Source organism: Escherichia sp. S10b, from assembly GCF_028421345.1.
Lineage (GTDB): Bacteria > Pseudomonadota > Gammaproteobacteria > Enterobacterales > Enterobacteriaceae > ECMA0423.
Genome location: NZ_JAHZSO010000167.1, coordinates 1 through 190,965, shown reverse-complemented (window position 1 = coordinate 190,965; position 190,965 = coordinate 1). Strand labels below are relative to the sequence as shown.

Here is a 190,965-nt window from a genome sequence, read left to right as displayed (position 1 = left end):
GCCGTAGCGCCGATGGTAGTGTGGGGTCTCCCCATGCGAGAGTAGGGAACTGCCAGGCATCAAATAAAACGAAAGGCTCAGTCGGAAGACTGGGCCTTTTGTTTTATCTGTTGTTTGTCGGTGAACACTCTCCCAACCAGGACAAATCCGCCGGGAGCGGATTTGAACGTTGCGAAGCAACGGCCCGGAGGGTGGCGGGCAGGACGCCCGCCATAAACTGCCAGGCATCAAATTAAGCGAAAGGCCATCAGTCACGATGGCCTTTTTGCGTTGGTGAAAAAAATGCCGGGTGCGACGCTGGCGCGTCTTCTCCAGCCTGGGCAGGCACGGCAGGGGCGGCTTATTCCCCCACATACGCCAGATTCAGCAACGGATACGGTTTCCCCAAATCGTCCACCTCAGAGCGTCCCGTAACCTTAAAACCCACCTTCTTATAGAACCCAACCGCCTGCTCATTTTGCTCATTAACGTTGGTTGTCAGTTCCGGTGCCATCGAGAGCGCATGCTCCACCAGCATCCGACCCACGCCGCAGCCGCACACATCAGGATCGATAAACAGCGCATCCATATGCTGCCCACTTAACAACATAAACCCAACCGGCTGATCCCGTTCATTAACCGCGACCCACAACGGTGCTTCCGGCAGAAAGGAACGAACCAGCTCTTCCAGCTCGGCCCGATACTCTGCTGATAAAAAATCGTGGGTGGCATCGACAGATCGACACCAAATCGCAACGAGTTCCTCCCCTTCCTCATGCCGTGAGCGGCGAATACTAATAACCATTTTCTCTCCTTTTAGTCATTCTTATATTCTAACGTAGTCTTTTCCTTGAAACTTTCTCACCTTCAACATGCAGGCTCGACATTGGCAAATTTTCTGGTTATCTTCAGCTATCTGGATGTCTAAACGTATAAGCGTATGTAGTGAGGTAATCAGGTTATGCCGATTCGTGTGCCGGACGAGCTACCCGCCGTCAATTTCTTGCGTGAAGAAAACGTCTTTGTGATGACAACTTCTCGTGCGTCTGGTCAGGAAATTCGTCCACTTAAGGTTCTGATCCTTAACCTGATGCCGAAGAAGATTGAAACTGAAAATCAGTTTCTGCGCCTGCTTTCAAACTCACCTTTGCAGGTCGATATTCAGCTGTTGCGCATCGATTCCCGTGAATCGCGCAACACGCCCGCAGAGCATCTGAACAACTTCTACTGTAACTTTGAAGATATTCAGGAACAGAACTTTGACGGTCTGATTGTAACCGGTGCGCCGCTGGGCCTGGTGGAGTTTAATGATGTCGCTTACTGGCCGCAGATCAAACAGGTGCTGGAGTGGTCGAAAGATCACGTCACCTCGACGCTGTTTGTCTGCTGGGCGGTACAGGCCGCGCTCAATATCCTCTACGGCATTCCTAAGCAAACTCGCACCGACAAACTCTCTGGCGTTTACGAGCATCATATTCTCCATCCTCATGCGCTTCTGACGCGTGGCTTTGATGATTCATTCCTGGCACCACATTCGCGCTATGCTGACTTTCCGGCAGCGTTGATTCGTGATTACACCGATCTGGAAATTCTGGCAGAGACGGAAGAAGGGGATGCATATCTGTTTGCCAGCAAAGATAAGCGCATTGCCTTTGTGACGGGCCATCCCGAATATGATGCGCAAACGCTGGCGCAGGAATATTTCCGCGATGTGGAAGCCGGACTAGGCCCGGAAGTACCGTATAACTATTTCCCGCACAATGATCCGCAAAATACACCGCGAGCGAGCTGGCGTAGTCACGGTAATTTGCTGTTTACCAACTGGCTCAACTATTACGTCTATCAGATCACGCCATACGATCTACGGCACATGAATCCAACGCTGGATTAATCTTCTGTGATAGTCGATCGTTAAGCGATTCAGCACCTTACCTCAGGCACCTTCGGGTGCCTTTTTTATTTCCGAAACGCACCTCAGGAGGTGAATAAATTTTATTCATATTGTTATCAATAAGTTATCAAGTATTTTTAATTAAAATGGAAATTGTTTTTGATTTTGCATTTTAAATGAGTAGTCTTAGTTGTGCTGAACGAAAAGCGCACAACGATCCTTCGTTCACAGTGGGGAAGTTTTCGGATCCATGACGAGGAGCTGCACGATGACTGAACAGGCAACAACAACCGATGAACTGGCTTTCATAAGGCCGTATGGCGAGCAGGAGAAGCAAATTCTTACTGCCGAAGCGGTAGAATTTCTGACTGAGCTGGTGACGCATTTTACGCCACAACGCAATAAACTTCTGGCAGCGCGCATTCAGCAGCAGCAAGATATTGATAACGGAACGTTGCCTGATTTTATTTCGGAAACAGCTTCCATTCGCGATACGGACTGGAAAATTCGTGGTATTCCCGCGGACTTACAAGATCGTCGAGTCGAGATAACTGGCCCGGTTGAGCGCAAGATGGTGATCAACGCACTGAACGCCAATGTGAAAGTCTTTATGGCCGATTTCGAAGATTCACTGGCACCAGACTGGAACAAAGTGATCGACGGGCAAATTAACCTGCGCGATGCGGTTAACGGCACCATCAGCTATACCAATGAAGCAGGCAAAATTTATCAGCTCAAGCCCAATCCAGCGGTTTTGATTTGTCGGGTACGCGGTCTGCACTTGCCGGAAAAACATGTCACCTGGCGTGGTGAGGCAATCCCCGGTAGCCTGTTTGATTTTGCGCTCTATTTCTTCCACAACTATCAGGCACTGTTGGCAAAGGGCAGCGGTCCCTATTTCTATCTGCCGAAAACCCAGTCCTGGCAGGAAGCGGCCTGGTGGAGCGAAGTCTTCAGCTATGCAGAAGATCGCTTTAATCTGCCGCGCGGCACCATCAAGGCGACGTTGCTGATTGAAACGCTGCCCGCCGTGTTCCAGATGGATGAAATCCTTCACGCGCTGCGTGACCATATTGTTGGTCTGAACTGCGGTCGTTGGGATTACATCTTCAGCTATATCAAAACGTTGAAAAACTATCCCGATCGCGTCCTGCCAGACAGACAGGCAGTGACGATGGATAAACCATTCCTGAATGCTTACTCACGCCTGTTGATTAAAACCTGCCATAAACGCGGTGCTTTTGCGATGGGCGGCATGGCAGCGTTTATTCCGAGCAAAGATGAAGAGCGCAATAACCAGGTGCTCAACAAAGTAAAAGCGGATAAAGCGCTGGAAGCCAATAACGGTCACGATGGCACATGGATTGCTCACCCAGGCCTTGCGGATACGGCAATGGCGGTATTCAACGACATTCTCGGCTCCCGTAAAAATCAGCTTGAAGTGATGCGCGAACAAGACGCGCCGATTACTGCCGATCAGCTGCTGGCACCTTGTGATGGTGAACGCACCGAAGAAGGTATGCGCGCCAACATTCGCGTGGCAGTGCAGTACATCGAAGCATGGATCTCCGGCAACGGCTGCGTGCCGATTTATGGCCTGATGGAAGATGCGGCGACGGCTGAAATTTCCCGTACCTCAATCTGGCAGTGGATCCATCATCAAAAAACGTTGAGCAATGGCAAACCGGTGACCAAAGCCTTGTTCCGCCAGATGCTGGGTGAAGAGATGAAAGTCATTGCCAGCGAACTGGGCGAAGAACGTTTCTCCCAGGGGCGTTTTGACGATGCCGCACGCTTGATGGAACAGATCACCACTTCCGATGAGTTAATTGATTTCCTGACCCTGCCAGGCTACCGCCTGTTAGCGTAAACCACCACATAACTATGGAGCATCTGCACATGAAAACCCGTACACAACAAATTGAAGAATTACAGAAAGAGTGGACTCAACCGCGTTGGGAAGGCATTACTCGCCCATACAGCGCGGAAGATGTGGTGAAATTACGCGGTTCAGTCAATCCTGAATGCACCCTGGCGCAACTGGGCGCGGCGAAAATGTGGCGTCTGCTGCATGGCGAGTCGAAAAAAGGCTACATCAACAGCCTCGGTGCACTGACTGGCGGTCAGGCGCTGCAACAGGCGAAAGCGGGTATTGAAGCAGTCTATCTGTCGGGATGGCAGGTAGCGGCGGACGCTAACCTGGCGGCCAGCATGTATCCGGATCAGTCGCTCTATCCGGCAAACTCGGTGCCAGCTGTGGTGGAGCGGATCAACAACACCTTCCGTCGTGCCGATCAGATCCAATGGTCCGCAGGCATTGAGCCGGGCGATCCGCGCTATGTCGATTACTTCCTGCCGATCGTTGCCGATGCGGAAGCCGGTTTTGGCGGTGTCCTGAATGCCTTTGAACTGATGAAAGCGATGATTGAAGCCGGTGCAGCGGCAGTTCACTTCGAAGATCAGCTGGCGTCAGTGAAGAAATGCGGTCACATGGGCGGCAAAGTTTTGGTGCCAACTCAGGAAGCTATTCAGAAACTGGTCGCGGCGCGTCTTGCAGCTGACGTGACGGGCGTTCCAACCCTGCTGGTTGCTCGTACCGATGCCGATGCGGCGGATCTGATTACCTCCGATTGCGACCCGTATGACAGTGAATTTATTACTGGCGAGCGTACCAGTGAAGGCTTCTTCCGTACTCATGCGGGCATTGAGCAAGCGATCAGCCGTGGCCTGGCGTATGCGCCATATGCTGACCTGGTCTGGTGTGAAACCTCCACGCCGGATCTGGAACTGGCGCGTCGCTTTGCACAAGCTATCCACGCGAAATATCCGGGCAAACTGCTGGCTTATAACTGCTCGCCGTCGTTCAACTGGCAGAAAAACCTCGACGACAAAACTATTGCCAGCTTCCAGCAGCAGCTGTCGGATATGGGCTACAAGTTCCAGTTCATCACCCTGGCAGGTATCCACAGCATGTGGTTCAACATGTTTGACCTGGCAAACGCCTATGCCCAGGGCGAGGGTATGAAGCACTACGTTGAGAAAGTGCAGCAGCCGGAATTTGCCGCCGCGAAAGATGGCTATACCTTCGTATCTCACCAGCAGGAAGTGGGTACAGGTTACTTCGATAAAGTGACGACTATTATTCAGGGCGGCACGTCTTCAGTCACCGCGCTGACCGGCTCCACTGAAGAATCGCAGTTCTAAGCAACAACAACCGTTGCTGACTGTAGGCCGGATAAGGCGTTCACGCCGCATCCGGCAATCGGTGCACGATGCCTGATGCGACGCTTGCGCGTCTTATCATGCCTACAGCCGTTGCCGAACGTAGGCCGGATAAGGCATTTACGCCGCATCCGGCAATCGGTGCACGATGCCTGATGCGACGCTTGCGCGTCTTATCATGCCTACAACCGTTGCCGAACGTAGGCTGGATAAGGCGTTTACGCCGCATCCGGCAATTCTCTGCTCCTGATGAGGGCGCTAAATGCCGCGTGGCCTGGAATTACTGATTGCTCAAACCATTTTGCAAGGCTTCGACGCTCAGTATGGTCGATTCCTCGAAGTGACTTCCGGGGCGCAGCAGCGTTTCGAACAGGCCGACTGGCATGCTGTCCAGCAGGCGATGAAAAACCGTATCCATCTTTACGATCATCACGTTGGTCTGGTCGTGGAGCAACTGCGCTGCATTACTAACGGCCAAAGTACGGACGCGGCATTTTTACTGCGCGTTAAAGAGCATTACACGCGGCTGTTGCCGGATTACCCGCGCTTCGAGATTGCGGAGAGCTTTTTTAACTCCGTGTACTGTCGGTTATTTGACCACCGCTCGCTTACTCCCGAGCGGCTTTTTATCTTTAGCTCTCAGCCAGAGCGCCGCTTTCGTACCATTCCCCGCCCGCTGGCGAAAGACTTTCACCCCGATCACGGCTGGGAATCTCTACTGATGCGCGTTATCAGCGACCTGCCGCTGCGCCTGCGCTGGCAGAATAAAAGCCGTGACATTCATTACATCATTCGCCATCTGACGGAAACGCTGGGGACAGACAACCTCGCGGAAAGTCATTTACAGGTGGCGAACGAACTGTTTTACCGCAATAAAGCCGCCTGGCTGGTGGGCAAACTGATCACGCCTTCCGGCACGTTGCCCTTCTTACTGCCGATCCACCAGACGGACGACGGCGAGTTATTTATTGATACCTGCCTGACGACGACCGCCGAAGCGAGCATTGTTTTTGGCTTTGCGCGTTCTTATTTTATGGTTTATGCACCGCTGCCCGCAGCGCTGGTCGAGTGGCTACGGGAAATTCTGCCAGGTAAAACCACTGCTGAATTGTATATGGCTATCGGCTGCCAGAAGCACGCCAAAACCGAAAGCTATCGCGAATATCTCGTTTATCTACAGGGCTGTAATGAGCAGTTCATTGAAGCGCCGGGTATTCGTGGAATGGTGATGTTGGTGTTTACGCTGCCGGGCTTTGATCGGGTATTCAAAGTCATCAAAGACAAGTTCGCGCCGCAGAAAGAGATGTCTGCCGCTCACGTTCGTGCCTGCTATCAACTGGTGAAAGAGCACGATCGCGTGGGCCGAATGGCGGACACCCAGGAGTTTGAAAACTTTGTGCTGGAGAAGCGGCATATTTCCCCGGCATTAATGGAATTACTGCTCCAGGAAGCAGCGGAAAAAATCACCGATCTTGGTGAGCAGATTGTAATTCGCCATCTCTATATCGAGCGGCGGATGGTGCCGCTCAATATCTGGCTGGAACAAGTGGAAGGTCAGCAGTTGCGCGACGCCATTGAAGAATACGGTAACGCTATTCGCCAGCTTGCCGCTGCTAACATTTTTCCTGGCGACATGCTGTTTAAAAACTTCGGTGTCACCCGTCACGGGCGTGTGGTTTTTTATGATTACGATGAAATTTGCTACATGACGGAAGTGAATTTCCGCGACATCCCGCCGCCGCGCTATCCGGAAGACGAACTTGCCAGCGAACCGTGGTACAGCGTCTCGCCGGGCGATGTTTTCCCGGAAGAGTTTCGCCACTGGCTATGCGCCGACCCGCGTATTGGTCCGCTGTTTGAAGAGATGCACGCCGACCTGTTCCGCGCTGATTACTGGCGCGCACTACAAAACCGCATACGTGAAGGGCATGTGGAAGATGTTTATGCGTATCGGCGCAGGCAAAGATTTAGCGTACGGTATGGGGAGATGCTTTTTTGAGTAAAGCTTCCATATAATTTTTCTCCGCAATGTATCGAGGGTTATCCGTAAAGCCAAAGCTTTCAGCCATCTTATTTAATGTATTAAGGATTAATTCAGCAATAACCCGGTGACCAAATTCAAAAGCCAACTCAAAGGCAGAGTATTTTTGTGGCGCTTTGTGTTGCCAAAAATCCATAATATCTTCAGCGGTAAATCCAAACAGGCGTGCATGGTCAGATAAAGCAAGATAAACCGTCTCTACAACATTTTGTTGTTTATGCTGTATCGCTGAAAACAAACCGGGATATTCATTAGAATTATTTGCCAGGAGGAGGGGCTTCATATTTTTTTTATCGAATTTAAACGTATTAAACAGAGTGGGTAATGCGTTAAAAATAGTATTAATAACGTTCATATGTCCACTATTATAGGCAGTCAACATTTCTGTTCTATGTAGTTCTGGCATTTTCTGGAGCTGAATCATCAGTTGCGTAAGTTGGTGATTCTGACCAATTGCCATTAGCAAATTCATCGTTGCTGGTGATAATGGAGGGGTTATTTCATCCACAGATCCTTTTAACATCAATAGCTGTTCTTTCGGAAGTGCTGGAATTATTGCAACAGATTGGTTAATAACATGATCATTTGACCATTTCAGGAGGCTATAATCTACATTCATAAAATCCATCAGAGAATAGTGTTTAATATCCTCTTTGCTTTCGCTCATAATTCTTATTTTATCGTTAGTTACATTAGGATCATAAACCGAAACCACGTAATGGGTACATCCTTCAGTTGTGTTCTTTATTCTTAGTCGGGCCGTCAAAGCATGGTTATCTACCAATAATATGGCAGCCATAACACTGATGCCATTTGATTCCATCTTGTCAAAATATGCCTTCATAACTAGCCCGAAATCACCGCAGGCAGCAACACAACGCCCCTCAGGACGGCTGGAAATCAACGCCAAAGTCTGGTTTTTGCATTTTTTGTTGAAGTGCGTGAGAAATTTTTCAGCTGAAGAGTAATCATCTTGATGGGGTTTGTAATTAACATTCTGATAAATATCATTAATATATTGTGCAGCAATGTGTCGGCATACTATACGGTTTTGGGGGCGCCCCGGAAAATAACATTGACCATTAAGTTTAACTCTTGGGAAGTCTTTTTCTTTTCTATCTGAGTTTAGATTTAATTTTTGTTTATCAAGAGCGTCTGAGCGTTGAGGTAAAATTTCCATTAGGTATTCTTCAAATATTGGAGCAATGGTTTGAGTGAGTGTCGTGTTTTCATTTTTATTAATTATCGTAATTTCTTTTTTATCAGTCTGTAAGACAGACGTGGAAAATTTAATGACAAAATCCTTGTTGCTAAAGATATGACGACCGTTTTGTCTACAGTTCTCTGAGAAGCTTTTTAATAGAGGCGTCGCCAGCTCCTTGCCAGAAAATTTATCCTCGAGTTCTTTATAAAACAATTCACTCAGGTTTTGGTGTTCATTTGTCTGGGCTGTATTATTAATATTTGCAGAGAAAGAACTACGAGGAATACGAGTAATCATTTAAATATCTCATTGTTTATTGATGTCTTGAATTTTAACTATCAGAACAGTGAAAAAATTTAATATGATTACAAGTAAAGAAATATCATAAATCGCTCAATCTCATAATGAAACCGTAAAAGTTTCGGCGTAATGAGATCTTGCGATTTTGTTAATAATTAAGTGGTTTGATGTTTAAAAATAATGCTGAGTTAATAAAAGTGTGCGAAGTGTATGACAATAAGTTATTTTGGCGTCAATGCGATTAACAGACACCCTTATTCTATTGCCACTCAGATATGACGGGCAGAATATTGCCTCTGCCCGCCAGAAAAAAGTCAGCGCATTCCACCGTACGCCAGCGTCACTTCCTTCGCCGCTTTAATCACCATTGCGCCAAACTCGGTCACGCGGTCATCGGTAATACGTGAAATCGGTCCGGAAATTGAAATTGCGGCAAACGGTTCGCGGTGCTCATCGAAAATACACGCTGCAAGGCAACGTAGCCCCAGCGCATGTTCCTCATCGTCAAATGAATAACCCCGTTTGCGCGTTTGGGCGAGATCTTCTTTTAAATGCACAGGAGACACCAGCGTTGCGTGGGTATAGGCATGTAACCCTTTGCGGTGCAGCAGCTTCGTCACCTGTTCTTCGCTCAGTTGGGCTAAAAAGGCTTTACCCGCACCGGAAGCGTGCATCGGCAATTTACCGCCGATAGGCGCGGACATTCGCATCAGGTGGGTACACTGTACCTGGTCGATAATAATCGCTTCGTGATCGCTTTGATCAAGCACCGCCATATTGACCGTTTCGCCAGACTCTTCCATTAGATTGCGCAGGATAGGGTGAACAATTGCTAACAAATTACGGCTCTGGAGAAAGCTGCTGCCGACCATAAAGGCATGTGCGCCGATTGCCCAGTGTCCCAGTTCGCCAACCTGACGCACGAAACCCTGCTGTTGCATCGTGGTTAGCAGGCGGTGGGTCGTGGAATTGGGTAACCCGGCTTGTTGCGCCAGTTCCGTGAGTGCCACACTGCCATTGGATTCGGCAATCCACTCCAGTAATTTCAGGCCACGCGTTAAAGACTGAACCTGTCCAGTCGCTGGTGCGGTGGCAACGGCGGGTTTTCTGCCGCGTTTCGCGGGAATGGGTGCGACCATGACAGTCTCCTTTTTCTGTATCGTGGAAATCATTTTCATTTTTATTGTTAGCTAATGCAATAGTTGCTGAACTGATCCGATGAGTTAATGTTGAACAAATCTCATGTTGCGTGGTGGTCGCTTTTACCACAGATGCGTTTATGCCAGTATGGTTTGTTGAATTTTTATTAAATCTGGGTTGAGCGTGTCGGGAGCAAGTGTGAGCAGCAAAGTGGAACAACTGCGTGCGCAGTTAAATGAACGTATTCTGGTGCTGGACGGCGGTATGGGCACCATGATCCAGAGCTATCGACTGAACGAAGCCGATTTTCGTGGTGAACGCTTTGCCGACTGGCCATGCGACCTCAAAGGCAACAACGACCTGCTGGTACTCAGTAAACCGGAAGTGATCGCCGCTATCCACAACGCCTACTTTGAAGCGGGCGCGGATATCATCGAAACCAACACCTTCAACTCCACGACCATTGCGATGGCGGATTACCAGATGGAATCCCTGTCGGCGGAAATCAACTTTGCGGCGGCGAAACTGGCGCGCGCCTGTGCTGATGAGTGGACCGCGCGCACCCCGGAGAAACCGCGCTACGTTGCCGGTGTTCTCGGCCCAACCAACCGCACGGCGTCTATTTCTCCGGACGTCAACGATCCGGCATTTCGTAATATCACTTTTGACGGGCTGGTGGCGGCTTATCGAGAGTCCACCAAAGCGCTGGTGGAAGGTGGTGCGGATCTGATCCTGATTGAAACCGTTTTCGACACCCTTAACGCCAAAGCGGCGGTCTTTGCGGTGAAAACGGAGTTTGAAGCGCTGGGCGTTGAGCTGCCGATTATGATCTCCGGCACCATCACCGACGCCTCCGGGCGCACGCTCTCCGGGCAGACCACCGAAGCATTTTACAACTCATTGCGCCACGCCGAAGCTCTGACCTTTGGCCTGAACTGTGCGCTGGGGCCAGATGAACTGCGCCAGTACGTGCAGGAGCTGTCACGGATTGCGGAATGCTACGTCACCGCGCACCCGAACGCCGGGCTACCCAACGCCTTTGGTGAGTACGATCTCGACGCCGACACGATGGCAAAACAGATACGTGAATGGGCGCAAGCGGGTTTTCTCAATATCGTCGGCGGCTGCTGTGGCACCACGCCACAACATATTGCAGCGATGAGTCGTGCAGTAGAAGGATTAGCGCCGCGCAAACTGCCGGAAATCCCCGTAGCCTGCCGTTTGTCCGGCCTGGAGCCGCTGAACATTGGCGAAGATAGCCTGTTTGTGAACGTGGGTGAACGCACCAACGTCACCGGTTCCGCTAAGTTCAAGCGCCTGATCAAAGAAGAGAAATACAGCGAGGCACTGGATGTGGCCCGCCAGCAGGTGGAAAACGGTGCGCAGATTATCGATATCAACATGGATGAAGGGATGCTCGACGCCGAAGCGGCGATGGTGCGTTTTCTCAATCTGATTGCCGGTGAACCGGATATCGCTCGCGTGCCGATTATGATCGACTCCTCAAAATGGGATGTCATTGAAAAAGGTCTGAAGTGTATCCAGGGCAAAGGCATTGTTAACTCTATCTCGATGAAAGAGGGCGTCGACGCCTTTATCCATCACGCGAAGCTCTTGCGTCGTTACGGTGCGGCAGTGGTGGTAATGGCCTTTGACGAACAGGGACAGGCCGATACCCGCGCACGGAAAATCGAGATTTGCCGTCGGGCGTACAAAATCCTCACCGAAGAGGTTGGCTTCCCGCCAGAAGATATCATCTTCGACCCGAACATCTTCGCGGTCGCAACCGGCATTGAAGAGCACAACAACTACGCGCAGGACTTTATCGGCGCGTGTGAAGATATCAAACGCGAACTGCCGCACGCGCTGATTTCCGGCGGTGTATCTAACGTTTCTTTCTCATTCCGTGGCAACGATCCGGTGCGCGAAGCCATTCACGCGGTGTTCCTCTACTACGCTATTCGCAATGGCATGGATATGGGGATCGTCAACGCCGGGCAACTGGCGATTTACGACGACCTACCCGCTGAACTGCGCGACGCGGTGGAAGATGTGATTCTTAACCGTCGCGACGATGGCACTGAGCGTTTACTGGAGCTTGCCGAGAAATATCGCGGCAGCAAAACCGACGACACCGCTAACGCCCAGCAGGCGGAGTGGCGCTCGTGGGAAGTGAATAAACGTCTGGAATACTCGCTGGTTAAAGGCATTACCGAGTTTATCGAGCAGGATACCGAAGAAGCCCGCCAGCAGGCTACGCGCCCGATTGAAGTGATTGAAGGCCCGCTGATGGACGGTATGAACGTGGTCGGCGATCTGTTTGGCGAAGGGAAAATGTTCCTGCCACAGGTGGTCAAATCGGCGCGCGTCATGAAACAGGCAGTGGCGTATCTCGAACCGTTTATTGAAGCCAGCAAAGAGCAGGGTAAAACCAACGGCAAGATGGTGATCGCCACCGTGAAGGGCGACGTCCACGACATCGGTAAAAATATCGTTGGTGTGGTGCTGCAATGTAACAACTACGAAATTGTCGATCTCGGCGTTATGGTGCCTGCGGAAAAAATTCTCCGTACCGCTAAAGAAGTGAATGCTGATCTGATTGGACTTTCGGGGCTTATCACGCCGTCGCTGGACGAGATGGTTAACGTGGCGAAAGAGATGGAGCGTCAGGGCTTCACTATTCCGCTATTGATTGGCGGCGCGACCACCTCAAAAGCGCACACGGCGGTGAAAATCGAGCAGAACTACAGCGGCCCGACGGTGTATGTGCAGAATGCCTCGCGTACCGTTGGTGTGGTGGCGGCGCTGCTTTCCGATACCCAGCGTGATGATTTTGTCGCTCGTACCCGCAAGGAGTACGAAACCGTACGTATTCAGCACGGGCGCAAGAAGCCGCGCACACCACCGGTCACGCTGGAAGCGGCGCGCGATAACGATTTCGCTTTTGACTGGCAGGCTTACACGCCGCCGGTGGCGCACCGTCTCGGCGTGCAGGAAGTCGAAGCCAGCATCGAAACGCTGCGCAATTACATCGACTGGACACCGTTCTTTATGACCTGGTCGCTGGCCGGGAAGTATCCGCGCATTCTGGAAGATGAAGTGGTAGGCGTTGAGGCGCAGCGGCTGTTTAAAGACGCCAACGACATGCTGGATAAATTAAGCGCCGAGAAAACGCTGAATCCGCGTGGCGTGGTGGGCCTGTTCCCGGCAAACCGTGTGGGCGATGACATTGAAATCTACCGTGACGAAACGCGCACTCATGTGATCAACGTCAGCCACCATCTGCGTCAACAGACCGAAAAAACGGGATTCGCTAACTACTGTCTCGCTGACTTCGTTGCGCCGAAGCTTTCTGGTAAAGCAGATTACATCGGCGCATTTGCCGTGACTGGCGGGCTGGAAGAGGACGCACTGGCTGATGCCTTTGAAGCGCAGCACGATGATTACAACAAAATCATGGTGAAAGCGCTTGCCGACCGTTTAGCCGAAGCCTTTGCGGAGTATCTCCATGAGCGTGTGCGTAAAGTCTACTGGGGCTATGCGCCGAACGAGAACCTCAGCAACGAAGAACTGATCCGCGAAAACTACCAGGGCATCCGTCCGGCACCGGGCTATCCGGCCTGCCCGGAACATACGGAAAAAGCCACCATCTGGGAGCTGCTGGAAGTGGAAAAACACACTGGCATGAAACTCACAGAATCTTTCGCCATGTGGCCTGGTGCATCGGTTTCGGGTTGGTACTTCAGCCACCCGGACAGCAAGTATTACGCGGTAGCGCAAATTCAGCGCGATCAGGTTGAAGACTATGCCCGCCGTAAAGGTATGAGCGTTACCGAAGTTGAGCGCTGGCTGGCACCGAATCTGGGGTATGACGCGGACTGATTCACAAATCTGTCACTTTTCCTTACAACAAACAGGGCGCTCAATGAGTGCCCTGTCTCTTTATTAATATGAAACACTTATACTGGAAACAGGCTGGAATAATCTTAGCCGGAAAAACGAATGTCAAAAGGCACAGTAAAGATGCCAGTCAACGTGTTTCCGGTCCTTTGGTCATTCAATTGCTTCAGGAACATATAACGATAAGGAGAACCTGAACTCGTGTTAACGCTGCTTCACCTGCTTTCTGCCGTCGCCCTGCTGGTCTGGGGGACTCATATTGTTCGAACCGGCGTAATGCGCGTCTTCGGCGCGCGTTTGCGTACTGTCCTTAGCCGGAGCGTCGAAAAAAAGCCGCTCGCCTTTTGCGCGGGGATCGGCGTTACCGCACTGGTACAGAGCAGTAATGCCACCACCATGCTGGTGACCTCGTTTGTCGCTCAGGATCTGGTAGCCCTCGCACCGGCTCTGGTCATTGTGCTGGGTGCAGATGTCGGGACGGCGCTAATGGCGCGTATTCTCACCTTCGACTTATCCTGGCTGTCACCGTTACTTATTTTTATCGGCGTGATTTTTTTCCTCGGACGCAAACAGTCACGCGCCGGGCAACTGGGCCGCGTCGGTATTGGTCTTGGGCTGATTTTGCTAGCGCTGGAGTTGATTGTGCAGGCCGTAACGCCGATCACCCAGGCAAACGGCGTTCAGGTGATCTTTGCCTCGCTGACCGGCGATATTCTGCTGGATGCGCTGATTGGCGCGATGTTCGCCATTATCAGCTACTCCAGCCTTGCTGCTGTACTGCTGACCGCGACTCTGACCGCCGCAGGCATTATCTCCTTCCCCGTGGCGCTCTGTCTGGTGATTGGTGCTAACCTCGGTTCCGGTCTGCTGGCGATGCTCAACAACAGTGCCGCCAATGCCGCAGCCCGCCGTGTCGCGCTGGGTAGTCTGCTGTTTAAGCTGGTGGGTAGCCTGATTATCCTGCCGTTTGTCCATTTGCTGGCAGAGACAATGGGGAAGCTGTCATTGCCAAAAGCGGAACTGGTGATCTATTTCCACGTCTTCTACAACCTTGTACGTTGCCTGGTCATGCTGCCATTTGTTGACCCGATGGCACGGTTTTGCAAAACGATTATTCGCGATGAACCGGAACTGGATACCCAGCTACGGCCTAAACATCTGGATGTCAGCGCGCTGGATACGCCCACGCTTGCTCTGGCGAACGCCGCGCGCGAAACCCTGCGCATTGGCGACGCCATGGAACAGATGATGGAAGGGTTGAATAAAGTGATGCACGGTGAGCCACGGCAGGAGAAAGAGCTGCGTAAGCTGGCAGATGATATCAACGTTCTCTACACCGCCATTAAGCTGTATCTGGCGCGGATGCCAAAAGAAGAGCTGGCGGAGGAAGAGTCGCGCCGCTGGGCAGAGATCATCGAAATGTCGCTCAACCTTGAACAGGCCTCCGATATCGTCGAGCGCATGGGGAGTGAAATTGCCGACAAATCACTGGCAGCACGGCGGGCATTTTCGCTTGATGGGTTGAAGGAACTGGATGCGCTCTATGAGCAATTGCTCAGTAATTTAAAGCTGGCAATGTCGGTGTTCTTCTCTGGCGATGTCACCAGCGCTCGTCGTTTGCGCCGTAGTAAGCATCGCTTTCGCATTCTTAATCGCCGCTATTCCCACGCCCACGTCGATCGCCTGCATCAGCAAAACGTGCAGAGCATTGAAACCAGTTCGCTACATTTAGGCTTACTGGGAGATATGCAGCGCCTGAACTCGCTGTTTTGTTCGGTGGCTTACAGTGTGCTGGAACAGCCGGATGAAGATGAAGGACGGGACGAGTATTAATATTGTGAATCCTGTAGGCCTGATAAGACGCGTCAAGCGTCGCATCAGGCACTATGAACAAGATGCCGGATCATGCATCCGGCAATTCACTTAAAAACGGTGACCAGCTTCTAGCGGCACCGCTTCTTCACCAGCCTTAAACACATAAGTGGTGTTCGGGCCACCCAGCGTAGCGTGACCTTTACTCACTGTGATCCAGTTACCTTCCGGTAGACCAATAATCGTCAGTTCTGGCGCGACGACCAGCAGTTCGCGAATACGCTGCTCACGGGTTTCACCTTTATGGCCTTCCGGCAGCGCGTTGGTGAAGTGCGGGTTGATTTGCAACGGGAACAGATTTAGCGCATCGAAACCTTGCGGATCGACAATCGGCATATCGTTGGTGGTACGAATGGTTGGGCAAGCAAGGTTAGCGCCTGCGCTCCAGCCAATATACAGAGCGCCACGTTTAACCACGTCAGTAATTGGTGCCAGCAGCCCGCGCTCGCGGCACTGTTTCAGCAACTGGAAAGTATTCCCGCCGCCGACAATCACGATCTCAGCATTTTCAATCGCGGCAACGGGATCGACAACGCTATGAATACCGGTGACAGAAACACCCAGCGGAGCGAGAACCGCAGCCGTTTTCGCTGTGTAATCATCCCAGGTCTGCGTTACGCCAGCGAAAGGGATAAACACCGCTGAGCGGCGACCCTGCAACTGTTCAGCAATTAGCGGCAGTGCATGTTCCAGCCAGGCTTTACCCGGCAGCGTCGAGTTACTCAATAAAAGCAGTTCCATTACTTCTCCGGTTAGTAAGAAATCACGGGAGGCATGCTACCACTGCGAATTTAACCACTTACTGACATGGCTCACGATGTCGCACATTGCTTCTGGAAAGTGATTTGAGCAGGTAACGAATTCAAGCCAATGGAAATAACAAATAGTTCGCTCATGACTATTTTTTATCAACCCAAAGGTACGGTATATTCCGTTTTTTACAGGAGAATTTATGCTGCCCGACTCATCAGTCCGTTTAAATAAATACATCAGCGAAAGCGGAATTTGCTCACGCCGCGAAGCGGATCGCTATATCGAGCAAGGCAATGTGTTCCTTAATGGCAAGCGAGCCACCATTGGCGATCAGGTGAAACCCGGCGACGTTGTGAAAGTAAACGGTCAGTTGATTGAGCCTCGGGAAGCCGAAGATTTGGTACTTATCGCCCTGAACAAGCCCGTCGGTATTGTCAGCACCACCGAAGATGGCGAGCGCGATAACATTGTCGATTTCGTTAACCACAGCAAACGCGTGTTCCCGATTGGCCGCCTGGATAAAGACTCCCAGGGGCTGATTTTCCTCACCAATCACGGCGATCTGGTGAATAAGATCCTCCGTGCGGGTAACGATCATGAGAAAGAGTATCTGGTTACGGTCGATAAACCGATTACCGATGAATTTATTCGTGGTATGGGGGCGGGGGTGCCAATCCTCGGGACAGTGACTAAAAAGTGTAAAGTCAAAAAAGAAGCGCCGTTTGTCTTCCGCATTACCCTGGTGCAGGGGCTGAACCGTCAGATCCGGCGCATGTGCGAGCATTTCGGCTATGAAGTGAAAAAGCTGGAACGTACGCGCATTATGAACGTCAGTTTAAGCGGCATTCCGCTGGGTGAGTGGCGCGATTTAACTGATGATGAGTTAATCGACCTCTTTAAGCTCATCGAAAATTCCTCTTCCGAGGCAAAACCTAAAGTGAAGGCCAAACCGAAAACAGCGGGCATCAAACGTCCAGTCGTTAAGATGGAAAAAACGGCGGAAAAAGGCGGTCGCCCGGCGTCCAACGGTAAGCGTTTTACCTCTCCGGGGCGTAAAAAGAAGGGGCGCTAATCAGCGCCTGCCGCGCGTCGACGTATTTGCTGACCAGCTAAATGACGCTTCAGGATCCGGTTTATAAGCCTGCTTTTTCTTCAACTGGCGGGCTTTTTTCGCTTCAGCCTCACGCTCGACCATTAATTTATCGATGTACTCTTTCTTAATGCTGTTGGTTTCGGAGTTGGTCAGTACGCGACCATGCGCAATCCGCGCCCGATCCAGCAGTGTTTTAAGTTCACGCTGCTCGCGTTCAGTCATCTCTTTTTGGGTAATACGGGGGAGTGCCATGATGGTGCCCTCAGTGAGCCAGAGAGTTCAGTGTACGGGAATTCGTTTGCGAGCTGAACTGATAATATTCCTTTGTTCTCTTCTTAAATATTTATCTTTCTTGATAATTGACGATAAATACAGATACAAATTTAGCGAAAAGTTTTCCCTCTACAAACAAAAATAATTTATTAAATCTTTATTTTTCATTTGGTTAATAATTTTTTCTCAATTCTGGCACGCTTCTCGCAATATCTCGTACGCGTTGAAACTGAATTACAAAGGGGGTCAAACCCCGTCGGCACACCAAGAACGGCCAGGCTGTTTTCCGGGCGTGTTCCGTCAGCCTTTGACGCCAATTATGGGTTCGATTCCCACATTCATTCCTGAAATGAATACTGGTTTTAACTTATTAAATAAAAAGTGAGGGATTGCGCAGTCAGCGATCCCCGATAACGTCGCCGATAAAGATGCCGGGTAACAGGCAAAAGGGAATTCCCCTGTCGCTTCGTGTCTGCTTCCGCGACGGCTGTTAAGCAAGGAATAGATAATGATTAAAAAAATAAGCGTAAGAAAAGATCAGCTGGCATTACTCTCCAGAAACGGCGATTACTACAAAGTGCTACATGCAGGCGAGCATCTTTTACCCTGGTTAAATACGCCAGAAGTCTTGCTGATTACGCTCGATGGCAGCGAAGTTCCCGACGTGCTGGCGGATTATTTGCGCCGCTTTCAGCCTGATTGGGTGGAGAAATATTGCCTGGTGGCAGACTTGTCGGAGATTGAAGCCGGGGCGTTGTATATGGACGGTATTTTGCAGGAGATCCTGCCGCCATCAACGCGCCGTTTGTACTGGCGTGTAGAGGATGATTTGACACTGGTGCGGATGAATACGCAGCAAGTCCAGGTACAAACGGAGGTGATGAATGCGGTATTGCAACCACGGCGCAAAGGGGCAGTTAAAGGCCGCGATGCGATACTCACGGTGCAGGTTCCGGCCTGGCATGTAGGCGTGCTGAAAATCGATGGTGAAACGCAGGCGCTGTTACCGCCGGGGCTGACCGCATACTGGAAAATTAACCATCTGGTTGACGCTGAAGTGGTTGACACCCGCTTGCAGGTACTGGAAGTCAGCGGGCAAGAAATCTTAACGAAAGATAAGGTCAATCTGCGGATTAACCTCGCCGCTAACTGGCGCTACAGCGACGTGTTGCTGGCATTTAGTCAGTTAACGAAGCCGATTGATCATTTGTATCGGGAATTGCAATTTGCCCTGCGTGAAGCGGTAGGTACGCGTACGTTGGATGAATTGCTGGAAGATAAACAGGTCATTGATGACGTTGTCAGCGAACAGGTGAAATCGCGCATGTTGCCATTTGGTATGGAGATTGCCTCGTTAGGGGTGAAAGATATCGTCCTGCCTGGCGATATGAAAAATATCCTTGCGCAGCTGGTTGAGGCGGAGAAATCCGCGCAGGCCAATGTGATTCGCCGACGTGAAGAAACGGCAGCGACGCGTTCGTTACTCAATACCGCTAAAGTCATGGAAAACAACCCGGTAGCGTTACGCTTAAAAGAACTGGAAACGCTGGAGAGAGTGGCTGAACGGATCGATAACATCTCTGTATTTGGCGGTCTGGATCAGGTTCTGCATGGGTTGGTTAATATCAAAGGGTGAGTAACATGCCATTAAATGGAGTCAGTGCTGCGATGCGAGAAAGGGTATCGCAGCAGTTAAGAGAAATTGAACGGCGGTATGATGTGAAAGTACTGTACGCCTGTGAATCAGGGAGCCGCGGCTGGGGATTTGCCTCGCCCGACAGCGACTACGATGTACGGTTTTTGTATGTTCACCCGCTGGAATGGTATCTGCGAGTAGAGGCGCCGCGCGATGTTATTGAGTTGCCTATTGACGACGAGTTAGATGTTTCAGGCTGGGAGTGGCGCAAGGCGCTGGGATTATTGAAAGGTGCGAATCCGACGCTGATAGAATGGCTGGATTCTCCTGTGGTCTATCAACAAGATGAAGAAACGATAACGGCGCTTAAGGCAATGGTGCCGAAGTGGTTTTCTCCGCTGCGTGCGCGTTGGCATTATTATTCGATGGCGCGGAAAAACTTTCGCGGTTATTTACAAGGCGACGAAGTGCGGCTGAAAAAATACTTTTACGTGCTGCGTCCGCTGCTGGCCGTGCGTTGGGTTGAAGCGGGAAAAGGCGTACCGCCAATGCGCTTTGCTGAGCTACTGGCGGGAAGCGAACTTGATGCGCCGTTACGTGCAGAAATAGACGAATTACTGGAACGTAAACAGCGCGCAGGAGAAGCGGAATATGGTCCGCGCCGTCCATTGTTACATGCGTTTATTCGTGCGGAACTGGCGCGTGGGGAAATTCCACCGCTGTTACCGGATAGCAGAGAAGGGGACGTTAAGGAACTGGATAGCTTAATGTACCAGACGGTAATGCGCCGGGCGTGATGCCCGGCGTTATTTCACGCCATCAGCTCTTATTATTATTGTGTATTCCCGCTGATTTCATTCTGTATAAGTGTTGCAATATCGTCATTCGTTGCCGCTTGTGAACTAAATATCATCTTCTCACGCGAATACACCGCAAACTTATCTGACAGGTTCGAAGCAAACACCTTGCGGGCATTTTCTGCCAGCAAACCGGTGACGATATCATGGTGGTTTTTATCCACTTTTCGGGCAATATTTCCCGCCTCTTTGTCCTTACTATACCGTTCATTGGTGCTTTCCCAGCTTAATGCCGCTGAGGTTGTTTTTATCATGACTTCTGTTTGGTAGCCTGCATCTTTGAGTTTTTTTAATGTTTGTAACGGCGTCGCGGCATTACGAAATGTTCCTTCGACAACAATGTTGAGTTTACTGACTATCGCTCTCTCAATTGCACGTTCGACCGTTTCGCCGGAAAATTTCGCTGTATGGGTAACAAAATCATCCCCATAATTTTGGTAGATATAATTAAAATCAGGGTGTAGAAATCGAAAATCATCACCGTTAATAATCATTATATTATCTTTTGTCTCTCTTTTGGCTAATTCAATCAGAGATGATTTACCTGCTCCGGGTTGCCCACCTAAAACAAAACCAATGGGATGCTGTTGCGGTGTGACTTCATGATTTGTCAGACGCTGCCAAATAGAATCAAAAGATGCTTTATTTTCTGAATGCGTAGTATTGTTGAATTCATGCTGATATTGAGTTCTTACCTGCTGAAGGAGAATCTTACCTTGTGTAAAATCAACAAGTTCAGCGGGGGTAGAATAAAGATAATCGCGATAGCTGACTAATCGCTTGAGAGCATCGCCTGAATCCTGATGCGACGAAACTGAGCAATTATCAATGATATTTGATAAAAACGCGATGCACTGACTGGCTCCGTTTAAAAGTGCATCTTTTTCCATTAAAGTAGCCATTAACACTCCTGTTAAATGATATTTTTCGGTGATTATAATACTGTTCTACAGGAGTGATTTTGCTTTTCAGATATTATTTAATCTATGTTTTCAGTGAGGATGGCGTATAACAATCGGTGAGCGTTATACGCCAGTAGGGAAATATTACTCAAACAAATTAAAATGCAGCTTCTGCACCACCTGCTCGGCATCTTCGCCGGGCACCAGGAAGCACAGGTTATGGCTGGATGCGCCGTAACAAATCATGCGAATGTTGAACGGTTCCAGTACGCCGAATACCTCTTTGCCAACGCCGCAGGCTTTTGACAGGTCATTGCCAATCAACGCGACCAGCGCCAGACCTTCTTCTACTTCCACCCGGCACAGTGCGGAAAGCTCCATCAGCAGAGATTGCGTCAGCAACGTATCGCCAGTGGAGGTTGAACCGGTGGTATCAAGGGTTAATGCCACGCTCACTTCTGACGTGGTGATTAAGTCTACCGAAATATTATGCCGCGCGAGGATGCCGAAAACTTCCGCGAGGAAGCCGCGAGAATGCAGCATATTCAGGCTGTGCAAAGTGAGCAGAGTCTGATTGCGACGAAGCGCCAGCGCGCGGAACAGCGGCGGATTTTCAGTTTTATTGCACACCAGCGTACCACCTGCGCGTGGGTCTTTGCTGGAGCCGACAAAGACCGGGATATCGCTGCGTACTGCGGGTAGCAACGTTGCCGGATGCAGTACTTTTGCACCAAAAGTTGCCATCTCTGCCGCTTCGGCAAACGCGATTTCATCAATGCGTTTTGCTGCGGAAACTACGCGTGGATCGGTGGTGTAGATGCCCGGGACGTCGGTCCAGATATCAACACGAGATGCGTGTAAAGCCTCCGCCAGCAAGGCTGCCGTATAATCGCTGCCTCCACGGCCAAGCGTCGTTGTACGACCTTTATTTTCGCTACCGATAAATCCCTGGGTGATCACTAAGCCGTCATTGAGGCGTGGGAGCAGCTGCAGCGCGGCCAGTTCCGCCAGCGCGGCTACATCTGGCTCTGCACGACCAAATCGGTCGTTGGTACGCATCACTTTACGTACATCAAACCACTGTGCCTGAACATCGCGTTCGCGCAGGATTTCGACAAACAGCAGGGTCGACATCAGCTCGCCGTGGCTGACCAGCTCATCTGTCAGCGCCGGAGACGTTGCCAGCGCCGCCGCTTCTGCCAGAACAGTAATGTTCTCCAGCAGACGTTCAATCTCTTCACGGATAACGTTCGGGTAACGCAGACGTTCCAGAATGGCAAACTGGATGTTGCGAATAGCGTCGAGTTTTTCGAATCGCTCGCCAGGTTCCAGCCCTTCCGCTAAAGCGACCAGCAGATTAGTGATACCAGCAGAAGCCGAGAGGACTACTAAACGCACGTTGGCATCAGAAAGCACAATATCAGCGCTGCGGTTCATGGCGTCAAAATCAGCTACGCTGGTACCGCCAAATTTGGAGACAACAATTTCAGACATAACTACCTCGTGTCAGGGGATCCATTTTCAGCCTTGGCACAAGGGAAGAGCGGAAGACGGGTGGGCGCAGAGCGATACTTCGCTACTATTTTCACCCAGAAGTGCTCCACCACTTGCGAAACGCCCGACTGCGAACGCTTCTGGTGACAACCCAGGGGATTCAGCCCCTGTAGCCGATGATGAACGTGGCCAGCCGTTCAATCACCTCGGCGATGCACCCCCTCAGGTGTTATCACAGGACTGGCTCCTCCAACACCGTTACTTGGGCAACGCGCCTCTTCTGGCCTGCGCTAGCGCAGGTAGTACATTTATAAATAAAGGGTGAGCGGGGCGGTTGTCAACGACGGGGTCATGCGGATTTTTCATCCACTCCTGGCGGTCAGTAGTTCAGCTAATAAATGCTTCACTGCGCTAAGGGTTTACACTCAACATTACGCTAACGGCACTAAAACCATCACATTTTTCTGTGACTGGCGCTACAATCTTCCAAAGTCACAATTCTCAAAATCAGAAGAGTATTGCTAATGAAAAACATCAATCCAACGCAGACCGCTGCCTGGCAGGCACTACAGAAACACTTCGATGAAATGAAAGACGTTACGATCGCCGATCTTTTTGCTAAAGACGGCGATCGTTTTTCTAAGTTCTCCGCAACCTTCGGCGATCAGATGCTGGTGGATTACTCCAAAAACCGCATCACTGAAGAGACGCTGGCGAAATTACAAGATCTGGCGAAAGAGTGCGATCTGGCGGGCGCGATTAAGTCGATGTTCTCTGGCGAGAAGATCAACCGCACTGAAAACCGCGCTGTGCTGCACGTAGCGCTGCGTAACCGTAGCAATACCCCGATTTTGGTTGATGGCAAAGACGTAATGCCGGAAGTCAACGCGGTGCTGGAGAAGATGAAAACCTTCTCGGAAGCGATTATCTCCGGTGAGTGGAAGGGTTATACCGGCAAAGCAATCACTGACGTAGTGAACATCGGGATCGGCGGTTCTGACCTCGGCCCGTACATGGTGACCGAAGCACTGCGTCCGTACAAAAATCACCTGAACATGCACTTTGTTTCTAACGTCGATGGGACTCACATCGCGGAAGTGCTGAAAAAAGTAAACCCGGAAACCACGCTGTTCCTGGTAGCATCTAAAACCTTCACCACTCAGGAAACCATGACCAACGCCCATAGCGCGCGTGACTGGTTCCTGAAAGCGGCAGGTGATGAAAAACACGTTGCGAAACACTTTGCGGCGCTCTCAACCAATGCCAAAGCCGTTGGCGAGTTTGGTATTGATACTGCCAACATGTTCGAGTTCTGGGACTGGGTCGGCGGCCGTTACTCTTTGTGGTCAGCGATTGGCCTGTCGATTGTTCTCTCCATCGGCTTTGATAACTTCGTTGAACTGCTTTCTGGCGCACACGCGATGGACAAGCATTTCTCCACCACGCCTGCCGAGAAAAACCTGCCTGTACTGCTGGCGCTGATTGGCATCTGGTACAACAATTTCTTTGGTGCGGAAACTGAGGCGATTCTGCCGTATGACCAGTATATGCACCGTTTCGCGGCGTACTTCCAGCAGGGCAATATGGAGTCCAACGGTAAGTATGTTGACCGTAACGGTAACGTTGTGGATTACCAGACTGGCCCGATTATCTGGGGTGAACCAGGCACTAACGGTCAGCACGCGTTCTACCAGCTGATCCACCAGGGAACCAAAATGGTACCGTGCGATTTCATCGCTCCGGCTATCACCCATAACCCGCTCTCTGATCATCACCAGAAACTGCTGTCTAACTTCTTCGCCCAGACCGAAGCGCTGGCGTTTGGTAAATCCCGCGAAGTGGTTGAGCAGGAATATCGCGATCAGGGTAAAGATCCGGCAACGCTTGACTACGTGGTGCCGTTCAAAGTGTTCGAAGGTAACCGCCCGACCAACTCCATCCTGCTGCGTGAAATCACTCCGTTCAGCCTGGGTGCGTTGATTGCGCTGTATGAGCACAAAATCTTTACTCAGGGCGTGATCCTGAACATCTTCACCTTCGACCAGTGGGGCGTGGAGCTGGGTAAACAACTGGCAAACCGTATTCTGCCAGAGCTGAAAGATGATAAAGAAATCAGCAGCCACGATAGCTCGACCAATGGTCTGATTAACCGCTATAAAGCGTGGCGCGGTTAATTTAAAAACCTTAATAACAATGCCGACGTTATGTCGGCATTGTTTTATCAGATAAATCCCCTTGTCTGTGATTTAACGGAAATCATACCGTGAGGTTAATCCTAAAATAGATTTTTAATCGTGATTGATTTCGGAAAATACTCAGATTAATTACTTTTACTTTTATTTTAACATTATGATTTTTAATGTTATTTATATATAAGTTGTAGCTTATATTTGATATTCATTCCAATTATCCTAAAACCCCATCTCTAATTCCCCGCGCCGTAATTCGCATGCTTTAGTTGTGTATACTCGATCCCGCCCGAAATGTTTTTGGGTAAATCTCCATTCATTCAATGAAGGGAAATTGTTATGAAAAAAGTTCTGTATGGCATTTTTGCCATATCTGCGCTTGCGGCGACTTCTGCGTGGGCTGCACCTGTACAGGTGGGCGAAGCGGCAGGGTCGGCAGCAACGTCGGTTTCGGCGGGGAGTTCCTCCGCGACCAGCGTCAGCACCGTAAGCTCGGCGGTGGGTGTCGCGCTCGCGGCAACCGGTGGCGGTGATGGTTCTAATACCGGGACCACCACAACCACGACCACCAGTACCCAGTAATAAAGTATGTATCCCCAAAATAATTTGAGTCATTGCATCTGTGGCTTGAAGTATGAAGGGATTTACCATAACCACACTCCGGTGTGGTTATTCTGCCCCTCTGGAGAAGAGTCGTGAAGCGACCTGCACTCATTCTTATCTGCCTGCTATTACAGGCCTGTTCAGCCACGACTAAAGAGCTGGGCAATTCACTGTGGGACAGTCTGTTCGGCACGCCAGGCGTACAGCTGACGGACGATGATATTCAAAATATGCCCTACGCCAGCCAGTACATGCAGCTTAATGGCGGGCCGCAATTGTTTGTGGTGCTGGCCTTCGCTGAAGACGGACAACAAAAATGGGTCACTCAGGATCAAGCCACTCTTGTCATACAACATGGTCGTCTGGTGAAGACTTTGCTTGGCGGCGACAACCTGATTGAAGTGAATAACCTTGCCGCCGACCCGCTGATTAAACCCGCACAAATTGTTGATGGTGCAACATGGACGCGCACGATGGGCTGGACCGAGTACCAGCAGGTACGCTACGCCACCGCACGCTCAGTCTTCAAATGGGATGGCTCCGATACCGTCAAGGTCGGCAGCGATGAAACCCCGGTTCGCGTGCTGGACGAAGAAGTCTCCACCGACCAGGCGCGCTGGCATAACCGCTACTGGATCGACAGCGAAGGGCAAATTCGCCAGTCGGAACAGTATCTCGGCGCGGATTATTTCCCGGTGAAAACCACTCTCATCAAGGCGGCAAAACAATGATTAAACAAACTATTGTCGCATTGATTTTGAGTGTGGGGGCGTCATCGGTCTTCGCGGCGGGAACCGTCAAGGTATTCAGCAATGGCAGCAGTGAGGCCAAAACGCTGACGGGCGCAGAGTATTTAATCGATCTGGTAGGCCAGCCGCGGCTGGCAAACAGTTGGTGGCCTGGTGCGGTGATTAGCGAAGAGCTGGCAACGGCGGCAGCATTGCGGCAGCAGCAGGCGTTGCTGACACGGCTGGCAGAACTGGCTGCAGATTCCAGCGCCGACGATGCCGCCGCGATTAACGCCTTACGCCAGCAAATTCAGGCGTTGAAAGTGACGGGCAGGCAAAAAATCAATCTTGATCCCGATATCGTCCGCGTTGCCGAACGCGGTAACCCACCGTTGCAGGGCAACTACACGCTGTGGGTCGGGCCACCACCGTCCACGGTCACGCTGTTCGGGCTTATCAGCCGTCCTGGCAAGCAGCCATTCACTCCAGGTCGCGACGTGGCGAGCTATCTCTCCGGGCAGAACCTGCTTAGCGGTGCGGATCGCAGCTACGCGTGGGTGGTTTACCCGGACGGACGCACGCAAAAAGCGCCGGTGGCTTACTGGAACAAGCGTCACGTAGAGCCGATGCCCGGCAGCATTATTTATGTTGGCCTCGCGGACTCCGTCTGGAGTGAGACGCCTGATGCCCTTAACGCCGACATTCTTCAGACTCTGACGCAGCGGATACCCCAATAATGAAAAAAAGACATCTGCTTAGCTTACTGGCGCTGGGCATTAGCACAGCTTGCTACGGCGAAACATATCCTGCGCCCATTGGTCCGTCGCAGTCGGATTTCGGTGGCGTAGGATTATTACAAACTCCCACCGCGCGTATGGCACGGGAAGGGGAGTTGAGTCTGAACTATCGCGATAACGATCAGTACCGTTATTACTCAGCTTCAGTGCAACTCTTCCCGTGGCTGGAAACAACGCTGCGCTACACCGACGTGCGCACCCGGCAGTACAGCAACGTCGAAGCGTTCTCTGGCGATCAAACGTATAAAGATAAAGCCTTCGATCTCAAACTGCGTTTGTGGGAAGAGAGTTACTGGCTGCCGCAAGTGGCGGTTGGTGCGCGGGATATCGGCGGTACGGGGCTGTTTGATGCGGAATATCTTGTTGCCAGCAAAGCCTGGGGGCCGTTCGATTTTACGCTCGGCCTGGGCTGGGGATATCTGGGCACCAGCGGTAATGTAAAAAATCCGCTCTGTTCAGCCAGTGATAAATATTGCTATCGCGATAACAGCTACAAACAGGCGGGATCTATCGACGGTAGCCAGATGTTCCACGGTCCTGCCTCACTGTTTGGCGGCGTGGAATACCAGACGCCCTGGCAACCGCTGCGCCTGAAACTGGAGTATGAAGGCAATAATTATCAGCAGGATTTTGCCGGGAAGCTGGAGCAAAAAAGTAAGTTTAACGTCGGTGCGATTTATCGCGTTACCGATTGGGCCGACGTTAACCTTAGCTATGAACGTGGCAACACCTTTATGTTTGGCGTCACGCTGCGCACCAACTTTAACGATCTGCGCCCGTCTTACAACGATAACGCCCGCCCGCAATATCAACCGCAGCCGCAGGATGCCATTTTGCAGCATTCGGTGGTGGCGAATCAGTTAACGCTGTTGAAATACAATGCCGGACTTGCCGATCCGCAGATCCAGGCGAAAGGCGATACGCTGTATGTTACCGGCGAGCAGGTGAAATATCGTGATTCGCGCGAAGGGATCATCCGTGCTAATCGGATCGTGATGAATGATCTGCCGGATGGGATCAAAACGATCCGCGTTACGGAAAATCGCCTTAACATGCCGCAGGTGACGACGGAAACCGATGTCGCCAGCCTGAAAAATCATCTCGCCGGAGAGCCGTTGGGCCACGAAACGACGCTGGCGCAAAAACGCGTCGAGCCAGTGGTTCCGCAGTCCACCGAGCAGGGATGGTATATCGACAAATCACGCTTTGATTTCCATATCGATCCGGTGCTGAACCAGTCGGTCGGTGGCCCGGAAAACTTTTACATGTATCAGCTGGGCGTGATGGGAACGGCAGATTTGTGGCTGACGGACCATCTGCTGACGACCGGCAGCCTGTTTGCAAATCTTGCCAACAACTACGACAAGTTTAACTACACTAATCCTCCGCAGGACTCGCACTTACCGCGCGTGCGTACCCATGTGCGCGAGTATGTGCAGAACGATGTCTATGTGAATAACCTGCAAGCCAACTACTTCCAGCATCTGGGCAACGGCTTCTACGGTCAGGTCTACGGTGGTTATCTCGAAACCATGTTTGGCGGTGCGGGGGCCGAAGTGTTGTATCGCCCGCTGGACAGCAACTGGGCGTTTGGTCTGGATGCCAACTACGTTAAACAGCGCGACTGGCGTAGTGCAAAAGATATGATGAAATTCACCGACTACAGCGTGAAAACCGGACATCTGACCGCCTACTGGACGCCATCTTTCGCTCAGGATGTGTTAGTTAAAGCCAGCGTCGGGCAGTATCTGGCAGGGGATAAAGGCGGCACGCTGGAGATCGCCAAACGCTTTGATAGCGGCGTGGTGGTGGGTGGCTATGCCACGATCACGAATGTTTCAAAAGAGGAGTACGGCGAAGGGGACTTCACCAAAGGCGTGTATGTCTCGGTACCGTTGGATCTCTTCTCGTCTGGCCCGACACGCAGCCGTGCGGCGATTGGCTGGACGCCGCTGACGCGTGACGGTGGTCAGCAACTTGGGCGTAAGTTCCAGTTGTATGACATGACCAGCGACCGTAGCGTCAATTTCCGCTAAGTCATGGGAAAGGTGCCAGTTTTCGCACTCACTGGCACCCTCATTCTTAATGACCTGTTGAGCCATCAGGAACGCAGTTCACCCCCGGTTTACGATCTGGTGTGTAAAGGCGAAAACATTCTGTCTTCCTGTCCGTCGATATCGGTTGCAGGTCTGGTTGCCTGAGCGACTGGGCCATCATTGGGCTGGAGACATTGCTTTGCGGTAGGTCGGCTTTATCAGCAGTACCGAGCGGACCAGCATAAGCAGGAAGAACAGAGACTGATAACATCAAAGCAGCAAAATAAGGCTTCATTTTTACCACCTTTATCAGGTTACGTTTCATTTGTTCCAGAGGAACATTGTCGATTTTTCGCGCATTGCTGGTGGCTGGGAATCACCTGAATGGGTGATTTTTTGGGGCTGTGTGTTTTGCCAGATGCGACGTTGATGGGAGATGCCCACTTAATCAAGCTGAACAAAACATACACAAAAAATATAGATCTCCGTCACATTTTTGCGTTATACAGGAAGCTCGCCACTGTGAAGGAGGTACTGCTATGACGTCACTCTCTCGTCCGCGCGTGGAGTTTATCTCCACCATTTTGCAGACCGTACTCAATCTTGGCCTGTTGTGCCTCGGCCTGATTTTGGTTGTCTTCCTCGGCAAAGAAACGGTGCATCTGGCAGATGTGCTGTTCGCGCCAGAACAAACCAGCAAATATGAGCTGGTAGAAGGACTGGTGGTTTACTTTCTCTATTTCGAATTTATCGCGCTGATTGTGAAATACTTTCAGTCCGGTTTTCACTTCCCGCTACGTTACTTTGTCTATATTGGGATCACCGCCATTGTGCGCTTGATCATCGTCGATCATAAATCGCCACTGGATGTGTTGATCTACTCGGCTGCGATCCTGTTACTGGTGATCACTCTGTGGTTGTGTAATTCGAAACGGCTGAAGCGGGAGTAAAAAGACAGCACGCCGAACTGGCGCGGCGTGCTGGACAGGAAGATTACAGCGTAGCAGTTTGTTGTGTTTTCTTCGTTTCCGGTTCCCAGAGGGCTTCCAGCTCCTCAAGGGTTTTACCTTTGGTTTCCGGGACAAATTTCCACATAAATAGTGCTGCCAGAACGCCCATACACCCGTAAATCCAGTAGGAGAAACCGTTGTGGAAATGGGCCACCAGCCAGGAGTTTTTGTCCATCATCGGGAAGGTCCAGGAGACGAAGTAGTTCGCCAGCCACTGGGCCGCCACCGCGATTGCCAGCGCTTTACCACGAATGGCATTCGGGAAGATTTCCGACAGCAGAACCCAGCATACCGGACCCCAGGACATGGCAAAGGCGGCAACATAGAACAGCATCGACAGTAGCGCCACAATACCCGGTGCCTGAGTGTAAAACGCGGTACCGAGGCTAAACATACCGATTGCCATTCCGAGCGCGCCGATAATTTGCAGTGGCTTACGACCAAATTTATCCACCGTCATAATTGCCAGAACGGTGAAGGTGAGGTTGATAACTCCGACAATAATGGTCTGCAACAGCGCGATATCCGTGCTGGCCCCCAGCGTTTTGAACACTTCCGGCGCGTAGTACAACACCACATTGATGCCGACAAATTGCTGGAAGATGGAGAGCATAACGCCGATGACAATCACGCCCACGCCAAACATCAGCAGACGACCACCGGTTTTGCGGCCATGATCCAGGGAGTGTTTAATTTCCTGTACTGCCTGAGTTGCAAGCGTGTTGCCCATAATTTTGCGCAGGATACTTTCCGCCTGTTCTTGCTTGCCGCGTGACATCAGCCAGCGAGGACTTTCTGGCACGGTATACAGCAGCATTAAGAACAGCAGTGCAGGGATACATTCCGAGGCAAACATATAACGCCAGCCGTCAGTATTCAGCCAGCTGGCATCACCGGAACGGGCAATAAAATAGTTTACGCAGTAAACTAAAAGTTGCCCGAAAATAATCGCAAACTGGTTAAATGAAACCAGTTTTCCGCGAATATGAGCTGGAGCCAGTTCCGCAATATACATTGGTGAAAGCATTGAGGCTAAACCAACGCCAATACCGCCAATAATACGATAAATAACAAATTCCGGGACATAACCTGCCAGATAAATAGGGACTGTGTTGTCCGGGTTTATAGAGGTGAAACCAAGTTCTGGCCAGGCAGAACCTACACCAGAAATAAAAAACAGGACAGCAGCAATCTTAAGTGAATCACGACGGCCGAAGCGGTTACTGCAATAACCACCGAGGGCACCGCCGATGATGCAACCAATCAGAGCGCTGGCTACGCAAAATCCTAACAGGGAGTTGGCAGCGGATTCACTTAAGTTTTGTGGAGCAACAAAGACGGTATTGAGTGACTCAACAGTACCGGAAATAACGGCGGTGTCGTAGCCAAATAATAAACCACCTAATGTAGCGACTAAGGTAATCGAAAATATATAACTGGAATTATACTGGGTATTCATTCAGACCTGCCTTAGACCATTCTTATCTTTTATCAGTGCATTGATGTTGGAATTGTCAGGCAGTTAAGGCAATTATCATTTTTTACAATGCGTTTACGTAATGTCTTTTCTGTGATCTTAATTGTGATAATTATCAAAAATTGATGAAAACAATACTATTGCCGTGACTCAGAGCACGAAAGAGAATTATCGTAAGTGGGAAAACAAATAACGTAAAAATAATAAGCTCTATGATGGGAATATTAACCGGCGAACGATTCAGATTGCAGACGAAAGAAAAAAAGGCGCTCCGTGGAGCGCCGAATAACAGTCACAAGTTGGGATAACGTAAGTTGAGGGTGCAGCGGCATAACATTGGCAGAACAACATCTTTAACCTTTCACACCACCTGCCGTCAGGCCGTTGACCAGCCAGCGTTGAGCCAGCAAGAAGACGATGGTGATCGGTAATGCAGACATAACGGCAGCGGCGGCAAAGTCACCCCACAGGTAGTTTTGCGGGTTGAGGTATTGCTGCATCCCCACGGCCAGGGTGTAGCTGTTTACGTCACGCAGTAACAGCGACGCGACCGGAACTTCAGTAATGGCAGCGATAAACGACAGGATGAATACCACCGCCAGAATCGGTACTGACAGCGGCAACAGGACAAGGCGGAAGGCCTGCCACGGTGTCGCACCATCCAGCGCAGCCGCTTCTTCCAGCGAACTGTCGATGGTTTCGAAATAGCCTTTGATGGTCCAGACATGCAGCGCAATCCCACCCAGATACGCGAAAATTACGCCGCCGTGAGTATTCAGGCCAATGAATGGAATGTACTCACCCAGACGATCAAACAACGCATACAACGCGACCAGTGAAAGTACTGCCGGGAACATCTGGAAAATCAGCATTCCTTTCAGCAGCGTCGCTTTGCCTGGAAAGCGCATACGGGCGAAAGCGTAGGCGCAGGTGGTGGAGAGCGCCACAATGCCAATCGCGGAAATCCCAGCGACCTTTACCGAGTTCCACAGCCACAGCAGTACCGGGAATGGCGGTGGCGTAATGCGACCATCAGCCTGTTCAACGCTAAAACCTAACGCCAGTTTCCAGTGATCCCAGGAGATTTGCTCCGGGATCAGGCTACCGGTCGCGAAGTTTCCCTGACGCAGCGAGATAGCGACGACCATCAGCAGCGGGAACATAATCGCCGCGATAAAAAGTAGCAGTAGCAGGTGAGTAATAAACAAACGTGCTTTTTGCGATTTCGGTTGGACCATTGCCATTTTTGTTATCTCCCTTAATCAAACTTCATTCGCGTGGCTTTCAGGTTCACTATCGCCAGCGCACCCACCAGCAGGAAGATCAGCGTGGCAATTGCTGCCGCCAGACCGAAGTCCTGACCCCCGCCGCCTTCAAAAGCGATGCGGTAAGTGTAGTTAACAAGCAGGTCGGTATAACCGGCTGGCGTGGTCGTGCCAAGACGATCCGGGCCGCCGTTGGTTAACAGCTGAATCAGCACGAAGTTGTTAAAGTTAAAGGCGAAGCTGGCGATCATCAGCGGCGTCAGCGGTTTAATCAGCAGCGGCAGCGTAATCTTAAAGAAGTTCTGGAACGGACCTGCGCCATCCATTGCTGAGGCTTCATACAAATCGTCCGGAATCGCTTTCAGCAAGCCCATGCAGAGGATCATCATGTACGGATAACCCAGCCAGGTATTGACGATAATCAGCATCGTGCGGGCGGTGGTCGGATCGCTGAACCAGGCGGGCTTCACGCCAAACAGCGCGCTCAACATCATGTTGATTTCACCGAAGCTCTGGTTAAACAATCCTTTGAAAATCAAGATTGAAATGAACGATGGCACCGCGTAGGGCAGAATCAGCAGGACGCGATAGACCGCTTTGCCGCGCAACGCTTCCCACTGCACCAGACATGCCAGAACCATGCCGACCGCCACCGTTAAAAAGACAGTGATCAGCGAGAACACCACGGTCCAGACGAAAATGGCGAGGAACGGTTTCTGAATGCCTTCGTCGGTAAAGACGCGGGTAAAGTTTTTCCAGCCGGTGGTCACGGTGTAACCGGGGCTTAGCTTTTCATCACCCCAGTTGCCGTCGGCGGTAATGGACTGGTAAAAGCCAATTTGGTTATTCGGACGATATTTCACGCCGCTCTGATTATTCGTCAACGTGCCGTCACCGTCGAGTGTGTAGAGCGGCTGCGTGCCAGAAAACTGGCGCAGGGAGCTCATCATCACTTTGTTGCCATCCGGCAGAATGGCGGTAATGTCACTCAGCGCCTGACGATTCTGGGTTATCACGCGTAGATTCGCGCGTTCGCCTTCGGGCTGGGCGGTCGTTTCTTTCAGTTGCAGTTTTTGTTCGCCGCCAAATTTAAACGCGTCGGAGAGGTAATTTTTGCCGGTTTCGCCGTCACTGAGCGCCAGTTGCCACTCATCGCCCGCCGGGTAAAGACCAAAGTTATAGGTTTTGCCTGCTTGCCAGGAGCGATCTAACAACACTTCCTGCGCACGTTCAAAAGTCAGCTGGTTAGTGCTGCTGTAGTTGGTGAAGGCAATGGCGATGGTGCAAACCAGAGGGAAGAGGACGAATAATCCCATTCCAGCCATTCCCGGGTAAACATAGCGCCAGGCGTAGGCTTTACGATTGGCGAAAATATACAGCCCCGCTGAACTCAATATCAGCGTGGTAATGGCGAACAGGTATTCCCCTTGTGCGTACATTAAAACAACAAGGTAACCCACCAGCAGGCCGAGCAGACCTAGCACTGACCATTTCAGCGCGTCGCTTTGCCACCAATGTTTCTTTTTAATGACATCCATGGGGTTCTTCCTCATTCCAGGACGGATAAGGCTTTCACGCCTTATCCGACAACAACTGCCTGATGCGACACTGATGCGTCTTATCAGGCCTACATGCGTTTCAGTTTTGTAGGCCGGACAAGGCGTTCACGCCGCATCCGGCATTTCACAGCATTACTTGGTGATACGAGTCTGCGCGTCTTTCAGGGCTTCATCGACAGTCTGACGACCGCTGGCGGCGTTGATCACCGCAGTACGCACGGCATACCAGAAAGCGGACATCTGCGGGATGTTCGGCATGATTTCACCTTTCTGGGCGTTTTCCATGGTGGCGGCAATACGTGGATCTTTCGCCAACTCTTCCTCGTAAGACTTCAGCGCCACTGCACCCAGCGGTTTGTCTTTATTGACCGCTTCCAGACCTTCGTCAGTCAGCAGATAGTTTTCGAGGAACTCTTTCGCCAGCTCTTTGTTCGGACTGGCGGCGTTAATACCGGCGCTCAGCACGCCAACGAACGGTTTAGATGGTTGACCCTTGAAGGTCGGCAGTACCGTTACACCATAATTCACTTTGCTGGTGTCGATGTTGGACCATGCCCACGGGCCGTTGATGGTCATCGCTGTTTCGCCTTTATTAAAGGCAGCTTCTGCGATGGAGTAATCGGTGTCTGCATTCATGTGTTTGTTTTTAATAAGGTCAACCAGGAAGGTCAGACCCGCTTTCGCGCCAGCGTTATCCACGCCCACGTCTTTAATATCGTACTTGCCGTTTTCATACTTGAACGCATAACCCCCGTCAGCAGCAATCAGCGGCCAGGTGAAGTACGGTTCTTGCAGGTTGAACATCAGCGCGCTCTTACCTTTCGCTTTCAGTTCTTTATCCAGCGCCGGGATCTCTTCCCAGGTTTTTGGTGGGTTCGGCAGCAGATCTTTGTTATAAATCAGCGATAACGCTTCAACAGCGATCGGGTAAGCAATCAGCTTGCCGTTGTAACGTACGGCATCCCAGGTAAACGGATACAGCTTGTCCTGGAACGCTTTGTCCGGGGTGATTTCAGCCAACAGGCCAGATTGAGCGTAGCCACCAAAACGGTCGTGCGCCCAGAAGATAATGTCAGGGCCATCGCCAGTTGCCGCAACCTGAGGGAATTTCTCTTCCAGTTTATCCGGATGCTCAACGGTGACTTTAATTCCGGTATCTTTCTCGAATTTCTTACCGACTTCAGCGAGACCGTTATAGCCTTTATCGCCGTTAATCCAGATTACCAGTTTACCTTCTTCGATTTTGGCGAGAGCCGAGGCGGAAAACATCATCGTCGTTAATGCGGATAATGCGAGGATGCGTGCACCTGTTTTTATTTTCATAATCTATGGTCCTTGTTGGTGAAGTGCTCGTGAAAACACCTAAACGGACTCTAGTTTCTTTATACGGCAACCTCTTTCCATCCTCCTTGCCCCTACGCCCCACCGTTGCTTTGTGTGATCTCTGTTACAGAATTGGCGGTAATGTGGAGATGCGCACATAAAATCGCCACGATTTTTGCAAGCAACATCACGAAATTCCTTACATGACCTCGGTTTAGTTCACAGAAGCCGTGTTCTCATCCTCCCGCCTCCTCCCCCATAAAAAAGCCAGGGGGTGGAGGATTTAAGCCATCTCCTGATGACGCATAGTCAGCCCATCATGAATGTTGCTGTCGATGACAGGTTGTTACAAAGGGAGAAGGGCATGGCGAGCGTACAGCTGCAAAATGTAACGAAAGCCTGGGGCGAGGTCGTGGTATCGAAAGATATCAATCTCGATATCCATGAAGGTGAATTCGTGGTGTTTGTCGGACCGTCTGGCTGCGGTAAATCGACTTTACTGCGCATGATTGCCGGGCTTGAGACGATCACCAGCGGCGACCTGTTCATCGGTGAGAAACGGATGAATGACACTCCGCCAGCAGAACGCGGCGTTGGTATGGTGTTTCAGTCTTACGCGCTCTATCCCCACCTGTCAGTAGCAGAAAACATGTCATTTGGCCTGAAACTGGCTGGCGCAAAAAAAGAGGTGATTAACCAACGCGTTAACCAGGTGGCGGAAGTGCTGCAACTGGCGCATTTGCTGGATCGCAAACCGAAAGCGCTCTCTGGCGGTCAGCGTCAGCGTGTGGCGATTGGCCGTACGCTGGTGGCCGAGCCAAGCGTATTTTTGCTCGATGAACCGCTCTCCAACCTCGATGCTGCACTGCGTGTGCAAATGCGTATCGAAATCTCCCGTCTGCATAAACGCCTGGGCCGCACAATGATTTACGTCACCCACGATCAGGTCGAAGCGATGACGCTGGCCGACAAAATCGTGGTGCTGGACGCCGGTCGCGTGGCGCAGGTTGGGAAACCGCTGGAGCTGTACCACTATCCGGCAGACCGTTTTGTCGCCGGATTTATCGGTTCGCCAAAGATGAACTTCCTGCCGGTAAAAGTGACCGCCACCGCAATCGATCAAGTGCAGGTGGAGCTGCCGATGCCAAATCGTCAGCAAGTCTGGCTGCCAGTTGAAAGCCGTGATGTCCAGGTTGGAGCCAATATGTCGCTGGGTATTCGCCCGGAACATCTACTGCCGAGTGATATCGCTGACGTCATCCTTGAGGGTGAAGTTCAGGTCGTCGAGCAACTCGGCAACGAAACCCAAATCCATATCCAGATCCCTTCCATTCGTCAAAACCTGGTGTACCGCCAGAACGACGTGGTGTTGGTAGAAGAAGGTGCCACATTCGCTATCGGCCTGCCGCCAGAGCGTTGCCATCTGTTCCGTGAGGATGGCACTGCATGTCGTCGACTGCATAAGGAGCCGGGCGTTTAAGCACCCCACAAAACACACAAAGCCTGTCACAGGTGATGTGAAAAAAGAAAAGCAATGACTCAGGAGATAGAATGATGATTACTCTGCGCAAACTTCCTCTGGCGGTTGCCGTCGCAGCGGGCGTAATGTCTGCTCAGGCAATGGCTGTTGATTTCCACGGCTATGCACGTTCCGGTATTGGCTGGACAGGTAGCGGCGGTGAACAACAGTGTTTCCAGACTACCGGTGCTCAAAGTAAATACCGTCTTGGCAACGAATGTGAAACTTATGCTGAATTAAAATTGGGTCAGGAAGTGTGGAAAGAGGGCGATAAGAGCTTCTATTTCGACACTAACGTGGCCTATTCCGTCGCGCAACAGAATGACTGGGAAGCTACCGATCCGGCCTTCCGTGAAGCAAACGTGCAGGGTAAAAACCTGATCGAATGGCTGCCAGGTTCCACCATCTGGGCAGGTAAGCGCTTCTACCAACGTCATGACGTTCATATGATCGACTTCTACTACTGGGATATTTCTGGTCCTGGTGCCGGTCTGGAAAACATCGATGTTGGCTTCGGTAAACTCTCTCTGGCAGCAACCCGCTCCTCTGAAGCTGGTGGTTCTTCCTCTTTTGCCAGCAACAATATTTATGACTATACCAACGAAACCGCGAACGACGTTTTCGATGTGCGTTTAGCGCAGATGGAAATCAACCCAGGCGGCACATTAGAACTGGGTGTCGACTACGGTCGTGCCAACCTGCGTGATAACTATCGTCTGGTTGATGGCGCATCGAAAGACGGCTGGTTATTCACTGCTGAACATACTCAGAGTGTCCTGAAGGGCTTTAACAAGTTTGTTGTTCAGTACGCTACTGACTCGATGACCTCGCAGGGTAAAGGTCTGTCGCAGGGTTCTGGCGTCGCGTTTGATAACGAAAAATTTGCCTACAATATCAACAACAACGGTCACATGCTGCGTATCCTCGACCACGGTGCGATCTCCATGGGCGACAACTGGGACATGATGTACGTGGGTATGTACCAGGATATCAACTGGGATAACGACAACGGCACCAAGTGGTGGACCGTTGGTATTCGCCCGATGTACAAGTGGACGCCAATCATGAGCACCGTGATGGAAATCGGCTACGACAACGTCGAATCCCAGCGCACCGGCGACAAGAACAATCAGTACAAAATTACCCTCGCACAACAATGGCAGGCTGGCGACAGCATCTGGTCACGCCCGGCTATTCGTGTCTTCGCAACCTACGCCAAGTGGGATGAGAAATGGGGTTATGACTACAACGGCGATAGCAAGGTTAACCCGAACTACGGCAAAGCCGTTCCTGCTGATTTCAACGGCGGCAGCTTCGGTCGTGGCGACAGCGACGAGTGGACCTTCGGTGCCCAGATGGAAATCTGGTGGTAATAGCAAAACCTGGGCCGGATAAGGCGTTTACGCCGCATCCGGCATAAAAACAGGTTGTCATTATCTGAAAGGGGCGAAAGCCCCTCTGATTATCGGGTTTAGCGCGCTATTGCCTGGCTACCGCTGAGCTCCAGATTTTGAGGTGAAAACAATGAAAATGAATAAAAGTCTCATCGCCCTCTGTTTATCAGCAGGGTTACTGGCAAGCGCGCCTGGAATCAGCCTTGCCGATGTTAACTACGTACCGCAAAACACCAGCGACGCGCCAGCCATTCCATCTGCCGCGCTGCAACAACTCACCTGGACACCGGTCGATCAATCTAAAACCCAGACCACCCAACTGGCGACCGGCGGCCAACAACTGAACGTTCCCGGCATCAGTGGTCCGGTTGCTGCGTACAGCGTCCCGGCAAACATTGGCGAACTGACCCTGACGCTGACCAGCGAAGTGAACAAACAAACCAGCGTTTTTGCGCCGAACGTGCTGATTCTTGATCAGAACATGACCCCATCAGCCTTCTTCCCCAGCAGTTATTTCACCTACCAGGAACCAGGCGTGATGAGTGCAGATCGGCTGGAAGGCGTTATGCGCCTGACACCGGCGTTGGGGCAGCAAAAACTTTATGTTCTGGTCTTTACCACGGAAAAAGATCTCCAGCAGACGACCCAACTGCTCGACCCGGCTAAAGCCTATGCCAAGGGCGTCGGTAACTCGATCCCGGATATCCCCGATCCGGTTGCTCGTCATACCACCGATGGCTTACTGAAACTGAAAGTGAAAACGAACTCCAGCTCCAGCGTGTTGGTAGGACCTTTATTTGGTTCTTCCGCTCCAGCTCCGGTTACGGTAGGTAACACGGCGGCACCAGCTGTGGCTGCACCCGCTCCGGCACCGGTGAAGAAAAGCGAGCCGATGCTCAACGACACGGAAAGTTATTTTAATACCGCGATCAAAAACGCTGTCGCGAAAGGTGATGTTGATAAGGCGTTAAAACTGCTTGATGAAGCTGAACGCCTGGGATCGACATCTGCCCGTTCCACCTTTATCAGCAGTGTAAAAGGCAAGGGGTAATTACGCCCCACAGTGCTGATTTTGCAACAACTGGTGCGTCTCCTGGCGCACCTTTTTTTATGCTTCCTTCCTGGGATATGAGCGATTTTTTATAGTAACTCACTTCTTCTTCACTAAGAATATCCATTATCTCAATGCCTTATCAGAGATTCTTTTCCTTTCGCCGGTAGTGTCTGGACATTCAGGCTACTTTTCCAGGTTATTTTATTTCTGTTATGCAGAGGTTTTATGATAAGTCATATCCTAAATTCTGGCGGCAATAACTCTTTGATGAAACATGATGTGGTGCAAGGAAATAATATAGTAGATCTTGATTTACTACGTAATTTCAATGGGGTGCCAGGTTTAAACAGAGATAACTTTATTTATATCAGCAATATTTTTTCAAATATAAAACAACGGAACGAAAAAATCATGCAATAAATATGTTTCGTGAAGTCTCAATCAGTAATGATACTATAAGTGTAAAATTCTACAGAAATGAAAAAAATTGAATGCGCTTGCAATTTTCTGATGGATAAAGATGCGCAGGGGTATATCGACCTGTCTGATTTGGATTTAACAAGTTGTCATTTTAAAGGTGACGTTATATCGAAGGTGTCTTTTTTATCATCAAATCTACAACATGTAACATTCGAATGTAAAGAAATTGGGGATTACAATTTTACTACTGCAATAGTTGATAATGTCATATTTAGATGTCGACGTTTACACAATGTGATTTTTATCAAAGCGAGTGGTGAATGTGTCGATTTCAGCAAAAATATTCTTGATACAGTTGACTTCTCGCAGAGTCAACTTACTCAGAGTAATTTTCGCGAATATCAGATTAGAAATTCAAACTTCGATAATTGTTATCTTTACGCTTCGCACTTCACCAGAGCAGAGTTTCTGTCTGCCAAAGAAATATCATTTATTAAATCGAATATGACAGCTGTTATGTTTGATCATGTGCGAATATCGACAGGGAATTTTAAAGATTGCATTACAGAACAATTGGAATTAACTATTGATTATTCAGATATATTTGGGAATGAAGATCTCGATGGTTATATCAATAACATTATAAAAATGATTGATACATTGCCAGATAATGCAATGATATTGAAATCCGTTCTGGCAGTAAAACTGGTTATGCAATTAAAAATTCTTAATATTGTTAATAAAAACTTTATTGAGAATATGAAGAAAACATTTAGCCATTGTCCTTATATAAAAGATCCAATTATACGCAGTTATATCCATTCTGGTGAAGATAACAAGTTCGATGATTTTATGCGTCAACATCGATTCAGCAAGGTGGATTTCGATACCCAACAGATGATCCATTTTATTAACAGGTTTAATATGAATAAAGGGCTGATTGATAAAAATAACAATTTTTTTATCCAACTTATCGATCAGGCCTTACGATCAACGGATGATATGATCAAAGCAAATGCCTGGTATCTTTATAAAGAGTGGATTCGTAGTGATGATGTTTCACCTATATTTATAGAAACTGAAGAAAAGTTAAGAACCTTTAACACTAATAAATTAACACGAAACGATAATATATTTATCCTGTTCTCCTCTGTCGATGATGGGCCTGTTATGGTGGTAAGCTCCCAGCGCTTACATGATATGTTGAATCCTACAAAAGATACCAATTGGAATTCCACGTATATCTACAAATCCAGACATGAGATGTTGCCTGTTAATCTTACTCAGGAAACACTTTTCAGCTCCAAATCTCATGGTAAATATGCGCTTTTCCCCATTTTTACTGCGAGTTGGCGAGCTCATCGTATAATGAATAAGGGTGTTTAAGTAAAGGAAAACATCACCGTTCCTGGCATCCTGGGCGGTGATGCCCCTATGGTTGCCCTCTCCAGCGCGGGCATCGGCAAAGCGTAAGGTTCAACAGCGTTTTACCACTTCATGCGATTGTTGCGTTTTTGTTGCGTATTAGATCACTTAATTTGCTTTACATCTCCCGTAAACACTTTTCTGCGATACAATGCCTTTACGTTATGTAACGGAGAGTTCGGCATGTCACACCCCGCGTTAACGCAACTGCGTGCGCTGCGCTATTTTAAAGAGATCCCTGCCCTGGAACCGCAACTGCTCGACTGGCTGTTGCTGGAGGATTCCATGACAAAACGTTTTGAACAGCAGGGAAAAACGGTAAGCGTGACGATGATCCGCGAAGGGTTTGTCGAGCAGAATGAAATCCCCGAAGAACTGCCGCTGCTGCCGAAAGAGTCTCGTTACTGGTTACGTGAAATTTTGTTATGTGCCGATGGTGAACCGTGGCTTGCCGGTCGTACCGTCGTTCCTGTGTCAACGTTAAGCGGGCCGGAGCTGGCGTTACAAAAATTGGGTAAAACGCCGTTAGGACGCTATCTGTTCACATCATCGACATTAACCCGGGACTTTATTGAGATAGGCCGTGATGCCGGACTGTGGGGGCGACGTTCCCGCCTGCGATTAAGCGGTAAACCGCTGTTGCTAACAGAACTGTTTTTACCGGCGTCACCGTTGTACTAAGAGGAAAAAAATATGGAGTGGAGTCTGACGCAGAATAAGCTGCTGGCGTTTCATCGCTTAATGCGTACGGATAAGCCAATTGGCGCGTTACTGCTGCTCTGGCCAACATTATGGGCGTTGTGGGTGGCGACACCGGGCGTTCCTCAGCTCTGGATCCTGGCGGTATTTGTCGCGGGTGTCTGGCTGATGCGCGCTGCTGGATGTGTGGTGAATGATTATGCTGACCGAAAGTTTGATGGTCATGTTAAGCGCACGGCGAACCGACCACTTCCCAGCGGCGCGGTAACAGAGAAAGAGGCGCGCGCGCTGTTTGTAGTGCTGGTACTGATTTCGTTTTTACTGGTACTGACGCTGAATACGATGACCATTCTGTTGTCGATTGCCGCTCTGGCGTTGGCGTGGGTGTACCCGTTTATGAAGCGGTATACCCATCTCCCGCAAGTGGTGCTGGGCGCGGCGTTTGGCTGGTCGATTCCAATGGCTTTTGCCGCTGTGAGTGAGTCGGTGCCATTGAGTTGCTGGTTAATGTTCCTCGCCAATATTCTCTGGGCGGTGGCTTACGACACGCAGTATGCGATGGTTGACCGCGATGATGATGTGAAGATTGGCATTAAATCCACGGCAATCCTGTTCGGCCAATACGATAAATTGATTATTGGTATTTTGCAGATTGGCGTACTGGCACTGATGGCGATCATCGGTGAGTTAAATGGCTTAGGCTGGGGATATTACTGGTCAATTGTGGTGGCTGGCGCGCTGTTTGTTTATCAACAAAAACTGATTGCCAACCGCGAGCGTGAAGCCTGCTTTAAAGCATTTATGAATAATAACTATGTTGGTCTGGTACTGTTTTTAGGACTGGCAATGAGTTACTGGCATTTCTGATGATGTAAAAAAGCCGGATGATCATCCGGCTTTCTTCTGGGTTGCCTTATGCGCGGCGCTTCTCAGGCCTACACAACACATCGCAATTTATTGAATTTGCAGATTATGGAAGGCCGGATAAGGCGTTTTCGCCGCATCCGGCAATTCTCTCTGATTACCCTTCGCCCTGCGTCGCACTCTCAATCGTCAAACGCACGTCTGATGTAATCAACTCCGCCAGCAACTGATAAACCTTCATCGTTTCTGCCGGTTCGGCGTCGCCGCTATCGCTGATATACCCTTCATCACGCAGCGTCAGCACCAGAGAACTGAACACCGCCTTGTCGAAGAACTCCGGCGCGTTGATGCCGTGCAGCACGGAGAGACGTTGCGCGACGGTGCGGCTCTCTTTCTCCAGCGTACCGCGGTTGATCGACGGGTTGGCACTCAACAACCAGAAGGTGATGGCATAACGTTGCAGCGTTTCGCGCGCGCCTGCGGCCAGCAGCTGTAGGGTGCGAGAATGCGCCGGGTTGATATGCAACTCATCATCTTGCAGGGTAATCAGCCCCTGACGTTGCATCTCATTTGCCAGCGCATCAATAACGTCCGGCAACTCGTCGCGATCCCAGCGCAGGAACAGCTCCGCTTTCAGCATTGGGTAAAGCACATTGACGTGCTCCATCAATACGTCGCGGGAGATGTGGCGATGCTGGGTGACAATTGCCGCCATCAGCGAAGGCAGCACCAACATATGCGCAATGTTGTTGCGATAGTAGGTCATCAGCACCGCTTGCTCGCGTGGCAGAATGATGATGTCGCCGATAGTGTCTTTCTCGACTTCAAACTTGTTCATTTGCAGCGCGTGATCGATAAGCTCGCTGGCGCTGGCTGAAGGAACGGTAGAGTCCGTGGAGTAAGGTACGTTGCGCATCAGATCCAGGTAGCAGTTGAGTTGCTCGGTTAACTGCTCGCGGGTGAGTGAGCGCTGACGTGATGCCAGAAGCGCAGTACAACACAGGTTCATGGCGTTTGCCGCGCCTGCGTTGTTAATGCGTACCATCAGATCGGCAGCAATATTATTGACCGTCGGCGTTAACCAGGCCGGACGCACCGCTTCGATGGGATCGATAGATTCACGCCAGTCTGGTACGTGCTGGTTAAGGTAGGTCATCAACGGCATTGGTTCACCGAAGTTGACGTAACCCTGACCGAGATTACGCAGCTTGCTTAAACCGCGCAGCATCTGCGGCAGGCTCTCTTTCTCTTTCGTCGCGCCGCGCAGTTCTTTGGCGTAAGTACCCACTTCCATGACGTGCTCATAACCGATATAGATCGGAATCAGCGTAATCGGACGCGTGCCGCCACGCAGCATCGCCTGAATGGTCATCGACAGCGTACCGGTTTTCGGATCCAGCAAACGCCCCGTGCGGGAACGACCGCCTTCCACGAAGTACTCGACGGAATAACCACGGCTGAACAGTTCGCCGAGATACTCACGGAAAACGGTGGAATAAAGTTTATTGCCTTTAAAAGTACGGCGAATAAAGAACGCCCCCAGACGGCGGAAAATCGGCCCGGCCGGCCAGAAGTTCAGGTTGATCCCGGCGGCGATATGCGGCGGCACCAGCCCCTGGTGGTACAGCACGTAAGAAAGTAGCAGGTAGTCCATGTGACTGCGGTGGCAAGGCACATACACCAGCTCATGACCGTCGTGGGCCAGCTGGCGAACGCGCTCGGCGTTATGGACGTTGATGCCCTGATAAAGTCGGTTCCAGGTGAAGCCCAGAATGCGGTCAGTCAGGCGGATCATCTCGTAAGAGAAATTCGCCGCAATCTCTTCCATCAGCGCAATCGCGTTCTGCTGCGCTTTTTCATGGGAGATTTTTTTGCTGCGCGCTTCATCTTCTACCGCTTTGGCAATGGCGCGGGAGGCGAGCAGCTTATTAAACAGATCCTGACGAGCAGGCAGACGTGGGCCCACAGCAGCCAGACGTTGACGGGCAAAGTGCATACGCGCCACGCGCGCCAGTTTCTGTGCGATAGTTTTATCCGTGCCGTGTTCATCCGCCATACGGCGCAGCGAAACTGACGGCGAGAAACGCACAAAACTGTCGCGACCGAGCCACAGTACGGCGAAAAATTTCTGTACGCCGTTAAGCATACGCAGCGGCGGGTTTACTTCGCCTTTTTCACGCCCCGGCGCGCGACCAAACATCACCGATACTGGCACCATCTGCACATCCAGATTTGGGTTGCTGCGGTGCAAATCAAGATAGTCGTGGAACAGCTTAATAGACTCTTCTTTCGGCGTGTAATAGGTGAACACACGCGGCCCGCCGTGAATGAACACATAGCGCGGCAGTAGCGTGCCGTCGATTTCCAGCGGCTCTAACGGGTCAGGCAAGTCATGAGCCAGACACTGGGCGCGCAACGTCAGCAAATCTGCTTTCGAGTTGTACGGTAAAACGTACATAATTGGACGAGAGGTATCCAGCCCCAGTTCCGGGGCAGGATCTGCCGGAATAGACTTGCTTTTTACCAGGATGCTTAATGGTAAATTCAGTAATTTGTAGTAAATTCGTGGCCAGCCGGACATAAACGATGTAAAGCCTCTGGTTAATAATGCAAATGCGCGGCAAGGATAGCAGAAAGTCATGGGAAATTCTGTGGTATCCGCTCATGTTTCGCGCGGCGTTACGCAAACCCGAATCATCGGATTTAACGGTACACTGATATTGACGCTCATAATGTAAAAAGGTTCTTTCAATGGCCAATAATACCACTGGATTCACCCGAATTATCAAAGCTGCTGGCTATTCCTGGAAAGGTTTACGCGCTGCATGGATCAACGAAGCGGCATTCCGTCAGGAAGGCGTAGCGGTATTGTTGGCGGTGGTCATCGCCTGCTGGCTGGATGTGGACGCAATTACCCGCGTGCTGCTTATCAGCTCCGTGATGCTGGTGATGATTGTGGAAATCCTCAATAGCGCCATCGAAGCAGTGGTTGACCGAATTGGCTCTGAATACCATGAGCTTTCCGGACGCGCAAAAGATATGGGATCCGCCGCGGTGCTGATTGCCATTATCGTCGCCGTGATTACCTGGTGCATCCTGTTATGGTCGCATTTTGGATAACCCTTCCAGATTTCGATAAATCTCTGGTTTATTGTGCAGTTTATGGTTCCAAAATCGCCTTTTGCTGTATATACTCACAGCATAACTGTATATACACCCAGGGGGCGGAATGAAAGCGTTAACGGCCAGGCAACAAGAGGTGTTTGATCTCATCCGTGATCACATCAGCCAGACAGGTATGCCGCCGACGCGTGCGGAAATCGCGCAGCGTTTGGGGTTCCGTTCCCCAAACGCGGCTGAAGAACATCTGAAGGCGCTGGCACGCAAAGGCGTTATTGAAATTGTTTCCGGCGCATCACGCGGGATTCGTCTGTTGCAGGAAGAGGAAGAAGGGTTGCCGCTGGTAGGTCGTGTGGCTGCCGGTGAACCGCTTCTGGCGCAACAGCATATTGAAGGTCATTATCAGGTCGATCCTTCCTTGTTCAAGCCGAATGCTGATTTCCTGCTGCGCGTCAGCGGGATGTCGATGAAAGATATCGGCATTATGGATGGTGACTTGCTGGCAGTGCATAAAACTCAGGATGTACGTAACGGTCAGGTCGTTGTCGCACGTATTGATGACGAAGTTACCGTTAAGCGCCTGAAAAAACAGGGCAATAAAGTCGAACTGTTGCCAGAAAATAGCGAGTTTAAACCAATTGTCGTTGACCTTCGTCAGCAGAGCTTCACCATTGAAGGGCTGGCGGTTGGGGTTATTCGCAACGGCGACTGGCTGTAACATATCTCTGAGACCGCGATGCCGCCAGGCGTCGCGGTTTGTTTTTCATCTCTCTTCATCAGGCTTGTCTGCATGGCATTCCTCACTTCATCTGATAAAGCACTCTGGCATCTCGCCTTACCCATGATTTTCTCCAATATCACCGTTCCGTTGCTGGGACTGGTCGATACGGCGGTAATTGGTCATCTTGATAGCCCGGTTTATTTGGGCGGCGTGGCGGTTGGTGCAACGGCGACCAGCTTTCTCTTTATGCTGTTGCTGTTTTTACGCATGAGCACCACCGGGCTGACTGCGCAGGCTTATGGTGCCAAAAATCCTCAGGCATTAGCCCGTGCGCTGGTGCAACCGTTGCTGTTGGCGTTGGGGGCTGGGGCGTTAATTGCGCTGCTGCGTACACCGATTATCGATCTGGCGCTGCATATTGTTGGCGGTAGTGAAGCGGTCCTGGAACAGGCGCGGCGCTTTCTTGAAATCCGCTGGTTAAGCGCTCCGGCGTCGCTGGCGAATCTGGTATTACTCGGTTGGTTACTCGGCGTGCAATATGCCCGTGCGCCAGTAATTTTGTTAGTGGTCGGCAATATCCTCAACATTGTGCTGGATGTCTGGCTGGTGATGGGGCTGCATATGAACGTGCAGGGCGCGGCGCTGGCGACGGTTATTGCGGAATATGCAACATTGCTGATTGGTCTGCTAATGGTGCGTAAAATCCTCAAACTACGCGGAATTTCCGGCGAAATGCTGAAAACTGCCTGGCGAGGAAACTTCCGTCGCTTGCTGGCGCTTAACCGCGATATCATGCTGCGTTCGCTGTTGTTGCAACTCTGTTTCGGCGCGATCACCGTACTTGGTGCGCGACTGGGGAGTGACATTATCGCTGTTAACGCGGTTCTGATGACGCTACTCACCTTTACCGCCTATGCGCTGGATGGTTTTGCCTACGCGGTTGAAGCACATTCCGGTCAGGCATACGGTGCGCGCGACGGTAGCCAGTTGCTGGATGTCTGGCGGGCAGCGTGCCGCCAGTCGGGGATCGTAGCGCTACTGTTTTCGGTGGTTTATTTGCTGGCAGGGGAACACATCATTGCGTTACTGACGTCGTTAACCCAGATTCAGGAGCTGGCCGACCGCTATCTTATCTGGCAGGTGATTTTGCCGTTGGTTGGCGTCTGGTGTTATCTGCTGGACGGCATGTTTATAGGCGCAACGCGTGCCGCCGAAATGCGTAACAGTATGGCGGTGGCCGCCGCAGGTTTTGCGCTGACGCTCCTTACGCTGCCGTGGCTGGGTAATCATGGTTTGTGGCTGGCATTAACCGTCTTTCTGGCGTTGCGCGGGCTTTCTCTGGCGGCTATCTGGCGGCGTCACTGGCGCAACGGTACCTGGTTTGCCGCAACGTGACGGTTAAAAATTCTGAATAAATTATCCTAAGCCAAATTGCTGACTACACTTAATCTCACGTTCAGAAGAAAAGTGAACGTACTCTCATTCACAACCTAACGATGAGGTCTTGATTATGAATAAAGATGAAGCCGGCGGTAACTGGAAACAGTTTAAAGGTAAAGTGAAAGAGCAATGGGGCAAACTGACCGATGATGATATGACGATCATTGAAGGTAAACGTGATCAACTGGTCGGTAAAATCCAGGAACGTTATGGTTATCAGAAAGATCAGGCAGAAAAAGAGGTCGTGGATTGGGAAACCCGCAATGAATATCGCTGGTAATTAATCCCTCCTGCCCGACGTGTACAAGGATGTACGCCCTCTTAACGCGGTTTCTTTTTCACCTGCACAGAGTGATCATGCTGGCACTGTTCAGGATGACGACACGCTTCCACTTCCACACATGCCGCACAGAGCCCATGTGCTTCAATCACATTATGCCGCAGGGCAAACCCCATTTTTGCCGCCAGCGTATGCATAATGTCTTCCACGCCTTCTGCACACTCTTCTTTCACCGCGCCGCAGCGATCGCAAATAAACATGGCTGAAGTATGAGTGGGCTGGTCGAACAGATGACAGAGCACATAACTGTTGGTGGATTCCACCTTATGCACAAAACCTTGCTCAAGCAGAAAATCCAGCGCGCGATAAACCGTTGGCGGCTTGGCTTGCGGTTCAGCTTCGCGCAGTAAATCAAGCAGATCATAAGCGCTGATAGCGCCATCCTGCAGACTCATCAGGCGCAACACTTCCAGGCGCTGTGGGGTCAGGCGCACATTACGCTGCGCGCAGATTTTTTCAGCCTGCGCTAATAACTCCTGCGTTGTGGTCTTTTCCATCGGGCACCTCAAAGTGGGGGTTAAGAATGTCCTTACTTTACCATGTTCCAGGAAAAACACCGAGAACCCTTAATGTTGCCGTAATGTTGATTTTTTGATTTGTAGGTAAGGTGTTGTGTTGCCTTGTCGTACCATTATCTACACGATAATAATTAATAATTCATTTTTAAATAAATTGCTTCAAGTTAACTCGCTATTTATTTAACTGGGTTTAAACGCATACCTGTAGTTCAGAAATTATGAGCGATTTTTGATAGTGACCAGATGGCAAAAGAATTATAAGGAGGACACGGTACGACAAAAAAGGTAGATGAATCATGTTGAAGATAATACCCGGTGCAACTGGATACTTTAATAAAACACTCAATTCAAATCAATTCGAAAATAAAGATGCAACCAAAGATAAATTGGATGATGTAGATGCAACCGAAGATAAATTAGATAAGAGAGGTTCAATCAAAGGTAAATTAAATAATATATATGGTAAATCTATTGATTATGCAGCGCTGCGTCATCGGGATATAATTATTGCAAAAATAGATTTGTTTATTCAACGAATCACGCATAATTTATGGCATGCACGTAAAAAAAATGTGTTTTTAATTGAGCAAATAAATGATCTCAAAATGTGGGTCAATAAGTATATTGACGATTGCACTGATGAGGATTTAAACGATCGTGACTTTATTGCATCAGTTGTTGACCGGGCTATTTTTCATTTCGCGATTAATAGTATATGTAATCCTGGGGCTAATAAAGATGCGACTCCCATTGAACGATGTACTTTTGATGTAGAAACTAAGAATGACCTTCCCTCCACGGTTCAGCTATTTTATGAGGAATCTAAGGATAATGAACCTTTAGCGAATATACATTTTCAAGTAATAGGTTCTGGTTTTTTAACGTTTGTTAATGCCTGCCAGGAACATGATGACAACAGCTTAAAATTATTTGCTTCGCTGTTAATTTCACTTTCATATTCTAGTGCCTACACAGATTTAGCCGGAGCAGAAAAAGTGAATATTAATGAATATAATGAGAACTATCTGACAGCTCAGTTTGAAGAATTATCTCAACGTGATATGAAGAAGTACCTGGGAGAGATGAAGCATCTGGCGGACCGGGGGGGGATGAAATTTGATGACTATCTGGATAAAATGTCACTTCTGGTGAATGAAGGAAAGCTCGAACCTGATATTTTAAGCAAAATGCGAGATGCTGCACCGAAATTAATTGACTTTGCTAAGTCGTTTGACCCAAACTCAAAGGAAAAGATTAAAATACTTACAGATACTTCTAATTTAATTTATGATTTATTCGGGGTTAAATCGGCGAAATAATATGTGAAGTTCTTCGATGGTATGGAAGGCATTACATAAAAGAACCTAATACTTATTGGGTTCTTTTTTCTTCTATCAGTGCCATTAGCAGGAAGAGATATCACCGGAGTTTAATGTGTGATTTTTTATTTATCGTCGAACCTGGATTGTTTATCATTGTCCTTAACAAGGCTAACGGCTAATAAGATTATTTCCATCACTTCGTGAGAGCTTCATGCCTTGATTTGATCTCAATTTTCTTTTGCAATGAGACAGGCGCTTCCTGTTGTTATGGTATAGTACCCCGCTATTGAGCCTCCTGAACAGTGATGCTGAATAACATAACCCAATGATATATCGATAAAATAATCTCTACATTTGAAAATGCACGGTAATTCTGAAATGCAAAAAATCAACCAAACCAGCGCAATGCCTGAAAAAACTGACGTTCACTGGAGTGGTCGGTTTAGCGTTGCACCAATGCTCGACTGGACGGACAGACATTGCCGCTATTTCTTGCGTCTGCTTTCCCGCAATACGTTGCTGTATACCGAAATGGTGACCACAGGGGCGATTATTCACGGTAAAGGTGATTACCTGGCGTACAGTGAAGAAGAACATCCGGTAGCGTTGCAACTCGGCGGTAGCGATCCGGCGGCGCTGGCACAGTGTGCGAAGCTGGCAGAAGCGCGTGGATATGATGAGATCAACCTGAATGTCGGCTGCCCGTCTGACCGGGTGCAGAACGGCATGTTTGGTGCGTGTCTGATGGGTAATGCGCAGCTGGTTGCCGACTGCGTGAAAGCGATGCGCGATGTGGTGTCGATTCCAGTGACGGTGAAAACGCGTATTGGCATCGATGACCAGGACAGCTATGAATTTCTCTGCGATTTCATCAACACCGTTTCCGGCAAAGGCGAGTGTGAGATGTTTATCATCCACGCACGTAAAGCCTGGCTTTCGGGGTTAAGCCCGAAAGAAAACCGTGAAATCCCGCCGCTCGATTATCCGCGTGTGTATCAACTGAAGCGTGACTTTCCGCATCTGACAATGTCGATTAACGGTGGTATCAAGTCGCTGGAAGAGGCCAAAGCACACCTGCAACATATGGATGGCGTGATGGTCGGGCGCGAGGCGTATCAGAATCCGGGTATTCTGGCGGCGGTAGACCGGGAGATCTTTGGTTCCTCGGATACCGATGCCGATCCGGTGGCGGTAGTGCGCGCCATGTATCCGTACATTGAGCGTGAACTCAGCCAGGGGACGTATCTCGGCCATATTACCCGGCATATGTTGGGCTTGTTCCAGGGTATTCCTGGCGCGCGGCAGTGGCGGCGTTATTTAAGTGAAAATGCCCATAAAGCGGGTGCAGACATTAATGTGCTGGAACACGCGCTCAAACTGGTGGCGGATAAACGTTAACTTTTCACCAAAAAGTAGTCAAATTCACCACGCCCTGCGCACCGTCGCGGGGCGTTTTGCTGTTAAATCAATAGATTATTTTTGGCATGATTCTTGTAATGCCAGCAAGAGATTTCATATTTGGGAGTGCATCATGCTGGAACTACTTTTTGTGATTGGCTTTTTTGTCATGCTGATGGTCACCGGCGTTTCGTTGCTGGGCATTATCGCCGCGCTGGTTGTGGCGACGGCCATTATGTTCCTCGGCGGTATGCTGGCATTGATGATTAAGTTGCTGCCGTGGTTACTACTGGCGATTGCGGTGGTGTGGGTTATTAAGGCGATTAAAGCACCAAAAATGCCGAAATATCAGCGTTATGACCGCTGGCGTTACTAAGGGATTGTGCGGATGATCACAACCTAAGGTTTTATCCTTAGAACAAAATAGGAATTGATAATCAAATCTGTCACTATTGCGCCTCTAACAGATTCATCGTGCTGTACCCTACATACAGCCGAACTATAAAAAGAAAGGGCTTCCCAGGTGGAAGCCCTATTTCTTTTATGGAATCAACAGGCTGGAACCTTGCGTCGCCCGGCTTTCCAGAATCTCATGCGCACGCTGCGCATCCTTCAGCGGATATTTCTGCTGCTCGGCGACATCGACCTTAATCACACCGCTGGCAATCAAAGAGAACAGTTCATTACTGGCCTCGGTTAATTCCTCCCGCGTGGTGATATAGCCTTGCAGGGAAGGGCGTGTCACATACAACGAGCCTTTTTGATTGAGAATGCCTAAGTTCACACCGGTAACCGCACCTGATGAGTTGCCAAAACTGACCATTAAGCCGCGGCGTTGCAGGCAATCCAGCGACCGTTCCCAGGTGTCTCTGCCCACGGAATCGTACACCACGCGCACTTTCTTACCGCCGGTGATCTCTTTTAACCGCTCGACCAGATCCTCTTCACGATAGTTAATAACCTGCCACGCGCCCGCTTTTAGCGCGCTCTGCGCTTTTTGCGCGGTTCCTACGGTGCCGATAAGTTTCGCGCCCAGGGCTTTTGCCCACTGGCAGGCAATCAAGCCAACGCCGCCAGCCGCTGCGTGGAACAGGAACTGTTCATCGGGTTTAATTTCATAGGTTTTGCGCAGCAGATAATAAACCGTTAAGCCTTTCAGGAAGGATGCCGCAGCTTGCTCAAAAGAAATTGCCGCAGGCAGAATCGCCGCTTTATCCGCATTAATGTTATGCACAGAGCTGTAAGCGCCTAACGCCGACTGCGCATAGACTACACGATCGCCTGCCTTAATATGCTTTACACCACTGCCGACTTTACTCACGATGCCTGCCGCTTCGGTACCTAATCCGCTGGGTAGTGATGGCGGCGGGTAAAGGCCGCTGCGGATATATGTGTCGATAAAATTGATGCCGATGGCTTTATTTTCGACCTGGATTTCATTCTCTGCCGGATCGGCAGGAGTGAACTCTACGGCTTGAAGTACTTCCGGGCCACCGTGCTTGTGAAATTCAATTCGTGTTGCCATGTGTCCTCCAGAACGTATCGTCAGGGTCTGCTTCATATGGTAAAGTTTCGACCCATTCTTTATCTCGGTAACTCCATTCACTATGGCAGGAAATAAACCCTTCAACAAACAGCAGGCTGAACCCCGCGAACGCGATCCACAAGTTGCCGGGCTGAAAGTGCCTCCGCACTCGATCGAAGCGGAGCAGTCGGTGTTGGGCGGTTTAATGCTGGATAACGAACGCTGGGACGATGTAGCCGAGCGTGTGGTGGCAGACGATTTTTACACCCGCCCACACCGCCATATCTTTACTGAAATGGCGCGTTTGCAGGAAAGCGGTAGTCCTATCGATCTGATTACCCTTGCGGAATCGCTGGAACGCCAGGGGCAACTCGATAGCGTCGGTGGTTTTGCTTATCTGGCAGAGCTGTCAAAAAATACGCCAAGTGCGGCGAACATCAGTGCCTATGCGGACATCGTGCGTGAACGTGCCGTTGTCCGTGAGATGATTTCGGTTGCGAATGAGATTGCTGAAGCCGGTTTTGATCCGCAGGGGCGCACCAGCGAAGATCTGCTGGACCTTGCTGAATCCCGCGTCTTTAAAATTGCTGAAAGTCGTGCAAACAAAGACGAAGGGCCGAAGAACATCGCCGATGTGCTCGACGCAACCGTGGCGCGTATTGAGCAGTTGTTTCAGCAGCCACACGATGGCGTTACCGGAGTAAACACCGGTTATGACGATCTCAACAAAAAAACCGCTGGCTTGCAGCCGTCGGATTTGATCATCGTCGCCGCGCGTCCGTCGATGGGTAAAACAACATTTGCGATGAACCTCGTCGAAAACGCGGCGATGTTGCAGGATAAACCAGTACTTATCTTCTCGCTGGAGATGCCTTCAGAACAGATTATGATGCGTTCTCTGGCGTCGCTGTCGCGCGTTGACCAGACTAAAATCCGTACCGGGCAGCTCGATGATGAAGACTGGGCGCGCATTTCCGGCACCATGGGTATTTTGCTCGAAAAACGCAATATCTATATCGATGACTCCTCCGGCCTGACGCCAACGGAAGTGCGTTCCCGCGCACGCCGTATTGCCCGTGAACACGGCGGCATCGGGCTTATCATGATCGACTACCTGCAACTGATGCGCGTACCGGCGCTTTCCGATAACCGTACGCTGGAAATTGCAGAAATCTCTCGCTCGCTGAAAGCACTGGCGAAAGAACTGAACGTGCCGGTGGTGGCGCTGTCCCAGTTGAACCGTTCTCTGGAACAACGTGCCGACAAACGCCCGGTCAACTCCGACCTGCGTGAATCTGGCTCTATCGAGCAGGATGCGGACTTGATCATGTTTATCTATCGTGATGAGGTGTATCACGAAAACAGTGATTTAAAAGGCATCGCGGAAATTATTATCGGTAAACAACGTAACGGCCCAATCGGGACGGTACGCCTGACCTTTAACGGTCAATGGTCGCGCTTCGACAACTATGCGGGGCCGCAGTACGACGACGAATAATAATTATTTTATGAATTAGGTAATTAAAGCAAACACTTATCAAGGAACACAAATGCAAGCGGCAACTGTTGTGATTAACCGCCGCGCTCTGCGACACAACCTGCAACGTCTTCGTGAACTGGCCCCTGCCAGTAAAATGGTTGCGGTGGTGAAAGCGAACGCTTATGGTCACGGTCTTCTTGAGACCGCGCGAACGCTCCCCGATGCTGACGCCTTTGGCGTAGCCCGTCTCGAAGAAGCTCTGCGACTGCGTGCGGGGGGAATCACCAAACCTGTACTGTTACTCGAAGGCTTTTTTGATGCCAGAGATCTGCCGACGATTTCTGCGCAACATTTTCATACCGCCGTGCATAACGAAGAACAGCTGGCTGCGCTGGAAGAGGCTAGCCTGGACGAGCCGGTTACCGTCTGGATGAAACTCGATACCGGTATGCACCGTCTGGGCGTAAGGCCGGAACAGGCTGAGGCGTTTTATCATCGCCTGACCCAGTGCAAAAACGTTCGTCAGCCGGTGAATATCGTCAGCCATTTTGCGCGCGCGGATGAACCAAAATGTGGCGCAACCGAGAAACAACTCGCTATCTTTAATACCTTTTGCGAAGGCAAACCTGGTCAACGTTCCATTGCCGCATCGGGTGGCATTCTGCTGTGGCCACAGTCGCATTTTGACTGGGTGCGCCCGGGCATCATTCTTTATGGCGTCTCGCCGCTGGAAGATCGCTCCACCGGTGCCGATTTTGGCTGTCAGCCAGTGATGTCACTAACCTCCAGCCTGATTGCCGTGCGTGAGCATAAAGCCGGAGAACCTGTTGGTTATGGTGGAACCTGGGTAAGCGAACGTGATACCCGTCTTGGCGTAGTCGCGATGGGCTATGGCGATGGTTATCCGCGCGCCGCGCCGTCCGGTACGCCAGTGCTGGTGAACGGTCGCGAAGTACCGATTGTCGGGCGCGTGGCGATGGATATGATCTGCGTAGACTTAGGTCCACAGGCGCAGGACAAAGCCGGGGATCCGGTCATTTTATGGGGCGAAGGTTTGCCCGTAGAACGTATCGCTGAAATGACGAAAGTAAGCGCTTACGAACTTATTACGCGCCTGACTTCAAGGGTCGCGATGAAATACGTGGATTAATCGTTCTGTAATATTTGATTGTCTGTGCCGGATGCGGCGTGAATGCCTTATCCGGCCAATAAAATCCTAAAAATTCAATAAGTTGATGTTCTTTCATGCTCTTATAAAGGTCGTGCCTCTGGCGGATGTACGTTTGTCATGAGTCTCACTCTGTTGCTAATTGCCGTTCGCTCCTGAACATCCACTCGATCTTCGCCTTCTTCCGGTTTATTGTGTTTTAACCACCTGCCCGTAAACCTGGAGAACCATCGCGTGTTTCAAAAAGTTGACGCCTACGCTGGCGACCCGATTCTTACGCTTATGGAGCGTTTTAAAGAAGACCCTCGCAGCGACAAAGTGAATTTAAGTATCGGTCTGTACTACAACGAAGACGGAATTATTCCACAACTGAAAGCCGTGGCGGAGGCGGAAGCGCGCCTGAATGCGCAGCCTCATGGCGCTTCGCTTTATTTACCGATGGAAGGGCTTAACAGCTATCGCCATGCCATTGCGCCGCTGCTGTTTGGTGCGGACCATCCGGTACTGAAACAACAGCGCGTAGCAACCATTCAAACCCTTGGCGGCTCCGGGGCATTGAAAGTGGGCGCGGATTTCCTGAAACGCTACTTCCCGGAATCAGGCGTCTGGGTCAGCGATCCTACCTGGGAAAACCACGTAGCAATATTCGCCGGGGCTGGATTCGAAGTGAGTACTTACCCCTGGTATGACGAAGCGACTAACGGCGTGCGCTTTAATGACCTGTTGGCGACGCTGAAAACATTACCTGCCCGCAGTATTGTGTTGCTGCATCCATGTTGCCACAACCCAACGGGTGCCGATCTCACTAATGACCAGTGGGATGCGGTGATTGAAATTCTCAAAGCCCGCGAGCTTATTCCATTCCTCGATATTGCCTATCAAGGATTTGGTGCCGGTATGGAAGAGGATGCCTACGCTATTCGCGCCATTGCCAGCGCTGGATTACCCGCTCTGGTGAGCAATTCGTTCTCGAAAATTTTCTCCCTTTACGGCGAGCGCGTCGGCGGACTTTCTGTTCTGTGTGAAGATGCCGAAGCCGCTGGCCGCGTACTGGGGCAATTGAAAGCAACAGTTCGCCGCAACTACTCCAGCCCGCCGAATTTTGGTGCGCAGGTGGTGGCTGCAGTGCTGAATGACGAGGCATTGAAAGCCAGCTGGCTGGCGGAAGTAGAAGAGATGCGTACTCGCATTCTGGCAACGCGTCAGGAACTGGTGAAGGTATTAAGCACAGAGATGCCAGAACGCAATTTCGATTATCTGCTTAATCAGCGCGGCATGTTCAGTTATACCGGTTTAAGTACCGCTCAGGTTGACCGACTACGTGAAGAATTTGGTGTCTATCTCATCGCCAGCGGTCGCATGTGTGTCGCCGGGTTAAATACGGCAAATGTACAACGTGTGGCAAAGGCGTTTGCTGCGGTGATGTAATGCAGGAAAGCAGGCTGGAGCTACCCAGCCTGCAGTGAAATTAAACTGTCGTCGCTTTCACTCTTTCTTTATAGATGATTTTTTTGATGCCATCGTTCTACGTGAGAGATAATAAACGTTATTAGTTCTTTTATTGTTAAGCTTATCCTAATTATCTGGAATTCCTTATCCTGTTTTTTTGGGTGGAGTAATAATTTCTGCACATCTAACTATTATTAAATTTAATAATAAGTATCGGGTTTGTTACGATAGAATTTTTCTATATCCTCAAGAATATGCTTTGCCTTATTGCCTGTGACTTTCTGAGATTCAATTATAGTATCGTTAAATTCTAAAGTTAAAGAGAGCTCTTTTTTTCCGCTTTGTGTAAGTTTAACCTTATATTGATTACCAATATCAAATAAAAAGGTCCTGTAATGAGAATAATCACCTTTAACCTCCTCGGCAAAACAGCAAAGCGTGCAAATATACATAAAGTCTTTCTTACTCCTGATTTTGTTAACTAAATCAATAAATGCGTGAAAAACTTTACTTGCAATAGAACTTGATACTTCTTCTCCAGGTCTACAAAAATCTTTTGCAATTTTTAACTGTGTTTCTATGTATAAAAAGAAATCTTTAGCATAAGAAAAATCTTTGGCATAAGAGATATCTTTATTATTTAGTGCATCTAGCTCAACAGGTAAAGATGTCGTTTTGCTGCTATTCACATATGATATATTCATATCATCATCTCCATCGGGAGTAATAAAATTAGTCACCATTGTAGGATAGGGTTCTGGTCAATCAGGAATCATCTTTATAAACTTCGATTGTTTTTGTAATGCTGTATCATTAAGTTCATTAAATCGTACAGCAGATAAATGTTCTATCAAATTTCGCTCATTTGCAGAGGATTCATCATAATAAACGTAAAATTAATGTATCCTTACATCGAGTAATAAACATTTTTTATACAAAAAAAGACAGGAACGTATTTACTGGGTTAAACATAATCATCCTGCTTTTCATCACAAAAACCGCAGATAATCCTTCCTTTCCCCGGCAGCTGGCGTTATGGTCAGATGGTTTTTGCAACAAATCTCACAATAAAAAGTTTCAACATACTGACTATTTAGGGAAAAATATGCGCAAGATCACACAGGCAATCAGTGCCGTTTGCTTATTGTTCGCTCTAAACAGTTCCGCTGTTGCCCTGGCCTCATCTCCTTCACCGCTTAACCCTGGGACTAACGTTGCCAGGCTTGCTGAACAGGCACCAATTCATTGGGTTTCGGTCGCACAAATTGAAAATAGCCTCGCAGGGCGTCCGCCAATGGCGGTGGGGTTTGATATCGATGACACGGTACTTTTTTCCAGCCCGGGCTTCTGGCGCGGCAAAAAAACCTTCTCACCAGAAAGCGAAGATTATCTGAAAAATCCTGTGTTCTGGGAAAAAATGAACAATGGCTGGGATGAATTCAGCATTCCAAAAGAGGTCGCTCGCCAGCTGATTGATATGCATGTACGCCGCGGTGACGCGATCTTCTTTGTGACTGGTCGTAGCCCGACGAAAACAGAAACGGTTTCAAAAACGCTGGCGGATAATTTTCATATTCCTGTCACCAACATGAATCCGGTGATCTTTGCGGGCGATAAACCAGGGCAAAATACAAAATCGCAATGGCTGCAGGATAAAAATATCCGAATTTTTTATGGCGATTCCGATAACGATATTACCGCCGCACGCGATGTCGGCGCTCGTGGTATCCGCATTCTGCGCGCCTCCAACTCTACCTACAAACCCTTGCCACAAGCGGGTGCGTTTGGTGAAGAGGTGATCGTCAATTCAGAATACTGACAGAGCGGGAGAGCGTGACACTCTCCCGAATGCTGTTTTTTTAATCACACCTTTATCCTTTCGCTGTCTTGCTGCAAACTGATTAAGAGAGTTTTATCAAGGAGCAGCACATGTGGTATCAAAAGACGCTCACGCTTAGCGCCAAATCTCGTGGGTTTCATCTGGTAACGGATGAAATTCTGAATCAGCTGGCTGATATGCCGCGCGTTAACATCGGCTTACTGCATCTGTTGCTGCAACATACCTCCGCCTCTCTGACACTTAATGAGAACTGCGATCCCACCGTACGCCACGACATGGAGCGTTTTTTCCTCCGCACCGTTCCCGACAACGGAAATTATGAGCATGACTATGAGGGAGCAGACGATATGCCTTCTCATATCAAATCCTCAATGCTGGGAACATCGCTTGTATTGCCGTTACATAAAGGGCGTATTCAGACCGGCACCTGGCAAGGCATCTGGCTGGGGGAACATCGCATCCACGGCGGATCGCGTCGCATCATCGCGACATTACAAGGGGAGTAAAAAATGACCATTTCGGAGTTGCTACAATATTGCATGGCAAAACCAGGCGCAGAACAGAGCGTGCATAACGACTGGAAAGCGACGCAGATCAAAGTGGAAGATGTACTGTTTGCGATGGTGAAAGAAGTAGAAAATCGCCCAGCTGTTTCGCTGAAAACCAGCCCGGAGCTGGCGGAGCTGCTACGTCAGCAGCACAGCGATGTGCGTCCTAGCCGCCATCTGAATAAAGCGCACTGGAGCACCGTGTATCTCGACGGTTCGCTGCCGGATTCGCAAATCTATTATCTGGTGGATGCGTCTTATCAGCAGGCAGTGAATTTACTACCGGAAGAAAAGCGTAAATTGCTGGTACAACTCTGAAAGGAAAAGGCCGCTCAGAAAGCGGCCTTAACGATTACAGCATCGGCTTGAGGAAGCGTGCCGTATGCGAAGCTTCGCACTCCGCGACGGTTTCTGGCGTACCGGAGACGAGGATTTCGCCGCCGCCACTGCCGCCTTCTGGTCCCAGGTCGACAATCCAGTCAGCGGTTTTGATCACGTCGAGATTGTGCTCAATCACCACAATGGTATTGCCCTGATCGCGCAGTTTATGCAGCACGTCGAGGAGTTGCTGAATATCGGCGAAGTGCAGACCGGTGGTCGGCTCGTCGAGAATATACAGCGTCTGCCCGGTGCCGCGTTTTGACAGCTCACGCGCCAGCTTCACGCGCTGGGCTTCACCACCAGAAAGTGTGGTTGCGGACTGCCCCAGGCGAATGTACGTCAGACCAACGTCCATCAACGTTTGCAGCTTACGCGCCAGAGCTGGCACCGCATCAAAGAACTCACGCGCCTCTTCGATGGTCATATCCAGCACTTCGTGGATGGTTTTGCCTTTGTACTTAATTTCCAGCGTTTCACGGTTATAGCGTTTACCTTTGCACTGATCGCACGGCACGTAGATATCCGGCAGGAAGTGCATCTCCACTTTGATCACACCGTCGCCCTGACAGGCTTCGCAGCGCCCGCCACGGACGTTAAAGCTGAAACGTCCTGGCGTATAACCACGCGCACGGGATTCCGGTACGCCCGCAAACAGTTCGCGCACAGGTGTAAACACGCCGGTATAGGTCGCCGGGTTAGAACGTGGAGTACGACCAATTGGGCTTTGGTCGATATCGATCACTTTATCGAAATGCTCCAGCCCCTGAATATCGCGATACGGTGCCGGTTCGGCGATGGTCGCACCATTCAACTGGCGTTGGGCAATCGGGAACAGTGTGTCGTTAATCAGCGTCGATTTACCGGAACCTGAAACCCCTGTGATGCAGGTAAACAGACCGACTGGCAGCGTGAGCGTCACGTCCTTCAGGTTGTTGCCGCGTGCACCTGTCAGCTTCAGCACTTTTTCTGGATTCGCCGGAACGCGTTTCTTCGGCACTTCAATCTTGCGTTTACCGCTCATGTACTGCCCGGTCAACGATTCAGGCACTGCCATAATCGCTTCCAGCGGACCTTCTGCGACCACTTCACCGCCGTGAACACCCGCACCAGGACCGATATCGATCACATGGTCAGCGGCGCGAATTGCGTCTTCGTCATGCTCCACCACAATCACGGTATTACCGAGATCGCGCAGATGGATAAGCGTACCCAACAGGCGCTCGTTATCGCGCTGGTGCAGGCCGATAGACGGCTCGTCCAGTACATACATAACGCCAACCAGGCCCGCACCAATCTGGCTCGCCAGACGGATACGCTGGGCTTCACCGCCGGAAAGTGTTTCTGCCGAGCGGGAAAGTGTCAGGTAATTCAGGCCGACGTTAACGAGGAATTTCAGACGATCGCCGATCTCTTTAAGGATTTTTTCTGCAATCTTCGCCCGCTGACCAGCTAGTTTGAGATTGTTGAAGAATTCCATCGCATGACCGATGCTCATGTCGGAGATAGCAGGCAGCGGCGTATTCTCGACATAAACGTGGCGCGCTTCCCGACGCAGACGCGTCCCTTCGCAGCTGGCGCATGGGCGATTGCTGATAAACTTGGCTAATTCTTCACGTACCGCACTGGATTCTGTCTCTTTATAACGGCGCTCCATATTGTGCAGCACGCCTTCGAACGGATGACGACGGATGGAGGTATCGCCACGATCGTTCATGTATTTGAATTCAATGTTTTCTTTGCCAGAACCGTACAACACCACTTTATGCACGTTCGCGCTCAGGCTGCCCCACGGCGCTTCGACGTCGAACTTATAGTGATCTGCCAGCGATTTCAGCATCTGGAAATAATAGAAGTTGCGGCGATCCCAGCCACGGATCGCACCGCCAGCCAGTGACAGCTCGGGGTTTTGGATCACGCGGTCAGGATCGAAATATTGCTGTACGCCAAGGCCGTCACAGGTCGGGCAGGCACCTGCCGGGTTGTTAAACGAAAACAGTCGCGGCTCCAGTTCACGCATACTGTAGCCGCAAATTGGGCAGGCGAAGTTGGCGGAGAACAGCAGCTCTTCCGCTTTCGGGTCGTCCATATCCGCCACTACCGCTGTACCACCGGAAAGCTCCAGCGCGGTTTCAAACGACTCCGCAAGACGTTGGGTAAGATCGTCACGCACCTTGAAGCGATCAACCACCACTTCAATAGTGTGTTTCTTTTGCAGTTCCAGTTTCGGCGGATCGGAAAGATCGCAGACTTCGCCATCAATACGAGCACGGATGTAACCCTGGCTTGCCAGGTTCTCCAGCGTTTTGGTGTGTTCGCCTTTGCGCTCTTTAATGATTGGCGCGAGCAGCATCAGACGCTTGCCTTCCGGCTGCGACAGCACGTTATCCACCATCTGGCTGACGGTTTGCGCCGCCAGCGGGACGTCGTGGTCCGGACAGCGCGGTTCGCCGACGCGGGCGAACAACAAACGCAAATAGTCGTGGATTTCGGTGATTGTCCCCACCGTAGAACGCGGGTTATGAGACGTCGATTTCTGCTCAATTGAGATGGCAGGAGAAAGCCCCTCAATATGATCGACGTCCGGCTTTTCCATCAGTGACAGAAACTGCCGCGCGTAGGCGGAAAGGGATTCAACGTAACGGCGCTGCCCTTCGGCATATAAGGTGTCGAAAGCGAGCGAGGATTTGCCAGAACCCGAAAGCCCGGTCACGACAATGAGCTTGTCGCGGGGGATAACGAGGTTGATGTTTTTGAGATTATGGGTGCGGGCGCCCCGAACTTCGATCTTATCCATTCACCTTTCCCGGATTAAACGCTTTTTTGCCCGGTGGCATGGTGCTACCGGCGATCACAAACGGTTAATTATGACACAAATTGACCTGAATGAATATACAGTATTGGAATGCATTACCCGGAGTGTTGTGTAACAATGTCTGGCCAGGTTTGTTTCCCGGAACCGAGGTCACAACATAGTAAAAGCGCTATTGGTAATGGTACAATCGCGCGTTTACACTTATTCAGAACGATTTTTTTCAGGAGACACGAACATGGCCAGCAGAGGCGTAAACAAGGTTATTCTCGTTGGTAATCTGGGTCAGGACCCGGAAGTACGCTACATGCCAAATGGTGGCGCAGTTGCCAACATTACGCTGGCTACTTCCGAATCCTGGCGTGATAAAGCGACCGGCGAGATGAAAGAACAGACTGAATGGCACCGCGTTGTGCTGTTCGGCAAACTGGCAGAAGTGGCGAGCGAATATCTGCGTAAAGGTTCTCAGGTTTATATCGAAGGTCAGCTGCGTACCCGTAAATGGACCGATCAATCCGGTCAGGATCGCTACACCACAGAAGTCGTGGTGAACGTTGGCGGCACCATGCAGATGCTGGGTGGTCGTCAGGGTGGTGGCGCTCCGGCAGGTGGCAATATCGGTGGTGGTCAGCCGCAGGGCGGTTGGGGTCAGCCTCAGCAGCCGCAGGGTGGCAATCAGTTCAGCGGCGGCGCGCAGTCTCGCCCGCAGCAGTCCGCTCCGGCAGCGCCGTCTAACGAGCCGCCGATGGACTTTGATGATGACATTCCGTTCTGATTTGTCATTAAAACAATAGGTTATATTGTTTTAAGGTGGATGATTAAAGCATCTGCCAGCCATAAAAAAGAAGCCTCCGTTATGGAGGCTTCTACGTATCAGGTCAAAATCATTGGCCATTGTGGCGGTGTCTGATTCATCTCTTCTATCATCACCGACTCGATGTTGTGCCAGATAGCGGTGATGTCCGCCATTGTGATGCCAAGCAACCCCATTGCGAACCAACAGGCGGAAACAACGCCCAGACCGCTGCTGATCACCGCAAGCCCGACATAATCAGACCGACGAAAACGGATGTTGAGTGTGCTGGCCAGAAACATCATTACGGCACTAAGAAGTTGCCAGCGAAGAAGAACCACGCCAGTGGTGAGGGTAGCCATCAAACAATTCCTCTGAAAAGAGCCGATGCCCTGGACAGCGCGGCGTTGTTCACGGGAGGCGTGGTACACTCTGGCTATCGCGGGGCTTGCAGAACACAAAAATGAAACACTCTGTTTGTTTCATTAATTTTGTGAACTATATCACAATTGATTGTTTGTTAGCCATATTAGGCCGTGACTTTTATTGCTGTACAGATTATGTGGTTTTTCAGTGGCATTAAGGGCATATCTTCCCGCCGCCTCTGCATTCCTGTAGGAAATTAATTTTGAATATCAATGAATTATTTTCATCCAGGTGACGATTAGAAAGGTATCAATTTCAAATCAGGCAAAAGTGCTATTTATACCGTAAGATTTATCTAAAGACGTCGGTACCCAGGGTTTTCACCTTGCAATGGCCGGGTATAAACAGGCAGGAAATTGATAGCAATGAGTCATCGTGCACGACACCAATTACTGGCGTTGCCGGGCATTATCTTTTTAGTTCTCTTTCCCATCATTCTTTCGCTATGGATTGCCTTCCTTTGGGCAAAATCAGAAGTGAATAATCAGCTCCGAACCTTTGCTCAACTGGCACTGGATAAATCCGAGCTGGTCATTCGCCAGGCAGATTTAGTGAGCGATGCAGCTGAACGCTATCAGGGGCAAGTTTGCACTCCAGCCCATCAAAAGCGAATGTTGAATATTATTCGTGGCTATCTTTATATTAATGAATTGATCTATGCCCGTGATAACCATTTTTTATGCTCATCGCTGATAGCGCCTGTAAACGGCTATACGATTGCACCGGCCGATTATAAGCGTGAACCTAACGTTTCTATCTATTATTACCGCGATACGCCTTTTTTCTCTGGCTATAAAATGACCTATATGCAGCGGGGAAATTATGTGGCGGTTATCAACCCTCTCTTCTGGAGTGAAGTGATGTCTGATGATCCGACATTGCAATGGGGTGTGTATGATACGGTGACGAAAACCTTTTTCTCGTTAAGCAAAGAGGCCTCGGCAGCAACGTTTTCTCCGCTGATTCATTTGAAGGATTTAACCGTACAAAGAAATGGCTATTTATATGCGACAGTTTATTCGACAAAACGCCCAATTGCAGCCATTGTTGCGACTTCATATCAACGTCTTATAACCCATTTTTATAATCATCTTATTTTTGCGTTGCCCGCCGGTATTTTGGGGAGTCTTGTTCTGCTATTACTCTGGCTACGTATTCGACAAAACTATTTATCTCCCAAACGTAAATTGCAACGCGCCCTCGAAAAACATCAACTTTGTCTTTATTACCAGCCAATAATCGATATCAAAACAGAAAAATGTATCGGCGCTGAAGCGTTGTTACGTTGGCTTGGTGAGCAGGGGCAAATAATGAATCCGGCAGAGTTTATTCCGCTGGCAGAAAAGGAGGGGATGATAGAACAGGTAACTGATTATGTTATTGATAATGTCTTCCGCGATCTGGGCGATTACCTGGCAACACATGCAGATCGCTATGTTTCTATTAACCTGTCGGCCTCCGATTTTCATACGTCACGGTTGATAGCGCGAATCAATCAGAAAACAGAGCAATACGCGGTGCGTCCGCAGCAAATTAAATTTGAAGTGACTGAACATGCATTTCTTGATGTTGACAAAATGACGCCGATTATTCTGGCTTTCCGCCAGGCAGGTTACGAAGTGGCAATTGATGATTTTGGTATTGGCTACTCTAACTTGCATAACCTTAAATCATTGAATGTCGATATTTTGAAAATCGACAAATCGTTTGTTGAAACGCTGACCACCCACAAAACCAGTCATTTGATTGCGGAACACATCATCGAGCTGGCGCACAGCCTGGGGTTAAAAACGATCGCTGAAGGCGTCGAAACTGAGGAGCAGGTTAACTGGCTGCGCAAACGCGGCGTGCGCTATTGCCAGGGATGGTTCTTTGCGAAGGCGATGCCGCCGCAGGTGTTTATGCAATGGATGGAGCAATTACCCGCGCGGGAGTTAACGCGCGGGCAATAAAATTACAGGCGGTGGCGATAATCGCTGGGAGTGCGATCAAACTGCCGACGGAAAACGCGGGAGAAGGTCTGCTGCGAGACATAACCCAGGTCCATTGCGATATCAAAAATCGGACGCTCGGTGGTGCGCAACTCAACGGCGGCCAGTAACAGGCGGCGTTGGCGAATGTAATCGCCAAGCGTCTGATGCGTCACCGTGCGGAACATTCGTTGCAAGTACCACTTTGAATAGCCTGATTTTTTTGCGACTACATCAATGTTAAGCGGCTGGTCAATATGCTCGTCAATCCATGCGATAAGATCCTGAATAATTTTCTGATGGGACATAAATCTGCCTCTTTTCAGTGTTCAGTTCGTTAATTCATCTGTTGGGGAGTATAATTCCTCAAGTTAACTTGAGGTAAAGCGATTTATGGAAAAGAAATTACCCCGCATTAAAGCGCTGCTAACCCCCGGCGAAGTGGCGAAACGCAGCGGTGTGGCGGTATCGGCGCTGCATTTCTATGAAAGTAAAGGGTTGATTACCAGTATCCGTAACAGCGGCAATCAGCGGCGATATAAACGTGATGTGTTGCGATATGTTGCAATTATCAAAATTGCTCAGCGTATTGGCATTCCGCTGGCGACCATTGGTGAAGCGTTTGGCGTGTTGCCCGAAGGGCATACGTTAAGTGCGAAAGAGTGGAAACAGCTTTCGTCCCAATGGCGAGAAGAGTTGGATCGGCGCATTCATACCTTAGTAGCGCTGCGTGACGAACTGGACGGATGTATTGGTTGTGGCTGCCTTTCGCGCAGTGATTGCCCGTTGCGTAACCCGGGCGACCGCTTAGGAGAAGAAGGTACCGGCGCACGCTTGCTGGAAGATGAACAAAACTAAAGCGCCACAAGGGCGCTTTAGTTTGTTTTCCGGTCTTTGTCTTTCTCTCTATCCCGCTGGTACACAGGAGGGTTTCCCCCGACGTCAACACACCCCATTCGAGCACGTGGTGGAGGTTCCGGTTGGTGTTGATGCTTTAATTGTATGTCACCGGCATTTCTTCGCCAGTGTAAAAGTATACTTTTTATCCGCAATATTTTTGTCATCTCAGACGATTTTTTATCGCAATCCTGAACGGTATACGGCTCGATAACGCTGCAATCTTGCGCACCGACGATAACGTTTGCGCATCAATTGCCTGGTTTTTCATCGTCAAGACAATAAAAGAGAAAAAAGCAGCAAACTTCGGTTGAAAAAGCCGCTATGATCGCCGGATAATCGTTTGCTTTTTTTACCACCCGTTTTGTATGCGCGGAGCTAAACGTTTGCTTTTTTGCGACGCAGTAAATTGTCGCAAACCTGGAGCAGGAAGATAACGTTTCGCTGGCAGGGGATTGTCCGCCACGCATCTTGACGAAAATTAAACTCTCAGGGGATGTTTTCTTATGTCTACGCCATCAGCGCGTACCGGCGGTTCACTCGACGCCTGGTTTAAAATTTCACAACGTGGAAGCACTGTCCGTCAGGAAGTGGTTGCCGGGTTAACAACGTTTCTGGCGATGGTCTACTCGGTCATCGTCGTTCCAGGTATGTTGGGTAAAGCAGGCTTCCCGCCTGCGGCAGTTTTCGTTGCAACCTGTCTGGTTGCCGGACTCGGTTCTATCGTGATGGGTCTGTGGGCTAATCTGCCGTTGGCGATTGGTTGCGCCATCTCCCTGACGGCGTTTACCGCATTCAGCCTGGTGCTGGGGCAACATATTAGCGTACCTGTCGCGCTGGGTGCCGTGTTCCTGATGGGGGTGCTGTTTACGGTAATTTCTGCCACGGGTATCCGTAGCTGGATTTTGCGCAACTTGCCGCACGGTGTGGCGCACGGCACGGGGATCGGTATCGGTCTGTTCCTGCTGCTCATTGCCGCTAATGGTGTCGGTCTGGTGATTAAAAACCCGCTTGATGGTCTGCCCGTTGCGCTGGGTGATTTCGCGACCTTCCCGGTGATTATGTCACTGGTAGGTCTGGCGGTGATCATCGGCCTGGAAAAACTGAAAGTCCCTGGTGGCATTCTGCTGACCATTATCGGTATCTCAATTGTCGGTTTGATCTTCGATCCTAACGTCCATTTCTCCGGCGTTTTCGCCATGCCTTCATTGAGCGATGAAAACGGCAATTCACTGATTGGCAGCCTGGACATTATGGGCGCGCTGAATCCTGTAGTCCTGCCAAGCGTTCTGGCGCTGGTGATGACGGCAGTATTTGATGCCACCGGAACTATCCGTGCCGTCGCCGGCCAGGCGAACCTGCTGGATAAAGATGGGCAGATCATCGACGGTGGGAAAGCACTGACCACTGACTCCATGAGCAGCGTTTTCTCTGGCCTGGTGGGTGCTGCTCCGGCAGCGGTATACATCGAGTCTGCGGCGGGTACGGCGGCGGGCGGTAAAACCGGTTTGACGGCTATCACCGTTGGCGTGCTGTTCCTGCTGATTCTGTTCCTCTCTCCGCTCTCTTACCTCGTTCCGGGGTATGCAACGGCTCCGGCGCTGATGTACGTTGGCCTGCTGATGCTGAGCAACGTGGCGAAAATCGACTTTGCTGATTTTGTTGATGCGATGGCGGGTCTGGTTACGGCGGTATTCATCGTGCTGACCTGTAACATCGTAACAGGCATCATGATCGGCTTCGCGACTCTGGTGATTGGTCGTCTGGTTTCCGGCGAATGGCGCAAGTTGAACATCGGTACGGTCGTTATCGCCGTGGCGCTGGTGACCTTCTATGCGGGTGGCTGGGCTATCTAATCTTTCATCGGATTCTGAAAACGGGTGGCAATGGCTGCCCGTTTTTATTTTCTCCGCACATTGTGTGAGCTTTTGCGATATTCTGAAAAAATGAGAATTCAGGCATAACGTCTTTCTCAGATCATAAAAAAACATCGCAAACAGGGAACGCATGGAAATCTTCTTCACCATACTGATAATGACCCTCGTGGTCTCGCTGTCCGGGGTGGTCACTCGTGTCATGCCCTTTCAGATCCCGCTTCCGCTTATGCAAATCGCCATCGGTGCGCTACTGGCGTGGCCGACGTTTGGTTTGCATGTGGAGTTTGATCCTGAACTCTTTTTAGTCTTGTTTATCCCGCCGTTGCTGTTCGCTGATGGCTGGAAAACGCCGACCCGTGAATTTCTCGAACATGGTCGAGAGATTTTCGGCCTCGCGCTGGCGCTGGTGGTGGTCACCGTGGTCGGCATTGGCTTCCTTATTTACTGGGTGGTGCCGGGCATTCCGCTGATCCCCGCCTTTGCGCTGGCGGCGGTACTTTCTCCGACCGATGCTGTGGCGCTCTCCGGGATTGTTGGCGAAGGGCGCATCCCGAAAAAAATCATGGGCATTTTGCAGGGCGAAGCGTTGATGAATGACGCCTCCGGCCTGGTGTCGTTGAAGTTTGCCGTGGCAGTGGCGATGGGGACGATGATCTTCACCGTCGGCGGTGCGACGGTCGAATTTATGAAAGTAGCCATTGGTGGTATTCTTGCCGGTTTTGTGGTGAGCTGGCTGTATGGTCGCTCGCTGCGATTCCTCAGCCGCTGGGGCGGTGATGAACCCGCGACGCAGATCGTTCTGCTGTTCTTGCTGCCATTCGCTTCTTATCTGATTGCCGAACATATTGGCGTTTCCGGCATCCTCGCTGCGGTTGCCGCCGGGATGACCATCACCCGCTCCGGTGTGATGCGCCGTGCGCCGCTGGCAATGCGCCTGCGCGCAAACAGCACCTGGGCGATGCTGGAATTTGTCTTTAACGGCATGGTGTTCCTGCTGTTAGGTCTGCAGCTGCCGGGTATTCTGGAGACGTCGCTGATGGCGGCAGAAATCGACCCTAACGTCGAAATCTGGATGCTGTTTACCGATATTATTCTGATATATGCGGCGCTGATGCTGGTCCGTTTCGGCTGGCTGTGGACGATGAAAAAGTTCAGCAACCGCTTCCTGAAGAAGAAGCCGATGGAGTTTGGTTCGTGGACCACACGAGAAATCCTGATCGCGTCTTTCGCCGGGGTGCGTGGGGCGATCACTCTGGCCGGTGTGCTCTCTATCCCGCTGCTCTTGCCGGATGGTAACGTCTTCCCGGCGCGCTATGAGCTGGTGTTCCTGGCGGCTGGCGTCATTCTCTTCTCGCTGTTTGTCGGCGTGGTGATGTTGCCTATTCTGCTACAACACATTGAAGTCGCGGACCATTCGCAACAATTGAAAGAAGAACGTATTGCGCGAGCGGCAACGGCAGAAGTGGCGATTGTGGCGATCCAGAAAATGGAGGAGCGTCTGGCGGCGGATACCGAAGAGAATATCGATAACCAGCTGCTTACGGAGGTCAGTTCTCGCGTCATTGGTAACCTGCGTCGTCGCGCCGATGGACGTAACGACGTTGAAAGTTCCGTGCAGGAAGAGAACCTTGAGCGTCGCTTCCGTCTGGCGGCATTGCGTTCTGAACGTGCTGAACTGTACCACCTGCGCGCCACGCGGGAGATCAGCAACGAAACGCTGCAAAAATTACTGCACGATCTCGATTTGCTTGAAGCGTTGCTAATTGAGGAAAATCAGTAAGCCGAAAGCGACGTAACCAGGCCCGAGGTAATCTGAAAAAGGTGCAATCTTTTGCACCTTTAACAGGTTAGCTCGGGCTAACATTCATGATTCTAAAACAAATAAGTTATCTCTCTTGTAAAGTCAATTCATTGGCTGTTCTTCGACTTAACCTCAATCTGCGTGTTGCATAATATCTGCAGTAATCTTCATAGCGACTGCATTAATATTATCCTCAGTTTGTGACATGCCAGTATGAGAGGTACAATCTTCTTCAAAGAATTTCTGTAGTGTTACCAGGGTATCACTATCAATGGGGATATTTTCCTCCCCACGGAGAATAGAAATGCCCATTCCCTGGACGCTAGCCTCATCAAAATTAACCCGATAGAGACGGGTATTAAACATACAGGCTTTTGTTAAAATAGAACAGTTGAAATGGCAGTTGCTTAAATTGGCATTATTAAAATTAACATTAGCCATATTAGAGCCGGTACATATAACCATTTCGAGGAATGTATTTGTTAGCCACGTACAAAAGAGTTTGCTATCAATTAAGTTTATACTCTGGAGGATTGCTTTGTTCAGATTGACGCGAGACAGATCAGCATGTTCAAAGTTAATTAAATCGAGTTTAGAGAAACTAAGGTCGGCTTTAAATAAATTAACATATGGCGCTATTACTTTATAAAGATTTACCTCAGCCATGTACGCCATATAAAAATTTGAATAGTCAAGAAAGGTATTTTTAATATTGGCTCTATTCATTGCTGCATTGTAGAATTGAACATGCATAGCGGAGCATGCATTTAGAGTTCCGTCGGCCATTTTTATCTGAGCGAAATTTGAGTCATCGAGAATACAATTATCAAAAAGTATTTTTTCCATTATGGCGTAATAAAAATTCGTTTTATACATATTACAGTCCTGGAAAATAGCGTTTTGTAGTCTGCAACCTGCAAAATTCGAATTGGATAAATCTTCATCTTTAATCACGATACCTTTCAGGCTAAGGTGTGAAAAATCGTAACCACCATTTACTGTCTGTGGAATTTCGATAGTATTATTATGGACGGCGACATTATTTATAAAATATACCACCTTAATGGATACTTCCTTTTCTTTACTAAGGTAAACTCTTCTCGTAATTCTATCGTCACATTTATTATTTGCATATAAAGCTATATCTATAAAATGTTTATGTATTTTCCTGTCCGTTTCCTTCGTGATTTTTCCTGATGGTAAACTATCATAAATTCTTTTCATTTTCTGAATCAAACCTATCACTTTTTCATGATCATCCATCTTGAAAAGAGAGAGGGCTTTATTGTCAATTAACGTGTTTTTATGATGTTTGCTGTAATTATATGATTTTGTTTTCTTTGTATGTGATGAACTTGTGAAAGAGTGGTTATCGTTAATCTGGCAAAGAGAGAAAAACATATTATTTAAACCATTATAGCGCATAAAATATCCTTATAATTAACAAGAAAGAAAAGGCATATTCTCTGCATTATCATTTTCTACGACTGTCAAAAATCGCTCATTTTTTAATGAGTTTATTTGTTTAATATTATGGGAAAAGGTGATGCATGCTGGAGAGGAAGAGTATTCCCCGGTCAGGCGACCGGGGAAGGGGAGAGATTAATGTGCGCGGCCTTGCTCAACGCCAAAGCCGGTCTGGGAGCGGATAAACTGTGCACGGAACAGTTCACGCTCGCGCGCACCTTCCGCTGAGTTATCGGTTGCCGAGAAGAACCAGATGCCGAGGAATGCCACGGTGATAGAGAACAGCGCCGGGTATTCATACGGGAAGATGGCTTTTTCGTGACCAAGGATCTGTACCCAAATCGTCGGGCCGAGGATCATCAGTACCACTGCGGTAATCAGCCCCAGCCAGCCACCCATCATCGCGCCACGAGTGGTCAGTTTCGACCAGTACATAGAAAGCAGAATGATCGGGAAGTTACAGCTCGCTGCGATGGCAAACGCCAGGCCTACCATGAAGGCGATGTTCTGATTCTCAAACAGCACGCCGAGGATAATGGCAATCACACCTAAAATCAGCACGGTGATTTTCGATACCCGCAGTTCTTCACGTTCGGTCGCGCCTTTTTTGAAGACGTTAGCGTACAGGTCATGCGAAACCGCTGATGCGCCCGCCAGCGTCAGACCAGCAACCACCGCAAGAATGGTGGCAAAAGCAACCGCTGAAATAAAACCGAGGAACAGGTTGCCGCCCACTGCATTCGCCAGGTGAACGGCCGCCATGTTGTTACCACCAATCAGATGGCCCGCCGCGTCTTTATATTCCGGATTCGCACCAACCAGCATGATCGCGCCGAAGCCGATAATAAAGGTCAGAATATAGAAGTAGCCCATAAATCCGGTGGCGTAGAACACGCTCTTACGTGCTTCGCGGGCATCGCTGACTGTAAAGAAGCGCATCAGAATGTGCGGCAAGCCCGCCGTACCAAACATCAGTCCCAGACCCAGAGAGAGCGCGGAGATCGGATCTTTCACCAGCCCGCCCGGCTTCATGATGTCGACACCTTTCGGGTGTACCGCCATCGCTTCACTGAACAGATTGTTGAAGCTAAAGCCGACGTGTTTCATCACCATAAAGGCCATAAAGCTGGCACCGAACAGCAACAGCACGGCTTTGATAATCTGTACCCAAGTGGTCGCCAGCATGCCGCCGAACAGGACGTACATCATCATCAGCACGCCGACCAGCACCACCGCAATGTGATAGTTAAGGCCAAACAGCAGCTCGATCAGTTTACCTGCGCCCACCATCTGGGCGATAAGGTAAAGCGCCACCACCACCAGAGAACCACAGGCCGAAAGAATACGAATCGGCCCTTGTTTCAGACGGTAAGAGGCCACATCGGCAAAGGTGTAGCGCCCCAGGTTACGCAGACGTTCGGCAATCAGGAACAAAATGATCGGCCAGCCCACCAGGAAGCCCAGCGAGTAAATTAAGCCGTCATAGCCGGAGGTAAACACCAGCGCGGAGATCCCCAAGAATGAGGCGGCGGACATATAGTCCCCGGCAATCGCCAGCCCGTTCTGGAAGCCAGTGATATTGCCGCCTGCGGTGTAGTAGTCGCTACGAGAACGTACGCGTTTTGATGCCCAGTAGGTAATGCCGAGCGTAAACACGACGAAAATCAGGAACATAATAATCGCCTGCCAGTTCGTTGGCTGGCGCTCTACGGCCCCGCTAATAGCATCCGCGGCGTTAGCTGCGAAAGGGAGTGTGGCGGCAAGCGCCGTCAGAACTCTTTTCATGATGCTTGTACCTCATGCAGGACTTCATTATTAAGACGGTCGAATTCGCCGTTCGCCCGCCAGATGTAGATACCGGTGAGAACAAAGGAGATCACAATCACTCCAACACCAATTGGAATACCGCGTGTGACGCTGGTGTTCGGATTCAGCGGCGTGCCCAGCCAGCCGGGCGCGAAGGCGATCAGTAAAATAAAGCCGATATAAACTGCCAGCATAATAATCGACAGGATGGTGGCAAACCGTTGCCGTTTTTCGACTAACTCCCTGAAATGCGCATTGTCTTCTATCCGCTGATAAATAGTGCCATTCATCACAGATTCTCCAGAGGTAATGTAGGGATTGTTTTAATTCCCGCTCCCTTATGGGAGAAGGTTAACGCTCGGGTAACCCTTGCCGAATGTAGGCCGGATAAGGCGTTTACGCCGCATCCGGCAATCAATGCCTGATGCGACGCTGTCGCGTCTTATCAGGCCTACAAACCGTTACCGACTCGCATCCGGCAATTGTGGGTTACGATGGCATCGCGATAGCCTGCTTCTCTTCAAGCAGCTTCTCGACTACGCCAGGATCGGCAAGCGTCGAGGTATCGCCCAGGTTGCTGGTATCGCCCGCCGCAATTTTGCGCAGAATACGGCGCATAATTTTGCCGGAGCGGGTTTTAGGCAGGGAGTCGGTCCAGTGCAGCACGTCTGGCGTCGCCAGCGGGCCAATCTCTTTACGCACCCAGTTGCGGACTTCTGCGTACAGTTCTGGTGACGGTTCCTCCCCGTGATTAAGCGTGACGTAGGCGTAGATCGCCTGACCTTTAATATTGTGCGGAATACCTACTACGGCGGCTTCGGCAATCTTCGGATGCGCCACCAGCGCCGACTCAATCTCTGCCGTCCCCAGACGGTGACCGGAGACGTTCAGCACGTCGTCCACACGCCCGGTGATCCAGTAATAGCCATCTTCATCGCGACGCGCGCCGTCGCCGCTGAAATACATATTTTTGAAGGTGGAGAAGTAGGTCTGTTCAAAACGTTCGTGATCGCCAAACAGCGTACGCGCCTGACCCGGCCAGGAGTCGGTGATCACCAGGCTGCCTTCGGTAGCGCCTTCCAGCGGGTTACCTTCGTTATCGACCAGCGCCGGTTGCACGCCGAAGAACGGACGTGTTGCCGAACCGGCTTTCAGCTCGGTAGCGCCAGGCAGCGGCGTGATCATGAAACCGCCAGTTTCGGTCTGCCACCAGGTATCGACCACCGGACATTTCTCGTTGCCGATTTTTTTCCAGTACCACTCCCACGCTTCCGGGTTAATTGGCTCGCCCACGGAACCGAGAATGCGCAGCGACGAACGGTCGGTGCCTTCGATCGCTTTATCGCCTTCCGCCATCAGCGCGCGGATCGCCGTGGGTGCGGTATAGAGAATATTGACCTGATGCTTGTCCACCACCTGCGCCATACGGGCAGGCGTCGGCCAGTTGGGTACGCCTTCAAACATCAGCGTGGTCGCACCGCAGGCCAGCGGGCCGTACAGCAAGTAACTGTGTCCGGTCACCCAGCCCACATCGGCGGTGCACCAGTAGATATCACCCGGATGATAATCAAAGACATATTTAAAGGTCAGCGCCGCGTACACCAGATAACCGCCGGTAGTATGCAGCACACCTTTTGGCTTACCGGTAGAACCGGAGGTGTAGAGAATAAACAGCGGATCTTCGGCGTTCATCTCTTCCGCCTGGTGCTGATCGCTCGCTTGCTCAACCAGGTCGTGCCACCACAGGTCGCGCCCTTCCTGCCAGTCAATTTTCCCGCCAGTACGCTTCAGTACCACCACATGCTCTACGCTGGTGACGTTCGGGTTTTTCAGCGCGTCATCAACGTTTTTCTTCAGCGGAATACTGCGCCCGGCACGCACACCTTCGTCGGAAGTGATCACCAGTCGTGAGTTGGAATCAATAATGCGCCCGGCAACGGCTTCCGGCGAGAAGCCGCCGAAAATCACCGAATGCACCGCGCCAATGCGGGCGCAGGCCAGCATCGCAACCGCGGCTTCCGGCACCATCGGCATATAAATCGCCACCACATCACCTTTTTTAATGCCCAGCTCGAGCAGGGTATTGGCGAAGCGGCAGACGTCGCGGTGCAGCTCTTTATAGCTGATATGTTTGCTCTGGCTGGCGTCGTCGCCTTCCCAGATGATGGCGGTGCGATCGCCGTTTTCTTGCAGATGGCGGTCAAGGCAGTTTGCCGCCAGATTCAGCGTGCCGTCCTCGTACCATTTAATGGACACATTACCGGGGGCAAAGGAGGTGTTTTTCACCTTCTGGTAAGGTTTGATCCAGTCAAGAATTTTTCCCTGTTCGCCCCAGAAGGTATCAGGTACGTTAATAGATTGTTGATACATCGCCTCGTACTGCTGAGGGTTTATCAGGCAACGGTCTGCGATGTTGGCAGGAATGGTGTGTTTGTGAATTTGGCTCATGCTTTTGTTCTCCTTGTAGGATGTTAATAATATGTGGCATAAGCGTTAAATGTAGGGGTATTGGCAGTTTTGTTTAGTATTTGGGCGACAGATCACGCAAAAGTAGAATTGTGCAAATAAACGGCAGGGTAATTTTTGAAGGTCAGCAACAAAAGTTGATTAATTCTTTGAGGAACATGCAGTTATGCATGCTGTTGAAAAAGAGGAAGATACTGACTAACTCTAAAGTGGTATTTTACATGCACTTACAATTGATTAAAGACAACATTCACAGTGTGGTTATTTGTTACACATAGGGGCGAGCAATGTCATGACAGTGTAGGTGCGGTTACTGTCGTGAAAACAATAAAAACCGCCATTGCAACAATGGCGCAATTCGGATGAAGCCCCTATGACAAGGATAAAAATAAACGCACGCCGTATCTTCAGCTTATTGATTCCTTTTTTCTTTTTCACTTCTGTTCACGCTGAACAAACGGCAGCTCCCGCAAAACCTGTAACTGTGGAAGCGAAGAATGAAACCTTTGCCCCGCAGCATCCCGATCAATATCTCTCCTGGAAAGCCACCTCGGAACAGTCAGAGCGTGTTGACGCCCTGGCGGAAGATCCACGGCTGGTGATCCTGTGGGCGGGGTATCCCTTCTCGCGCGATTACAACAAGCCGCGTGGACATGCCTTTGCTGTGACCGATGTGCGTGAAACCCTGCGTACCGGTGCGCCGAAAAACGCTGAAGATGGTCCGCTACCGATGGCGTGCTGGAGTTGTAAAAGCCCGGATGTGGCGCGTCTGATCCAGAAAGACGGCGAAGATGGCTACTTCCACGGTAAGTGGGCGCGCGGCGGCCCGGAAATCGTCAACAACTTAGGTTGTGCCGACTGCCATAACACCGCCTCACCAGAGTTCGCCAAAGGCAAACCGGAGTTAACCCTTTCCCGTCCGTATGCGGCTCGCGCGATGGAAGCCATTGGTAAACCTTTTGAGAAAGCCGGACGTTTCGACCAGCAATCGATGGTTTGCGGTCAGTGCCATGTGGAGTATTACTTCGACGGCAAAAACAAAGCGGTTAAATTCCCGTGGGATGACGGCATGAAAGTCGAAAATATGGAGCAGTATTACGACAAAATTGCCTTCTCTGACTGGACTAACTCCCTGTCGAAAACGCCAATGCTGAAAGCGCAGCACCCGGAATATGAAACCTGGACAGCGGGCATTCACGGTAAAAACAACGTGACCTGTATCGACTGCCATATGCCAAAAGTGCAGAACGCCGAAGGCAAACTCTACACCGACCATAAAATTGGTAATCCGTTTGATAACTTCGCCCAGACTTGTGCGAACTGCCATACCCAGGACAAAGCTGCCTTGCAAAAAGTGGTCGCGGAACGTAAGCAGTCGATTAACGACCTGAAAATCAAGGTTGAAGATCAACTGGTTCACGCTCACTTCGAAGCGAAAGCAGCGCTGGATGCAGGCGCGACGGAAGCTGAAATGAAGCCAATTCAGGACGATATCCGTCATGCCCAGTGGCGCTGGGATCTGGCGATCGCTTCCCACGGCATTCATATGCACGCACCGGAAGAAGGTTTACGGATGCTCGGTACGGCGATGGATAAAGCGGCGGATGCACGCACCAAACTGGCGCGCCTGCTGGCGACCAAAGGCATCACCCATGAAATCCAGATCCCGGATATCTCAACCAAAGAGAAAGCCCAGCAGGCCATTGGCCTGAACATGGAACAAATCAATGCCGAGAAGCAGGACTTCATCAAAACGGTGATCCCGCAGTGGGAAGAACAGGCACGTAAAAACGGTCTGTTAAGCCAATAACCCCGTTCCGCCTCGCAAGGGGCGGAAAACACAATGGAGTGAATATGAGCGTATTACGTTCGTTATTAACTGCCGGGGTGCTGGCGTCGGGCCTGTTGTGGAGCCTGAACGGAATTACCGCTACCCCTGCGGCGCAGGCATCTGATGATCGCTACGAAGTTACCCAGCAGCGTAACCCGGATGCCGCCTGTCTGGACTGTCATAAGCCAGATACCGAAGGTATGCATGGAAAACATGCTTCCGTTATCAACCCGAATAACAAACTGCCGGTCACCTGCACCAACTGTCACGGCCAGCCATCACCGCAACACCGCGAAGGGGTGAAAGATGTGATGCGCTTTAACGAGCCGATGTACAAGGTTGGAGAGCAGAACAGCGTCTGTATGTCCTGTCATCTGCCGGAACAGTTGCAAAAAGCGTTCTGGCCGCACGATGTCCACGTAACCAAAGTGGCGTGCGCCAGCTGCCATTCCCTGCATCCACAGCAAGATACGATGCAGACGTTAAGTGACAAAGGACGGATTAAGATTTGCGTCGATTGCCACAGCGATCAGCGCACCAATCCGAACTTTAACCCGGCGTCTGTTCCGTTGCTTAAGGAGCAGCCATGACCTGGTCTCGTCGCCAGTTTCTCACCGGCGTCGGCGTGCTGGCAGCCGTCAGCGGCACCGCAGGGCGCGTGGTGGCGAAAACGTTGAATATCAATGGGGTGCGTTACGGCATGGTGCATGACGAGTCGTTATGCATCGGCTGTACCGCCTGTATGGATGCTTGTCGGGAAGTGAACAAGGTGCCGGAAGGCGTCTCGCGCCTGACGATTATTCGTAGCGAGCCGCAGGGCGAATTTCCTGATGTGAAATATCGCTTCTTCCGTAAGTCTTGCCAGCACTGCGATCATGCGCCGTGCGTTGACGTCTGCCCGACCGGTGCGTCTTTTCGTGATGCCGCTAGCGGGATTGTCGATGTTAATCCTGATCTCTGCGTCGGTTGTCAGTACTGCATCGCCGCCTGTCCGTACCGCGTGCGCTTTATCCATCCGGTCACGAAGACGGCGGACAAATGCGATTTCTGCCGTAAAACCAATTTGCAGGCCGGTAAGCTGCCCGCGTGCGTTGAGGCTTGCCCGACGAAGGCGCTGACGTTTGGCAATCTGGACGATCCTAACAGTGAGATTTCGCAACTGCTGCGCCAGAAGCCTACTTACCGCTACAAGCTGGCGCTGGGAACCAAACCGAAGCTGTACCGCGTACCGTTTAAATACGGGGAGGTGAGCCAATGACGCAGACTTCCGCATTTCATTTTGAATCGCTGGTGTGGGACTGGCCGATTGCCATCTACCTGTTTTTGATTGGTATTTCTGCCGGTCTGGTGACGCTGGCCGTGCTGTTACGTCGCTTCTACCCGCAGGCGGGCGGTGCAGACAGTACGTTGCTGCGCACCACGCTGATTGTCGGGCCGGGCGCGGTGATCCTCGGTCTGTTGATCCTCGTCTTCCACCTGACAAGACCGTGGACCTTCTGGAAGCTGATGTTCCACTACAGTTTTACCTCGGTGATGTCGATGGGGGTGATGCTGTTTCAGCTCTACATGGTGGTGCTGGTGCTGTGGCTGGCGAAAATCTTTGAACATGATTTGCTTGCCCTGCAACAACGCTGGTTGCCGAAGCTGGGGATCGTGCAAAAGGTTCTGAGCCTGCTGACGCCCGTTCATCGCGGACTGGAAACATTGATGCTGGTGTTGGCGGTGTTGTTGGGGGCTTATACCGGCTTTCTGCTGTCGGCGCTGAAATCGTATCCGTTCCTCAATAACCCGATCCTGCCGGTGCTGTTCCTCTTCTCCGGCATCTCGTCCGGTGCGGCGGTGGCGCTGATCGCCATGGCGATACGCCAACGCAGTAACCCGCATTCCACGGAAGCGCAGTTTGTACACCGTATGGAAATCCCCGTGGTATGGGGTGAAATCTTCCTGCTGGTGGCGTTTTTTGTCGGTCTGGCGCTGGGCGATGACGGTAAAGTGCGTGCGCTGGTGGCGGCATTAGGTGGCGGTTTCTGGACGTGGTGGTTCTGGCTTGGTGTCGCCGGGCTGGGGCTGATTGTGCCAATGTTGCTCAAACCGTGGGTCAATCGCAGTTCCGGCATTCCTGCCGTGCTGGCGGCGTGTGGGGCCAGTCTGGTCGGCGTGTTGATGCTGCGCTTTTTCATTCTCTACGCCGGACAGTTGACGGTGGCGTAAGCCAGAAAAGAGGTGGTTTCTGGACGTATTCCTTCCTGAAGTCGGTTTTCTGGCGTTGTTGTTAAGTCTCGGGGTCAACGTGTTGACCCCGTTGACGGCCTTTGCGGGAGTGCGGTTGCGCTGGCCTGCCATGATGCGACTCACTTGCATCGGCATTCTGGCGCAGTTCGCGCTCCTGCTGCTCGCCTTTGGCGTACTGACGTATTGTTTTCTCATCAGCGATTTCTCGGTCATTTATGTCGCGCAACATAGCTATAGCCTGCTGTCGTGGGAACTCAAGCTGGCAGCGGTGTGGGGCGGCCATGAAGGTTCGCTGCTGCTTTGGGTGCTGCTGCTTTCCGCCTGGAGCGCGCTGTTTGCCTGGCATTATCGGCAGCAAACCGATCCGCTATTTCCGCTGACGTTAGCCGTTTTATCTCTCATGCTCGCCGCACTGCTACTGTTTGTGGTGCTGTGGTCCGATCCCTTCGTGCGGATATTTCCACCAGCAATCGAAGGCCGCGATCTCAATCCGATGCTGCAACATCCCGGTCTTATCTTTCATCCACCGCTGCTTTACCTTGGCTATGGCGGTTTGATGGTGGCGGCGAGCGTGGCGCTGGCGAGTTTACTGCGCGGCGAGTTTGATGGTGCCTGCGCCAGAATTTGTTGGCGCTGGGCACTACCTGGCTGGAGCGCATTAACGGCGGGGATCATCCTCGGTTCCTGGTGGGCCTATTGCGAACTGGGCTGGGGCGGCTGGTGGTTCTGGGATCCGGTGGAAAACGCCTCTTTATTACCCTGGCTTTCTGCCACTGCGCTGCTGCACAGTTTGTCCCTGACACGCCAGCGGGAGATTTTCCGCCACTGGTCGCTGTTGCTGGCGATAGTAACTCTGATGCTGTCGCTACTGGGTACCTTAATTGTCCGTTCTGGCATTCTGGTTTCGGTTCATGCGTTCGCACTGGATAACGTCCGCGCCGTGCCGTTGTTCAGCCTGTTTGCACTGATTAGCCTTGCGTCTCTGGCTCTGTATGGCTGGCGAGCGCGGGACGGTGGCCCGGTGGTGCGTTTTTCGGGGTTATCGCGGGAAATGTTAATCCTCGCTACGCTGTTGCTGTTTTGCGCAGTGCTACTGATCGTGCTGGTGGGAACGCTTTATCCGATGATTTACGGTCTGCTGGGCTGGGGACGCCTCTCCGTTGGCGCGCCGTATTTTAACCGCGCGACGTTACCGTTTGGCCTGTTGATGCTGGTGGTGATTGTGCTGGCGACGTTTGTCTCTGGCAAACGCGTGCAGCTTCCGGCGCTGGTAGCTCATGCGGGCGTGCTGTTATTTGCCGCTGGGATCGTGGTTTCCAGCGTCAGCCGTCAGGAGATCAGCCTGAATTTACAGCCGGGTCAGCAGGTGACGCTGGCAGGATACACCTTCCGTTTTGAGCGCCTCGATCTGCAAGCCAAAGGCAATTACACCAGCGAAAAAGCGATAGTGGCACTGTTTGACCATCAGCAACGCATTGGTGAACTGATGCCGGAGCGGCGTTTTTACGAAGCACGTCGTCAGCAAATGATGGAACCGTCAATTCGCTGGAACGGCATCCATGACTGGTATGCGGTCATGGGTGAAAAAACCGGAGCGGATCGTTACGCTTTTCGCTTGTATGTACAAAGCGGTGTGCGCTGGATCTGGGGGGGAGGATTGTTGATGATTGCGGGCGCATTGTTAAGCGGATGGCGGGGGAGGAAGCGCGATGAATAAAGGACTTCTCACGCTACTGCTGTTATTTACCTGTTTTGCGCGCGCTCAGGTCGTAGACACCTGGCAATTCGCCAATCCGCAACAACAGCAACAGGCGTTAAATATTGCCAGCCAGTTACGTTGTCCGCAGTGCCAGAATCAAAACTTACTGGAATCCAACGCGCCGGTGGCAGTCAGTATGCGCCATCAGGTTTACAGCATGGTGGCGGAGGGGAAGAACGAAGTCGAAATCATTGGCTGGATGACCGAACGCTACGGAGATTTTGTTCGCTATAACCCACCGTTAACGGGTCAGACGCTGGTGTTGTGGGCGCTGCCAGTGGTGTTGTTACTGCTGATGGCACTGATCCTCTGGCGAGTGAGGGCGAAGCGATGAAAGAGCCCAAAATACCGGTGAAAATGCTGACAACACTCACGATTTTGATGGTATTTCTCTGTGTCGGCAGTTATCTGTTAAGTCCAAAATGGCAGGCGGTACATGCGGAATATCAGCGTCAGCGCGATCCGCTACATCAGTTTGCCAGCCAGCAAACCCCGGAAGCGCAGCTTCAGGCATTGCAGGATAAAATCCGCGCTAATCCACAAAACAGCGAACAATGGGCGTTACTGGGCGAGTACTATCTGTGGCAAAACGATTACAGCAATTCGCTGCTGGCGTACCGTCAGGCGTTGCAACTACGTGGTGAGAACGCTGAACTGTATGCGGCGCTGGCGACGGTGCTTTATTACCAGGCCAGCCAGCATATGACCGCCCAGACTCGCGCAATGATCGACAAAGCCCTCGCGCTGGACTCTAACGAAATCACCGCTCTGATGCTGCTGGCTTCCGATGCGTTTATGCAGGCGAATTACGCGCAAGCCATCGAACTATGGCAAAAAGTGATGGATCTCAACTCACCCCGGATCAACCGGACACAGCTGGTCGAGTCGATTAATATGGCGAAATTGTTGCAGCGGAGATCAGATTAATCATCTGGTGATGAAGATTATGTTATTGAGTTGTATAAAAAATAATCGAATGAACATATGCCAAAAATAATCACTAATCAGTATTATTGCAGATTAAACAAATAAAAATCTTTCCATAACAAATGGTTATTCATTAATCCTGCCATAAACTCGCGTTATTATGCATTAATGCAGCGAAAAGCTCTGTTGTTAAAGGGTTGCGCAACATACCGCGCAAATGATACTGATCATAAGCGTTAAAAAAATCTACAAACCAACACAACACAATTCATGCCCTGGCAGTATGTCACGTTCTCGCGTTTCTGAACGGGGAACGGCGCTCCATTGAGGAAGTTATTCTGATGAAAAATATAAAATTCAGCCTGGCCTGGCAGATTCTGTTTGCTATGGTGCTGGGCATTCTCCTGGGAAGCTACCTGCACTACCATAGCGACAGCCGCGACTGGCTGGTCGTCAATTTACTCTCTCCGGCGGGTGATATCTTCATCCATCTGATTAAAATGATTGTTGTGCCGATTGTGATCTCCACGCTGGTGGTGGGTATCGCGGGTGTTGGTGATGCCAAACAGCTCGGGCGTATTGGCGCGAAAACCATTATTTACTTCGAGGTGATCACCACCGTCGCCATCATTTTGGGGATCACTCTGGCGAACGTCTTCCAGCCCGGTGCCGGGGTGGATATGTCGCAGCTGGCGACCGTCGATATCTCGAAATATCAGAGCACTACGGAAGCGGTACAAAGCAGTTCCCACGGCATTATGGGCACGATTTTGTCGCTGGTGCCGACGAACATTGTGGCGTCGATGGCGAAAGGCGAAATGCTGCCGATCATCTTCTTCTCGGTGCTGTTTGGTCTGGGGCTTTCCTCCCTGCCCGCGACGCATCGTGAACCGCTGGTGACCGTGTTCCGCTCCATCTCTGAAACCATGTTTAAAGTGACTCACATGGTGATGCGTTATGCACCGGTGGGTGTGTTTGCGCTGATTGCGGTGACGGTGGCTAACTTTGGTTTCTCTTCTCTGTGGCCACTGGCGAAACTGGTGCTGCTGGTGCATTTCGCCATTCTGTTCTTCGCGCTGGTAGTGCTGGGAATTGTGGCGCGCCTGTGCGGGTTAAGCGTCTGGATCCTGATTCGTATTCTGAAAGATGAGCTGATTCTGGCGTACTCCACTGCCAGCTCTGAAAGCGTACTGCCGCGAATTATTGAGAAGATGGAAGCCTACGGAGCACCGGCGTCGATCACCAGCTTCGTGGTGCCGACCGGTTACTCTTTTAACCTTGATGGTTCGACGCTGTATCAAAGTATTGCCGCTATTTTCATCGCTCAGCTGTATGGCATTGACCTGTCCATCTGGCAGGAAATCATTCTGGTGCTGACGCTGATGGTGACCTCGAAAGGGATTGCTGGCGTGCCGGGCGTGTCGTTTGTGGTGCTGCTGGCAACGCTGGGTAGCGTAGGTATTCCGCTGGAAGGTCTGGCGTTTATTGCTGGTGTTGACCGTATCCTCGACATGGCGCGTACTGCGCTGAACGTGGTGGGTAATGCGCTGGCGGTGCTGGTGATTGCCAAGTGGGAACACAAATTTGACCGCAAAAAGGCGCTGGCTTATGAGCGTGAAGTGCTGGGCAAATTTGATAAAACTGCGGATCAATAATTGAAGATTGCCGGGGTTATCCACCCGGCAATGTGTGGATGCCTGATGCGACGCTGGTGCGTCTTATCAGGCCTACCTTAACCGTTGGTTAATTTTTCAAACTCTTCACACCCGGTATCAAACCCTTCCATACAGCTCAGGTTCAACCAGTGCAGCGCCTTTTGTTTGTTCTTCTCGATAAAACCTTCCTCACCGTTTAAGAACATCATTCCCGCCCAGTACTCGGAATAACCGGTTCGGGAAATTGCAGAGCTGCGTTTGAAATACCAGGTTGCCTTGTCATCGTCGGCCTTAATGCCCACGCCGTTGGCGTAAATCAAACCAAGCAGCATTTGGGCATCGACGGCGGAGTCATTCTCCAGATCTTCCGAGGCGTTTTCTAACAGCGAAATCGCCTTTGGATAATCCGGTTTACCCGCTTGAGTATTTACCAGAATATGCGCCAGCGTTACTTCACCTTCTTTACTGCCCGCTTGCGCCGCTTTCTCTGCAAGAACTTTTGCTTGTGGATAGTCCAGACTGACCGGATTGGTGATTTTGATCTGCGCCAGCAGCGCGCAGGCATCAGCATCACCGCTGTCGGCGGCTTTCTGTGCCCAATATTCGGCTTTGCTCAAATCGCCGGAGCTAAACCAGCTGTCGGCAAGAAAATATTGTGCGCGTCGGTCCCCGGCCTCTGCTGCCTTTAAATACTGGCTGCCAGGCTCGGAGTCGTTCGCGTGGGCAAAGAATGTCAAAAACAACATCAATGCGATAATTTTTTTCATTTTGATAATACGATTGGGTAGGGAGTAACCAGTATAAAGAGTTCGAATGGATAAAAAAACAGCCTCCGAAAGGAGGCTGTAGAAAGGACTGTATTACGCCAGTGCCGCTTCGCGCAGGCGAGTTTTCAACTTGTTGTACTCGTCAATCACGTACTGCTCGGCGGCGCGCTGATCGGCGATCGGCTCGACGCGCACGGCGCAGTATTTGTATTCCGGCGTTTTCGTAATCGGGCTTAAGTTTTCGGTAACCAGCTCGTTACAGGCACCAATCCACCACTGGTAGGTCATGTAAATCGCCCCTTTGTTCGGACGATCGCTGACCTGCGCACGGGTGATAATTTTGCCTTTACGCGAGTGCACCCAAACCAATGCCTCATCTTCAATACCCAGACGTTTGGCGTCTTCGGTATTGATTTGTGCGTAGCCAGGTTCATCAGCCAGCGCCGCCAGTGCCGCACAGTTACCGGTCATCGAACGGCAAGAGTAGTGACCAACTTCACGCACCGTTGACAGTACCATCGGGTACTCGTCGGTGAGTTTGTCGATTGGCGCTACCCAGTCGCAGGTGAAGAACTGCGCCAGACCGTTCGGGGTATCAAACTTCTCTTTAAACAGATAAGAAGTCCCCTGATCGGCATCTGAAGTATCGCGGCAAGGCCACTGAATGAAGCCCAGTTCGCCCATTTTCTCGTAAGTCGCACCGTAGAAATCCGGGCACAGATGACGCAACTCATCCCAGATCTCCTGGGTGTTGTTGTAGTGCATCGGATAACCCATACGGGTGGCGATTTCACTGATGATTTGCCAGTCCGTTTTCAGATCCCATTTCGGTTCAACTGCTTTGAAGAAACGCTGGAAGCCACGGTCAGCCGCAGTAAACACGCCTTCATGCTCGCCCCACGACGTTGACGGCAAAATGACATCCGCCGCCGACGCGGTTTTGGTCATAAAGATGTCCTGAACGATAACCAGTTCCAGATCTTCAAAGGCTTTACGTACTGCCGACAGCTCCGCGTCAGTTTGCAGCGGATCTTCGCCCATAATGTACGCGGCACGCACTTCGCCATGCGCTGCGCGGTGCGGCAGCTCGCTGATGCGATAACCGGTATGAGCAGGCAGGCTTTCCACGCCCCAGGCTTTGGCGAATTTCTCGCGGTTAGCCGGATCTTTCACGTACTGGTATCCCGGATACGTATCCGGCAGCGCGCCCATATCGCAGGCACCCTGCACGTTGTTCTGACCACGAACCGGGTTTACACCCGCATGCGGCTTACCGAGGTTACCGGTCAGCATCGCGAGGCTGGTCAGAGAACGCACGGTTTCCACGCCCTGGTAGAACTGGGTTACACCCATGCCCCACAGGATGGCGGCGCTTTTCGCCTGGGCATACATCCGTGCCGCCTGACGAATCTCACTGGCGCTGACGCCGGTGATATCTTCAACCGACTCCGGCGTGTAGCCTTCAACGATTTTACGATACTCTTCAAAGCCTTCTGTACGGGAAGCGACGAACGCTTTGTCGTACAGATTTTCTTCAATAATGACATGGCCCATCGCATTCAACAGCGCGATGTTCGAGCCGTTTTTCAGTGCAATGTGCATGTCAGCAATGCGCGCGGTTTCAATTTTGCGCGGATCGCAGACGATAATTTTCGCCCCGTTACGTTTAGCGTTAATTACGTGATTCGCCACGATTGGGTGGGAATCCGCCGGGTTGTACCCGAAAACGAACACTAAATCGGTATTATCAATTTCGTTAATAGCATTGCTCATTGCGCCATTACCGACCGATTGGTGCAGACCTGCAACCGATGGGCCGTGTCAGACACGAGCGCAGCAGTCAACGTTATTGGTACCAATAACGGCGCGCGCAAATTTTTGCATTACATAGTTGGTTTCGTTACCCGTACCACGCGAGGAGCCGGTCGTCTGGATGGCATCCGGACCGTACTTCTCTTTGATGGCGCTCAGGCGCTCGGCAACGTAATTCAGTGCCTCATCCCAGGAAACAGGTTCGAGTTTGCCGCCACGCTGGCGACGGATCATGGGGGTTTTCAGGCGCGGGGTCAGGATCTGGGTATCGTTAATGAAATCCCAGCCATAATAACCCTTCAGACACAGGGTACCCTGGTTGGTTTTCCCCTGCGCTGCCTCCGCCCGGACGATTTTGCCGTTATCGACGACCAGGTTGATTTTGCAACCTGATGCGCAATAGGGGCAAACCGTGACGACTTTTTTCATCGGTCTCGCTCCAGTTAATCAAATCACGCATACGCGCTCTCGACTACAGTATGCATCTTTTATGCCACATTTTATTTGGGGTCATTCCCTGATATTACGGGCACTATTTATTCAAAACTCTGACGAAAAACAGGCTGTCGTCAGTTTTGACGTGACGAAACGAAATACCGCGTGACAGCCATCACGCGGCAGACATTTTATTTTTTCTCGACGACGGGAGCCGCCTGATACCCGCCGCCCAGCGATTTCATCAACTGAATGCTTTGGATCACCCGGCGGCTGTCCAGCATCAGTAATGACATCTCTTCGGCAAGTACTGGCAACCGGGCTTCAGTGGCCTGTAAGCGGCTGGTTAAGCCGCGCTGATAGGCGGCCTCGGCAGCGCGCTGGGTGAAGCGCGTTGCTTCCACGCGTTCAGCCTGCATTTCTCGCTCGTCGTTGAGCGTTTGCAGACGCGTGCCGTTGACGGCAACGTCACGCACCGCGTTCAGTACTGACTGGTTGTAACGTTCAATCATCATGTTGCTGGCGGCGCGCGTGCCTTCGAGATTGGCATTCAACCGTCCACCGTCAAACAGCGGCAATTTCAGACCCGGGATGAAGTTGAACTGGCGACTGGTTTTTTTGAATAAGGTATCCAGGTGGATGGCATCAAGGCCGAAAAACGCTTTGATATCAAAGCTCGGGTAGAACAGCGCCCGCGCGGAATCCACCTGATCTAATGACGCCTGAACATACCAGCGCATGGCTTGCAGATCCGGGCGTCTGGCGAGCAACTCATAAGAGAGTGTCGCCGGAATGCCGGTCTGGACTCGTGGTAATGCCACCGGTTTGATCTCCGGCATATCGCTGGCCCCCGCGCCAATCAATGCACGCAGAGATTCTCGCGTTTCGGTGATTTGCCCTTTGACGGCAGCAATTTGTTTATCGACCGCCAGAATCTGTGCCCGCGCGCCGTGGAAAGGCACTTGTGCTTCCAGACCGTGCGCCACTTTACTCTGGTGCGCTTTCACCGCGTAATCAATCACATCGCGAGTTTGTTCTAACAGATCGAGCATCTGATAGCTGGCCTGCATACTGTAATAAAGCTGCGCTACGCCCGTGGTCAGCGATAGCTCTACTGCTGCGGTTTCTGCCAGCGCGGCATTATGCGCGCCAATGGCGGCGGCAACCGCTGAGCGATGCACACCCCACAAATCAAGATCCAGTCCGGCAAACAAACCTACTGTGGCTTCCGTATAGTACGGCCCGTCCATACCTAGTGCGGGCGCATCCATCGCATAAGGGCTTAAAAAGCCGTTCGCCGAGACGCGTTGGCGGTTGAGCATCCCTAACGCTGCGACCTGTAATTGTGAACCGGCATCTAACAAATCGGCCTGGGACTGCGCTTTTTCTTCCCGCAGTTTCGCTTCGGCGAGGGTGTGTGAACCACTTAGCGTCCGTTGGATCAGCGCATCCAGCTGCGGGTCATTGAGTTGTTTCCACCACTGCGCCTGCGGCCAGCCGGAGCTGGCAAGATGAATATCGTCGGCCAGTTTGATTTGTTCCGGTTTGAGCTGTTGATGAGGTGCAGAATCCTTACGTACCAGGGCACAGCCGGAAATCAGCGTCGTGCTGCCGAGAATGCTGCACAACAGCAGACGTGAAAGTTGACGATTGATCATTGCGTGGCTCCTTGTGCCTGTTCCGTGGCGGGCGTTAATGCCGGGGCTGTCCAGTCTGGCAAGCGGGCGAAAAGCTGGCAGACGTGTTGCTCCTGTTTTAATAAGGTGGGCAGGATGGCCTGCGAGGCGGGTGTCTCTTCAAGCGTTATTTGAGGAGAACGGCTGAGTGCGGTTGCCAGACCGGCAGCGTATTTCTCCAGGGCGTCGGCAAACTGAGCTGCTCTGTCCGGCTGTAGTGCGTTATCCAGCGCCTGCGCCGAGTTCCAGGTGGCATCCCAGGCGTGAAGAATATCGCGGCCCTGACGAATAACCGTTTGCGAACGTTCAATCAGTAAGGCGCGTTCTTCGCTGTCCAGTTGACGCTCCAGCGCCACGCGTTGGCACATCTCTTCACAGGCATTAAACGCCGCATGCAGACCGATACGAATTTGCAGATAAGTGCGCAGAGCCGTGACTTCCTGCTGGCGTGGGATCCGCATTACTTTACTTAACATACCCAGCGTGCCAGCCAGTTTTTGCGGCAGTGTGCGCGCTTCACTTTCAGGCCAGACAAAGGTGTAAATCACCGCGGACACCACGGTACCAATGATGATACCCATGGCGCGATCGCGAATTTCCACCAGGTCGTACACCGGGCCAAAAACGTTTTCGAGCGTGGCGAGCGCGAAGGTGACCACCATCTGTGTGCCGATATAAGAAGAGCGTTCAGAGCTGGTGGCAATCCATGCGCCCAACAGGAAAATCGGTGCCAGCACAAACAGCAATTCGACAATATTGTCCAGCCAGGGCATGACCAGTAGCGTGAATAACAGCGCCAGAATCGCGCCGCAAAAGGCCCCGCCAAAACGCAGCACCATCTTCTGGTACGACGAACCGACATTTGGGTTAGCGACGATCACGCATGTCAGCATACAGGTGTGAATGCCTTCCCAGTCCACGCCGCTGTAGAAGGTGTAACAGATCAAACAGGCGAGCAGTGTTTTTACCGCGTAGCGCATATAGTCTGGATTGGTAAAAGCATCGGCGACCATTGATGGCGGTTTGGCGGCGGGCGTTGGCGGCGTATTCGGGTCCATCTGGCCCAGTTGTAACAACGTCTGGCAGATATTCTCCAGGTTACATTCCCGTGCCGCCATCGCTTCACTTTCAGTGATCCGCCAGTCGCTTTGCCAGCACTGACCTTCAGCAACGGCATGCTGCAGCTTATTGATTTCTGAGGCTAATTTTTGCCGAAATTCAATAATTGCCTGAGAATCAGCAAAAGAGGTGGGATCGTAGCGATTCAGCGTCGAGTAAATGTAGGTTACCGTTGCCACGCAGCTTTGCCACCATGCGCTTTGAGTTCGCCAGTTGGCATCGTCCGCGAGACAAAAGACATTCAGTTTTTGCAGCGCCAGCGCCTCTCTTTCAATCCGCGTTTCGGGTAGCGGTGCGAGGCTGTCCGTCAGGTGACTAATGGCATCATCAAGCCGATCATTAAGCGCTTGATGCATTTGCGTAATGGCACGACTGGGAAACCACAGCACGCCGATTAACGTCATCAGCAAGGTTGGATAGAGGCCAACAACGATACACCACAGCGTTAAGCGCACGACCACTTCCGGATAGTCGAGCATGGCGGGGAAGGTTTGCCCGTAAATGGCGACAATGGCGACAGCGAAAAAGACCAGTCCCAGCCGATGGGTGCGCATCAAAAACATACAGCCCATCAGGATCGGCCCGGCGATGATCAATCGGATCAACGGTTCGCCGTATGACCATTTGTAGATCAAAAACAGGCTGCCGATCTCCAGCACCGTGGCAACCACAAACAAGATCGCGACAAATTTGGTGTAAAACGCGTTCGACTGAATACCGTAAAACAGCACTGCCAGCGATAACGCCACAAAAGGGATCTCAAAAGTCATCGAGATCAGAATCACCAGCAGGCAGCCTACCCAGAGTTGCACGATCTGCGGCACGCGGCCGGGTCGCCGCTCGCTTAACTCTTCATGAAAGAACGCCAGCAGCCTGACCACCGGTAATGGCAGGGAGTTGAGCGCGCTCATTATTGCGGCTCAAGATTAGCGACTGCCGAAGCGCCGATGCGGAACATTTCCGGGTCAGGTTTATCGACCATGATTTTGACCGGAAAACGCTGGGCAACGCGGACCCAGTTAATAGAGCGAGAAACTTTCGGCAGGCCGCCCAGCACCAGGCCGCCGTCATCCGGTAGCACGCCGTAGCCAATCGAATCCACTTTACCCTCGAAGGTTTTGCCGCTGTCACTCATCAGGTGAATCGTTGCGGGTGTACCTGAGCGAATATTTTTCAGATCGGTTTCGCGGAAGTTGGCGATCACGTACCAGTGACGAGTGTCGATTAGGGTAAAAATAGGGCGCATGGCAGAAGCAAATTGCCCGACGGAGGTTTTGAGGGAAATGACCCGGCCATCAAACGGCGCGCGAACGGTCGCCATTTCCAGATGAAGTTTGGTCAGGGCAATATCCGCTTCGACCGCCGCACGTTGCGCCACCAGCGCATCGACGCCGCTGACGGCGCTGGCGGCTGACTGCGCCTGTAACAATACGGCATTAAGATCGGCTTCTGCGGCGCGCTGCGCAGTTCTTGCACGGTCAACGTCTTCCGCTGAGACAAAACCCTCTTTCAGTAATGGCTCGGTGCGGCGTAATGTATCTGTGGCCTGTTTCGCGGCGGCACGGGCTTTTTCTACCGTGGCGTTAACCGAGTCGGCACCAAACTGTTGCGCGTCAACGCTACGCTGGGTGAGCATAATTTGCTTATCCAGCGCCGCGAGGGAGGCTTCAGCTTTCGCCAGATTGGCTTCGTACGGGCGCGGGTCAATGCGGAACAGCAAATCGCCCTGTTTGACTGCCTGGTTGTCGGTGACCGCCAGTTCTACAATGCGACCGCTGACTTCCGGCACCACATCAATGGTATCTGCTGACGCGTAAGCGTCATTAGTTGATGGCGCACTGTCTACGCGCCAGATAACGAAAACAAGGGCAACCAGCGCCAACGCAACCACTAACAGAGCAGGGAATTTACTGCGAGGAGCTTTTTTCGGCGTACTTTCCATGAGCGCGTCTCAAATAGATTAGAAAAATGCCAGCCAGAACAGCATGGCGTAGAGAGCAAAAAGGGCGGTATAAATAATTCCGACAAATGCCAGATTGATATTTGCCCGCTGAATAACTCGCCTCGTGATGAGCGTCAAAATAAGGCTGGCAATGGCGCAGAAAAACCAGCTGGGATAATAAGCGCCGATCACCGGGATTGCCGGAGATAATGAGCATCCCGAAACCATGAAGACGGGAATTATCCAGGCTGTTTTTTTGAGTTGCATCGCCATGCGAGAGAGAACTGTTGGCATATTAAATACATCCTGTCTGCTGCGAACAATATCTGTAGTGAATATCAACATCCATTGAAGGCGTCAGTATGGCTATTTTCTTGATGAATAAAAATAGCTTTATTCAGCCACCGCATTCATAACTTATATATTTTATTTATTAATTGGCTGTATATATTTTTAAAATAAATGCTTTTGGGGGCTTCAGCGCCCCCAAAAGCGAGTGACATTAATTTGGGGTTACGATATTCACCCACAAATCGAAATTATCCAGACAGGCGATAATTTCTTCCAGTTTCGCGCCATTGCCAATAATTTTGGCTTTCTTCGCTTTTACCAGATCCGCCATTTTGGCTTGCCCGGTCAGCACGGCGTGCAGATCTTCATGGCTGATGTAGAAAGAGGCGTTGGCTTGCGGTTGCAGCGTTTTCCGGTAGTTAAGCACACTATCGTTCAGCGTCAGGTTGAGGTTATCGCCGTTGCCCATATTGAAGTTCAGGCTGATATTTTTACCCGCGGCTTTCGCGCTATCGAGGCGAACGGACATAAAGTCGAACAGCATTTCGACCGACATCCCGCGAATGGTGTCCGGGGAACCGGTGGTGCCGTGGCTGAACTTATGCACCCCTTCGCGCAGCTCTTTCGCGCCGGTCAGGTAGAAACCGCGCCATGTGGCGGACTCGGCCTGATAGCCCAGCTGTTCAAAGTTATTCGCTTGCAGATTCTTCGCGACCTGGTCACCCGGGTTGGCGGCAATCACCTGTTTCAGCAGTTCTGCCGACCAGCGGTAATCACCTTGCTTGTTCGCTTCTTGCGCCAGGTTGATGACACGGGCAGAACCGCCCAGCGCCTGCACGTAACGTTTACCCATCTCCACCTGACCATACGGATGCAGGTTAGCCGGGTTACCGTCGTAATAGCCAAGATAGAAGTTATACACCGCGCGGGCGTTGTGGCTGACAGAACCGTAATAGCCACGGCTGGCCCAGTTATTGGCAAGTGCAGGCGGCAGCTTAATCATGTCGCCGATTTCATTCATGGTGTAGCCCTGGTTCGCCAGGTGCAGGGTCTGGTCGTGAATGTACTTGATAGTATCGCGATATTTACCAATATAATCATTGATATGCTTATTGCCCCAGACCGGCCAGGTGTGCGGCATAAACAGGACTTCCGCGTCGTTACCCCACATATCCAGCGTTTCGTTCAGGTACTCGGTCCACTTGCTGGTATCGCGGGTTTTCGCGCCGCGCAGAGTGTAGAAGTTGTGTAGGGTATGCGTGGCGTTCTCGGCGGTACACAGGGCTTTCAGGGCCGGAATATAGAAGTGCATTTCGGCTGGCGCTTCGCTACCTGGGGTCATCAGGAAGTCAAACTCCAGGCCGTCAATAATCATCTTCTCGCCAGTTCTGACGATAATTTTAGTCGGTGCAATAATGCTCGGGTCGCCCGTTGCCAGCGTCACGCCAAGGCCATTACCCACGTTGCCTTGCGCGTTGTGCGGCAGTAACAGACCGTAAGAGTAGAGCGCACGGCGGCTCATGATGTTACCCGCCAGCACGTTTTCGCTGATGGCTTCGTCCATAAAGCCTGCAGGGGCAATCACCTGAACTTTGCCGGATTTAACATCTGCTTCAGAGATAATACCTTTCACGCCACCATAGTGGTCAGTGTGGCTGTGAGTGTAGATAACGGCAACAATCGGTTTATGCGGACGATGCTGGAAGTAAAGGTCAAGTGCGGCTTTTGCGGCAGGTGGCGTCACCAGTGGGTCAATAACAATAATGCCTTTCTCGCCCTCAACGAACGTAATGTTAGAGATATCCTGGCCGCGCACCTGATACATTTTATCGGTGACTTTGAACAGGCCAGAAATACCGTTGATTTGCGACTGACGCCACAGGCTGGGGTTTACGGTTTCCGGCGCTGCGGCATTAATATCAAATTTGTAATCGTCCGCGCGGTAGTAAACTTTACCGTTCGCATCACGCAGAATACCTTCATCCAGCAGCGGGGCGATAAATCCACGCTGGGCATCGTCAAAATCCTGACGATCGCTAAACGGTAATGATTTGGCGTAATTCTGATTAACCTGTTGGGTATATTGAGTGGCGGCTTTCGCTTCCTCTTTCGCGTTAGCGGTATTTACCATCATGCCGCTGGCGGCAGTTAACGCAATAACAATCCTGCTCAAACGGAATAACCGAGAGTTATTCATATAAATCTCCATTTATCATTTATGTCGTAAATATGTAATCCATGCAAAATACGTCATTTAAAGCTGGGGTTATCATAATTGGGAATTTGCGACTTTAATAAGTGGAAGTGTGAGCGGAACGATCCATTTTATTAGGCATTTGTGCTGAAGAGGAAAAATTACAGTAAAACTATCATTGCAGAAAATAATATGAGCCGTTTTATGTGTTTATTATATATATTGTACCTGTCGTTGGCACAGCGGGACATTGCGCTACTGTGCCAACGCTTTACTCATGGGGCTTTAGCACAGGACTGTGGCAAAAAATGTTGATGCGCCAATATTGCTGCACCCTGAGCGCCATTAAAGTCAGAAGATGAGGCGGCAATAAAGCGCACGACCTGATGCGGCAGTGGACGGCGCAGGTACTTTTGGGTCATGGCAATGAGAGTCTCGCGTGGGAAGGCGGGCATATCCATCACGCCACCGCCCAGAATCACCGCATCGGGATCGAACAGATTAATGCTGGTGGCAATGGCCCGTGCCGCGTTTTCAAGCAGACTCTGGACGAAAGGGGCGTTTTCCGCATGGACGAAAAGGTCGCTCAATGGGTAATTTCGGGGCTGTTGTTCGTACCAGCGTCTTAGCGCCATTCCAGAGCAATTGGTTTCCAGGCACCCAGGATTGCCACACGCGCAGTGTTGGGTCATATCTCCCAGGGGGATATGACCCAGTTCGCCTGCCACACCGTGTGCACCCGTCCACGGCGCACCGTTCATCCACACTGCGAACCCCATCCCCGTACCGAGATAGGCCGCCAGAACCAGTTGTTGCGTAAGGCGGTTTTCTACTACGTCCCAGGAGAGTTGCAGGTTAACGTCGCGGGAAAACTCAACCGGACAATTCAGCGTATTTTCGAGCTTATCGGCGAGATCATATAAATCCGCCGCTGTTAACGGCAGGTTAGGCGTAGAAATTATGGTGCGTTTATCTTTACTGACCAGCGCCGGAAATCCCATCACCAGACCATGACAGCGAGCGTTAAAGCGCCTGAGTTGCTCGTCAATCATTTCGCCGATACCCGACACCAGGCCGGGAGCAATGACTTCTGCGGTCCGCTTTTTTTCGCAGTGTAGCGTTTCACCTTCTGCTGTCTGCAGACAAAAGCGGATATGCGTTGCCCCCATATCCACGCCCGCTACGACGTTATGCTGTTTTTGCATGAGGCTGTACCTCGCTTTTTGCAGCCAGAATCTGCGTGGTCATAATTCTCCATGCTTCGTCGATATTTTCCGCATGATTAAACAGGCCGGAAGTGCCGACGATAAAGACATCCGCCCCTGCCGCCATAAGTTTTTCGTAAGTTGCCTGGTTGCAGGAACCGTCCACCTCAATTTCGTACTCCAGACCTTCTCGTTCACGCCATGCCTTCAGTTCGGCAAGTTTATCCAGCATTTCAGGAATGAACGGTTGTCCGGCAAAGCCGGGATCGACAGTCATGACCGTAATTTTATCGGCCTTATGGATATAGTATTTCATGGCCTCAACTGGTGTCTCCGGGTTAAGGATCAGCCCCACTTTCATGTCATGACAGCGGATTTCATCAATCAGGCGGAACGCCTGACCGTTGATAGTTTCCGGATGCAAAGTGATGAAATCAGCTCCCGCACGCGCCAGTTGAGCAATGTAATCCTGCGGCCGCGTCACCATCAGATGACAGTCGAGCGGTTTAGTTGCCAGTTTTTTAACCTGACTTACGAAGAACGGTGAGAGTGTCAGATTGGGGACAAAGTGACCATCCATGATATCGATGTGAAAGTAATCGGCATGGCTGTCGATAAATTCGATCTGTTCTTTAAATTTCAGCAGATCCATACACATTAACGAGGGGGAGATTTTCATGTTCAATTCCTTACTTACTGATAAGACGGTCAAGGGCGACAGCCGCGATAATTAATCCGCCCATCACCACCAGTTGGTAATAGGTTTGTACCTGCAAAATATTCAGACCGTTGTTGATGGTGCCGATGATCAACCCGCCCATCACCACAGAGAAAATGCGCCCCTTGCCGCCGAAGAAACTGGTGCCGCCAATGATGGCGCTGGCAATGGCATAGGTTTCAAAACCCATACCGGCAAGCGGTTCTGCGGCACCGAGTCGTGCAGTTGAGACGACGCCTGCCAGACCTGCACAAACACCGGAGATGATAAACACCACCAGGATGTGGAATTTCACGTCAATCCCGGAATAGAACGCCGAATTTTTGTTGCCGCCCAGTGCGTAGATGTTGCGCCCGAGCCGCATACGCGTTGTCAGAAACCAAAGGATGAGCGCGACAATTAGCGAGAAGATAACGGGGACAGGTATCCCAATTACGCTGGCGGCAAAGAAGTTCACGAAGTCAAATGAGAAGCCGTATACCGAGTTGGCATCGGAGATCACCAGCGTGATCCCACGGAAAATCGCGTTGGTGCCAAGGGTGATGATGAACGGGTGTAGCCCCGTCCAGTTGACCAGGCAGCCGTTGATCGCCCCCAGTGCTCCGCCAACCAGTACACCGCCAATCATCGCTGCGAGAAATGGGTCAACACCTGCCAACATCAGTTTGGCGGTCACCATACCGGAAAGCGCCAGAATTGCGCCAACCGAGAGGTCGATACCAGCGACCAGGATAGCGAAAAACTCGCCCATGCCGATCAATACCGTCACGGAGCTTTGAACAAAAATCTGGGTAATATTATTGGTGGTCAGAAAATATTCTGGTGACAGCGAACCAAAGATGGCGACGATGATCGCCAGGATAAAAAAGGTGCCGTATTTATCCCAGAACAACGCAAAGTTGAACGGTTTCTTCTCGCTCGCTTCGCTTTTTACTCTTGTGGTAAAGCCCATGCCATAATCTCCTCTTCGCTCATGTCATCGCGATTCGTCAGGATTTGCGTCAGTCGTCCTTCGCAGAACACGGCGATGCGGTCGCAGACGGTGATAATTTCAGGTAGTTCAGATGACACCATCAGGATGACTTTTCCGTCGTCCGCCAGTTGGCGCATCACTTTGTAAATTTCGGCTTTCGCGCCAACGTCGATGCCGCGGGTAGGTTCATCGAAAATAATCACTTCCGGGCAACAGCACAGCCATTTGGAGATCAGGACTTTCTGCTGATTTCCCCCGGAGAGTTCGGTGATATTCTGGTTTATCGAATGACATTTCAGCGCCAGCAGTTCGCGTTGATTTTCAGCGGTACGTTGCTCGTCAACTTCATGAAACAAGCCCATCGCGCCTTTATAGCCGCCGTCTTTCAGACTGCGGCTGATCGCCATGTTCTGAGCGATGGAAAAGTTGGGGAAAAAACCGTTATCCCGGCGGCTTTCTGTGATGTAAGCCATCCCTTTTTTCACGGCATCCAGGGGGGAACGTGGAGAGATATCTTTGCCATTAAGACGGATTTCTCCGCCAGCGCGTTTATCAACGCCAAACAGGCAATTCATCAGTTCAGTACGTCCGGAACCGACCAGCCCGGCAAAGCCTAATATTTCTCCCCGGCAGACGCTAAATGAGATATCCCGGACCTTTTTTCTGTCACGGCTGGTGACGTTGCGCACCTCAAAAACCGTTTCGTGCGCAAGGTTGCTGACATTCTCCTTCATCGCGTTAAAACGGTTTTGCAATTCGCGGCCTACCATCAGACGGACGATATCGTCATTTGACACATCGCTCACCATGCCGCTGCAAACGCTGCTGCCGTCTTTCATCACCGTATAGCGGTCGCAAATACGGCGAATTTCCGCCAACTTATGCGAGATATAGACGATGGCCGTACCCTCTTTACGCAACTGATTCATGATCAGAAACAGATAGTCCACCTCTTTATTGGTGAGTGAGGAGGTGGGTTCATCCATGATGATGACTTTGGCATCGAGCATCAGCGTTTTGGCAATTTCCAGCATCTGCTTGTGGCTGATAGATAAATTCGCCACTTTCTCATCTAAATCAACTTTCAAGCCCACGCGTAATAACATCATGGCGGCGCGGACACGCATTTCTCGCCAGTCGATAATATTGACGCCACAGATTTTTTTCGTCAGATGACGACCAATATATAAATTTTCCAGTACGGTTAATTCATCAATAACGCTGAGTTCCTGATAAATAATCCCGATACCGAGTTGTGCCGCTAATTTATGATCCAGCTTGTTATAGTTAATGTTATTAATAGTAATGGTGCCTTTGGTCGGCTCATGTATTCCGGATAAAACCTTCATTAGCGTGGATTTACCCGCGCCATTTTCTCCTAGTAATGCATGTATTTCACCAGGATAAAACGTTAAATTAACCGACTTTAATGCGTGAACCGGACCAAAGGACTTGCCGATCCCCGCCATCGATATATATGGCGTGGCCATAAATAACCTCTCTGCACGAAATATCGTATTATTGCCTGATGGCTACGTTTATCAGGTCTACGTTCAGGTTATTTTGTTGGCCGGATAAGACACTTCATTAGCATCATCATCCGGCATCATTCAGTTTTATTGAGTGACCAGGATTGAATCGACCAGTTTAAATTCCGGTGCTTTATCCAGCGGAATAACCTTGCCGGATTTCTCAGCGTCAACCATCAGCTTCAGACCCGTTGCGCCAATATCTGCCGGGTTCTGGGCAACCGTCGCGGTCATTTGTCCGGCTTCCACCATTTTGCGGGCTTCCGGAATTCCATCTGTACCGACGACCAATATTTTGCCCGTTTTTCCGGCGTTTGCGACTGCCTGAGCAACACCCATTGCCATCGTGTCATTCGCGCAATAGATCGCTTTAATATTCGGATTACGTTGCAACACGTTAGTGGCGACATCCAGTGCTTTAATGCGGTCCCAGTCGGCAGGCTGGCTGGCGACAAGCTTGATCTGGCTTGCTTTTTTGAAGGCTTCGGTGGCACCATTACGACGCGCTTCACCGGAGGCGTTACCGGCTTTACCCTCAATGATTGCGACTTCACCACCTTCAGCACCCAATTTGTCAATAATGAACGACGCGCCTTTCGCCCCGACAGCAACGTTATCGGTGGTGACAAAACCTTCCACATTGCCGCCAGCTTTTTTCAGATTATCCATGTCGATTTTTTCATCGAGATTAACCAGATAAATGCCTTTTTTCCATGCGCGGGCGACAGGCATGACCAGATTCACTGAGGATAATGGAGCGAAGGCGATACCTTTGTAATTTTTATTACTGAGATCTTCAAATAACTGCAATTGAGATTGAAAATCGCCTTCTGAAGGAGAGGCAAAAATATCAACGCTGACGCCCAGTGTTTTTGCTTCATCTTCAATGCCTTTTTTCATATCTACCCAAAATGGGTTGGAGAGGGTTTTCAATACGACAGCATATTCGGCGGCAGCAAAAGCGCTGGTTGACAACATTAAGCCCACGAGTGTGCTGCTGAAATATTTCAGATATTTATTCATAATATTGTTCTCACGGTAAGGGGACAGGTAACTCCGCGATGGCGGAATTACCTTTTTCTTATTTCAGCGCGCCTGGTGAGAAGAAATCAACAATTGCGCCGGTTTTTTGCATATTAATATTAGCTTGTTCAATGTTGAGCTGGGCGACAGAGACAAAAAAAGCGTCCAGCAAAGTTAGTTGTAATATTCTTGCCGAGGCATTACGACCTAATAACGGCGTTTCCGGGGCTGGTGAGCAAATAATATAATCGGCCAGTTTCGCTATTGGTGAATGGTAGCTATGCGTTATACAAATAATCTTTGCCCCGTTCTTTTTTGCCAGTTCTACGGCCGCTTTTACATCACTGGTTCGCCCGGAATGGGTCACTACCAGCACAACATCTCCTTCCTGTAACAACGAAGCGGACATCATCATGATGTGAGCGTCCGGATAGGCCTGACAGCGTACGCCAATGCGCAAGAACTTGTGCTGTACATCAGCACAGATAGCATTTGATCCTCCGGCACCGTATAAATCCCGCTGTCTGGCCTGATAGAAAAAGCGGGCGGCACGGTGGATCTCATCAACGTTGACGATCGACTGACCTTCCATAATGGTGCGTAAAGTGATGTTAAATACCTTATTCACCACATCCTGCGGCGCTTCATCAAAAGCCAACTCGGAAGGCAATACTTGTTCTGACTGAGAAAAATAATCTTCCAGCGCACTGCGTAAGTTACGAAAGCCGCTAAACCCCAGCAGCTTTGATACCTTAACTATCATCGCTTCAGATACCGCCAGAGCTTCTGCGACATCTTTAATTGCGGGTGCACAACTCAGGTTACCGGGTTTGAGTAACCACTCCACGATGCGGCTTTCATTTTCTGTCATTCCTTCCTGTTTCATTCGCAGGTAAGGCGCTAACCCTATACCGTTCGGAAGCGCTGAATCAAACTCTGACTGGCTCATCACGTTCTCTTGTCCTTGAATTGAAGACGCCACTATATCACCACAGCAAGAACAGAAAAGATGCTGGCTACTTCACAAAAAAATAAAATTTATAAAGTTTGTTTTGTTGTGAAAAATGGATAGTGGCTTAAAATTTTATTTCATTCAATCACTTTAAAAACATGATGTTATTTGTTTTTCTGGTTTTTTAGATGATAGATGTTGCTGGATAGTAAGTGTCTTTAACGCTATTGCGCTGTCAGATGTAACTCTGTAAAACAGATCAGGAAGGCGGATTTCATCGATTTTGGGTGTTTTTAATTCATTTACATCACAAATGTTTTTTGATTGTGAAGTTTTTGCACGAACGGGGAAGATGAATGAAAAAGATTGCATTTGGCTGTGATCATGTCGGTTTCATTTTAAAACATGAAATAGTGGCACATTTAGTTGAGCGTGGCGTTGAAGTGATTGATAAAGGAACCTGGTCGTCAGAGCGTACTGATTATCCGCATTACGCCAGTCAAGTCGCACTGGCTGTTGCTGGCGGAGAGGTTGATGGCGGGATTTTGATTTGTGGTACTGGCGTCGGTATTTCGATAGCGGCGAACAAGTTTGCCGGAATTCGCGCGGTCGTCTGTAGCGAACCTTATTCCGCGCAACTTTCGCGGCAGCATAACGACACCAACGTGCTGGCTTTTGGTTCACGAGTGGTTGGCCTCGAACTGGCAAAAATGATTGTGGATGCGTGGCTGGGCGCACAGTACGAAGGCGGTCGTCATCAACAACGCGTGGAGGCGATTACGGCAATAGAGCAGCGGAGAAATTGAGATTCATCCACTACTTGCATGGATGAGTAATGACTAATGTGGATAGAGTTTCTTTTTGAGGTTGGCTAATGAAACGCTTTCCGCTATTTCTTTTATTCACCCTGCTCACGCTGTCCACCGTTCCGGCCCAGGCTGATATTATCGACGATACTATTGGTAATATTCAGCAGGCGATTAATGACGCTTATAACCCTGACCGTGGGCGAGACTATGAAGATTCGCGCGACGACGGCTGGCAGCGTGAAGTGAGCGACGATCGGCGCAGACAATATGACGACCGCCGCCGCCAGTTTGAAGATCGCCGCAGGCAGCTGGACGATCGCCAGCGCCAGCTTGATCAGGAGCGTCGGCAACTGGAGGATGAAGAGCGGAGAATGGAAGATGAGTATGGGCGATGAGGTTGGGTATGGAGCAGGCATCGCCCCTTACCCCAATGGGGAGAGGGAGAAAACGAGCGCAATATTCAATATTGAGCACAATCGGTCCCCTCGCCCCTCTGGGGAGAGGGTTAGGGTGAGGGGGCCAGCGCGCACATTCCCTCTCATCACGCCACCCCAATCTCCATCCCATCAAACCCCACCTCAAACCCTGACGGTAGTGCGTTTTCCATCAGCCACGCATCAAACTGGTGGCTGATATGGGTCAGAATCACCTGTGGCGAGCGGATAACCTGATTCAGCGCAAGCACGGTATTTAAATCACAGTGATTACGCGGTGCATCCGCGCGCGGCGGGTGACTGCAATCAATCACCATCACCTGCGGATGATTATTGAGTAAAAATTTCAGCGTTTTTTCCGGCAGGCCAGCGGTGTCAGACAGCCACGCCACCCGGCTATGTGCCGTTTCCAGCAGATAACCGAAGGTCAGTTTTGAGTGGTTAAGCGGCAGCGGCGTGACCTGCAACCCCTGCAAATCAAACACCACAAACGGTTCCACTGTGTGGCTGAAATCAAGCAGGCCCGGATGTTTAAACAGATCGTCGCAGCCCTGTTCATCCGGCGGGCCGTAGACCGGGATCACATCGCCCACGCCCCAGCGTAGCGGAAATAGCCCCTGGACGTGATCCATATGGTAGTGCGTCAGCAAAAACTGCTGGAACGATCCAGGCGACCAGCGATCGGTGAGATCGTGCCGCCCGGCGTCGATCAGGGTGATCGCGTCGTTAAACTTCACTACGCCGCTGCATGGCTGGCGGCGATACTGCGGCGAGCGCCGCGCTCTGGCGCAGGCCGCGCACTCGCAGCCCCATGCCGGAACGCCCTGTGCGCCGCCAGTGCCGGTGAGCGTGAGGGTCAGGCTCATGTTACAGCGCCTTGGTGAAGCGGAAGTGGCTCTGCTCGTAGCCTTCACGCAGGTAAAAACGGTGTGCGTCGTGGCGCTTCACGTTGGTGGAAAGCTCGGTCATTTCGGCCCCGGCCTGGCGGGCTTCTTCTTCTGCCCATGCCAGTAATTTACTGCCGACGTTCAGACCGCGCGCCTGCGGCATCACCACCAGTTCCTGAATTTCGCCGATCCAGTTGACATGATGCAGATGAAACTGCAAATGCAGGCCGATCATGCCGACAACTTCGCCATCCAGCAGCGCCAGATGGTAGCGCATGTTTGGGTCGCGCAGGTTGGCGTTAAAGCCCACGCGAAACGCATGGTGGTCAAACTCCGCCTGTTTTAGCTCACAAATCAGCGCGTAAACCGCGTCGGTATCGTACTGCGTGGCCGGGCGAAGCTCACAAGCAGGCATGGTGTTTCTCCTTCTGATGGATCAGCGTCAGCAGCGTGTCGACCGACTGGCGCAGGCTGCCGTCATTGTTGAGCGTATGGCAATCCTGTGGAGTATAGCGGGCGGCGCGCGCCAGGCGGGCGTTAATTTCACTGGCGTTTTCACGGCCACGGTTTTCCAGGCGCTGGCGCAGGATCTCCGGCGAAACCTGTAAACAGACGGGCAGCAGCGCCGATTGATAGCGCGCCCGTGCCTGCGGCAAATGCGCGCGTGAACCGTTGACGACTACGTCGAATCCAGCGTGCAGCCAGAGGTCAATCTCGATGCCGACGCCATAATACAGACCGTTAGCGTGCCAGCTTAAGGCCAGCAGGTTTTGCCCCGCGCGGGTAAAAAACTCCCGCTCACTCAGGGCGATATGGTTTTCACTTCCGGCGCTGGCGTCGCGCGTGATGTAGCGATGCGCCACCAGTAACTGCGTTTGTTCCCGCAGGCGGAGTTCCGCCAGCAGGCTGTCTTTCCCGGAGCCGGACGGCCCCATTAACCAAATCAGTTTTCCCATCATCAGAACACCCTTTTACCCTGACGCCAGACGTGGTCGATATGAATGTGATTGCCCTGGCGATGCGCCAGCACCAGGTCAGCGCGTTTACCCTCGCCAATCACCCCGCGATCCTGAAGATTCAGCGCCTGCGCCGGATTTTTGGTCACCAGCCTCACCGCCTGCGGTAGCGTAAAGCGGTTGCTCTCGTCATCGGCGACGCGGAACGCCGCATCCAGCAGGCTGGCGGGGTAGTAGTCGGAAGAGAGGATATCCAGCAGACCAAGCTGCGCCAGTTCACTGGCCGCCACATTGCCGGAGTGCGAGCCGCCACGCACGATATTTGGCGCACCCATCAGCACGTTCATGCCATGCTTACGCGAGGCTTCCGCCGCTTCGAACGTGGTGGGAAATTCGGCGATCACGCTGCCAAGTTGGTGGGATTCGGCAACGTGGGCGTGCGTGGCGTCATCGTGGCTGGCGAGCGCAATTTGTCGCGCGTGGCACAGGGCGGCGATGGATTCGCGATTCGGCTGCGACCAGCGTGCGGCGAGCGCCAATTGCTCTTCTTCGTACTGCTGCATCTGCGCATCGGTGAGGGAGTATTTGCCCTGATAATATTCGCGATACTTCTCGCGGTTAGCGAACTGGCGCTGGCCCGGTGAGTGGTCCATCAGCGACACCAGCGTCACCGGTTCGCGCTGAACCAGTTTTTCAAACAGCGGCAGTGTGGTGTGATGCGGCAGTTCGCAGCGCAGGTGCAGGCGGTGCTCGGCGCGGTTGACGCCGCGTTTCTGCGTCTCTTCGATGGTGTTGATCATCTTCTCCAGATTCTCCAGCCGATCGCCGCCGTCGCGCACGTCGCCAATCGCCACCGCGTCCAGCACGGTGGTGATGCCGCTTGCCACCATCAGCGCGTCGTGGCTGCTCATCGCCGAATGGGCGGGCCAGTCGACTTTCGGGCGCGGGGTGAAGAATTTATCGAGGTTGTCGGTATGCAGCTCAATCAGGCCGGGTAGTAGCCAGCCACCTTCGCCGTCCATCGCTTCTGGCAGGCGGCTCTGGCTTTCGGCAAAGGCGCGGATTTCGCCATCCTGCACCTCCAGCGAACCGTGCACCACCTCGTTTTCCAGCACCAGCTTAACGTTATTGATAATCATGAAGAGGCTCCCATTGGGTGCAGGCGGTCGGCGACGTCATTACGTACAGCTTCGTCATGGAAGATGCCGACGATGGCTGCGCCACGGGCTTTGGCTTCGTGAATCAGTTCCACCACCGCGGCGCTGTTTTTGGCGTCCAGCGAGGCGGTAGGTTCGTCGAGCAGCAGAATGGGGTAGTCGACGATAAAGCCGCGGGCGATGTTGACGCGCTGCTGTTCGCCGCCGGAGAAGGTCGATGGTGCCTGGTGCCACAGGCGTTCCGGCACGTTCAGGCGGGTGAGAAGACGCGCGGCTTTAGCGGCGCAGGCTTCACGCGGAACGCCTGTATCGAGCAGCGGCTGCATCACCACTTCCAGTGCTGAGATACGCGGGATGACGCGCAGAAACTGGCTCACCCAGCCGATGGTAGTTTTGCGGATCTCCACCACTTTGCGCGCTGGCGCGGTGACCAGGTCTACCCATTCGTCACCGTGTTTGATCTGGATTTGCCCTTCGTCGGGCAGATAGTTGGCGTACAGCGAGCGTAGCAGAGTTGATTTGCCGCTGCCGGAATGGCCGTGGAGCACCACGCATTCACCTGCGTTGACGGTGAGCGAGGCGCGTTGTAAGACGGGCAGGCGCACGCCGTTTTGCTGGTGCAGGATGAAGGTTTTACTGACGTTTTGTACGTTAATCATTTTTCGCCTCGTGGTTCGGGTGTCGGATGCGACGCTGACGCGTCTTATCCGACCTACGGGGAGCGCATTTGTAGGCCGGATAAGGCGTTTACGCCGCATCCGGCACCGGCTCAATTCTGCAAAACCGATGACACCAGCAGCTGTGTATACGGATGATGCGGGTCGTCGAGCACGCGGTCGGTTAACCCACTCTCCACCACTTGCCCCTGCTTCATCACCAGCAAACGGTCCGCCAGCAGGCGGGCGACGCCTAAATCATGGGTGACAATCACCACCGCGAGGTTCAGCTCCACCACCAGGCCGCGCAGCAGGTCGAGCAGGCGGGCCTGCACCGACACATCCAGCCCGCCGGTCGGTTCATCCATAAACACCAGCTTCGGATGCGTCACCAGGTTGCGGGCAATCTGCAAACGCTGCTGCATACCGCCGGAAAAGGTGGTCGGCAGGTCGTCGATCCGGTTGGCGGGAATCTCCACCTCTTCCAGCCACTTCTGCGCGGTGGCGCGAATGTCGCCGTAATGACGCGCCCCGGTCGCCATCAACCGCTCGCCGATATTGCCGCCTGCCGAGACCTGACGGCGCAGGCCGTCGAGTGGATGCTGATGCACTACGCCCCATTCGGTGCGCAGCAGGCGACGGCGGTCGGCCTCGCTCATTGCATACAGCGAACGGTTCTCGTAGTGAATCTCCCCCTGCTGCGGCGTCAGACGCGCGGAGATCGACTTCAGCAGCGTGGTCTTCCCGGAGCCGGATTCTCCGACAATGCCCAGCACTTCTCCCGGCCATAAATCAAAAGAGACATCGCTAAAGCCTTTGCCCGGCGCGTAAAGGTGGGTCAGGTTATTGACCGAAAGTAACGGTTTATTCATTGGCTTTTCGCCTCGCTCTGTTGGCGGCAATAATCGGTATCGGAGCAGACAAACATGCGGTTTCCGGCGTCATCCAGCGCCACTTCATCAAGATAGCTGTGGGTCGATCCGCAGATGGCGCATGGCTCATCCCACTGCTGAACGGTGAACGGGTGATCGTCGAAATCGAGACTTTCCACGCGGGTAAACGGCGGCACCGCATAGATGCGCTTCTCGCGCCCTGCGCCGAACAGCTGCAGGGCGGGCATCATGTCCATTTTCGGGTTATCGAATTTCGGGATCGGCGACGGGTCCATTACGTAGCGCCCGTTCACCTTCACCGGATAGGCGTAGGTAGTGGCGATATGACCGAAGCGGGCGATATCTTCATACAGTTTCACCTGCATCACGCCGTACTCTTCCAGCGCGTGCATGGTGCGGGTTTCCGTTTCGCGCGGCTCGATAAAGCGCAGCGGTTCCGGGATTGGCACCTGGAAGATAATGATCTGATCTTCGGTCAGCGGCGTTTCGGGGATGCGGTGACGCGTCTGGATAAGCGTCGCATCGTCCGTACGTTCAGTGGTGTTTACCCCGGTCACGCGCTTAAAGAAGTTGCGAATCGACACGGCGTTGGTGGTGTCATCCGCACCCTGGTCAATCACCTTCAGCACGTCGCTTTCGCCAATCACGCTGGCGGTGAGCTGTATGCCGCCGGTTCCCCAGCCGTATGGCATCGGCATCTCGCGCCCGCCAAACGGCACCTGATAACCGGGGATCGCCACCGCTTTTAAGATAGCGCGGCGGATCATGCGTTTGGTCTGCTCGTCGAGGTAGGCAAAGTTGTAGCCGCTCAGATTAGCCATGGTTCTTCTCCTGTTGCAGACGTTTGAGTAGCTCCAGTTCGGCCTGGAAATCGACGTAGTGGGGGAGTTTGAGGTGCGAGACAAAGCCTGCGGCTTCGACGTTGTCGGCATGTGCCAGCACAAACTCTTCATCCTGCGCCGGGCCTGTCGCGTGCTCGCCGTATTCCGGAGCCTGCAACGCACGATCGACCAGCGCCATTGCCATCGCTTTGCGCTCGCTCATGCCGAATACCAGCCCGTAGCCGCGCGTGAAGTGCGGCGGCTCATCCGGCGGGTCGATAAAACCGTTGACCATTTCACACTCGGTCATCAGTAGTTCGCCGACGTTTACCGCAAATCCCAGCTCTTCCGGCACAATCGACACGTCGATGTAACCACTGCGGATCTCGCCCGCGAACGGGTGATTGCGCCCGTAACCACGCTGGGTGGAGTAGGCCAGCGCCAGCAAATAGCCTTCGTCCCCGCGCATTAATTGTTGCAGGCGGGAGGAGCGTGAGCAGGGGTAAACCGGCGGCGTGCGGGTGATGTCATCCGGCTGTGCGCCGCTATCTTTTTCAAACTTCACCAGCCCCTGACGCGCCAGCAGGCTGAAAACGTGCGGCGACGGCTGTTGTTCGCTGTCGGCGGTGGTCAGCGTCGGCGCTTCACCGTTTGCCAGCAGGGTGAAATCGAGCAGGCGATGGGTGTAGTCGTAGGTTGGGCCAAGCAGCTGGCCGCCGGGAATGTCTTTATAAACCGCCGAAATACGCCGTTCGAGACGCATCTCTGTGGTGTCGAGCGGCTCGCTTACCGCGAGCTTCGCCAGCGTGGTGCGGTAGGCGCGCAGCAGGAAAATTGCTTCGACGTTATCGCCGCTGGCCTGTTTCAGCGCCAGCGCCGCCAGTTCGCGGTCGGCAATGCCGCCTTCGGTCATCACGCGATCCACCGCAAGATTAAGCTGCTGTTCAATCTGGGCGACGCTCAGTTCAGGCAAATCGGTATCGCCCCGGCGTCGGCTCTCTTGCAGGGCGTGAGCGGCGTCGATCGCCTTCTCGCCCCCTTTCACGGCAACGTACATCAGCACACCTCCACATGAGTGGTTCGCGGAATAGCCAGCAGGCGCTCGCCGCAGGTCAGGATCAGGTCGATGCCGAGCGGGAACGGGTGCGGGCGCTCGGTGAGTTCGTGCAGAATGCACTCCGGCAGCTGCGGAGCGATCATTCGTTCTTCGGCAATGCCCGCGCCGGTGAGACGTAACATGCGCCCGCCGCTCAGGCTGGCGACCTGTAAAATCAGCGTTGCACCCGCTTCCGGCGCAACGGCGGTGCCGGTGGAAAGGGCGTTAAGCTGTTCGCTGGAAATCGCCTCATCCGTCACCGCGAAGGTCGCCTGTTCCGGCTGGCTGACCAGCGGCGCGTTGGTATGAAAACGCAGGCTCTGGCTGACGATATCGTTACTCAATGGCGCGGCAAGCCACACCGGCGTGTCGTTATCGGCCAGCGTCAGCAGCACGCTGGTGGTGGCGATATTCAGCGGCTGCCAGCCGCGCTTGAGCTGATGCAGGGCGACAATCACGCCCGGCTCGCTCATGGCCTTTAACAGGCGACGAAAACTGTGCTGGGCATCCTGCACGGGAAGCATAAAAGCGGTTTCCAGGGTCATGCGTTGTCTCCGCGAACCATCGTAAAGAAGTCGACCCGGCTGGCGTTCACTTCGGCCTGGCGTGCGGCAATGCGTGCCATACGGTCAGCGTCCAGCGGGGCAATAAGGGTTTCTGATAAGTTTTGAAAATAGCGAGATTGCTGCATCAGCGCGTCAATCAGCGCGCAGCGTTCGGCGTGCTGTTTGTCGCGCCCCAGCACCCAGCTGTAGCCGAGCGTGCCGTCAGTCAGGCGTACGGCGGCGCGGGTGAGCGTGGCGTCGCCGGCAAAAAAGCGTTCGCCGGTGCCGCCCATCCGCGCCTGAATCTGCACCAGGCCGGTTTCGGCGGCGCGGATAACCTCATAGTCGGCGGTGATGTTCAGTGCTTTCAGGCGGGCTGCCAGTTCAGCCGGTTGGCTGTGCGCCAGTACGGACATCCAGTGCTGGCGGGTCGCGGTATCTGCGTGCATTCAGTGCTCCATAGTGAATTCAATCATGTCGGCGCGCGTCAGGCTGACGGAGTACTCCGCCGGGCTGCTTTCACCGTCACGGTGGTTAAGGGTGCGCACGCACAGCAGCGGCGACATATTCGGAATTTCAAGACGCTGGCACTCTTTGGCCTGGGCGCGACGGGCGCTGATCCGCGTCTGGCTGCGGCGCAGCGCAATTCCGGTTTGCTCGCGCAGAAAATCGTGCAGCGAACCGCTGTCGAAGCGTTGCAGCGTCGGCCAAAGGGTGAGGTCCGCAAAGTAGTGGTCGATTAAACAGAGCGCGACGCCGTTGACGCGACGCAGGGTGCGCAAATGGATAACGTTCTCGCCCTCGGTAATCCCCAGCGCGTCAGCGACGTGACCGGACGCGGGGCGCAATACCGACAGCAGTTTTTCGCTGGTGGGATGGCTACCCTGGTCCAGCAGGTTCTGGCTAAAACGCGCCTGGGCGTTGAGCGGGTAATCGAACGGGCGCATCAGCACCAGCACGCCGACGCCCTGACGGCGCTGTACCCAGCCTTTTTCCACCAGTTGGTCGATGGCGCGGCGCAGGGTGTGGCGGTTCACCTCAAAGCGCGCCGCCAGTTGCTGCTCGGCGGGAAGATAGTCGCCGCAGCGGTAGTGTTGACGAAGCTCCTGCTCAAGTTTTGCGGCTATCTCCTGATAGCGTGTTGGGTAGCTGGTCGGATGTGTAGACAAGTGCATAGATATCAATGCCTCGCTTATCAGATAAAGTGCTTACGCAACCGTTGAGAGAGGAAATCCAGCAGGCTGACCGTGACGATGATAAGCACCATCAGGGCGCAGGTTTGCTGGAACTGGAAACCGCGAATCGCTTCCCACAGGGTGACGCCGATCCCGCCTGCACCGACCATGCCGACGACGGTCGCCGAGCGGACGTTGGATTCGAAGCGATAGAGGGAGTAGGAGATCAGCAGCGGCATTACCTGTGGCAGCACGCCGTAAAGGATCTCTTCCAGCTTGTTGGCGCCGGTGGCGCGAATGCCTTCCACCGGGCCGGGTTCAATCGCTTCCACCGCTTCGGAAAGCAGTTTCGAGAGCACGCCGGTGGTGTGAATAAATAGCGCCAGCACGCCAGCGAACGGTCCGAGACCGACGGCGACCACGAACAGCATGGCGAAGACCATTTCGTTAATGGCGCGGCAGGCGTCCATCAGGCGGCGAACGGGCTGGTAAACCCACCACGGCACCAGGTTTTCGGCGCTCATCAGGCCGAAGGGGATGGAGAGAACCACTGCCAGCGCGGTGCCCCAGACGGCGATTTGCAGCGTGACGGCCATTTCGGTGAGGTAATCCTGCCACTGGCTGAAATCGGGCGGGAAGAAGTCGGCAGCGAAGGTTGCCATGTTGCCGCCGTCTTTAATCAGCGTAAGCGGGGCCATTTCCGCGCCCTGCCACGAGACGACCAGCACGGCGAGAACAACGGCCCAGCTCAGAAGCGAGAACCAGCTACGCTTGGATGGGGCGATGGTGATGGTTTGCATGTTTGGCTCCGTTTAATGTTTTCTCCCTCTCCCTCAAGGGAGAGGGGACCGATCGAGCACATTACTGCACCGCTTTACTCACCGAACTCATCGCGCTTAACGCGTTGTTCAGGCGGTCCAGGTCATCCAGCTGCGCCTGAATCTCGGTGGTTTTCGCCAGCTTGTCCTGCTCATTCAGTCCTTTATTGCTTTTTACGCCCTGCATCTCTTTAAACAGTGCGAGCTGGCGAATCGGCACCAGTTGCAGGTCGCTGGAGGCGCGGAACGGGGCCCAGCCCAGGCGTTCCAGCACCGCTTTCTCTTCCGGCGTTTTTCCGTAGTTCATAAAGAAGTCGTAGATCTTGTCTTTGGTGGTTTCGGAGAGATTCTTGCGCCAGACGATCGGATCGCCTGGGATCAGCGGCGACTTCCAGATCACCTTCAGTTCTTTCAGCTTCTCTGGCGCGGAGGTTTTCAGCTTGTCGAGGTTTTCGGTGTTGTTGGTGGCAACATCCACCTGTTTGTTGGCGACGGCCAGCGCGTTGGTTTCATGCCCAGCGTTGACGGTGCGCTTAAAGTCGCTGGCGGAGATATTGTTTTTGGCAAAGACGTAGTAACCGGGGACGAGGAAGCCAGAGGTGGAGTTAGGATCGCCATTGCCGAAGGTGAGATCTTTCCGCTTCGCCAGCAGATCGTTCAGGTTGTTGATCGGACTATCTTTGTTGACGATCAACACGCTCCAGTAACCTGGCGATCCATCCGCCGCGACCGTCTGGGCGAAGACTTGGCCGTTGGCGCGATCCACCGCTTCCATTGCCGACAGGTTGCCGTACCAGGCGATATCCACTTTATTGAAGCGCATTCCCTGGATAATGCCTGCGTAGTCTGGGGCAAAGAAGGCGTTCACCTTCACGCCCAGCTTCTTCTCCATATCCTGTAAGAATGGCGTCCATTGCGGTTTAAGGTTTTGCTGTGATTCCGTTGAAATAATGCCGAAATTCAGCGCCTTTTCCTGCTCTTCGGCGTGTGCCGGGCTTAACAGGGTGCTGAGGCTGAACATGCTGGTGAAGGCCAGCGAGGCAATTATCTTAGCGTTCATTCGTTTTCCTCAATGATGGGGATGTCAGGCAGCTTTCGCGTTCTCTTCGATGCGATTAATGCTGCGGTAGAGATGGTCAAAACGTTCGTTATCAAACTGTTGGCTGCTGCCGTCGTAGAAAACGTGCCCCTGGCGCAGGGCGACGATGCGTTCGCAGTAGCGCAGGGCGTAATCCACCTGATGCAGCGTGACGACCACGGTGATGCCGTCGTTCTGATTGATGTCGCGCAGGGTGTCCATCACGATGCGGGCGGATTCCGGGTCCAGCGAGGCGATGGGTTCATCGGCCAGAATCACCTTCGCCTGCTGCATCAGCGCGCGGGCAATCGCCACACGCTGCTGCTGTCCGCCGGAGAGGGTGGAAACGCGCTGATGGGCAAAATGCACCATGCCAACGCGGGTCAGCGCCTGTAACGCGCGCTGTTTCTGCTCGCCGGTGAACCAGCTAAAACAGGTGCGCCAGAACGGCGTGCTGCCGAGCGCGCCAATCAGCACGTTCTCCAGTACGCTCAGGCGGTTCACCAGGTTGAATTGTTGGAAGATGTAGCCGGTGTTGGCGCGGCTTTTGCGGATATCGCGCGCCAGACGGCCTTCGCGCTGGACTGTGCGGCCCAGCAGCTCGATATGGCTGCCGGCGGATTTATCGCCGGTAATCAAACCGCTTAAGTGACGTAAAAGGGTGGATTTGCCGGAACCCGACGGCCCAAGCAGAGCCACCATTTCACCGTGATGAATGTTCAGATCAACCGCATGCAGCGCCTGATGCTGATTGAAGGTTTTGGCGAGCTTCTCGACACGGATAATCGTTTGCATGATGCAGCCTCCCTAAAAAAGTGGCTCCATCGTGGCGGATTATTGTGACGATTTGGTTAATTAAAAGTGACTAACAGATGAAGAGTTAACGGGAATTCGATGACAGTGCGGGAGGGCGGGCCTCCCGGCGGATTATTGCGTTGGTTGTTGTTTGACGACATTAATCATCCACGGTACGCCAAATTTATCGGTGACTTTGCCAAAGCCATGCGCCCAGAAAGTTTCCTGCCAGGCCATTTCGATTTTTCCGTTAGCGGCAAGATTGTCAAACCAGCGTTTTCCTTCTTCGACCTGTTGCGAATCGAGCACCAGCGTAAAGCCGGAGTAGCTGGCTTTTCCTGACGGCATGGCATCGCTCATCATGATGTCGCTTCCGGCAATGCGCACGTTGGCATGAGCGATGGCGGTATCGGGAAATTGCATTCCGGAAGGGCAGTTCTCGGCGCTGTCCTGCGCTGATTTTGGCATTTCGCCGAAGCTGATTTTATAGAGCAGTTCAGCGCCCAACGTACGTTGATAATAAGCAATTGCGTCGGCACAGTTACCGGCAAAAGAGAGGTAGGGACTTAACGGCATGATGGTGACCTCAGTTAAGAGAAGCCAGTTAAGTGTAGTTCGAAATTTATACAGATGAGAGGGAAGCCTGATAAGACGCGGTCAGCGTCGCATCAGGCAGTCGGCATCGTTGCCGGATGCGGCGCGAGCGCCTTATCCGGCTTACCGATCACAATACAATCAGTTCTTTTTCACAAACTCAGATTTCAGTTTCATCGGACCAAAACCGTCGATTTTGCAATCGATGTTATGGTCGCCTTCAACCAGGCGGATGTTTTTCACTTTGGTGCCAATTTTCAGCATCGAAGAGCTACCTTTCACCTTCAGATCTTTAATGATGGTAACGCTGTCGCCGTCAGCCAGCAGATTGCCGTTAGCATCTTTAACGATCAGCTCGTCGCTTTCCTGTGCAGGTTCTGCGTCGTTCCATTCGTAGGCACATTCCGGGCAGATGTACATGCCGTTATCTTCGTAAGTGTATTCGGAGTTGCATTTTGGGCAGTGTGGTAATGACATGTGGATTTCCTCAAAAGTCAGCAGGGCAAAAGCGCCAAAAAACGGCAGATTGCCGAAAAAGGCCGCAATTATACACAAAATCCCTGAGTTTGTCGGGGGTACTGCTGATTTTAGACGACGATCGTTTTCATTTGAAAGGAAACGCAAAAAGAAAATAATCTTTTTGCCTCTATTTATTATTTAAGATAATGTTAATGCTCTACTTGTTCTTTTTTTTATTCACATGATATTTTTATCTTTCTGACGTTTTAAACGTATCAGAAGACGTTATTTATTCTGATAAAAAACAACACACTAAATATAAAATTATTTCTTGCAGTAATTATAAAAGCCGAAAACAGAACTCAAAAACAATCTGGCTAAATAAAAGTAACAAAATTTGCTTTAAGGAAGAATTTTCTATGTACACACAGACCCTGTATGAGTTAAGTCAGGAGGCTGAACGCCTGTTACAGCTTTCTCGCCAACAGTTGCAGTTACTGGAAAAAATGTCTCTCTCTGTACCCGGAGACGACGCGCCACAACTGGCTTTACCCTGGAGTCAGCCTAATATCGCCGAACGTCACGCGATGCTGAATAATGAGTTGCGTAAAATTTCCCGACTGGAAATGGTGCTGGCAATTGTCGGTACCATGAAAGCAGGGAAATCAACCACCATTAATGCCATTGTTGGTACGGAGGTTCTGCCTAATCGTAATCGCCCAATGACTGCGCTGCCGACGCTTATTCGCCATACGCCCGGGCAAAAGGAACCGGTACTGCATTTTTCACATGTCGCGCCAATCGATTGTTTAATTCAACAATTACAACAGCGCCTGCGTGATTGCGATATTAAGCATCTGACCGATGTGCTGGAAATAGATAAAGATATGCGTGCGCTTATGCAGCGGATCGAAAATGGCGTCGCTTTCGAAAAATATTATCTGGGTGCCCAGCCTATTTTTCATTGTCTGAAAAGTTTGAATGATTTAGTGCGACTGGCGAAGGCGCTGGACGTCGATTTTCCTTTTTCTGCTTACGCCGCCATTGAGCATATTCCCGTGATTGAAGTGGAGTTTGTCCATCTGGCGGGGCTGGAGAGTTATCCCGGTCAGTTGACGTTACTGGATACCCCCGGGCCAAATGAAGCCGGGCAACCGCATCTGCAAAAAATGCTTAACCAGCAGCTGGCACGCGCCTCGGCGGTACTGGCGGTGCTGGATTATACGCAACTGAAATCGATCTCCGATGAAGAGGTCCGTGAGGCGATTTTGGCGGTGGGGCAATCGGTGCCGCTGTATGTGCTGGTCAATAAGTTCGATCAACAGGATCGTAACAGTGACGACGCCGACCAGGTGCGGGCACTGATTTCCGGGACGCTGATGAAAGGCTGTATTACGCCACAGCAGATATTTCCGGTGTCGTCGATGTGGGGCTACCTGGCGAATCGAGCGCGCCATGAGTTAGCCAACAACGGTAAGTTACCAGCGCCAGAGCAACAACGCTGGGTGGAAGATTTTGCCCATGCTGCGCTCGGCAGGCGCTGGCGTCATGACGATCTGGCGGACCTCGAACATATTCGTCATGCTGCCGATCAGTTGTGGGAAGATTCGCTGTTCGCCCAGCCAATTCAGGCGTTGCTTCATGCCGCTTACGCTAACGCCTCGTTGTATGCTCTGCGATCTGCTGCGCATAAACTGTTGAATTACGCGCAGCAGGCGCGGGGATACCTGGATTTTCGTGCGCACGGGTTAAACGTCGCTTGTGAACAATTGCGGCAAAATATCCATCAGGTCGAAGAAAGTTTGCAGCTATTGCAACTCAATCAGGCGCAGGTGAGCGGCGAGGTTAAACATGAAATCGAGCTGGCCCTGACCTCCGCCAACCACTTTCTGCGTCAACAGCAAGATGCGCTGAATGCGCAGTTAGCCGCCTTGTTTCAGGATGATTCGGAGCCGTTAAGCGAGATTCGTACCTGCTGTGAGACACTGTTACAGACGGCGCAGAACACCATCAGTCGCGACTTTACGCTGCGTTTTGCCGAGCTTGAATCCACCCTTTGCCGGGTGTTAACCGATGTTATTCGGCCCATTGAGCAACAAGTCAAAATGGAATTGAGCGAGTCAGGGTTTCGTCCTGGGTTTCATTTTCCTGTTTTTCACGGCGTAGTTCCCCACTTCAACACTCGCCAGCTGTTCAGTGAAGTCATTTCGCGCCAGGATGCAACGGACGAGCAGAGCACGCGTTTAGGCGTTGTGCGTGAGACTTTTTCGCGCTGGTTGAATCAGCCCGACTGGGGACGGGGAAATGAGAAATCCCCGACAGAAACGGTTGATTACAGTGTGTTGCAACGAGCTTTAAGCGCAGAAGTCGATCTTTATTGCCAACAAATGGCTAAAGTTCTGGCAGAGCAGGTCGATGAATCTGTTACGGCAGGCATGAATACTTTTTTCGCTGAGTTCGCTTCATGTTTGACGGAATTACAGACGCGTTTACGCGAAAGTCTGGCTCTGCGTCAACAAAATGAATCGGTGGTCAGGCTGATGCAGCAGCAATTGCAGCAGACTGTGATGACTCACGGCTGGATTTACACCGACGCCCAGCTGTTACGCGATGATATTCAAACACTTTTCACGGCAGAACGATATTGACCAAGACGTTACTTGACGGCCCCGGTCGCGTGCTGGAGTCGGTTTATCCCCGCTTTTTAGTGGATCTGGCGCAGGGCGATGATGCCCGCCTTCCACAAGCCCATCAGCAGCAGTTTCGTGAACGACTGATGCAGGAACTTCTTGCGCGCGTGCAGCTTCAGACATGGACGAACGGCGGCATGTTAAATGCGCCGCTTAGCCTGCGACTGACAATGGTGGAAAAACTGGCGTCGATGCTGGATCCCGGTCATCTGGCGCTGACGCAGATCGCGCAGCATCTGGCGCTGCTGCAAAAAATGGATCACCGCCAGCACTCTGCTTTCCCGGAGCTCCCCCAGCAAATTGCCGCCTTGTATGAGTGGTTTTCAGCCCGTTGCCGCTGGAAGGAAAAGGCGTTAACGCAACGAGGCCTACTGGTGCAGGCAGGTGATCAGAGCGAGCAAATTTTTACCCGCTGGCGTGCTGGGGCGTATAACGCCTGGTCGTTGCCTGGGCGCTGTTTTATCGTTCTCGAAGAGTTGCGTTGGGGGGCATTTGGCGATGCCTGTCGTCTGGGAAGCCCGCAAGCGGTGGCGTTGTTGCTGGGTGATTTGCGCGTGAAAGCGACACAACATCTGGCAGAGAGTATCAATGCGGCCCCGACCACGCGTCACTATTACCATCAGTGGTTTGCCTCTTCGACCATTCCGACGGGCGGGGATCATGCTGATTTTTTAAGTTGGCTGGGAAAGTGGACCACGGCAGATAAACAACCCGTTTGCTGGTCAGTGACCCAACGCTGGCAAACTGTCGCGCTGGGGATGCCACGACTCTGTTCAGCGCAGCGTCTGGCGGGGGCAATGGTCGAGGAAATCTTCTCTGTAAATTTGGCGTAAATAATCAGTTACATCAATGAGTCCTAAACGAAATCCATGTGTGAAGTTGATCACAAATTTAAACACTGGTAGGGTAAAAAGGTCATTAACTGCCCAATTCAGGCGTCAACTGGTTTGATTGTACATTCCTTAACCGGAGGGTGTAAGCAAACCCGCTACGCTTGTTACAGAGATTGCATCCTGCAATTCCCGCTCCCCTTTTGCGGCCGTCGCGCTGATTTTTCTGGCGTTTGCGGAAATGGGCCAACTCTGCGAGGAAAGCTATGCTGAAAAGGAAAAAAGTAAAACCGATTACCCTTCGTGATGTCACCATTATTGATGACGGTAAACTGCGTAAAGCCATTACCGCAGCATCACTGGGTAATGCAATGGAATGGTTTGATTTTGGTGTTTATGGTTTTGTTGCTTACGCATTAGGTAAAGTTTTTTTCCCGGGGGCTGACCCCAGCGTGCAGATGGTTGCTGCACTTGCCACGTTCTCCGTTCCCTTTCTGATTCGACCGCTTGGCGGACTCTTCTTTGGTATGTTGGGCGATAAATATGGTCGCCAGAAGATCCTCGCTATCACTATTGTGATTATGTCGATCAGTACGTTCTGTATTGGCTTAATACCGTCCTACGACACGATTGGTATTTGGGCACCGATTCTGCTGTTGATCTGTAAGATGGCACAAGGTTTCTCGGTCGGCGGTGAATATACCGGGGCGTCGATATTTGTTGCGGAATACTCCCCTGACCGTAAACGTGGCTTTATGGGCAGCTGGCTGGACTTTGGTTCTATTGCCGGGTTTGTGCTGGGTGCTGGCGTAGTGGTGTTAATTTCGACCATTGTCGGCGAAGCGAACTTCCTCGACTGGGGCTGGCGTATTCCGTTCTTTATTGCTCTGCCGTTAGGGATTATCGGGCTTTACCTGCGCCATGCGCTGGAAGAGACCCCAGCGTTCCAGCAGCATGTCGATAAACTGGAACAGGGCGACCGCGAAGGTTTGCAGGATGGCCCGAAAGTCTCGTTTAAAGAGATTGCCACCAAACACTGGCGCAGCCTGTTGACATGTATTGGTCTGGTAATTGCCACCAACGTGACTTACTACATGTTGCTGACCTATATGCCGAGTTATTTGTCGCATAACCTGCATTACTCCGAAGACCACGGGGTGCTGATTATTATCGCCATTATGATCGGTATGCTGTTTGTCCAGCCGGTGATGGGCTTGCTGAGTGACCGTTTTGGCCGTCGTCCGTTTGTGCTACTTGGTAGTGTTGCCCTGTTTGTGTTGGCGATCCCGGCGTTTATTCTGATTAACAGTAACGTCATCGGCCTGATTTTTGCCGGGTTACTGATGCTGGCGGTGATCCTTAACTGCTTTACGGGCGTTATGGCTTCTACCTTGCCAGCGATGTTCCCGACGCATATCCGTTACAGCGCGCTGGCGGCGGCATTTAATATTTCGGTGCTGGTTGCCGGTCTGACGCCAACACTGGCGGCCTGGCTGGTCGAAAGCTCGCAGAATCTGATGATGCCTGCCTATTACCTGATGGTAGTGGCGGTGATTGGTTTAATCACCGGCGTAACCATGAAAGAGACGGCAAATCGTCCGTTGAAAGGTGCGACACCGGCGGCGTCAGATATACAGGAAGCGAAGGAAATTCTCGTCGAGCATTACGATAATATCGAGCAGAAAATCGATAATATTGACCACGAGATTGCCGATTTGCAGGCGAAACGTACCCGCCTGGTGCAGCAACATCCGCGAATTGATGAATAAGCTGAAACGGATGGCCTGATGTGACGCTGTCTTATCAGGCCAATTGAACTCTTAAGGTTCACTTAATCTCTGACGCGCATACTCTCCTCCAGGTTAACGGAGGAGAGTGCAATGAAAAACCGTGTTTATGAAAGTTTAACTACCGTGTTCAGCGTGCTGGTGGTCAGCAGCTTTCTTTATATCTGGTTTGCCACGTTCTGATCTTTCTTCAGCCGTACCCAGGCCCGCGTGCCGGAAGTCTCTTGCCGGTTTTGCAGGAAAAACTGCCCGTGATGCAACTGTGTAATGCGGCTGACAATACTTAACCCCAGACCAATCCCGCCATAACGGCTGTCCATACGTACAAACGCTTTACTCAACTCCCCGCATTTACTCTCATCAATACCTGGTCCTTCATCTTCAACTGCCATGACCGCTCCGCCATCTTCTTGCAGCTTAATCATAATGTTGCTGCCTTGCGGGCTGTAACGATGGGCGTTTTCTACCAGGTTTCGCAATAACATCCGCAGCAGGGTTGCATCACCCTGAACGGTGATGTCGGCGGCGCTCTCTGGCAATAGCAGGGTTTGCTGTCGCTGGTCGAGCATGGTACTGAGTTCGTCATACGAGGGGAGAATGACATCTTCCAGCAGTTTTACATGTTGATAATTACCGGAAGAAAATGACTGTCCGGCACGCGCCAGTTGCAGCAGCTGGGAGACGCTCTCCATCATCTGATCAAGCCGTGCCACTAACGGTGCTACATCAATGTGATGCGTTTTCGCCAGCAGTTCCAGATGCAAACGCACCCCAGCCAGTGGCGTTCGCAGTTCGTGCGCGACGTCAGCGGTAAACAACCTTTCGTTATCCAGCGTGCTGGTCAGGCGACTGACCAGATCGTTCAACGCCGAAACCACCGCTTCGATTTCGAGGGTGGCGCTGTGAATGGCAATGGGCGTTAAGTTGTCGGCGGTGCGCGCTTCCAGCTCTTTTTGCAGCTCCGCCAGCGGGCGGGTGATGCGGCGTACCGCCTGATAGCAGATAAATAGCGTCAGGCTGACCATAAACACGCCGGGGACAATCAGGCTGGCGACCGCCTCGCGGATCTCACGCATGATGTGGCGATCGTTGTTGCGATTGTCGCGTAGCGCCTGCTCAAACAGCTGAATCTGCTCGGTACTTTCATGCCATAGCCAGAAGACGCTGATCAGCTCAAACACCAACAAAATGGCCCCGATGGTCAATATCAGCCGTTGGCGCAGCGATATTGGTCGGCGCAGAAAATGCATCAGATTCAATTAGTTTTCCTCATTCGCGACCAGCATATAGCCAAAGCCGCGCACGGTGCGGATACGGGCTTTGCCCACTTTGTCGCGCAGATTGTGGATATGCACTTCCAGGGTGTTGGTCGAGGGTTCATTGTCCCAGTTATAGATGTCGTTGTAGAGAATTTCCCGATGCACCGGACTGCCTGCTTTGAGCATTAACCGTGACAGCAGAGCATATTCTTTGGGCGTCAGAATCAACTCTTCACCGCCCATCCATACCTGACGGCGACCCATATTCAGCGTCAGATTGCCAACAATCAGCTCACTTTCGCCCTGATTATTATGGCGTCGTAGCAGGGCGCGGATACGGGCGTGTAACTCTTCCAGCGCAAAAGGCTTCACCAGATAGTCATCGGCACCGACATCCAGCCCGGCGATTTTGTCGGTCAGCGTATCGCGAGCGGTGAGGATCAGTACTGGCAGGGTGTATTTTTTCTGCCGGATACGGGCGAGAAAATGCAGTCCATCTTCGTCGGGTAACCCTAAATCCAGTACCACCAGGCTGTAATGACCGGCCTCAAGGCTTTGTTCCGCCATCCGCGCGGTTGTCACGCCATCGCACGCGTAGCCTTCGGTTTGCGCCGCCAGAATCAATCCCTGCAATAACAGCGTATCGTCTTCAACAATCAGAATTTTCATTCACTCACTCTCCTGCAAGTTTGCAGAATATCATCCGCAGCCTGGTAATACTTCGTCTCAACGCCAGTTAATCCCAATAGCGTGGAGAATAAATTGTCTTGTGAATAGTGTTGCGTTTGCGCCTGTTTTTGCAGGCAGTTCTGGTCAACCTGATACCGTTTTTGATAATCCTCCGACAGCCACAGCAGCATTGGCACCTGTTTTTGGCTATCCGGGGCGATGGCATAAGGCAGACCGTGCAGATAGATGCCATTTTCACCTAACGATTCACCGTGGTCAGAAAGATAAACCAGGCTGGTGGTAAATTTATCCTGATGTTCTTTCAGCAGATTAATCGCTTTATCAACAATATAGTCGACGTAAACCAGCGTGTTGTCGTAAGTGTTCACCAGTTGCTCTTTGCTACAGGTCTGGATCTCATTGGTGTCGCAGGTTGGGGTAAATTTCCTGAACTGCGGCGGATAGCGGTTGTAATAGGTCGGACCGTGGCTGCCGATGGTGTGTAAGACAATCACGCCATCACCCTGCAGGTTATTGATGTACTCTTCCAGCCCGTGGAACAGCACTTCGTCATAGCATTCGCCGTTGATGCACTGACCAGGCAGATTCAGCGCGGTGACGTTCTGGTGAGGCACGCGGTCGCAGGCACCTTTACAGCCGCCATCGTTGTCATTCCACAGCACGTTGATGCCCGCTCGCTGAATGATATCCAGCACGCCTTCCTGGTGCTGTGCCAGCTCTTCTTTGTAATGCTCACGCGGCATATCCGAGAACATGCACGGTACTGAAACTGCCGTTGCCGTGCCGCAAGATGCGGTATTAGGGAAATAGACCACGTTATCTTTCGCCAGCCGCGGGTTAGTTTCACGCGGGTAGCCGTTGAGGGAGAAGTTCTCCGCCCGCGAGGTTTCGCCGACAATCAGGATGGTCAAATTTTTACGTTTTTCGTTCTGCATTAACGGGTTGCGGTGGGCGTCTTCACCAATTCGCACCAGCGGTAGATTTGCCAGTCGCTGATGGGAGTACCATGACCAGCTGGCAACAATGCTGTTAGAGGGGCTTAAGGATTTCACCAGCTCTTTGTTATTGCGGAACAACGAGGCGTAGTCTTTATAAAACAGTGCGGCGACCAGCAAAATCAGTAGTACAGAAACCAGAATATTGGCTCCACGGAAAAGAACACTGCGCAGACGCGAGGTGGCAGGTTTGATTTTTATCCAGCAGGCAATCAGCGCAGCAAGCACGCCGCTGAATCCCAGCGTTAATAACATTTGCGGTGTCATCAGCGCATAACTTTCTGCCGGAGTGGTATCAATAATATTGGCAATCATCGAGCGGTCGATGACGATGCCGTAAGTCATTATGAAATATTGTGCAGCCGCGCCAACCAGAATAAACAGGCAGGCCAGTGGTCGATTAAGCCATAAGAAAGAGCTTAGTGTCAGGACAATATTAATCACGCTGAAAGCGACGACCGGCATCGACAAGAAAACCAGTACGTTATGCAGCGAATCCAGCGGCAGCGCCTGCAACACCTGTTTAAAAAAGGCAATATTCAGGCAGATAGAGATATAAAAAGCGGCCAACAATAGCCAGGCGAGTAAATTCAAAGAGGGTCTTTTTAGTAGGCGCTTCAACATCACGGTGTTTCCATCGAACAAAGTGCGCATATGCTCGCAAAGCAAAATTAAGCCAACCTTAAGTTCTTAAGGTTGGCTTTTATGTTTGCTGGATTAAGGGGAATTAATCTTTGCTTATTGGTGCATCTAAGGGATACGGGTTTTTATGTAGCCGGTTGTAATTCAGCGCATACATGGCGGTGATGACCATCAGGGTGACAAATGACCACATAACCTCTTTCGCTCCGGACCCCACCACGGCCCAGATGCAGTAGAGGAAGGCAATGGTAGTAACTGCCAGATATGCCGGGCGTGCTTTACCAAAGTGACCGTGTCCGAGCAGCAGTAACGCCGCACAGGTGTAAAGATATGGCACCAGTGTAAAGATGACCGAGACGGAAGAAACCAGACCGAACTCTTTGGTCGCGTTTGGTGAAATGCTGCTGAGCTGGAAGATGGTCATCAAAATACCGACGATAATCAGCCCCGCCACTGGCGTACCCGCTTTATTTACACGGGCAAAAATTGGTGGGAACAGTCCGTCATCGGCAGCGGCTTTCGCCGTTTGACCCGCCAGCAACGTCCAGCCGCCCAGTGAACCTAAGCAACCCGCAGCTGCGCAGAAGGAAACAATGGCCCCGGCGGTGTCACCCAACGCCATCCGTGCGGCATCACCGAATGGCGAAGCAGAAACGCGCAGTGCGGCATTAGGGATCATCCCCATAATCGCGGTGGTAGAAAGTACATAGCAAACGGCGGCAATCAATACCCCACCAATGGTGGCGATAGGGACATTGCGTTTCGGGTTTTTCACCACACCTGCGGCAACGGAGGCACTTTCCACACCGATGAACGACCACAGCGTAACGTTAAGGGTACTTTGAATTGCACCGAAGGTGCCCAGGCCGCTGACGTTCCATGCCGCCATATAGGTTTCACCACGGAACCAGAACCAGCCAAATACGGCAATCCCGACGATGGGGATCAGCGCCAGCACGGTGGCAACTGCCTGCACACGGGTGATCATTTTCGGACCGACAATGTTCAGCAGGACGAAGATCCACAGCACCACGACGCAGGTGATGGTTAATACCAATGGATCTTTCAGAATCGGGAAGAAGTAACTTAAATATCCTACGCCAATGACCACCATGGCGATATTGCCGATCCAGCAGGCCAGCCAGTAGAGGACGTTGGTTTGATAACCGAGAAACGGGCCAAAGCAGCGGCGGGCGTAAGCGTAAGAACCACCAGGACTTGGGTCGAGGAACGACATTTTGGCGTATACCATCGAGAGCCCCAGTGCACCGATAATCGTCACCAACCATCCATAAATGGCAATCCCGCCAGTAGAGGCCAGGTTTGCAGGTAACAGAAAAACACCTGACCCCATAATATTCCCCGACACCATCAGGGTGACGGGGATTAAGCCCACTTTGTGAGCATCAGCATCCGAAGACATAATTAAACTCCTGCGAAGGCGAGCTTCGTGACAATAAATTACGTCATATCATACGCCTGCATTCGATAGTTGAATTATTATCGACCGGGTTATCGCTGATGCCGTTATTAATATAGCTCTTCGTTAAGGTTAAAAATCAGGCGACAGTGCGTTCTCTGTGCTGACTAACATAATGCAGCGGCGTCATACCGTAGAAGTCTTTAAAGACAGAAATAAAGTACGACGTACTGTTGTAGCCGCAGGACTGTGATACCTGAGAGATATTTTTACCGTCCATCATTAATTCATTTACGGCATAACGCATGCGGCAGGTGGTGATTATTTGGCTATAACTGGTGTTTTCGCTTTTCAACTTTTTCTTTAACAGACTTGGGCTAAGACATAAACAACTGGCTACCATACTAAGATTCCAGTCTTTGTGAATATCGCTTTCAATAATTTGATAAACGCTGTCACTTACACAATTACGTAACATATACATCATTAATGAAAGGAATTTTTTACTGTCGAGAAAACGGGATAGCACCGTGAATAATAATGCGCGTGTTCGTTCCTTTTCTGACTCAGTTTCTGCGGGCATCATGCTGTGTTGCGCGGCAACGCGAAAGACGTCTGGCGTCAGGCATGGCAGGGTGAGTATGGGCGTAGCGCTACGTTGCCATACTGGTATTTGCGAGAGATCTTTATTCAGAAACCGGAGGTAATCTTTGATGATGTCGTGACTAATATGAGCAACCAAAGTGTTGTTAAGAGAGGAGACGTCGATAATATTATTTTCACAATTTAATAACGCCATATGGTTAGCTTTAAGGCTAATAGGTTCTTTCCCATTCACCCTTATCCAGACATCTTTTTCAGTCAATAAAACAATACAAGGTTGGTCGCTGCAAATCCTCATACATGTACTCCTGAGTGCAAATAAAAGACCAGTTCTCGCTAAAGCAAAGCGATACCGGGAAATGGTTATATAATTGTATGATGAATATAAACATGCATAAAAATAACGAGTTTTACTAATATTACAAATTTTTATAGTAATTTCTCATGTACATATTTTTTTACAGGATAAATAACAGGCAAAAAAAAGCGCGGGGTGGGGCCGCGCAAAAAGTATGACATTTTTGTTTGCAGCAATTTTTATGAAAACGTTGCCATACTCAAAAGGCCTAAGGCCAGGCGGCGTAATGTTATTTAAACAATTACGCCTTCAGCGGAATAGTGGTTACGCTTTCACGCACATAACGTGGTAAATACCGTCAATAATTTCAGTCCCTTCAGTTTCGTGTTCAAATCCAGGGAAATGGTGGTCCCAGGATTGCAGCGAGCGTAAATAACTTACTTGCGGACTGTTTTTATCGCCGAAGTTTTCACCAGACAGCAGCATCGGGATTCCTGGCGGATACGGGATAACTGAGTTTGCCGCGATGCGTCCTGGCAGATTTTCAATGGATACCAGTTCGACATTGTTGTCGACAATCGCGTTGTACGCTTCACGCGGGGTGATTTCCGCCATCGGCAGGCCGGAATAGGCTTCGTTCAACCGTGCGCCAGGGTTGTTTTCTTTCAGCCAGGCAAACATGGTGTCACCCAGATCGTGAATCCCCATGTTCGCGTAAGTGTCAGGATATTGTTCAACAAGTTCCGGCATCACCTGCGCCAGCGGTGTGTTGGCGTCATAGTGGCGTTTGAAGGAGCAAAGGGTGTTAACCAGAGTCCCCCATTTCCCACGGGTTACGCCCATAGAGAACAGGAACATAATTTGGAAGTCAGTGGTGCGGGTAGGCACAATGCCGTGGCGACCAAGCCAGGCAGTGACCAGCGCCGCCGGAACACCGGTTTCTTCCAGTTCACCATCTTCACCCATTCCCGGAGCAAGGATGCTGACTTTAATTGGGTCGAGCATACTCCAGTTATCCGGAATATCTTTGAAGCCGTGCCAGCTTTCGCCCGGATGCATTACCCAGCAGTCCTGAACGGTGGTCAGCAGTTTGGTTGGTGCGTCAGCAAAGTCATAGGTTTTGCCGGTTTGTGGGTCGGTGACGACTTCTTTGTTCCACGGTTTGAAGAACCAGCTACCGTCAGCGGTGAACTCTTTATATAGCCGCGCCATCGCCTGACGGAAATCAACCGCTTCGTCAATCACTTCCTGTGTCAGTGACAGGCCGCTGTTGCCGTCCATCATCGACACCGCCACGTCGTTGGATGCGCAGATGGCATACAGCGGGGAGGTGGTGGCATGCATCATGTAGGCCTGGTTGAAGCGGGAGAAGTTAATCGCCCCACGACCTTCACGTACATGAATATAAGAAGCCTGTGACAGCGCATTCAGCAGTTTGTGGGTGGAGTGGGTGGCGAAAACGGTAGGACCGTTGTGATCGCCTGGTTCGCCGCGCATGGCATAGTGATCGGCATAGATCGGGTTGAAACGTGCATAGCCGTACCAGGCTTCGTCAAAGTGCAGACGATCGGAGGTTTTTTCCAGCAGATCCTGCGCTTCTTTAGCGTTATAACACACGCCGTCATAGGTGCAGTTGGTCACCACGCAGTAAGACGGTTTTTGCCCGGCTTTGTCTTTGGTCAGCGGGCTTTCACTGATTTTCTTCTGCAAGGTTTCAGGTTGCATTTCCTGCGGATAGATTGGCCCGATAATGCCGTAGCGGTTGCGGCTTGGCACCATATAGACCGGTTTCGCGCCTGTCAGCATCAAACCTTGTTCGATGGATTTATGGCAGTTACGGTCAACGACCACGACATCGTTATCGGTCATGCAAGCCTGCATGATGGTGCGGTTAGAGCCGGAAGTACCGACGACTACCGACCAGGAGCGATCGGCACCAAATACGCGTGCGGCATATTTTTCGCTTTCGCCAAATGCGCCAGTATGGTCAAGCAAAGAACCGAGGGAAGTTCGTTCGATGCCCATGTCGGTGCGGAACAGATTTTCACCATAGTAGTCATGGTAGAAACGTCCGGCGGGTGTTTTGGTAAAACCAACGCCGCCCTGGTGGCCTGGCGCTGCCCAGGAATATTCATGGATGTCACTATATTTCATCAGCGCGCTGAACAGTGGCGGCAACAGCTGCTGGCGGTAGCGGGTCATCGCGGCAACGGCGCGTCCGGCGATAAAGTCGGCGGTATCTTCCAGAATCCAGGCGAATTCATCGACAAGCTCCAGCAGATCCCGGTCCATTGCGGCGAGGGCTTTTTCCCGATCGCCCAACAGGAAGACCGGCACGTTTTGTTGGCGCTCATGAAGCTTACCGATCAATTGTCTGACGTTTTGATGTTCGTCCGGATGTTCCATTTGATAGCTGAACATCAGGCAGTCAATGGCTTCGTTTGAAGAGAGAATGGCAAAACCATCATCAAAGGAGGTGGATTTAATCACGGTAACATTTTGCTGGCTTAAAGCATCTGCCAGACGCTCAACGGCGTTACCGACCCAGGTGTCTTGATGGAGAAACTCGCTTTCAACAATTAATACTTTCATCATTGCTTACCCGGTTATGAAGGAATCTTCGTTGCGGGCAAGTATCTTCCGGCCTTTTCGGGCTGTAAAGCGCGTGAAAAACAAACATTTTTGAAATATTTAATTTTATAAACAATACGTTATGTGATTATTTTAAATTATTTTCACTGCTTATTATCGACGGCTAAACTATTTTTTTGGCTGATACTGATATCGTCTTTAGCCGGGAAACGTCTGGCGGCGCTGTTGGCTAAGTTTGCGGTATTGTTGCGGCGACATGCCGACATATTTGCCGAACGTGCTGTAAAAACGACTACTTGAACGAAAGCCTGCCGTCAGGGCAATATCGAGAATACTTTTATCGGTATCGCTCAGTAACGCGCGAACGTGGTTGATGCGCATCGCGGTAATGTACTGTTTCATCGTCAATTGCATGACCCGCTGGAATATCCCCATTGCATAGTTGGCGTTAAGTTTGACGTGCTCAGCCACATCGTTGATGGTCAGCGCCTGATCATAGTTTTCGGCAATAAAGCCCAGCATCTGGCTAACATAAAATTGCGCATGGCGCGAGACGCTGTTTTTGTGTGTGCGCGAGGTTTTATTGACCAGAATCGGTTCCCAGCCAGAGAGGCTAAATCGCTTGAGCATCAGGCCAATTTCATCAATGGCGAGCTGGCGAATTTGCTCGTTCGGACTGTTTAATTCCTGCTGCCAGCGGCGCACTTCAAACGGGCTAAGTTGCTGTGTGGCCAGTGATTTGATCACCATGCCGTGAGTGACGTGGTTAATCAGGTCTTTATCCAGCGGCCAGGAGAGAAACAGATGCATCGGCAGATTAAAAATCGCCATGCTCTGACAGGTTCCGGTATCTGTTAGTTGGTGCGGTGTACAGGCCCAGAACAGCGTGATATGACCCTGATTGATATTCACTTTTTCATTGTTGATCAGGTATTCCACATCGCCATCGAAAGGCACATTCACTTCTACCTGACCATGCCAGTGGCTGGTGGGCATGATATGCGGTGCGCGAAACTCAATCTCCATCCGCTGGTATTCCGAATACAGCGACAGCGGGCTGCGGGTCTGTTTTTCGTCGCTGCTGCACATAAACGTATCTGTATTCATGGATGGCTCTCTTTCCTGGAATATCAGAATTATGGCAGGAGTGAGGGAGGATGACTGCGAGTGGGAGCACGGTTTTCACCCTCTTCCCAGAGAGGCGAGGGGAGCGTCCGAGCATCATGAGGCCGAAAACTCTGCTTTTCAGGTAACTTATTACCATAAACTCAGATTTACTGCTGCTTCACGCAGGATCTGAGTTTATGGGAATGCTCAACCTGGAAGCCGGAGGTTTTCTGCAGATTCGCCTGCCATGATGAAGTTATTCAAGCAAGCCAGGAGATCTGCATGATGACTGCACCCAAAATTACATTTATCGGCGCTGGTTCGACGATTTTCGTTAAAAATATTCTTGGTGATGTGTTCCATCGCGAGGCGCTGAAAACGGCGCATATTGCCCTGATGGACATTGATCCCACCCGCCTGGAAGAGTCGCATATTGTGGTGCGTAAGCTGATGGATTCAGCAGGGGCCAGCGGCAAAATCACCTGCCACACCCAACAGAAAGAAGCCTTACAGGATGCCGATTTTGTCGTGGTGGCATTTCAGATTGGCGGTTATGAACCTTGCACGGTGACTGATTTCGAGGTCTGTAAGCGGCATGGTCTGGAACAAACCATTGCCGATACGTTGGGGCCGGGCGGTATTATGCGCGCGCTACGTACCATTCCGCATCTGTGGCAAATTTGCGAGGACATGACGGAAGTCTGCCCCGATGCCACCATGCTCAACTATGTTAACCCAATGGCGATGAATACCTGGGCGATGTATGCCCGCTATCCGCATATCAAACAGGTCGGGCTGTGCCATTCGGTGCAGGGAACGGCGGAAGAGCTGGCGCGTGACCTCAATATCGACCCAGCTACGCTGCGTTACCGTTGCGCAGGTATCAACCATATGGCGTTTTACCTGGAGCTGGAGCGCAAAACCGCCGACGGCAGTTATGTGAATCTCTACCCGGAACTGCTGGCGGCTTATGAAGCAGGGCAGGCACCGAAGCCGAATATTCATGGCAATACTCGCTGCCAGAATATTGTGCGCTACGAAATGTTCAAAAAGCTGGGCTACTTCGTCACGGAATCGTCAGAACATTTTGCTGAGTACACACCGTGGTTTATTAAGCCAGGTCGTGAGGATTTGATTGAGCGTTATAAAGTACCGCTGGATGAGTACCCGAAACGCTGCGTCGAGCAGCTGGCGAACTGGCATAAAGAGCTGGAGGAGTATAAAAACGCCTCCCGGATTGATATTAAACCGTCACGGGAATATGCCAGCACAATCATGAACGCTATCTGGACTGGCGAGCCGAGTGTGATTTACGGCAACGTCCGTAACGATGGTTTGATTGATAACCTGCCACAAGGATGTTGCGTGGAAGTAGCCTGTCTGGTTGATGCTAATGGCATTCAGCCGACCAAAGTCGGTACGCTACCTTCGCATCTGGCCGCCCTGATGCAAACCAACATCAACGTACAGACGCTGCTGACCGAAGCTATTCTTACGGAAAATCGCGACCGTGTTTACCACGCCGCGATGATGGACCCGCATACTGCTGCCGTGCTGGGCATTGATGAAATATATGCTCTTGTTGACGACCTGATTGCCGCCCACGGCGACTGGCTGCCAGGCTGGTTGCACCGTTAAAACGCGACTAAACGCTACTGCGCCGGGGGATTTATTCCGGCGCACACCTCTGACGATACCAATAACAGAAGGCGGGCGTTGGTAACAGCGACCCGATACCCTATGAGCATTTCAATGACTACAAAACTCAGTTATGGACTTGGAGCGTTCGGGAAGGATTTTGCGATCGGCATTGTGTATATGTACCTCATGTATTACTACACCGATGTCGTTGGGCTGTCTGTGGGTTTGGTCGGTACTTTGTTTCTGGTGGCGAGGATCTGGGATGCTATTAACGATCCGATTATGGGATGGATTGTAAATGCTACGCGATCGCGATGGGGTAAGTTCAAACCCTGGATCCTGATCGGTACGTTGGCAAACTCTGTAATCTTATTTCTCCTCTTTAGTGCGCATCTGTTTGAAGGTACTACTCAGATTGTCTTTGTTTGCGTGACCTACATCCTCTGGGGCATGACTTACACCATTATGGATATTCCCTTCTGGTCGCTGGTTCCAACCATCACGCTCGATAAACGTGAGCGCGAACAACTGGTTCCTTATCCGCGTTTTTTTGCCAGTCTGGCAGGCTTTGTTACGGCAGGTGTGACGCTACCATTTGTTAATTATGTCGGCGGTGGCGATCGGGGATTTGGCTTTCAGATGTTCACTCTGGTACTAATCGCCTTTTTTATTGTTTCAACCATCATCACTCTGCGCAATGTGCATGAAGTCTTTTCGTCAGACAATCAACCGTCTGCTGAAGGAAGCCATCTGACACTTAAAGCCATCGTTGCGCTAATTTATAAAAACGATCAGCTTTCATGCCTCTTGGGTATGGCTCTTGCTTATAATGTAGCCAGCAACATTATTACCGGATTTGCTATCTATTATTTCTCATATGTTATCGGTGATGCGGATTTGTTCCCCTATTATCTGTCGTATGCGGGAGCTGCTAACCTGGTGACGTTAGTATTCTTCCCACGCTTAGTTAAATCATTATCCCGACGCATTTTATGGGCCGGAGCATCTATTCTTCCGGTGTTAAGCTGTGGTGTTCTCCTGTTAATGGCATTAATGAGCTATCACAACGTCGTCCTCATTGTGATTGCGGGTATTTTGCTGAATGTGGGAACGGCGCTTTTCTGGGTATTACAGGTCATCATGGTGGCAGATACCGTTGATTACGGTGAATATAAATTGCACGTACGCTGTGAAAGTATCGCTTACTCCGTGCAGACTATGGTGGTGAAGGGCGGTTCAGCCTTTGCGGCTTTTTTCATTGCGGTTGTGTTAGGGATGATTGGCTATGTACCGAATGTTGAACAGTCTACGCAAGCCCTATTAGGTATGCAGTTTATTATGATTGCTCTACCAACTCTGTTTTTCATGGTAACGCTGATTCTCTACTTCCGTTTCTATCGCCTCAATGGCGACACGCTGCGCAGGATCCAGATTCATCTGCTGGATAAATATCGCAAAGTACCGCCCGAGCCTGTTCATGCTGATATTCCGGTCGGTGCAGTGAGTGATGTGAAAGCCTGACGTGGACAATAGCTAACGAAAATGGCCTGATGCGATATGTTTATCAGGCCACGTCTTAATGTAATGCTTTGGATTTGCAAATTTTGTAGACCGGATAAGGAATTCACGCCGCATCCGGCATCAACAAAGCGCACGTTGTTATCCGGTTATCAAGCCAAAGCGCCGTAGCTGGCGGCAATGAAAGCGAGCGAGGAATATCACCGTCGTTAATGCGCCAAGCAGCGCGCAGAACATATCGGATTGCGTGTCCCACTGGTCGCCCTGGGTGCCGAGAAAATCATCCGCTCCCTGGCCCATTGCCAGCGCCGCCCACCACTCGATTAATTCATACATCGCGCTTATCGCCAGCGCCACGCAGCAGACCAGGAACGCCACCATTTTACGTCCGCGCACGTACATCCCGCGCACGAGAATTTCTCGTGCCACCAGTGCAGGCACCAGCCCCTGGAAAAAATGCCCCAGCTTGTCATACGGATTACGGCTCAACCCCAGCCATTCCTGCACCTCAAAACCGATGGGGACTTTCGCGTAGGTGTATTGCCCGCCGACCATCAGGATGATGGCGTGAAAGAAAATGAGCGTATAGAGCAGCGGCGTTAACGGATAACGTTTAGCGGTGGCAAGCAGTAGCGGCACGACAATAATCACCGGTGTCACTTCCATCAGCCAGGTGAGTTTGTCATGGGCCGAAATGCCGGTATAAATCAGGATTAACGTTAGCGCCAGTGCGCCGGTGTTAAGAATTAACGGCTTGAGTGTGCGGGTCATGGTGAGTTCGCAAGTCAGGGAAAATACTGACTATTCACCAGCAAGCGTGAAATTACAATCGCAAAAGAGGTGGCCCAGGGGGATCACCTGGCAGCATGCTGCCAGGCGCTGGGCCGAAGAGGTTACTTAGTGCAGTTCGCGCACTGTTTGTTGACGATCTGCTGGAAGAAGTCGTTACCTTTGTCATCGACCAGGATAAACGCCGGGAAATCTTCTACTTCGATTTTCCAGATAGCTTCCATACCCAGCTCCGGATAAGCGACGCATTCCAGATGCTTGATGCTCTGCTGCGCCAGTACCGCCGCCGGACCGCCGATGCTACCGAGGTAGAAGCCGCCGTGTTTATGACACGCGTCGGTAACCTGCTGACTGCGGTTACCTTTCGCCAGCATGATCATGCTGCCGCCGTGGGATTGCAGCAGATCCACGTAGGAGTCCATACGGCCTGCGGTGGTTGGGCCAAGTGAACCTGATGGATAACCGGCAGGGGTTTTCGCCGGACCCGCGTAGTAGATCGGGTGATCTTTGATGTACTGCGGAAGTTCTTTACCGGCGTCAATCAGCTCTTTCAGCTTGGCGTGTGCAATATCTCGGCCCACGATAATGGTGCCGGTGAGCGACAAACGAGTGGATACCGGGTATTGCGAAAGCTGGGCGAGGATCTCTTTCATCGGGCGGTTAAGGTCAACTTTCACCGCTTCGCCTTCACCGGCCTGGCGCAGTTCTTGTGGAATGTACTGGCCTGGGTTGTGTTCCAGTTTTTCGATCCAGATACCTTCGCGGTTGATTTTCGCTTTAATGTTACGGTCAGCGGAGCAGGAGACGCCCATGCCGACCGGGCAGGATGCGCCGTGACGTGGCAGACGGATAACGCGAATGTCGTGCGCGAAGTATTTACCGCCAAACTGCGCGCCAAGACCGAGTTTCTGGGCCTCTTCCAGCAGTTCCTGTTCCAGCTGGACATCGCGGAACGCCTGACCATGTTCGTTCCCTTCCGTCGGCAGTTCATCGTAATAGTGAGCGCTTGCTAACTTGACGGTTTTCAGGTTGGTTTCCGCAGACGTACCGCCAATCACAAACGCGATATGGTACGGCGGGCAGGCTGCAGTACCGAGGGTACGCATTTTCTCGACGAGGAAGTTTTTCAGTTTGCCGGGAGTCAGCAGGGCTTTGGTTTCCTGGTAGAGATACGTTTTGTTGGCAGAGCCGCCGCCTTTCGCAACGCAAAGGAATTTGTACTCATCGCCATCTACCGCGTACAGGTCGATTTGCGCAGGCAGGTTAGTGCCGGTGTTGACCTCTTTGTACATGTCCAGCGCCGCATTCTGTGAATAGCGCAGGTTATCTTCGATATAGGTGTTATAGACGCCTTTCGACAGCGCTTCTTCATCACCGCCGCCGGTCCACACGCGCTGGCCTTTTTTACCGACGATGATCGCGGTGCCGGTATCCTGGCAGGTCGGCAGCACGCCTTTGGCGGCGATTTCGGAGTTTCTTAAGAATTGCAGCGCCACGTACTTGTCGTTTTCGCTGGCTTCTGGATCGTGAAGAATAGCCGCAACCTGTTTCTGGTGTGCCGGGCGGAGCATAAAAGAAGCGTCGTGAAAGGCTTGCTGCGCCAGCAGGGTCAGGGCTTCTGGTTCCACTTTCAGGATGGTTTCGCCGTCGAAGTCGGCAACGCTAACGTAATCGGAAGTGAGTAGATAGTATTCGGTATTGTCTTTCCCCATCGGGAAAGGTGCCTGGTAGATAAAGGGTTTGTTTGACATAGCTTCCAGCCTGTAACTCTGTATTTGTTATTCGAAAATGGCGTGCCGCGTAGTCACGGGCGGCACGCAAAGTGCATTTATAAGAACCCGTACATCGCGGCGAAGATCCAGCCGAAGACGCACGATACGCTCACACCAATCAACCCCGGCAGAATAAAGCTGTGGTTGATGACGAAGCGACCGATGTGGGTGGTGCCGGAACGGTCAAACTGAATCGCTGCCAGATCGCTCGGATAAGTCGGCAGGATGTAATAACCGTAGCAAGCCGGTGCTGAAGCCACGATGTATGCCGGATCAACGCCGATCGCCAGCGCGACCGGAACAATCGCCGCCAGCGCCGCAGCCTGAGAGTTTACAAACTTGGAAACCAGCAGCAGAACAATGGCATAGGCCCACGGATACTCTTTCACCATTTCACCCAGTACGCCCTGAATTTCAGACATATGCGCACCGAACATGGTTTCTGCCATCCATGCGATACCGTACACCGCCACGATGGCGATCATACCGGAACGGAAGACTTCGTTTTTTGAGATAGACGCGGGATTGGTTTTGGTCAGGATAATAATCAGCGCCCCGGTCAGCAGCATAAACATCTGAATAACCAGTACCATCGACAGCGGTTTGCCGCCGAAGGATGGACGCAGGTCCGAATCAGCACCAAGAAGTGCGACTACAGCGATTGCACCGAGGAAAATCCACATTGCCAGCCAGTTGCTTTTCGGCAGTTTTTTATCGAGCAGCGTCGCGGTATCACCGTAAACATACTCACGGTTTTCCGGTACGGAGATGAATTTCTGGAACTCTTCGTCTTTATCCAGATCTTTACCGCGGAACCAGCTGAAGATACCGATCGCCAGGATACCGATTAACGTCGATGGAATGGTGATTGCCAGCAGGTCGAGGAACTCAAGATGGCGACCATCAAAGGTGACATTACCCAGCATTGCAACCAGAGACACGACCGCAACCGACACCGGACTGGCGATAATCCCCATCTGTGCACCGATAGAACTTGCCGCCATCGGACGTTCCGGACGGATGTTGTTCTTAATGGCGACGTCGTAGATGATCGGCAGAATGGTGTAAACCACATGACCCGTACCGCAAAGAATGGTCAGTGTACAGGTCACAAACGGCGCGACAATTGAGACATATTTCGGGTTGCGGCGCAGCAACTTCTCGGCAATTTGCAGCATGACATCAAGACCGCCCGAAGCTTGCAAGGTCGCCGATGCCGCCACCACCGCAATGATAACCAGCATGACATCAACTGGTGGTTTACCTGGCTGAAGGTGGAAGACGAAGACCAGAATGACCAGACCGATACCGCCTAATAAACCCAGCGCGATACCACCCTTTCTGGCACCATAAAACAGACATATCAGTATTATGATAAGTTGGATAGTAAATAACATGTGTGAACCCTCGCGATAATCCTATTTAAATTTTTGCTGAATAGATCACAGTCACGTTCTGTTTTGTATGAACTGTTTTCAGAGCCTGACTAAATATCCGTTTGGTCGTTACCGGCTTTAGCAAATACCTCACAGTGAATATTGGCTGATTAAAGCAGCGGCAAATTTATGCACTGTGATAAGCGGCTTTTTCAGAGAGAAAGACTCTCTGGCGATGGGTTTATAGTTTGTACTGCGCAGATGTTAATGTTTTGTTTGCTGTTATCTTATTGATATTTATCGGTCTATTTTTTGTTCTCAGGGCAGATGTCATTAGGTTTATAGATTAATCTGATCTACCCATTTGTGGGTAAAAATACACATAATGCGGGTGACATAATAGTTAATTAACTTTTGTTAGCGTTTTGAAATTAAAAACACCGTTCACCTGAAGAGATATTAATTTTTAGCGATGATGGAGGGATAATTATATTTGATCTGGCACAAGTTTTACTGATGAAGGATGTAACTTGTGCCAGGGGTATTTTGCATTACGGTAATAATTATTACTTACAGATAACCAGCGATCCGTTATTGGCAATATTGTTTCAGTAGTGAGTAGTGTTCTGCCTGAATACGGTAACGGTAAACTGGACGCCCCGTGACGCCATAATGGATACTGGTGAACAAGATGTGGCAGTTGACCAGCCAGATGAGGTATTTACGGCAGGAAACACGCGAGATGTTAACCTCGTTAGCCAGCTCGTCGGTTGAAAACTCATAGTCCTGATGCGCGTCAATCCACTGGCACAGCGTGCGTAACGTCTGCGGCGTTAAGCCTTTTGGCAAGCGACGAGGATCCTGTTCGTTGGAGCTGCTGCCGTGGATTAGCTGATCAAGCTCGGCCTGGTCATAATACTGATGTTTTTCCAGCGCCATTTTCTTTTGCCGCCAGCCGGTGAGCGCCTCTTCAAAGCGGGAAGCCTGGAAGGGTTTGATCAGGTAATCCACGACACCGTAATGCAGCGAATCTTTAATGGTTGCCGCATCGGCTGCGGAGGAGATGACAATCACATCACTTTTGCAACGCGCGTTATGCAGGACAGGCAGTAAATCGAGCCCGTTCTCTTTTTGCATATAGATATCGAGCAATATCAGGTCGATAGGCGTATCGCTATTGAAGATAATCTCTTTGGCTTTCTCCAGCGTCGAGGCTGTTCCACAGCATTGAAAGCCTGGGATTTGTGCTACGTATCGGCGATTCAGCTCCGCGACCATTGCGTCGTCATCGATAATTAATACATTGATCATCTGTTCGACCTCTCCCCGTCCCAGGGTATCTGGACAAAAAATTGTGTGAAAATCCCGGGTTCCGATTCCACGGCGATGCTGCCGCCGAGATTTTCTACCTGTTGTTTGACAAGTGCTAAACCGACGCCTCGCTCGCTTCCTTTTGTCGAGACACCTTTGTCAAAAATGTGATCGATTTTGTCGGGTGCGATCCCCGGTCCATCATCGTTAACTTCGCAGTGCAGCCAGCCGTGACGGTAGTGCAATGTTACGCTAATTTCGCCACCGGGTTCCGGCCCTAATGCTTCCAGCGCGTTTTCTATCAGATTTCCCAATGTGGTAATCAGCGTCGCGACTTGGTCCTCACTGCCGCTGTCTGGCAGCAGGCTTTCACTGTTTAAAATCAGCGTATGGCCTAAATCGGTCGCGCGGTTAATCTTGCTGATTAAAAAACCAGCGATAACCGGAGATTTGATCTTACCCAGCAGAGAGCCAATCTCTTCCTGATAGTTATTGGCTGTTTTGAGAATGTAATCTTCCAACTGCTTATAACTCTTCAGATGCAATAATCCGAGAATCACATGCAATTTATTCATAAATTCGTGGGATCGTTCACGAAGTGCATCAGCATAGTTGACCAGACCGTCGAGTCGCTGCATCAGTTTACGAACTTCAGTTTTGTCCCTGAAGGTTGAAATGGCACCGATGATAACGCCATTACTGCGCACCGGAACGGTGTTGATCAGTAATAGCCGGTCTTTAATCGTAATCTCTTCGTCGCGGCGCGGCGTACCGTCGCGTAACACTTCCGAGACATCTACCACCTGTGACCATGAGTGGCTTAGCGTCGACAGTTTCTCATCGTCCTGCGACTTACGGTAATTCAGCAATTCTTGTGCGGCATCGTTGATCAGCGTGACCTCGCCGCGATCGTCCACGGCAACGACGCCTTCTTTGATAGACTGCAACATGGCCTGGCGCTGCTCAAACAGCGTGGAGATTTCGTAGGGTTCCAGGCCGAAAAGGATTTTTTTCAGTACCTTAACCAGAATGCAGGTGCCAATCAGTCCGACCAGCATGCCAAATAATACCGACCAGATAATGCTCCAGCGACTGTCATTGATTTGTTGGGTCACGCGGCTTAACTCAAGGCCGATCGCCACCACGCCAATTTGTTTATGATTTTCATCGTAGATGGGGGTAAATACGCGTAAAGCCTGTGCCAGAAAACCGCGATTGATAGCGACATTTTCTTTGCCATTCAGCGCTTTAAGGATGTCATCACCTTTAAATGGCTGACCAATACGCTGGGCTTCAGGATGCGAGTAGCGAAGACTTTGCATATCGGTAACGACAATAAACAGCAGATCGTTGCGTTTGCGCACGGCTTCCGCGATGGCCTGGATTCCGCTCTCCTGCGGTTTTTTCTGCAAGCCCTGACGGATTTCCGGCGAGTCGGCGAGGGTACGCGCCATTGCCAGTGCCTTGTTGGCCAGCCCGTCTCGCGTCATATCACTGATTTGCGAGAAGTAAATCAGATGCACCACCAATAGCACCGAGAACAGTACCGCGCTGACCATTAAGATCACTGTGGTACTCAATTTCATCGGACGTTTGCGTAACATGCGGTAGGGCAATGAATGTCTCATCAGCTTCCTTGTGTGACAAATTTCTTAAGCATTATCTCTGATGAGGCGGGTAATTCAAAGGGAGTAAGAATGATTGGCTATATAGGGGAAGAGACTCTGGCAACGGAAACTGCCAGTGCTGTATGAAGATTCCAGGGCTATGCTTATAGCGATAATCATACTGATGAGAGAGGGAAAGTCATGGATCAGGCGCTACTGGACGAGGGTTATCGCTGTTATACCGGCGAAAAGATCGATGTCTATTTCAACACTGCGATATGTCAGCATTCTGGCAATTGCGTACGTGGCAACGGCAAGTTATTTAATCTCAAACGAAAGCCGTGGATCATGCCGGATGAAGTCGACGTCGTCACTGTGGTTAAAGTGATTGATACGTGCCCGAGCGGCGCGCTGAAATGCCGTCATAAATAAGCGAGGGTAAAATGGAAATACGCGAAGGCCACAATAAATTTTACATTAATGACGAACAGGGCAAGCAAATCGCTGAAATTGTCTTTGTGCCGACCGGAGAGAATTTAGCGATTATCGAACATACCGATGTCGATGAAAGCCTGAAAGGGCAGGGGATTGGTAAACAGCTGGTTGCGAAAGTCGTGGAAAAAATGCGTCGGGAAAAACGAAAAATTATCCCACTATGCCCATTTGCGAAACACGAATTTGATAAAACGCGGGAGTATGATGATATTCGCAGTTGATGGGAGAGTACAGAGTCACGATATTTTTCATGCTCTCCGCGGAGTGATGCAGGAGAGCATCTGAAGGGTAGGGGGATGCACAAAGAATGGGCAGAGAGCGCGTTTTTTTGTCCCAAGTCATCCCCTTTACTGAGCAAAAAAAAGAATATCTCCTATATGAGAATCATCAATCGGGGTTAATAAGTTTTGCGTCCCCAGAGCATTCAATATTGATAGGAGTCATATTATGGAAGGTAAAAACAAGTTCAATACTTATGTTGTTTCTTTTGATTATCCATCATCTTATTCCTCAGTGTTCTTAAGGTTAAGATCATTGATGTATGATATGAATTTCTCCTCTATCGTGGCTGATGAATATGGGATACCACGACAATTGAATGAAAACTCCTTCGCAATAACGACATCGTTAGCCGCAAGTGAAATCGAAGATTTAATCAGGCTTAAATGCTTAGACTTACCGGATATTGATTTTGACCTCAACATTATGACAGTTGATGACTATTTCCGTCAGTTTTACAAGTAGCCAGGAAGGATAAGAAGAACATAAAAAATGGCACTATTCTCTAAAATATTAATTTTTTATGTGATTGGTGTGAACATATCCTTTGTCATTATCTGGTTTATCTCACATGAGAAAACACATATTCGTTTACTTAGTGCATTCCTGGTCGGAATAACCTGGCCAATGAGTCTGCCTGTGGCATTACTTTTTTCTCTCTTTTACGAGCTGTAGTTGAGTGGACCCGCTGGTTATCGTGAAACGAAGCGTCTCTCCTCAAAACTGGATTTGCGGAACGACGAACGAAGCAGTCGCCTGACTGCTTCGTTCATTAAAGTGAAATTTATTTCTGTGGGCGCATCGCCGGGAAGAGAATAACGTCGCGAATAGTATGACTGTTTGTAAACAGCATAATCATTCGGTCGATACCAATACCCAGACCAGCGGTTGGCGGCAGACCATATTCCAGCGCAGTCACGTAATCTTCGTCATAGAACATGGCTTCGTCGTCACCTGCAGCTTTAGCGTTAACCTGTTCCTGGAAACGTTCAGCCTGATCTTCTGCGTCGTTTAATTCGCTAAAACCATTACCGATTTCACGACCACCGATGAAGAATTCAAAACGGTCGGTGATTTCCGGGTTAACATCATTACGGCGCGCCAGCGGTGACACTTCTGCCGGATATTCCGTAATAAAGGTTGGCTGAATCAGATGTGCTTCTGCCACTTCATCAAAGATCTCCGTGACAATACGTCCCAGCCCCCAGCTTTTCTCTACCGTAATTCCGATAGATTCAGCTAATGCTTTAGCAGCATCAAAATTATCCAGGTCGGCCATATCGGTTTCTGGACGATATTTTTTGATTGCTTCGCGCATGGTGAGTTTTTCAAACGGTTTGCCGAAATCAAACACATGCTCGCCATAAGTGACTTTAGTGGTACCCAGAACCTCTTGTGCCAGGGTGCGGAACAGGGACTCTGTCAGTTCAATCAAATCGTGGTAATCCGCATACGCCATGTAGAGTTCCATCATTGTGAACTCAGGATTATGGCGAACAGAAATACCTTCATTACGGAAGTTACGGTTGATTTCGAATACCCGTTCAAAACCGCCTACAACCAGACGTTTCAGATACAGCTCCGGCGCGATACGCAGGTACATATCTAAATCCAGAGCGTTATGATGGGTAATAAACGGGCGAGCAGATGCCCCACCTGGAATTACCTGCATCATCGGGGTTTCTACTTCCATAAAGCCGCGCGCGACCATGAACTGGCGGATAGCGGCCAGAATTTTTGAACGGACAACAAACGTTTGACGGGATTTATCGTTAGCGATGAGGTCCAGATAACGTTGACGATAACGGACTTCCTGATCCTGCAGACCATGGAATTTATCTGGTAAAGGACGTAGTGCTTTTGTCAGCAGGCGCAACTCAGTACAGTGAATGGAAAGCTCACCGGTTTGCGTCTTAAACAGCGTACCGCGGGCACCGATAATGTCACCCAGATCCCATTTTTTAAACTGATCGTTATAAACACCTTCTGGCAGGCTATCTCTTGCAACGTACAGTTGAATACGGTCACCGACATCCTGCAACGTTACAAAGGAGGCTTTCCCCATGATACGACGGGTCATCATTCGGCCAGCAACCGAGACTTCAATGTTTAAGGATTCCAGTTCCTGGTTATCCTTCGCATCAAACTCTTCGTGCAGCTGGTCAGAGGTATGGTCGCGGCGAAAATCATTGGGAAACGCCACACCTTGCTGACGTAGTGCCGCCAGTTTTTCGCGGCGATTTCTCAGTTCATCGTTAAAATCAATAGCCTCATTGGCTCCCCGTGTTTCTTGTTCAGACATTTTGGTTCCTCTAAATCCAGCTTTCAATTTAGCGTAGATAAAGAGACAGATCGGTACACTGTATTATCTGCCTCGACTATTAATAACTCAGTTTATCTTATCGAAACTAACGCTTACCTCAAGTTGATATCACTAATAAATAACCATCAAAATGGTTTAAATGACTTATTAATCTAGATTTGCTAGTGTTATAAACTGAAAGTTAATTTATTCATAACCAATTGTTTTTACGACAGTTAATCGTTGCTCTCCTGTATCATATTCGTCGGCGTGCTAAACAGAAAACGGGTAGCAAAGGCCAATACGACGATGATCGCGACACAAGCCAACGTCCACTCTCCCATCTGAGAAAAGAATCGCTGGTAAGCTGCAATTGCCATACCGCTAATTTGCGACTCTGTCGTCTGCTGTGCCACGACGCCTGCCAGCCAGTTGGCGACCGCGCCTGTTGCCAGCATATAAATACCGGTTAATACGCCAGACATTTTCAGACGCGTGATTTGCGCAATCGCCACCGGGTCAATAAAGAGTTCGGCAAAGCCCATTAGCGCCAACCCGGATATCATCACGCCCATTGACGCTTGACCGTCAGCCGCTGCATGTCGGGCATCAAATGCCAACAACATAAAGCCACAAGCCATCAGCAGTAAGCCAAAGGCAAACTTCAGCCAGACGCGCAATGTTGAGTTGCCGCGGCTTTCTGGCGACGCCAGCCAGGCCAGTACAACCCCAGCGAGCATCACCGCAATTGCATTCACCGACTGGAATAGTGCTGTAGGTACTTCAATATTGAATGCCTGACGATTCACAAAGCGATCGATAAACAAGCTGATGGTACTGCCGCCCTGTTGTGCCAGTACCCAGAACAATGTCCCGACAAACATCAACAATACAATTTGCCAAAGAGCACGGCGGTGTTCGGGGAATTTGACCATCATGCGGGCAATGATTTGTGCGGCAATGAGGCAAACGATCGCCAGCAAATATCCGGACCAGTCGTTCTCCAGCAGCAGGGTAAAAAATACTGGGGCTAAACAGAGCATCACCACTAACCAGCTCCATACTGGTAAGGCAAATTTCACGCTAGTGAGCGCTTTTTTATCCATACTACGCGTGGACTGGAAATGACGATGCCCGCTTAAGAAAATCAACAAACCGATAAACATGCCGCCACCCGCAAGGGCAAAGCCAACATGCCATCCATACCACTGAGCAGCCAGGCCGCAGGCGATTGGGGCGGCGATAGAACCGATATTGCCCGCAGCATACAGCAGCGAAAAACCGCCATCACGTCGATGATCGTTCTCGTCGTAGAGCTCGCCAAGCAAACAGCTGATGTTTGATTTGAATAAACCGTAGCCACAAATAATGATTGCCAGCGCCAGATACAGGCTAAAGGTTGAATTTGTATCAATGCCCAGCACCACATGGCCAAGGGTCATTAACAGCGCGCCGGCAATCACTGCAGTGCGGTTGCCGAGCAGGCGGTCGGCAAGCCAGCCGCCGAGAATAGGGGTAACGTAAACCAGAGAAGCATATGCGCTGAACAGGCTGATGGCATGGTTATCATCAAAACCAAGCTGATGGGTGAGATAGAGAATGAGTAAGGCACGCATGCCGTAAAAACTGAAGTACTCCCAGATTTGGATCGCCACGATATAGTATATCGCGCGCGGCTGTGAGGGTGTTTTCATGTGTTCTCCTTATGAGCAAAAAAGGGAAGTGGCAAGCCACTTCCCTTGTACGAGCTAATTATTTTTTGCTTTCTTCTTTCAATACCTTAACGGTATAGCGGCCATCAGCCTGACGGTATGCACCGTGAATATCGGTTTCAAAGCCCGGATAGTGAGCGCCGATTTCACACAGCATCTGCAGGAACTCCAGAACCGGACGGCTTTCTTCGGTGATCATTTCACCCGGCATTACCAGAGGAACTCCCGGCGGATATGGAAGGATCATATTGGCGTTAATACGACCTACCATTTCGTCGAGGTAAACTTCTTCGGTCATACCGTGCAGCTCTTTCTGGAACGCAGCATACGGAGTCATTACCATCGTCGGCAGCACTTCAAATGCGCGGTACATCAGATCCGGCAGATTGTGGTGAACAATCAGTTTGTGGATATTCTGAGCCAGTTCCTGAATACGCATGTTTTCATAGAATTCAGGATCTTCACGATACAGAGACGGCAGCATGTTTTTCACACGCAGGTTCAGGTCGAACGCACGTTTGAAGTCAGTCAGAGCACGCAGCAGGCTCAGTGCTTTGGTCTTATCGATACCGATGCTGAACAGGAACAGCAGGTTATACGGACCGGTTTTCTCAACAACGATGCCATGTTCGTCGAGGTATTTCGCCACGATGCTGGCCGGAATACCAAAGTCGCTCATGGTGCCGTCTTTTTCCATCCCCGGAGTCAGCAGGGTGACTTTGATCGGGTCAAGATACATGTGCTCGTTATCGATGTTTTTGAAGCCGTGCCAGGTGCTGTCAGAACGCAGCGGCCAGCATTCAGTGGTATCGATATGATCCGGCTGCCATACATCAAAGAACCAGCCATCAGATTCCGTTCTCAGACGTTTGATCTCTTTACGGAATTTGATCGCACGTTCAATGGAACCGTTGATCAGACGCTTACCAGCATTGCCTTTCATCATCGCCGCTGCGGTTTCAGTGGACGCCACGATACCGTAGTGCGGAGAAGTGGTGGTGTGCATCATGTAGGCTTCGTTAAAGGTTTCTTCGTTTACGTCACCTTTAACGTGGATCATGGAAGCCTGAGAGAACGCCGCCAGCAGTTTGTGAGTGGACTGGGTTTCGTAAATCACTTTCCCTTCTACACGGCCACCGCTCATACCGCATTTACCTTCGTAAATCGGTGAGAAGTTGGTGTAAGGCACCCACGCGGAGTCAAAGTGGATGGATTTCACATCCAGTGTTTTCTTGATAAAGTCGGTGTTGTACAGCAGACCATCATAGGTAGAGTTGGTAATTACAGCATGTACCGGCCAGGTTGCGTTTGGTGTTTCTTTCACGCGCTTAGCAATGGTAGCGTGCTGGAATTCACTCTGTGGGATACCACCAAGAATACCGTAAGCGTTACGGGTCGGGCGGAAATAGATTGGCGTAACATCGCTCATCATCATCAGGTGGGTCAGCGATTTGTGGCAGTTACGGTCAATCAGAATGGTGCTGCCTGCTGGAGCAGAGTACATACCAACAATTTTGTTCGCAGTGGAAGTACCGTTGGTCACCATGTAGCTGCGGTCTGCGTTAAAGACGCGAGCGATATACTGTTCTGCTTCTTTGTGTGGACCACTGTGATCCAGCAGAGAACCCAGTTCAGATACTGAAATGGAAATATCAGATTTCATGGTGTTCGGACCAAAGAAATCATAGAACAGGCTACCTACCGGGCTTTTCTGGAATGCAGTACCGCCCATGTGACCAGGAGTACAGAAAGTATATTTACCTTCACGAACATATTTAAACAGTGCTTTAGTCAGCGGAGGCAGAATAGTGTTGATATATTCGTCAGTGGTCTGCTTGATCTTATTAGCAATATCTTCAGCAGCACCCAGCGCATATTCAAAGAAGCTAATCTGTAAACGCAGGTCATTCAGGCTTACATCGAGAGTGGAATACGTATTAGCGAACGCGTACAACGGCAGGTTCTCGTTCATTTTGCTAATTTCTTCGCACAGCTCGAGATTATATTTATCCCAGTCAAAAATAACGCCGCACAGACGCGCATTGTTTTCGATCAGTTTTAATAAGTCGTCACGGTCGTTCGGGTAAACAATCTGGAAGTTCAGACGTTCAAGCGCGCGATGAAGTTCACGGATGGGTTCTTCTTTAAAATAAACCCCCATGTGATTCAATATTGCAATAACGTTCATAGTCATATCTCCAGGTAAAAAAGGCCCCTCCCAACACATGGGACAAAATGAAAGGAGGAGCCTCGGAAAATACTTTTAATTAATGTGCGTTAGACGCGGTGTGGTTATCCATTGAGTGGCTCTGGCGCTCGTGCATTTTGCGAGCGTAGAACATCAGGATAATCAGGCTGACGATGAAGGTACCTGCCAGCTCGAAGGAGCTTGCGCCCATCAGCGCGATGAAGCAGAACACGCAACCCAGTACAGAGCAGATCAGGCTGACAAAGTTGCGGATGTTAACGCCTTCAAAACGAATCAGGTCAACGCAAGAGTAGAAGTACGGCAGCATAGTCAGCAGTACTGCGATACCGGTCAGTTCACCGAACAGGTCAGATGCTTTACCACCGGCAGAGTTCATCAGAGTGATGAGGATCATCAGGGCAGTCATTTTCACTGCAGCCAGCAGCAGACCTTTTTTCGGAATACCGTTGCTGTCGACTTCACCATAAACTTTCGGGAAGTTACCGTCGTTAGCGGCACGTACACCTGCCTGGCCTACCAACATCATCCAGGAGCCCAGAGAAGTCAGGCACGCAAAGGCGGTGAATGCAGAAACCAGCGGCGCAGCCCAGTTACCGAGGATGGTTGAAGCACTGATTGCAAACGGAGCACCGGAAGCTGCCATTACAGAAGATGGATACATACCGGAAAGCACCTGAGTCGCAGCGATGTAAACAATACCTGCTAAACCAGTACCCAGCATGGTTGCCAGCGGAACGGTACGTTTCGGGTTTTTAACCATACCAGTACTTACTGCTGCGGATTCAACACCCACGAAGGCCCACAGGCAGAGCAGAATACTTTTAATGATCGCATGACCATCAGTGGTATCCGCAGTATTCCAGTTAGCTGCATAAGTTGCCGCATCAAACCAATGCCAGCCAACAATAGCAGTCATCACCACAGGAATAAGAACCAGCACCAGACCAATAGTGGTTAAACGGCTTACCCAGGTACCGCCGAGCATATTTACAAAGGTAAATACCCAGACGATAGCAATACAGGCGATACCCGCCGGAACAGGATCATTTAATACTGGGAAGAAGGTGGAAAGATAAGATACAGCGGTAATACCAATCGCCAGGTTACCAATCCAGTTAGCATGGTAATAAAGAACACCTGTCTGAAAACCAAATGCAGGGGAAATTTCTCCGGCATAAGCAATTGGGCCACCTTGTTGCGGGTTTTTTGTTGCCAGTCGGGCATATACATACGCCAGCGACATTGCACCAATAATAGAGATAATCCAACCCCAGATAGCAATACCACCGATACTTGCTAGGTTCGCAGGTAATAATGCAATACCGCTCCCCATCATATTACCGGCAACAACACCGGTACAGGCAAATAGCCCGATCTTCTTGGCAGAACTCATGCTCTTCTCCTAATTTCATTTTTGAATTTGGAGTCCGGGTCATGATGTATAACTATTTCCTGACCAGACCAAACTGGCGCTAAGAATACTCACGAAAAAAGGATTAATCCTAAAGATTAGGTGAAATAACACAAAAGTTTCTGTAAGTGAGAACTTGAGGTTTTTTATTAACACATCAGGATCGCAAGTTGATATCATGAAAAGATAAACATTCAATGTTTACAATGGATTGCATGACATTCTCTGGTTAAATTTATGTAATAAAAATTATGCGGCAAATAAATTGCCGCAACATATTATACCAACGGGAACATACAAAAACTCAACAACAAATATTCCAGAGCATAAATCAACCCGGAGTTACTTATTCTGAAGCGAGAAATTTGTCGAGATAAGGTACAACATAAGGAACAGAAGTCTGGAATATACCATTTTCAATCCAGTAAAGGGTGTTTGCCCCTGGGCGTAAATTAAAGGCGGTGAGATATGCATCAGCTGCTTCCCGGTTCATCCCCTTCATTTCATAAACCTTGCCAAGCAATACATAATTTAGCCAGGACATTTCAAGATCAATGCCAGTATTTATCGCCTGGTAAGACTCATCTGTTTTACCTTTTACCAGAGCACTGACCGCTTTTATTTGATATATAATGGACAGGTTATTCAATTCCGGTAGTGTAACAATGTTATCTATTTCTGTGTTCAGTGCTGCTAATTGTTTTTCATCTAAAGGATGTTGAGAATGGCGCACGATATCAACTAATGCTTTTTCTGCTCTCGCGTAGGTAAATTCTGGGGATGATTGAACAATCTCACCTAATAATTCACTGGCACGGTTCAATGATTTATCATCGCCATGCAGTAAATAATCATGTGCCTGATAAAAATTAGTTAATAACGCACCACGATGAGGCAAAATTTGCTGGAGCGTCTCCTGCATTCGTTGTGGCCACGGTTGGTTTAACGCTTTTGATAAACTCTCCAGTAAATCATTTTGAATCGCCAGCTGATTACCGTTAGTGATGACATAACGTTTATCCAGCATGGTTGAACCATCTGCATTGTCTACCAATTTTATCGACATAAAGCATTGTTGAGCACGGTATTGGCGCTGATTAACAAACGCAATAGATAATGTTTTACCGGAACTGCTCGGTTCATCAATGTTGTAGTTGATTTTGTCATGCACCATAAAGGTGGAGAAGGTGTTAAGTGATGTCGCCACCAAATCACCCACGCCTATCGCGTAAGAGAGCTGATACGGGGAACTCCAGCTGTTACAACTTTTATTTACCATATTAATGTCAATATCGCGTGGATTGAGCAAAATACGCGATTTGCTCATAGGAAGCCGTGTATCAAGAGTTGAAAACGCTACCAGTGCTACACAGATACCTAACGACAACAGGAAAAAAAACCATACCCAAAAGGTAGTGAATCGTTTGCTTTTAACTGGGGATTGTTCAGGTGGCGTTGCGGTGTTTTGAATGTTAAGACTGTGGGAGGGAGAATCTGTGGCAGGAACCGCCTCTGGTATAGGGGGAGGCGAAGATAGCATTATTTCCTCTCCCTCTTCTTCGCTGTACCAGATAACCGGCACCATTAATTTATAGCCGCGCTTTGGTACAGTAGCGATATAGACAGGACTATCTTCATCATTATCTTTTAATGACTTACGTAGTTCTGAGATACTCTGCGTCACAACATGATTGGTGACAATACTTCTCTTCCAGACATTATCGATAAGTTCATCCCTGCTAAGTACTTCGCCACTGTGTTGAGCAAAGAAAACCAGAAGATCGATTAATCTCGGCTCAAGGGTAAGTTGACGCCCATTGCGGCTAATTTGGTTTATGGACGGAGTAACAAGCCATTCGCCAACGCGAACTACAGGTTGTTGCATAATAGAAACTCATTCGAAAAGGGAATGATGCAATGATAATTGCCACAACCTATTTTTACCATCTATAGATGGGTTTATTTACATATTATTGGTGAATGCAAGACGTTATTTTTACCAGCCATAAACTTCTTGATTACATAGTATTACGAAAGGATTTTACTGAGAACCAGAAGTAATATTCCTTACCATCAAAATTCATCATCTTTGCCAAAGAAAAATGTTCAGAAAATAATCCATGGAAAATTGTCCGGAGCGCTTACTATTTTAATGGATTGTTAGTCTTTGCATGAGCAAGCGGACTGATACATTTCTCTTTGTTCTCATTCAGAAAATCTCATCAGTCGGCGTTCAGACCGGTGTTGTGCTTTATGGATGCGTTACGCTCCTGATGACGTCATTTGACGTTCAACAACATCACGGGGCCGCACGACATTTCACGTCAGTTAGTGCTATCGCTCAGGAACAAATTTTCCCGAATTGGGATATGCCCGCAAATTGCTGGTGATGAGGGGAGAATCTGGTTGAGTTCGGGAGAATTGATTTGGAGGCAGAACGCTTAAATCGTGGCGTCCTGAAACGAAAAACGGACCTCCGTGGAGGTCCGTTTATATGAATTTGGTGCCCGGACTCGGAATCGAACCAAGGACACGGGGATTTTCAATCCCTTCAAAAAAGACCAAATGCTCTATCAGCACTAACAGTTTTTTACTGGTTTGCCTTGAGAAAAATGTTTAAGTTTGCTGCAATATGATGTAAGCAATGCTTAAATACGGTGTTTCGAAACTACCATAATCCTACCATCAAATTGCCTTGGTTTAAGATGGCCCATCTTCGTATCCCAGTTCTCAACTATATTGCATTAGGTGAGAGAACTTCATAATGAGCAAGCTAAAGCAATTAGCTCTTCAGAGATATCTGGGCTGATTCTGGTTGTTATGAGCTGCAACAGCTGACGTCCTCAGGTTAAGGTTTACTAAGATAAGTTTGTTTTCTTCGAAAGCTCTTGATGTTTCATGACATTGGCTAGATCGTGAACATATTGAAAGTTCGAGATAGTCACGGTAAACCTCACTTAAAGCAATTACAGTAACTAAGGTTACTACTACGTGGAGCAATTTTGATATAGTTGGAGAGAATAAAGAAGAGTTCTGTTGTTCCAGGCTCTTGGTCTCGTTGAAGCACAAAAGGATAGGGTGTGAACAAAATAAAAGCTGACTCAGATTTTCTTGTTAGTCATAAAACTAAAACATTGATTGGTATGACTTTGTTCGTACTTAAGGCAAGCCCTAATGTTCCGTTTACCGCCAGGCAATTGGCAATCAAAGTTTGCGAAAGCTTTCCTGAATACGCAGAAAAGAAACTTGCTTCATCAGAACATCTTTCGAGTGTTGAAGACCTAATCTCCCAGGTAGCGGCAGAGATAGGCGCCCAAAGACCTTCGCTGGTTAAGAGAAATGCTCATATTAATGTGACGGCAGGAAAACCTAGAAAGTATCTTTGGTCAGATGATGAGGCAAAGGGCATACAATTAAATAAAGATATCTTTGTCACGGATGATGCTGACGTTTCTGATCCCCATGGCGAATTTTATTCTGAGCATGAATTATATCCTCTTCTAAGCGAGTATACTTCGAGTTCATTAAATGTGCTTGTTCGTCGTGTAGATGAAAAGAAATCCAAAAAGGGAGCCTTCAAGAGTAATAAGTGGGTACATCCAGATGTTATAGGGGTCCAGGATATTGGTCATAATTGGTCGTCCTTGACTAAGGATGCGGTTTCAATTCTTGGTGGTAAACGTGCTTTTCTTTGGTCTTTTGAAGTAAAAAAATCTTTAGTTATTTCGAACGTTAGAGAGGCATACTTTCAGACCGTTTCTAACTCATCATGGTCTCACTATGGCTATCTTGTAGCTGCAAGCATTGAGAATAACTGTATTGATGAGTTAACTGTTCTGAATGCGGCACATGGTATTGGCGTTATCCTCCTCGATGTACATAATCCGTCTGAAAGTCAGATTCTTCTTCAAGCAAAAGAAAAAATAAGTTTAGATTGGCAAACTATTAATCGTCTTATTGAATTGAATCCAGACTTTAAAGAATATATTGATTTGATAAACCAATTCTCGTTAAATAAAAAACTTAAAATAAACGAATGGGGTATTGAATATGAATAGGTTTTTTCTCTTAATCAATTGTAAACGTTAACTAATAAAGGTCTTAGGAGATAGTTATGGCTTATGATTTGACTAATACTCTGGTCATTGGTATAAGTTCAACAGCACTTTTCAATATGCAGGAATCAGATAATCTTTTTAAGGAATTCTGTTCCAGCAATCCAGAAAAAGCAATTGAGCAATACAGAGACTACATGCTTTTGCATGAGAATGATGAGTTGCTTCCTGGAACTGGATTTCCCTTGGTAGAGGCTTTGCTGGGGCTAAATAAGTATAAAAAAGAAGCTGATAAATCTCCTCTTGTTGAAGTAGTGGTTATGTCAAGAAATAGTCCTGATACAGGACTTATGATACTGAACAATATAAGAAAAAAAGGAGTAGATATAACAAGGTCAGTATTCACAGGTGGTGAAACGGTGGTTGACTATCTCGAGGCTTTCAATGTGGATCTCTTTCTTACAACCAGTATTGATGATGCACAGCGCGTTATCGACTCTAATGCCTGTGCAGTTGCTATTTTAAAGGAACCGCCAAAAGAATCTATAAAATATCCGCAAGATCAGGTAAGAATTGCCTTTGATGGTGATGCTGTCTTATTCGATGAGTCGAGTGAGATTGTCTATAAAACGAAAGGAATTAACAGTTTCCATGCACAAGAAAATGCCAAGCAAAATGAACCTTTGGCGGAAGGTCCTTATGCAATGCTGCTAAAAAAAATAGCGAGATTACAAGACCGATTACCTGCAAGAGTTGATTATTCACCGATAAGAATTGCTCTTGTTACAGCAAGAAATAGCCCATCCGAGCTACGAGTTATAAAAACATTAAGAGCTTGGGGGATAAATGTTGATGAGGCATTCTTTCTAGGTGGGGTCGAGAAAACAAAAATACTTAAAGCTTTCAATCCTCATATATTTTTTGATGATCAAGATGTCCACCTTGAGCCAGCATCAGTATATGTCCCTTCAGGCCGAGTACCTTATGCTTCTCGCTCACCATTATATCAGCAAATATTGTCAATCAAGCCAGCTTAATTTATATCAATGTCATTGCCCCGATGAGTCGGGGCGGAACTATCATCATGGTCACGAATTTTTCTCAGATGACAGTTATCTGCCGAAGATAGTCTTGCAATAAAATCTATCGTTTAAATAAACTATGGGCTTCGGTATTTTTTTGATGTAAAAATAAAAAGACAATATCATAAATGTTAAACCTCAAAATAGCCGAGCAGCAAACGCCAAAACAATAATACTGACATTACCATTAACTGTCGCGATGGTTCTGAGTCGGTCGTCTTTAAGTGTTTTACCATCAAAAGTTGCGATGGTGCGGAGTCGATCGTCTTTCAAGGTCTTCCCATCAAATGTTGCGATGGTGCGGAGTCGGTCGTCTTTCAGGGCTTTACCATCAAACGTCGCGATGGTCCTCAGTCGATCATCTTTCAAGGTCTTGCCATCAAAGGTCGCGATAGTCCTGAGTCGATCGTCTTTTATAGTTACGCTCATAAGTATTCTCCTGTGATACATCCATTCAGTACTTTACCATCCAAAATCAAGCACTGGTTTCTGTAAGTTCTGGACGCTAATTGTTTGAATGTGCGTTAAAAATTCATCCAGTTAGCATTAACATTAACCAGCGCTTCATCGATCGTACAGGTCTGACGCAGTTTAAAAGATACAATCTTATCTATAAATTGCGGTGGCGCATTGTTCTTTTATCTGGCAACTAGAGGTGTCCTCCAACTCCTTTAAATTTTTCGATAAACGCCCCAATTTTCTGGAATACAGTCTGCTTTTTCGTTTTGTACTGAGGATTCAGCGGACTGAGCTTTGGTAGCGTCTCGTTTAACTCCGTCCCATTTTCGGTAGCATATTCCCGTTTTAGTGATGTGCGGATATAGCGCCTTGCAGCCTCTTCATTGAGGTTTTCTTCCTTAATCAACGCTTCTGCTTCCCGCTGCTGTTCACGCTGAGCATAGGTAAAGAATGCATCAATGATACTGGCCTTGTCCGGCATGTCATCAAGGTTAGTTTGCTGAATAAAGTCAACAATCAGACCTTCTTTGGCACGGTTGCCCAGACTTGAGCGGATTAAGCGTCTGACCTCTTCAGTCAGGGCTTCTTTACCTTTTTTCTGACGATTGTGGTCGAAAATCAGACCAAGGATGTAGTCCAGGTTAATCTCCTGCGACTTAAGCAGGTCAATTTCAAACACCACGTCATCCCAGTCTGTGGTTGATGTATCCCTGTCGTTTGCTGCTTTTTCGCGTCGCTGCCAGTCCCGGATATCATTGTATGCTGAGCGATAGTCCTGAACTTTACGTTCTGCCGGGAGACGAATGGTTTGTAATTCAGCAAATTTTTCATCATCCACATAGTGCTCTGCTTTAAAGGTTTCTACCGCTTCCGGGTCACTAATATCAACCTTCTGCAGGGCTTTCAGCGTGGCAAATTCATCATAGTTTTGCAGGATGTTTTCTGCCCGCAGATATTCACCAAACAGTTTGACGAAGGCTTTTTTCTCTTTTTCACTGTCGATACTGGCCGGGTCAGGGAAGCGCTGCTCCAGCTCAGAAACAACAGCCATAAAACCTCGTTTAGCCTCGCCGGTTGCCGCATCGGTAAAGCCCTGCATGTACTCTTCGTAGCTTTTTTCCAGTACCACATTCTTGGTGTTTTTGTCGCCAAAAAGTGTGATGGCATCAATGGTCGGACGCTCCAGGTCCCTGAAAGTCACGATATTGCCGAAGGTTTTGGTGGCATCATAGATACGGTTTGTGCGGGAAAATGCCTGCATCAGACCGTGATAACGCAGGTTTTTGTCAACGAAAAGAGTGTTAAGCGTCGGAGCATCAAAGCCAGTCAAGAACATTCCCACCACGATGAGAAGGTCAATATCCTGATTTTTCACTCGTTGAGCTAAATTGCGGTAGTAGTTCTGGAAACCGTTACTGTCGGTGCTGAAATTGGTTTTAAAGTGATTATTATAGTCATCAATGGCTGAATCCAGGAATTCCTTCGCGCTGCTGTTCATCGCGCTGGTATCAAAGCTTTCGTCAGTAATATCACCAATGGCGCTTTGCTCTTCATTTGCAGCAAAGGAGAAGATGGTTGCAACCCGAAGGCGTTTATAGCTGCCAGATTTCTTCTCCGCTTCTTCCTGTAGCATTTTAAACGTCGTGTAATAAGCTTTTGCCGCATCCACGCTGCTAACTGCTAACATGGCGTTAAAGCCCTTAGCTCCCGGGAAGGTTCGGTGCGTTTTCCGACGGAAGTTATTGAGAATGTATTGCGTTATTTCCTGGATACGCAGGGGGTGCAAAAATGCCTGTTGGTTTTCAGCAGCGCTGAGTTTTTTTTCGTCAGTTTCCGTTTCAAGGGACTTAAACTGTGGGCGGACATCGTTATAGTCCACCTTAAACTTCAGCACTTTTTCATCACGAATCGCATCAGTAATTACGTAAGAATGTAATTCACGCCCGAACACGCAGGTTGTGGTTTCTGCTCCCAGTGCGTTTTCCGGGAAAATAGGCGTACCGGTAAAACCAAACTGATAAAAGCGTCTGAATTTCTTTTTGAGGTTTTTCTGGGCCTCACCAAACTGGCTGCGGTGACACTCATCAAAGATAAACACCACCTGCTGCTGATAGACGGGCAGGTCAGCTTCGGCTTTCATCAGGTTATTGAGTTTCTGAATGGTTGTGACGATAATTTTGTTATCGTCCTTATCCAGGTTTCTTCTGAGGCCAGCTGTATTATCCGAACCATTGACACTGTCCGGAGAGAAGCGCTGATACTCCTTCATGGTCTGGTAATCGAGGTCTTTCCTGTCGACCACGAAGAAGACTTTATCGATAAAGTCCAGCTCAGTAGCCAGACGTGCGGCCTTAAAGCTGGTCAGGGTTTTTCCTGACCCTGTGGTATGCCAGATAAACCCGCCGCTTTCGGGTTTTGACCAGTTCTTCGCTTTAAAAGAGCTGTTGATTTTCCAGAGAATGCGCTCGGTGGCGGCAATCTGATAGGGGCGCATGACGAGCAGCGTCTGGCTGCTGTCAAACACGCTGTAATTAAACAGAACATTCAGCAGAGTATGCTTCTGGAAGAAAGTGGCGGTAAAGTCCTTCAGGTCCTTAATCAGAGTGTTATCCGACTTTGCCCAGTTCATGGTGAAATCAAAGCTGTTTTTATCCCGCTTAGTGGTACTGGCAAAGTACCGGGTATCAGTCCCGTTGGAAATTACGAAGAGTTGCAGGTATTTAAACAGGGAGTTATCGCTGTTAAAGCTTTCCTTGCTGTAACGGTGTATCTGGTTAAAGGCTTCACGAATCGCCACGCCGCGCTTTTTGAGTTCGATTTGCACCAGTGGCAGGCCGTTGACCAGAATGGTGACGTCATAACGGTTAGCGTGTGAACCTGTCTGCTCAAACTGCTGAATGACCTGCACCTTATTGCGCAGCAGGTTCTTTTTATCTATCAGATAGATGTTTTCCAGACGACCATCATCAAAAGTAAAATCACAGATATAGTCGATATGGATTTTACGGGTTTTGTCCAGGCTGCTGTCACTGGGGCTATCCAGATACTGCTCTGCGAAGCGCCGCCATTCACTTTCGTTAAACACCACACCATTAAGACGCTGAAGCTGGTCCCGCACATTCGCCAGCATCGCAGTCGGTGACTTAACGGAGATAAACTCATAGCCCTGATTAAGAAGGTCCTGAATCAGCGCCCGCTCAAGGTCCGATTCGCTCTGGTAGCTGTCACCGGTATCCAGAACTTTGGTGTATTTATCAAGGACGATAAAGTTATTGGATTCAGCAATGGTGTGTGTCTGTTGTGTCATGGTGCATCCTGTGCGTCATCTGGCAAAGCCCGGAAGGGTATCAGAAGCATCTTCCGGCATTCGTAAAGCCTGATACCGGGCGGGTGAGAACAAACCCTGCCGGTATCAATAGTCCGTCAGTTGCTGGCGGTTTCTGGTCTCGGGAAGCTGAACAGCAAGTCACGATAGTATTCGTACTGTTTCTGGCGCAGCTCGATTTCCCGAGGTAAGCCTTCAGTCAATGAGAATGTTATAGCCTCTAATTTGTCCAGAATTCCGACTATTCGCTGTTGTTCGAGCATTGATTTCTCTGGTGATGCCGGGAAGGGTATAGGCACAGTAATTTTCTCGACCTGATGGCTCATTAGCTTAGGATTACCCATACCTGAATAGACATGCTTTTGGGCTTCTATTGAAAGCCAATAGTAAAGATACTTATAGCTAATTGGATAATTTTCATGAATTTTGATTAGCCCACAAACATTCGTGATGGAGAATTTCCCTGTACGGTAGAAAACCGTTCCAGCATTTGCACCATCTGTTGTCCAACTAATAAATTCACCATCAAAGTCGTAAGTATCTATTGAGCCAATCATCCCATTTCTTGCGGTTTGGGAACTATAAACGGGGTAGTCTCCTGCATTCTGTTCGAGATACCCTTTAGACATGACTCTTCCGCGTCTTAATATTGCTACATCAGCTAGCGTTTTCCACTCAACTTCGGCCTCGTCAAAACAAAGCAACTGGTCACGATAGTAGTTGTACTGATTTTTTCGCATGGTAAGCTCAGCTGTAAGCTCAGCTGTAAGCTCAGCTGTAAGAGCAGTAAATCTATCCAGAATTCGGACGATTTCAGACTGGATGGTCAGAGACTTTTCTGGATTGTTTGAACAGGGAATTGGAATTTTAATTTTAGATAAATCGCCACTGGAAACCCGTCGGACTTTAGCTCCAGTAATATATTTCATTTTTTGTGTTTGAAATATTTCGGACTGGAAGAAATAGGCGAGATATTTAACATTTTGCTCGTGGCGAAATAACATCATATCTCCGGAAATAGCAACGTTATCGCCAAGCCAGGCTAAAGGTTTTACTACATCTTCATCGTTTTCTGATGTTGTTGCTAGCAATAAGTCATTTTTTTGAGCCTTTCTCAGCTTATTGGCTAGTTCTGGAAGCACGTAAGTAAATGTTTTATCAGCTGATAACCCATACCTTGTATAAATCTGACCGTAATGTATTGCTGGAAAACCACTTTCAACGAAATCTTTTTTCTGTAGTCCATTGCCACGTATGAAATCGCCAAGCTCTCCCAGTGACAACCATTCAACATCAACTCCATCCAGCAATTTGTTCAGAAAGTTCAACCCACTCATGATTGCGCCTCGTCACCTTCAATCTTTGCCACAATTGAGTCGATATCCTTACGTAACTGTTCGATTTTGCCGACGGTGATTTTTAGCTCGGCATTCAGTTCGGAAATATCAATTATTTCGCGAGTATTCAAGGCTTCGACGTAGCTGCTGACTGACAGGTTATAGTTATTGGCAGCAACTGTTTCTTGAGGTACAGTTTTCGCCAAATGGTCAACGTCTGTTTTGCTGGCAAAGACCTGCATAATCTGTTCAATATGACCATCAGTCAGGATATTGTTATTGGTTTCTTTCTTAAACAACCCGCTGGCGTCAATAAACTGAACGCGGGTATCTGTTTTGTGCTTTGACATCACCAGAATGTTAACGGCAATGGTGGTGCCGAAGAACAGATTCGGTGCCAGAGAAATCACCGTTTCAACATAGTTATTGTCGACCAGGTACTGTCGGATTTTCTGCTCTGCACCGCCACGGTAGAAAATACCGGGGAAACAAACTATTGCTGCGCGCCCTTTAGCAGACAGGTAGTTCAGCGCATGTAGCACAAACGCAAAGTCAGCTTTTGATTTCGGGGCCAGTACGCCAGCAGGAGCAAAACGCTCATCGTTAATCAGGGTCGGGTCGTCACTACCAATCCACTTAACCGAGTACGGCGGGTTAGAGACAATAGCATCAAACGGTTTTTCATCGCCAAAGTGAGGCTCAGTCAGAGTATTTCCCAGTCTGATATCAAATTTGTCGTAGTTGATGTTGTGCAGGAACATGTTCATACGCGCCAGGTTAAAGGTTGTATGATTTATCTCCTGACCATAAAAACCGTCTTCAATGATATGGTTATCAAAGTGCTTCTTCGCCTGAAGCAGCAGTGAGCCAGAGCCTGCAGCAGGGTCATAGATTTTGTTGACATGAGTCTGACCGTGCATCGCAAGCTGAGCAATCAGCTTAGATACGTGCTGAGGTGTGAAGAACTCCCCGCCAGACTTACCGGCATTCGCCGCATAGTTAGAAATCAGGAACTCGTAGGCATCACCAAACAGGTCAATCTGGTGCTCATTAAAATCCCCGAGCTTTAGCCCCTCAACGCCTTTCAGAACGGCAGCAAGACGGCTGTTTTTGTCTTTGACGGTGTTACCCAGTCGATTGCTGGTCGTATCGAAATCGGCAAACAGGCCTTTGATGTCGGCCTCGGACGGATAGCCGTAGGCAGAGCTTTCAATAGCGACGAAGATACTGTTTAAATCAGCATTCAGCCTGTCGTTGGTGTTCGCTTTAGCGGCAACGTTGCAGAACAGCTGGCTTGGGTAAATGAAATAGCCTTTAGTCCTGATGGCATCGTCTTTGATGTCATCGGTAATGATGCTGTCATCAAGTGCTGCATAATGTATGCTCTCATCCCCTGCTTCCATGTAGCTGGAAAAATTCTCACTGATGAAGCGGTAGAAAAGTGCACCGAGTACATACTGTTTAAAATCCCATCCGTCTACGGAGCCTCTGACATCATTGGCAATGGCCCAGATTTGACGGTGTAGCTCGGCACGCTGCTGAAGGCTTGTCATTTTGTATCCTGTTGTATGATTCTTAACTACTTTTATTGGCCCAATTTTATCGCAATTTCATATTGATGACAGGCTTTGTTGACCACTACAGTTTGCCCGATTGTGTAAGCAGCGCTCTTTCAGTCAGGCCAGTAGAAACGTTGTGCTGACGATAAATACTGAAGCCCCAATACTATCGGGGCTGAACGTTCAGTCGGTGAAAATTTCTTCATCCGTATCTATTGTGGATGGTGATGAATCTATTTTTGTTGTAAGAAATACCCGATTCAGCAGCCTTTGCTTCAGGGCGTTTCTTCGCTCATTGTAGAATTCCGGGAAGCGACTGAACTCAATATTTTCATCTGAAACTAACAACATTGATGGCGTATAGTTGTTTGATGAATGAGATAGCCATTGTTTCAGGGAAGTATCCTGTTTACTTATATTCTGAGAATGATTCAGTAAATGAAGATTCGGTATGGTGTCCCAGTGTTCCGGGTTTTCATAAAAGCTGAGGTTCTCTGGTGAGTTCGCAACATAATCTAATCTTTCAAGATATTTCTTTGAGAAGTGATTTCTTGGGTGAAGGTGATCAATATGAAACACCTCGGTCGGATTCATTTCAGGGAACAGAAGATGCAATAGTGCGCGGCAACGACCTTCGCCATATCTGATATTGAGAAGGCTTTCGATGTATTCGTCGTCAAATCTGAGGTCCTTATTCGAGCCTTTATATCTGTCAATAATCTTCTCAAGAGGGAAATGAATATCTGAAAGACTATTTTTCATTACATCTCTGATGCTCGTGAGTAGCGCATCGGCCTGGCTTCCAAAGATCCCTTTCAGAAGTACCATGTAAAACCACTGACTAATTACTGAGCGCTCATTGTGGTTTTTATTCAGGAGATTAATCGTTGTATATAATGCATGTCCACTGGTTTGCTTTTTGTAAAGCCAGTAGACCACAGGAATGACTGCATTTTTAGATATCAAAGACTGTGGATTGATGCCGAATCGCCTGATAAGAATAAAGGTCTCCTTGATACAGGATTTTATTTCAGACCATTGTTGTTGTATCTTACCGACCTCCTCTGAAGTGAAGTTTTTTACTTTGAACCGGACGTCAGAGTCAATAAGCATCAGGCTGGTTTTTAAGAACCAGTCTCTTTCAATATAAAACCCCATTTCATTATTCTGATAAATGTTTTTTGTCAGTTCATCCAGTTCTCTTCTGAAATCCCCCTGCCAGTGCGCTACCGCTATTGACATCAGTAAGTCTGAGAACTCAAGTTTTGTCCCCCCGCTGTTCGTGCGGATGAAAACATCCAGCACATGATCAATGTCCTGACTGCTCTCATTGAAGTAGTGGATAAGATTCTCAGTTCTTATCTTGGTATAAAGTTTAAGCAGAGTTTTTCTGGAAAATTCACTGGAAATGAGTCCTCTTTTTTCGAGTTCTGGTACGACAACGTTAAATAAAATATCATCCGGAGAATCATGTTGCTCGTATTTGAATATTTCGTGCAGGCAGAACCAGTGATGTTTGTTGTCTGTAAGTGAATCAGCGTATTGCTTGTCGGTCAGGAACCTGAAGTTATACTTCATCATGAGCTCATCGTCTGAATTAAGTGGCGCTGTTAAATCGACGTAAAGCTTTCTGGGCGGCAGGATGCGATCATCCTGTGCCGAAGGCCACCACACCCGGGGCTGTTTATACGCATACGTTCCACACAATCCAATATATAATGATGTGAGACGCTGCTGACCATCAATCACCGCCTTGAAATCATGAAATCCCGCATTTGTTGGTACGCAGGGGTTTTCTTCATTAAATCGCTGACAGTATTCTTTCAGGAATTCATAGAATTTGTAATCATTTTTAATACTGGCACTACGGATATCCCACATCATGAAAGAGTTTATCGGGTAGTCTCGCATGATGGAATCAAACAGCAGACATATCTGACTGCTGCTCCAGACGAACTTCCTCTGAATTGCAGGCAGAAGATAGTGGCGTAAATTAATTGAATCTATCGCTTGTTTTATCGTTATTGCTTTTTCATACTGGCCAGCCATCATAAACCTCATATGTTATATTAGCTGGCCTATTTTAATTTATTGCGTGTCGGTAGTACAGTCTTTGTACAAGCTAATTTATGCAATGGAAAAGCTGACGGCTCGGTTTGTGTTTTTCATTCGGGTAGACTCGCATTGCGGATGCACAAAGTGATGGAACCTGTCTTGCTATATTTTTACCGAAGTTAACAAGTAGGCCGTGCTTTATTTTTTCACCCTCTGCCCTGATGCTGATGACAAAGCTGAACTGATATACGATTACCTCAATGAGGTCATTGCCAAATGTTATGATGGCGGCGTTGTTTATTTCATATTCATAATCCCTCAGGTCAGTGTTAAGTCTTGCTGTTGCATCTACAAGTGCGTATTCTTTATCGATAATCATAACTTTCTCACTTATCATGTTAATGTGATTTAATCATCACTAATAATATGTTGTGATTTTAATTACGATTATTCGTCTGTTTACTCCCGTAATGCATTATCTGATGAATAATGTTCATGTGGGGTAAGGCTTCCATAAAGTCAGACTGTTCAATCAGCGAAATGAGTGTATTATCGATCTCAAACGTTGTATCCGGTAATACCTCAACCAGCCTGATTCGGGACAGGGAAATAACGAACACGCCCGATGACGTACATCCGGCAAGAAACCACTCCGCATGGCTGCAAAGCAGACGATAGGGATGAACGGTATGGCTGACGTTTTCGTCGGTTCTGATACGCACCTGGGTCTGGTTGAGTATGGCGAGCGTCAGTCTGCTGAAATCACCAAAGAGCGTGGGTTTCTGGCGCGGCTCCGGGAGCATAATCCGGTAGGGTGAAGGGTGCTCCCCGTCAAGCAGAAGGCTCAGCAGTTTGGCGTCCATCGCGGGTAACAGACGGTCAAGATGCAGCAACCTCGCCAGTATCTTCATATCCCGTTCCGTGCGGCGACGAAAGTAATGCGAAGCGAGCTGATATACGCCGTTGTTCTGTTCAATATCAAGATAGGTGAGGCGGATGTTAAAATCCCGCCGCAGCGTGCGCGTCGTCACCCCAAATTCTTCTGCCAGCGTCCCGATATGCAGCTTTTCACCCTGAAACAAACGGCTCAGGATGATGGAAAGGCGGGTTGCCAGTCTGTCATGTTCATTTTCTTGTGTTATCAGCGTCATACATCATTTCCGAATTTAGCCGGGAAATGATGCCAGCAGTAGCGGACAGGATTTGTCCGCCCTCTGAAGTTTTTTAAAGTCTGAATACCTTAAATGTAAGTGCTAAACGTCAGTATTCTCAGGTGAATAAAGATGCTTCTGGCGCATGTAGGCAATAAAAATGCAGGATGGTAGCGTCACCCGGTATGCGGGACCGGCTAAATCAATCAGCAGCCAGAGAGAACTGAGCACCCAGCCCACGGGACCGGCAAAAGCGCCCATGGTACGCGTCAGCATGGCATTTCCTGCAACGGTCAGCCCTCTGCCTAACAGGGCTTTCGCCACACCATTTGTGACCACAAGCGCCATCTGATAGGCTGCAAACCCGGATGTTTTTATCCCCGCCTGGATTGCCATGGTCAGCAACTCCGGCGTGGGGTTGCTGTAGCCTGTCTGCAATTCTTCCGCCACGGTCTTTAGCTGAGCGGGTGTCATCTTCTCAAGGCTTTTCTCCAGGATCTTCATCAGCAGATTCATTTCAATGGTTTCAACACTGGATTTGCTGTTGTAGTTCACCTTCATTTTATCGCAGGCATCGGTAAGAATTTCCCGGTACAGCACCCCTTTACCCCAGCGGAGCAGCGTGGCAAAGCTGTTTGCCCCAAACGTCTGAACCTCGGCGGCAATGGCATCCCAGTAGCGCGGGTGGTTGGGTTTGTGTTTTTTATACTGAGGATCGTAGGTCAGCGTTTCCGTGATGCGTGCCAGTCCGTCTTTTGGATCGCAGATAAGCACAGAAACCAGTAAATCCAGATCGTCACGATGACAGTGGCGCAGAAACTCAAGGTCAGGGTCGTGTCGGTAGGTAGCCATATTTCACCTCATTGCAGATATTGGACCTGACAGTTTAAGGAAGCCCCCGGACAGGGTTTGTCCGCCTGAAAAACAAAAAAGTAAAAAAAAACCTGCCCGAAAGCAGGTTTCTGTTCACCGGATGGAGGTATAACGCGTCGGGATTACTTTCCGCGCCATTCCTTTTCCACTTTATCCGCAAAAGAATCGCACTGCCGGGCATATTCCGGGTTATACAGAAGCTCCGACTGCGAAAGTTGCATGGCGGTCATGCTGCCGTTACGGGCATTTGATTCGAGCCAGGTTCTGCCATAGGTTTGGTTCATCACCTGAAGTACCCTGTTGAATACCGGTCCGTTGATGCGGGCATTGAGATTGACGCCTTTTAACTGAAGGCCGCTGTCGCTGGTCTGGGTCAGGCGGGTGGAGTACATCGCGCAGAAGGTCGAATTGGCAATCATCTGAGCGTCAGCCTGCTCGTCGGCGAACGCGCTGTGGCTGAAGGCTGAAAGCAAAATTGTGGCGGTTAACAGTTTAAAAATTTTCATCATGTTCCCTTATGGATTGAAAAGCGGAGACAGCCTGCCATACGGAGTGGTCAGGAGATGTCCGGCAGAGAAAAAAGTCAGGGTTTCAGCGAGGGAGCCAGTCGCCAGCGGTGAGGTCCAGCGGATTCGAGCACAAAGGCCAGATGGGTGAGGTCCCGTCTTGCGGTACGGGGAGATACGTCAAACTGCCGGATGATGTAGCGAACAGATATTGTCTGACCGTAAAACAGCGCCATGGTCAGCCGGATAAGCCGTTCTCCCTGTCCGGTGACACGTTGCCTGCAACGGCTGGCTTTCATCGTTGCCATACGCGCCATCGGTCCCCTTTCTGAAAAGAATCGAGGTGTCTGGCAAGCCAGATATCAGGGCACGAATCGCCGGTAACGCAGCGGGCAGTAAACCGGTGGCAGTTAAAGTCGAGCAGGCTATAAGGATAGCGCTGACCCACTGCCGCCTTTGCCCGTTCAGCGGCCCGCGCACAACCCTGAGGCGTCAAATCCATACAGTCGGTATACACCGAGATAGCGGAGTTCCAGCCATCGAGCCGGTCAAGAAAACCTTTAGCCTTACTTTTGATAACGGTTCCATCGCCATCAAGATGAACAATATCGCCGTTACCCACATAGATACCGCTGTGTGCGGCAAGGCCAAAAAGCAGTTCGCACTGCACGATACCGCCGTAAGCCGGTTCATCGACGCAGGAGAGAATGCAGTTATCGATAAATGAATCCACGAAGTTCAGCAGCAGAAGCCGGTACATAACATTCAGTTCCTTACTATGGGGGAGAGGGGGGATGCGGGGGAAACGTAGTGAACACTCAGCTTTCCCACAACGTACGGACCGTGAAAACCCCCATATCGTGGTAAGCCATAAAGTTACTTTCCCATAGCGACCAGAACTCACGGGCGTCGACATGAGAGATATCGCCACAACGGGAAAGCCACGTGTATTGTTGCGTCCAGCTCACATCGACATCTTTTTCAAGCTCAGGCCATGGATGTCCTGCATAGTGAAAATCGGTGACGTAATCGAGCTGCCAGTCTTCTCCGGCAGGGATGAGGCGTATTTCGACCGGATGCCAGCCGCCCTTTTCCGGTGAGTATTCAGGGTCACGGAAGTTAATGGTTAATCCGGTGATGGGGTGACGATGAGGCGGTTTTTGCGCAACGATACCCAGAAGCAGTTGAGTGAACGACCGGGAGAGCGGCAGCACATAGCCGCCCTGCAATATAGCGGGTGATGACATAGTGAATTTCCTTTTTAAGGGGTATGGAACACAGAAAAAGCGGGGGATTAGTCCTGGCTGATTGCGGCAAGCTGCGTCAGACGGTGCTGCCAGTCGGCGTAGCAGCGGTGCATAAAGAGTCTGCTGCTGTCCGCTTCGATAAGGCAGATATCCGGACTTCTGAGCACAGCAGCAAGAAAACCTGCGTTATTGGTGCTGCCCTGACCAAACAGTGGGCGAAATACACGGGATGGAAAGCTGTCCTGCTGCTGTTCCAGAATGGCGTGAATCGCATCAAGCGCTACCCATTCACGGGAGAACAGGCCTCCTTCGCCATTGGCGGTTAAGCGCAGGGCAAGGCTTCCGGTTTCACCCTCTTTACCCAGCTCATACGTCAGCAGTCCCTTGCTATGGGGGCTGATTTTCTCGGCTTCACCCCTGTAGAACACGGTATAGCTTTCGGTGACGGCGGCTTCGGTAGCGACTTTTTTCTTACTCATGGTTCAGCGCCTCAATCAGGTTCTGGAGTTGAGTGATAACGGTCGTGTCCGGGAACACCAGATAGATACCCTGTCCGTTATCGCAGACGATACCGAGCAGGAGATACCAGCCATCATCAAGTGCGGTGACGTATTCCGGGTTAGCCAGTGCCACTGCCAGCAGCGGGTCTTCGGGGAGAGTGTCGTCGTGGTTGAGATGCCAGAGCAGGGTTCTTGTTTCGTTCCAGAAAGCAGTAAACAGGTCGATATCATCTACGGGGCCAAGAATTTCATTGCTGAGGGCCGCCAGTGCGGAGGCGGGCAGGTTGAGAAGGGGAAGACTGGTGGGAGTCGTGAGTTTAAACATGATTATCTCCATAACTAATTGATTCATATTGATAATATGTTTTCAAATGACTTTTAGTTACATTTTTTTTACGCTGTTTGCTTATTTTGGATTATGTCCTTAAATTTAGTGGTGGGCTGGCGTTAAATCCCGTTTTTTTTCGATTTGCAGCATTTTGTAAGCAAATTAGCATGAGCTGTTTTAACTGAAAATGAGAGAACGCTTGCGCACAATTGCTATTGATTTTCTTACTTATTTTCTCAATCACAAAACGCCTTAAATAGTTCAAAAAACAAGCAACACCCCATAATCGATATTCTTTATGGAGAGAAACGACGTTCAGGCCTGAAAGTGGGGGAGTGGCACTTTCAGGAGATTAAGGGGGCAAACAGGCCTCTTTAACGCGTGCTTTTCTCACCAAAATGTCAGAGCCGGTGATTTGCACTTCAGTATTTCTGCCAATACTATTCGCTTCATGTGCTGGCCAGCATCTAACTCAATACCCTTAATTTGTATTAATTGAGCGAGATGTATGCATTATGAAACCCGATAGTTCTTTAAACCTAATAACGCTGACAATGAAACAGAATGATGTTGATTCTGTGGATGGTCGCTTTTGTAAGTCAGCGCAAAACATCAAAACCAGCGTTGACGTTGATGATTGCTGTGTTGAACCAATGGCCCGACATCGCAGCCCAAAGAATCAAAGAGAGGCATTCACTAAAGCTTTTTTTGATGAGTGTAAAACCCGTGCAATACAAACTGGCCGGACTATCGAAGCCAGCGATACAAAATGTACCGGGCTTAAGGCTATATTCCACTCATCCGGACGCATTAAGTTTATTGTCCGCAAAAGTATTCGCGGAAAGAATGTTTACGTTGCAGTAGGAAGTTACCCTGAATTTTCCATTAATAACGCAAGGGAACATGCCTTTAAAATAATTCAGGAGCTTAAGGCTTCCGTTGAGACTTATGGTGAGCGTTTTCTTACGCACAGCAAAATAACGTTTAATGAACTTGTGGAACAGTATGTGAAATTCGTACTCAGCACGGGCGTTAAGCGTTCAGCTAACACCGACCTTTCTAAGATCCGTAAATACCTGCGCCCTCTTCTCGGTGACAAAAAGCTGGCAGGTATGACGGAGGCAGATATTCTGAGCTATCTGCATAATCTCGATCTCAAGCCTGCCACCCGCAACCGCCATCTGGCGCTCATTAAAGCGGTGTTTACCTGGGCTATACGCATGGGATACATCAGCCGCTCTCCGGCGCTTTATATCAAAGCGCTGCCTGAAGTGACGTCAGATCGCCGCGCCATGGATGACTCCCAGCTTCAGCGCTGGATGGAAGTCTGTGAGTGCTGGCGTAATGGCAAACCCGATCATGAAGGCCTTGCTCTTCTCATGTTCCTTGCCCTGACGGGGCTGCGTCTGGGGGAAACCCGTCACCTTCGTCTTGAAGATGTGGACTGGAGCCGCAAGGTTATCACCCTTCGCCATACCAAAAACGGCAAACTACGCCGTGTACCGGTATGTGATAAGGCTTTCGTTCTTCTGACAGAACAGCGTCAGCATCTGGGTGATGAAGGCTGGGTATTTCCGGGCAAGGGAACCGACAATCCGGTTGCTGAGCCACGTCGCCTGCAAAAACGACTTTGTGAGGCTGCGGGTATTCCACCGTTCACCATCCATGAGATGCGCCATACCTTTGCGACAAAGCTCATTGAGAGCGGGGCCGACATTCACACCGTCAAAGACTTACTGGGCCACAGCACTATCAAAGTGACGGAGCTTTACTTGCACGCTTCTCCGGCGCGTTACCACGAAGTCGTTAACCGGGCGATGGGGTAACAACCTTCACTCAACGGTATGGTTTTTAACTATGGTTCTGATGCACCCGTTTTCTGACGGTGGCGTAATTTGATGGTAATACACATGAATAAAAAAGTGACAACTAATGTTCCTAAGGTTTCCGGGATTAAGCGTATTCGCGTTTTTGCTGACCGCGATAAAAATTTCACCAAAATGTCGGAGGCAATTATCAGGCGTGCTGAAAAGACTGAAGTCGGTGAAGATGATATCGCTTCACTCGGTATTAGTGATGGGCTGCCACGGCATTATGTGAATACGGCTGATGGCCTTTTCTACATCGGTGGACAGAAACCTGTGCTGGTTTGCGGTACGCCAGTTGTGCCTGTCGCCCTGTTTTGCGGGAAAGATAAGGAGTCCAGTCTTGGGATTCGCCTGATGACCGGTAACGGGCTGGGTAAGTATGTTAAGGCCCTGGTGCGCTTTGAGGATATTGTTCAGAGCGGTGCTCAGGTAGTAGGCAAACTGGCAGATCGTGGATTTTGTGTTGGCTCCTCTCCACAGCAGTTTGCCCTTTTTGACCGTTTTCTTCAGCGCTGCCGGAGTTTACCGCTGCCTGTCTATCTGATGGCAGATGCGATGGGATTCGTTTCGGAGGATATGGCCTTTTTACATGGTCATGAGCCCGTTGTGACCTCTCTGACCGGGTTTGATTATCTGCTGCCGGGATTCCGCGTGCGTCCCGGACTGCACAAAGGTGGGGCTCTGGAGGAGTGGATTAACCTCATCCGGGAAAATGTCCATGGCTGGGCGCAGACCTTTGCGCTGAGTGCGTCCTTTGCTTCGATGCTTCTGGTTCCTGCCGGTATGGATGTGGGCATGTTTCATTTTCACGGCGTATCCACCACCGGTAAAACGCTTCTCCTGATGCTGGCTGCATCAGTCCATGGTGATGGCAGCGAGCCGGGTAGTGGGGGGAATGTAAATATTATTCGCTGGAATACCACGCCTAACGCGATGGAGCGCCTTCTCGCTGACTATTCCGGTCTGGTCGCCTGCGTCGATGAACTGGGTGCGAGTAATCATAAGCAACTTTCCTCACTGCTTTACAACATTACGTCAGGTACGGCAAAAGAGCGCCTGAACCGTGGCCTGACGGCAGATGAGCCGTTTAAATGGCGCATGTTTATTCTCTCCACCGGTGAGATGTCAATCTCCGAAAAGCTGGCTGAACAGAAAGCCGTGTTACAGGGAGGGCAGGAGCACAGGGCCATCAGTATGGAACTGTTGCCTGAGGATGCTCAAAAACCGGATGAACCGGTATCAGAAACACGTGCCCGTGCAGATGCACTGAAGACGGGGCTGGCAGAGGCTTATGGTCATGCCGGGCCTGCATTTATCGGCAAACTGTTATCCGGGAAAAATACGGCTGGCGGTCTTCGCACCTACGCAGAGTTTTCATCCTGGCTCCAGGAACAGACAGATGATTGCTGTAACGCACTGGAAGAGGCCCTGAGGGATGAGGGGCGTGATATTACCCGCGTTCAGCGGCGCGGACTGAAAAGATTTGCGCTGGTATGGCTGGCAGGAGAGAAGGCGCTGAAATATGGCCTTTTACCTTTCGAAAGCGATGCGGTGGCTGAATCCGTTATGTCCGCTGCACGACGCTGGCTGGATGATAACCAGAATCAGTATAACCCGGTGCGTAACATGCTGGAGGAGCTTCAGCTGACGCTGGTGACAAAAAGCAGCAGGCACTTTATCACCCTGCGTGACGAACATGCCCGATGCCCGGGAGATATGTGGGGATTCGTCCATTACAAAACCGGCGACTTCCTGATTTATGAATCGGTGTTTGAAAAGCTCTGTTCTGAAAAGGGACTTAAGACCGTTGATGTGGCCAGACCGTTAGAGCATTCCGGTTATCTGCTTGGCGAAAGTGCCGGACACTATAAAAAAAGAGCGCTGAAGACGATGGCGCAGTCTTACTACCAGGTCAAAAAAGCGTTTCTGAAATGCAATGTGATGACCGAATTTTAACCCTGAATAAAACCATTTTGACTGAATAACAACGAATAGAAGGTGATGTATGATTTTTGAATCAGACCAGTACTATGACGGTTTTCCTCACGCTATCAGCAGCGAAAATGAAGAAAAAACCTCATTCAATGATTACGCTCTGGTTAACACACTGGCGGAGTGCCTGTATCACGACATTTCTCGTGAAATCTTCGATGGCAGTGAGCCGGCGCTCCGGGCCGTCATTGCCAACGGTCAGATTAAATTCCTGGCTCGTTATACGCTTAGAGGGGCCTGCTATTATGAACCCCTCGGCAGGTTCCCTCGTATGTCTATTAAAGACGCGCGCGAGTGTGCTCGTGAACTCTATAACAGATATGATGATAACCGGGTGCCGGATGAAGAATATGGGGCCATCCCGTTCTGACTGATGGCTGAACAGTAAAAAAAAAGCAGGGGCACTTGCCTCTGCTTTTCTGTTATCACAAGGACGGTAGCTGAGCCGTTATCCTTTCCGCCAGTAACTGACTGGTGTTCTGTAAGCGCTGAGGATGAAGATGCGCATACCGTTGTGAAGACTGACTGCTGCGGTGCCCCAGTTGAGCCTGAACGTCATACAGTGTTCCGCCGTAGGACACGATGAGGGCGGCAACCGAATGGCGGCAGGTATGAATACACACTTCTTTGTCGAAAATTCCCGCCCGACGCACGACACGCTGAAAGGCTTTAACCGGGTTACTCAGCGGCATTCCTTGTTTTTTACCTATAAACAACCACGGATTTCCCCGCTGTGTTGGCAGTGTTCTGATTACGTCCATCGCCAGTGAATTAAGATGAACAATCCGTCCATAGCCATTCTTGGTTTCAGGAAGCCATAGGGTGCGTTTAACCGGGTCAACATGCTCCCACTTAGCCAGACGCAGCTCATCACGACGAAGGCCGGTCAGTAACAGCAGTTTGACATAGCGGGCAGCTACAGGGCTGGTATCGTTATCGGCGGAGAGAAAAATACGACGAATTTCGTCCTCGGTAAAATAACGCTGTCGGGCGTTGTTCTCCCTGAGTAGCTGTACCACCCTTGCCGGATGAACAGAGGTCATGCTTTGCCTTCCGGCCCATGTAAAGACGGCTTTTATGAGTACGATGACACGGTTACAGGTAGCCGCTGACAGGGAAGTACTTAACGTCTGCTGAAGGCGCAGAATGCTCGCTGGTGTGATATCGCTCAGCAGCCTCTGACCAATGGCGGGACGGATATGATCGCGGTAGCGCTGTACATCCTTTCCCCAACTGCGTTTAGCGGATTTTGCCCATGGCAGATAATGCTGGTTAAAGAGTTCATCAAATGTCATCTCTTGTCTCTTGTTTTCGCGTTCCTGCTTAGGGTCAGTTCCGGTGGCAAGTGAGCGTTTATGTTCCATGGCAATCTTACGGGCTAAGGTGACATCCACCTCAGGCCAGCGACCAATAGCGATGGCACGTTTTCTTCCATGGTAGAGGTAGCGGAGCAAAAACTTTTTACGTCCTTCTCCTTTGCTGACCAGACATTTCAGGCCAGAAATCTCGGTGTCGCTGTATTCGGCATCGGTACTGCGTGCATCGGATGTGTTAGGGGGCAGGGATTTAATGAGCTGATTAGTAAAACGGAAGCGTTTGGGGGTGGACATATAACCTCCTGTGACTGGTGTAAAGAACGTCAGGGTTGACCCATCCCCGGCACGGCGCTTTTTATGGTTGAGTTGATTTTCTGGCATGGCGAAGGGAATGCTGGTGCCACATGGTATGAATTAAGACGGGAAATGCAGAAAGAGCAGGCTTTACGGTCTGATTCTGGTCTTAAGGGGAAAGATTGCCGTTGGGGAAGTGTTCACAGAAATAATATGTGTTTCAGTCGGGTATAATTACATGCCATAAGGACCAGTAGCGTTGCCTGTATGTGGGGCGGCTATGTGCCAAAAGCAGAAGCTGGTAATTCGTGTCTAATATACTTCACTTAACGTATATCCCAGCTCTGGTACAGAATATGCAAATTAAATACCCAAGAAGTGGCAGGCTGATTAACAAAGAACTCCTTCGATTATAGGATGATTTGTATCGGCACTCATCACACCATGTGCTCGATTCACGCCGCATAGTCAGTTGAATTTTGCTACTCTGTAAGAGGTGGTAAGCATTATCCAATACGGATTTAAATCAATGGAATAAATGATTATGAGTGAAAATGAAACAATCCCAAAGAAGTCTCACAGCCAGATTAACAAAGCTGTATTCTTTACATCTGCTTTGTTAATTTTTCTTCTTGTCGCTTTTGCCGCTGCATTCCCGGATGTTGCTGACAAAAATTTCAAACTACTTCAGCAACAAATCTTCACGAATGCAAGCTGGTTCTACATCCTTGCTGTGGCCCTGATTTTATTGAGTGTCACGTTTCTGGGACTCTCACGCTACGGTGATATCAAGCTGGGTCCGGACCATGCGCAACCTGATTTCAGCTATCACTCCTGGTTTGCGATGCTTTTTTCGGCAGGGATGGGGATCGGCCTGATGTTCTTTGGCGTTGCTGAACCGGTGATGCATTATCTCTCACCTCCCGTTGGCGCCCCAGAGACTGTTGCGGCAGCGAAGGAAGCAATGCGGCTGACCTTCTTCCACTGGGGTCTGCATGCCTGGGCAATATATGCCATTGTAGCGCTGATTCTGGCCTTTTTCAGTTACCGCCACGGTCTACCTTTAACGCTGCGTTCTGCACTCTATCCCATTATTGGCGATCGCATATACGGACCTATAGGCCATGCGGTTGATATTTTTGCCGTTATAGGTACGGTCTTTGGCGTTGCAACATCGCTGGGTTACGGTGTTTTGCAGGTGAATGCCGGTTTGAACCACCTATTCGGGGTGCCCATTAATGAAACGGTGCAGGTCATTCTGATCGTGGCCATCACGGGGTTAGCGACGATTTCTGTGGTGACCGGCCTAGACAAGGGAATACGTATCCTGTCTGAGCTCAATTTGGGCCTCGCGTTGTTGCTCCTGGCGCTGGTCCTGTGTCTGGGGCCAACTGTGCTTCTGCTGAAGTCATTTGTGGAAAATACCGGCGGTTATCTTTCGGAACTGGTGAGTAAAACGTTCAATCTTTACGCATATGAACCTAAGTCGAGCAACTGGCTGGGGGGCTGGACATTACTGTACTGGGGATGGTGGCTTTCATGGTCGCCATTTGTGGGGATGTTTATCGCACGGGTCTCACGCGGCCGAACCATTCGCGAATTTGTCACCGGTGTGCTGTTTGTTCCGGCCGGCTTTACGCTCATGTGGATGACGGTGTTTGGTAACAGCGCAATCTATCTCATTATGAACCAGGGGGCGACCGATCTCGCCAATACCGTCCAACAGGATGTCTCGCTGGCCTTGTTCAATTTCCTGGAGCATTTCCCGTTCTCCTCCGTGCTGTCATTTATTGCAATGGCTATGGTCATCGTCTTCTTTGTCACATCTGCTGACTCGGGGGCAATGGTTGTAGATACTCTGGCATCAGGTGGGGTGGCAAACACACCCGTCTGGCAGCGAATCTTCTGGGCATCGCTCATGGGAGTTGTTGCAATTGCGCTTCTCCTTGCGGGAGGGCTGAGCGCGCTGCAAACGGTGACAATAGCAAGTGCATTACCCTTCTCCGTGATCTTGCTGATATCCATATACGGGCTGTTAAAAGCCCTGCGTCGAGATTTGACTAAGCGTGAAAGCCTGAGCATGGCGACTATTGCTCCTACGGCTGCACGTAACCCAATTCCCTGGCAGAGAAGGTTACGCAATATCGCGTATCTGCCGAAACGATCTCTTGTGAAACGTTTTATGGACGACATTATCCAGCCTGCCATGACGCTGGTTCAGGAAGAACTGAACAAGCAGGGGACGATAAGCCACATTAGTGACGCAGCCGACGATCGTATTCGTCTTGAAGTGGATTTGGGCAACGAGCTGAATTTTATATATGAAGTGAGGCTTCGCGGGTATAGCTCACCCACCTTCGCGCTCGCCGCAATGGATAATGATGAGCAGCAGACTGACCAACATCGATATTATCGCGCTGAGGTTTATCTCAAAGAAGGCGGTCAAAATTATGATGTGATGGGCTGGAATCAGGAACAGTTGATTAATGACATACTGGACCAGTACGAAAAACACCTGCACTTCCTGCACCTGGTTCGTTGATAGCAAAATGCCGTCCTAGGGGGCGGCAATTATTTATCCCGACCGCAATACGAGGGAATGCAGAATGATTTCACGCTGGCAATGGATTCTGAAGCAAACATTTAAGAAACTCTGGTTCAGAGCTACGTTATTCGCAATTGTCGCGATAATAACGGCTCTTTTATCTATTCTTTTTAAATCAATGATTCCTGAGTCGGTTTCAGTGAAGGTTGGTGCGGAAGCAGTTGATAACATTCTGAACATACTGGCATCGAGTATGCTGGCAGTGACCACATTTTCGCTGAGTATCATGGTCACAGCCTACGGTTCAGCCACTACTAATGTTACTCCCAGAGCAACGCGTTTAGTTGTGGAAGACGTAACCACACAAAATGTACTGGCCACCTTCATTGGTTCCTTTCTCTTCAGTCTGGTAGGAATTATTGCCCTCAATATGGGAGCCTACGGAGAAAGGGGAAGAGTCATTTTATTCATTGTCACACTCGTTGTCATTGCCCTCATCCTCATCACATTGCTTCGTTGGATACAGCATTTGACCTCTCTGGGGAGGGTCGGTGAGACAACAGCAAAAGTAGAACAGGCGGCCATCGAAACATTTATTGCGAGAGCCAGAAATCCCTGTCTCGGCGGATATCCATGGCTTGAGAGCTATGAACAGCCGAAAGGAACGGTTGCAGTTTATCCGAAGAAGATTGGCTATGTTGAATATATTGATATGGAGAAACTCAGCAAGCTGCTGGCCAATGATCCTCGTCATGTATACCTTGTGGCGCAACCAGGCAGTTTCATTCATCCGTCCATGCCAGCTTTGTACCTGAGTCAGGGCCAGGAGTCATCAATCTGCGCCGATTTACTTGAGACGATCATTGTCTCGGATGTGCGTTCATTTGCTCAGGATCCCCGATTTTGTCTTAGCGTCATGGCCGAAATAGCCTGCAGAGCCCTTTCACCCGCAGTGAACGATCCTGGAACCGCAATCGATGTCATTGGCAGAGGTGTTCGTATACTTTCTGCTTACGCGCAGAATAAGTCTCATGAAATTGAAGTGACCTATCCTTCAGTACACGTTGCGCCACTTCAGAACAACGATCTTCTGGAAGACTTTTTCTCACCTGTCGCACGCGATGGTGCCAGTATGAGAGAGATTCAGATAAGAGTGCTCAAAGGGCTATCTATGCTGAGTACGGGTTGGCCTGAGATGTTTGCTGATGCCGCGCACACTCTGGCAATTGAAACATTAGAGCATGCAAATCGCGCTGACCATATAGACTCCGATAGAGAATTCATAAAATCAATTTATTTTGATTTGTTTTTTGATGAAAACGCTAATAAGCAATCATAGTTGTGGAGCAAGCGATTTGGTTGCTAGCGAGACAAGAACAAAGCGTCTGCATGAGAATGGGCGTCTGCTTTGTATTAGAAGAGAACATACTGAGTCTTCATCACTTTTGCAGCAGGCTTTATCTCTACGTAAGACATCGCCTACAATCAAATATTTCGGTTTAATACCAGGAGAACACTAAATGTAGAAATTATGTCTACTCAGTTCGGAACAGACTACTGTTTTTTTATTCCGTAGCTGAGACCATCATATTTCCTCCAGCAAAGGAGATAAAAATGGAAAAATTATTTACCCCGTTTCAGACCGGTGATACTGACCTGGTAAACCGCGTCGTTATGGCCCCCATGACCCGCTCACGGGCAATGACTAGTGATACCGCTGATGAACTGACCGCAAAATATTATCAGCTGCGTGAATCCGTATGGGGCAAACCGGAGGTCGTCCGTGACGGGCTCAGGGATCTGGTTCGCCGCACGGGCGCAGATGAAATTATGGTGAACTCATGGCAAGGCACTCGTCTTTGCCGCTCTTCAGAAATAATGCTGAGTATTCTACCGGAAAGGCAAAAGGATCATTTACCAAAGATAATGACGAGAAAGTCATTGACGAAGCGGGGAAGGGGTTAAGTCATCAATCCATATCAAAATATCAGACGCCTGTTTACGCTATGCGGGCGTCCGCTTTTCGCTCACAGCGGACTTTATGCTCGATGAGTTCGCCCGCTCTTTGCCGGGAGCGGAAGTTGCTTAATTTACCCTGAATCAAACAATAAGGGAGCAGGTCAAGTTTTCGATTGTTCTGTCAGATGTTTCCGCATCAATGCATTTTGTAGTGTCACTCCACGACTCGACCTGCCAGACGACTCACGTGAACACTCTTGCCTACCCGCAATAATGACGTGGATGTGATCGCCCTGGCGCCAATGCTTGGCGACGTTGACGCTGAGTAACGTGAAACTGGACAAGGTTGTGGCCAAAATGATCGAGATCGGGGCATCGGTCAAATAAATGAAAATTTCTTCTGCAGGCTATACCTCTTTTGCTTTCTCCCAGGTTTACGCATGGGCATACTTAATATCCTTCAATGCCCATAACCACAGGAATAATAATGAGTATTCAGCGACGTGAGGTGTATCTGGTCTTGAAACAACTATCAGATGGCCGGTTGTTTTATGTGGAAGGATTGAGAAGCGCCAGCAATTATTTTTTTGATGGCCATGCTCGGGTGCTCACTTCCCCGGCTGGTTCAGCGAGCTTTATTGAGTTCGAACCAGGTGAACGCCCTATGCAACTTTTCCATATGCCAGATGAAGAAGGTACTCAATGGCAAGCTGCTTTCCATGATTTCGGCTGCTCGCCTGAATTTGGAGAACCTAAATTGGAATACGTCATATTTGTTGGCGCTTATTCCGATGACCGCGAGCGTACCATTGAGTTGATGAATATGGGCATGACTCATGCGTGGGAAATTATTGAGGGCAAGTGCGAACTGCGCGAAGGCGAGTTCGAAGCAGAATGGTAACTGACACATCGACAAATCTTGAACTTTGGACGGTCTACGATAATCCCATAGACTTCCCGGACCAGTTCATGGCCCGTCGGTTTGACATAACCAGTGCGCCCAGCCACCTGGCTAGACCTTTGAGCAAATCTGGGAGCGCTTCGACCGCCAGGGTTACATCTGGCTGGCGCGCAAACCCGTTGACGATCTGGTGATCGTTGGCACCTTCCTGCGCTGATTTAAATTTTGTTATATCAGGCAGTTTTTTACTTTGATTAGACTTCAAACAACAATGCATAGAGGGAACCATGAAAAAGCCACAACAGATGTACGACCTGCAAATTCCTGATGACGACTATAAAATGGCAGCAGTCATGGAACGTGATAAGTTGAACTTTGAGTCTCCCAACAAATGGTTTTACGTGGGTGCTGACAGCCGAGACCTCGGCTTTGCGAAAGTAGGAATTACGATGGGCGATTTAACATCCCGCTCATACGGCACCAACAACCCTAATTTCTACCTGTTCTGCGCCTTTCAGTGCCAGCAAAGCACAACGGAAGCACAGCTCAAAAGCATTGAAAAAAGCGCTATAAACTATCTCGATGGTGTGTTCTGCGCCGAAAACGGTCAGACAAAGCGGGCGCGTCACATGGAGTCACAACGCCTGTCAGAGTGTTATTACGATGTAAATTTCGAGGATTTTTTTGTCGAGGTGCATGAATACCTATTGGATAATCACGTCAGCTATTTCCAGACTTGTGGTTTCGAAAATGAAGCAGGCGGTGATGGAGGCTATGCACTTGCGTGGGAGTTCAGTTCTCTCCTTAAACCCGAAGTTAAAAGGTACTTCCTGAACAGGATCCTCCGGGGGTGATAAATTAAGTACCTCCCTCACAAAGAAAAGCGCCCGTAGAGGCGCTTATTTTATGGGCGTTAATTAGTTAATATTGTGTTTTTTCTTTAACTTACTAATTGCATCAGATTTTTTTCACATTCATCAAATACTCGAATGTAACGACGGTAATCGTTTTCAGTGTCATTTGCCCAGAAATAAAGAAAACAACGTTTCTCCGTTTTTCCTTCTGAACGATTGCGCCATGTTGTATTAACTTCGTAAAGAGTATACGGAAGTTCCTCTTCATTGAACTGAAGTGGCACACTGAATTTGGCCGCCTGAAAAGAGCTGATTTTATTCGGCATGCTATTTTAAAAAAAAACATCGCGAGATCAACAATAGCTGCCAACGTCCGCTCCTCGCTCACAGTGGACCTTCTGCTCAGTTAGTTTGGCCGCGTTCTGCCAATAGCGGGACACGCTAATGCTGGTGTACAGGTGCTGACTCATTTCCTCCTCCACTTTCATCCCGTTATACTGTGAAAAAAAGGAGGTAGGCGTGAAACTGAAAATGCAGGATTTGAGGCTGTTTAATCTCGTGTTTGAGAGCGATCCTGGCTGGATACTTGATTTCTCTAACCGCACCTTGTCTGCTTTTTTTGATGAAGAACTAAACATTGATATTGATGATGAACGTTATCAGGAAGAGGGGACGTCAAAGGCCAAACGAGTTAGATGCTTGCTGAAACAGGCTGATCGTGAGACCGCTCTGCGGGTTCTTGGCGCTGTCTGGCAGTATAAAACGGAATCCATGCCTGAACAGGCTGAACAAAGCCGTAATGACTATCTTGCACTGATTTCCCGCTTAGAAAACGCTGGCACCGATGAAGCCAAAGGCGTAAAGCCTGTCCAGGCATGGCATGGTGTTGACTGGCCTTCACTTATCGCTGAAATGAACGAGATGAAATCTCTGCCGCCACATCCACGTGGTTTTCGGTTTGAAGCCTGGCTTGCTGAACTGTTCAGTATCTTTAAGCTCGCTCCCCGTTCGTCTTTCCGAAACACAGGCGAACAGATTGACGGAAGTTTCCGACTGAATGATGAATTTTACCTGATAGAGGCAAAGTGGCATCAGAAAAGAACGTCGGCTGCCGATCTCCATGTATTTGAAGGAAAGCTCAGTACCAAGGCAACCTGGACACGCGGTGTTTTTATCAGTTGGATGGGGTTTACGCCTGAAGGTCTGACGGCTTTTGGTAAAGGGAAGCGTGTTATCTGTGTCAGTGGTTATGATCTTTACCACTCACTGAGTCATGGAATCCCTTTGCCCGGCCTTCTGGACGCTAAAACCCGGCACGCAGCTGAAACGGGAGAGCCCTATGCTGAGTTCGACCGACTATATGCACTGAAGAACAAACAGTTTGGCACGATGAAATAACGGGTTGGGAAGCGGTGACTGCTCCCCGTTGTTTAACACAGAGTGCTGCTAGTAATGCCCGCATATCCCTCCCAGCGGACACTCAGCTTTAACAGTCCAATACGTTTAGCTCAAGTAGTACTACGGATAAACCATTTTATGATGGCGTGGAGGACGGGGGATTCTGGTAACGGTAAGAAATGAAAAGGAAAGAAGATCTGTTGCAGGTGGACTGACTGGTGAAAATCCCCATGTGAATGGTGGAGGGTGTATGCTGCCTGGTTTCCCCGCTTGCTATTGGGGATTTCCCCACCCTATTCCCCGCGACAAAATCACGTTAAGACCAGCGGATTAAGGAGAAATGATAATCCCCCCGTTTTCCCCGTATCTATGAATGATCTGAGAGAAAGGAACCGTAAAGGACCGTAGAAAGACCGTAGCAGTGAGGTTAGGAAAAGGTACATCAGAGGATGTTGAGGTGTCTAAAAGTAACGAATATCAGCGAAAATGGCGAGAAATCCAGCAAACAAATAACCTGTTGCAACGACCAGAAATCTACCGTAGCCAGAAAAGGAAAAAGCCCCGCTTTGCAGCGAGGCCTTATGAATAGTGGTGCCCGGACTCGGAATCGAACCAAGGACACGGGGATTTTCAATCCCCTGCTCTACCGACTGAGCTATCCGGGCAACGGGGCGCATTAAACCGTAATCTGCACATCTCGTCAACCTAATTTCAGTAAAAGCGATTCAACTGCTTAAGATTGCGGCAAATCGCTTCTTTTCTGTGTTTCTGTCAGGTCAATGCACCACCCTGGCGGCAGCGGGCGAAGCGCAGGATATCTTCCGCCAGCCGATGTGCAGTGTCGACATCCGCCTGGCTACGATTCACCAGCATTCGGCTTAAACAGCCTTCCAGCACCAGTTCCATCTGCTTTGCTACCATCGCCGGATCGTCAACTTCCAGTGTGGTTAACAGTTCGTGGGTGAAATCGTAGGCCGCGCTTTTTTGCTGATCGGCCAGTTGATGAATAGGGTGGCCAGGATCGGGATAAAACGTACAGGCAGCGATAAATAGACAGCCCGGATAGCGGTTGTTTTTAACGCACTCCGATAACGCCTGATAACGTGCCAGCAGCTTTTGTTCGGCGGTTTGCGTTTCGTCCAGCATCAGCTGACGACGCCAGACATCTATCTGTTGGCTAAGATAACGCAGCGCATCGTAGAGGATTGCCTCTTTGTCTGGCCAGAAGCGGCGTAGCTCGTCCAGTGGATAATCCACACGTTCAGCAACCATCTCCAGCGTGGTGTTGGCAATCCCTTGTAATTCTAATAATTTCAGGGCTTCTCCCAGTACATCTTCACGTTGCACGCTATTTTCCTCCGTCTTTCCCACTGCAAGTGTCGTTCACGGTTGGCGATCGCGCAAATGTGCGCTGAAGGTTTCAGCATCCATAAAGCCCGTGACGCGTGCTTGTGGATGCTCCTGGCCTTGTCCGTCAAAAAAGAGAATTGTCGGTAGGCCAAGGACATTAAGATGCTTTAACAGCGCCACATCTTGTGCGTCGTTGGCCGTGACGTTGGCCTGAAGTAAGACCGTGTCTGCTAACGCTTTTTGCACCTGCGGGTCGCTGAAGGTGTATTTCTCAAACTCTTTACAGGCGACGCACCAGTCGGCATAAAGATCTAACATCACCGGTTTGCCTTTGGCTTCAACGAGCGCCTGATTTAACTCATCTACCGTTTTGATTTGTGTAAAGTTGAGATGCGTCTGAGTTTGCGCGGTATGCGTCGCACCAAATGCCCAATCCTGAAGTGGGCGCACGCTAACCAATGCCGCTGCCAGCAGGATTATTTGCACCACGCGCATCCAGCCGCGTTTAGCCTGTAGGCTGGTGATAAAGGCCCAGCCAAAGAATGCGACACCCAGCGCCGACCACAAGCGTAATCCCCATACATCACCAATCACTCGCTCCAGCAGGAAGACCGGCAGTGCGAGGATCACAAAACCAAACGCGGTTTTGACTTGTTCCATCCACGGGCCGCTTTTCGGCAGCAAGCGGTTACCAAAGACGGTAATTAGCATCAGCGGCAGGCCCATGCCCAACGCATAGAGATAAAGCGTGCCGCCGCCCAGCCACATGTTCCCGCTTTGGGCGATATACAGCAGAATCGCGCTAAGCGGTGCGGTGGTGCATGGTGAACAGATCAGTCCGGCAATCGCCCCCATAACAAACACACCGCCAGGTGAGCCGCCCTGTTGGCGATTGCTCATCAACGTGAGACGTGTTTGCAGCGAAGAGGGGAGTTGTAGAGTAAACAAGCCAAACATTGACATCGCCAGCAAGGTAAAGACGATGGCGAGGCCAATGAGCACGTATGGGTGCTGTAGCGCCGCCTGGAACTGTAACCCTGCGGCGGCAACTACCAGACCCAGCGCCGTGTAAGTCAGTGCCATCCCCTGCACATAAATAAAGGTCAGCAACAATGCTCTGGCAGTGGAGAGCCGCTGTTTACCACCCAGCACGATGCCAGAAATCAGTGGGTACATTGGCAGCACGCATGGCGTAAAGGCGATACCAATACCGATCAACAACGCCCAGAGCGCGGAAAAGGGCAATTGCGCGGTGTGCTGCTCTTGCTGCGAAACAGACACAGGCTGTGACGCTGCGTTGTTGGCGACCACTTCGCTTAACGGAACGGTTTTGGTTTCTGGCGGATAACAGAAACCGGCATCAGCACAGCCCTGGTAGGAGACAGTTAACGTCGCTCCCGCACTCGCCTGGTTGATGGTTACGGGAAGCGTCAGCCGATCGCGGTAAATCTCGCTTTTGCCGTAAAACTCATCTTCATGCCAGACGCCTTGCGGCAGCTGCACGTCGGCAATTTTCGCGTGTTCCGGCGTAATGCGGATCTGTTTACGGTAGAGGTAGTAACCGTCTTTGATCTGCCAGGTCAGATTAAGGTCATGTTGGTTTTGCTGAAAATCAAAAGTAAAGGCTTGATCCGCGGGGACAAATTGTGAACGTCCCGGCGCGTCGAATAATCCGGCAAAAACGGAAGTGCTGCAAAGTAGCAGGATCAGCGTAAAGATGCGTTGAGCCATGAGAGGTAATCTGTGTCTCCGTGTGTAACAGGTAAAACCAGAAGTTCCGGGGTTTGATATGGATGATGAGACTTCAGGCATTCCAGCAGTGCCTGCTGGTGAGATACGGTAGTTTTTAAAATCATCTGCACTTCGTATTCTTGCTCCAGCTTACCTTCCCAGTAATAGAGAGAGGTAGCGCCGGGGATCAAGGTCGCGCAGGCCGCCAGTTTTTCCGCCAGCACTTTGGCGGCTAAATCCTGGGCTGTCGCTTCATCCGGTGCGGTACATAGCACCACGACAGACGCGGTATTCGAACTTTTTTCATCAAGCATAAACACCTCGCAAGAACAGATGGAACCGCAAGAGAGAGGTCACTATACAACGGACGGGGGAAGGATGTTAGTCGGCGGGAAAGAAAGCGGGGCTTGAACGCCCCGCGATTGGTCATTACAGCATGAAGCTACCCAGCACGAAGCCGAAGCAAACGGCCAGGGCAACACCCAGAGTACCCGGGATGAAGAACGGATGGTTGAAGACGAATTTACCGATACGGGTTGTACCCGTGTCATCCATCTGTACCGCAGCAACCAGCGTCGGGTAGGTCGGCAGAATGAACAGACCAGACACCGCAGCGAAAGAAGCAACAGCGGTCAGCGGTGAAACGTTCAGTGCCAGAGCCATCGGCATCAGTGCTTTTGCGGTTGCAGCCTGAGAGTACAGCAGAGCAGAAGCAAAGAAGAAGATGACGGCCAGCAGCCACGGATGACCCTGAATCACTTCACCAGCGGTATCTTTGATCCAGTCGATGTTATTGGAAACGAAAGTATCGCCCAGCCACGCAACACCCAGGATACAAATACAGGCGCTCATACCTGCTTTGAAGGTGCTGGAGTTGAGGATGTTGTCGGTATCGACTTTACAGATAACGGTGGTCAGAGTTGCAACGCTGAGCATGATGATCAGGATTGCGTTGGTGGTGTTCATCAGCGGTTTTTCAACCAGACCCATGCTTGGGCTGTTGATGATTGCATAGATAACCACGCCAACTACGCCCAGCAGGAACAGCCAGACGGACGTTTTTGCACCGGATTTGATTTCAATCTGCTTTTCACCGCGCAGTTCAACCAGGCCCTCTTCCAGACGCTTGCGATAAATCGGATCGTCAGAGAGTTTGGAGTTGAACAGCATAGTGACCAGAAAGGACATCACCAGAACCGCCAGCAGGGTGGACGGGATGACCACGGAGAGCAGATGGAGGTAGCTGATGCCATGACCTTCCATCACGGAAGACATGTAAACCACTGCCGCTGAGATTGGCGATGCGGTGATCGCAATCTGCGCGGATACCACTGCAGTAGACAGCGGACGGCAAGGTTTGACGCCTTGTTCCTTCGCAACTTCAGCGATAACTGGCAGTGTCGCCAGAGATATGTTGCCAGTACCAGCAAAGATAGTCAGGAAATAGGTCACGATCGGTGCGAGGATCGTGATGTATTTCGGGTTACGGCGCAGCAGCTTTTCTGTCTGATGAACCAGATAGTCCAGACCGCCAGCAACCTGCATGGCAGAAATAGCGGCGATAACCGCCATGATAATGGAAATGACATCGAACGGGATGTTACCGGGTTTAACGCCAATAGCGGCAAGAACCAGCACCCCCAATCCGCCTGCAAAACCAATACCTATTCCCCCCAATCTGGCGCCCAAGAAGATCGCCAGCAAAACTATGATGAGTTCTACAACTAGCATATTAGCCTTCCTTGTTTTTTAACAAGTTGATATTAGGTTGTTATTTTTAAGTTACTGCTCACAAGAAAAAAGGCACGTCATCTGACGTGCCTTCTTTATTTGTACTACCCTGTACGATTACTGTTCGCTTTCATCAGTATAGCGTTTTGCTTTGTAAGCCGGGTGCATCAGATTCTGTACGGAGAAAATATCGTCAAGTTCCGCTTCAGTCAACAGACCGCGTTCCAGAACGACTTCACGTACACTCTTACCGGTTTCGGCACAGATTTTACCCACGATGTCACCGTTGTGGTGACCGATGAACGGGTTCAGGTAAGTAACGATACCGATAGAGTTGTAAACGTAACCTTCGCACACTTCTTTGTTAGCAGTGATGCCGTTAATGCATTTTTCCAGCAGGTTGTAGCAAGCGTTGGTCAGAATGTGAACGGATTCGAACATGGCCTGGCCAATGACCGGCTCCATAACGTTCAACTGCAGCTGACCTGCTTCTGCTGCCATGGTAACAGTGGTGTCGTTACCGATGACTTTGAAGCATACCTGGTTAACCACTTCCGGAACAACCGGGTTTACTTTAGCTGGCATGATGGAAGAGCCCGCCTGCAGTTCCGGCAGGTTGATCTCGTTCAGGCCGGCACGTGGACCAGAAGAGAGCAAGCGCAGGTCGTTACAGATTTTGGACATCTTCACAGCCAGGCGTTTCAGCGCGCCGTGAACCATAACATAAGCGCCGCAGTCAGAGGTCGCTTCGATCAGGTCTTCAGCCGGTACGCATGGGAAGCCAGTGACTTCAGCCAGTTTTTTCACTGCCAGCGGAGAGTACTCTTTCGGCGTGTTCAGACCAGTACCGATTGCTGTTGCGCCAAGGTTAACTTCCAGCAGCAGTTCAGCGGTACGTTGGATATTTTTCACTTCTTCTTTCAGCAGGATGCTGAAAGCGCGGAATTCCTGACCGAGGGTCATCGGTACTGCGTCCTGCAGCTGGGTACGACCCATTTTCAGGATGTCCTGGAATTCGACAGCTTTACGTTCAAAGCCTTCACGCAGTTGGTTAATCGCATCTACCAGCTTAATCAGGGAAGAGTAAACTGCGATACGGAAACCGGTCGGGTAGGCGTCGTTAGTGGACTGACATTTGTTAACATGGTCGTTCGGGTTCAGGTACTGATATTCACCTTTCTGGTGACCCATCAGTTCCAGACCGATATTGGCCAGCACTTCGTTGGTGTTCATGTTTACGGAAGTACCTGCGCCGCCCTGGTAGACGTCTACCGGGAACTGATCCATGCATTTTCCGTTGTTCAGGACTTCATCACATGCGGCAATGATGGCATTCGCTACACTTTTAGGAATGGTTTGCAGCTCTTTGTTTGCCATAGCTGCGGCTTTTTTAACCATTACCATACCGCGAACAAATTCAGGAATATCACTGATTTTGTTGTTGCTGATATAGAAGTTTTCAATCGCTCTCAGAGTGTGAACACCATAGTAGGCATCAGCTGGAACTTCCCTGGTACCCAACAGATCTTCTTCGATACGAATGTTGTTTGACATGTGAACCTTCTTTTTCAAGCTGCCAATGATTTGCTTTAAACACACAGAATATATGTGGTTTCGAATGTTTTTCGACCGACGATTATCCCCTGCATCGACCGAATACCCGAGATCATATGCTGCTTGAGGATTTCTACCGTAATCTGGATCACTTTAAGTGTCGGTTTTTACCCCTTAATTATTAATTTGTGAAATAGATCACCGCTTTGGGATTACTACCAAAAATAGTTGCGCAAACATCTTGAAATTTTGCTAATGACCACAATATAAGCTGAACGCGATTCGCAACCCATTCAGGTAGCCGGGTTTTACCGGCTGCTATTACAGGAGAAACCTTTGCGCTGGTTACCTTTTATTGCCATTTTCCTTTATGTCTATATTGAGATTTCAATCTTTATTCAGGTTGCCCATGTATTGGGGGTATTGCTGACCCTCGTGCTGGTTATATTCACGTCAGTTATCGGGATGTCACTGGTACGTAACCAGGGCTTTAAGAATTTCGTGCTGATGCAGCAAAAAATGGCGGCGGGTGAAAACCCAGCGGCGGAGATGATTAAAAGTGTTTCGCTGATCATTGCCGGTTTGCTGCTTTTATTACCGGGCTTTTTCACCGACTTCCTCGGTCTTCTGCTTTTATTACCGCCGGTGCAAAAGCATCTGACAGTGAAGTTGATGCCGCATTTGCGCTTTTCTCGTATGCCAGGCGGCGGTTTTAGCGCCGGGACCGGTGGTGGTAATACTTTTGATGGTGAGTACCAGCGAAAGGATGATGAGCGCGACCGCCTTGATCATAAAGACGATCGCCAGGATTAATGTCGAAACGCCGGATTATGTGGTTATGCCATTTTCCGGCGTTTTTCGTTTTGGCAGCAACAGCCATAACCCCGCCAGCATGATCAGCGCATAGAGACTTTTCCAGCCGACCATTGCCAGTAACAGAACGCATAACAGCCCGCCAACCACCGCCAGTAGTCGATAACGTCCTTGCAATAATTTACAGCCTGCCAGCATGCATAACAGATAAATCATAATAAAGATGCCATTGGCATAAATAATAAGAGCGTCCAGATTGATCTCTAAAGCATGAATCACCAACGTGCTCACCACACAGCAGCCGAGCACCGCATTGAGGGCATTATTCGGGATATGGCGAGAAGAGAGGCGTGCCAGGTAGTGGTCAGGATTATGTTGCGCCTGCGACCAGACCAGGCGGGCGAAGCTCTGTATATAAATGTTGAGACTGGCAAAGCAGGCCAGATAGCCAATCACGCAGGCAATCCATAACGCTCCTACACCGAACAACTGCACTACAATTTTTGGAAGCGATGCTGCCGCCGCCATTTTTTCACCATAGGCGTCGAAGTGTAAGACGACTACCGTACAGCCCCAGTAGACTAATCCTGCCAGCAGCAGACCAATCATCAATGCGCGAGGAAAATCACGCTCTGGATTTTTAAATTCCGAGGCAAGATGGGCAAATGCTTCCAGACCGACAAAACACCAGAACATCACTGATAACGCAGCAAATAACCCGGTAAGTTCGATATTACCAGGTGCCGGGAAGGGGATATTCGCAGGTTTGATATCGCCCGCCCACCAGATAGCGACAATCAGCGCGACGATAAGTCCGGCAATAACGGTTTGTAGATTAGCACTGGAACTGGCACCGCGAGTACCGATATACCACACCAGCGCCAGCGTACCGAGTTCTGCCAACAACAGTTGCCAGCTATGCCAGCCAAACATTGCCTGGCCGAACCCGGCGGCAATTTGTAGCGCGGCAGGCAAACCCACGGGAATGACCGATAAAAACAACCAGCCGGTGACTCGCTCAAGTCGCGAACCAAACGCCATACCGACGAAGTGCGCGACACCGCCTGCGCTGGGATAGTGGCGACCCAGAATCGCAAACACAATCGCAATCGGGAACACTAAGATAATCAAAACGGGCCACGCCCACAGGCTGTTATTGCCCGCTACCAGCGCAGCTAACGCAGGAACGGCAAACACGCCAGTGCCTAATAATGACGTCGATAGCAGGCCAATGCCCTGGGCCAGCCCCAGTTCTTGTTTGAGTCCACTCATGGGTTGATGTCCGATTGCGCCCAAATTTTGGGCAACTGCGTAGATTTTCGATGGTAGCACAATCAGATTCGCTTATGACGGCGATGAAGAAATTGCGATGAAATGTGAGGTGAATCAGGGTTTTCACCCGATTTTGTGCTGATCAGAATTTTTTTTCTTTTTCCCCCTTGAAGGGGCGAATCCTCATCCCCATTTCTCTGGTCACCAGCCGGGAAACCACGTAAGCTCCGGCGTCACCCATAACAGATACGGACTTTCTCAAAGGAGAGTTATCAATGAATATTCGTCCATTGCATGATCGCGTGATCGTCAAGCGTAAAGAAGTTGAAACTAAATCTGCTGGCGGCATCGTTCTGACCGGCTCTGCAGCGGCTAAATCCACCCGCGGCGAAGTGCTGGCTGTCGGCAATGGCCGTATCCTTGAAAATGGCGAAGTGAAGCCGCTGGATGTGAAAGTTGGCGACATCGTTATTTTCAACGATGGCTACGGTGTGAAATCTGAGAAGATCGACAATGAAGAAGTGTTGATCATGTCCGAAAGCGACATTCTGGCAATTGTTGAAGCGTAATCCTCGCACGACACTGAACATACGAATTTAAGGAATAAAGATAATGGCAGCTAAAGACGTAAAATTCGGTAACGACGCTCGTGTGAAAATGCTGCGCGGCGTAAACGTACTGGCAGATGCAGTGAAAGTTACCCTCGGTCCGAAAGGCCGTAACGTAGTTCTGGATAAATCTTTCGGTGCACCGACCATCACCAAAGATGGTGTTTCCGTTGCTCGTGAAATCGAACTGGAAGACAAGTTCGAAAATATGGGTGCGCAGATGGTGAAAGAAGTTGCCTCTAAAGCGAACGACGCTGCAGGCGACGGTACCACCACTGCAACTGTACTGGCTCAGGCTATCATCACTGAGGGTCTGAAAGCTGTTGCTGCGGGCATGAACCCGATGGACCTGAAACGTGGTATCGACAAAGCCGTTACCGCTGCAGTTGAAGAACTGAAAGCGCTGTCCGTACCGTGCTCTGACTCTAAAGCGATTGCTCAGGTTGGTACCATCTCCGCTAACTCCGACGAAACCGTAGGTAAACTGATCGCTGAAGCGATGGACAAAGTCGGTAAAGAAGGCGTTATCACCGTTGAAGACGGTACCGGTCTGCAGGACGAACTGGACGTGGTTGAAGGTATGCAGTTCGACCGTGGCTACCTGTCTCCTTACTTCATCAACAAGCCGGAAACTGGCGCAGTAGAACTGGAAAGCCCGTTCATCCTGCTGGCTGACAAGAAAATCTCTAACATCCGCGAAATGCTGCCGGTTCTGGAAGCTGTTGCCAAAGCAGGCAAACCGCTGCTGATCATCGCTGAAGATGTTGAAGGCGAAGCGCTGGCAACTCTGGTTGTTAACACCATGCGTGGCATCGTGAAAGTTGCTGCGGTTAAAGCTCCGGGCTTCGGCGATCGTCGTAAAGCTATGCTGCAGGATATCGCAACCCTGACTGGCGGTACCGTAATCTCTGAAGAGATCGGTATGGAGCTGGAAAAAGCAACCCTGGAAGACCTGGGTCAGGCTAAACGTGTTGTGATCAACAAAGACACCACCACTATCATCGATGGCGTGGGTGAAGAAGCTGCAATCCAGGGCCGTGTTGCTCAGATCCGTCAGCAGATTGAAGAAGCAACTTCTGACTACGACCGTGAAAAACTGCAGGAACGCGTAGCGAAACTGGCAGGCGGCGTTGCAGTTATCAAAGTAGGTGCTGCTACCGAAGTTGAAATGAAAGAGAAAAAAGCACGCGTTGAAGACGCCCTGCACGCGACCCGTGCTGCGGTAGAAGAAGGCGTGGTTGCTGGTGGTGGTGTTGCGCTGATCCGCGTAGCGTCTAAACTGGCTGACCTGCGTGGTCAGAACGAAGACCAGAACGTGGGTATCAAAGTTGCACTGCGTGCAATGGAAGCTCCGCTGCGTCAGATCGTCCTGAACTGCGGCGAAGAACCGTCTGTTGTTGCTAACACCGTTAAAGGCGGCGACGGCAACTACGGTTACAACGCAGCAACCGAAGAATACGGCAACATGATCGACATGGGTATCCTGGACCCAACCAAAGTAACCCGTTCTGCTCTGCAGTACGCGGCTTCTGTGGCTGGCCTGATGATCACCACCGAGTGCATGGTTACCGACCTGCCGAAAAATGATGCAGCTGACTTAGGCGCTGCTGGCGGTATGGGCGGCATGGGTGGCATGGGCGGCATGATGTAATTGCCCTGCACCTCGCAGAAATAAACAAACCCCCGGGCAGAAATGTCTGGGGGTTTTTCTTTTGGTCATCTTTCTAGTATAAGATTCAGACACGGACGACGCGAGTGGCGTCCAGCTCATTGATTATGGGGAATAACATGCACGTAAAATACTTAGCAGGGATTGTCGGTGCCGCGCTACTGATGGCGGGTTGTAGCTCCAGCAACGAATTGAGTGCTGCCGGTCAGAGTGTACGCATTGTGGACGAGCAGCCAGGCGCAGAGTGCCAGCTGATTGGTACTGCGACAGGTAAGCAAAGCAACTGGCTTTCCGGGCAACACGGAGAAGAGGGCGGTTCTATGCGCGGCGCAGCAAACGATCTGCGCAACCAGGCGGCTGCAATGGGCGGTAACGTGATTTATGGCATCAGCAGCCCGTCGCAGGGAATGTTGTCCAGTTTTGTCCCGACGGATAGCCAGATTATCGGTCAGGTTTATAAGTGCCCGAACTGATGTGATCCAGAGGCTGGGTGACAAACGTATCATTGCCTGATGCGCTTCGCTTATCAGGCCTTGTATTATCCCTCCAGTGCAGAGAAAATCGGCCAGTTTTCTCTGCCTGCAGTCCGCATGCCGTATCGGGC

General features: G+C 50.2%; 163 protein-coding genes, 1 tRNA gene, 4 pseudogenes and 1 riboswitch. Of the genes and pseudogenes, 75 read left to right on the top strand and 93 right to left on the bottom strand.

What is annotated here, in order from left to right; translation table 11 throughout:
- Nucleotides 1-340: 340 nt before the first annotated feature.
- Entirely contained in the window at nucleotides 341-784 is a 444-nt protein-coding gene (locus FTE26_RS16745) for an acetyltransferase (protein WP_000236974.1), read from the bottom strand.
- Between the two features lie 156 nt (nucleotides 785-940).
- Between FTE26_RS16745 and metA the strand changes: the two genes are divergently transcribed.
- From metA to aceK, 4 genes are all read left to right on the top strand, one after another.
- Nucleotides 941-1,870 (top strand): homoserine O-acetyltransferase MetA, encoded by a 930-nt coding sequence (gene metA / locus FTE26_RS16740; protein WP_001122789.1) that lies wholly within the window; start codon nucleotides 941-943, stop codon nucleotides 1,868-1,870.
- A 268-nt stretch (nucleotides 1,871-2,138) separates the two neighbouring features.
- A complete protein-coding gene (aceB, locus tag FTE26_RS16735) occupies nucleotides 2,139-3,740 on the top strand; it encodes a malate synthase A (protein ID WP_000138878.1) in 1,602 nt (533 codons plus the stop codon).
- Between the two features lie 29 nt (nucleotides 3,741-3,769).
- On the top strand, nucleotides 3,770-5,074 hold the full coding sequence (gene aceA / locus FTE26_RS16730; RefSeq protein WP_000857856.1) for an isocitrate lyase: 1,305 nt from the start codon (nucleotides 3,770-3,772) through the stop codon (nucleotides 5,072-5,074).
- Between the two features lie 280 nt (nucleotides 5,075-5,354).
- The gene (aceK, locus tag FTE26_RS16725) at nucleotides 5,355-7,091 is read left to right on the top strand and encodes a bifunctional isocitrate dehydrogenase kinase/phosphatase (protein ID WP_001137214.1); all 1,737 of its coding nucleotides are present in this window, start codon (nucleotides 5,355-5,357) and stop codon (nucleotides 7,089-7,091) included.
- Here aceK and FTE26_RS16720 read toward each other — a convergent pair.
- Together FTE26_RS16720 and iclR are read right to left on the bottom strand one after the other, a co-directional pair.
- A complete protein-coding gene (locus FTE26_RS16720) occupies nucleotides 7,060-8,634 on the bottom strand; it encodes a ShET2/EspL2 family type III secretion system effector toxin (protein WP_272457586.1) in 1,575 nt (524 codons plus the stop codon). The genes aceK and FTE26_RS16720 overlap by 32 nt on opposite strands.
- 317 nt (nucleotides 8,635-8,951) lie before the next feature.
- Entirely contained in the window at nucleotides 8,952-9,776 is an 825-nt protein-coding gene (gene iclR / locus FTE26_RS16715; protein ID WP_000226403.1) for a glyoxylate bypass operon transcriptional repressor IclR, read from the bottom strand.
- Nucleotides 9,777-9,975: 199 nt separating this feature from the next.
- Between iclR and metH the strand changes: the two genes are divergently transcribed.
- Together metH and FTE26_RS16705 are read left to right on the top strand one after the other, a co-directional pair.
- Nucleotides 9,976-13,659 carry a methionine synthase gene (gene metH / locus FTE26_RS16710; RefSeq protein ID WP_000096011.1) on the top strand — a complete coding sequence of 1,228 codons (3,684 nt, stop codon included), beginning with the start codon at nucleotides 9,976-9,978 and terminating at the stop codon, nucleotides 13,657-13,659.
- Between the two features lie 219 nt (nucleotides 13,660-13,878).
- Nucleotides 13,879-15,510 carry a Na/Pi cotransporter family protein gene (locus tag FTE26_RS16705; protein ID WP_000956830.1) on the top strand — a complete coding sequence of 544 codons (1,632 nt, stop codon included), beginning with the start codon at nucleotides 13,879-13,881 and terminating at the stop codon, nucleotides 15,508-15,510.
- 90 nt (nucleotides 15,511-15,600) lie between these two features.
- Here the strand turns inward: FTE26_RS16705 and pepE are convergent, their stop codons facing one another.
- Nucleotides 15,601-16,290, bottom strand: coding sequence for a dipeptidase PepE (gene pepE, locus FTE26_RS16700; protein WP_000421763.1), 690 nt, complete (start codon nucleotides 16,288-16,290; stop codon nucleotides 15,601-15,603).
- 211 nt (nucleotides 16,291-16,501) lie between these two features.
- On the opposite strand from pepE, the gene rluF reads away from it, so the two are divergent.
- A complete protein-coding gene (gene rluF / locus FTE26_RS16695) occupies nucleotides 16,502-17,374 on the top strand; it encodes a 23S rRNA pseudouridine(2604) synthase RluF (RefSeq protein ID WP_000936370.1) in 873 nt (290 codons plus the stop codon).
- Here rluF and FTE26_RS16690 read toward each other — a convergent pair whose 3' ends face one another.
- Nucleotides 17,375-17,647, bottom strand: a complete 273-nt coding sequence (locus FTE26_RS16690) for a DUF3811 domain-containing protein (RefSeq protein ID WP_001207638.1) — start codon at nucleotides 17,645-17,647, stop codon at nucleotides 17,375-17,377. It lies immediately after the preceding gene.
- A gap of 529 nt (nucleotides 17,648-18,176) precedes the next feature.
- On the opposite strand from FTE26_RS16690, the gene FTE26_RS16685 reads away from it, so the two are divergent.
- A complete protein-coding gene (locus FTE26_RS16685; protein WP_000592033.1) occupies nucleotides 18,177-19,304 on the top strand; it encodes a slipin family protein in 1,128 nt (375 codons plus the stop codon).
- 5 nt (nucleotides 19,305-19,309) lie between these two features.
- Nucleotides 19,310-20,101 carry a nucleotidyltransferase domain-containing protein gene (locus FTE26_RS16680; protein ID WP_001130548.1) on the top strand — a complete coding sequence of 264 codons (792 nt, stop codon included), beginning with the start codon at nucleotides 19,310-19,312 and terminating at the stop codon, nucleotides 20,099-20,101.
- Nucleotides 20,102-20,136: 35 nt separating this feature from the next.
- Here FTE26_RS16680 and FTE26_RS16675 read toward each other — a convergent pair whose 3' ends face one another.
- Complete coding sequence (locus tag FTE26_RS16675; protein WP_000212693.1) at nucleotides 20,137-21,063, bottom strand: zeta toxin family protein; 927 nt, start codon at nucleotides 21,061-21,063, stop codon at nucleotides 20,137-20,139.
- Between the two features lie 144 nt (nucleotides 21,064-21,207).
- Nucleotides 21,208-22,557, bottom strand: a complete 1,350-nt coding sequence (gene lysC, locus FTE26_RS16670) for a lysine-sensitive aspartokinase 3 (protein WP_001290316.1) — start codon at nucleotides 22,555-22,557, stop codon at nucleotides 21,208-21,210.
- Between the two features lie 91 nt (nucleotides 22,558-22,648).
- Nucleotides 22,649-22,845, bottom strand: a riboswitch (Lysine riboswitch).
- Nucleotides 22,846-23,081: 236 nt separating this feature from the next.
- Here lysC and pgi point away from each other — a divergent pair.
- The 5 genes from pgi to FTE26_RS16645 all read left to right on the top strand — a co-directional run bounded on the left by pgi (nucleotide 23,082) and on the right by FTE26_RS16645 (nucleotide 28,910).
- On the top strand, nucleotides 23,082-24,731 hold the full coding sequence (gene pgi / locus FTE26_RS16665) for a glucose-6-phosphate isomerase (protein WP_000790009.1): 1,650 nt from the start codon (nucleotides 23,082-23,084) through the stop codon (nucleotides 24,729-24,731).
- 354 nt (nucleotides 24,732-25,085) lie between these two features.
- Nucleotides 25,086-25,328 carry an exopolysaccharide production protein YjbE gene (yjbE, locus tag FTE26_RS16660; protein ID WP_000757333.1) on the top strand — a complete coding sequence of 81 codons (243 nt, stop codon included), beginning with the start codon at nucleotides 25,086-25,088 and terminating at the stop codon, nucleotides 25,326-25,328.
- A 113-nt stretch (nucleotides 25,329-25,441) separates the two neighbouring features.
- On the top strand, nucleotides 25,442-26,080 hold the full coding sequence (locus FTE26_RS16655) for a YjbF family lipoprotein (protein WP_085674698.1): 639 nt from the start codon (nucleotides 25,442-25,444) through the stop codon (nucleotides 26,078-26,080).
- Nucleotides 26,077-26,814, top strand: coding sequence for a capsule biosynthesis GfcC family protein (locus tag FTE26_RS16650; protein WP_000595535.1), 738 nt, complete (start codon nucleotides 26,077-26,079; stop codon nucleotides 26,812-26,814). The genes FTE26_RS16655 and FTE26_RS16650 overlap by 4 nt, the downstream gene beginning before the upstream one ends.
- Nucleotides 26,814-28,910, top strand: a complete 2,097-nt coding sequence (locus FTE26_RS16645) for a YjbH domain-containing protein (protein WP_000745721.1) — start codon at nucleotides 26,814-26,816, stop codon at nucleotides 28,908-28,910. Before FTE26_RS16650 ends, FTE26_RS16645 begins: the two co-directional genes overlap by 1 nt.
- 46 nt (nucleotides 28,911-28,956) lie before the next feature.
- Here the strand turns inward: FTE26_RS16645 and FTE26_RS16640 are convergent, their stop codons facing one another.
- Nucleotides 28,957-29,235: a periplasmic protein gene (locus FTE26_RS16640; RefSeq protein ID WP_001295279.1), complete on the bottom strand. Its 279-nt coding sequence runs from the start codon at nucleotides 29,233-29,235 to the stop codon at nucleotides 28,957-28,959.
- Between the two features lie 214 nt (nucleotides 29,236-29,449).
- Between FTE26_RS16640 and psiE the strand changes: the two genes are divergently transcribed.
- Nucleotides 29,450-29,860: a phosphate-starvation-inducible protein PsiE gene (gene psiE / locus FTE26_RS16635; protein ID WP_000202902.1), complete on the top strand. Its 411-nt coding sequence runs from the start codon at nucleotides 29,450-29,452 to the stop codon at nucleotides 29,858-29,860.
- A 43-nt stretch (nucleotides 29,861-29,903) separates the two neighbouring features.
- On the opposite strand, the gene xylE is transcribed toward psiE, so the two are convergent.
- The 4 genes from xylE to malE form a co-directional block, all read right to left on the bottom strand.
- Complete coding sequence (xylE, locus tag FTE26_RS16630; RefSeq protein WP_001097263.1) at nucleotides 29,904-31,379, bottom strand: D-xylose transporter XylE; 1,476 nt, start codon at nucleotides 31,377-31,379, stop codon at nucleotides 29,904-29,906.
- A gap of 371 nt (nucleotides 31,380-31,750) precedes the next feature.
- A complete protein-coding gene (gene malG, locus FTE26_RS16625) occupies nucleotides 31,751-32,641 on the bottom strand; it encodes a maltose ABC transporter permease MalG (protein ID WP_001252058.1) in 891 nt (296 codons plus the stop codon).
- Between the two features lie 14 nt (nucleotides 32,642-32,655).
- Entirely contained in the window at nucleotides 32,656-34,200 is a 1,545-nt protein-coding gene (malF, locus tag FTE26_RS16620; RefSeq protein ID WP_001297290.1) for a maltose ABC transporter permease MalF, read from the bottom strand.
- Nucleotides 34,201-34,353: 153 nt separating this feature from the next.
- Entirely contained in the window at nucleotides 34,354-35,544 is a 1,191-nt protein-coding gene (gene malE / locus FTE26_RS16615) for a maltose/maltodextrin ABC transporter substrate-binding protein MalE (protein ID WP_000695387.1), read from the bottom strand.
- Nucleotides 35,545-35,908: 364 nt separating this feature from the next.
- On the opposite strand from malE, the gene malK reads away from it, so the two are divergent.
- The 6 genes and pseudogenes from malK (at nucleotide 35,909) to ubiA (ending at nucleotide 42,922) form a co-directional block, all read left to right on the top strand.
- Nucleotides 35,909-37,024 (top strand): maltose/maltodextrin ABC transporter ATP-binding protein MalK, encoded by a 1,116-nt coding sequence (malK, locus tag FTE26_RS16610; protein WP_000179165.1) that lies wholly within the window; start codon nucleotides 35,909-35,911, stop codon nucleotides 37,022-37,024.
- 71 nt (nucleotides 37,025-37,095) lie between these two features.
- Nucleotides 37,096-38,436 carry a maltoporin LamB gene (gene lamB / locus FTE26_RS16605; RefSeq protein ID WP_000973658.1) on the top strand — a complete coding sequence of 447 codons (1,341 nt, stop codon included), beginning with the start codon at nucleotides 37,096-37,098 and terminating at the stop codon, nucleotides 38,434-38,436.
- A gap of 151 nt (nucleotides 38,437-38,587) precedes the next feature.
- Nucleotides 38,588-39,508, top strand: a complete 921-nt coding sequence (gene malM, locus FTE26_RS16600) for a maltose operon protein MalM (RefSeq protein WP_000783444.1) — start codon at nucleotides 38,588-38,590, stop codon at nucleotides 39,506-39,508.
- 228 nt (nucleotides 39,509-39,736) lie between these two features.
- A pseudogene (locus tag FTE26_RS16595) lies at nucleotides 39,737-41,317 on the top strand (SopA family protein).
- Between the two features lie 222 nt (nucleotides 41,318-41,539).
- Nucleotides 41,540-42,037 (top strand): chorismate lyase, encoded by a 498-nt coding sequence (gene ubiC, locus FTE26_RS16590; RefSeq protein WP_001297295.1) that lies wholly within the window; start codon nucleotides 41,540-41,542, stop codon nucleotides 42,035-42,037.
- A gap of 12 nt (nucleotides 42,038-42,049) precedes the next feature.
- Nucleotides 42,050-42,922 carry a 4-hydroxybenzoate octaprenyltransferase gene (gene ubiA, locus FTE26_RS16585; RefSeq protein WP_000455228.1) on the top strand — a complete coding sequence of 291 codons (873 nt, stop codon included), beginning with the start codon at nucleotides 42,050-42,052 and terminating at the stop codon, nucleotides 42,920-42,922.
- Nucleotides 42,923-43,076: 154 nt separating this feature from the next.
- On the opposite strand, the gene plsB is transcribed toward ubiA, so the two are convergent.
- Nucleotides 43,077-45,500, bottom strand: a complete 2,424-nt coding sequence (gene plsB, locus FTE26_RS16580) for a glycerol-3-phosphate 1-O-acyltransferase PlsB (protein WP_000017354.1) — start codon at nucleotides 45,498-45,500, stop codon at nucleotides 43,077-43,079.
- A gap of 170 nt (nucleotides 45,501-45,670) precedes the next feature.
- Here plsB and dgkA point away from each other — a divergent pair, with 170 nt between their 5' ends.
- The 4 genes from dgkA (at nucleotide 45,671) to FTE26_RS16560 (ending at nucleotide 48,480) form a co-directional block, all read left to right on the top strand.
- A complete protein-coding gene (dgkA, locus tag FTE26_RS16575) occupies nucleotides 45,671-46,039 on the top strand; it encodes a diacylglycerol kinase (protein ID WP_000002907.1) in 369 nt (122 codons plus the stop codon).
- Nucleotides 46,040-46,148: 109 nt separating this feature from the next.
- Nucleotides 46,149-46,757 (top strand): transcriptional repressor LexA, encoded by a 609-nt coding sequence (gene lexA / locus FTE26_RS16570; RefSeq protein WP_000646078.1) that lies wholly within the window; start codon nucleotides 46,149-46,151, stop codon nucleotides 46,755-46,757.
- Nucleotides 46,758-46,829: 72 nt separating this feature from the next.
- Nucleotides 46,830-48,155, top strand: a complete 1,326-nt coding sequence (dinF, locus tag FTE26_RS16565; protein ID WP_001295692.1) for an MATE family efflux transporter DinF — start codon at nucleotides 46,830-46,832, stop codon at nucleotides 48,153-48,155.
- Nucleotides 48,156-48,270: 115 nt separating this feature from the next.
- Nucleotides 48,271-48,480 carry a CsbD family protein gene (locus FTE26_RS16560; RefSeq protein ID WP_001030593.1) on the top strand — a complete coding sequence of 70 codons (210 nt, stop codon included), beginning with the start codon at nucleotides 48,271-48,273 and terminating at the stop codon, nucleotides 48,478-48,480.
- A 41-nt stretch (nucleotides 48,481-48,521) separates the two neighbouring features.
- Here FTE26_RS16560 and zur read toward each other — a convergent pair whose 3' ends face one another.
- Nucleotides 48,522-49,037 (bottom strand): zinc uptake transcriptional repressor Zur, encoded by a 516-nt coding sequence (gene zur / locus FTE26_RS16555; RefSeq protein WP_001295691.1) that lies wholly within the window; start codon nucleotides 49,035-49,037, stop codon nucleotides 48,522-48,524.
- Nucleotides 49,038-49,354: 317 nt separating this feature from the next.
- Between zur and FTE26_RS16545 the strand changes: the two genes are divergently transcribed.
- The 3 genes from FTE26_RS16545 (at nucleotide 49,355) to pspG (ending at nucleotide 52,154) form a co-directional block, all read left to right on the top strand.
- A complete protein-coding gene (locus FTE26_RS16545) occupies nucleotides 49,355-50,377 on the top strand; it encodes a DUF2713 family protein (protein WP_000912602.1) in 1,023 nt (340 codons plus the stop codon).
- Nucleotides 50,378-50,740: 363 nt separating this feature from the next.
- Nucleotides 50,741-51,778: a tRNA dihydrouridine(20/20a) synthase DusA gene (dusA, locus tag FTE26_RS16540; RefSeq protein WP_001298868.1), complete on the top strand. Its 1,038-nt coding sequence runs from the start codon at nucleotides 50,741-50,743 to the stop codon at nucleotides 51,776-51,778.
- 133 nt (nucleotides 51,779-51,911) lie between these two features.
- Entirely contained in the window at nucleotides 51,912-52,154 is a 243-nt protein-coding gene (gene pspG / locus FTE26_RS16535; protein WP_000891402.1) for an envelope stress response protein PspG, read from the top strand.
- A 165-nt stretch (nucleotides 52,155-52,319) separates the two neighbouring features.
- Here the strand turns inward: pspG and FTE26_RS16530 are convergent, their stop codons facing one another.
- Complete coding sequence (locus tag FTE26_RS16530) at nucleotides 52,320-53,303, bottom strand: quinone oxidoreductase (protein WP_000235516.1); 984 nt, start codon at nucleotides 53,301-53,303, stop codon at nucleotides 52,320-52,322.
- Between the two features lie 82 nt (nucleotides 53,304-53,385).
- Between FTE26_RS16530 and dnaB the strand changes: the two genes are divergently transcribed.
- The 3 genes from dnaB to tyrB all read left to right on the top strand — a co-directional run bounded on the left by dnaB (nucleotide 53,386) and on the right by tyrB (nucleotide 57,379).
- Entirely contained in the window at nucleotides 53,386-54,801 is a 1,416-nt protein-coding gene (dnaB, locus tag FTE26_RS16525; protein ID WP_000918363.1) for a replicative DNA helicase, read from the top strand.
- Between the two features lie 52 nt (nucleotides 54,802-54,853).
- Entirely contained in the window at nucleotides 54,854-55,933 is a 1,080-nt protein-coding gene (gene alr / locus FTE26_RS16520; RefSeq protein WP_001147328.1) for an alanine racemase, read from the top strand.
- A 252-nt stretch (nucleotides 55,934-56,185) separates the two neighbouring features.
- Nucleotides 56,186-57,379, top strand: coding sequence for an aromatic amino acid transaminase (gene tyrB / locus FTE26_RS16515; protein WP_000486965.1), 1,194 nt, complete (start codon nucleotides 56,186-56,188; stop codon nucleotides 57,377-57,379).
- Nucleotides 57,380-57,600: 221 nt separating this feature from the next.
- Here tyrB and FTE26_RS16510 read toward each other — a convergent pair whose 3' ends face one another.
- Nucleotides 57,601-57,852, bottom strand: coding sequence for a hypothetical protein (locus FTE26_RS16510; protein WP_000275035.1), 252 nt, complete (start codon nucleotides 57,850-57,852; stop codon nucleotides 57,601-57,603).
- 29 nt (nucleotides 57,853-57,881) lie between these two features.
- A pseudogene (locus tag FTE26_RS16505) lies at nucleotides 57,882-58,104 on the bottom strand (hypothetical protein).
- Nucleotides 58,105-58,505: 401 nt separating this feature from the next.
- On the opposite strand from FTE26_RS16505, the gene aphA reads away from it, so the two are divergent.
- The 3 genes from aphA to FTE26_RS16490 all read left to right on the top strand — a co-directional run bounded on the left by aphA (nucleotide 58,506) and on the right by FTE26_RS16490 (nucleotide 60,106).
- The gene (gene aphA / locus FTE26_RS16500; protein WP_001307512.1) at nucleotides 58,506-59,219 is read left to right on the top strand and encodes an acid phosphatase AphA; all 714 of its coding nucleotides are present in this window, start codon (nucleotides 58,506-58,508) and stop codon (nucleotides 59,217-59,219) included.
- 110 nt (nucleotides 59,220-59,329) lie between these two features.
- Nucleotides 59,330-59,746, top strand: coding sequence for a secondary thiamine-phosphate synthase enzyme YjbQ (locus FTE26_RS16495; RefSeq protein ID WP_000270372.1), 417 nt, complete (start codon nucleotides 59,330-59,332; stop codon nucleotides 59,744-59,746).
- 3 nt (nucleotides 59,747-59,749) lie between these two features.
- A complete protein-coding gene (locus tag FTE26_RS16490) occupies nucleotides 59,750-60,106 on the top strand; it encodes an MmcQ/YjbR family DNA-binding protein (protein ID WP_000155657.1) in 357 nt (118 codons plus the stop codon).
- A 34-nt stretch (nucleotides 60,107-60,140) separates the two neighbouring features.
- On the opposite strand, the gene uvrA is transcribed toward FTE26_RS16490, so the two are convergent.
- Nucleotides 60,141-62,963: an excinuclease ABC subunit UvrA gene (gene uvrA / locus FTE26_RS16485; protein WP_000357740.1), complete on the bottom strand. Its 2,823-nt coding sequence runs from the start codon at nucleotides 62,961-62,963 to the stop codon at nucleotides 60,141-60,143.
- Between the two features lie 253 nt (nucleotides 62,964-63,216).
- Here uvrA and ssb1 point away from each other — a divergent pair, with 253 nt between their 5' ends.
- Nucleotides 63,217-63,753, top strand: a complete 537-nt coding sequence (gene ssb1, locus FTE26_RS16480) for a single-stranded DNA-binding protein SSB1 (RefSeq protein ID WP_000168305.1) — start codon at nucleotides 63,217-63,219, stop codon at nucleotides 63,751-63,753.
- A gap of 98 nt (nucleotides 63,754-63,851) precedes the next feature.
- Here the strand turns inward: ssb1 and FTE26_RS16475 are convergent, their stop codons facing one another.
- Complete coding sequence (locus FTE26_RS16475) at nucleotides 63,852-64,133, bottom strand: YjcB family protein (RefSeq protein ID WP_001295689.1); 282 nt, start codon at nucleotides 64,131-64,133, stop codon at nucleotides 63,852-63,854.
- A 429-nt stretch (nucleotides 64,134-64,562) separates the two neighbouring features.
- Between FTE26_RS16475 and pdeC the strand changes: the two genes are divergently transcribed.
- The gene (pdeC, locus tag FTE26_RS16470; protein ID WP_000019539.1) at nucleotides 64,563-66,149 is read left to right on the top strand and encodes a c-di-GMP phosphodiesterase PdeC; all 1,587 of its coding nucleotides are present in this window, start codon (nucleotides 64,563-64,565) and stop codon (nucleotides 66,147-66,149) included.
- A 2-nt stretch (nucleotides 66,150-66,151) separates the two neighbouring features.
- On the opposite strand, the gene soxS is transcribed toward pdeC, so the two are convergent.
- Entirely contained in the window at nucleotides 66,152-66,475 is a 324-nt protein-coding gene (soxS, locus tag FTE26_RS16465) for a superoxide response transcriptional regulator SoxS (protein WP_000019358.1), read from the bottom strand.
- A gap of 85 nt (nucleotides 66,476-66,560) precedes the next feature.
- Here soxS and soxR point away from each other — a divergent pair, with 85 nt between their 5' ends.
- The 3 genes from soxR to FTE26_RS16450 all read left to right on the top strand — a co-directional run bounded on the left by soxR (nucleotide 66,561) and on the right by FTE26_RS16450 (nucleotide 70,721).
- Nucleotides 66,561-67,025, top strand: coding sequence for a redox-sensitive transcriptional activator SoxR (gene soxR, locus FTE26_RS16460; RefSeq protein ID WP_000412428.1), 465 nt, complete (start codon nucleotides 66,561-66,563; stop codon nucleotides 67,023-67,025).
- A 545-nt stretch (nucleotides 67,026-67,570) separates the two neighbouring features.
- The gene (ghxP, locus tag FTE26_RS16455) at nucleotides 67,571-68,920 is read left to right on the top strand and encodes a guanine/hypoxanthine transporter GhxP (protein ID WP_000106882.1); all 1,350 of its coding nucleotides are present in this window, start codon (nucleotides 67,571-67,573) and stop codon (nucleotides 68,918-68,920) included.
- 151 nt (nucleotides 68,921-69,071) lie between these two features.
- Nucleotides 69,072-70,721 (top strand): Na+/H+ antiporter, encoded by a 1,650-nt coding sequence (locus FTE26_RS16450; protein WP_000402207.1) that lies wholly within the window; start codon nucleotides 69,072-69,074, stop codon nucleotides 70,719-70,721.
- A gap of 153 nt (nucleotides 70,722-70,874) precedes the next feature.
- On the opposite strand, the gene FTE26_RS16445 is transcribed toward FTE26_RS16450, so the two are convergent.
- The 4 genes from FTE26_RS16445 to acs form a co-directional block, all read right to left on the bottom strand.
- Nucleotides 70,875-72,167 (bottom strand): pentapeptide repeat-containing protein, encoded by a 1,293-nt coding sequence (locus tag FTE26_RS16445; RefSeq protein ID WP_001270139.1) that lies wholly within the window; start codon nucleotides 72,165-72,167, stop codon nucleotides 70,875-70,877.
- Between the two features lie 177 nt (nucleotides 72,168-72,344).
- A complete protein-coding gene (gene actP, locus FTE26_RS16440) occupies nucleotides 72,345-73,994 on the bottom strand; it encodes a cation/acetate symporter ActP (protein ID WP_000832573.1) in 1,650 nt (549 codons plus the stop codon).
- Nucleotides 73,991-74,305 carry a DUF485 domain-containing protein gene (locus FTE26_RS16435; protein WP_001014565.1) on the bottom strand — a complete coding sequence of 105 codons (315 nt, stop codon included), beginning with the start codon at nucleotides 74,303-74,305 and terminating at the stop codon, nucleotides 73,991-73,993. The genes actP and FTE26_RS16435 overlap by 4 nt, the downstream gene beginning before the upstream one ends.
- Nucleotides 74,306-74,504: 199 nt before the next feature.
- On the bottom strand, nucleotides 74,505-76,463 hold the full coding sequence (acs, locus tag FTE26_RS16430; protein ID WP_000078239.1) for an acetate--CoA ligase: 1,959 nt from the start codon (nucleotides 76,461-76,463) through the stop codon (nucleotides 74,505-74,507).
- 391 nt (nucleotides 76,464-76,854) lie between these two features.
- Between acs and nrfA the strand changes: the two genes are divergently transcribed.
- The 8 genes from nrfA to gltP all read left to right on the top strand — a co-directional run bounded on the left by nrfA (nucleotide 76,855) and on the right by gltP (nucleotide 84,885).
- Nucleotides 76,855-78,291 (top strand): ammonia-forming nitrite reductase cytochrome c552 subunit, encoded by a 1,437-nt coding sequence (gene nrfA / locus FTE26_RS16425; protein WP_001297583.1) that lies wholly within the window; start codon nucleotides 76,855-76,857, stop codon nucleotides 78,289-78,291.
- A 44-nt stretch (nucleotides 78,292-78,335) separates the two neighbouring features.
- Complete coding sequence (nrfB, locus tag FTE26_RS16420; protein ID WP_001295391.1) at nucleotides 78,336-78,902, top strand: cytochrome c nitrite reductase pentaheme subunit; 567 nt, start codon at nucleotides 78,336-78,338, stop codon at nucleotides 78,900-78,902.
- Nucleotides 78,899-79,570 carry a cytochrome c nitrite reductase Fe-S protein gene (gene nrfC / locus FTE26_RS16415; RefSeq protein ID WP_000220281.1) on the top strand — a complete coding sequence of 224 codons (672 nt, stop codon included), beginning with the start codon at nucleotides 78,899-78,901 and terminating at the stop codon, nucleotides 79,568-79,570. The genes nrfB and nrfC overlap by 4 nt, the downstream gene beginning before the upstream one ends.
- A complete protein-coding gene (gene nrfD / locus FTE26_RS16410) occupies nucleotides 79,567-80,523 on the top strand; it encodes a cytochrome c nitrite reductase subunit NrfD (protein ID WP_000195171.1) in 957 nt (318 codons plus the stop codon). The genes nrfC and nrfD overlap by 4 nt, the downstream gene beginning before the upstream one ends.
- A 19-nt stretch (nucleotides 80,524-80,542) precedes the next feature.
- Nucleotides 80,543-82,261 carry a heme lyase CcmF/NrfE family subunit gene (locus FTE26_RS16405; protein WP_071524619.1) on the top strand — a complete coding sequence of 573 codons (1,719 nt, stop codon included), beginning with the start codon at nucleotides 80,543-80,545 and terminating at the stop codon, nucleotides 82,259-82,261.
- A complete protein-coding gene (gene nrfF, locus FTE26_RS16400; RefSeq protein ID WP_001032546.1) occupies nucleotides 82,254-82,637 on the top strand; it encodes a heme lyase NrfEFG subunit NrfF in 384 nt (127 codons plus the stop codon). The genes FTE26_RS16405 and nrfF overlap by 8 nt, the downstream gene beginning before the upstream one ends.
- Nucleotides 82,634-83,230, top strand: coding sequence for a heme lyase NrfEFG subunit NrfG (gene nrfG / locus FTE26_RS16395; protein ID WP_000662608.1), 597 nt, complete (start codon nucleotides 82,634-82,636; stop codon nucleotides 83,228-83,230). The genes nrfF and nrfG overlap by 4 nt, the downstream gene beginning before the upstream one ends.
- Nucleotides 83,231-83,571: 341 nt before the next feature.
- Nucleotides 83,572-84,885 (top strand): glutamate/aspartate:proton symporter GltP, encoded by a 1,314-nt coding sequence (gene gltP / locus FTE26_RS16390; protein ID WP_000789589.1) that lies wholly within the window; start codon nucleotides 83,572-83,574, stop codon nucleotides 84,883-84,885.
- Nucleotides 84,886-84,962: 77 nt separating this feature from the next.
- Here the strand turns inward: gltP and yjcO are convergent, their stop codons facing one another.
- From yjcO to FTE26_RS16325, 13 genes are all read right to left on the bottom strand, one after another.
- Nucleotides 84,963-85,652 (bottom strand): Sel1 family TPR-like repeat protein YjcO, encoded by a 690-nt coding sequence (gene yjcO / locus FTE26_RS16385; RefSeq protein ID WP_000719886.1) that lies wholly within the window; start codon nucleotides 85,650-85,652, stop codon nucleotides 84,963-84,965.
- A 93-nt stretch (nucleotides 85,653-85,745) separates the two neighbouring features.
- Nucleotides 85,746-87,893, bottom strand: a complete 2,148-nt coding sequence (fdhF, locus tag FTE26_RS16380; RefSeq protein WP_001300547.1) for a formate dehydrogenase subunit alpha — start codon at nucleotides 87,891-87,893, stop codon at nucleotides 85,746-85,748.
- A gap of 197 nt (nucleotides 87,894-88,090) precedes the next feature.
- A complete protein-coding gene (mdtP, locus tag FTE26_RS16375) occupies nucleotides 88,091-89,557 on the bottom strand; it encodes a multidrug efflux transporter outer membrane subunit MdtP (RefSeq protein ID WP_000610574.1) in 1,467 nt (488 codons plus the stop codon).
- Nucleotides 89,554-91,605, bottom strand: a complete 2,052-nt coding sequence (gene mdtO, locus FTE26_RS16370; RefSeq protein ID WP_001275144.1) for a multidrug efflux transporter permease subunit MdtO — start codon at nucleotides 91,603-91,605, stop codon at nucleotides 89,554-89,556. Before mdtO ends, mdtP begins: the two co-directional genes overlap by 4 nt.
- Nucleotides 91,605-92,636, bottom strand: a complete 1,032-nt coding sequence (mdtN, locus tag FTE26_RS16365; RefSeq protein ID WP_000446377.1) for a multidrug efflux transporter periplasmic adaptor subunit MdtN — start codon at nucleotides 92,634-92,636, stop codon at nucleotides 91,605-91,607. Before mdtN ends, mdtO begins: the two co-directional genes overlap by 1 nt.
- 18 nt (nucleotides 92,637-92,654) lie before the next feature.
- A complete protein-coding gene (locus FTE26_RS16360) occupies nucleotides 92,655-92,930 on the bottom strand; it encodes a YtcA family lipoprotein (RefSeq protein WP_001295389.1) in 276 nt (91 codons plus the stop codon).
- Between the two features lie 208 nt (nucleotides 92,931-93,138).
- On the bottom strand, nucleotides 93,139-95,124 hold the full coding sequence (gene yjcS, locus FTE26_RS16355) for an alkyl sulfatase YjcS (RefSeq protein ID WP_001066015.1): 1,986 nt from the start codon (nucleotides 95,122-95,124) through the stop codon (nucleotides 93,139-93,141).
- A gap of 272 nt (nucleotides 95,125-95,396) precedes the next feature.
- Nucleotides 95,397-96,326: an allose kinase gene (gene alsK / locus FTE26_RS16350; protein ID WP_001171663.1), complete on the bottom strand. Its 930-nt coding sequence runs from the start codon at nucleotides 96,324-96,326 to the stop codon at nucleotides 95,397-95,399.
- Nucleotides 96,310-97,005: a D-allulose-6-phosphate 3-epimerase gene (gene alsE / locus FTE26_RS16345; protein WP_001297586.1), complete on the bottom strand. Its 696-nt coding sequence runs from the start codon at nucleotides 97,003-97,005 to the stop codon at nucleotides 96,310-96,312. The genes alsK and alsE overlap by 17 nt, the downstream gene beginning before the upstream one ends.
- 10 nt (nucleotides 97,006-97,015) lie before the next feature.
- On the bottom strand, nucleotides 97,016-97,996 hold the full coding sequence (alsC, locus tag FTE26_RS16340; RefSeq protein ID WP_000507108.1) for a D-allose ABC transporter permease: 981 nt from the start codon (nucleotides 97,994-97,996) through the stop codon (nucleotides 97,016-97,018).
- The gene (alsA, locus tag FTE26_RS16335) at nucleotides 97,975-99,507 is read right to left on the bottom strand and encodes a D-allose ABC transporter ATP-binding protein AlsA (RefSeq protein ID WP_000235230.1); all 1,533 of its coding nucleotides are present in this window, start codon (nucleotides 99,505-99,507) and stop codon (nucleotides 97,975-97,977) included. The genes alsC and alsA overlap by 22 nt, the downstream gene beginning before the upstream one ends.
- Nucleotides 99,508-99,633: 126 nt before the next feature.
- Nucleotides 99,634-100,569: a D-allose transporter substrate-binding protein gene (gene alsB / locus FTE26_RS16330; RefSeq protein ID WP_001046195.1), complete on the bottom strand. Its 936-nt coding sequence runs from the start codon at nucleotides 100,567-100,569 to the stop codon at nucleotides 99,634-99,636.
- A gap of 58 nt (nucleotides 100,570-100,627) precedes the next feature.
- Nucleotides 100,628-101,518 carry a MurR/RpiR family transcriptional regulator gene (locus FTE26_RS16325; protein WP_000083216.1) on the bottom strand — a complete coding sequence of 297 codons (891 nt, stop codon included), beginning with the start codon at nucleotides 101,516-101,518 and terminating at the stop codon, nucleotides 100,628-100,630.
- Between the two features lie 359 nt (nucleotides 101,519-101,877).
- Here FTE26_RS16325 and rpiB point away from each other — a divergent pair, with 359 nt between their 5' ends.
- Nucleotides 101,878-102,327 (top strand): bifunctional allose-6-phosphate isomerase/ribose-5-phosphate isomerase RpiB, encoded by a 450-nt coding sequence (rpiB, locus tag FTE26_RS16320; RefSeq protein ID WP_000716794.1) that lies wholly within the window; start codon nucleotides 101,878-101,880, stop codon nucleotides 102,325-102,327.
- A gap of 68 nt (nucleotides 102,328-102,395) precedes the next feature.
- A complete protein-coding gene (yjdP, locus tag FTE26_RS16315) occupies nucleotides 102,396-102,725 on the top strand; it encodes a DDRRRQL repeat protein YjdP (RefSeq protein ID WP_000819746.1) in 330 nt (109 codons plus the stop codon).
- 146 nt (nucleotides 102,726-102,871) lie between these two features.
- On the opposite strand, the gene phnP is transcribed toward yjdP, so the two are convergent.
- The 16 genes from phnP to FTE26_RS16235 form a co-directional block, all read right to left on the bottom strand.
- Entirely contained in the window at nucleotides 102,872-103,630 is a 759-nt protein-coding gene (gene phnP, locus FTE26_RS16310; protein ID WP_000059926.1) for a phosphonate metabolism protein PhnP, read from the bottom strand.
- Between the two features lies 1 nt (nucleotide 103,631).
- The gene (gene phnO / locus FTE26_RS16305; RefSeq protein WP_001110490.1) at nucleotides 103,632-104,066 is read right to left on the bottom strand and encodes an aminoalkylphosphonate N-acetyltransferase; all 435 of its coding nucleotides are present in this window, start codon (nucleotides 104,064-104,066) and stop codon (nucleotides 103,632-103,634) included.
- The gene (phnN, locus tag FTE26_RS16300; protein ID WP_000971891.1) at nucleotides 104,053-104,610 is read right to left on the bottom strand and encodes a ribose 1,5-bisphosphokinase; all 558 of its coding nucleotides are present in this window, start codon (nucleotides 104,608-104,610) and stop codon (nucleotides 104,053-104,055) included. The genes phnO and phnN overlap by 14 nt, the downstream gene beginning before the upstream one ends.
- The gene (gene phnM, locus FTE26_RS16295; RefSeq protein ID WP_000586299.1) at nucleotides 104,610-105,746 is read right to left on the bottom strand and encodes an alpha-D-ribose 1-methylphosphonate 5-triphosphate diphosphatase; all 1,137 of its coding nucleotides are present in this window, start codon (nucleotides 105,744-105,746) and stop codon (nucleotides 104,610-104,612) included. The genes phnN and phnM overlap by 1 nt, the downstream gene beginning before the upstream one ends.
- Nucleotides 105,743-106,423: a phosphonate C-P lyase system protein PhnL gene (gene phnL, locus FTE26_RS16290; protein ID WP_000611422.1), complete on the bottom strand. Its 681-nt coding sequence runs from the start codon at nucleotides 106,421-106,423 to the stop codon at nucleotides 105,743-105,745. Before phnL ends, phnM begins: the two co-directional genes overlap by 4 nt.
- Before the next feature lie 110 nt (nucleotides 106,424-106,533).
- The gene (gene phnK / locus FTE26_RS16285; RefSeq protein WP_001039799.1) at nucleotides 106,534-107,292 is read right to left on the bottom strand and encodes a phosphonate C-P lyase system protein PhnK; all 759 of its coding nucleotides are present in this window, start codon (nucleotides 107,290-107,292) and stop codon (nucleotides 106,534-106,536) included.
- A complete protein-coding gene (gene phnJ, locus FTE26_RS16280) occupies nucleotides 107,289-108,134 on the bottom strand; it encodes an alpha-D-ribose 1-methylphosphonate 5-phosphate C-P-lyase PhnJ (protein ID WP_000002279.1) in 846 nt (281 codons plus the stop codon). The genes phnK and phnJ overlap by 4 nt, the downstream gene beginning before the upstream one ends.
- The gene (gene phnI, locus FTE26_RS16275; RefSeq protein WP_001348574.1) at nucleotides 108,127-109,191 is read right to left on the bottom strand and encodes an alpha-D-ribose 1-methylphosphonate 5-triphosphate synthase subunit PhnI; all 1,065 of its coding nucleotides are present in this window, start codon (nucleotides 109,189-109,191) and stop codon (nucleotides 108,127-108,129) included. Before phnI ends, phnJ begins: the two co-directional genes overlap by 8 nt.
- Entirely contained in the window at nucleotides 109,191-109,775 is a 585-nt protein-coding gene (phnH, locus tag FTE26_RS16270) for a phosphonate C-P lyase system protein PhnH (protein WP_000171603.1), read from the bottom strand. Before phnH ends, phnI begins: the two co-directional genes overlap by 1 nt.
- A complete protein-coding gene (phnG, locus tag FTE26_RS16265) occupies nucleotides 109,772-110,224 on the bottom strand; it encodes a phosphonate C-P lyase system protein PhnG (RefSeq protein ID WP_000542768.1) in 453 nt (150 codons plus the stop codon). Before phnG ends, phnH begins: the two co-directional genes overlap by 4 nt.
- Nucleotides 110,225-110,950 (bottom strand): phosphonate metabolism transcriptional regulator PhnF, encoded by a 726-nt coding sequence (gene phnF / locus FTE26_RS16260; RefSeq protein ID WP_001295387.1) that lies wholly within the window; start codon nucleotides 110,948-110,950, stop codon nucleotides 110,225-110,227. It abuts the gene before it with no gap.
- Between the two features lie 20 nt (nucleotides 110,951-110,970).
- Nucleotides 110,971-111,750 carry a phosphonate ABC transporter, permease protein PhnE gene (gene phnE / locus FTE26_RS16255; protein WP_001193509.1) on the bottom strand — a complete coding sequence of 260 codons (780 nt, stop codon included), beginning with the start codon at nucleotides 111,748-111,750 and terminating at the stop codon, nucleotides 110,971-110,973.
- A gap of 61 nt (nucleotides 111,751-111,811) precedes the next feature.
- Nucleotides 111,812-112,828, bottom strand: coding sequence for a phosphonate ABC transporter substrate-binding protein (gene phnD / locus FTE26_RS16250; RefSeq protein ID WP_000992002.1), 1,017 nt, complete (start codon nucleotides 112,826-112,828; stop codon nucleotides 111,812-111,814).
- Nucleotides 112,829-112,852: 24 nt separating this feature from the next.
- On the bottom strand, nucleotides 112,853-113,641 hold the full coding sequence (gene phnC / locus FTE26_RS16245; RefSeq protein WP_001193391.1) for a phosphonate ABC transporter ATP-binding protein: 789 nt from the start codon (nucleotides 113,639-113,641) through the stop codon (nucleotides 112,853-112,855).
- 132 nt (nucleotides 113,642-113,773) lie between these two features.
- Entirely contained in the window at nucleotides 113,774-114,217 is a 444-nt protein-coding gene (yjdN, locus tag FTE26_RS16240) for a VOC family metalloprotein YjdN (protein WP_001131322.1), read from the bottom strand.
- Nucleotides 114,218-114,376: 159 nt separating this feature from the next.
- A complete protein-coding gene (locus tag FTE26_RS16235; protein WP_001300891.1) occupies nucleotides 114,377-114,712 on the bottom strand; it encodes a zinc ribbon domain-containing protein YjdM in 336 nt (111 codons plus the stop codon).
- Nucleotides 114,713-115,113: 401 nt separating this feature from the next.
- Here FTE26_RS16235 and crfC point away from each other — a divergent pair, with 401 nt between their 5' ends.
- From crfC to pmrR, 4 genes are all read left to right on the top strand, one after another.
- Nucleotides 115,114-117,342, top strand: a complete 2,229-nt coding sequence (gene crfC, locus FTE26_RS16230) for a clamp-binding protein CrfC (protein ID WP_000288635.1) — start codon at nucleotides 115,114-115,116, stop codon at nucleotides 117,340-117,342.
- Nucleotides 117,339-118,217, top strand: coding sequence for a YjcZ-like family protein (locus FTE26_RS16225; protein WP_000169181.1), 879 nt, complete (start codon nucleotides 117,339-117,341; stop codon nucleotides 118,215-118,217). Before crfC ends, FTE26_RS16225 begins: the two co-directional genes overlap by 4 nt.
- Before the next feature lie 263 nt (nucleotides 118,218-118,480).
- Nucleotides 118,481-119,983, top strand: a complete 1,503-nt coding sequence (gene proP, locus FTE26_RS16220; RefSeq protein ID WP_001296882.1) for a glycine betaine/L-proline transporter ProP — start codon at nucleotides 118,481-118,483, stop codon at nucleotides 119,981-119,983.
- A 111-nt stretch (nucleotides 119,984-120,094) separates the two neighbouring features.
- A complete protein-coding gene (gene pmrR / locus FTE26_RS16215) occupies nucleotides 120,095-120,184 on the top strand; it encodes an LpxT activity modulator PmrR (RefSeq protein ID WP_000797656.1) in 90 nt (29 codons plus the stop codon).
- On the opposite strand, the gene pmrB is transcribed toward pmrR, so the two are convergent.
- The 7 genes from pmrB to melR all read right to left on the bottom strand — a co-directional run bounded on the left by pmrB (nucleotide 120,160) and on the right by melR (nucleotide 129,607).
- Entirely contained in the window at nucleotides 120,160-121,260 is a 1,101-nt protein-coding gene (gene pmrB, locus FTE26_RS16210) for a two-component system sensor histidine kinase PmrB (protein ID WP_001051093.1), read from the bottom strand. The two genes, pmrR and pmrB, sit on opposite strands and share 25 nt — an antisense overlap.
- A complete protein-coding gene (gene basR, locus FTE26_RS16205; RefSeq protein ID WP_000697915.1) occupies nucleotides 121,261-121,929 on the bottom strand; it encodes a two-component system response regulator BasR in 669 nt (222 codons plus the stop codon).
- Nucleotides 121,926-123,569 (bottom strand): phosphoethanolamine transferase EptA, encoded by a 1,644-nt coding sequence (gene eptA / locus FTE26_RS16200; RefSeq protein ID WP_001298860.1) that lies wholly within the window; start codon nucleotides 123,567-123,569, stop codon nucleotides 121,926-121,928. The genes basR and eptA overlap by 4 nt, the downstream gene beginning before the upstream one ends.
- 103 nt (nucleotides 123,570-123,672) lie before the next feature.
- Complete coding sequence (gene adiC, locus FTE26_RS16195; protein WP_000093154.1) at nucleotides 123,673-125,010, bottom strand: arginine/agmatine antiporter; 1,338 nt, start codon at nucleotides 125,008-125,010, stop codon at nucleotides 123,673-123,675.
- 136 nt (nucleotides 125,011-125,146) lie between these two features.
- On the bottom strand, nucleotides 125,147-125,908 hold the full coding sequence (gene adiY, locus FTE26_RS16190) for a DNA-binding transcriptional activator AdiY (protein WP_001217059.1): 762 nt from the start codon (nucleotides 125,906-125,908) through the stop codon (nucleotides 125,147-125,149).
- A gap of 324 nt (nucleotides 125,909-126,232) precedes the next feature.
- Entirely contained in the window at nucleotides 126,233-128,500 is a 2,268-nt protein-coding gene (gene adiA / locus FTE26_RS16185) for an arginine decarboxylase (RefSeq protein ID WP_001307519.1), read from the bottom strand.
- 198 nt (nucleotides 128,501-128,698) lie between these two features.
- Nucleotides 128,699-129,607, bottom strand: coding sequence for a transcriptional regulator MelR (melR, locus tag FTE26_RS16180; RefSeq protein ID WP_001090758.1), 909 nt, complete (start codon nucleotides 129,605-129,607; stop codon nucleotides 128,699-128,701).
- 282 nt (nucleotides 129,608-129,889) lie between these two features.
- Between melR and melA the strand changes: the two genes are divergently transcribed.
- A complete protein-coding gene (gene melA / locus FTE26_RS16175) occupies nucleotides 129,890-131,245 on the top strand; it encodes an alpha-galactosidase (RefSeq protein WP_000988031.1) in 1,356 nt (451 codons plus the stop codon).
- A gap of 102 nt (nucleotides 131,246-131,347) precedes the next feature.
- Complete coding sequence (gene melB, locus FTE26_RS16170; RefSeq protein ID WP_000028124.1) at nucleotides 131,348-132,769, top strand: melibiose:sodium transporter MelB; 1,422 nt, start codon at nucleotides 131,348-131,350, stop codon at nucleotides 132,767-132,769.
- A gap of 138 nt (nucleotides 132,770-132,907) precedes the next feature.
- Here the strand turns inward: melB and FTE26_RS16165 are convergent, their stop codons facing one another.
- The 5 genes from FTE26_RS16165 to FTE26_RS16145 form a co-directional block, all read right to left on the bottom strand.
- Complete coding sequence (locus tag FTE26_RS16165) at nucleotides 132,908-133,537, bottom strand: DUF2238 domain-containing protein (RefSeq protein WP_000198733.1); 630 nt, start codon at nucleotides 133,535-133,537, stop codon at nucleotides 132,908-132,910.
- A gap of 122 nt (nucleotides 133,538-133,659) precedes the next feature.
- Nucleotides 133,660-135,306: a class I fumarate hydratase gene (gene fumB, locus FTE26_RS16160; protein WP_000066681.1), complete on the bottom strand. Its 1,647-nt coding sequence runs from the start codon at nucleotides 135,304-135,306 to the stop codon at nucleotides 133,660-133,662.
- A 77-nt stretch (nucleotides 135,307-135,383) separates the two neighbouring features.
- Entirely contained in the window at nucleotides 135,384-136,724 is a 1,341-nt protein-coding gene (gene dcuB / locus FTE26_RS16155; RefSeq protein ID WP_000899522.1) for an anaerobic C4-dicarboxylate transporter DcuB, read from the bottom strand.
- Between the two features lie 570 nt (nucleotides 136,725-137,294).
- Nucleotides 137,295-138,014, bottom strand: coding sequence for a two-component system response regulator DcuR (gene dcuR / locus FTE26_RS16150; RefSeq protein ID WP_000611288.1), 720 nt, complete (start codon nucleotides 138,012-138,014; stop codon nucleotides 137,295-137,297).
- Complete coding sequence (locus tag FTE26_RS16145; protein ID WP_001216460.1) at nucleotides 138,011-139,642, bottom strand: sensor histidine kinase; 1,632 nt, start codon at nucleotides 139,640-139,642, stop codon at nucleotides 138,011-138,013. Before FTE26_RS16145 ends, dcuR begins: the two co-directional genes overlap by 4 nt.
- 180 nt (nucleotides 139,643-139,822) lie before the next feature.
- Between FTE26_RS16145 and yjdI the strand changes: the two genes are divergently transcribed.
- The 4 genes from yjdI (at nucleotide 139,823) to ghoT (ending at nucleotide 141,070) form a co-directional block, all read left to right on the top strand.
- Nucleotides 139,823-140,053 (top strand): 4Fe-4S mono-cluster protein YjdI, encoded by a 231-nt coding sequence (gene yjdI, locus FTE26_RS16140; protein ID WP_000371699.1) that lies wholly within the window; start codon nucleotides 139,823-139,825, stop codon nucleotides 140,051-140,053.
- 11 nt (nucleotides 140,054-140,064) lie between these two features.
- Nucleotides 140,065-140,337 carry a GNAT family N-acetyltransferase gene (locus FTE26_RS16135; protein ID WP_000405647.1) on the top strand — a complete coding sequence of 91 codons (273 nt, stop codon included), beginning with the start codon at nucleotides 140,065-140,067 and terminating at the stop codon, nucleotides 140,335-140,337.
- A gap of 226 nt (nucleotides 140,338-140,563) precedes the next feature.
- On the top strand, nucleotides 140,564-140,860 hold the full coding sequence (ghoS, locus tag FTE26_RS16130) for a type V toxin-antitoxin system endoribonuclease antitoxin GhoS (RefSeq protein WP_000398619.1): 297 nt from the start codon (nucleotides 140,564-140,566) through the stop codon (nucleotides 140,858-140,860).
- Nucleotides 140,861-140,887: 27 nt separating this feature from the next.
- On the top strand, nucleotides 140,888-141,070 hold the full coding sequence (gene ghoT / locus FTE26_RS16125; RefSeq protein ID WP_085674725.1) for a type V toxin-antitoxin system toxin GhoT: 183 nt from the start codon (nucleotides 140,888-140,890) through the stop codon (nucleotides 141,068-141,070).
- A 109-nt stretch (nucleotides 141,071-141,179) separates the two neighbouring features.
- On the opposite strand, the gene lysS is transcribed toward ghoT, so the two are convergent.
- From lysS to FTE26_RS20120, 6 genes and pseudogenes are all read right to left on the bottom strand, one after another.
- The gene (lysS, locus tag FTE26_RS16120) at nucleotides 141,180-142,697 is read right to left on the bottom strand and encodes a lysine--tRNA ligase (protein WP_001295063.1); all 1,518 of its coding nucleotides are present in this window, start codon (nucleotides 142,695-142,697) and stop codon (nucleotides 141,180-141,182) included.
- Between the two features lie 236 nt (nucleotides 142,698-142,933).
- Nucleotides 142,934-144,391: a dipeptide/tripeptide permease DtpC gene (gene dtpC / locus FTE26_RS16115; RefSeq protein ID WP_000856841.1), complete on the bottom strand. Its 1,458-nt coding sequence runs from the start codon at nucleotides 144,389-144,391 to the stop codon at nucleotides 142,934-142,936.
- 58 nt (nucleotides 144,392-144,449) lie between these two features.
- On the bottom strand, nucleotides 144,450-146,597 hold the full coding sequence (cadA, locus tag FTE26_RS16110; RefSeq protein WP_001295383.1) for a lysine decarboxylase CadA: 2,148 nt from the start codon (nucleotides 146,595-146,597) through the stop codon (nucleotides 144,450-144,452).
- Between the two features lie 79 nt (nucleotides 146,598-146,676).
- Nucleotides 146,677-148,011, bottom strand: a complete 1,335-nt coding sequence (cadB, locus tag FTE26_RS16105) for a cadaverine/lysine antiporter (RefSeq protein WP_000092909.1) — start codon at nucleotides 148,009-148,011, stop codon at nucleotides 146,677-146,679.
- Nucleotides 148,012-148,375: 364 nt separating this feature from the next.
- Nucleotides 148,376-149,914 (bottom strand): lysine decarboxylation/transport transcriptional activator CadC, encoded by a 1,539-nt coding sequence (gene cadC, locus FTE26_RS16100; RefSeq protein ID WP_001187182.1) that lies wholly within the window; start codon nucleotides 149,912-149,914, stop codon nucleotides 148,376-148,378.
- Between the two features lie 259 nt (nucleotides 149,915-150,173).
- Nucleotides 150,174-150,333, bottom strand: a pseudogene (locus FTE26_RS20120) (tyrosine-type recombinase/integrase); the annotation flags it as partial.
- 776 nt (nucleotides 150,334-151,109) lie between these two features.
- Here FTE26_RS20120 and FTE26_RS16095 point away from each other — a divergent pair.
- The gene (locus tag FTE26_RS16095) at nucleotides 151,110-152,087 is read left to right on the top strand and encodes a hypothetical protein (protein ID WP_001033549.1); all 978 of its coding nucleotides are present in this window, start codon (nucleotides 151,110-151,112) and stop codon (nucleotides 152,085-152,087) included.
- Nucleotides 152,088-152,143: 56 nt separating this feature from the next.
- Entirely contained in the window at nucleotides 152,144-153,121 is a 978-nt protein-coding gene (locus FTE26_RS16090; RefSeq protein ID WP_021544648.1) for a 5'-nucleotidase, read from the top strand.
- A 183-nt stretch (nucleotides 153,122-153,304) separates the two neighbouring features.
- On the opposite strand, the gene FTE26_RS16085 is transcribed toward FTE26_RS16090, so the two are convergent.
- The 14 genes from FTE26_RS16085 to FTE26_RS16020 form a co-directional block, all read right to left on the bottom strand.
- Nucleotides 153,305-153,595, bottom strand: coding sequence for a hypothetical protein (locus FTE26_RS16085; protein WP_199160878.1), 291 nt, complete (start codon nucleotides 153,593-153,595; stop codon nucleotides 153,305-153,307).
- Between the two features lie 220 nt (nucleotides 153,596-153,815).
- Nucleotides 153,816-156,932 carry an HsdR family type I site-specific deoxyribonuclease gene (locus tag FTE26_RS16080; protein ID WP_272457585.1) on the bottom strand — a complete coding sequence of 1,039 codons (3,117 nt, stop codon included), beginning with the start codon at nucleotides 156,930-156,932 and terminating at the stop codon, nucleotides 153,816-153,818.
- Between the two features lie 116 nt (nucleotides 156,933-157,048).
- Nucleotides 157,049-158,287 (bottom strand): restriction endonuclease subunit S, encoded by a 1,239-nt coding sequence (locus tag FTE26_RS16075; RefSeq protein WP_103015407.1) that lies wholly within the window; start codon nucleotides 158,285-158,287, stop codon nucleotides 157,049-157,051.
- Nucleotides 158,284-159,840 (bottom strand): type I restriction-modification system subunit M, encoded by a 1,557-nt coding sequence (locus tag FTE26_RS16070; RefSeq protein WP_193971528.1) that lies wholly within the window; start codon nucleotides 159,838-159,840, stop codon nucleotides 158,284-158,286. Before FTE26_RS16070 ends, FTE26_RS16075 begins: the two co-directional genes overlap by 4 nt.
- Nucleotides 159,841-160,029: 189 nt before the next feature.
- On the bottom strand, nucleotides 160,030-161,898 hold the full coding sequence (locus tag FTE26_RS16065) for a DUF262 domain-containing protein (RefSeq protein WP_228037402.1): 1,869 nt from the start codon (nucleotides 161,896-161,898) through the stop codon (nucleotides 160,030-160,032).
- 70 nt (nucleotides 161,899-161,968) lie between these two features.
- Nucleotides 161,969-162,280 carry a hypothetical protein gene (locus FTE26_RS16060; RefSeq protein WP_023205800.1) on the bottom strand — a complete coding sequence of 104 codons (312 nt, stop codon included), beginning with the start codon at nucleotides 162,278-162,280 and terminating at the stop codon, nucleotides 161,969-161,971.
- 58 nt (nucleotides 162,281-162,338) lie between these two features.
- Nucleotides 162,339-163,052: a helix-turn-helix transcriptional regulator gene (locus tag FTE26_RS16055; RefSeq protein ID WP_053266162.1), complete on the bottom strand. Its 714-nt coding sequence runs from the start codon at nucleotides 163,050-163,052 to the stop codon at nucleotides 162,339-162,341.
- Between the two features lie 102 nt (nucleotides 163,053-163,154).
- On the bottom strand, nucleotides 163,155-163,904 hold the full coding sequence (locus tag FTE26_RS16050) for a DUF3944 domain-containing protein (RefSeq protein WP_032610118.1): 750 nt from the start codon (nucleotides 163,902-163,904) through the stop codon (nucleotides 163,155-163,157).
- Between the two features lie 143 nt (nucleotides 163,905-164,047).
- Nucleotides 164,048-164,431: a hypothetical protein gene (locus FTE26_RS16045; protein ID WP_049004882.1), complete on the bottom strand. Its 384-nt coding sequence runs from the start codon at nucleotides 164,429-164,431 to the stop codon at nucleotides 164,048-164,050.
- A gap of 77 nt (nucleotides 164,432-164,508) precedes the next feature.
- The gene (locus FTE26_RS16040) at nucleotides 164,509-164,748 is read right to left on the bottom strand and encodes a DeoR family transcriptional regulator (RefSeq protein WP_072015373.1); all 240 of its coding nucleotides are present in this window, start codon (nucleotides 164,746-164,748) and stop codon (nucleotides 164,509-164,511) included.
- Nucleotides 164,727-165,191: a lecithin retinol acyltransferase family protein gene (locus FTE26_RS16035; RefSeq protein WP_023337779.1), complete on the bottom strand. Its 465-nt coding sequence runs from the start codon at nucleotides 165,189-165,191 to the stop codon at nucleotides 164,727-164,729. Before FTE26_RS16035 ends, FTE26_RS16040 begins: the two co-directional genes overlap by 22 nt.
- A gap of 58 nt (nucleotides 165,192-165,249) precedes the next feature.
- A complete protein-coding gene (locus FTE26_RS16030) occupies nucleotides 165,250-165,678 on the bottom strand; it encodes a DUF2787 family protein (RefSeq protein WP_026080582.1) in 429 nt (142 codons plus the stop codon).
- A gap of 47 nt (nucleotides 165,679-165,725) precedes the next feature.
- Entirely contained in the window at nucleotides 165,726-166,157 is a 432-nt protein-coding gene (locus tag FTE26_RS16025; protein ID WP_072663495.1) for a hypothetical protein, read from the bottom strand.
- Nucleotides 166,150-166,503 (bottom strand): hypothetical protein, encoded by a 354-nt coding sequence (locus FTE26_RS16020; RefSeq protein WP_023337776.1) that lies wholly within the window; start codon nucleotides 166,501-166,503, stop codon nucleotides 166,150-166,152. The genes FTE26_RS16025 and FTE26_RS16020 overlap by 8 nt, the downstream gene beginning before the upstream one ends.
- A 567-nt stretch (nucleotides 166,504-167,070) precedes the next feature.
- On the opposite strand from FTE26_RS16020, the gene FTE26_RS16015 reads away from it, so the two are divergent.
- The 4 genes from FTE26_RS16015 (at nucleotide 167,071) to FTE26_RS16000 (ending at nucleotide 170,736) form a co-directional block, all read left to right on the top strand.
- On the top strand, nucleotides 167,071-167,370 hold the full coding sequence (locus FTE26_RS16015) for a hypothetical protein (protein ID WP_228037403.1): 300 nt from the start codon (nucleotides 167,071-167,073) through the stop codon (nucleotides 167,368-167,370).
- A gap of 131 nt (nucleotides 167,371-167,501) precedes the next feature.
- On the top strand, nucleotides 167,502-168,332 hold the full coding sequence (locus FTE26_RS16010) for a tyrosine-type recombinase/integrase (protein ID WP_370882415.1): 831 nt from the start codon (nucleotides 167,502-167,504) through the stop codon (nucleotides 168,330-168,332).
- Nucleotides 168,333-168,416: 84 nt separating this feature from the next.
- Complete coding sequence (locus FTE26_RS16005; protein ID WP_136374445.1) at nucleotides 168,417-170,330, top strand: DUF927 domain-containing protein; 1,914 nt, start codon at nucleotides 168,417-168,419, stop codon at nucleotides 170,328-170,330.
- A gap of 49 nt (nucleotides 170,331-170,379) precedes the next feature.
- Nucleotides 170,380-170,736, top strand: a complete 357-nt coding sequence (locus FTE26_RS16000; RefSeq protein WP_032165636.1) for an Arm DNA-binding domain-containing protein — start codon at nucleotides 170,380-170,382, stop codon at nucleotides 170,734-170,736.
- 55 nt (nucleotides 170,737-170,791) lie between these two features.
- Here FTE26_RS16000 and FTE26_RS15995 read toward each other — a convergent pair whose 3' ends face one another.
- Nucleotides 170,792-171,976 carry a tyrosine-type recombinase/integrase gene (locus FTE26_RS15995; protein WP_032319214.1) on the bottom strand — a complete coding sequence of 395 codons (1,185 nt, stop codon included), beginning with the start codon at nucleotides 171,974-171,976 and terminating at the stop codon, nucleotides 170,792-170,794.
- A 544-nt stretch (nucleotides 171,977-172,520) separates the two neighbouring features.
- On the opposite strand from FTE26_RS15995, the gene FTE26_RS15990 reads away from it, so the two are divergent.
- The 6 genes and pseudogenes from FTE26_RS15990 to FTE26_RS15965 all read left to right on the top strand — a co-directional run bounded on the left by FTE26_RS15990 (nucleotide 172,521) and on the right by FTE26_RS15965 (nucleotide 179,633).
- Nucleotides 172,521-174,518 carry a BCCT family transporter gene (locus FTE26_RS15990; protein ID WP_016245729.1) on the top strand — a complete coding sequence of 666 codons (1,998 nt, stop codon included), beginning with the start codon at nucleotides 172,521-172,523 and terminating at the stop codon, nucleotides 174,516-174,518.
- A 64-nt stretch (nucleotides 174,519-174,582) separates the two neighbouring features.
- A complete protein-coding gene (locus FTE26_RS15985; protein ID WP_003036928.1) occupies nucleotides 174,583-175,860 on the top strand; it encodes a DUF2254 domain-containing protein in 1,278 nt (425 codons plus the stop codon).
- A 275-nt stretch (nucleotides 175,861-176,135) separates the two neighbouring features.
- A pseudogene (locus tag FTE26_RS20115) lies at nucleotides 176,136-176,279 on the top strand (oxidoreductase); the annotation flags it as partial.
- 688 nt (nucleotides 176,280-176,967) lie between these two features.
- Nucleotides 176,968-177,381: a hypothetical protein gene (locus FTE26_RS15975; protein ID WP_042111466.1), complete on the top strand. Its 414-nt coding sequence runs from the start codon at nucleotides 176,968-176,970 to the stop codon at nucleotides 177,379-177,381.
- A 287-nt stretch (nucleotides 177,382-177,668) separates the two neighbouring features.
- Nucleotides 177,669-178,235 carry a hypothetical protein gene (locus FTE26_RS15970; RefSeq protein WP_042111470.1) on the top strand — a complete coding sequence of 189 codons (567 nt, stop codon included), beginning with the start codon at nucleotides 177,669-177,671 and terminating at the stop codon, nucleotides 178,233-178,235.
- A gap of 519 nt (nucleotides 178,236-178,754) precedes the next feature.
- Complete coding sequence (locus FTE26_RS15965; protein ID WP_042111475.1) at nucleotides 178,755-179,633, top strand: restriction endonuclease; 879 nt, start codon at nucleotides 178,755-178,757, stop codon at nucleotides 179,631-179,633.
- A gap of 589 nt (nucleotides 179,634-180,222) precedes the next feature.
- Here the strand turns inward: FTE26_RS15965 and FTE26_RS15960 are convergent.
- From FTE26_RS15960 to aspA, 6 genes are all read right to left on the bottom strand, one after another.
- Nucleotides 180,223-180,298, bottom strand: a tRNA-Phe gene (locus FTE26_RS15960).
- 106 nt (nucleotides 180,299-180,404) lie between these two features.
- On the bottom strand, nucleotides 180,405-180,980 hold the full coding sequence (locus FTE26_RS15955; RefSeq protein WP_001188520.1) for a transcriptional regulator: 576 nt from the start codon (nucleotides 180,978-180,980) through the stop codon (nucleotides 180,405-180,407).
- 36 nt (nucleotides 180,981-181,016) lie between these two features.
- Nucleotides 181,017-182,714, bottom strand: a complete 1,698-nt coding sequence (gene dsbD, locus FTE26_RS15950) for a protein-disulfide reductase DsbD (RefSeq protein ID WP_000068966.1) — start codon at nucleotides 182,712-182,714, stop codon at nucleotides 181,017-181,019.
- Nucleotides 182,690-183,028 carry a divalent cation tolerance protein CutA gene (cutA, locus tag FTE26_RS15945; protein ID WP_000883400.1) on the bottom strand — a complete coding sequence of 113 codons (339 nt, stop codon included), beginning with the start codon at nucleotides 183,026-183,028 and terminating at the stop codon, nucleotides 182,690-182,692. Before cutA ends, dsbD begins: the two co-directional genes overlap by 25 nt.
- A gap of 115 nt (nucleotides 183,029-183,143) precedes the next feature.
- The gene (gene dcuA / locus FTE26_RS15940) at nucleotides 183,144-184,445 is read right to left on the bottom strand and encodes an anaerobic C4-dicarboxylate transporter DcuA (RefSeq protein WP_000961959.1); all 1,302 of its coding nucleotides are present in this window, start codon (nucleotides 184,443-184,445) and stop codon (nucleotides 183,144-183,146) included.
- A 117-nt stretch (nucleotides 184,446-184,562) separates the two neighbouring features.
- Nucleotides 184,563-185,999 (bottom strand): aspartate ammonia-lyase, encoded by a 1,437-nt coding sequence (gene aspA / locus FTE26_RS15935; RefSeq protein ID WP_000069437.1) that lies wholly within the window; start codon nucleotides 185,997-185,999, stop codon nucleotides 184,563-184,565.
- Between the two features lie 336 nt (nucleotides 186,000-186,335).
- Here aspA and FTE26_RS15930 point away from each other — a divergent pair, with 336 nt between their 5' ends.
- Complete coding sequence (locus FTE26_RS15930; protein ID WP_001267448.1) at nucleotides 186,336-186,812, top strand: FxsA family protein; 477 nt, start codon at nucleotides 186,336-186,338, stop codon at nucleotides 186,810-186,812.
- A gap of 15 nt (nucleotides 186,813-186,827) precedes the next feature.
- On the opposite strand, the gene yjeH is transcribed toward FTE26_RS15930, so the two are convergent.
- Nucleotides 186,828-188,084, bottom strand: coding sequence for an L-methionine/branched-chain amino acid transporter (gene yjeH / locus FTE26_RS15925; RefSeq protein ID WP_000015837.1), 1,257 nt, complete (start codon nucleotides 188,082-188,084; stop codon nucleotides 186,828-186,830).
- Nucleotides 188,085-188,359: 275 nt separating this feature from the next.
- On the opposite strand from yjeH, the gene FTE26_RS15920 reads away from it, so the two are divergent.
- From FTE26_RS15920 to FTE26_RS15910, 3 genes are all read left to right on the top strand, one after another.
- Nucleotides 188,360-188,653, top strand: coding sequence for a co-chaperone GroES (locus FTE26_RS15920; RefSeq protein ID WP_001026276.1), 294 nt, complete (start codon nucleotides 188,360-188,362; stop codon nucleotides 188,651-188,653).
- 43 nt (nucleotides 188,654-188,696) lie between these two features.
- Nucleotides 188,697-190,343, top strand: a complete 1,647-nt coding sequence (gene groL, locus FTE26_RS15915; RefSeq protein ID WP_000729117.1) for a chaperonin GroEL — start codon at nucleotides 188,697-188,699, stop codon at nucleotides 190,341-190,343.
- A 137-nt stretch (nucleotides 190,344-190,480) separates the two neighbouring features.
- Nucleotides 190,481-190,834, top strand: a complete 354-nt coding sequence (locus FTE26_RS15910; RefSeq protein ID WP_000558209.1) for a DUF4156 domain-containing protein — start codon at nucleotides 190,481-190,483, stop codon at nucleotides 190,832-190,834.
- Nucleotides 190,835-190,965 lie beyond the last annotated feature (131 nt).

Coding starts and splice junctions, on each gene's coding strand:
- FTE26_RS16745 (WP_000236974.1), bottom strand. CDS start 784: ATGGTTATTAGTATTCGCCGCTCACGGCATGAGGAAGGGGAGGAACTC.
- metA (WP_001122789.1), top strand. CDS start 941: ATGCCGATTCGTGTGCCGGACGAGCTACCCGCCGTCAATTTCTTGCGT.
- aceB (WP_000138878.1), top strand. CDS start 2,139: ATGACTGAACAGGCAACAACAACCGATGAACTGGCTTTCATAAGGCCG.
- aceA (WP_000857856.1), top strand. CDS start 3,770: ATGAAAACCCGTACACAACAAATTGAAGAATTACAGAAAGAGTGGACT.
- aceK (WP_001137214.1), top strand. CDS start 5,355: ATGCCGCGTGGCCTGGAATTACTGATTGCTCAAACCATTTTGCAAGGC.
- FTE26_RS16720 (WP_272457586.1), bottom strand. CDS start 8,634: ATGATTACTCGTATTCCTCGTAGTTCTTTCTCTGCAAATATTAATAAT.
- iclR (WP_000226403.1), bottom strand. CDS start 9,776: ATGGTCGCACCCATTCCCGCGAAACGCGGCAGAAAACCCGCCGTTGCC.
- pepE (WP_000421763.1), bottom strand. CDS start 16,290: ATGGAACTGCTTTTATTGAGTAACTCGACGCTGCCGGGTAAAGCCTGG.
- rluF (WP_000936370.1), top strand. CDS start 16,502: ATGCTGCCCGACTCATCAGTCCGTTTAAATAAATACATCAGCGAAAGC.
- FTE26_RS16690 (WP_001207638.1), bottom strand. CDS start 17,647: ATGGCACTCCCCCGTATTACCCAAAAAGAGATGACTGAACGCGAGCAG.
- FTE26_RS16685 (WP_000592033.1), top strand. CDS start 18,177: ATGATTAAAAAAATAAGCGTAAGAAAAGATCAGCTGGCATTACTCTCC.
- FTE26_RS16680 (WP_001130548.1), top strand. CDS start 19,310: ATGCCATTAAATGGAGTCAGTGCTGCGATGCGAGAAAGGGTATCGCAG.
- FTE26_RS16675 (WP_000212693.1), bottom strand. CDS start 21,063: ATGGCTACTTTAATGGAAAAAGATGCACTTTTAAACGGAGCCAGTCAG.
- lysC (WP_001290316.1), bottom strand. CDS start 22,557: ATGTCTGAAATTGTTGTCTCCAAATTTGGCGGTACCAGCGTAGCTGAT.
- pgi (WP_000790009.1), top strand. CDS start 23,082: ATGAAAAACATCAATCCAACGCAGACCGCTGCCTGGCAGGCACTACAG.
- yjbE (WP_000757333.1), top strand. CDS start 25,086: ATGAAAAAAGTTCTGTATGGCATTTTTGCCATATCTGCGCTTGCGGCG.
- FTE26_RS16650 (WP_000595535.1), top strand. CDS start 26,077: ATGATTAAACAAACTATTGTCGCATTGATTTTGAGTGTGGGGGCGTCA.
- FTE26_RS16645 (WP_000745721.1), top strand. CDS start 26,814: ATGAAAAAAAGACATCTGCTTAGCTTACTGGCGCTGGGCATTAGCACA.
- FTE26_RS16640 (WP_001295279.1), bottom strand. CDS start 29,235: ATGAAACGTAACCTGATAAAGGTGGTAAAAATGAAGCCTTATTTTGCT.
- psiE (WP_000202902.1), top strand. CDS start 29,450: ATGACGTCACTCTCTCGTCCGCGCGTGGAGTTTATCTCCACCATTTTG.
- xylE (WP_001097263.1), bottom strand. CDS start 31,379: ATGAATACCCAGTATAATTCCAGTTATATATTTTCGATTACCTTAGTC.
- malG (WP_001252058.1), bottom strand. CDS start 32,641: ATGGCAATGGTCCAACCGAAATCGCAAAAAGCACGTTTGTTTATTACT.
- malF (WP_001297290.1), bottom strand. CDS start 34,200: ATGGATGTCATTAAAAAGAAACATTGGTGGCAAAGCGACGCGCTGAAA.
- malE (WP_000695387.1), bottom strand. CDS start 35,544: ATGAAAATAAAAACAGGTGCACGCATCCTCGCATTATCCGCATTAACG.
- malK (WP_000179165.1), top strand. CDS start 35,909: ATGGCGAGCGTACAGCTGCAAAATGTAACGAAAGCCTGGGGCGAGGTC.
- lamB (WP_000973658.1), top strand. CDS start 37,096: ATGATGATTACTCTGCGCAAACTTCCTCTGGCGGTTGCCGTCGCAGCG.
- malM (WP_000783444.1), top strand. CDS start 38,588: ATGAAAATGAATAAAAGTCTCATCGCCCTCTGTTTATCAGCAGGGTTA.
- ubiC (WP_001297295.1), top strand. CDS start 41,540: ATGTCACACCCCGCGTTAACGCAACTGCGTGCGCTGCGCTATTTTAAA.
- ubiA (WP_000455228.1), top strand. CDS start 42,050: ATGGAGTGGAGTCTGACGCAGAATAAGCTGCTGGCGTTTCATCGCTTA.
- plsB (WP_000017354.1), bottom strand. CDS start 45,500: ATGTCCGGCTGGCCACGAATTTACTACAAATTACTGAATTTACCATTA.
- dgkA (WP_000002907.1), top strand. CDS start 45,671: ATGGCCAATAATACCACTGGATTCACCCGAATTATCAAAGCTGCTGGC.
- lexA (WP_000646078.1), top strand. CDS start 46,149: ATGAAAGCGTTAACGGCCAGGCAACAAGAGGTGTTTGATCTCATCCGT.
- dinF (WP_001295692.1), top strand. CDS start 46,830: ATGGCATTCCTCACTTCATCTGATAAAGCACTCTGGCATCTCGCCTTA.
- FTE26_RS16560 (WP_001030593.1), top strand. CDS start 48,271: ATGAATAAAGATGAAGCCGGCGGTAACTGGAAACAGTTTAAAGGTAAA.
- zur (WP_001295691.1), bottom strand. CDS start 49,037: ATGGAAAAGACCACAACGCAGGAGTTATTAGCGCAGGCTGAAAAAATC.
- FTE26_RS16545 (WP_000912602.1), top strand. CDS start 49,355: ATGTTGAAGATAATACCCGGTGCAACTGGATACTTTAATAAAACACTC.
- dusA (WP_001298868.1), top strand. CDS start 50,741: ATGCACGGTAATTCTGAAATGCAAAAAATCAACCAAACCAGCGCAATG.
- pspG (WP_000891402.1), top strand. CDS start 51,912: ATGCTGGAACTACTTTTTGTGATTGGCTTTTTTGTCATGCTGATGGTC.
- FTE26_RS16530 (WP_000235516.1), bottom strand. CDS start 53,303: ATGGCAACACGAATTGAATTTCACAAGCACGGTGGCCCGGAAGTACTT.
- dnaB (WP_000918363.1), top strand. CDS start 53,386: ATGGCAGGAAATAAACCCTTCAACAAACAGCAGGCTGAACCCCGCGAA.
- alr (WP_001147328.1), top strand. CDS start 54,854: ATGCAAGCGGCAACTGTTGTGATTAACCGCCGCGCTCTGCGACACAAC.
- FTE26_RS16510 (WP_000275035.1), bottom strand. CDS start 57,852: ATGTATATTTGCACGCTTTGCTGTTTTGCCGAGGAGGTTAAAGGTGAT.
- aphA (WP_001307512.1), top strand. CDS start 58,506: ATGCGCAAGATCACACAGGCAATCAGTGCCGTTTGCTTATTGTTCGCT.
- FTE26_RS16495 (WP_000270372.1), top strand. CDS start 59,330: ATGTGGTATCAAAAGACGCTCACGCTTAGCGCCAAATCTCGTGGGTTT.
- FTE26_RS16490 (WP_000155657.1), top strand. CDS start 59,750: ATGACCATTTCGGAGTTGCTACAATATTGCATGGCAAAACCAGGCGCA.
- uvrA (WP_000357740.1), bottom strand. CDS start 62,963: ATGGATAAGATCGAAGTTCGGGGCGCCCGCACCCATAATCTCAAAAAC.
- ssb1 (WP_000168305.1), top strand. CDS start 63,217: ATGGCCAGCAGAGGCGTAAACAAGGTTATTCTCGTTGGTAATCTGGGT.
- FTE26_RS16475 (WP_001295689.1), bottom strand. CDS start 64,133: ATGGCTACCCTCACCACTGGCGTGGTTCTTCTTCGCTGGCAACTTCTT.
- pdeC (WP_000019539.1), top strand. CDS start 64,563: ATGAGTCATCGTGCACGACACCAATTACTGGCGTTGCCGGGCATTATC.
- soxS (WP_000019358.1), bottom strand. CDS start 66,475: ATGTCCCATCAGAAAATTATTCAGGATCTTATCGCATGGATTGACGAG.
- soxR (WP_000412428.1), top strand. CDS start 66,561: ATGGAAAAGAAATTACCCCGCATTAAAGCGCTGCTAACCCCCGGCGAA.
- ghxP (WP_000106882.1), top strand. CDS start 67,571: ATGTCTACGCCATCAGCGCGTACCGGCGGTTCACTCGACGCCTGGTTT.
- FTE26_RS16450 (WP_000402207.1), top strand. CDS start 69,072: ATGGAAATCTTCTTCACCATACTGATAATGACCCTCGTGGTCTCGCTG.
- FTE26_RS16445 (WP_001270139.1), bottom strand. CDS start 72,167: ATGCGCTATAATGGTTTAAATAATATGTTTTTCTCTCTTTGCCAGATT.
- actP (WP_000832573.1), bottom strand. CDS start 73,994: ATGAAAAGAGTTCTGACGGCGCTTGCCGCCACACTCCCTTTCGCAGCT.
- FTE26_RS16435 (WP_001014565.1), bottom strand. CDS start 74,305: ATGAATGGCACTATTTATCAGCGGATAGAAGACAATGCGCATTTCAGG.
- acs (WP_000078239.1), bottom strand. CDS start 76,463: ATGAGCCAAATTCACAAACACACCATTCCTGCCAACATCGCAGACCGT.
- nrfA (WP_001297583.1), top strand. CDS start 76,855: ATGACAAGGATAAAAATAAACGCACGCCGTATCTTCAGCTTATTGATT.
- nrfB (WP_001295391.1), top strand. CDS start 78,336: ATGAGCGTATTACGTTCGTTATTAACTGCCGGGGTGCTGGCGTCGGGC.
- nrfC (WP_000220281.1), top strand. CDS start 78,899: ATGACCTGGTCTCGTCGCCAGTTTCTCACCGGCGTCGGCGTGCTGGCA.
- nrfD (WP_000195171.1), top strand. CDS start 79,567: ATGACGCAGACTTCCGCATTTCATTTTGAATCGCTGGTGTGGGACTGG.
- nrfF (WP_001032546.1), top strand. CDS start 82,254: ATGAATAAAGGACTTCTCACGCTACTGCTGTTATTTACCTGTTTTGCG.
- nrfG (WP_000662608.1), top strand. CDS start 82,634: ATGAAAGAGCCCAAAATACCGGTGAAAATGCTGACAACACTCACGATT.
- gltP (WP_000789589.1), top strand. CDS start 83,572: ATGAAAAATATAAAATTCAGCCTGGCCTGGCAGATTCTGTTTGCTATG.
- yjcO (WP_000719886.1), bottom strand. CDS start 85,652: ATGAAAAAAATTATCGCATTGATGTTGTTTTTGACATTCTTTGCCCAC.
- mdtP (WP_000610574.1), bottom strand. CDS start 89,557: ATGATCAATCGTCAACTTTCACGTCTGCTGTTGTGCAGCATTCTCGGC.
- mdtO (WP_001275144.1), bottom strand. CDS start 91,605: ATGAGCGCGCTCAACTCCCTGCCATTACCGGTGGTCAGGCTGCTGGCG.
- mdtN (WP_000446377.1), bottom strand. CDS start 92,636: ATGGAAAGTACGCCGAAAAAAGCTCCTCGCAGTAAATTCCCTGCTCTG.
- FTE26_RS16360 (WP_001295389.1), bottom strand. CDS start 92,930: ATGCCAACAGTTCTCTCTCGCATGGCGATGCAACTCAAAAAAACAGCC.
- yjcS (WP_001066015.1), bottom strand. CDS start 95,124: ATGAATAACTCTCGGTTATTCCGTTTGAGCAGGATTGTTATTGCGTTA.
- alsK (WP_001171663.1), bottom strand. CDS start 96,326: ATGCAAAAACAGCATAACGTCGTAGCGGGCGTGGATATGGGGGCAACG.
- alsE (WP_001297586.1), bottom strand. CDS start 97,005: ATGAAAATCTCCCCCTCGTTAATGTGTATGGATCTGCTGAAATTTAAA.
- alsC (WP_000507108.1), bottom strand. CDS start 97,996: ATGGGCTTTACCACAAGAGTAAAAAGCGAAGCGAGCGAGAAGAAACCG.
- alsA (WP_000235230.1), bottom strand. CDS start 99,507: ATGGCCACGCCATATATATCGATGGCGGGGATCGGCAAGTCCTTTGGT.
- alsB (WP_001046195.1), bottom strand. CDS start 100,569: ATGAATAAATATCTGAAATATTTCAGCAGCACACTCGTGGGCTTAATG.
- FTE26_RS16325 (WP_000083216.1), bottom strand. CDS start 101,518: ATGAGCCAGTCAGAGTTTGATTCAGCGCTTCCGAACGGTATAGGGTTA.
- rpiB (WP_000716794.1), top strand. CDS start 101,878: ATGAAAAAGATTGCATTTGGCTGTGATCATGTCGGTTTCATTTTAAAA.
- yjdP (WP_000819746.1), top strand. CDS start 102,396: ATGAAACGCTTTCCGCTATTTCTTTTATTCACCCTGCTCACGCTGTCC.
- phnP (WP_000059926.1), bottom strand. CDS start 103,630: ATGAGCCTGACCCTCACGCTCACCGGCACTGGCGGCGCACAGGGCGTT.
- phnO (WP_001110490.1), bottom strand. CDS start 104,066: ATGCCTGCTTGTGAGCTTCGCCCGGCCACGCAGTACGATACCGACGCG.
- phnN (WP_000971891.1), bottom strand. CDS start 104,610: ATGATGGGAAAACTGATTTGGTTAATGGGGCCGTCCGGCTCCGGGAAA.
- phnM (WP_000586299.1), bottom strand. CDS start 105,746: ATGATTATCAATAACGTTAAGCTGGTGCTGGAAAACGAGGTGGTGCAC.
- phnL (WP_000611422.1), bottom strand. CDS start 106,423: ATGATTAACGTACAAAACGTCAGTAAAACCTTCATCCTGCACCAGCAA.
- phnK (WP_001039799.1), bottom strand. CDS start 107,292: ATGAATAAACCGTTACTTTCGGTCAATAACCTGACCCACCTTTACGCG.
- phnJ (WP_000002279.1), bottom strand. CDS start 108,134: ATGGCTAATCTGAGCGGCTACAACTTTGCCTACCTCGACGAGCAGACC.
- phnI (WP_001348574.1), bottom strand. CDS start 109,191: ATGTACGTTGCCGTGAAAGGGGGCGAGAAGGCGATCGACGCCGCTCAC.
- phnH (WP_000171603.1), bottom strand. CDS start 109,775: ATGACCCTGGAAACCGCTTTTATGCTTCCCGTGCAGGATGCCCAGCAC.
- phnG (WP_000542768.1), bottom strand. CDS start 110,224: ATGCACGCAGATACCGCGACCCGCCAGCACTGGATGTCCGTACTGGCG.
- phnF (WP_001295387.1), bottom strand. CDS start 110,950: ATGCACTTGTCTACACATCCGACCAGCTACCCAACACGCTATCAGGAG.
- phnE (WP_001193509.1), bottom strand. CDS start 111,750: ATGCAAACCATCACCATCGCCCCATCCAAGCGTAGCTGGTTCTCGCTT.
- phnD (WP_000992002.1), bottom strand. CDS start 112,828: ATGAACGCTAAGATAATTGCCTCGCTGGCCTTCACCAGCATGTTCAGC.
- phnC (WP_001193391.1), bottom strand. CDS start 113,641: ATGCAAACGATTATCCGTGTCGAGAAGCTCGCCAAAACCTTCAATCAG.
- yjdN (WP_001131322.1), bottom strand. CDS start 114,217: ATGCCGTTAAGTCCCTACCTCTCTTTTGCCGGTAACTGTGCCGACGCA.
- FTE26_RS16235 (WP_001300891.1), bottom strand. CDS start 114,712: ATGTCATTACCACACTGCCCAAAATGCAACTCCGAATACACTTACGAA.
- crfC (WP_000288635.1), top strand. CDS start 115,114: ATGTACACACAGACCCTGTATGAGTTAAGTCAGGAGGCTGAACGCCTG.
- proP (WP_001296882.1), top strand. CDS start 118,481: ATGCTGAAAAGGAAAAAAGTAAAACCGATTACCCTTCGTGATGTCACC.
- pmrR (WP_000797656.1), top strand. CDS start 120,095: ATGAAAAACCGTGTTTATGAAAGTTTAACTACCGTGTTCAGCGTGCTG.
- basR (WP_000697915.1), bottom strand. CDS start 121,929: ATGAAAATTCTGATTGTTGAAGACGATACGCTGTTATTGCAGGGATTG.
- eptA (WP_001298860.1), bottom strand. CDS start 123,569: ATGTTGAAGCGCCTACTAAAAAGACCCTCTTTGAATTTACTCGCCTGG.
- adiC (WP_000093154.1), bottom strand. CDS start 125,010: ATGTCTTCGGATGCTGATGCTCACAAAGTGGGCTTAATCCCCGTCACC.
- adiY (WP_001217059.1), bottom strand. CDS start 125,908: ATGAGGATTTGCAGCGACCAACCTTGTATTGTTTTATTGACTGAAAAA.
- adiA (WP_001307519.1), bottom strand. CDS start 128,500: ATGAAAGTATTAATTGTTGAAAGCGAGTTTCTCCATCAAGACACCTGG.
- melR (WP_001090758.1), bottom strand. CDS start 129,607: ATGAATACAGATACGTTTATGTGCAGCAGCGACGAAAAACAGACCCGC.
- melA (WP_000988031.1), top strand. CDS start 129,890: ATGATGACTGCACCCAAAATTACATTTATCGGCGCTGGTTCGACGATT.
- melB (WP_000028124.1), top strand. CDS start 131,348: ATGAGCATTTCAATGACTACAAAACTCAGTTATGGACTTGGAGCGTTC.
- FTE26_RS16165 (WP_000198733.1), bottom strand. CDS start 133,537: ATGACCCGCACACTCAAGCCGTTAATTCTTAACACCGGCGCACTGGCG.
- fumB (WP_000066681.1), bottom strand. CDS start 135,306: ATGTCAAACAAACCCTTTATCTACCAGGCACCTTTCCCGATGGGGAAA.
- dcuB (WP_000899522.1), bottom strand. CDS start 136,724: ATGTTATTTACTATCCAACTTATCATAATACTGATATGTCTGTTTTAT.
- dcuR (WP_000611288.1), bottom strand. CDS start 138,014: ATGATCAATGTATTAATTATCGATGACGACGCAATGGTCGCGGAGCTG.
- FTE26_RS16145 (WP_001216460.1), bottom strand. CDS start 139,642: ATGAGACATTCATTGCCCTACCGCATGTTACGCAAACGTCCGATGAAA.
- yjdI (WP_000371699.1), top strand. CDS start 139,823: ATGGATCAGGCGCTACTGGACGAGGGTTATCGCTGTTATACCGGCGAA.
- FTE26_RS16135 (WP_000405647.1), top strand. CDS start 140,065: ATGGAAATACGCGAAGGCCACAATAAATTTTACATTAATGACGAACAG.
- ghoS (WP_000398619.1), top strand. CDS start 140,564: ATGGAAGGTAAAAACAAGTTCAATACTTATGTTGTTTCTTTTGATTAT.
- ghoT (WP_085674725.1), top strand. CDS start 140,888: ATGGCACTATTCTCTAAAATATTAATTTTTTATGTGATTGGTGTGAAC.
- lysS (WP_001295063.1), bottom strand. CDS start 142,697: ATGTCTGAACAAGAAACACGGGGAGCCAATGAGGCTATTGATTTTAAC.
- dtpC (WP_000856841.1), bottom strand. CDS start 144,391: ATGAAAACACCCTCACAGCCGCGCGCGATATACTATATCGTGGCGATC.
- cadA (WP_001295383.1), bottom strand. CDS start 146,597: ATGAACGTTATTGCAATATTGAATCACATGGGGGTTTATTTTAAAGAA.
- cadB (WP_000092909.1), bottom strand. CDS start 148,011: ATGAGTTCTGCCAAGAAGATCGGGCTATTTGCCTGTACCGGTGTTGTT.
- cadC (WP_001187182.1), bottom strand. CDS start 149,914: ATGCAACAACCTGTAGTTCGCGTTGGCGAATGGCTTGTTACTCCGTCC.
- FTE26_RS16090 (WP_021544648.1), top strand. CDS start 152,144: ATGGCTTATGATTTGACTAATACTCTGGTCATTGGTATAAGTTCAACA.
- FTE26_RS16085 (WP_199160878.1), bottom strand. CDS start 153,595: ATGAGCGTAACTATAAAAGACGATCGACTCAGGACTATCGCGACCTTT.
- FTE26_RS16080 (WP_272457585.1), bottom strand. CDS start 156,932: ATGACACAACAGACACACACCATTGCTGAATCCAATAACTTTATCGTC.
- FTE26_RS16075 (WP_103015407.1), bottom strand. CDS start 158,287: ATGAGTGGGTTGAACTTTCTGAACAAATTGCTGGATGGAGTTGATGTT.
- FTE26_RS16070 (WP_193971528.1), bottom strand. CDS start 159,840: ATGACAAGCCTTCAGCAGCGTGCCGAGCTACACCGTCAAATCTGGGCC.
- FTE26_RS16065 (WP_228037402.1), bottom strand. CDS start 161,898: ATGATGGCTGGCCAGTATGAAAAAGCAATAACGATAAAACAAGCGATA.
- FTE26_RS16060 (WP_023205800.1), bottom strand. CDS start 162,280: ATGATTATCGATAAAGAATACGCACTTGTAGATGCAACAGCAAGACTT.
- FTE26_RS16055 (WP_053266162.1), bottom strand. CDS start 163,052: ATGACGCTGATAACACAAGAAAATGAACATGACAGACTGGCAACCCGC.
- FTE26_RS16050 (WP_032610118.1), bottom strand. CDS start 163,904: ATGGCTACCTACCGACACGACCCTGACCTTGAGTTTCTGCGCCACTGT.
- FTE26_RS16045 (WP_049004882.1), bottom strand. CDS start 164,431: ATGAAAATTTTTAAACTGTTAACCGCCACAATTTTGCTTTCAGCCTTC.
- FTE26_RS16040 (WP_072015373.1), bottom strand. CDS start 164,748: ATGGCGCGTATGGCAACGATGAAAGCCAGCCGTTGCAGGCAACGTGTC.
- FTE26_RS16035 (WP_023337779.1), bottom strand. CDS start 165,191: ATGTACCGGCTTCTGCTGCTGAACTTCGTGGATTCATTTATCGATAAC.
- FTE26_RS16030 (WP_026080582.1), bottom strand. CDS start 165,678: ATGTCATCACCCGCTATATTGCAGGGCGGCTATGTGCTGCCGCTCTCC.
- FTE26_RS16025 (WP_072663495.1), bottom strand. CDS start 166,157: ATGAGTAAGAAAAAAGTCGCTACCGAAGCCGCCGTCACCGAAAGCTAT.
- FTE26_RS16020 (WP_023337776.1), bottom strand. CDS start 166,503: ATGTTTAAACTCACGACTCCCACCAGTCTTCCCCTTCTCAACCTGCCC.
- FTE26_RS16015 (WP_228037403.1), top strand. CDS start 167,071: ATGATGTTGATTCTGTGGATGGTCGCTTTTGTAAGTCAGCGCAAAACA.
- FTE26_RS16005 (WP_136374445.1), top strand. CDS start 168,417: ATGAATAAAAAAGTGACAACTAATGTTCCTAAGGTTTCCGGGATTAAG.
- FTE26_RS16000 (WP_032165636.1), top strand. CDS start 170,380: ATGATTTTTGAATCAGACCAGTACTATGACGGTTTTCCTCACGCTATC.
- FTE26_RS15995 (WP_032319214.1), bottom strand. CDS start 171,976: ATGTCCACCCCCAAACGCTTCCGTTTTACTAATCAGCTCATTAAATCC.
- FTE26_RS15990 (WP_016245729.1), top strand. CDS start 172,521: ATGAGTGAAAATGAAACAATCCCAAAGAAGTCTCACAGCCAGATTAAC.
- FTE26_RS15985 (WP_003036928.1), top strand. CDS start 174,583: ATGATTTCACGCTGGCAATGGATTCTGAAGCAAACATTTAAGAAACTC.
- FTE26_RS15975 (WP_042111466.1), top strand. CDS start 176,968: ATGAGTATTCAGCGACGTGAGGTGTATCTGGTCTTGAAACAACTATCA.
- FTE26_RS15970 (WP_042111470.1), top strand. CDS start 177,669: ATGAAAAAGCCACAACAGATGTACGACCTGCAAATTCCTGATGACGAC.
- dsbD (WP_000068966.1), bottom strand. CDS start 182,714: ATGGCTCAACGCATCTTTACGCTGATCCTGCTACTTTGCAGCACTTCC.
- cutA (WP_000883400.1), bottom strand. CDS start 183,028: ATGCTTGATGAAAAAAGTTCGAATACCGCGTCTGTCGTGGTGCTATGT.
- dcuA (WP_000961959.1), bottom strand. CDS start 184,445: ATGCTAGTTGTAGAACTCATCATAGTTTTGCTGGCGATCTTCTTGGGC.
- aspA (WP_000069437.1), bottom strand. CDS start 185,999: ATGTCAAACAACATTCGTATCGAAGAAGATCTGTTGGGTACCAGGGAA.
- yjeH (WP_000015837.1), bottom strand. CDS start 188,084: ATGAGTGGACTCAAACAAGAACTGGGGCTGGCCCAGGGCATTGGCCTG.
- FTE26_RS15920 (WP_001026276.1), top strand. CDS start 188,360: ATGAATATTCGTCCATTGCATGATCGCGTGATCGTCAAGCGTAAAGAA.
- groL (WP_000729117.1), top strand. CDS start 188,697: ATGGCAGCTAAAGACGTAAAATTCGGTAACGACGCTCGTGTGAAAATG.
- FTE26_RS15910 (WP_000558209.1), top strand. CDS start 190,481: ATGCACGTAAAATACTTAGCAGGGATTGTCGGTGCCGCGCTACTGATG.